At 35.4% G+C, this 230,686-nt stretch carries 171 protein-coding genes, 1 other RNA gene, 30 pseudogenes and 1 riboswitch; of the genes and pseudogenes, 93 read left to right on the top strand and 109 right to left on the bottom strand.

Annotated elements, in window-relative coordinates:
• Positions 1-384: 384 nt before the first annotated feature.
• The 5 genes from purH to OPR52_RS06185 all read right to left on the bottom strand — a co-directional run bounded on the left by purH (position 385) and on the right by OPR52_RS06185 (position 4,023).
• The gene (gene purH / locus OPR52_RS06205; protein WP_265038035.1) at positions 385-1,896 is read right to left on the bottom strand and encodes a bifunctional phosphoribosylaminoimidazolecarboxamide formyltransferase/IMP cyclohydrolase; all 1,512 of its coding nucleotides are present in this window, start codon (positions 1,894-1,896) and stop codon (positions 385-387) included.
• Positions 1,897-1,976: 80 nt separating this feature from the next.
• Positions 1,977-2,876 carry a methionyl-tRNA formyltransferase gene (fmt, locus tag OPR52_RS06200; protein ID WP_265038033.1) on the bottom strand — a complete coding sequence of 300 codons (900 nt, stop codon included), beginning with the start codon at positions 2,874-2,876 and terminating at the stop codon, positions 1,977-1,979.
• A 12-nt stretch (positions 2,877-2,888) separates the two neighbouring features.
• Positions 2,889-3,254 carry a 50S ribosomal protein L20 gene (gene rplT, locus OPR52_RS06195; RefSeq protein ID WP_006279340.1) on the bottom strand — a complete coding sequence of 122 codons (366 nt, stop codon included), beginning with the start codon at positions 3,252-3,254 and terminating at the stop codon, positions 2,889-2,891.
• A gap of 20 nt (positions 3,255-3,274) precedes the next feature.
• Positions 3,275-3,481, bottom strand: a complete 207-nt coding sequence (gene rpmI, locus OPR52_RS06190) for a 50S ribosomal protein L35 (protein ID WP_007548610.1) — start codon at positions 3,479-3,481, stop codon at positions 3,275-3,277.
• A 98-nt stretch (positions 3,482-3,579) separates the two neighbouring features.
• Positions 3,580-4,023: a PAS domain-containing protein gene (locus OPR52_RS06185; RefSeq protein ID WP_265038031.1), complete on the bottom strand. Its 444-nt coding sequence runs from the start codon at positions 4,021-4,023 to the stop codon at positions 3,580-3,582.
• Positions 4,024-4,188: 165 nt separating this feature from the next.
• Between OPR52_RS06185 and alaS the strand changes: the two genes are divergently transcribed.
• Positions 4,189-6,867 (top strand): alanine--tRNA ligase, encoded by a 2,679-nt coding sequence (alaS, locus tag OPR52_RS06180; RefSeq protein ID WP_265038029.1) that lies wholly within the window; start codon positions 4,189-4,191, stop codon positions 6,865-6,867.
• 154 nt (positions 6,868-7,021) lie between these two features.
• Positions 7,022-7,881 (top strand): IS630 family transposase gene (locus tag OPR52_RS06175; protein WP_265037751.1). Its coding sequence is split into 2 segments (ribosomal slippage): positions 7,022-7,346 and positions 7,346-7,881, totalling 861 coding nucleotides; the frame shifts between segments, so codons are not numbered across the junction.
• Positions 7,882-7,936: 55 nt separating this feature from the next.
• Here the strand turns inward: OPR52_RS06175 and OPR52_RS06170 are convergent.
• Together OPR52_RS06170 and OPR52_RS06165 are read right to left on the bottom strand one after the other, a co-directional pair.
• Positions 7,937-8,769, bottom strand: a pseudogene (locus OPR52_RS06170) (IS5 family transposase).
• A gap of 459 nt (positions 8,770-9,228) precedes the next feature.
• Entirely contained in the window at positions 9,229-10,755 is a 1,527-nt protein-coding gene (locus OPR52_RS06165) for a lysine--tRNA ligase (RefSeq protein WP_265038027.1), read from the bottom strand.
• 108 nt (positions 10,756-10,863) lie between these two features.
• Here OPR52_RS06165 and OPR52_RS06160 point away from each other — a divergent pair, with 108 nt between their 5' ends.
• From OPR52_RS06160 to rsmD, 8 genes are all read left to right on the top strand, one after another.
• On the top strand, positions 10,864-11,160 hold the full coding sequence (locus OPR52_RS06160; RefSeq protein ID WP_007548615.1) for a type IV secretion system protein VirB3: 297 nt from the start codon (positions 10,864-10,866) through the stop codon (positions 11,158-11,160).
• Positions 11,161-11,169: 9 nt separating this feature from the next.
• A complete protein-coding gene (locus OPR52_RS06155) occupies positions 11,170-13,575 on the top strand; it encodes a VirB4 family type IV secretion/conjugal transfer ATPase (protein ID WP_265038025.1) in 2,406 nt (801 codons plus the stop codon).
• A complete protein-coding gene (locus OPR52_RS06150) occupies positions 13,568-16,084 on the top strand; it encodes a TrbL/VirB6 family protein (RefSeq protein ID WP_265038023.1) in 2,517 nt (838 codons plus the stop codon). Before OPR52_RS06155 ends, OPR52_RS06150 begins: the two co-directional genes overlap by 8 nt.
• 33 nt (positions 16,085-16,117) lie before the next feature.
• On the top strand, positions 16,118-18,523 hold the full coding sequence (locus OPR52_RS06145) for a TrbL/VirB6 family protein (protein ID WP_265038022.1): 2,406 nt from the start codon (positions 16,118-16,120) through the stop codon (positions 18,521-18,523).
• Positions 18,520-21,465: a TrbL/VirB6 family protein gene (locus OPR52_RS06140; protein ID WP_265038021.1), complete on the top strand. Its 2,946-nt coding sequence runs from the start codon at positions 18,520-18,522 to the stop codon at positions 21,463-21,465. Before OPR52_RS06145 ends, OPR52_RS06140 begins: the two co-directional genes overlap by 4 nt.
• A gap of 89 nt (positions 21,466-21,554) precedes the next feature.
• Positions 21,555-25,235 (top strand): TrbL/VirB6 family protein, encoded by a 3,681-nt coding sequence (locus OPR52_RS06135; protein WP_265038020.1) that lies wholly within the window; start codon positions 21,555-21,557, stop codon positions 25,233-25,235.
• Positions 25,225-25,857 carry a WD_0853 family protein gene (locus OPR52_RS06130; RefSeq protein WP_007549230.1) on the top strand — a complete coding sequence of 211 codons (633 nt, stop codon included), beginning with the start codon at positions 25,225-25,227 and terminating at the stop codon, positions 25,855-25,857. Before OPR52_RS06135 ends, OPR52_RS06130 begins: the two co-directional genes overlap by 11 nt.
• A 122-nt stretch (positions 25,858-25,979) precedes the next feature.
• The gene (gene rsmD, locus OPR52_RS06125; protein WP_006280837.1) at positions 25,980-26,528 is read left to right on the top strand and encodes a 16S rRNA (guanine(966)-N(2))-methyltransferase RsmD; all 549 of its coding nucleotides are present in this window, start codon (positions 25,980-25,982) and stop codon (positions 26,526-26,528) included.
• On the opposite strand, the pseudogene OPR52_RS06120 reads toward rsmD, so the two are convergent.
• Positions 26,486-26,800, bottom strand: a pseudogene (locus tag OPR52_RS06120) (hypothetical protein); the annotation flags it as partial. The gene rsmD and the pseudogene OPR52_RS06120 sit on opposite strands and share 43 nt — an antisense overlap.
• Before the next feature lie 61 nt (positions 26,801-26,861).
• On the opposite strand from OPR52_RS06120, the gene OPR52_RS06115 reads away from it, so the two are divergent.
• The 10 genes and pseudogenes from OPR52_RS06115 to OPR52_RS07915 all read left to right on the top strand — a co-directional run bounded on the left by OPR52_RS06115 (position 26,862) and on the right by OPR52_RS07915 (position 42,867).
• Positions 26,862-27,721 (top strand): IS630 family transposase gene (locus OPR52_RS06115; RefSeq protein WP_265037751.1). Its coding sequence is split into 2 segments (ribosomal slippage): positions 26,862-27,186 and positions 27,186-27,721, totalling 861 coding nucleotides; the frame shifts between segments, so codons are not numbered across the junction.
• Between the two features lie 208 nt (positions 27,722-27,929).
• A complete protein-coding gene (gene gyrB, locus OPR52_RS06110; RefSeq protein ID WP_265038015.1) occupies positions 27,930-30,317 on the top strand; it encodes a DNA topoisomerase (ATP-hydrolyzing) subunit B in 2,388 nt (795 codons plus the stop codon).
• A gap of 697 nt (positions 30,318-31,014) precedes the next feature.
• Entirely contained in the window at positions 31,015-31,317 is a 303-nt protein-coding gene (locus tag OPR52_RS06105) for a transposase (protein ID WP_264722809.1), read from the top strand.
• A gap of 727 nt (positions 31,318-32,044) precedes the next feature.
• Positions 32,045-32,461 (top strand): annotated as a pseudogene (locus OPR52_RS06100) (Holliday junction resolvase); the annotation flags it as partial.
• A 494-nt stretch (positions 32,462-32,955) separates the two neighbouring features.
• The gene (gene ltrA / locus OPR52_RS06095; protein WP_265037833.1) at positions 32,956-34,257 is read left to right on the top strand and encodes a group II intron reverse transcriptase/maturase; all 1,302 of its coding nucleotides are present in this window, start codon (positions 32,956-32,958) and stop codon (positions 34,255-34,257) included.
• 152 nt (positions 34,258-34,409) lie between these two features.
• On the top strand, positions 34,410-35,534 hold the full coding sequence (locus tag OPR52_RS06090) for a hypothetical protein (protein WP_406833389.1): 1,125 nt from the start codon (positions 34,410-34,412) through the stop codon (positions 35,532-35,534).
• 146 nt (positions 35,535-35,680) lie between these two features.
• The gene (locus OPR52_RS06085) at positions 35,681-36,883 is read left to right on the top strand and encodes a multidrug effflux MFS transporter (RefSeq protein ID WP_458694293.1); all 1,203 of its coding nucleotides are present in this window, start codon (positions 35,681-35,683) and stop codon (positions 36,881-36,883) included.
• A gap of 133 nt (positions 36,884-37,016) precedes the next feature.
• Complete coding sequence (locus OPR52_RS06080) at positions 37,017-40,022, top strand: ankyrin repeat domain-containing protein (protein WP_265038012.1); 3,006 nt, start codon at positions 37,017-37,019, stop codon at positions 40,020-40,022.
• Positions 40,023-40,537: 515 nt separating this feature from the next.
• The gene (locus OPR52_RS06075; RefSeq protein WP_265037784.1) at positions 40,538-41,875 is read left to right on the top strand and encodes an IS110 family RNA-guided transposase; all 1,338 of its coding nucleotides are present in this window, start codon (positions 40,538-40,540) and stop codon (positions 41,873-41,875) included.
• Positions 41,872-42,867: pseudogene (locus OPR52_RS07915) on the top strand (IS110 family transposase). Before OPR52_RS06075 ends, OPR52_RS07915 begins: the two are co-directional and overlap by 4 nt.
• Here the strand turns inward: OPR52_RS07915 and OPR52_RS06060 are convergent.
• Positions 42,842-43,674 (bottom strand): annotated as a pseudogene (locus tag OPR52_RS06060) (IS5 family transposase). The pseudogenes OPR52_RS07915 and OPR52_RS06060 overlap by 26 nt on opposite strands.
• 124 nt (positions 43,675-43,798) lie before the next feature.
• Between OPR52_RS06060 and OPR52_RS06055 the strand changes: the two are divergent.
• Both OPR52_RS06055 and OPR52_RS06050 read left to right on the top strand, forming a co-directional pair.
• Positions 43,799-44,493: pseudogene (locus tag OPR52_RS06055) on the top strand (IS630 family transposase); the annotation flags it as partial.
• A gap of 60 nt (positions 44,494-44,553) precedes the next feature.
• Positions 44,554-45,879: an IS4 family transposase gene (locus tag OPR52_RS06050; protein WP_265037763.1), complete on the top strand. Its 1,326-nt coding sequence runs from the start codon at positions 44,554-44,556 to the stop codon at positions 45,877-45,879.
• A 13-nt stretch (positions 45,880-45,892) separates the two neighbouring features.
• Here OPR52_RS06050 and OPR52_RS06045 read toward each other — a convergent pair.
• From OPR52_RS06045 to OPR52_RS06035, 3 genes and pseudogenes are all read right to left on the bottom strand, one after another.
• Positions 45,893-46,624: pseudogene (locus OPR52_RS06045) on the bottom strand (IS110 family RNA-guided transposase); the annotation flags it as partial.
• 266 nt (positions 46,625-46,890) lie between these two features.
• Positions 46,891-47,022: pseudogene (locus tag OPR52_RS06040) on the bottom strand (TrbC/VirB2 family protein); the annotation flags it as partial.
• Between the two features lie 216 nt (positions 47,023-47,238).
• On the bottom strand, positions 47,239-47,595 hold the full coding sequence (locus OPR52_RS06035; RefSeq protein ID WP_264723088.1) for a TrbC/VirB2 family protein: 357 nt from the start codon (positions 47,593-47,595) through the stop codon (positions 47,239-47,241).
• A gap of 135 nt (positions 47,596-47,730) precedes the next feature.
• Between OPR52_RS06035 and OPR52_RS06030 the strand changes: the two genes are divergently transcribed.
• Both OPR52_RS06030 and OPR52_RS06025 read left to right on the top strand, forming a co-directional pair.
• Positions 47,731-48,546, top strand: a complete 816-nt coding sequence (locus OPR52_RS06030; protein WP_264723087.1) for a YihY/virulence factor BrkB family protein — start codon at positions 47,731-47,733, stop codon at positions 48,544-48,546.
• Positions 48,533-49,288, top strand: a complete 756-nt coding sequence (locus tag OPR52_RS06025) for an SDR family oxidoreductase (RefSeq protein WP_264723086.1) — start codon at positions 48,533-48,535, stop codon at positions 49,286-49,288. Before OPR52_RS06030 ends, OPR52_RS06025 begins: the two co-directional genes overlap by 14 nt.
• A 185-nt stretch (positions 49,289-49,473) precedes the next feature.
• Here OPR52_RS06025 and OPR52_RS06020 read toward each other — a convergent pair.
• Positions 49,474-50,306 (bottom strand): annotated as a pseudogene (locus OPR52_RS06020) (IS5 family transposase).
• A 124-nt stretch (positions 50,307-50,430) separates the two neighbouring features.
• Here OPR52_RS06020 and OPR52_RS06015 point away from each other — a divergent pair.
• A protein-coding gene (locus tag OPR52_RS06015; protein ID WP_265037751.1) for an IS630 family transposase occupies positions 50,431-51,290 on the top strand; the annotation gives its coding sequence in 2 pieces (ribosomal slippage) (positions 50,431-50,755 and positions 50,755-51,290; 861 coding nt in all).
• Positions 51,291-51,400: 110 nt separating this feature from the next.
• Here OPR52_RS06015 and rho read toward each other — a convergent pair.
• Together rho and OPR52_RS06005 are read right to left on the bottom strand one after the other, a co-directional pair.
• Positions 51,401-52,804, bottom strand: a complete 1,404-nt coding sequence (gene rho / locus OPR52_RS06010) for a transcription termination factor Rho (RefSeq protein WP_007549497.1) — start codon at positions 52,802-52,804, stop codon at positions 51,401-51,403.
• Between the two features lie 199 nt (positions 52,805-53,003).
• Positions 53,004-53,606, bottom strand: coding sequence for a cell cycle transcriptional regulator TrcR (locus OPR52_RS06005; protein ID WP_010082495.1), 603 nt, complete (start codon positions 53,604-53,606; stop codon positions 53,004-53,006).
• A 331-nt stretch (positions 53,607-53,937) separates the two neighbouring features.
• On the opposite strand from OPR52_RS06005, the gene OPR52_RS06000 reads away from it, so the two are divergent.
• The 5 genes from OPR52_RS06000 to trpS all read left to right on the top strand — a co-directional run bounded on the left by OPR52_RS06000 (position 53,938) and on the right by trpS (position 59,111).
• On the top strand, positions 53,938-55,746 hold the full coding sequence (locus tag OPR52_RS06000; protein WP_265038007.1) for a peptidylprolyl isomerase: 1,809 nt from the start codon (positions 53,938-53,940) through the stop codon (positions 55,744-55,746).
• 400 nt (positions 55,747-56,146) lie between these two features.
• On the top strand, positions 56,147-56,467 hold the full coding sequence (rpsP, locus tag OPR52_RS05995) for a 30S ribosomal protein S16 (protein WP_006279266.1): 321 nt from the start codon (positions 56,147-56,149) through the stop codon (positions 56,465-56,467).
• Between the two features lie 10 nt (positions 56,468-56,477).
• Positions 56,478-57,464: a polyprenyl synthetase family protein gene (locus OPR52_RS05990; RefSeq protein ID WP_010962840.1), complete on the top strand. Its 987-nt coding sequence runs from the start codon at positions 56,478-56,480 to the stop codon at positions 57,462-57,464.
• Positions 57,465-57,525: 61 nt separating this feature from the next.
• Positions 57,526-58,095, top strand: coding sequence for a nucleotide exchange factor GrpE (locus OPR52_RS05985; protein WP_264722924.1), 570 nt, complete (start codon positions 57,526-57,528; stop codon positions 58,093-58,095).
• Positions 58,096-58,112: 17 nt separating this feature from the next.
• Positions 58,113-59,111, top strand: a complete 999-nt coding sequence (gene trpS, locus OPR52_RS05980) for a tryptophan--tRNA ligase (RefSeq protein WP_006280207.1) — start codon at positions 58,113-58,115, stop codon at positions 59,109-59,111.
• A gap of 175 nt (positions 59,112-59,286) precedes the next feature.
• Here trpS and OPR52_RS05975 read toward each other — a convergent pair whose 3' ends face one another.
• Both OPR52_RS05975 and OPR52_RS05970 read right to left on the bottom strand, forming a co-directional pair.
• On the bottom strand, positions 59,287-60,048 hold the full coding sequence (locus OPR52_RS05975; RefSeq protein WP_264722922.1) for an alpha/beta hydrolase: 762 nt from the start codon (positions 60,046-60,048) through the stop codon (positions 59,287-59,289).
• Between the two features lies 1 nt (position 60,049).
• Positions 60,050-60,577: a c-type cytochrome gene (locus tag OPR52_RS05970; protein ID WP_264722921.1), complete on the bottom strand. Its 528-nt coding sequence runs from the start codon at positions 60,575-60,577 to the stop codon at positions 60,050-60,052.
• 411 nt (positions 60,578-60,988) lie between these two features.
• Here OPR52_RS05970 and OPR52_RS05965 point away from each other — a divergent pair.
• Positions 60,989-61,848, top strand: a protein-coding gene (locus OPR52_RS05965) for an IS630 family transposase (RefSeq protein ID WP_265037751.1) whose coding sequence is annotated in 2 segments (ribosomal slippage) — positions 60,989-61,313 and positions 61,313-61,848 — 861 coding nt in all. Because the reading frame shifts where the segments join, the coding sequence is not laid out codon by codon here.
• Positions 61,849-61,969: 121 nt separating this feature from the next.
• Here the strand turns inward: OPR52_RS05965 and OPR52_RS05960 are convergent.
• The 7 genes and pseudogenes from OPR52_RS05960 to OPR52_RS05930 form a co-directional block, all read right to left on the bottom strand.
• A pseudogene (locus OPR52_RS05960) lies at positions 61,970-62,712 on the bottom strand (transposase); the annotation flags it as partial.
• Positions 62,713-62,737: 25 nt separating this feature from the next.
• Positions 62,738-63,570, bottom strand: a pseudogene (locus OPR52_RS05955) (IS5 family transposase).
• Positions 63,571-63,660: 90 nt separating this feature from the next.
• A protein-coding gene (locus OPR52_RS05950; RefSeq protein WP_265037751.1) for an IS630 family transposase occupies positions 63,661-64,520 on the bottom strand; the annotation gives its coding sequence in 2 pieces (ribosomal slippage) (positions 63,661-64,196 and positions 64,196-64,520; 861 coding nt in all).
• Positions 64,521-64,584: 64 nt separating this feature from the next.
• On the bottom strand, positions 64,585-64,887 hold the full coding sequence (locus OPR52_RS05945; RefSeq protein WP_264723262.1) for a transposase: 303 nt from the start codon (positions 64,885-64,887) through the stop codon (positions 64,585-64,587).
• 287 nt (positions 64,888-65,174) lie between these two features.
• A complete protein-coding gene (locus OPR52_RS05940) occupies positions 65,175-65,489 on the bottom strand; it encodes an FtsB family cell division protein (protein WP_264723423.1) in 315 nt (104 codons plus the stop codon).
• 49 nt (positions 65,490-65,538) lie between these two features.
• Complete coding sequence (gene ykgO / locus OPR52_RS05935; protein WP_006279631.1) at positions 65,539-65,667, bottom strand: type B 50S ribosomal protein L36; 129 nt, start codon at positions 65,665-65,667, stop codon at positions 65,539-65,541.
• Positions 65,668-65,716: 49 nt separating this feature from the next.
• On the bottom strand, positions 65,717-66,547 hold the full coding sequence (locus OPR52_RS05930; RefSeq protein ID WP_065095172.1) for a pyruvate, water dikinase regulatory protein: 831 nt from the start codon (positions 66,545-66,547) through the stop codon (positions 65,717-65,719).
• 150 nt (positions 66,548-66,697) lie between these two features.
• Here OPR52_RS05930 and ccmC point away from each other — a divergent pair, with 150 nt between their 5' ends.
• Both ccmC and OPR52_RS05920 read left to right on the top strand, forming a co-directional pair.
• Positions 66,698-67,408: a heme ABC transporter permease CcmC gene (gene ccmC / locus OPR52_RS05925; protein WP_006279633.1), complete on the top strand. Its 711-nt coding sequence runs from the start codon at positions 66,698-66,700 to the stop codon at positions 67,406-67,408.
• An 8-nt stretch (positions 67,409-67,416) separates the two neighbouring features.
• A complete protein-coding gene (locus OPR52_RS05920) occupies positions 67,417-67,833 on the top strand; it encodes a GNAT family N-acetyltransferase (RefSeq protein ID WP_006279634.1) in 417 nt (138 codons plus the stop codon).
• 51 nt (positions 67,834-67,884) lie between these two features.
• Here the strand turns inward: OPR52_RS05920 and OPR52_RS05915 are convergent.
• The 3 genes and pseudogenes from OPR52_RS05915 to OPR52_RS05900 form a co-directional block, all read right to left on the bottom strand.
• Positions 67,885-68,085: pseudogene (locus tag OPR52_RS05915) on the bottom strand (hypothetical protein); the annotation flags it as partial.
• 23 nt (positions 68,086-68,108) lie between these two features.
• Positions 68,109-68,941, bottom strand: a pseudogene (locus OPR52_RS05910) (IS5 family transposase).
• Positions 68,942-69,184: 243 nt separating this feature from the next.
• Positions 69,185-70,462 (bottom strand): adenylosuccinate synthase, encoded by a 1,278-nt coding sequence (locus OPR52_RS05900; protein ID WP_265038001.1) that lies wholly within the window; start codon positions 70,460-70,462, stop codon positions 69,185-69,187.
• Between the two features lie 180 nt (positions 70,463-70,642).
• On the opposite strand from OPR52_RS05900, the gene OPR52_RS05895 reads away from it, so the two are divergent.
• Together OPR52_RS05895 and OPR52_RS05890 are read left to right on the top strand one after the other, a co-directional pair.
• Positions 70,643-71,710, top strand: coding sequence for a hypothetical protein (locus tag OPR52_RS05895; protein WP_265037999.1), 1,068 nt, complete (start codon positions 70,643-70,645; stop codon positions 71,708-71,710).
• A gap of 33 nt (positions 71,711-71,743) precedes the next feature.
• Positions 71,744-72,603 (top strand): IS630 family transposase gene (locus OPR52_RS05890; protein WP_265037751.1). Its coding sequence is split into 2 segments (ribosomal slippage): positions 71,744-72,068 and positions 72,068-72,603, totalling 861 coding nucleotides; the frame shifts between segments, so codons are not numbered across the junction.
• 154 nt (positions 72,604-72,757) lie between these two features.
• Here OPR52_RS05890 and OPR52_RS05885 read toward each other — a convergent pair.
• Positions 72,758-73,590: pseudogene (locus tag OPR52_RS05885) on the bottom strand (IS5 family transposase).
• Between the two features lie 320 nt (positions 73,591-73,910).
• Entirely contained in the window at positions 73,911-75,083 is a 1,173-nt protein-coding gene (locus OPR52_RS05880) for an NADH-quinone oxidoreductase subunit D (RefSeq protein ID WP_010962676.1), read from the bottom strand.
• 275 nt (positions 75,084-75,358) lie between these two features.
• Here OPR52_RS05880 and OPR52_RS05875 point away from each other — a divergent pair, with 275 nt between their 5' ends.
• The 5 genes from OPR52_RS05875 to folD all read left to right on the top strand — a co-directional run bounded on the left by OPR52_RS05875 (position 75,359) and on the right by folD (position 79,619).
• Entirely contained in the window at positions 75,359-76,537 is a 1,179-nt protein-coding gene (locus tag OPR52_RS05875; RefSeq protein ID WP_264723293.1) for an aspartate aminotransferase family protein, read from the top strand.
• 88 nt (positions 76,538-76,625) lie between these two features.
• Positions 76,626-77,909 (top strand): HlyC/CorC family transporter, encoded by a 1,284-nt coding sequence (locus tag OPR52_RS05870; protein ID WP_007549013.1) that lies wholly within the window; start codon positions 76,626-76,628, stop codon positions 77,907-77,909.
• Positions 77,910-77,922: 13 nt separating this feature from the next.
• Positions 77,923-78,189 carry a DUF2312 domain-containing protein gene (locus OPR52_RS05865; RefSeq protein ID WP_010082293.1) on the top strand — a complete coding sequence of 89 codons (267 nt, stop codon included), beginning with the start codon at positions 77,923-77,925 and terminating at the stop codon, positions 78,187-78,189.
• On the top strand, positions 78,182-78,757 hold the full coding sequence (locus OPR52_RS05860; RefSeq protein WP_265037997.1) for a UbiX family flavin prenyltransferase: 576 nt from the start codon (positions 78,182-78,184) through the stop codon (positions 78,755-78,757). The genes OPR52_RS05865 and OPR52_RS05860 overlap by 8 nt, the downstream gene beginning before the upstream one ends.
• Positions 78,741-79,619, top strand: coding sequence for a bifunctional methylenetetrahydrofolate dehydrogenase/methenyltetrahydrofolate cyclohydrolase FolD (folD, locus tag OPR52_RS05855; RefSeq protein ID WP_264723294.1), 879 nt, complete (start codon positions 78,741-78,743; stop codon positions 79,617-79,619). Before OPR52_RS05860 ends, folD begins: the two co-directional genes overlap by 17 nt.
• Before the next feature lie 414 nt (positions 79,620-80,033).
• Here the strand turns inward: folD and OPR52_RS05850 are convergent.
• Together OPR52_RS05850 and OPR52_RS05845 are read right to left on the bottom strand one after the other, a co-directional pair.
• Positions 80,034-80,866: pseudogene (locus OPR52_RS05850) on the bottom strand (IS5 family transposase).
• Between the two features lie 90 nt (positions 80,867-80,956).
• A protein-coding gene (locus tag OPR52_RS05845) for an IS630 family transposase (protein ID WP_265037751.1) occupies positions 80,957-81,816 on the bottom strand; the annotation gives its coding sequence in 2 pieces (ribosomal slippage) (positions 80,957-81,492 and positions 81,492-81,816; 861 coding nt in all).
• Between the two features lie 417 nt (positions 81,817-82,233).
• Between OPR52_RS05845 and coxB the strand changes: the two genes are divergently transcribed.
• The 5 genes from coxB to OPR52_RS05820 all read left to right on the top strand — a co-directional run bounded on the left by coxB (position 82,234) and on the right by OPR52_RS05820 (position 89,190).
• Positions 82,234-82,998, top strand: a complete 765-nt coding sequence (coxB, locus tag OPR52_RS05840; RefSeq protein ID WP_264723432.1) for a cytochrome c oxidase subunit II — start codon at positions 82,234-82,236, stop codon at positions 82,996-82,998.
• A 15-nt stretch (positions 82,999-83,013) separates the two neighbouring features.
• Positions 83,014-84,564 (top strand): cytochrome c oxidase subunit I, encoded by a 1,551-nt coding sequence (gene ctaD / locus OPR52_RS05835; RefSeq protein WP_265037995.1) that lies wholly within the window; start codon positions 83,014-83,016, stop codon positions 84,562-84,564.
• A 1-nt stretch (position 84,565) separates the two neighbouring features.
• Positions 84,566-85,453: a heme o synthase gene (locus OPR52_RS05830; protein ID WP_174515960.1), complete on the top strand. Its 888-nt coding sequence runs from the start codon at positions 84,566-84,568 to the stop codon at positions 85,451-85,453.
• A 175-nt stretch (positions 85,454-85,628) separates the two neighbouring features.
• Positions 85,629-86,066, top strand: coding sequence for a ribonuclease HI (rnhA, locus tag OPR52_RS05825; RefSeq protein WP_151807582.1), 438 nt, complete (start codon positions 85,629-85,631; stop codon positions 86,064-86,066).
• Positions 86,059-89,190, top strand: a complete 3,132-nt coding sequence (locus tag OPR52_RS05820) for a DUF3971 domain-containing protein (protein ID WP_265037993.1) — start codon at positions 86,059-86,061, stop codon at positions 89,188-89,190. Before rnhA ends, OPR52_RS05820 begins: the two co-directional genes overlap by 8 nt.
• Before the next feature lie 188 nt (positions 89,191-89,378).
• Here OPR52_RS05820 and OPR52_RS05815 read toward each other — a convergent pair.
• The 3 genes from OPR52_RS05815 to OPR52_RS05805 form a co-directional block, all read right to left on the bottom strand.
• Positions 89,379-90,238 (bottom strand): IS630 family transposase gene (locus tag OPR52_RS05815; protein ID WP_265037751.1). Its coding sequence is split into 2 segments (ribosomal slippage): positions 89,379-89,914 and positions 89,914-90,238, totalling 861 coding nucleotides; the frame shifts between segments, so codons are not numbered across the junction.
• Positions 90,239-90,704: 466 nt separating this feature from the next.
• Entirely contained in the window at positions 90,705-92,354 is a 1,650-nt protein-coding gene (groL, locus tag OPR52_RS05810) for a chaperonin GroEL (protein ID WP_264723435.1), read from the bottom strand.
• 90 nt (positions 92,355-92,444) lie between these two features.
• Positions 92,445-92,726: a co-chaperone GroES gene (locus OPR52_RS05805; protein ID WP_173862895.1), complete on the bottom strand. Its 282-nt coding sequence runs from the start codon at positions 92,724-92,726 to the stop codon at positions 92,445-92,447.
• A gap of 186 nt (positions 92,727-92,912) precedes the next feature.
• Between OPR52_RS05805 and ygfZ the strand changes: the two genes are divergently transcribed.
• The 3 genes and pseudogenes from ygfZ to OPR52_RS05790 all read left to right on the top strand — a co-directional run.
• On the top strand, positions 92,913-93,719 hold the full coding sequence (gene ygfZ, locus OPR52_RS05800; protein ID WP_264723436.1) for a CAF17-like 4Fe-4S cluster assembly/insertion protein YgfZ: 807 nt from the start codon (positions 92,913-92,915) through the stop codon (positions 93,717-93,719).
• 260 nt (positions 93,720-93,979) lie between these two features.
• A complete protein-coding gene (locus OPR52_RS05795) occupies positions 93,980-95,305 on the top strand; it encodes an IS4 family transposase (RefSeq protein WP_265037763.1) in 1,326 nt (441 codons plus the stop codon).
• 79 nt (positions 95,306-95,384) lie between these two features.
• Positions 95,385-95,642 (top strand): annotated as a pseudogene (locus OPR52_RS05790) (IS256 family transposase); the annotation flags it as partial.
• 54 nt (positions 95,643-95,696) lie between these two features.
• On the opposite strand, the pseudogene OPR52_RS05785 reads toward OPR52_RS05790, so the two are convergent.
• The 4 genes and pseudogenes from OPR52_RS05785 to OPR52_RS05765 form a co-directional block, all read right to left on the bottom strand.
• A pseudogene (locus OPR52_RS05785) lies at positions 95,697-96,419 on the bottom strand (DHHA1 domain-containing protein); the annotation flags it as partial.
• Positions 96,420-96,429: 10 nt separating this feature from the next.
• Positions 96,430-96,735: pseudogene (locus OPR52_RS05780) on the bottom strand (IS110 family transposase); the annotation flags it as partial.
• Positions 96,736-96,757: 22 nt separating this feature from the next.
• A pseudogene (locus tag OPR52_RS07910) lies at positions 96,758-97,227 on the bottom strand (IS3 family transposase); the annotation flags it as partial.
• A gap of 72 nt (positions 97,228-97,299) precedes the next feature.
• The gene (locus OPR52_RS05765) at positions 97,300-98,010 is read right to left on the bottom strand and encodes a class II aldolase/adducin family protein (RefSeq protein WP_065094941.1); all 711 of its coding nucleotides are present in this window, start codon (positions 98,008-98,010) and stop codon (positions 97,300-97,302) included.
• 280 nt (positions 98,011-98,290) lie between these two features.
• Here OPR52_RS05765 and OPR52_RS05760 point away from each other — a divergent pair, with 280 nt between their 5' ends.
• Entirely contained in the window at positions 98,291-98,914 is a 624-nt protein-coding gene (locus tag OPR52_RS05760; RefSeq protein WP_015588891.1) for an ATP-binding protein, read from the top strand.
• Here OPR52_RS05760 and tsaB read toward each other — a convergent pair.
• The 3 genes from tsaB to OPR52_RS05745 form a co-directional block, all read right to left on the bottom strand.
• Positions 98,909-99,493 carry a tRNA (adenosine(37)-N6)-threonylcarbamoyltransferase complex dimerization subunit type 1 TsaB gene (tsaB, locus tag OPR52_RS05755; RefSeq protein WP_264723341.1) on the bottom strand — a complete coding sequence of 195 codons (585 nt, stop codon included), beginning with the start codon at positions 99,491-99,493 and terminating at the stop codon, positions 98,909-98,911. The two genes, OPR52_RS05760 and tsaB, sit on opposite strands and share 6 nt — an antisense overlap.
• Complete coding sequence (locus tag OPR52_RS05750) at positions 99,493-100,623, bottom strand: dicarboxylate/amino acid:cation symporter (RefSeq protein WP_265038482.1); 1,131 nt, start codon at positions 100,621-100,623, stop codon at positions 99,493-99,495. The genes tsaB and OPR52_RS05750 overlap by 1 nt, the downstream gene beginning before the upstream one ends.
• Positions 100,624-100,751: 128 nt before the next feature.
• Positions 100,752-101,741, bottom strand: a complete 990-nt coding sequence (locus OPR52_RS05745) for a ribonucleotide-diphosphate reductase subunit beta (protein ID WP_265037990.1) — start codon at positions 101,739-101,741, stop codon at positions 100,752-100,754.
• Between the two features lie 131 nt (positions 101,742-101,872).
• Between OPR52_RS05745 and OPR52_RS05740 the strand changes: the two genes are divergently transcribed.
• On the top strand, positions 101,873-102,211 hold the full coding sequence (locus OPR52_RS05740; RefSeq protein WP_006279908.1) for an outer membrane protein assembly factor BamE: 339 nt from the start codon (positions 101,873-101,875) through the stop codon (positions 102,209-102,211).
• A gap of 697 nt (positions 102,212-102,908) precedes the next feature.
• On the opposite strand, the gene OPR52_RS05735 is transcribed toward OPR52_RS05740, so the two are convergent.
• On the bottom strand, positions 102,909-103,529 hold the full coding sequence (locus OPR52_RS05735; RefSeq protein ID WP_006280120.1) for a hypothetical protein: 621 nt from the start codon (positions 103,527-103,529) through the stop codon (positions 102,909-102,911).
• A 172-nt stretch (positions 103,530-103,701) separates the two neighbouring features.
• Here OPR52_RS05735 and OPR52_RS07725 point away from each other — a divergent pair.
• Positions 103,702-104,717, top strand: a pseudogene (locus OPR52_RS07725) (PDDEXK nuclease domain-containing protein).
• Between the two features lie 199 nt (positions 104,718-104,916).
• Positions 104,917-105,639 carry a DNA repair protein RecO gene (gene recO, locus OPR52_RS05720; protein WP_265037987.1) on the top strand — a complete coding sequence of 241 codons (723 nt, stop codon included), beginning with the start codon at positions 104,917-104,919 and terminating at the stop codon, positions 105,637-105,639.
• 144 nt (positions 105,640-105,783) lie between these two features.
• Here the strand turns inward: recO and OPR52_RS05715 are convergent, their stop codons facing one another.
• Genes OPR52_RS05715 through clpB form a run of 4 tightly spaced genes read right to left on the bottom strand, consistent with a single transcriptional unit; the run spans position 105,784 to position 114,779 of the window.
• Positions 105,784-107,166, bottom strand: coding sequence for a PleD family two-component system response regulator (locus OPR52_RS05715; protein WP_077188565.1), 1,383 nt, complete (start codon positions 107,164-107,166; stop codon positions 105,784-105,786).
• Positions 107,138-107,434, bottom strand: a complete 297-nt coding sequence (gene tatB / locus OPR52_RS05710) for a Sec-independent protein translocase subunit TatB (protein ID WP_038250226.1) — start codon at positions 107,432-107,434, stop codon at positions 107,138-107,140. Before tatB ends, OPR52_RS05715 begins: the two co-directional genes overlap by 29 nt.
• A 4-nt stretch (positions 107,435-107,438) precedes the next feature.
• Positions 107,439-112,190 carry an NAD-glutamate dehydrogenase gene (locus OPR52_RS05705; RefSeq protein ID WP_265038481.1) on the bottom strand — a complete coding sequence of 1,584 codons (4,752 nt, stop codon included), beginning with the start codon at positions 112,188-112,190 and terminating at the stop codon, positions 107,439-107,441.
• A 27-nt stretch (positions 112,191-112,217) separates the two neighbouring features.
• Positions 112,218-114,779, bottom strand: coding sequence for an ATP-dependent chaperone ClpB (gene clpB / locus OPR52_RS05700; protein WP_265037984.1), 2,562 nt, complete (start codon positions 114,777-114,779; stop codon positions 112,218-112,220).
• Positions 114,780-115,092: 313 nt separating this feature from the next.
• On the opposite strand from clpB, the gene OPR52_RS05695 reads away from it, so the two are divergent.
• A protein-coding gene (locus OPR52_RS05695) for an IS5-like element ISWpi1 family transposase (RefSeq protein ID WP_094189578.1) occupies positions 115,093-115,925 on the top strand; the annotation gives its coding sequence in 2 pieces (ribosomal slippage) (positions 115,093-115,462 and positions 115,462-115,925; 834 coding nt in all).
• A 154-nt stretch (positions 115,926-116,079) separates the two neighbouring features.
• On the opposite strand, the gene OPR52_RS05690 is transcribed toward OPR52_RS05695, so the two are convergent.
• The 3 genes from OPR52_RS05690 to OPR52_RS05680 form a co-directional block, all read right to left on the bottom strand.
• A protein-coding gene (locus OPR52_RS05690) for an IS630 family transposase (protein WP_265037751.1) occupies positions 116,080-116,939 on the bottom strand; the annotation gives its coding sequence in 2 pieces (ribosomal slippage) (positions 116,080-116,615 and positions 116,615-116,939; 861 coding nt in all).
• 407 nt (positions 116,940-117,346) lie between these two features.
• Positions 117,347-121,648: a DEAD/DEAH box helicase family protein gene (locus OPR52_RS05685; protein ID WP_265037842.1), complete on the bottom strand. Its 4,302-nt coding sequence runs from the start codon at positions 121,646-121,648 to the stop codon at positions 117,347-117,349.
• A 341-nt stretch (positions 121,649-121,989) separates the two neighbouring features.
• Positions 121,990-125,517 carry a DEAD/DEAH box helicase gene (locus OPR52_RS05680; RefSeq protein ID WP_265037844.1) on the bottom strand — a complete coding sequence of 1,176 codons (3,528 nt, stop codon included), beginning with the start codon at positions 125,515-125,517 and terminating at the stop codon, positions 121,990-121,992.
• 207 nt (positions 125,518-125,724) lie between these two features.
• Between OPR52_RS05680 and OPR52_RS05675 the strand changes: the two genes are divergently transcribed.
• From OPR52_RS05675 to OPR52_RS05660, 4 genes are all read left to right on the top strand, one after another.
• Positions 125,725-126,557 (top strand): IS5-like element ISWpi1 family transposase gene (locus OPR52_RS05675; RefSeq protein ID WP_265037890.1). Its coding sequence is split into 2 segments (ribosomal slippage): positions 125,725-126,094 and positions 126,094-126,557, totalling 834 coding nucleotides; the frame shifts between segments, so codons are not numbered across the junction.
• An 89-nt stretch (positions 126,558-126,646) separates the two neighbouring features.
• Positions 126,647-127,506 (top strand): IS630 family transposase gene (locus OPR52_RS05670; RefSeq protein ID WP_265037751.1). Its coding sequence is split into 2 segments (ribosomal slippage): positions 126,647-126,971 and positions 126,971-127,506, totalling 861 coding nucleotides; the frame shifts between segments, so codons are not numbered across the junction.
• A gap of 31 nt (positions 127,507-127,537) precedes the next feature.
• A complete protein-coding gene (locus OPR52_RS05665; protein ID WP_010962565.1) occupies positions 127,538-127,762 on the top strand; it encodes a hypothetical protein in 225 nt (74 codons plus the stop codon).
• A complete protein-coding gene (locus tag OPR52_RS05660) occupies positions 127,743-128,042 on the top strand; it encodes a type II toxin-antitoxin system RelE family toxin (RefSeq protein WP_077188096.1) in 300 nt (99 codons plus the stop codon). Before OPR52_RS05665 ends, OPR52_RS05660 begins: the two co-directional genes overlap by 20 nt.
• A gap of 629 nt (positions 128,043-128,671) precedes the next feature.
• Here the strand turns inward: OPR52_RS05660 and OPR52_RS05655 are convergent.
• The 4 genes and pseudogenes from OPR52_RS05655 to OPR52_RS05640 all read right to left on the bottom strand — a co-directional run bounded on the left by OPR52_RS05655 (position 128,672) and on the right by OPR52_RS05640 (position 133,704).
• Positions 128,672-129,504, bottom strand: a pseudogene (locus tag OPR52_RS05655) (IS5 family transposase).
• 560 nt (positions 129,505-130,064) lie between these two features.
• Positions 130,065-131,360 (bottom strand): Na+/H+ antiporter NhaC family protein, encoded by a 1,296-nt coding sequence (locus OPR52_RS05650; protein ID WP_236514769.1) that lies wholly within the window; start codon positions 131,358-131,360, stop codon positions 130,065-130,067.
• A gap of 1,285 nt (positions 131,361-132,645) precedes the next feature.
• Positions 132,646-133,269, bottom strand: a complete 624-nt coding sequence (ccmA, locus tag OPR52_RS05645) for a heme ABC exporter ATP-binding protein CcmA (protein WP_264723327.1) — start codon at positions 133,267-133,269, stop codon at positions 132,646-132,648.
• Between the two features lie 3 nt (positions 133,270-133,272).
• On the bottom strand, positions 133,273-133,704 hold the full coding sequence (locus tag OPR52_RS05640; protein WP_006279891.1) for a hypothetical protein: 432 nt from the start codon (positions 133,702-133,704) through the stop codon (positions 133,273-133,275).
• A gap of 196 nt (positions 133,705-133,900) precedes the next feature.
• On the opposite strand from OPR52_RS05640, the gene aspS reads away from it, so the two are divergent.
• Positions 133,901-135,703, top strand: a complete 1,803-nt coding sequence (aspS, locus tag OPR52_RS05635; RefSeq protein WP_265037980.1) for an aspartate--tRNA ligase — start codon at positions 133,901-133,903, stop codon at positions 135,701-135,703.
• A 61-nt stretch (positions 135,704-135,764) separates the two neighbouring features.
• Positions 135,765-137,027 carry an MFS transporter gene (locus tag OPR52_RS05630; protein WP_006280528.1) on the top strand — a complete coding sequence of 421 codons (1,263 nt, stop codon included), beginning with the start codon at positions 135,765-135,767 and terminating at the stop codon, positions 137,025-137,027.
• A 7-nt stretch (positions 137,028-137,034) separates the two neighbouring features.
• On the opposite strand, the gene OPR52_RS05625 is transcribed toward OPR52_RS05630, so the two are convergent.
• Together OPR52_RS05625 and pdhA are read right to left on the bottom strand one after the other, a co-directional pair.
• Positions 137,035-137,958 carry an RluA family pseudouridine synthase gene (locus tag OPR52_RS05625; protein WP_006279888.1) on the bottom strand — a complete coding sequence of 308 codons (924 nt, stop codon included), beginning with the start codon at positions 137,956-137,958 and terminating at the stop codon, positions 137,035-137,037.
• A gap of 408 nt (positions 137,959-138,366) precedes the next feature.
• Entirely contained in the window at positions 138,367-139,347 is a 981-nt protein-coding gene (pdhA, locus tag OPR52_RS05620) for a pyruvate dehydrogenase (acetyl-transferring) E1 component subunit alpha (protein WP_006279887.1), read from the bottom strand.
• A gap of 55 nt (positions 139,348-139,402) precedes the next feature.
• Here pdhA and hemJ point away from each other — a divergent pair, with 55 nt between their 5' ends.
• The gene (gene hemJ / locus OPR52_RS05615; protein ID WP_010082641.1) at positions 139,403-139,831 is read left to right on the top strand and encodes a protoporphyrinogen oxidase HemJ; all 429 of its coding nucleotides are present in this window, start codon (positions 139,403-139,405) and stop codon (positions 139,829-139,831) included.
• Between the two features lie 165 nt (positions 139,832-139,996).
• Here hemJ and OPR52_RS07905 read toward each other — a convergent pair.
• The 6 genes and pseudogenes from OPR52_RS07905 to OPR52_RS05580 form a co-directional block, all read right to left on the bottom strand.
• Positions 139,997-140,879, bottom strand: a pseudogene (locus OPR52_RS07905) (IS5 family transposase).
• On the bottom strand, positions 140,852-141,025 hold the full coding sequence (locus OPR52_RS05600) for a hypothetical protein (protein WP_264723325.1): 174 nt from the start codon (positions 141,023-141,025) through the stop codon (positions 140,852-140,854). Before OPR52_RS05600 ends, OPR52_RS07905 begins: the two are co-directional and overlap by 28 nt.
• Before the next feature lie 11 nt (positions 141,026-141,036).
• Positions 141,037-142,338, bottom strand: a complete 1,302-nt coding sequence (gene ltrA / locus OPR52_RS05595; protein WP_265037833.1) for a group II intron reverse transcriptase/maturase — start codon at positions 142,336-142,338, stop codon at positions 141,037-141,039.
• Between the two features lie 169 nt (positions 142,339-142,507).
• On the bottom strand, positions 142,508-142,750 hold the full coding sequence (locus tag OPR52_RS05590) for a hypothetical protein (RefSeq protein WP_265037979.1): 243 nt from the start codon (positions 142,748-142,750) through the stop codon (positions 142,508-142,510).
• Positions 142,751-143,006: 256 nt separating this feature from the next.
• On the bottom strand, positions 143,007-143,330 hold the full coding sequence (gene grxD, locus OPR52_RS05585; protein ID WP_006280013.1) for a Grx4 family monothiol glutaredoxin: 324 nt from the start codon (positions 143,328-143,330) through the stop codon (positions 143,007-143,009).
• 15 nt (positions 143,331-143,345) lie between these two features.
• Positions 143,346-143,564 (bottom strand): BolA/IbaG family iron-sulfur metabolism protein, encoded by a 219-nt coding sequence (locus OPR52_RS05580; RefSeq protein ID WP_006280012.1) that lies wholly within the window; start codon positions 143,562-143,564, stop codon positions 143,346-143,348.
• Between the two features lie 111 nt (positions 143,565-143,675).
• On the opposite strand from OPR52_RS05580, the gene OPR52_RS05575 reads away from it, so the two are divergent.
• Positions 143,676-144,602 carry a P44/Msp2 family outer membrane protein gene (locus OPR52_RS05575; protein WP_264705060.1) on the top strand — a complete coding sequence of 309 codons (927 nt, stop codon included), beginning with the start codon at positions 143,676-143,678 and terminating at the stop codon, positions 144,600-144,602.
• 14 nt (positions 144,603-144,616) lie between these two features.
• Here the strand turns inward: OPR52_RS05575 and OPR52_RS05570 are convergent, their stop codons facing one another.
• Positions 144,617-145,939, bottom strand: a complete 1,323-nt coding sequence (locus OPR52_RS05570; RefSeq protein WP_265037978.1) for a malic enzyme-like NAD(P)-binding protein — start codon at positions 145,937-145,939, stop codon at positions 144,617-144,619.
• Between the two features lie 134 nt (positions 145,940-146,073).
• On the opposite strand from OPR52_RS05570, the gene pgsA reads away from it, so the two are divergent.
• The 11 genes and pseudogenes from pgsA to OPR52_RS07900 form a co-directional block, all read left to right on the top strand.
• Positions 146,074-146,616 (top strand): CDP-diacylglycerol--glycerol-3-phosphate 3-phosphatidyltransferase, encoded by a 543-nt coding sequence (gene pgsA, locus OPR52_RS05565; RefSeq protein ID WP_264723385.1) that lies wholly within the window; start codon positions 146,074-146,076, stop codon positions 146,614-146,616.
• A 111-nt stretch (positions 146,617-146,727) separates the two neighbouring features.
• Positions 146,728-147,669 (top strand): hypothetical protein, encoded by a 942-nt coding sequence (locus OPR52_RS05560; RefSeq protein ID WP_265037977.1) that lies wholly within the window; start codon positions 146,728-146,730, stop codon positions 147,667-147,669.
• Between the two features lie 60 nt (positions 147,670-147,729).
• Positions 147,730-148,437, top strand: coding sequence for an outer membrane protein assembly factor BamD (locus OPR52_RS05555; RefSeq protein WP_264723456.1), 708 nt, complete (start codon positions 147,730-147,732; stop codon positions 148,435-148,437).
• Between the two features lie 59 nt (positions 148,438-148,496).
• Entirely contained in the window at positions 148,497-149,237 is a 741-nt protein-coding gene (locus tag OPR52_RS05550) for a YebC/PmpR family DNA-binding transcriptional regulator (RefSeq protein WP_264723457.1), read from the top strand.
• Between the two features lie 3 nt (positions 149,238-149,240).
• Positions 149,241-150,137, top strand: coding sequence for a M23 family metallopeptidase (locus OPR52_RS05545; protein WP_265037976.1), 897 nt, complete (start codon positions 149,241-149,243; stop codon positions 150,135-150,137).
• Positions 150,138-150,144: 7 nt separating this feature from the next.
• Positions 150,145-150,990, top strand: coding sequence for an SPFH domain-containing protein (locus OPR52_RS05540; protein ID WP_265038479.1), 846 nt, complete (start codon positions 150,145-150,147; stop codon positions 150,988-150,990).
• Positions 150,991-151,066: 76 nt separating this feature from the next.
• Positions 151,067-151,169, top strand: a riboswitch (TPP riboswitch).
• Positions 151,158-151,433 (top strand): SemiSWEET family sugar transporter, encoded by a 276-nt coding sequence (locus OPR52_RS05535; protein WP_006280002.1) that lies wholly within the window; start codon positions 151,158-151,160, stop codon positions 151,431-151,433. (Overlaps the previous riboswitch by 12 nt.)
• Entirely contained in the window at positions 151,414-152,106 is a 693-nt protein-coding gene (locus OPR52_RS05530) for a thiamine diphosphokinase (RefSeq protein WP_010962623.1), read from the top strand. Before OPR52_RS05535 ends, OPR52_RS05530 begins: the two co-directional genes overlap by 20 nt.
• 1,185 nt (positions 152,107-153,291) lie before the next feature.
• Positions 153,292-154,695: a malonyl-CoA decarboxylase gene (locus OPR52_RS05525; RefSeq protein WP_015588958.1), complete on the top strand. Its 1,404-nt coding sequence runs from the start codon at positions 153,292-153,294 to the stop codon at positions 154,693-154,695.
• 75 nt (positions 154,696-154,770) lie between these two features.
• Positions 154,771-156,567, top strand: a complete 1,797-nt coding sequence (lepA, locus tag OPR52_RS05520; RefSeq protein WP_265037975.1) for a translation elongation factor 4 — start codon at positions 154,771-154,773, stop codon at positions 156,565-156,567.
• 870 nt (positions 156,568-157,437) lie between these two features.
• Positions 157,438-157,545 (top strand): annotated as a pseudogene (locus OPR52_RS07900) (TrbC/VirB2 family protein); the annotation flags it as partial.
• A gap of 28 nt (positions 157,546-157,573) precedes the next feature.
• On the opposite strand, the gene OPR52_RS05515 reads toward OPR52_RS07900, so the two are convergent.
• Positions 157,574-158,433, bottom strand: a protein-coding gene (locus OPR52_RS05515; RefSeq protein ID WP_265037751.1) for an IS630 family transposase whose coding sequence is annotated in 2 segments (ribosomal slippage) — positions 157,574-158,109 and positions 158,109-158,433 — 861 coding nt in all. Because the reading frame shifts where the segments join, the coding sequence is not laid out codon by codon here.
• Between the two features lie 124 nt (positions 158,434-158,557).
• On the opposite strand from OPR52_RS05515, the gene OPR52_RS05510 reads away from it, so the two are divergent.
• A protein-coding gene (locus OPR52_RS05510) for an IS5-like element ISWpi1 family transposase (protein WP_265037890.1) occupies positions 158,558-159,390 on the top strand; the annotation gives its coding sequence in 2 pieces (ribosomal slippage) (positions 158,558-158,927 and positions 158,927-159,390; 834 coding nt in all).
• Between the two features lie 239 nt (positions 159,391-159,629).
• On the opposite strand, the gene putA is transcribed toward OPR52_RS05510, so the two are convergent.
• The 3 genes from putA to secB all read right to left on the bottom strand — a co-directional run bounded on the left by putA (position 159,630) and on the right by secB (position 166,008).
• The gene (gene putA, locus OPR52_RS05505) at positions 159,630-162,770 is read right to left on the bottom strand and encodes a bifunctional proline dehydrogenase/L-glutamate gamma-semialdehyde dehydrogenase PutA (RefSeq protein ID WP_264723249.1); all 3,141 of its coding nucleotides are present in this window, start codon (positions 162,768-162,770) and stop codon (positions 159,630-159,632) included.
• A 134-nt stretch (positions 162,771-162,904) separates the two neighbouring features.
• Positions 162,905-165,490, bottom strand: coding sequence for an aconitate hydratase AcnA (gene acnA, locus OPR52_RS05500; RefSeq protein ID WP_236514421.1), 2,586 nt, complete (start codon positions 165,488-165,490; stop codon positions 162,905-162,907).
• A gap of 14 nt (positions 165,491-165,504) precedes the next feature.
• Positions 165,505-166,008: a protein-export chaperone SecB gene (gene secB, locus OPR52_RS05495; protein ID WP_006279761.1), complete on the bottom strand. Its 504-nt coding sequence runs from the start codon at positions 166,006-166,008 to the stop codon at positions 165,505-165,507.
• A 164-nt stretch (positions 166,009-166,172) separates the two neighbouring features.
• Here secB and OPR52_RS05490 point away from each other — a divergent pair, with 164 nt between their 5' ends.
• From OPR52_RS05490 to OPR52_RS05480, 3 genes are read left to right on the top strand one after another with little or no spacing between them, the layout of a single operon-like run.
• Positions 166,173-166,823 carry a Tim44/TimA family putative adaptor protein gene (locus tag OPR52_RS05490; RefSeq protein ID WP_264723246.1) on the top strand — a complete coding sequence of 217 codons (651 nt, stop codon included), beginning with the start codon at positions 166,173-166,175 and terminating at the stop codon, positions 166,821-166,823.
• A 24-nt stretch (positions 166,824-166,847) separates the two neighbouring features.
• Complete coding sequence (gene dnaQ / locus OPR52_RS05485) at positions 166,848-167,543, top strand: DNA polymerase III subunit epsilon (RefSeq protein ID WP_264723245.1); 696 nt, start codon at positions 166,848-166,850, stop codon at positions 167,541-167,543.
• A gap of 44 nt (positions 167,544-167,587) precedes the next feature.
• Positions 167,588-168,196, top strand: coding sequence for an SCO family protein (locus OPR52_RS05480; protein WP_320109380.1), 609 nt, complete (start codon positions 167,588-167,590; stop codon positions 168,194-168,196).
• 654 nt (positions 168,197-168,850) lie between these two features.
• On the opposite strand, the pseudogene OPR52_RS05475 reads toward OPR52_RS05480, so the two are convergent.
• Positions 168,851-169,683, bottom strand: a pseudogene (locus OPR52_RS05475) (IS5 family transposase).
• Between the two features lie 124 nt (positions 169,684-169,807).
• Between OPR52_RS05475 and OPR52_RS05470 the strand changes: the two are divergent.
• Together OPR52_RS05470 and OPR52_RS07895 are read left to right on the top strand one after the other, a co-directional pair.
• Positions 169,808-170,667, top strand: a protein-coding gene (locus tag OPR52_RS05470) for an IS630 family transposase (protein WP_265037751.1) whose coding sequence is annotated in 2 segments (ribosomal slippage) — positions 169,808-170,132 and positions 170,132-170,667 — 861 coding nt in all. Because the reading frame shifts where the segments join, the coding sequence is not laid out codon by codon here.
• 29 nt (positions 170,668-170,696) lie between these two features.
• Positions 170,697-171,123, top strand: a pseudogene (locus tag OPR52_RS07895) (transposase); the annotation flags it as partial.
• Positions 171,124-171,245: 122 nt separating this feature from the next.
• Here the strand turns inward: OPR52_RS07895 and OPR52_RS05460 are convergent.
• The 17 genes from OPR52_RS05460 to OPR52_RS05380 form a co-directional block, all read right to left on the bottom strand.
• Positions 171,246-172,571, bottom strand: a complete 1,326-nt coding sequence (locus OPR52_RS05460; protein WP_406833388.1) for an IS4 family transposase — start codon at positions 172,569-172,571, stop codon at positions 171,246-171,248.
• A 188-nt stretch (positions 172,572-172,759) separates the two neighbouring features.
• Positions 172,760-174,040: a flavodoxin-dependent (E)-4-hydroxy-3-methylbut-2-enyl-diphosphate synthase gene (gene ispG / locus OPR52_RS05455; protein ID WP_265038478.1), complete on the bottom strand. Its 1,281-nt coding sequence runs from the start codon at positions 174,038-174,040 to the stop codon at positions 172,760-172,762.
• Between the two features lie 25 nt (positions 174,041-174,065).
• Positions 174,066-174,686 (bottom strand): TRP75-related protein, encoded by a 621-nt coding sequence (locus OPR52_RS05450; RefSeq protein WP_070356736.1) that lies wholly within the window; start codon positions 174,684-174,686, stop codon positions 174,066-174,068.
• A gap of 197 nt (positions 174,687-174,883) precedes the next feature.
• Positions 174,884-175,429: a hypothetical protein gene (locus OPR52_RS05445; protein ID WP_265037967.1), complete on the bottom strand. Its 546-nt coding sequence runs from the start codon at positions 175,427-175,429 to the stop codon at positions 174,884-174,886.
• Positions 175,430-175,626: 197 nt separating this feature from the next.
• Positions 175,627-176,484: an Rpn family recombination-promoting nuclease/putative transposase gene (locus tag OPR52_RS05440; RefSeq protein ID WP_265037965.1), complete on the bottom strand. Its 858-nt coding sequence runs from the start codon at positions 176,482-176,484 to the stop codon at positions 175,627-175,629.
• Between the two features lie 182 nt (positions 176,485-176,666).
• Positions 176,667-178,781, bottom strand: a complete 2,115-nt coding sequence (locus OPR52_RS05435) for an FtsK/SpoIIIE family DNA translocase (protein ID WP_264723228.1) — start codon at positions 178,779-178,781, stop codon at positions 176,667-176,669.
• Positions 178,782-179,060 carry a YggT family protein gene (locus tag OPR52_RS05430; RefSeq protein ID WP_006279515.1) on the bottom strand — a complete coding sequence of 93 codons (279 nt, stop codon included), beginning with the start codon at positions 179,058-179,060 and terminating at the stop codon, positions 178,782-178,784.
• Positions 179,061-179,231: 171 nt separating this feature from the next.
• Positions 179,232-179,507: a type II toxin-antitoxin system RelE family toxin gene (locus OPR52_RS05425; protein ID WP_264723229.1), complete on the bottom strand. Its 276-nt coding sequence runs from the start codon at positions 179,505-179,507 to the stop codon at positions 179,232-179,234.
• Positions 179,498-179,719, bottom strand: a complete 222-nt coding sequence (locus OPR52_RS05420; RefSeq protein WP_006279415.1) for a hypothetical protein — start codon at positions 179,717-179,719, stop codon at positions 179,498-179,500. Before OPR52_RS05420 ends, OPR52_RS05425 begins: the two co-directional genes overlap by 10 nt.
• A gap of 83 nt (positions 179,720-179,802) precedes the next feature.
• Positions 179,803-180,114 carry a type II toxin-antitoxin system RelE family toxin gene (locus tag OPR52_RS05415; RefSeq protein WP_010962380.1) on the bottom strand — a complete coding sequence of 104 codons (312 nt, stop codon included), beginning with the start codon at positions 180,112-180,114 and terminating at the stop codon, positions 179,803-179,805.
• On the bottom strand, positions 180,095-180,316 hold the full coding sequence (locus tag OPR52_RS05410) for a hypothetical protein (RefSeq protein ID WP_265037963.1): 222 nt from the start codon (positions 180,314-180,316) through the stop codon (positions 180,095-180,097). The genes OPR52_RS05415 and OPR52_RS05410 overlap by 20 nt, the downstream gene beginning before the upstream one ends.
• A 102-nt stretch (positions 180,317-180,418) precedes the next feature.
• Complete coding sequence (locus OPR52_RS05405) at positions 180,419-180,625, bottom strand: type II toxin-antitoxin system RelE family toxin (protein ID WP_231115925.1); 207 nt, start codon at positions 180,623-180,625, stop codon at positions 180,419-180,421.
• A gap of 67 nt (positions 180,626-180,692) precedes the next feature.
• A complete protein-coding gene (locus tag OPR52_RS05400; protein ID WP_006279413.1) occupies positions 180,693-180,911 on the bottom strand; it encodes a hypothetical protein in 219 nt (72 codons plus the stop codon).
• A gap of 200 nt (positions 180,912-181,111) precedes the next feature.
• Positions 181,112-181,549, bottom strand: coding sequence for a ClpXP protease specificity-enhancing factor SspB (locus OPR52_RS05395; protein ID WP_265037961.1), 438 nt, complete (start codon positions 181,547-181,549; stop codon positions 181,112-181,114).
• A 23-nt stretch (positions 181,550-181,572) separates the two neighbouring features.
• Positions 181,573-181,902, bottom strand: a transfer-messenger RNA (tmRNA) gene (gene ssrA, locus OPR52_RS05390).
• Between the two features lie 124 nt (positions 181,903-182,026).
• Positions 182,027-182,617 carry a CvpA family protein gene (locus OPR52_RS05385; protein ID WP_010962383.1) on the bottom strand — a complete coding sequence of 197 codons (591 nt, stop codon included), beginning with the start codon at positions 182,615-182,617 and terminating at the stop codon, positions 182,027-182,029.
• Positions 182,618-182,674: 57 nt separating this feature from the next.
• Positions 182,675-183,271, bottom strand: a complete 597-nt coding sequence (locus OPR52_RS05380; protein ID WP_010082169.1) for a riboflavin synthase — start codon at positions 183,269-183,271, stop codon at positions 182,675-182,677.
• Positions 183,272-183,609: 338 nt separating this feature from the next.
• On the opposite strand from OPR52_RS05380, the gene OPR52_RS05375 reads away from it, so the two are divergent.
• The 4 genes from OPR52_RS05375 to OPR52_RS05360 all read left to right on the top strand — a co-directional run bounded on the left by OPR52_RS05375 (position 183,610) and on the right by OPR52_RS05360 (position 186,074).
• Positions 183,610-184,281, top strand: coding sequence for a hypothetical protein (locus OPR52_RS05375; RefSeq protein WP_265037960.1), 672 nt, complete (start codon positions 183,610-183,612; stop codon positions 184,279-184,281).
• Positions 184,282-185,124 carry a hypothetical protein gene (locus OPR52_RS05370; protein WP_265037958.1) on the top strand — a complete coding sequence of 281 codons (843 nt, stop codon included), beginning with the start codon at positions 184,282-184,284 and terminating at the stop codon, positions 185,122-185,124.
• A gap of 112 nt (positions 185,125-185,236) precedes the next feature.
• The gene (infA, locus tag OPR52_RS05365) at positions 185,237-185,500 is read left to right on the top strand and encodes a translation initiation factor IF-1 (RefSeq protein ID WP_007550159.1); all 264 of its coding nucleotides are present in this window, start codon (positions 185,237-185,239) and stop codon (positions 185,498-185,500) included.
• Complete coding sequence (locus tag OPR52_RS05360; RefSeq protein ID WP_265037956.1) at positions 185,478-186,074, top strand: Maf family nucleotide pyrophosphatase; 597 nt, start codon at positions 185,478-185,480, stop codon at positions 186,072-186,074. The genes infA and OPR52_RS05360 overlap by 23 nt, the downstream gene beginning before the upstream one ends.
• Here the strand turns inward: OPR52_RS05360 and OPR52_RS05355 are convergent.
• Together OPR52_RS05355 and OPR52_RS05350 are read right to left on the bottom strand one after the other, a co-directional pair.
• Positions 186,066-188,189 (bottom strand): hypothetical protein, encoded by a 2,124-nt coding sequence (locus tag OPR52_RS05355; RefSeq protein ID WP_265037954.1) that lies wholly within the window; start codon positions 188,187-188,189, stop codon positions 186,066-186,068. The genes OPR52_RS05360 and OPR52_RS05355 overlap by 9 nt on opposite strands.
• Before the next feature lie 366 nt (positions 188,190-188,555).
• Positions 188,556-189,899, bottom strand: a complete 1,344-nt coding sequence (locus OPR52_RS05350) for an alanine:cation symporter family protein (RefSeq protein WP_265037952.1) — start codon at positions 189,897-189,899, stop codon at positions 188,556-188,558.
• Between the two features lie 917 nt (positions 189,900-190,816).
• Here OPR52_RS05350 and miaB point away from each other — a divergent pair.
• Complete coding sequence (gene miaB, locus OPR52_RS05345) at positions 190,817-192,136, top strand: tRNA (N6-isopentenyl adenosine(37)-C2)-methylthiotransferase MiaB (RefSeq protein ID WP_265037950.1); 1,320 nt, start codon at positions 190,817-190,819, stop codon at positions 192,134-192,136.
• 139 nt (positions 192,137-192,275) lie between these two features.
• Here miaB and OPR52_RS05340 read toward each other — a convergent pair whose 3' ends face one another.
• Positions 192,276-193,742 (bottom strand): peptide MFS transporter, encoded by a 1,467-nt coding sequence (locus OPR52_RS05340; protein WP_007548626.1) that lies wholly within the window; start codon positions 193,740-193,742, stop codon positions 192,276-192,278.
• A gap of 176 nt (positions 193,743-193,918) precedes the next feature.
• Here OPR52_RS05340 and OPR52_RS05335 point away from each other — a divergent pair, with 176 nt between their 5' ends.
• On the top strand, positions 193,919-197,254 hold the full coding sequence (locus tag OPR52_RS05335) for an isoleucine--tRNA ligase (RefSeq protein WP_265037949.1): 3,336 nt from the start codon (positions 193,919-193,921) through the stop codon (positions 197,252-197,254).
• A gap of 68 nt (positions 197,255-197,322) precedes the next feature.
• Positions 197,323-200,043 (top strand): hypothetical protein, encoded by a 2,721-nt coding sequence (locus OPR52_RS05330; protein WP_265037946.1) that lies wholly within the window; start codon positions 197,323-197,325, stop codon positions 200,041-200,043.
• On the opposite strand, the gene pheT is transcribed toward OPR52_RS05330, so the two are convergent.
• The 8 genes and pseudogenes from pheT to OPR52_RS05290 all read right to left on the bottom strand — a co-directional run bounded on the left by pheT (position 200,034) and on the right by OPR52_RS05290 (position 208,184).
• Entirely contained in the window at positions 200,034-202,373 is a 2,340-nt protein-coding gene (gene pheT / locus OPR52_RS05325; protein ID WP_264339382.1) for a phenylalanine--tRNA ligase subunit beta, read from the bottom strand. The two genes, OPR52_RS05330 and pheT, sit on opposite strands and share 10 nt — an antisense overlap.
• A 120-nt stretch (positions 202,374-202,493) precedes the next feature.
• A complete protein-coding gene (locus tag OPR52_RS05320; protein ID WP_264723415.1) occupies positions 202,494-202,892 on the bottom strand; it encodes a hypothetical protein in 399 nt (132 codons plus the stop codon).
• Between the two features lie 11 nt (positions 202,893-202,903).
• A complete protein-coding gene (gene ltrA / locus OPR52_RS05315) occupies positions 202,904-204,205 on the bottom strand; it encodes a group II intron reverse transcriptase/maturase (protein WP_265037833.1) in 1,302 nt (433 codons plus the stop codon).
• Entirely contained in the window at positions 204,190-204,618 is a 429-nt protein-coding gene (locus tag OPR52_RS05310) for a hypothetical protein (RefSeq protein ID WP_264722787.1), read from the bottom strand. Before OPR52_RS05310 ends, ltrA (OPR52_RS05315) begins: the two co-directional genes overlap by 16 nt.
• Before the next feature lie 47 nt (positions 204,619-204,665).
• Positions 204,666-205,226 carry a group II intron maturase-specific domain-containing protein gene (locus OPR52_RS07710; RefSeq protein WP_406833387.1) on the bottom strand — a complete coding sequence of 187 codons (561 nt, stop codon included), beginning with the start codon at positions 205,224-205,226 and terminating at the stop codon, positions 204,666-204,668.
• Positions 205,227-205,394: 168 nt separating this feature from the next.
• Positions 205,395-206,349, bottom strand: a pseudogene (locus OPR52_RS05300) (reverse transcriptase domain-containing protein); the annotation flags it as partial.
• A gap of 52 nt (positions 206,350-206,401) precedes the next feature.
• A pseudogene (locus tag OPR52_RS05295) lies at positions 206,402-207,234 on the bottom strand (IS5 family transposase).
• Positions 207,235-207,324: 90 nt separating this feature from the next.
• Positions 207,325-208,184 (bottom strand): IS630 family transposase gene (locus OPR52_RS05290; RefSeq protein ID WP_265037751.1). Its coding sequence is split into 2 segments (ribosomal slippage): positions 207,325-207,860 and positions 207,860-208,184, totalling 861 coding nucleotides; the frame shifts between segments, so codons are not numbered across the junction.
• Between the two features lie 739 nt (positions 208,185-208,923).
• Here OPR52_RS05290 and OPR52_RS05285 point away from each other — a divergent pair.
• On the top strand, positions 208,924-209,433 hold the full coding sequence (locus tag OPR52_RS05285) for a DNA-3-methyladenine glycosylase (RefSeq protein WP_264339539.1): 510 nt from the start codon (positions 208,924-208,926) through the stop codon (positions 209,431-209,433).
• A 19-nt stretch (positions 209,434-209,452) separates the two neighbouring features.
• Here OPR52_RS05285 and purF read toward each other — a convergent pair whose 3' ends face one another.
• Genes purF through OPR52_RS05270 form a run of 3 tightly spaced genes read right to left on the bottom strand, consistent with a single transcriptional unit; the run spans position 209,453 to position 213,487 of the window.
• Positions 209,453-210,838: an amidophosphoribosyltransferase gene (gene purF, locus OPR52_RS05280; RefSeq protein WP_264722942.1), complete on the bottom strand. Its 1,386-nt coding sequence runs from the start codon at positions 210,836-210,838 to the stop codon at positions 209,453-209,455.
• Positions 210,839-210,863: 25 nt separating this feature from the next.
• The gene (gene rodA / locus OPR52_RS05275) at positions 210,864-211,967 is read right to left on the bottom strand and encodes a rod shape-determining protein RodA (protein WP_320109379.1); all 1,104 of its coding nucleotides are present in this window, start codon (positions 211,965-211,967) and stop codon (positions 210,864-210,866) included.
• 53 nt (positions 211,968-212,020) lie between these two features.
• Positions 212,021-213,487, bottom strand: coding sequence for a proton-conducting transporter transmembrane domain-containing protein (locus tag OPR52_RS05270; protein ID WP_264722945.1), 1,467 nt, complete (start codon positions 213,485-213,487; stop codon positions 212,021-212,023).
• A gap of 64 nt (positions 213,488-213,551) precedes the next feature.
• On the opposite strand from OPR52_RS05270, the gene OPR52_RS05265 reads away from it, so the two are divergent.
• The 3 genes from OPR52_RS05265 to virB9 all read left to right on the top strand — a co-directional run bounded on the left by OPR52_RS05265 (position 213,552) and on the right by virB9 (position 215,292).
• The gene (locus tag OPR52_RS05265; protein ID WP_007548590.1) at positions 213,552-213,866 is read left to right on the top strand and encodes an NADH-ubiquinone oxidoreductase subunit NDUFA12 family protein; all 315 of its coding nucleotides are present in this window, start codon (positions 213,552-213,554) and stop codon (positions 213,864-213,866) included.
• 2 nt (positions 213,867-213,868) lie between these two features.
• A complete protein-coding gene (mlaD, locus tag OPR52_RS05260; protein ID WP_007548591.1) occupies positions 213,869-214,324 on the top strand; it encodes an outer membrane lipid asymmetry maintenance protein MlaD in 456 nt (151 codons plus the stop codon).
• A gap of 185 nt (positions 214,325-214,509) precedes the next feature.
• A complete protein-coding gene (gene virB9 / locus OPR52_RS05255) occupies positions 214,510-215,292 on the top strand; it encodes a P-type conjugative transfer protein VirB9 (RefSeq protein WP_015589382.1) in 783 nt (260 codons plus the stop codon).
• 3 nt (positions 215,293-215,295) lie between these two features.
• On the opposite strand, the gene OPR52_RS05250 is transcribed toward virB9, so the two are convergent.
• The 6 genes and pseudogenes from OPR52_RS05250 to OPR52_RS05225 form a co-directional block, all read right to left on the bottom strand.
• Entirely contained in the window at positions 215,296-215,892 is a 597-nt protein-coding gene (locus tag OPR52_RS05250) for a ribonuclease HII (RefSeq protein WP_015589381.1), read from the bottom strand.
• Positions 215,893-215,898: 6 nt separating this feature from the next.
• Positions 215,899-216,879 (bottom strand): phospho-N-acetylmuramoyl-pentapeptide-transferase, encoded by a 981-nt coding sequence (mraY, locus tag OPR52_RS05245; RefSeq protein WP_265037942.1) that lies wholly within the window; start codon positions 216,877-216,879, stop codon positions 215,899-215,901.
• 580 nt (positions 216,880-217,459) lie between these two features.
• A complete protein-coding gene (locus OPR52_RS05240; protein WP_006279362.1) occupies positions 217,460-218,002 on the bottom strand; it encodes a demethoxyubiquinone hydroxylase family protein in 543 nt (180 codons plus the stop codon).
• On the bottom strand, positions 217,977-218,498 hold the full coding sequence (locus OPR52_RS05235; protein WP_015589379.1) for a disulfide bond formation protein B: 522 nt from the start codon (positions 218,496-218,498) through the stop codon (positions 217,977-217,979). Before OPR52_RS05235 ends, OPR52_RS05240 begins: the two co-directional genes overlap by 26 nt.
• Positions 218,495-219,820, bottom strand: coding sequence for a ribosome biogenesis GTPase Der (gene der / locus OPR52_RS05230; RefSeq protein ID WP_265037940.1), 1,326 nt, complete (start codon positions 219,818-219,820; stop codon positions 218,495-218,497). Before der ends, OPR52_RS05235 begins: the two co-directional genes overlap by 4 nt.
• 349 nt (positions 219,821-220,169) lie before the next feature.
• A pseudogene (locus OPR52_RS05225) lies at positions 220,170-220,750 on the bottom strand (transposase); the annotation flags it as partial.
• Between the two features lie 77 nt (positions 220,751-220,827).
• On the opposite strand from OPR52_RS05225, the gene OPR52_RS05220 reads away from it, so the two are divergent.
• A protein-coding gene (locus OPR52_RS05220) for an IS630 family transposase (RefSeq protein ID WP_265037751.1) occupies positions 220,828-221,687 on the top strand; the annotation gives its coding sequence in 2 pieces (ribosomal slippage) (positions 220,828-221,152 and positions 221,152-221,687; 861 coding nt in all).
• 55 nt (positions 221,688-221,742) lie between these two features.
• Here the strand turns inward: OPR52_RS05220 and OPR52_RS05215 are convergent.
• Positions 221,743-222,575, bottom strand: a pseudogene (locus OPR52_RS05215) (IS5 family transposase).
• 58 nt (positions 222,576-222,633) lie between these two features.
• Between OPR52_RS05215 and OPR52_RS05210 the strand changes: the two are divergent.
• Positions 222,634-222,903, top strand: a pseudogene (locus OPR52_RS05210) (TrbC/VirB2 family protein); the annotation flags it as partial.
• On the opposite strand, the gene OPR52_RS05205 reads toward OPR52_RS05210, so the two are convergent.
• Complete coding sequence (locus OPR52_RS05205; RefSeq protein ID WP_012673123.1) at positions 222,879-223,877, bottom strand: pyruvate dehydrogenase complex E1 component subunit beta; 999 nt, start codon at positions 223,875-223,877, stop codon at positions 222,879-222,881. The pseudogene OPR52_RS05210 and the gene OPR52_RS05205 overlap by 25 nt on opposite strands.
• 287 nt (positions 223,878-224,164) lie before the next feature.
• Between OPR52_RS05205 and OPR52_RS05200 the strand changes: the two genes are divergently transcribed.
• Positions 224,165-224,997, top strand: a protein-coding gene (locus OPR52_RS05200; RefSeq protein WP_265037890.1) for an IS5-like element ISWpi1 family transposase whose coding sequence is annotated in 2 segments (ribosomal slippage) — positions 224,165-224,534 and positions 224,534-224,997 — 834 coding nt in all. Because the reading frame shifts where the segments join, the coding sequence is not laid out codon by codon here.
• 80 nt (positions 224,998-225,077) lie between these two features.
• Positions 225,078-227,111, top strand: coding sequence for an NAD-dependent DNA ligase LigA (ligA, locus tag OPR52_RS05195; RefSeq protein WP_406833386.1), 2,034 nt, complete (start codon positions 225,078-225,080; stop codon positions 227,109-227,111).
• A gap of 277 nt (positions 227,112-227,388) precedes the next feature.
• On the opposite strand, the gene wmk (OPR52_RS05190) is transcribed toward ligA, so the two are convergent.
• The 3 genes from wmk (OPR52_RS05190) to OPR52_RS05180 all read right to left on the bottom strand — a co-directional run bounded on the left by wmk (OPR52_RS05190) (position 227,389) and on the right by OPR52_RS05180 (position 230,595).
• A complete protein-coding gene (wmk, locus tag OPR52_RS05190; protein ID WP_265037938.1) occupies positions 227,389-228,387 on the bottom strand; it encodes a WO male-killing family protein Wmk in 999 nt (332 codons plus the stop codon).
• A gap of 43 nt (positions 228,388-228,430) precedes the next feature.
• Entirely contained in the window at positions 228,431-229,363 is a 933-nt protein-coding gene (gene wmk / locus OPR52_RS05185; protein WP_265037936.1) for a WO male-killing family protein Wmk, read from the bottom strand.
• Between the two features lie 89 nt (positions 229,364-229,452).
• Positions 229,453-230,595 (bottom strand): hypothetical protein, encoded by a 1,143-nt coding sequence (locus OPR52_RS05180; RefSeq protein WP_265038474.1) that lies wholly within the window; start codon positions 230,593-230,595, stop codon positions 229,453-229,455.
• Between the last annotated feature and the right edge of the window lie 91 nt (positions 230,596-230,686).

Raw genomic sequence — 230,686 nt, 5'->3', positions numbered from 1 at the left:
CGATATTTTAGTACATGGTAAATAGCCAACCACCACGGGGTTTCTTTTGCCTTTTTTTTCATTTGGTAAATTTCTTAATGTTTATGGCTAAAGATTGCACGAATGTTGCAATTACAAAAGCGTTTCTACTAGGAGGGTGTCATCCCAGTGTCAGCTACTCGGATGACATTACAGGGGGCACTGGGATGACATCATAGTGGCGCTGGAATGACATCATAGGGGGCTACTTGGCTGACAACCGTCATCCCGCTACGTGTTAGCGCGATCTCTTGTTAGCGCCGCGGCGGTATATTTGTCATCCCGCTAGCGGGATCTATGTTGAGAGATACCGCGAATGAATCGCGGTATGACGGTTTGTGGCGGTATGACGATAAGACACAAAGCCTAATGGAAAAAACTGCGAACGCCAGTGAAAAACATAGCAATTTTATTTTCATTTGCAGCTTTTATCACATCTTGATCTTTTAGCGAGCCACCGGGCTGAATTATAGCTGTAATTCCATGTTTTGCGCTTTCTACTATGCTATCTGGGAATGGAAAAAATGCATCTGAAGCAAGCACTGCACCTTTACATTTTTCACCTGCTTTTTTCACTGCAATGTTCACACTATCTATTCTGCTTGTTTGCCCTGCACCGATGCCAATAGCACAACCATCTTTTGCTATAACTATTGCGTTGGATTTCACATGCTTACATATTTTCCAGGCAAAAATAAGATCTTTTTTTTCTTTGTCTGTTGCAGTGCATTCTGTTACTTGTTCTGCTTTTATTGTGTGGTCATTATTTTCTTGCACCAAAAACCCACCAACAACATTTTTAGTTTGGTATTTCACATTTTGTTGAAAAGATTTATGAATAATCACTCTTAAATTTTTCTTTCTTTGTAAAATTTTTAGTGCCTCATTGTTTACCGATGGTGCTATCACTACTTCCAAAAATATCTCGTTTAATTTTTCTGCTAGCTTTAAATCTATCTCCCGGTTTAAGGCAACTATACCACCAAAACTGCTTACTTCATCGCACGATAGAGCTTTTTCATATGCCCCCAAAGCATTATTACCAATAGCAGCGCCACATGGGTTATTATGCTTGATTATCACTGCTGCAGGTTCTTCGAATTCAGAAGTTATGTTAAGTGCGGATTCTATATCTACTATATTATTATAACTCAGCTCTTTTCCATGTAGTTTTTCCAACGGATATTCTGTAAATTGATTACTATAAAATGCAGCTTTTTGATGGGGATTTTCACCATACCTGAGTTCTTGTACTTTATGCCCGTATAGAGCAAAAAACTCTGGTAACTCATTATTTTTACTCTGGGATAAAAACCAACTGTGAATATTAGAATCGTAGTGTGCAGTGAGAGCAAATGCTTTGGTTGCTAAGTGTTTTCTATATTCCAATGTTGTTTTATTGTTATTTTCTATCATCTCAGCTTTCAGTGCTTCATAGTCTTGAATGCTAGAAATAACTGAAGTAAAATGAAAATTTTTTGCTGCAGCTCTAATTAACGCCACTCCGCCGATATCAATTTGTTCTATAATTTGCTCTTCATTTGAGCCGCTACTTACTGTCTCCCAAAATGGGTATAGGTTAGTTATAAGCAGGTCTATTGGCTCAATACCTAGATCTTGCACTTCCTTTTTATGCTTTTCTCGATCATAAAGTATTCCTCCATGAATTTTAGGGTGTAAAGTTTTCACTCTACCACCCAGTATCTCTGGAAATTGTGTGTAATCTGAGACCTCTTGTGTTTTTATTCCTGCACTAGATAGCACTTTATAAGTATTGCCCGTTGAAAGAATTTCTATTTGTTGCTGCGTTAAAAACGATGCAAGATCAATTATATTCGTTTTATCGTATACTGATATTAAAGCTCTTTTTATTTTCATTTTTATATGGAAAGTTTTTTAAGATTATATCTAAGAAAAGGAAATTTAGCTATTACATTTCTACACTAATTTAAAGCAGTCTATTCTATAAATTTTTTTACCATGCTTGATTTCAAGCCACGAATAAAATCTTCAATACTGCAAGGATTTCTCCCTTCCATTTGTACAACTTTAGGAATTAAAGTGCCACCTTTTAAACTTATGTGCATATTATCGTTAACAATCTTACCTTGTTCTGAAGCGAGAGCTTCAAAGTCAGTATCAAGTATCCTGATACGTTTATTTTCTATCTTAATGAATGCTTTTGGGTAAAACGCTTTAACCTTTCTATAAGCAACTTCACAGGCATCACTTGCATAAATTTTATAGTCTTCCACTTTGTCAGCGTAACATGCATTGTTATCGTTCTGTTTTAAGGGAAGCTGTTTTTCAATTTCGTTTAGCACTTTCAGCAGTAAATCACTGCCTAGCTTAGATAATTTATCATGCAATGTCTTGTAATTATCGTTCTTTTCGATAAGAAATTTTTCCTGTTTTAAAATAGGGCCGGAATCTAATCCTTCATCCAATTGCATAATGCTAACCCCGGTTTCTTGATCTCCTGCTAAAATTGTGTGCTGTATCGGGGCTGCACCACGCCACCTTGGTAGTAATGAAGGATGAATATTAATACAACCATATTTTGGAATATTCAAAATTTCTCTTGGAAGTATCAACCCATACGCGGCTACAACTGCAACGTCTGGTTTGAAATTTCTAAATTTTTCTTGCTCTGCCGAAAACTTTAGAGAGATAGGAGTACATACCTCTATGTTACTTTCTTTAGCGATAACATGTACTGGAGATTTCGTTGGCTTCTGTCCACGCCCCGAAGGTTTTGGAGCCTTGGTGTATACTGCCACCACTTCGCTCTTTGATTTCAGTAACAAGCTCAGAGAATTAACAGCAAATCCTGGTGATCCCATGAAAATAATTCTCATGGTGTTTTTGCTTTAAGAATTCTCCGCTAATTTACCACTTACAGTTTCTACTAATTTGGCAAAATCATCCTTATAATTAACTGCCATCTCAGCAAGAATTTTTCTATTTAAATCAATGCCGGCAAGTGTAAGACCATGCATAAACCTACCATAAGTAAGCCCATGCTCTCTTGCTGCTGCATTAATACGTATTATCCATAAGCTACGGAAATCACGTTTACGGGTTCTTCTGTCTCTATAAGCATATTGCAGTGCTTTTTCAACTCTTTGTAATGCAATTCTATAACAACTTTTTGCGCGCCCTCTATAACCCTTTGCCAGTTTCAATATTTTTTTATGACGAGCGTGAGTAGTGACTCCACGTTTTACCCGAGCCATTTTATTTTACCTCCATTTTGTTAAATACCGTAAGGCATATGAAGCTTAACTATACGCGAGTCAGATTTACCAAGAATCGTTGTACCGCGCTGATTACGAATATTAGATTTACTTCTCTTTACCATGCCATGCCTTTTGCCTGACTGAGTAGAAATAACTTTACCCTTAGCTGTAAGGTGAAAGCGCTTTTTCACAGAAGATTTGGTTTTTAATTTTATTTTCTTCATATTCCAAATAAATTTACAAGCACTACTATTGAGTTCTTTAATAGTAATTAAGCATTAGTATAAATAATTTTATTAAAGAATCAAATTAAAATTGTATATTAAAGGAGTTTAAAAGTAATTACGCCCAATATGTGTGTTATACCTTCTTTATTCCCAAGTGGCAACAATACTTGCCTCATTTTAACACTTTCACTTGCTTCCTCTTCGTTGATTGGACATTTACTCTCTATTACAGTATCAAGTTTATCAATAACTGCATCTATTTTATATAGTCGCAAAAATGGTGCATCAATTGCATACTTATTATCAATACGCGTCTTGTTCTCAAAACCATAGAATTCAACAGCCTTTTCTCCTGCATTTTCACAAATATAACCTTGATCCTTGACTTCAATGACAAAACAATGCTGCCATGATTCCATTATTTCTGCAGTGTCTATTTCATGCCTTTCTGGCCAATCTCTGTCTGATCCTTTTATGTCATTCCAGTGTTGAGTCACCACATTTGCTATTCTTTTTTCTTTGCCTACATAAATTTCCATTCCAATTTCCACATATAAAACACAGATATGAGGTAAATTTATCGTGAATATATTGATTTTTTCTTACCACAAGGTGCATGTCACTAGAAGTTCTGAGATCTAGAGAGTGGTATTGATTTTATTTCCATTGCAGCTTATTATTCATGAATAATCTCAATAAAAACGATGAAGCTAAACGAAATCAGAGAAAGATTTATAAAATTTTTCGTAAGTAATGACCACGAGCAGGTTTCTTCTTCTCCTTTGATTCCAGAGCATGACCCAACGCTCATGTTCACAAATGCTGGTATGGTGCAGTTTAAAAATATTTTTACTGGTGCTCAAAAAACTGAAATGAAGCGTGCTGTTTCAAGTCAAAAGTGCCTAAGAGCAGGCGGTAAACACAACGATCTTGAAAATGTTGGCTATACAACTCGGCATCACACATTTTTTGAAATGCTCGGAAATTTTAGCTTCGGTGATTATTTTAAAGAAACCGCGATAGAATTTGCGTGGGAATTTATCACTAAGGAGTTATCTCTTGATAAAAACAGACTATCCATAACCGTCTACCATACTGATGATGAGGCGTACGAGATTTGGCGTAAGATAAGTGGCTTTTCAAGTGATAAAATCATAAGAATTGCAACGGATGATAACTTTTGGAGTATGGGAAGCACTGGTCCGTGCGGCCCATGTTCTGAAATTTTTTATGACCATGGGAGTCCTAATTTACAAGAGGGCGATAGAATTGTTGAAATCTGGAATCTGGTATTCATGGAATTTAATAAAGATGAAGAAGGTAATTTACATAAATTGCCAAAAAAATGTATCGATACTGGAATGGGCCTTGAGAGAATAGCTGCTGTAATGCAAAATGTCCATGATAACTATGATATTGATTTATTTTCTGCTTTGATAAGTAAATCACAGGAGTACTGTGGAAGAACGGAAAATAAAATAGTGCATAAGATCGTAGCAGATCATCTTCGCGCGGCTGCATTTCTCATCGCAGAAGGAGTGCTTCCTGGAAATGAGGGCAGGAATTACGTATTACGCAGATTAATTAGGAGAGCCGCGCGTTATATTCACCTGCTTGGATATAATGATTCCCTACTCCATCGTATTTTTCCAGTGTTGATAGATAGCACGAGTTCGGCTTATATGGGGGATATTTATCCTGAATTGATCAGAGCCAAAAGCTTAATAGAAACGACGTTAAAATCAGAGGAAGAAAACTTTAAAGACACTTTGATGAAAGGTATCAATCTCCTGGAGAAATTCACTGCAGATTTAAAACCAGGCGATACTTTGCCTGGAGAATCAGCGTTTAAGCTATATGACACCTACGGATTTCCTTTGGATATTACACTCGATATTTTAAAAGAGAAAAAAATAAATTTTGACCAGAAGGGTTTTGATGATGCAATGGGAGAACAAAAAGAGAGAGCACGTGCTAAATGGGCTGGATCTGGTGAAAAATCTGTTGAGCAAGTATGGTTTGATTTGATCAATAAATTTGGCAAAACAAAATTTGTTGGTTATGAGTCCAATGAAGTAAGTGATGCGAAAATACTAGCTATAGTTTCCTCTAAAAATGAAGTAATTGATTCTGCAAAGGAGGTAGAAAAGATAACCATTATACTTGATAAAACACCTTTTTATGGCGAGTCAGGTGGACAGGTGGGAGATGCTGGAAGTTTCATTGTCATCCCAACTGGGCCAGCGTCACGCGCTGGAATGACACAAGACCTAGGTGTAATCACAGTGGAAAATACCAATAAGGTTAATGACCTATATTTGCACAGATGCATAGTTAAGTTCGGTTCAATTTGTAAAGTTAACACAGTTGCAGCAAGCATTGACAAGGAAAGAAGGCAAACCTTAAGAAGAAATCATTCAGCTACACATCTTCTGCACTTTACACTCAGAAAAATTCTAGGTGATCATGTCACTCAAAAAGGTTCCCTAGTTGCACCGGATAAGTTACGATTTGACTTTAGTCATAACACTCAAGTTACTCAGGATCAGCTATTCTTAGTAGAAGATATGGTAAACTCTCTAATCAGAGAAAACCTTTCTACGTCTACAAAAATTCAGAGCATGAATCAGGCAATAGACGAAGGAGCTATGGCGTTATTCGGCGAAAAATATAGCGATCAAGTAAGAGTAGTGAAGATTGGAGATTCAAGGGAACTGTGTGGTGGCACACACGTTGAACATACTGGAGAAATTGGTTTGTTTAAGATAGTAACAGAGAGTTCTGTTGCTTTTGGAGTGAGGAGAATTGAAGCTTTAACTGGTCAGGAAGCAATCAATTATGTACGTGATAATGAAATTAACTTAAAAAAAGTTGCAGAATTCGTAAAAGCGCCAGTGAGTGAAATAACAAGCAGATTAAGTATTTTAAGTCAAGAACACAAAAAATCCGAAACCAAAATAAAAAACCTATATAAAAAGCTTGTGAGTGCAGAGAATATAAAAAGCACCGAAATAAATGGAATAAATTTTATAAGCCACACTTTCACTGATATTCCAGCAAATGTAATAAGAGAGTTTGTTTTGCAGCAACAAAAACCAAAAACGGTAATAGCTTTTACGGCAACAGAAAAAGATAAAACAGTCTTGATTATTAAAGTAAGTAAAGACTTAATCAATAAGATTAGCGCAAAAGAACTAATATCCATAGCAGTTAAAAAGAACTGTGGTGGGAATGCTGAACTTGCACAAACAGGCTGTGATAGCAATAAAATAGATGATGCCATTACAGCCATTTATAGCAAAATAACAGCTTCTAAGCACTCTACGTCATACCACCACGAACCGTCATACCGCCGCGGCGCTAACAAGCAGCGGGATACTTAACCATCGTCTACACCGTCATACCGCGATTCATTCGCGGTATCTCTTAGCCGCTAACAAGAGATCCCGCTAACAAGCAGCGGGATGACGAAGTATAGCTCTTTCCATAAAAGTCCGGATGTGATAGGATAAGGGTAGATGATGATAAGGAGGTTGAATGCCAGCAGCATATAGTTATGATTTAAGAAAAAAAGCAATGGAAGCGCTAGACGAAGGAGAAAGCAGAGAAACAGTGGCAGCAAGATTTAAGATTGGACGAACTACTTTATGGGAGTGGCAGCAAAGAAGAAAAGAAACAGGAGACTTTCAATCAAAAAAACTTGGAAATGGGGGTTACAATCACAAAATTACCGACTGGGATACCTTTGCCAAATTTGCCAGAGAACACGGAGGAAAGACTCTATCGGAAATGGCTAAACTTTGGAACAACGTTAGTATCCAAACGATCTATCGAGCCCTTAAAAAAATTGAATTTACGCGCAAAAAAAGACATATGGATACAAGGAAAGAAACGAAGAAAAACGTGCTGAATTTTTGAAAATTATAGCGACAAAAGAACCTAAAAACTTAGTGTATATAGATGAGTCTGGCATTGATAACACCGAAGACTACCCCTACGGATATTGCCAGAAAGGACAGCGGTTTTATGCCTTAAAATCTGGAAAGAAAACTCAACGAATCAGTATGGTTGCAGCCTTAAGTGGAAGAAAGATAGTTGTTCCGTTAACCTTTGAAGGCCACTGTAATATGGATGTTTTTAATGGATGGTTTGAGCAATTTTTGACACCGATCTTGGAACCTGGACAGACTGTCATTCTTGACAATGCTACTTTTCATAAGTCTGATAAGATTATCGAGCTTGCTAAAGGGGTTGGTGCAGAAATTTTGTATCTGCCGCCTTATTCTCCAGATTTCAACAAAATTGAGCATCATTGGTTTGCTATAAAAAACAGAGCCAGGAAAAACATTCCTCTATTCGAATCCTTTCGTCGTGCTGTTGATTCTGCCTTCCTATGACCTGTTCGGACTATTATGAGAAATGCTATATGAGGTTGTCCGGAAACAAGTAAATTCAAGCATATTCCCTCTTTAACATAACCCTACTCATAGCTAGGTATATGAAATTCTCAGTGGATGTTGTGAGTAAATCATACTCCTTCGATAGCCTTCTATTCCTATTAACCCAAGCAAAAGTCCTTTCTACAACCCATCTTCTTGGCTGTACTTTAAACCCTTGTTCTCTTGTTGGTAGTAGCTCAGGTGGCGTATCTTTGTGCACCCAAAATCTACATGTAGGCCTTTTAACAATTTCAATATCTATGTCATATTCTTCCTTTATGTGATTCTTTAAATTTCTTCCTTGGTATCCCATGTCAGCCCACATTTTTTTAACTTTAGTATATTTTGTTCTCATATTGTTTAATGCTATTTTAATACCATCTCTATCATTTTCGTTAGCAGCGCCTACGTAACAACCTAGTATAAAACCCTGAGTGTCTGTAATTATATGCCTTTTTCTACCCTTTACTTTTTTACTTCCATCATAGCCTTTGATCCCCCCTTTTCTGTAGTCTTTACAGATTGACTATCTACTATACAGGCACTCGGCTGCTCATTCCTTCCTATTTTTCTTCTACTATATTTTGTAATTTCATAATTCATTTTCTCAAAAATTCCCTGCTTCTTCCATTGCCTGAACTGCTCATACACAGTCTTCCATAGCGGAAAATCATTTGGTAAATACCGCCATTGACACCCTGTACGCAATACATAGAAAATTGCTTCTAATATTTCTCTTTTGCTATACTTTGGCGGCCTTCCTCCTTTCTTGTATGATACTCTGAAGTGTTTTTCTATTCTTGCCCATTCCCTTTCGCTTAGATCTGTTGGATACTTTTTTCTCATCTTTACCCCGTACTAAAATTTCAGATATTATAGCCTTTTACTTGTTTCCGGACAACCTCTAAACGCTTAATAACCGCGATTTAATTGCTTTTAAGCCGCAACTAATCTAAATTATAAACATTAAGAAATTTACTAAACAGAAAAAAAGGCAAAAGAAACCCTAGGGTAGCTAGTTATTCACTATCCATTTTTTAAATCGGCGTTTTTTGATGTTTTAAATAGCGCATTTCAGCTTATATTAGGTAAAAACCTAGAAATTTTATAAAGACATAAGGTGCACATAGTGCAAAAAATTAAACATGAGACGCCAAATACGTTGAGTTTTTTTGTCATTTAATCTGTACAGAGAAGATAAATAAATAGCTTCAGTTTCATGATAAGGGGGCTGGCGAAGGGTGTCAAGTAAGTTTTTTCGTTTCTATTTCCAATAAAAGTTTGTTACATGGTTATGCAAGAAGTCTATTTAATAGCGCTTTCTATGAGAGAAATCGTATTATCCATTCCATAAAGCTTTATGAAAGATCCCATTCTTGGACCGGTTTTTTGGCCAAGTAACGTTTCATATAATAGCTGAAACCAGTCACGTAAGTTAGTGTAATCATATTTTTTTCCAATAGAAAATACCTGAGATTGAATTTCTTCAGCAGTAGCAGTTATAGATAGAGAATGTAAAGTGTCCTTCAAATCTAGTAACGCTTCTTTCTCTTTTTCATTTGGAGTTTTATATGATTTTGTTGGCTTGATAAAATCGTGATAATACTTTACTGCAAAGTCTGAAAGTCTATCAAGCATTTTATTATTTTCTGGTGTAACGTTTGGTGCATAAGAGGATATAAAACCCCATAGGATCTCTTTGTTTTCAGCATTACAAGCTGCTGCTAGGTTTAAAAGTAGTGAGAAATTTATGCCTGAAGTTTCTATACTGGGAACATTGCCCTGGTGAATGTGCCAAGCAGGATTATTTATATCCTTTTCTTTGTTCTCATGATAACGCTTTACAAATTCTAAATATTCATCAGTTGATTTTGGTATCACATCAAAATATAAACGTTTAGCTTTTTTAGGACTCTGAAAAATGTACAATGCTAAGCTCTCTGTTGGTGCGTAAGTTAGCCACTCTTCAATTGAAATGCCATTTCCTTTTGATTTTGATATTTTCTTTCCTTCTTTATCAAGGAAAAGCTCGTAGCAAAACAGAAGTGGTGGCTTTTCTCCAAGTATTTCACATATTTGACTTGAAAGCACAGCAGATGGAGTTAAATCTTTTCCGTGAGCTTCGTAATTTACTCCAAATGCGGCCCACCTCATTCCCCAATCAGGTTTCCATTGCAGTTTACATTTTCCTTTTGTCACTGGAACTTCTATTTTTTCCCCGTTTGGGTCTTCATATGTGATTGTTCCTTTCTCTGTATTTGTTTCAATTACTGGAACTTGTAAAACTTGAGAAGTTTTTGGGCATATTGGCAAGAATGGACTATAAGTCTGCTGTCTTTCTTCCCGAAATGATGGAAGCATTACGTCCATCACTTTATCATAATTTTTCAGTAAGAGTAAAAGTTTTTCATCGTAAACGCCAGATTTATAACACTCTGTTGCACTCCTGAACTCGTATTCAAATTCAAACATATCAAGAAATTTACACAACAATGAATTCATATGATGACCATAACTCTGATGAGTGCCAAATGGATCAGGTATCATAGTCAATGGTTTATTTAAGTGCTCTCTTAGCATCTCTTGATTTGGCACATTATCTGGTATTTTTCGCAAACCATCCATATCATCTGAAACTGCAATGATTTTGGTTTTTATACCAGGAGCTATTTTTTTTAATGCATTTACAATAACTGTAGTGCGGAAAACCTCTCCAAAGGTTCCTATGTGGGGTAAACCAGAGGGTCCATAACCAGTTTCAAATATTATTTCTTTTTTATTAGGAAACTCTTGCAATATTTTTTCTGCTTCTTGAAATGGCCAATTTGTCATTATCGGGATTAAATAATGTATCTTAACTTAAAGTGCTACTAGTTTCAATGGATTTTTAATATAATGATATAGTATTAGTGTTAGAGCTATTATTAGAAGGTTAAAGATATGTCCACAGGTAGTATACAAACAGATCAATTATTTAAAGGTCTTACAAGACCTGCAATGCTCTTTGGTGTGAGTTATATGTTTGCAATATTAAACGTCCTGATTTGCATGCTAATTTTCATTAATTCAAATGATTTAAGAGTGATTCTCTTAATGTTACCAGGTATACATGGACTTGGTTATATAGCTTCTGCAAAAGAACCGTTGTTTATTGAATTATTTATGGTAAAATTGGGAAAGTGCTCGAAATGTTTAAATCGTTTTTACCATGGAGCCAATTCTTATGATATTGCTTAACGTTGTGTGATGCTGAGGTTTAGGGCTATTCAATCAAAGAATAAATCTACTCTGAACAGGGAAGTTCACGCTGCTGAATTTATTCCTTATTCTTGCTATTGGAATAGCACAACCTTGATGACAAAAGAAAATTGGTTGGTTAAGGTTATAAAATTAAGTGGTTTTGCATTTGAAACTGCCGATGACGAGGATTTAGTCATACAGAACAACATCAGGAATCAGATGCTAAGAAGCATTTCATCTCCGGCATTTAGTTTGTATTTTCATACTATCAGACGTAAGAAAAATATTTTTTCTGATGAATTTGCAAGTCAAGGTTTGCCGAATTTTTTCGCTAATCACGTAAATCTAAAATGGAGAGAAAAACACGCAACAAGGCAATCATTTATTAATGACCTATACATTACGATTATCCGTAGAGCGGACACAAAAGGAGTAGAATTTTTGTCACATCTACTAAAAAAATTCGGACATGTAACTTCAAAACATGCTTGGGAAAGTGATATACGTACCACGTATGAAGATTTAGAGGAAACGACAAATCGTGTAGTGACAAGCCTTAGAAATTATTCGCCTAAAATTCTTGGAGTAAAAGAAACTCCAGATGGTTTGTTCTGCGAAATAATGGAGTTTCTATCTAGAATCGTAAATTGTGGCTTCGTTACAAATACGCTTTTTCCGCTAAGAACTGAAATATCAAGATACTTACCAGTACATAGGTTATTCTTTGGCCGTAAGATGATACAGGTTGTGACTCATAATGAGAGTAAATATGCTGGAATAATTAGTATCAAAGAATATGGAAATCATACTTCTGCAGGAATGCTTGATTCGTTTTTACAACTTCCTTACGAGTTTATAATTACGCAATCTTTTCAATTTATAAACAGGCAAATGGCGATTGGAAAAATGCAGATACAGCAAAATCGAATGATACAGTCTGCAGATAAAGCTATTTCTCAAATAGCAGAAATTTCTCAAGCGCTTGATGACGCAATGAGTGGTAAGATTGCGTTTGGTCAACATCACCTGACTATTTTATGTATAGAAAAAAGTCCTAAATCATTGGATAACGCTCTGTCGTTGGTAGAATCAGAGCTTTCTAATTGCGGTGTTTACCCTATACGTGAGAGAGTTAACCTTGAACCAGCATTTTGGGCGCAAATTCCTGGTAATTTCGATTATATAGTGAGAAAAGCTACAATAAGTAGTCTTAATTTGGCTGGATTTGCATCTCAACATAATTATCCTACTGGTAATAAATTCAATAACCACTGGGGAGATGCCGTTACAGTTTTTGACACGACATCTGGTACTCCATTTTTTTTCAACTTTCATATAAGGGATGTTGGACACACTATGATAATTGGCCCAACTGGTGCTGGTAAAACTGTTTTAATGAATTTCCTGTGTGCCCAAGCGATGAAGTTTTCTCCAAGGATATTCTTTTTTGATAAAGATCGCGGTGCAGAGATTTTCTTAAGAGCACTTAGTGGTATCTATACTGTAATAGAACCAAGAACTAAAACAAATTTTAATCCTTTACAACTTGATGATACCTCTGATAATAGAACATTTTTAATGGAGTGGATAAAGTCTTTAATTTCGGTATATAATGATAAATTTACTTCAGAAGATATTGCACGAATTAATGATGCAATTGAAGGAAATTTTAAATTAAGAAAAGAAGACAGATTCTTGAGAAACCTCGTACCGTTTTTAGGGCTTGCAGGTCCTGATACTCTAGCTGGGGCAATATCTATGTGGCATGATAATGGTTCTCATGCTGCAATATTTGACAATAAAGAAGATTTGCTAGATTTTTCACGAGCAAGAGTATTTGGTTTTGAGATGGCTAGCTTGCTCAAAGATCCTGTTGCTCTTGGACCGGTCTTGATTTATTTATTTCATAGGATTAGTATATCTCTTGATGGCACTCCATCTATTATCGTTCTTGATGAGGCATGGGCGTTAATAGATAATCCAGTTTTTGCACCCAAGATAAAAGACTGGTTGAAGGTACTGAGAAAACTAAATGCTTTTGTGATTTTTGCTACTCAGAGTGTTGAGGATGCAAGTAAAAGTACTATTAGCGATACGCTTGTACAACAAACAGCGACACAGATTTTTTTACCAAATCTGAAAGCTACTAGTGTCTATCGGGATGTTTTTATGTTAACTGAACGTGAATATATATTAATTAAGCACACAGATCCGAGTACTAGATTCTTTTTGGTGAAACAAGGAGTCAATGCTGTAGTAGCTAGAATAGACTTAAAAGGCCTGGATGATATAATCAACGTATTATCCGGACGTGCAGAAAGTGTTCTATTGTTACACGATATATTAAATGAAGTTGGGGACAACCCAAAAGTATGGTTGCCTATATTTTATCAGAAGGTAAAAAATGTTTAAGACTAAGCTGTCATTGCTATTAATTGCGATATTTTTACTAAATATAGACTTTTTACTCTCATATCCAGTGCTTGCAGATGGAGTAAGTGGTACTGACAAGACAGAATTTGTTAGCAGATTTAATTCCACTGGCAGTTTTAGTCGTGCCTCTAATCCTGATTGTGGAGCGTTTAAAACAGCTGCAGCACTTGCTGGAATAGCGATTGCTGTTGGCGCAATATTTACTGGCATTGTTTTGATCGTTTCTTCTGCTGGTTTGTTTACCGCTCTTGTTATTGTTGGAATGATAGCTGCAATTGTTGGAGTCTGGAAAGCGATAGGAGGGCTTGTTGTTTGTGAACATAGTTTTGTTAAACACCCAGTTGCACGTGATCATGATGGAAAATACAAAAATTTTAAATTAGAAGACACAGGTTATAGTGGCTGCACCAATGAAAATTACCAAACAGAAGAGGAATATTTTTCTTGTTTGCAAAATAAAGCTCGGGAAGACGTGAACAAAAAAGATTATGACGGGAAAAGAGCAGAAAAAGAAGCCTTAAATTCTAACGTTCAGGAGAGTACAGAGAGTTATTACTGGCCAAAAAACGGTGTGCAATACAGTGAATATATAGAAGTATGTCATCGAAATCCTTTGACATTTGGTCATATTTTTAGTGATGTAGACTTTGATGTAAGAGAGAAAGATACTGGATATGAAGGTGGGTCATGGTCCCCGAAGGTTGATGGTGAGCTGGAATGTAAAGTTCTCAAAGCAGGACAGAGCGAACCCATACATGGAGCTACATTCAAAGCAGTAAGAAAAATGGGCAGATTATGTGTGGAGTTAGCAAGTGTGAAAATGCTTGGTATCGAAATGACTCCTTGGCCGCAAGGGGTTGATATGGGGTGCACGGAATTGCCACCTGACCCGATTGCTCCTATGTGTGAAAAATCTGTGATGATATTCAAAAATAAAGATGGCACAGGGAAAGAAGAAGTTTCTATTGGTAATGATAATGACTATAAAATTAATATAAGAAATAAGGAAAGAGAAGGAAAAATTTTTGTAGGTTACGACAATAAAGGCTGTTTTAGCTCGTATGTCTCTGAAGCTTGTTATAACCAGGCAGGGAGTAAATCATTAGCTCCTATTCCCGTAACTTCTATGATAGTACAATGCATTAAGGAATCGTTAGATAATTTAGTTGCAGGTATTGATTCAAGTGGCAGCCCACTTAAAGATAAAGATGGACATAACAAGGGCAGTTTCTTATCTGTAGCACAGAAAAGGCTGAAGAACACTGTAACTGCTGTTTTGGTTCTAGCTTTAGTATTGTTCTCTATAAAAGCCATGTCTGGTGGAGTTCAGAGGCCTCAAGAAATGTACATGTTGATCATAAAATTCGCTTTAGTGATTTACTTCACAACAGGCAGTACCATGTCTCATTACTATGGAGAATTGACTCGTCTCTCAAATGGCTTGTCAGAAATAGTGCTAAAAGCATCATCTGAAAGTAAAGGCATATGTAATTATAAAGCTAATGATTATAAATATAGTACAGGAAATTATAGCTATCTTGCACCTTGGGATAGGCTTGATTGTAGAATTTTGTTTTATTTAGGTGCCCCTTTAGATGGAATTGGTGGCAAAATTGGTACTGGAGGTGTTGCAACATTAGCAGTCTTGCTTGGTGCTGCTCCTGTCTTATTAGTTGCAGGTTCGGTAATCGGTATTATTTTTGCTGGTGGACAAATTTTAGTAGCTCTTGTCTGTATATTTATGGCCGTTCTGATGATGATGGTTATTTTGTGGCTGTGCTATGTATTTATTTTATCTCTAGTTGCTTTAAGTGTAATCATCATTTTATCACCTTTGTTCATTCCTATGGTTTTATTCCAATACACCAAAGGATATTTTGAAGGCTGGGTGAAAGAGTTGATTACCTATAGCTTATACCCGGTTATCCTTTTTGCGTTTTTGTCCTTTATGTTCATAGCATGTGATAAAATCTATTTTAAAAATTTAAATTTTGAATTGGACGAGTCATATAAAAATGAACAACCGGACAAGTCATATGAAAAGAAACAAGCAGAAATCTCATATAGTAAGAAAAAACAGTGGTTTAAATTGAAAGATGGGGAATGTGATAAAAATGAAACTACTCTTGCATGTATGATGCAAAATTATAGCTTTAAAAAGAGCAGCATACTTGGTCTATTCGACTTTACATACATGGAGTTTGGCAGCTCTCTCATCGGAGAATTATTAAAATTGTGTTTAGTATTATTCCTCTTTTACCACTTTTTAAACATTCTTCCTGGCATGGCTGCCGAACTTGCTGGTAACCATAGAGCAGCACTCGGTTCTGGTAGTACACCTGGACAAATGGTGGGCAAAGCTTTATCTGCTGCCAAAGCTGCTGCTGGAGGTGTTGGTCAAGCTGCTGCTGCGGCTGTCAAGAAGGCAAGAGGTATTGGTGGAGGAGGTGGAGATAGTGGTAAAGGTTCCAGCGAAAAGATTAACTAAGGTGGCGGTGATGCTAGTTAAGGTAAGTAACAGATGCTTAAACGTTTAAGTAACCAAAACTTGGGTAAGCTATGCATAAGTTTTGTGGTGCTTTTTTTATTGTCTGGATGCGGGGAGGATCACTGTATTAAGCCAGAAAATTTATCAGGTTTGCGTGAAAAACTAGATATAGTGTCAACAGAGCAGAAGTGGGTTGATTCCGGTGTTAATATCTCAGATAGAATAAGAGTAACAGAGATTGGTATAGTGCCTAGTAAGGTTAATTTTTGCCCTAAGCAGTATGAAGATTTTGCAATTGGGCCTGGGAAAAATAGCGTTACATTACCATTTGCACTTAAGAAAGGCGATACGATAAGCTTTAGTGTTATTGGAAGTAAAGTGTGTAAAGATAAAGAGAGTGAGACAAAAATCAGGTATTTGAAAATCGACGAAAAGTGTAGCGAGCAAGAAACGGAACATTTTGCACATGTTTTAAATCGAGAAGGATGTCAGGATGGAATATGTCCTAATAAATATATAATAGGCGATGCGCAATGGTTGAATGGAAAAGAGTATTGGAGTTCAGACCCATCAAAATTAGTTGAAGGGAATAGTAAAGAAGAGATTGAAAAGATTGTCAAATCTATAAAACAAGAAGGAGGAAATATAGACTGTAGCGGGCTTTCAAGTGATCAGAAAAACAAAACAGATACGCGCATTTTGAATTTACTCTGCGGACGTATATGTAAATTTCCTTCCGGCAGCGGAAACAAAGGTTGCACGTATATTGAATATAATAATATAGAAATTGAGCTATTCAATGCTTTAAATTCTAGTGGTGAATCTGTTATTGCTGAAATTATTAGTAACGTATTAAAGGGAAAACAGGTAAAAACTGACATTACACTATTACGTGCTCACATGGATGATGAGGATTTTGAGCACATTCCAGGAGGTGGTTTATGCACTAACTATGATCATAAAGTGAAGGGCAATCATCACCAAGGTGAGAATTTAACTTTCACCCTTGGTACTGGAGGCAAAGGTGGTTTCAACATAAGAGTAACGAAGAACCACAGTCTGGAGAATAGCTTGTATATAAGCGTCTCTGACAAACTTCCTGAGCATCAGCCTGGTGAAAACCAAGCGGATATATCTGTAGATATCAGCAAAGTTCATGACATCCAATATATGGAAAACTCGAAAGGAAAATTAAAAGACAAAACAGGCACCATATATTACGGAATAAGAGACCATGGCTGCGATTACAAAAATGAAGGTCAGTTTAGCATTAACCTAACAACTAAAGAGCCACCTACAAGAACTTTTAGTGCAATATATAATTTCTTTGATGAAAAAGTGAAAACTGCATTTTTCGGCTCTAATTATAAAGACCCTAACGCAATTCACTCTGATACTAGTCCTGTAAAGTCTCTTTACGAAAGTTTTATAAAATCAAGCAGAACAAATACCATTAGATCTACTATAATATCACTATTAGTACTATATATAATCTTATATACTCTTTATTACTTTTTTGGATTAACTCATATTTCTATATATGAGTTTTTAATTATATGCGTAAAGATAGGAATCATCGCCCAGCTATTGCAGGATAATAGCTGGGACTTTTTTTATAACAACGCATTCTCTATATTTATTAACACTCCAAAACAACTAATAGAAATAGCAAATTTTAGAGGCACTACTTCAAATGTTTTTGAGTTTCTTGATTTGCCGCTCAATAGGTTCTTGTCATCGCATTCAGTATTGTTAATAGTATCTCTTATATTTTCTGGCCCTTTGGGCATTGTATCTTTTTGCTTGGTGATTTGGGGTTTAATCACAGTGAGCTTATCTATTTTTAATGCCTTATTTTCTTTTATTACATCTATAGCAATAGTTGCGTTATTACTTTCTTTAGCACCTATTTTTATTATTTGTCTTTTATTTGCGTATACTAGGCAGATGTTTCAAAACTGGGTTAAAAATTTAGCAAGATTAGCAATTCATCCAGTGGTCCTTTTAATTTTTATATCACTGATAAGTCAGGTTATGGATTATATTGTGTATTCAGTATTTGATTTTGAGGTCTGCTCTACATGTATACTTAATATTAACCTAAAGATTTTTAACCCTTGTATTTTTTATGGTTATGCTTCCAAATATACACCTAATATTACCGCTATGATGGCTTTTGTTATTTTGGGACACGCTATGAAAGCTTTAGTTGAAGCTTCTTCGGCAATATCTGACTCGTTGTTTGGTGCTTATGTAGCAAGCGAACCTGGAAGACAGTATCAACAAAGCTTAATGGGAACAGTAGGGTTAGATGAACAAAGCGTTCAAAGAAGAGAAAGAGGAGATGCCTCTCAACAGTCGGGTACGTCAAGACCTCAAATACCACAAGGGACTCAAAGGTCAACGCCTCAGATACCACAACCAGGAAGACAGCAATGATAAGTAAAAGATCACTATTATTGATACTGTGTCTTGCAATCACTGGTTGTAATATGGATTGTGTCGAGCCTGGGTTGCAGAGCAAAAACACCAGCGTTAATGTGGATGTTCCAGTTCGTAAAGCCGATAAAATTCATTGGGTTGATTCTGGTCAGGTAATTAGTCAGGGTGAGAAAATCAAATTCACCCTCGATGGATCAGTAAATTTTTGCCCTTTTAAAGAAGACAAAAATCCAAGGAAAGTACTTGTGCCAGCTAGCTTTTGTGCTGATGGCTCAGAACCAAATTATAGTAAGGCTGCGGATATTAATAGTGTACCTAACAATTATGGTGTTAATGAAAGTAAAAACGAACTATGTGGTGGCAAAGGATTTGGCAGCAATAGACGTTATGTGGACACTGGAATTAAAGTAAATCCTGGTGACAAGTTAAGCTTCAGCTTAGTTCCCAGAAAAATAACAATTGATTACGACAATCCAGAAGGGAAAGGCATCAATTTTGATGACAATTGTTATAAAGCTGTAGAAAATGATCGTAAGGAAACTGTATATAAGAAAGCTACAGTGAGTGAAGTACATCAGGGGGGAGAGTTTTTTTGTGATGGTAAAGATGGTACAAAAAATAAAATACAATTTTTACCTCTTGATAAAACAAAAGCAAAGGAAAGCAAAGTGCTAGTTGGCAATGGGTATACCCCATATGATAATAAGGTGCATTTTAATAAAGGTTATATTCAAGACAACGAACCATGGGTATATGGTTCACTACTTGATTTACGCCGCGCTAAAATAGGATTGAACGAGTTATGTGATGGAAAAAACTGTAGTCTTGATGAGAGAAAAAAGTACTCCTCCTATGAGCTTAACTGTTACCATCAAAATATATGCTATACTGAGAAGGGTATATGGAACTATGGTTTAGGTCAAGCAGGAGAACGGAACTGTGTCTCCTCTATAAGGTATAAGAAGTACGATAAAGGAAATAAATGTGATATGTATTCTTATCTAGAAAAAATGGAAGGGAATGTTAAAGCAGGTAGTTTTACTGAAGATGATAAATCTTGGGCTGAGGCTCTTGTTGCAAAAATTGGTGATCCTGATGATAAAAATACCGCTAAAGGTATTCAATGTCTTCCAAAGAAAGAGGGTGCAAAAGGGGATAATATGTGTTCGCAAATTGGCGATAACAATAAATTCGAGGATTTTTCTCTGGAATTGAACAATGATTATCCAGTAAATGACGAGGTAACGCCCGGTAGTAGTGTGATGCTCGCTATCGCAGATTATGGTCATTATTACTATAATAGAGGAGGGTACCATGTTAAAGTGACTAGATCATGTGAATATATTAATGGCGAAAAATTATATGTATATTTAGGTGATGAGCCACCTAAAGATTTGCATGGTGTGGGAACTAATGATTTTAAAGTGGTAGGAGTGAGAGAAAGAGTAAACGGAAAAGATGAGTACACCATATTAGATGTAATAAGCGGAGAACACTTTCAGAACGAAGAATCTAAGAAGATATATTTCGGCATCAATGTAAGCAACGTAGAGAGAGATGACATTACAGATAAAAATGGCAAATATTATGAAAATAATAAGTACACAGTAACTTTATTTGTTAAAAGAAAAATTAATGATTTTATTTCATCGAATGTAAACGGGGTATTTAAACTTATAAAAGAAGAAGTAATTGGGGACAGCGTTAAAGATTCATACAAAGGATATGCAAGAGGTCTTCTTCAAGGGGTAAGAGCTTTGCTTACTCTATACGTTATATTTACTGTCGTTGGCTATATGCTTGGAACAATACAGCTAAGTAAATTTGATTTCATTGTAAGAATGTTCAAGATAGCATTTATAGCTTTTGCCTTTAGCGATAGAAGCTGGGAACTTTTTGGTACAACTTTATCCAGACTTTTTATAGATGGTAGCACTTATTTAGTTGATAGTTTTTCTGGCTATGTAGGAGAAGGGGAGAGAAAATTTGCATTCTTAGACTTGACAGCAGGAGTATTATTCACAGCAGAAACTTGGCTAAAGTTTTTATCGTTGATGCTTTCTGGTCCTTTTGGCGTTATTGCATTTTTGGCAATACTCTGCGCTACTTATGCGTTTTTAAAATGCATTATTAGTGCTACATTGAAATATGTAATATCTACTGTTCTAGTAGCGTTTTTACTGTCATTAACACCTTTATTTATCGTATTTATTCTATTTCAAAAGACTAAACCCTTGTTTGATAATTGGATAAAAACGTTGGCTCATGTTTCATTAGAACCAGTCATTTTATTTTCATTTTTATCTCTTTTAAATCAGTTGATGTATTCAGTTTTATATAACCTCACAAATTTTTCTGCATGCTATCAATGTTTAATTAGCGTAAATTTCTTATCGTATGATCTGTGCTTGATGAAATCAATACTGCCTCTTGGATACAGTCCTGGCACTAGCGTTGATGTTGTACTCAGTACCGGAGAAAGGGCTGGTGGACACTTTGCAGCATTACCTATAGACCTAATCCAGGCGTTTATATACCTCATTATTGCCGGTGCAATGGAAGCTTTTGTTTCTATATCGGAAACTATGGTACAAACACTATTTAGCTCTGGTTATGGAGTTACTGGCGGTGTTGGTACAGTTGCTAAGAGCGCATCGCAAGCTATGCTGTCAACCGTTGGCCTTGATGATAAGACCCAAAGTATGATACAGAGTATCAAGCAGAAAATGAGTAAAGATCGGGGAAAAATTGAGGCTAAATTACCTAACACGCCAAAGCAACCAGACAAAAAAGAAGATTCTAAAGGAAGTTCTGATAAAACAACGAGTGATAGACCTAAAACATTAAAACAATCAGATCAGCAAAAAAATTCTGATGAAACAATAAGAAGTGATCCTAGTGCTAAAGCTAAAAACAAGGAAGAAAATGGAGAGGAGTAAGATATAAATGATATTATGGAGTAACTAATTAAAAAGATATTTTAAGTAAAGTTTTAGAAATTTATTCTGTATTTGGAAAAAGTTTAGATATGCAATCACGTTTAGGCAAATGTTGGTTTAGGGTATTACTTCTTGCAGCTTATGTGCTGATCACAGGTTGTAGTAAAAACGATATGCCTTTTCCAAGGTGCATATCTGCTGACTATTTTGGTCCTAAACCTATTGCAGTAAGCGCTCATTTTTCAAGCGATCATGATGCTTTTATTCCAGAAGGTGAAGATGAAAGCGTTATTGATCCTGAAACTGGCGAAATTAATTATGGTTTTCACCATAACCAAGTGGTGAAGTGGGAGGATACCGGACTCGAAACCAATGGAGATAGTTTAAAAGTGCGAGTTAATGGTGCATGGACATCTTGGAGTAATAATAACAAGAAGGAATCTAAAAAAGGCAGTTATACCTTACAAAGCTTGGAGCAGTTAAAATATGCAACTAAATTTGAAGGCAAGTCAGGTGATAATAGTCTACCTGACTTTCACTTAGTTTGTAATGATTACAAACCTAGTGCGCCACAGAAAATTTCAAGTAAGTCTGGTACAAGTTGCACTGTAAAGTGCAAGTGCATTAATGAAGATGATAGCGCAAATACAGTATCACGTGGTGCTCCATGTTGGTTTACCAACGGTCATGGTGCTTATCTTTTATTTAGAAGATCTACCATAGATGCTGATGGTAAAAAAGTATTTATAGATCCAGATCCTAATGAAAGTCTGAAATCTATGCGCAATCCTTCATCTCCTACTGTGCATCTAGGTTACAACTCCGTAGCAGAAAATGGGAGCGGTCTTTTTACTTTAGACAGAAATAACACTAAATTAAAGGACGAAAATTGTGATGCATTGGAGTTAAAAAAGGGATGGAAAATATATGTAAAAATATTAGATAGATATTACTTAGATAATGTAGGTGGCTACTCTTTTGAGTTCTTAAGTGGAGTGCACCAGCCAAGTAGTTTTGGGTTTTTTGATTACATTTATCACTATCTAAAATGTGTATTATTGATTAACAAAAATTGTGAAAAGCATTTTAACAGTAACGATCCTGCAGCTGCACAAGCTATGTTCGAAAATATAGCTGAAAAAAGTACGAGCTTTCACAATTTTGTTCTTTCCTTGCTTGTTCTATTTGTAATGATTTCATCGCTTCTTTATCTTTTTGGCATGATACAAGAGACTAAGCATGATATGCTCATCAGAATGATGAAAATCACTCTAGTAATAGTGCTTATATCTCCTGGAAGTTTTAGATTTTTCTATGATCATTTTCTTGTTTTATTCGTTAAAGGTCTTGAACAATTGATAAGTATAATTACTAACTTTGCTCCCAACATGAACACCGGAAGTATTGCTCAAGGAGATGAAGCTAAGTTGTTTAGCTTCATGGAGGACATGTTCAATAAGTTTTTTGCTTATTCTGTTTGGAAAAAGTTTGCAGCGTTTTTGCATTACCAAATGTGGGCAAGCCTTCTTATGATACCGGCAATTTTCATAGGGATTGTGCTATACTTCTTGCTGTGCTTATATGCTTACATAATATTTCTCTCTGGTTTTATGGGTATAGCTTTTCTTATAGCCATTATGCCACTGTTTCTAATTTCTATTTTATTTTCACCGCTGAAAAGTCTATTTGAAGGTTGGATAAAATTCTGCATCAGCTTTTGTTTACAGTCGATTATGATATTTGCTCTCTTGTCATTACTGGCTTCCATTATAATGAATACCTTTTATAGGCAGTTAGGTTTTACTGTATGCTACAATAAATGGTTTGAGGTAAGGTTATGTGCTCCAAAATGGGTGTTTGGTGGTTTTTGTATCGTTGATAAGCAGTACTTTGGTTGGACCCCAGGGCAAATTTTCGTACCTTACACTCTTGGAGAAGCTTCTCCGCTGAACGTAGATAAGAACATAGAAGGTATAGAAAAGATAAGCAGAGAAGGTGGTACAATAAAATTTACTGGCGGTGCTGGGTATATCCCTCTTCCACCGGATTACATTGAAAAAGGGTTTCGTTATATAGATTATCCTTTCTTTAACCCAATTCCTGGTACTAAAGAGAATCCAGCAGACCATTATATTGCAGAAAGTGATATGGTAGTAGATAATAGCTGTAGTGTAAAAGATTTAGTGCGTTTAACAAATAGTTTATCCCATGCATCAGAGAGGGCTGACATTATATTACTGATCAACAATATAGAGAAAAGGATAGGTGATGTTAGTGAAATAATAAAACGCTACTGTCAAGATATAAATAAATGCAATAGTTATAGGGAAATAATTAATGAAATAAGATCTTTAGTGCGGAGTGCGGTAGAAAAACAAGGTTGTAGAATACTGAAACTTCATGATTTATATAAGGATCCCAACAGTGAATACTGTCAGAAATGTAAAGATTGTGAGGATTGCAAAAATTATCAAGAAAATAGCGATTACCAAAGGGTGCAAGACATACAGAGAGGTTATTTAATCAATGCAGGGGAAATCTTTATACTATTCTTGCTTTCATTTTTAATGTTCTCCTTACGCACGTTCGTACAGCAAATGGGCTCAAGTATCGCTGGTGGTGGATTCAGCGTTTACAATATATCTAGTATGTATCAGGCATCGCCTTTGACTGGCATAATGGAAGGATTCAAACAGCAGTGGCAAAATTTTGCTGGTAGAGGACTTGAGTCTTTAGGCAGTTGGGCTACTCATTTACCGGATAGATTAGCCGGAGGTGCAGCTAATCTGCTGGGGAGAGTACCAAGAGTTGGAGGAGTGCTGAAATACGCTATTGATGTGCCACGTAAATTTGTAGGTGCTACTATTGAAGCAACAAAATTTGCAACATCACCTAAAAATGACGTTGATAAACTTGAGGAAAAGATCTACAGGGCATTTGGAGTTGATAAGGAAGATATTACACACAGAAGGATCGGTAAATATTTAGATTATTATAAAGGATACGTAGGATCACATTTGGGCTATACAATAGAAGATGCTATGAAGTTTACTTGGGAGCATGGCCTTGATTCTATAGGAGTTAGCCGCCGTACAGGAGAAAAAGATGGTTATCCAAATAACTTACTTTTTAGAGCAAAATCGCATAGGCAAGATTTCTTGAATAAGCTTCATGATGACACCATAGGCCGTAAGAGAGAACCAGAAAAAGACAATCCTGATCAATCAAATAAGGTAGAACGAGAGTTAGGCACGGAACTAGTAAGAGATAACCATGATCAGCCACTAGAAGAAGGCGACCCTCTTCGACTACGAGGGGGAGGTCAACCAGATAAGGTAGTACGAGAACTAAGCACAGAACAAGAAGACAAGCCTAATCAACTACAGCATGATCAGCCAACAGAAGAAGATAAGCCTGATCAATCAAATGAAGTGACACGAAATTTAGGCACGGAACCAAAAGGTTCAGATGAAATTGATGATTTTGGATCTGCTTTTGAAGGTATGGAAAAACGTGCTGAAAGAGCTAGAAGAAAAGAAGAAAGAGATCGAAAAGACGAAGTTTATAATCTTAAGCCTTTATTTAAAGAACCAAAAAATCCAGAAGAGTACGTTAAGGCACTTTTTGAAATGAATACCCAGGAAGCTATAAAAAAACGTGCTGAAAGAGAGGAAAAAAGAAATCGAGAAGACAGTAAAAGGAAATTACCGGAACCAATGAGGAAACCAGATGCAAAAGGAGATGAGAAGAGGATTGAAGATGAAGACTAATAAAAATTTCAAAGGCCTTGATTATTATAAATTGCAGCAAGACAAAGATGGCAACATAAAGTTAAATGACTACGACGACATTTTAAATGCGCGTAGGGCAAGGGTAGACTTGTTGCGGGATAACACATCACTTGACAAGGATGTCAATTTTGCTAAATTGAATAAAGCTTTGAGTGAGAAATTTGTAGATAATCATGGTTTATTGTCTGAATTTGATAAGGAAGACAAAGAGATTGTACAAGAAAGGATTAAGGTGTTTAGTATTTTAGAAAGTCTTGAAGACCTTAAAAGCGTGAAAAGTGAAGATCTGTTAGAGGTTAGCTTACTGCTGTCAGATCTTAGCTTCATAGAGAGAAATGTTGTACTAAATACCGATCAGAATTCTGATCTAGCAGGATTTAAAAACCTATTTATTGAAAAAAAAGCATCTGGTGAAGAGTATAGTGAAGAAGAATGCAGAGGCTTTCTTGATAATATAGATAAAATCAATACTATAATTAAGTTAGAGTTAGAAAGCAGAATTGAAGGGCTAAATCATGATGAAAAAAATGATCATGATGATTTACAAGATGAGATTGGTCAAGCAATTAATGCAGCAGGCAAATCAGAAAAAGATAACTGATGAGTCTTGTGTTTGTGTTTTTCTTACAAGCGACTCGATAGCTTCTCTCTATTAAACTGCTAAAGCCATATTGACATTAATCATATAGTATAAATAATTAATTATTTTGGAGCTTATTTAATATGCTACGCATCATTGCAGGCAAATATCGCGGAAGAAAAATAACTACAGGTAAGCATTTAGCTGCACGGCCAACTATGAGTATTGTCCGAGAAGCAATATTTAATATGCTTTCCTCAAGAAAACCTATTTATAACTTGAATGTACTTGATTTATTCTGTGGTAGTGGTTCTTTTTCATTTGAAGCGCTTTCTCGCGGCGCTAAACATGCATTTATGGTAGATTCAGATTATTACAATTTGCAATTGCCTAAAAAAACAGCAAAAGATTTTGGAATTACGGACAATGTTACGCTAATTTGCTGCAGTGCTAACTGCTTACCACAACCTATTTCAAAATGTGACATAGTTTTTATAGACCCACCTTACAATAGCAATCTAGTTGAATCAACGTTGAATGGACTAGCTCACTCAGGCTGGTTAAGTGATGATGCATTGATAATTCTAGAGATTAGGAAAAACGAAGATTTTGAGTGCAATAAAAACTTCAGTATAATCTTGGAACGCACCTACGGTATAGCGAGAATAATTTTTCTTTCTCTATTAACTTGAACTTGCATATACTTTTCATTGATGAGTTCCAGTTCTATTTTCGTCAAGTTTCCGGAGAAATTACTTATTCTGTACTGCCCTAGATCAAAATTTTTATTAAATTCAGAGTCTATTAAATATTCATGTGCTTCTTCAATAAATTTATTTTCTTTTTCTTCGTAACTGGTGTATTTTGTTGTACCATTATTATCCTCACGATAAACTAAATGTTCTTTATGATCAGCATGAATATTTTTATTTTCACAAACCTTTTCAGGATCGTGCTCAAGTATAGCTCTTTCCATAAAAGTCCGGATGTGATAGGATAAGGGTAGATGATGATAAGGAGGTTGAATGCCAGCAGCATATAGTTATGATTTAAGAAAAAAAGCAATGGAAGCGCTAGACGAAGGAGAAAGCAGAGAAACAGTGGCAGCAAGATTTAAGATTGGACGAACTACTTTATGGGAGTGGCAGCAAAGAAGAAAAGAAACAGGAGACTTTCAATCAAAAAAACTTGGAAATGGGGGTTACAATCACAAAATTACCGACTGGGATACCTTTGCCAAATTTGCCAGAGAACACGGAGGAAAGACTCTATCGGAAATGGCTAAACTTTGGAACAACGTTAGTATCCAAACGATCTATCGAGCCCTTAAAAAAATTGAATTTACGCGCAAAAAAAGACATATGGATACAAGGAAAGAAACGAAGAAAAACGTGCTGAATTTTTGAAAATTATAGCGACAAAAGAACCTAAAAACTTAGTGTATATAGATGAGTCTGGCATTGATAACACCGAAGACTACCCCTACGGATATTGCCAGAAAGGACAGCGGTTTTATGCCTTAAAATCTGGAAAGAAAACTCAACGAATCAGTATGGTTGCAGCCTTAAGTGGAAGAAAGATAGTTGTTCCGTTAACCTTTGAAGGCCACTGTAATATGGATGTTTTTAATGGATGGTTTGAGCAATTTTTGACACCGATCTTGGAACCTGGACAGACTGTCATTCTTGACAATGCTACTTTTCATAAGTCTGATAAGATTATCGAGCTTGCTAAAGGGGTTGGTGCAGAAATTTTGTATCTGCCGCCTTATTCTCCAGATTTCAACAAAATTGAGCATCATTGGTTTGCTATAAAAAACAGAGCCAGGAAAAACATTCCTCTATTCGAATCCTTTCGTCGTGCTGTTGATTCTGCCTTCCTATGACCTGTTCGGACTATTATGAGAAATGCTATACCTTCAAAAATGAATGTTCGTACAGTTATGGAAGACACATTGGAATGACACTATTTGCTGTCTTCAAAAATAAACATTCGTAAAGTTGTGCTTTTAATATGGGTTATCAGTTTAAAAATGTTGCTAATCAGCATATATGAATGTAATATTAATTAACATTCATAAACGAAGCAATACCATGGAAAATAGTTATAATGCCGATGCAATAAAAATCTTAAGGGGTCTTGATGCTGTAAGGAAACGTCCAGGTATGTACATTGGTGACACTGACGATGGATCTGGCTTGCACCACATGGTATATGAGGTTGTTGATAACGCAATAGATGAATCTTTAGCTGGATATTGTGATCAAATTGAAGTTAGCATAAATAAAGATGGTTCAGTATCTGTAACTGATAATGGTCGTGGCATTCCAACTGACATTCATGAAGAAGAAGGAATGTCAGCAGCAGAGGTAATAATGACTCAACTCCATGCTGGTGGTAAATTTGACAGCAATACCTATAAAGTTTCTGGGGGATTACATGGTGTTGGAATCTCAGTTGTGAATGCATTATCAAGCTGGTTGGAATTAATTATTTGGCGCAATAAGAAAGAACACTTTATGCGTTTTGAAGATGGTGAGTCTATTGAACCTTTAAAGGTAGTCAACGAAAATACAAACAAAAGAGGAACTAAAGTCACGTTCATGCCATCAACAGAGACTTTTAATGGCATTAATTTCAGTTACTCAACGCTTGAAAGTCGTATAAGAGAACTAGCATTTTTAAATTCAAATATCGACATTACTTTACGTGATCTGCGCAATGAACCATATACAGAATCTCATTTCAATCAGAGCAATCAATCTAAAGACAATTTTGGTACAGCAAATTTTGTGCAGTATTTAGATAAGAATAAGACACATGTAACTAAAATTGCCAGTATGAAAGGAGATGCAGAAGATCTTGGCATCAGCTTGGAAATATCGATGGAATGGAATGATTCCTACTATGAGAATATGTTGTGTTTCACTAATAATATACGGCAACAAGATGGTGGTACGCATTTGGCAGGATTTAGATCTGCACTAACTAGATGTATCAATACCTATGCAACTAATGAAGGGTTTTTAAAGAAAGCAAAAGTAAATTTAACTGGAGAGGACGTTAGAGAAGGTTTAACTTGTGTTTTATCTCTTAAGATGCCTGATCCTAAGTTTTCTTCACAAACAAAAGATAAACTAGTTAGTTCTGAAGCACGTGCAGTTGTAGAAAGTATAGTTTCTGATAAATTGAGCACAATCCTTGAAACTGATCCCAAATTGGCAGCAAGCATAGTAGAAAGAGCAATCAGGTCAGCAAAAGGAAGAGAAGCTGCAAGAAAAGCGCGCGAGCTAGTTAAAAGCAAAAACAGTATTGATATTGCAACTCTGCCAGGAAAGCTTGCTGATTGTCAGGAAAAAGCTCCTGAGTTATCGGAATTATTTATAGTAGAGGGTAATTCAGCAGGTGGTACTGCAAAGCAGGGGCGTAATCGTAAAACACAAGCAGTGCTTGCCTTAAGAGGAAAAATTCTAAACGTAGAACGTGTAAGTTTAGATCGTATTTTTTCATCTGCAGAAATAGGCTCTTTAATTACTGCAATTGGTGCTGGAATAGGGAGTGAACACTTCGATATTGAAAAAGCTAGATATCATAAAATTATCATCATGACAGATGCAGATGTTGATGGTTCACATATAAGAACTTTGATTCTAACTTTCTTTTTTAGACATATGCGTGAAGTTATTGAAAAAGGTTACTTATACATAGCACAGCCACCCCTCTATAAAGTTACAAAGAATGCCAAAGACACTTATATTAAAGATGACGAAACTTTTGAAGAGTATATAATAAACTCAGCAGTTAAAAGATTAACACTAAGTGGTACAGCTACAGAATTTAACAACTTGCGCCTTATTTTGAATAAATGCGTTAGCACTTCTAATATTAGCAAAAATTATGATAGAGAAATACCACAAAATCTCTTAGAGTCATTGCTAATTTTAAGTAAAAAGAATGCTCTATCATCGGCTGATGAGATATTAAAGTATTTGAAGTTAATGTACAGCGAATACACTTGGGAAGTGGAAATAAAAGATGAAGAAAAAGAAATTCATATCTCTAAATTGTTTCAAGGATTGGCAGACAAATATATATTTGCACTTAGTATGCTTGAAGGCAAAGATATGCAAAACATATTAAGTTTGCTTGATGGTATAAGTAATTTATTTAATGGTGATTCATTTTTAAAGTCACAAGAAACTGAAATAAGAATCACTTCTCCAAGTACGCTTGCAAAAATAATAATGGACTATGGTAAAAAGGGTTTAACTCTGCAGAGATTTAAAGGTCTTGGTGAAATGAATGCCGATCAGCTATGGGATACTACGTTAAATCCTGAGGCTAGAACTTTATTAAAGGTTGAAATAAAAGATTGTGAAGAAGCTGATTCCATATTTTCAATATTAATGGGTGATATAGTTGAACCACGCCGTGATTTTATTAATAGCAATGCACTTAATGTGCATGATGTTGATATTTGAACTTTTAGCAAAATGTACGAACGTTACGGGTTTAAGCAAAGACTGTGTCATTCAAGTAGCTGACACTGGTTCCTTTATAACGGTGTCATTCCAGTGCTTGACACTGGAATCCAGGTTGCTCACAAGCAAACTAGCATAGAAAGTGGTTACAACGTTTTCGATGAGATTGCAGAAAGGCTGGATTCCAGTGTCAAGCACTGGAATGAAAGCAGTCCTACGTCATGCCGCGATTCATTCGCGGTATCTCTAGATCCCGCTAACAAGCAGCGGGATGACGGTTGTCATGGTGTCATCCCACTACCTTCTCCTGTCATCCCAGTGCCTCCCTCCCCTGTCATCCAAGTAGCTTGACACTTGTATCTTTATGATGTGAGGCATTAGAGCTAAAATACCTCACAGGGAGGGTGAAGCTGATGCAACGCTAATGCCATTAAGGCCGAATCCCAGATTTTGCTTCCCTCCCATAGAGTTATAGCTCTTCTCATAATAATCCCAATAAGGTAAGAATGGATTTATGGTAGAGGGGTTTGTATGCCAGCAGCGTATAGTTACGACTTAAGGAAAAAAGCAATGGAAGCAATGGAAGCATTGGATGAAGGAGAAAGTAGAGCAACTGTTGCCAAGTGACCTTACCCAGAAAAAGTGGAGAGAAAGAAAGGAGTTTTTTCGGGTAAAATAAAATTTTGGAGGATTAGAAATGGCAAGAGAATATACGGCAGAATTCAAATTGGAAGCTGTTAAGCTGGCAAATGAACAAAGAAAGGCAGGTCAAACAATTACAAAAATAGCAAAGGATTTAGGAATAAAGGGTGGTTTATTAGGAAAATGGATAAAGAAACACAACGAAAAAAAGTCGGCAGCAGATGCATTTCCAGGTAGAGGTAACATGGCTCCTTACGACAAAGAGAGGTTTGATTTACAAAACAAGAGTAACAAGGGAAAGAGACATTTTAAAAAAAGCCCTGGCCAGTCAAAAAGAGTAAAATATTTTTTTATATAGTATAGCTCTTTCCATAAAAGTCCGGATGTGATAGGATAAGGGTAGATGATGATAAGGAGGTTGAATGCCAGCAGCATATAGTTATTTACTTCAAATAGTATATAAGGTTATTTGTGAAAGAGACAAGCAACTGTGAAACATTAAAAATAGAGCTTTATCTGATAAGCAGTTTTGAAATTATTTTAACTTTTTTTTAGAAAATCCCGGAAAAAGTGGTAAGAAATCCGGTATATATTAGTATAGGGCATTGAGTGTAGATGTGCTTCAAACACAAAAGCTTAAATTCGGCAAACAAGAAAAGATTGAAGAAAGCAAAAGAAATTTAGGTTTTTGGTAAGTTACGTAATTGAGAAGAAACAGCTTTATATTTTTTTAGATGAGGCAAAAACTTTGTTTTAAAGCTAGATGTAACTTTAGGGTACTAAAAATACTACCATTACCAAAGAACGCATATAATGCCCCTTAGAACTCGAATAAATGGCATTCTTAGCAATTCTATTGCTGTATAGTAAACTCACAAGTGAGTTTAGCACGTTTTTTACGCTTTGCAAAGAAAAATTAAAAAAGTGAACAGTTTTTGTAAAATCGGTGAATATATATAATAGCAAGTCCTAACTAAGGTAGGTAGCATAAGATTCTTGTCATTGGCCAACAAAAACCCATTCATAGCGTATTTTGAAGGAACCAAATGATATTTAGTGCTACTTGCAGTTTTAAATTATAGCAAATGTCAATCTTAACACTAGACCTCGGCAAACAAACAGGCTGGGCAATTCTGACAGATGGAGTAATTCAAAGTGGGAGTGAAAACTTTCATGGTAGCCGTTTCAGCGGAGGTGGAATGCACTTCTTAAATTTTCGTAGGTGGCTCAATGAGATGAGGGAAAGATTTTCAGATATTGAAGCAGTGTATTTTGAAGAAGTGAGAAGACATTTAGGTACTGACGCTGCACATTGTTATGGTGGTTTTTTTGCCATTTTAACTGCTTGGTGTGAAGAGCATCATATACCATACAAAGGTGTTCCGGTGAAGACGATAAAACGTTTCATAGCAGGCAAAGGCAATGCAAGTAAGGGTGAAGTTATTGAAGCTGTAAAGGGAAAAGGGTTTATTCCTCAAGATGATAATGAGGGGGATGCTTTGGTGCGCCAAGAAGTGCTTGGAGAACAGTTGGTGAAAATCCAACACAAACAAAGTCTAGCCAAAAGTTTGGAACAGACCACTATGTTGCATGAGGTAACGAGTGTAATAGAGCTAGTGGGATGGACAATGCAGGGCACAACGGAAGTGAAGGAGTGGAGTCCCGAAATACCTGAAGACATAGAGGTCGACATGTTCATGGCCATGGAAGACAGCATGAAGGATAACGTAAAGGCAAGTTATCACTCACTCTATCGGGATCTGAGACCGTGCCATGTATTGAAATGGACTTCAAGTGAACTTGGGAGATCCCATGCATTCCTATTAAGGTACGTTGGAACAAGTCAACAAAGGCAAGAACTAGCGGAAGATGCAGGGGAAGTCGGACTGATTGATAGTACTCAGAATGTGGGAAAGCCACGTACAAGGGGAAGCGATCAGCAATATAGTAACTGGAATAGGGATTGCTATGCCAATACAACGGAGGTAGGAATAACATGCGATATAAACTAAACCAGATAGCAGTAAGAGCAAAGCAAGATAAGCGACTAAAATTCACATCGTTAGTCCATCTGATAAATACAGAGAATCTTGCGAGATGTTATAAAGAACTGAAGCGTAACAAGGCTTGTGGAGTAGATCAGATAACAGTGGAATCATACGGAGAAAATCTGAATGAGAAACTCGAAGTGCTAGTAGAAAGTATGAAGAGGAAGCAATATCAACCACAACCAGTAAAGAGGGTATATATACCGAAAGCTGGAAGTAAAGAGAAACGCGGACTCGGAATACCATCGACCGAGGATAAATTAGTACAGATTATGCTGAAGAAGATATTAGAAAATATTTACGAGGCAAACTTTCTGGACAGCTCATATGGATTTCGACCTGGAAGAAACTGTCATCAAGCGGTAAATGCACTAGATAAAGCAGTTAAGTACAAGCCAATAAACTACATTGTAGAAGTGGATATCAAGAAGTTCTACGATAATATACAGCATAAATGGCTAATGAGGTGTCTAAGGGAACGAATAACTGACCCAAATTTGCTGTGGTTAGTAAAGCGGTTTCTCAAGGCAGGGATAGTCGAAGCTGGAAATTATGAAGCAACAAAACAAGGTACACCACAAGGCGGTATAGTAAGTCCTGTATTAGCAAATATATACTTACATTATGTGTTGGATTTATGGATAGAAAAGAAATTTAAATCAAGATCCAGAGGATATATACAACAAATAAGGTTTTGCGATGATTTTGTGGTTTGTTGCGAAAGTAAGGTAGACGCGGAAGAATTTCTGGAATTACTGAAACAAAGGCTAAATAAATTTGGGTTGGAAGTATCTGAAAACAAGACCAGAGTAGTAAAGTTTGGCAAGAGGGAGTGGCAACGAGCGATAAGAGAGAAACGAAGGACGGAAAGTTTCAATTTTCTGGGGTTTACGCACTATGGTGCAAAAAGTCGTCGTGGTAGATTAATGATGGGACATAAAACCTCTAAGTTAAATCTAGCCAGAAAACTAAAAGAAATCAAGGAGTGGTTGAAAATAGTCCGCGGAAGTATTCGACTTAAAGATTGGTGGCAAGTACTGAAGGCTAAATTAACAGGACACTATAACTACTTTGGTATTAGCGGAAATTATTGGTGTTTGAAACAATTTTACACATCAGTAAGAAAGCTAGCATTTAAATGGATAAATCGGCGTAGTCAGAAAAAGAGTATGACCTGGGAACAGTTTGTACACTACGTAGAAGTAAATCCATTACCAAAGCCAAAAATACATTTTTCTTTATATGCATAAGAGGGACGACTGTGAAAACTAATATTGATGAGCCGTGTGCGGGAAATCTGCAAGCACGGTTCTTTAGGGGGAGTTGTAGTAATAAAACTCAAACGAGAGGAGTAAAGCTACAGCTTCTACCGAACACTAAAGAATTATCAAATGAAGCACCAATAATACTAACGTGGGTGCCAAGAGTACGTGGTGCATCTTTGCCAGATGGTAAGAATAGTGCTCTTAATTACTTGGATATAATAAAAAACCATAAGTTAAAAAATAAGGAGGAGAGGGACATATATTTGGTTATAAATGGCCCGGGATTTGAGCAGAATCAGATAGATGATTTAAAACGTGAACTGAAAGAAATTCAAGGAGTACACGTTGTAGACTTACACCAGTATGACTGGAGCGAAATAGATCAAAGGTGGAAGATAGATGGCAAGGATATCAGTATTAAGGATTTCTTTAAAAATATGTATGATATGACAGATGAACAAAGAACATATTTTGCTATTGAAATAGATACCTTTAGGTTAATTGCTCTTGCTCTTTCAGAAAAAATGACAGGACAGAAAGGTGCAATATATATAGACTTTGATGCTTTGAATAATATAAAAGACCATATAGGAAAAGATATAACGATTCCTAAAGGAATATTGTTAGGATCATTCCGCATATTTACTATGGTAACCCAAAACAATGATCTCATTGCGATAAGTAATCCAAGTGTAGCAATTAATATTTTATATGAGTATAAAGATAAATTATTAAGCCAAAAAGAAATTTATAATAAGGCTGTAAAATATGTGCAAGATGAAAAAGCAAAAAGTGTTGTTGTTTCAACACCTGTGTTTAGCACCTGGAAAGAACTAGGATGCACAGATGGAATAGAAAGGCTTCAGAGACAATTTATAAATCACGAAAAAATATGTAATGAGAAGCTTGAAATTTTAAGCAATGGTGGAATAGAAGCTCTATATAATTCGAATATAGTGGATGAAGCAGGTTTAAATCCAGCCCTGCTTCATACTATAAATATGGCCCGTAGTAACCCAGTTAATGGAGAAAAAAACCAATGGGAGCTAGTTGCTTTTGGAAAGAACAATGGTAACTATGCTGAGACAGTGTCTGGAGACCTATCTTGGACAAGAGGAGAAGATTTATACCATAAACAGATAGACAACAAGCTGGAAAGAGCAAAAGTGGAACATAGCCTTGGTGAACCACTAAAGGTAGTAAGTGAGGCAAATGTATCTTCTGTTGAAGACTTAAAGCTTAAAGTGAATAATCAAAGATAAGGTATTGAAATTCGTGCTTTTTATGATTTTAGTTTAAGATTTCAGTGTCCGCTACTCGAATGACATCGTTTACTATGTAACATTGTACTTATACTAATGAAAAAAATACATTATAATCAAGTATATTTAATCCAGTAAATCATTAAGTGAAAACAGCTCTTTCGCAAAATATCATCTCTCTTATTATGATATTGTCTGTAGCAATTGTCGATATGGCAACTGACCTATACTCAGTTGCACTACCAAGCATTGCCAATTATTTTAAAGTAGAAGGCAGTGTAGTGCAGCTTACAATTAGCTTAAATCTAGTTGGATTTGCGGTATCTGGCTTAATTTATGGTCCATTATCGGACCATTATGGTAGGCGTCCAATGATGCTGATTGGTATGACAATTTTTACTTTGGCAAGTGTCATGTGTTATATAGCCGACAGTATTGCGCTCTTGATACTAATTCGCTTCATACAAGGAACAGGGGCTGGTGTTGCAGGTGTTGTTGGGTATGCAGCAATAAGGGATATGTACTCGGGTAGTGAATACTCGAGAGTCATTTCAAAATTAAATATGGTTGTGGCACTCTCACCTGGAATAGCTCCAGTGGTGGGCAGTTATATAATTTCACATGGGTATAGTTGGAAATTTTTGTTTTTTATTATATCACTTGCAGCAATTGCTATACTTATTTTTATCTACTTTAAGTTACAAGAAACACTCACTGTAAATAAAAATGAAACCAGTATAACTAACATAACTACTAATATCTGCAAGCAATATATATCAATATTTAGAAATTATCGTTTCCTTGGGTTTTCAGCCATTCATGGATTAACTTTCATGTGGCTTTGGGCATACATTGCTAACTACCCGTTCATATTTGAATCGATGGGCATTGAAGTACAGTATTTTGGCTACCTCATATCGATCATAGTCATATTTTACATAATTGGAACTTTAATTAATAGAAGGTATGTACCAAAAGTAGGGGTTAGCAAAATGCTAATAATAGGTTTGGTGTTACCGATAATATCCGATAGTTTATTGGTATATTTTTATTTCGCGGACAAGTTGAATATATTAATTCTTCAAGTCGCCTGGATTCCAGCCAATATCGGACTTGCATTAATAATAAGCAATAACGTAACTTCTGCTTTAGAAACGATCAAAGGTATAGGGCTTGGTAGTGCAGTTCTCTCATTCTGCAATATGATGTTTGGGGCTATTGGAATATATATAGTAGGAAAATTTTTTCGCTATGGTATTTTACCAAATTTACTATTAACAATAGCATGCTCTACAATTGCAATTCTTATGTACAGCCAGCTCAAATATACTGAAAAACACAGGGAATAACCATTATTTGCGTGATCCAGAGCTCATGGGTTATTAATGACTTTATCATGATAATATAATTTTACAGGGGGTGAGAGCTCATAGATTATTAACGGCTTTATCATAACAATATAGTTTTACAAAGAGGTGTAGGATGAGTAGTTCACAAAGTAGAGATAATTTTTTTAAGGCTGTTGAAAGAGGTGATATTGATGCAGTAAACCGTCTAATAAGTGAAGGAGCAGATGTTAAGGTAGAAAATGATAAAGGAGAGACTCCTTTACATATTGCTGCTGTATGGGGCCATAAAGAGGTAGTAGAAGCTCTATTGGACAAAGGGGCAAATGTTAATGCAGAAGATGAAGAAGAAAACACTCCCTTAGTTTTAACTACTGACGAAGAAATAAAAACTCTATTACAAAGCACAGCTAAATTACTTGAGGTTGCTAAAAGCGGTAATATTCAGGAAGTAAACAGTCTAATAAGTGAAGGAGCAAAGGTTAATGTAAAAGATCAAGATAACAAGACTCCTTTACATTGGGCTGCTAAAAATGGCCATAAAGAGGTAGTAGACGCTCTACTGAAAGTAAATGGAATCAATGTTAATGCAACAGATTGGTCGCAAAAGACTCCTTTACATTTGGCTGCTGTAGAGAGCCATAAAGAGGTAGTAGAAGCCCTACTGAAAGTAAATGGGATCAATGTTAATGCAACAGATTGGTTGCAAGAAACTCCTTTACATTTAGCTGCTGTAAAGAACCATAAAGAGGTAGTAGAAGCCCTATTGGGAAAAGATGGAATCAATGTTAATTTACCAAATAACAAGAAAGATACTCCTTTACATTCTGTTCTTAAAAAGGACAACATAGATATAAATGTATTGAACGCTCTACTGGGAGCAGAAGGAATCAACGTTAATGCACAAGATGAATATGGCGAAACTCCTTTACATTTGGTTCTTAAAAAGGGCAATATAGACATAAATGTATTGAACGCTCTACTGGGAGCAAAAGAAATCGATGTTAATGCACAAGATGGAGATAGGGCTCCTTTACATTTGGCTGCTGAAAAGGGCCATAAAGATGTAGTAGACGCCCTACTGCAAGTAAAAGGGATCAATGTTAATGCAACAGATTGGTCGCAAAAGACTCCTTTACATTTGGCTGCTGTATGGGGCCATAAAGAGGTAGTAGAAGCCCTACTGCAAGTAAAAGGGATCGATGTTAATGCAACAGATCAAGATGGAAAGACTCCTTTACACTTTGCTGCTGAAAGTGGTTATCAGCAGGCGGTGCAAGCTCTATTGGATAAAGGGGCAGATGTTAATATAAAAGATAAAAATGAAAAAACTCCCTTAAATTTAGCTAAGGCAGAAGAAATAAAAACTCTATTGCAAAACGCAGAAAAAACTGATGATGTTAATCCAGTATTGCAAAATGATGAAGAAGAAAGCCAAGTTCCACAAAATGCTGCTTTATTTGAGGCTGTTGAAAGAGGTGATATTGATGGATTAAAGCGTCTAATAAGTGAAGGAGCAGATGTTAATGCTTTAGATGGAAACAGATTTACTCCTTTACGGCATGCTATTGCCAAAGGAAACAAAGATATGGTCTCGCTTTTAATTGATAGCAAAGCAGATGTTAATGTACAGTCTGAAACTGGACGCGCTCTTTTACATGTTGCTGTTGACGAAGCCAACAAAACGCAACCACTCGATACAAGCATAATAGAAGCTCTATTAAAAGTAGAAGGAATCAACGTTAATGCAGTAGATAAAGATGGAAAGACTCCTTTACATGAAGCTGCTAAAAGTTACAATCAGCAAATAGTAACAGTTCTATTAGAAGCAAAAGGAATTTATGTTACTCCACTAGATAATACTCGCAGCACTCCTTTAAATCTTGCCTCTCAACAAGGCAGGCAACATATAGTAAAAATTCTAGAAGAAACGCAAAAGGACATCGAAGCTTTGTATTCAGCCGTTAAAAGTGATAATTATGAGGAAGTTCAAAGTCTATTAAGTAAAAAAGTAAACGTTAATTCAATAGACAACGATGGAAAAACTCTTTTACATTTTGCTGCTAGAAAGGGCAATGTAGAAATAGTAAGAGCTCTAATACAAACAGGGGCAGATGTTAATATAGCAGATAAAGATGGAAGGGTTCCTTTATTTGAAGCTGCTTTCTATGGTCATAAAGATGCAACTGAAGTTTTATTAAATAATGGAGCAAAGGTTGATACAGTAATGGAATCACTTCTTCAGAGTATGATGGAATATAATTACAATAGTAGCCATAAAGATATAGTTAAAGCTTTATTAAACAAGGGAGCAAATGCTGATGCAGTAGATTCATATGGACATACTCTTTTGCATTGGGCTGCTAGAGAAGGTTATACGGATATAGCAGAACTTTTATTAGAAAAAGGAGCGAATGTTAATATACAAGATAACGATCTATGGACTCCTTTACATTTTGCTACAAAAAATAAAGTGTTTATGGGTTATGCAGATCGTCCAGCAAACGCCTCTGCGGAAACAGTAAAATTCTTAATAAAAAAAGGAGCAGATGTTAATATAGAAAATGAAGATGGAAATACTCCTTTCAAATTAGCCACTGATGAAGGAATAAAAACTCTATTGCAACCAGCAGAAAAATCTGATGATGGTTCAGCGGGTGGATCATCGACAGATAGTGAAGGGGGTCAAGAGGAAGAAAAACGAGTAGGTGATGATACTGAACTACAATCAGATAATAGCAAAGAAGGGGAAAAAACCAGCACCACCAGTGCAGAACAAGGAACTGGTGTAAGCAACGGTAGTCAACCTACTGGATCTACACAAAATAAGGGAGGACAAACCAGCACCACCAGTGCAGAACAAGGAACTGATGTACAAGACAACGATGTAGGTCCTGTTGCTTCCACAGAACCTGCACAAACAGAAGAACAGCCGAGCTCTTTTTTTGGTAGTTTGTTTAGTATACTTATGAAGCCTTTTTCATTAATTGCATCATTTTTTGGTGGTTTTTTTTCATGGTTGTTTGGGTCTGACGAAGAAAAGTCTGACACACAACCTTATGATGATTCTTCTTCACCTGGGGTCGATCAATCAGTTGAACAAAATAATGGTGATCATAATGACCAGAGCAATGTGATTTGATAGTGATCTTCTACCGGAAAAGGTGTCATTCCAGTGCGTGACACTTGTATCTTTATGATGTGAGGCATTAGAGCTAAAATACCTCACAGGGAGGGTGAAGCTGATGCGACACTAATGCCATTAAGCCAGATTTTGCTTCCCTCCCATAGAGTTAAAGACTGAACAGTATCTTTTGGAATTATATCCCGTATTACAAGGTTAGTCTAAACTCTCAGTTTATTTATAGTCTTGGAGGCAATTTTATGCAAGCATCGAACAGACGAAATCTGTCAAATCAGAAAGAAACACACAAATTTAAGTTTTTAGTAGTTTTCAAGTATAGTTGTACAGGGAGCGCCTTTGCAGTTATGACCGACATTTTCAATGGTGCCTAAGTGCCCGTATGCAAGCATGGTTTTGGAAGGAACGGTCAAATCATTGATGGAGTCATTTAGACTACCTCGGTTAGGAGATTGTACTATCAACCGTTCCAAGCTGAAGCGTTTCCCTATTACAAATTATATGTAGGAGTTACCATGAAAAAAGCAAAAAGTAAATTAGAAATAGTGAATCCTAATGCAGCAGGAATAGACATTGGTTCAGCTGTACACTATGTGTGTGTACCTGAAGGAAGAGATGAACAACGCGTTCAGAAATTTGGCTGCTTTACTGAAGACCTTCATAACTTAGCACAGTGGTTGAAAAAGTGTAAAGTTACAACAGTAGCTATGGAATCAACAGGAGTATATTGGATTCCTTTATTTCAAATACTTAAGTCATACAAATTCGAGGTAAGATTGGTAAATGCACGGCATGTAAAGAATGTACCTGGTAGGAAGTCTGACGTTCAAGATTGCCAATGGCTCCAACAACTGCATAGCTACGGACTGCTTCATGGATCGTTTAGGCCAGATAATCAGATGTGTGTATTGCGCAGTTACGTGCGGCAACGCAAAAATCTCACTGAAAGTGCATCTACACATATTCTGCGTATGCAGAAGGCATTAATTCAAATGAATATACAATTACACAAGGTTATTAGTCATATTACTGGGATAACTGGTATGAAAATCATTGAAGCTATAATTGAAGGCGAAAGAGATTCTGAAAAATTGGCAGAATTCAGGGACGTGCGAATGAAAAATGATCAGTCTACTATTGCAAAAGCGTTAGCTGGTGACTATAGAGAGGAACACTTATTCACGCTAAAGCAAGAATTTGAACTATATAATATTTATCAAGAAAAAATAGCAGAATGTGATAGAAATATTGAAGCCTATTATAAAACGTTTGAAACAAAGTCTTGTGAAAGCAAACAGCTAAGTAAGCAAAAGAATAAAAATAGCAAAAGTAAGCCAAGCTTTGCTTTGTATGAGGAACTGCACCGAATAACTGGTATGGATTTCACTAAAATTCCTGGATTTGATGTATTAAGTATACAAACCATAATTTCAGAAGTTGGTATAAACCATAGTAAATGGCCAACAGAAAAGCACTTTTCATCGTGGTTGGGACTCAGTCCTGCTAATAAAGTTACAGGGGAAAAAGTGTTTAACACAAGAACACGTAAAGTCATTAACCGTGCTGCAAATGCTTTGCGAATAGCTGCTCATTCTGTAGGAAATAGTAAAAGTGCGTTGGGTGCATACTACAGAAGATTGAAAAAACGACTAGGAGCACCAAAAGCAATAACAGCTACTGCAAGAAAAATGGCATGCATATTTTATAGTATGCTCAAATACGGACAGGAATATGTAGAAAAAGGAATGGAATACTATGAAACACGCTATAAAGATAGAACTGTAAAAAATTTGATCAAAAAAGCGAGCGAATTTGGCTACATATTAGTTCAACAAGAAGAGTTAGTTGAGTGAGTTTCTTAGGAGTAAATGCTATTTTGGGTGTGGATATTTCAAAAAAGAAATTTGATGTTTGTTAGTGGACAGTAAAAAACGACACAAAGTCTTTCAAAATAATCAAGATGGTTTTGCAAAACTTGTAGTTTGGTGCAATGGCCATGGAGCAAATCTTACTCATTTATGTCTTGAAGCAACTAGTTGGTATGGAGAAGATTTGGCTACTTTTATGCACGATTTAGGACATAATGTCAGTATAGTAAACCCAGAAAGCTTTTGGCAAAAGTGAGCTGCTCAGAAATAAGACAGATAAATCAGATGCAGCTATGATAGCTAGATTTTGTATCGCCAACAAACCTGCTCTTTGGAAGCCCATTGCACCTGAAATGAGGCATTTGAGGGAGCTTTACCGTTGCATGCAATCGCTAAAAGATGATAAGGTGCAACAGACAAATCGCTTGGAAAACAAAAATATGCATTCCAGTTGCAAAGAAGCTATATCTAAAGTAATTTTGGCAATAGAGGAGCAAATTATTGTTCTCGAAAAAGAAATTAATGAGCATATAAATAACTATCCACATCTAAAAAATATGGTGGAAAACCTTAAGACTATAAAAGGTATAGGATATCTTACTGCTGTTGCTGTTGTCGCAGAAATGCCATCAGTTGATAACTTTGACAATGCTAAACAATTTACAGCTTTTGCTGGTCTAAATCCAGGACATTATCAATCGGGATCGTCAGTAAGTAAGAGAAGTTGCATATGCAAAATAGGATCTGAGCGTATTCGAAAAGCTCTTTATATGCCAGCTATAGTAGTCAAAAACCATAATAATCATTTTCAAAAGTTTTGTCAGCGTCTAGCAAGTAAAGGCAAATGTCCAAAAGTCATAGTTCTTGCGTTAATGCGAAAATTAATGCATGTCTTTTTTGGTATTCTTAAAAATAATCAACCATTTAGAGGTTGTCCGGAAACAAGTAAATTCAAGCATATTCCCTCTTTAACATAACCCTACTCATAGCTAGGTATATGAAATTCTCAGTGGATGTTGTGAGTAAATCATACTCCTTCGATAGCCTTCTATTCCTATTAACCCAAGCAAAAGTCCTTTCTACAACCCATCTTCTTGGCTGTACTTTAAACCCTTGTTCTCTTGTTGGTAGTAGCTCAGGTGGCGTATCTTTGTGCACCCAAAATCTACATGGAGGCCTTTTAACAATTTCAATATCTATGTCATATTCTTCCTTTATGTGATTCTTTAAATTTCTTCCTTGGTATCCCATGTCAGCCCACATTTTTTTAACTTTAGTATATTTTGTTCTCATATTGTTTAATGCTATTTTAATACCATCTCTATCATTTTCGTTAGCAGCGCCTACGTAACAACCTAGTATAAAACCCTGAGTGTCTGTAATTATATGCCTTTTTCTACCCTTTACTTTTTTACTTCCATCATAGCCTTTGATCCCCCCTTTTCTGTAGTCTTTACAGATTGACTATCTACTATACAGGCACTCGGCTGCTCATTCCTTCCTATTTTTCTTCTACTATATTTTGTAATTTCATAATTCATTTTCTCAAAAATTCCCTGCTTCTTCCATTGCCTGAACTGCTCATACACAGTCTTCCATAGCGGAAAATCATTTGGTAAATACCGCCATTGACACCCTGTACGCAATACATAGAAAATTGCTTCTAATATTTCTCTTTTGCTATACTTTGGCGGCCTTCCTCCTTTCTTGTATGATACTCTGAAGTGTTTTTCTATTCTTGCCCATTCCCTTTCGCTTAGATCTGTTGGATACTTTTTTCTCATCTTTACCCCGTACTAAAATTTCAGATATTATAGCCTTTTACTTGTTTCCGGACAACCTCTTAGAGCTCTTTCCATAAAAGTCCGGATGTGATAGGATAAGGGTAGATGATGATAAGGAGGTTGAATGCCAGCAGCATATAGTTATGATTTAAGAAAAAAAGCAATGGAAGCGCTAGACGAAGGAGAAAGCAGAGAAACAGTGGCAGCAAGATTTAAGATTGGACGAACTACTTTATGGGAGTGGCAGCAAAGAAGAAAAGAAACAGGAGACTTTCAATCAAAAAAACTTGGAAATGGGGGTTACAATCACAAAATTACCGACTGGGATACCTTTGCCAAATTTGCCAGAGAACACGGAGGAAAGACTCTATCGGAAATGGCTAAACTTTGGAACAACGTTAGTATCCAAACGATCTATCGAGCCCTTAAAAAAATTGAATTTACGCGCAAAAAAAGACATATGGATACAAGGAAAGAAACGAAGAAAAACGTGCTGAATTTTTGAAAATTATAGCGACAAAAGAACCTAAAAACTTAGTGTATATAGATGAGTCTGGCATTGATAACACCGAAGACTACCCCTACGGATATTGCCAGAAAGGACAGCGGTTTTATGCCTTAAAATCTGGAAAGAAAACTCAACGAATCAGTATGGTTGCAGCCTTAAGTGGAAGAAAGATAGTTGTTCCGTTAACCTTTGAAGGCCACTGTAATATGGATGTTTTTAATGGATGGTTTGAGCAATTTTTGACACCGATCTTGGAACCTGGACAGACTGTCATTCTTGACCATACGCGTCAAGTTAAGGAAATAAAGGTATGAAAGAGATAGAATAATAAGGTATAAGTTCTCCCAGATATACTTTTAGTGAGAGAACCAATGAATAAAATAACTTGCTTATCAAAAAAGCTCAAAGAATTTTTTAATGAAAAAGCAGAGAAAATCTCAATTACAACAAGGTTTATAAAAAGAAAGAGAAAGCTAAAAGGTTCATCATTCGTAAAAGCCATGGTCTTGGGTAATATAGGAGTTGATAATTGTAGCGTAGAAACAATGTGTCAATTACTAAACGAGGACTCGATAGATATAACAAAACAAGGTTTGGATTTTAGATTTACTGAAGAAGCAGTGGAATTTATGAAAAGGATGTATAATGAATCTGTGGTTCTCTTTAAAAATATCTTGCAAGTTGATTGCAAAATCTTACAGCAATTTAATAGTGTTAAATTATTGGACAGTAGCTATATTACTCTACCTAACAGTATGGAAGAGATGTATAAAGGTTATGGTACTAGCTACAGTGGCTATGAAAGCAATACTAAGTCTGGAATAAAGTTACAATTAGTTTTCGATTACATGAATCAGATAATAGACCAACTTAATTTAACGGAGGGAATAAGATCAGACCAGGGATATAGGAAACATTTAAGTAATATATCAAGCAATGATTTGCTAATATCTGATCTCGGTTATTTTGTGCCAAGTTCTTTTAAACAAATCAATGAAATAGGAGCTTATTTCATAAGTCGTTATAAATCCGATACCAACGTATATGATGTAGAAACAAATCAAAAAATGGAGTTATTAGAATGTTTAGAGGATAAGTTATTTTTAGAAAACGAGGTATTGTTAGGAAAAGAAGCAAAAATTAGAGTAAGAATTATATGTCAGAAACTAACTGAAGAACAGTCTATAGCCAGAAGAAGGAAAGCTAATAGATTAGCAAGATCGCAGGGATATACATCCTCTAAAAGAAATCAAAAATTGTTGAACTGGTCAATATTTATAACTAATGTTCCAGAAAATAAAATTAGTGCTGAGCAAGTATTAACGATTTACAGAGTAAGGTGGCAAATTGAGTTATTATTTAAATTGTATAAAAGCCATATCAGACTTGATAAGCTAAAAGGAAAGCCATGCAGAGTATTATGTGAACTATATGCTAAATTGTGCGCAATTCTTATATTTCACGGCATAGTTGTTTGCACAGAAGTGAAAAAGAATACAGAACTTAGCTTAACAAAGGCATTTATTGAGCTAAAAAGGCGGGTTAGAGAGTTATTTTTAGTATTAACCAAAATTAATAGTTTAAAAGCATTTCTTAAAAAACTCACTATAACTTGGTCGCGATTTTCATTAAAAGACAAACGTAGAAGGGCTAGAGTATCCACTTTAACCTCTCTAAATTTGCTCACAATCTCTTAACTTGACGCGTATGATTTCTATCACATTCTGCTATTTTTTCTTGATAAATATTATATAGTTCAAATTCTTGCTTTAGCGTGAATAAGTGTTCCTCTCTATAGTCACCAGCTAACGCTTTTGCAATAGTAGACTGATCATTTTTCATTCGCACGTCCCTGAATTCTGCCAATTTTTCAGAATCTCTTTCGCCTTCAATTATAGCTTCAATGATTTTCATACCAGTTATCCCAGTAATATGACTAATAACCTTGTGTAATTGTATATTCATTTGAATTAATGCCTTCTGCATACGCAGAATATGTGTAGATGCACTTTCAGTGAGATTTTTGCGTTGCCGCACGTAACTGCGCAATACACACATCTGATTATCTGGCCTAAACGATCCATGAAGCAGTCCGTAGCTATGCAGTTGTTGGAGCCATTGGCAATCTTGAACGTCAGACTTCCTACCAGGTACATTCTTTACATGCCGTGCATTTACCAATCTTACCTCGAATTTGTATGACTTAAGTATTTGAAATAAAGGAATCCAATATACTCCTGTTGATTCCATAGCTACTGTTGTAACTTTACACTTTTTCAACCACTGTGCTAAGTTATGAAGGTCTTCAGTAAAGCAGCCAAATTTCTGAACGCGTTGTTCATCTCTTCCTTCAGGTACACACACATAGTGTACAGCTGAACCAATGTCTATTCCTGCTGCATTAGGATTCACTATTTCTAATTTACTTTTTGCTTTTTTCATGGTAACTCCTACATATAATTTGTAATAGGGAAACGCTTCAGCTTGGAACGGTTGATAGTACAATCTCCTAACCGAGGTAGTCTAAATGACTCCATCAATGATTTGACCGTTCCTTCCAAAACCATGCTTGCATACGGGCACTTAGGCACCATTGAAAATGTCGGTCATAACTGCAAAGGCGCTCCCTGTACAACTATACTTGAAAACTACTAAAAACTTAAATTTGTGTGTTTCTTTCTGATTTGACAGATTTCGTCTGTTCGATGCTTGCATATCACTGATGATGTTGTATCACTTTCATCAACAAAAACGGTGTTGGTGGTGCCACCACTAGTATTAGCATTTGCATCAAACGCAAAGGAGAGAATTAACGCCACAAGTAGAAGAAAATTTTTCATTACGCCTCCTATAATTTCTGTTTCATGTTTGATTATCTATCGCTTTGATTAAATTTAAGTAAATGGTGAGGGTTCTAGTAAATTTGTCATCCTATCAGTTTATAAAAATTCCCGGATCTCAGTGTTATTCACTTGGACAACATTTATACAATTGTGGAACAATGGTGCTCCTTTAAGAAGCACCGTTTAGCTAATGCTTTTCTAAATCTGCAGCGCCTATTTTTTACACGCTCCTGTACTTGTATCCCAGTTGGTACCATCAGGGCAAGCAGTTGCACCATTTTTACAAATCACACCGCCTGGTACTATTTTTGAAACAACTACAGGTGCACCAAAAAACACAGCAGTAAATGCACCGAGTGCAAAAAGCGCTGGCCACGGCATTCTGCCAAATATTGCAAGCAATGCTGCACCAATTATTACTATTGTGATCATCGGTCCACCTATGCCGTGAGTATAGCCTACTATTTTGCATATTGTGTTTGACGTTGCGTCATCAGTAACACTGCTAGCAAAAACATTATCAAATGCAAAGGAGAGAATTAAAGCCACAAGTAGAAGAAATTTTTTCATTACGCCTCCATAATTTCTATTTAACGCTGGATTATTCTTCACTTTGATTAAATTTAAGTAAACGGTGAGGATTTTTTTGCTTAAAAATATATTTGATTTCATTTAGAATACTTTTCTTGGTTCGTTTATATTACAGTGCTACAGAAATTTTACAGCATCGTTTATTGCCTTTATCGTGCTTTGATTGACACAATTTATAATGATGGAGTGGAGCACGCAGGGTATTTGTCATTTTTAATCCTGTTATCGATATTTCCTTTTCTCATCGTTTTAATGGCTGTGGCGTCAACATTTGCAAATTTTTTAGACCAGTACAACATTGGCTGGGTATTTATCATTGATAACATGCCACAGGATATTTTATCATCTTTGATGCCGCGTATTAGGGAGATAATATCAGGCCCGCCGCAAAGCTTACTAACTTTAGCAATTGTAGGTGCTGTTTGGACCGCTTCATCGACAATTGAAGGGCTTAGAACAATACTCAATAAGGCCTATAAAGTTCCGGTTTCGCCGCCTTATATATTAAGAAGAGTACTAAGTATATTACAATTTTTAGTAATCACGCTTATTATAACTCTAACTATAGTGTTCTCTACATTAGTGCCAATGCTAATTGATTTTTCCTATCAGGGACTAAGTTACACTAAATACCTACTCATTGAATTTGTACTTTTCACAGTAGTCTCTTGGCTATATTTTATGTTGCCAAACATAAAACAAAATTTATCAGACGTATTTCCTGGATCTTGTGTAGCTGTTATTCTTTGGACGATTTCTGCTTCAGCTTTTAAGCAATACTTAAAAGCTTCCTTTGACCAACTGGATTTGATATATGGAAGTTTAGGTGGTGTGGTAGTGTCATTACTATTTTTTTATATGCTAAGTTTGATTTTTATATATGGAGCAAAATTCAATTTTCAGCTAAAATATTTCAATGGATCTCGCTAAGGAGAAAGAAATGAGTAAGTTAGAAGGTAAAGTAGCTTTAATCACCGGAGCTTCAGGTGAAATAGGCTCTGCTGTTGCAAAAAGGTTTATAAGAGAAGGTGCATGTGTGATTCTGATTTCAAGATCTCTTGATAATCTCAAGCCACTATATAATGAAATTGAAGAGCTTGAAGAATTTAAAGAAGGCTCTGTGAAACTAATTCAGCTTGATCTTTTAGACTTTGAGAATGTAAAGATACTGACAAACATGATAGAAAGCCTGAAATTATCAGAATCTGGAGCACTTGATATATTAGTTGCGTGTGCTGGAATTTTAGGCAAACTGAACCCCATTCATGACTGTGAGATTGAAGAGCTACAGAACGTAATGAATACAAATTTTACTGCCAATTGGTACTTACTAAAAAACTTAGATCCAATGCTAAAAAAGTCTAATGCTGGAAGAGCGATATTCATGACCTCAGAAGTGACACTTTCTCCTTCCTCTTATCCATATTGGATGCCGTATGCTGCAAGTAAAGTTGCACTAGAAATAATGGTGCAGATATATGCATCTGAGACAAAACATACAAAATTATGTGTAAATGCTGTATATCCAGAAGGACCTGTGGGTAGTGAGCAGGCATTTCCTGGATCTGAATTGGTGTCACCTGATAAACTAACAGATAAATTTGTGGAATTAGCTTCTGAAGACTGCAGCATATCAGGAAAAATCTTACCGCTCAGCAAATCTCCCGAATAAATTACCATAGTATCTGCAAAGATACCGTTAAGCCCACAACTGTATGAACATTGTGATTTGAGAGTAATCTCCACTAGGAAGGATGTCATCCCAGTGCCTCTATGGTGTCATTCCAGTGCTTGACACTGGAATCTAGTCTTTATTATGCAGCCACTTATTTAGAGGTTGTCCGGAAACAAGTAAATTCAAGCATATTCCCTCTTTAACATAACCCTACTCATAGCTAGGTATATGAAATTCTCAGTGGATGTTGTGAGTAAATCATACTCCTTCGATAGCCTTCTATTCCTATTAACCCAAGCAAAAGTCCTTTCTACAACCCATCTTCTTGGCTGTACTTTAAACCCTTGTTCTCTTGTTGGTAGTAGCTCAGGTGGCGTATCTTTGTGCACCCAAAATCTACATGGAGGCCTTTTAACAATTTCAATATCTATGTCATATTCTTCCTTTATGTGATTCTTTAAATTTCTTCCTTGGTATCCCATGTCAGCCCACATTTTTTTAACTTTAGTATATTTTGTTCTCATATTGTTTAATGCTATTTTAATACCATCTCTATCATTTTCGTTAGCAGCGCCTACGTAACAACCTAGTATAAAACCCTGAGTGTCTGTAATTATATGCCTTTTTCTACCCTTTACTTTTTTACTTCCATCATAGCCTTTGATCCCCCCTTTTCTGTAGTCTTTACAGATTGACTATCTACTATACAGGCACTCGGCTGCTCATTCCTTCCTATTTTTCTTCTACTATATTTTGTAATTTCATAATTCATTTTCTCAAAAATTCCCTGCTTCTTCCATTGCCTGAACTGCTCATACACAGTCTTCCATAGCGGAAAATCATTTGGTAAATACCGCCATTGACACCCTGTACGCAATACATAGAAAATTGCTTCTAATATTTCTCTTTTGCTATACTTTGGCGGCCTTCCTCCTTTCTTGTATGATACTCTGAAGTGTTTTTCTATTCTTGCCCATTCCCTTTCGCTTAGATCTGTTGGATACTTTTTTCTCATCTTTACCCCGTACTAAAATTTCAGATATTATAGCCTTTTACTTGTTTCCGGACAACCTCTTAGAGCTCTTTCCATAAAAGTCCGGATGTGATAGGATAAGGGTAGATGATGATAAGGAGGTTGAATGCCAGCAGCATATAGTTATGATTTAAGAAAAAAAGCAATGGAAGCGCTAGACGAAGGAGAAAGCAGAGAAACAGTGGCAGCAAGATTTAAGATTGGACGAACTACTTTATGGGAGTGGCAGCAAAGAAGAAAAGAAACAGGAGACTTTCAATCAAAAAAACTTGGAAATGGGGGTTACAATCACAAAATTACCGACTGGGATACCTTTGCCAAATTTGCCAGAGAACACGGAGGAAAGACTCTATCGGAAATGGCTAAACTTTGGAACAACGTTAGTATCCAAACGATCTATCGAGCCCTTAAAAAAATTGAATTTACGCGCAAAAAAAGACATATGGATACAAGGAAAGAAACGAAGAAAAACGTGCTGAATTTTTGAAAATTATAGCGACAAAAGAACCTAAAAACTTAGTGTATATAGATGAGTCTGGCATTGATAACACCGAAGACTACCCCTACGGATATTGCCAGAAAGGACAGCGGTTTTATGCCTTAAAATCTGGAAAGAAAACTCAACGAATCAGTATGGTTGCAGCCTTAAGTGGAAGAAAGATAGTTGTTCCGTTAACCTTTGAAGGCCACTGTAATATGGATGTTTTTAATGGATGGTTTGAGCAATTTTTGACACCGATCTTGGAACCTGGACAGACTGTCATTCTTGACAATGCTACTTTTCATAAGTCTGATAAGATTATCGAGCTTGCTAAAGGGGTTGGTGCAGAAATTTTGTATCTGCCGCCTTATTCTCCAGATTTCAACAAAATTGAGCATCATTGGTTTGCTATAAAAAACAGAGCCAGGAAAAACATTCCTCTATTCGAATCCTTTCGTCGTGCTGTTGATTCTGCCTTCCTATGACCTGTTCGGACTATTATGAGAAATGCTATATATTTTGGTAAATCCAAATTATTTTAGCTATAAGAGCGTTTTACTTTTTGCTCAGCATATCCATCATAACTGGCTTACTTTTAGTGATTCATGGAGTTAAAAAAGTCAGCATTGCTCTTTGTTAAAAGTAGTTTGTCACGTAAAAATTCCATTGCTTCAACGGGTCCCATAGGATTGAGTATCCTACGCACCACCCATATTTTATTTAGTATAGCCTTATCAACTAATAGCTCTTCCTTCCTTGTTCCGGATTTTGTAATATCAATAGCTGGAAATATACGTTTATCAGAAAGTTTTCTATCAAGTATGATCTCAGCATTTCCTGTACCTTTAAACTCTTCAAAAATAACTTCATCCATTTTTGAACCAGTCTCTATAAGAGCTGTGGCGATTATAGTTAAAGAACCCCCATTCTCAATATTACGAGCTGCTCCAAAAAAGCGTTTTGGTCTCTGCAGTGCGTTTGAATCTACACCACCAGTTAGAACTTTCCCAGACGAAGGAATAACCGCATTATAAGCACGTGCAAGTCTAGTAATATTGTCAAGTAGAATTACCACATCTTTTTTATGCTCAACCATTCTTTTAGCTTTTTCTATTACTATTTCAGCAAGCTGTACGTGACGGTAAGCAGGCTCATCGAACGTAGAACTTACTACCTCACCTTTTACAGAACGTATCATATCTGTTACTTCTTCAGGTCTTTCATCTATAAGTAACACTATTAATTCTACTTCAGGGTGATTTATAGCTATAGAGTTAGCCATTTGCTGAAGCAATACAGTTTTTCCTGTGCGAGGTGGAGCAACTACTAACGCTCTTTGCCCTTTTCCAAGAGGAGCTACTATATCTATAGCACGCATGCTTAAGCCTTTTTTATCATCACCATTATTACACTCAAGTACTATGCTTTCCTCAGGATAAAGAGGAAGCAAATTATCAAAATGGACGTACTTTCTTAATTCACTTACTTCAGTAGAGTTTATACTTTGAACCTTAGTTAAAGTAAAATATCTCTCTTTATCACCAGGTGGCCTTATTTCTCCATATGCCATATCTCCTGTACGTAAATTAAACTTCTTTATTTGCCCGTTAGAAATATAAACATCATCGGTACTTGGGGCATAATTTGCACTTGCTGAACGTAAGAAACCAAAACCATCAGGCAATATTTCCACTATTCCACTCCCTGTGGTTATGCCTCCTTCTTCACTCATTTTTTTCATTAAGCTGAATATTATTTCCTGCTTTAGCATTCTACCATTGCTTTTACCGTTAGTTGAAATTTTTCTTTCTTCAGCTAACTCTAACAATTCTTCTGCTGTTTTCTCTTTTAATTCGCTCAGATCTAATGTTTTTCTGTTTTTCTCAGTACCTTCATTGACCATCTGTTTTACTGTATCGTTATTGTAAATTTGCTCACTTTTTTCAGGTTGAGCTGTAACCTTTCCTTTTGCCAAAACATCTTCATTGATTGTTGTCATAATCCTCCAAAAATTTTAATTGATGCTTACTAACCTAAAATGTGACTATAAGATGATAAATTAGGCTGAGTTAGTTTCAGTGCGTATTAAGCTTAATTATCATTAAACCCCGTACTTTACTTACATTATACTAATAAACACTAGCAAGTCAAGTTAATTTAATGTTAACAAAGCACAAAAATTTGAGGATTTTCAATAGCTATTCTTTATATTTTTTTAACCTTTCTTGCTTCTCCTCTTCTACTTTTGCTTTTTCCACTTCTGCTTCTAAATTTTCTTGACTACATAAGCCGAGTAGTACAGGATCTTGGGGTTTTATATTTTGCATGTTATGATGAGATCCATCTCTTACCTGCTCAACTGTGTAATTTGTTGTACTAATTAATTTAGCTATAACGTTATTGTCCAAGATAGGAAATTTTTTTACTAAATAATAAATCGCATCAGGTTTATCTCTACGTCTTGCCGTAGAGGCAAAGCCAAGAATGCTACCAATCGCTTTACTCCTTTTTTTTATATTTTTTATAATCAAATTTGGTACACGATTTGGATTTTTTTTGCAATCATCGATTTCTTTTTCAGTAATTATTCCAGAAATAATAGGGTTATATTTTTCTACTTCTATTTCCTCATCAGCTATGTCTTGTACTTCTTCAAGGGCCAATCTGCAACATTGTGCTATTTGATTAAAAGTTAAACCAGTGTTGTCTACTAACCAAGCAGCTATTTGCACTAGAAACTGTTTATTTCTATCGTTATTGCCCTTAGAAGATTCCATTGACATCAAAAAAGCATCTCCCATTTAAAGTATCCCTTACTGTTATACAGAGCTAAAATATAAACTATTAAAACTAAAAAAGCATTAATTTTGTCATTCAATAACTTTTTGTTTGTCACTTCCCACCTCTTAAGTTAATTAAATGCGCTTACCTTTAAGCATATTTCAAACAAAATATTTCCCCTTCCTAAGGTATAGTATAACTCAGTTAAACATATGTTCCTATTTAAGATTAGAGAGTTAAATTTTAAGTTAATATATTGTAATATTATATATATTAGCTAATAAAGCAACAGGTTTACAAGCATTAAATTATCACTATTCTATAATTAATCATTAATTAACTGGGTTTAAAATGAATGTTAAAAATTTTTTCACTAAAGTAACCGTTGTCCTTTTAGCTTGCTTGTTAATCTTCATGGGAATTGGCAACCTTTTATCAGGTGATGATGAAAAAGAAGAGGTAGCTAGGGTTGGAAAAGAAGTTATAACGTCAGATGAGTATAAATCACTATATCAAAATTATGAAAAGCAAATTTCTGGATCTGATGCGAGTAGAGAACAAGTAAAAAAGCTGAAATATGATTTGCTTAACGCACTTATAGAGCAAAAACTATTGTTTAACCTAACTAGTGAGCTGGGGTTGACAGTTGGAGAAGAATCTATAAAAAACCATATTAAAAACACCAAATACTTTCAAAATGATAAAGGTGAATTTGACAAAAATAAATTCTATGAAACGCTAAATGACCTGCATATGACAGAGAAAGAGTATATAGCAAAGCTAGAGAAAGTCCTGCCTGCAATGATGTTCATGACTTCATTATTTAAAGATAATTATCCAGTAACTTTTGGCGAGAAAATTGATGAGCAGATATACAAAAGTCGCTACCAAACTAGAGTAGTTGATATTGTTAAAATAACTGAAGATGCAGTTACAAACATTCCTGAACCAGATGATCAAGCCTTACTTGATTTGTACGAAAGAAATAAATCCCATTTTTATTATCCTGAGTATCGAACTGCGCAATATATTTCCCTAGGCCAAAAGTATTTTGAAGATCAAATCAAGATCTCAGATGAAGAAGTTGATGGTATAATAGAACAACAAGAACTTAAAAATCAAAGAGATATATTCAATGCAATATTTTCTACCAAAGAAGAAGCTGAGACAGCAAGAAGAGCATTTGAGGAGGGTAAAACAAGCTTTGAACAGATAGTAGAAGAGTTTGGCAAAGCAAAACTTGAGGAAACTAGAGTAAATAATATAACTAAGGATTTTTTACCAGAAGACGTGAGAGAGAAGGTATTTGCTCTTAAAGTAGGTGAAGTAAGTGAAGTTTTAGCAAGCAGTTTTGGTTGGCACATAGTAAAAGTGGAAAGTGCGCATCAAATCTCTGATGAAGACTTAGTTGATTTAAAAAAAGACATAAAGTCAGTTCTAACTAACCAAAAGTCTTTTGAAAGAGTCAATGATTTCATAAACCAAGTGAACTATAAGATATACAATGGTTCAGAAATTGAAGAAATATTGAGTGAATATAATTTACCTATACAAACTATTGGTCCAGTAGATGCGAGTGGAAAAGATCAAAGCGGTAATAACGTAGGAGATTCTGGTGATTTGATTTCTTTCATTTTTTCGCGAGAAAAGGATCAGAAAGGTTATTTTAAGGGCGTTGGGGACACCGTTGTTAGTGTAAAAATCGTCGATATCTTTCCACCCAAATTGCAAAGTTTTGAAGAAGGCAAGGCATTAGCGGTAGAGCTTTGGCGTAGTGAGTTTATAAAAGAAAGAATGTTTAAATTCGGGCAAGAGGTTGCAGTTCAACTAAGAGAAAAAACAGATTTGGAAGAAATTCAAGGTGTGGAATTAGTTAAAGGTCAGCAGATGCACCGCAATAAAGTGGATCAACAAAACTACCCCTTTTCTTTTGTAGAAGAGATTTTCAATATGAAAACAACTGGTTCAGTGACAGATCCTATTCAATACAATAATGAAATTATAATAGGTGTTCTAAAAGAAATGCATTCATCAAATGGCAAATTAAACACGCTTGACACCGGAAAACGTGTGATGATATCGCTAAAAGAGCAATTAATTAGCTATCTGGAATCAAAGTATAAAGTCGAAGTTAATCACGCTATACTTGATGATATATAATCAAAAATCTTATAAGCTGCTTCAAACGCATCCAGTGCCCAGACACACAACTGTACGAACATTGCGATTTGAGAGCAATCTTCACTAGAAAGGATGTCATCCCAGTGCCCAGACACTGGGATCCAGGAATTTTATTAAGTTGGTAAGCATAAAAGTAGCCGTTTTATGTTAAAATACAACGTTTTAATGATTAAAAAAAGCCGGATTCCAGTGTCAAGCACTGGAATGACACCATTTGCTGTGCAATTTACCTTCAAAAATGAATGTTCGTATAGCTGTGCGCCCGGCACTGCCCTACATTATTGGTAATTATATTATAAGGTGCAAAAGTTGTATAATTCATTTGACTTAAAACGGCTCATTGTATAAAATTGTGGCTAATATATGAATAAAGGTTAACATGGCAGTTAAAATAAGGTTGGCGAGGTTTGGCGCAAAGAAACGCCCTTTTTATAGGATAGTTGTAGCTGATTCACGAGCACCAAGAGATGGGCGTTTTATTGAGAAAATAGGACAATATGATCCAATGTTACCAAAAGACAATAAAAATCGTGTTGTGGTGAAAGCTGATAGATTAAAACATTGGCTAAGTGTAGGCGCGCAGGCAACTGAAAGAGTACTGTGGTTTATCAAAAAAGGCATAGTAACTTTAGAAACAGAACCAAAGAAAACAGAAAAGAAGAAAGTAGAGAACGAGAAAGCACAAGGGCAAGAGGCATAAGTCTCTTAAAATGCTAAATACTGATTTAACAAACAGCGATAAATTAGACGATATTGTATCTTCTGATTTGTCAGCTATGAATGACTTTGTCTTCAAAAATGTCAATGATGAAGATGCTAAGCTTGCTACTGATATTATATCTCATCTTGTTAGGTCAGGTGGAAAAAAAATAAGGCCTAAACTAGTTTTTATTATATGTAAAATGCTAAACTATTCTGGGGAGAATAGGATCAACGTTGCTGCATCGGTAGAGTTTATACACAATGCTACTTTACTTCATGATGATGTGCTCGATGAAAGTGAGGCACGCCATGGAGTTAAAACAGCGAATAAGATTTGGGGAAATAAATCAAGCATTTTAGTTGGTGATCTATTGTTGACTCTAGCATTTAGATGGCTTATAGAGTGTGGAAATTTAAATATTCTCTCTATTTTATCTAAAGCATCGCATTTACTTGTGAAGGGTGAAATAAAGCAGATGACAGCACGCTTTGACCCCCACACAGTCAGGGAAAATTATTTTGATATCATTGGAGAAAAGACAGCATCTTTATTTTCTGCATGCTGTGAAGCTGCATCAACAGTATCTGGTGCAACAAATGACGAAACAGAGAGGCTAAAGAATTTTGGTTTTAATTTTGGTATGGCATTTCAAATAGTTGATGATATGCTCGATTATACTGCTAATCAAGGCACTTCTGGAAAGCAAGTCGGAAAAGACTTTTTCGAAGGTAAAGTCACCTTACCTGCTATTATAGCATACGAAAAGGGCAGTCCAGCAGAGCAAAAATTCTGGGAAAAATGCTTTTCTTCAGCTAGACACAATTTTGACCAAGCATTACACTATATTAATCACCATAATGCCATTCAGCTTTCTATGGAAAAAGCTAGACACTACATTAATATGGCACAAAATGATATTAGTACTTTTTCTGATTCTTTTTATAAAACTACTTTAATTAACTTTTTAAATGCGAGCATAGAAAGACGAATGTAGCTGGCGCTTGATATTTTCAGATTAATTGTTATATATTTATTAGATTCTTAAGGGTAATGATATGTCAGATAGCAGTAAGGAGAAAAAGAAGAAGTTTGCTGATATGGTAAGTAGGCAGAAAGGTGACGATCAACAAAGTGATAACCATAAGCAAACTGATGATTTAAATGAAGATCTCAATACATTAAAAGAACGTGCAGTTCAGCTTGAAGATCATTTACGCCGTGCTGTTGCAGATAATGAAAACGTCAAACGTATAATGCAAAAGCAAATTAGCGATGCAAGTGACTACGCAGTCACAAAACTTGCACGTGATATGATCGACTCGTGCGACAATTTAAAAAGAGTAATGGAAATTTTGAAAGACGGTGATCCTGTTCATGAGGGGATTAAAGTAGCTTATCAAAAAATTATAAATGATCTAAAAAAACATGGAATAGAGGAAGTAGATCCACTTGGTGAGCTTTTTGATAGTAATTTACACCAAGCTGTTGTGGAAAGAGAAGACAATGAAAAAAAGCCTGGCACCATTGTAGAAGTACCACAAACTGGTTATACTATCAAAAATAGGTTGCTCCGTCCTGCAATGGTTATTCTTTCTAAGAAATCTGCTGATTGTGGAAGCGATTAGCATGAGGTAAATGTATAATGACAAGTATTGTCTTTTCAGGTATCCAGCCAAGTGGCGTACTACATTTAGGTAATTATCTTGGTGCAATCAAACAGTGGATAGACTTACAGGATAAATACAAATCTCTTTTTTGTATTGTCGACCTACACGCAATCACAGCAAATAAGCTTCCCGCAAGTGAATTAAAAAGTAATATTTTCAAAACAGCAGCAGCTTATATTGCATGCGGAATAGATACAGAAAAGTCCATTATTTTTAGTCAGTCCACAGTTAGTGGTCATGCAGAACTGGGCTGGCTGCTTGGATGCTATACACCAATTGGTTGGCTTAATCGCATGACTCAATTTAAAGATAAAGCTGGCAGCGATAAACAAAAAGCCTCTCTTGGATTATATAGTTATCCAGTACTTATGGCTGCAGATATATTGTTGTATCAAACTAAATACGTTCCTGTTGGTGATGATCAAAAACAGCATTTGGAGCTTGCACGTGATATTGCATCAGCTTTTAACAATCATTATAAGCTGGATTATTTCATCGTACCTGAAATCTTAACTTTGGATTGCACATCAAGGATAATGAGCTTAAGGGATGGCACAAGCAAGATGAGTAAATCTGATCCTTCAGAACATTCGTGCATTAACCTTGATGATACGGATGACTTAATTGTCAAAAAAATAGAAAAAGCAAAAACAGATTCAATTCTAGGCTTTGCTACTTTAAAGTGCCGACCAGAAATAAGCAATTTGATAAACATTTATTCAGTGCTTAGTAATGTAAATGCGGAAAAAGTATGTGAAGAAGTGAACAAACATGACATGAAGCACTTCAAAAAAGAGTTAGCTGATTTAATTATCAGTGTTATATCACCCATACGTGAGAAAATGAATGATCTTTTAAAAGACCAATTCCATTTACATGAAATATTAAAAAAAGGCACAAAGAAAGCAGCAGAAATTGCAACCCATAATATAAAAGAAATCAAGGATATTATTGGATTTGCTCAATATCTGTAAGGTTCCAAAGTGTGATGGTGCGAACCGTCATACCGCCGCGGTATCTCAGCCGCTAACACGTAGCGGGATGACGGTTTTTCAAATTGTCGGTAAATCTAAGTCAGTTTAGCTATAGGCAGCAATTTTCTGTATTTATTTTAAGTTGAAGAAAGCTCAAATGAAAAATCGTGTTTTGCTAAAAATCACAGAATGCAGTCTGGTTACAAAATTCTCTAATGGTCTTAAATAAAACTTCCAGTGAATGATTGTCAGACATATTGTGCTCTGCTGATTTTATTAAGTGTACTTCAACATCGGTTGACTTAATTTTTTCAGCTAAATTCAATGAAGTTTGATAAGGAACATCTTTATCATTAATGCTATGCAGCAAGCGCACAGGACAGTTTATATCTATTGTCTTTTTGTTTAAAAGAAGGTTCTTTCTGCCATCTTCGATCAAATTTTTAGTTATTTTGTATGTACAATGCTCTGAAGTAAAATCTATTACACCTTTAGAATCTAGTTCTTCTTTTTGCTTGCCTGACAATTGCTTGAATATCAAATCTTCAGTAAAATCGGGAGCAGACGATATACCAATTAGTGCTGCAATTTTTTCTGGAAATTGAAGGGCAGTGAGCAACATCAGCCATCCTCCCATACTTGAACCTATAATTATTTGTTTATCGCTAGTTAATTCACTCATTACTTTAGCACAATTTTTTTGCCAATCACTTATCGTGTAATCAATAAAATTACCACTTGAATGACCGTGACCAAAATAATCAAATAGCACAAGTGCTACGTCATTTTCTTGGCAAAATTTGTAAATAGCAGTTGCTTTAGTTCCATCCATATTAGATGCAAATCCACCGAAAAAAACTACAGAAGCTTTCTTCCCTTGTAGCTTTCGATATGCTATGTGACCATTATTTCCATCAAACAATTTACAATAATTCATACTACTTTGGCAAAGCAACCGGACTATCGCTCATCGAACACAAATAGCTGACTAGATCTGCAATCTCTTGTGGATTGGAAATACCTGCAAATGCCATACGTGTACCTTTTATATAGGCTTTTGGGTTCTTTAAAAAGGCAAATAACTCCTCATATCCCCATTTTTCACCTTTTTCAAGCAATGCTTTTGAGTAATTGAATGAGTTGCCAAGATGGGCCTTTTTATTTCCAACTACGTTCCATAAGTTTGGTCCTACTTTATTCATTCCACCTTTCTCAAAACTATGGCAAGCTATACATTTTTTCGCTGCTGATTTACCTTTCTCAAAGTTAGCATTCTGCATGAGCGCTCCAATATCGAGCGCCACTTGCTCGATTTTTTGCTGAGATTCATTGCTGCCAGCAGCTACTATCGTTTGGTGTTCAATCTTATATTCCTCCGGACTGTAAAGCATATCAACTACATTACTGACTATCATAATGATTAGCCCAGAAAGTAAAATCGATGCTGCAATCTTATTAAGCTCCATAGTTAATTTTTATTAAGTAATGTTACTTAAATTATGCAAATATTTTCGCAAACAGCAAACAATTACCTTGAAGCTCGCTAAAGATGAGAGTCTCTATAGCTGACCCAAGAAAGGTTTTCCTACGTCCATACCGCCGCGAACCGTCATACCGCGATTCATTCGCGGTATCTCAGCCGCTAACAAGAGATCCCGCTAACAAGTAGCGGGATGACGAGGTTCACTGCCATTAAGTTAAGGAAAGAATGGTTAAAAACTGAACTAAAAAGTCAGAAATAATTAAGGATTTATGACAAATACTGAAACAGAATAGAGTAAACTTTAAAGCAGATAAACTCTGAAGTGTAAATTATAGCTCTTTCCATAAAAGTCCGGATGTGATAGGATAAGGGTAGATGATGATAAGGAGGTTGAATGCCAGCAGCATATAGTTATGATTTAAGAAAAAAAGCAATGGAAGCGCTAGACGAAGGAGAAAGCAGAGAAACAGTGGCAGCAAGATTTAAGATTGGACGAACTACTTTATGGGAGTGGCAGCAAAGAAGAAAAGAAACAGGAGACTTTCAATCAAAAAAACTTGGAAATGGGGGTTACAATCACAAAATTACCGACTGGGATACCTTTGCCAAATTTGCCAGAGAGCACGGAGGAAAGACTCTATCGGAAATGGCTAAACTTTGGAACAACGTTAGTATCCAAACGATCTATCGAGCCCTTAAAAAAATTGAATTTACGCGCAAAAAAAGACATATGGATACAAGGAAAGAAACGAAGAAAAACGTGCTGAATTTTTGAAAATTATAGCGACAAAAGAACCTAAAAACTTAGTGTATATAGATGAGTCTGGCATTGATAACACCGAAGACTACCCCTACGGATATTGCCAGAAAGGACAGCGGTTTTATGCCTTAAAATCTGGAAAGAAAACTCAACGAATCAGTATGGTTGCAGCCTTAAGTGGAAGAAAGATAGTTGTTCCGTTAACCTTTGAAGGCCACTGTAATATGGATGTTTTTAATGGATGGTTTGAGCAATTTTTGACACCGATCTTGGAACCTGGACAGACTGTCATTCTTGACAATGCTACTTTTCATAAGTCTGATAAGATTATCGAGCTTGCTAAAGGGGTTGGTGCAGAAATTTTGTATCTGCCGCCTTATTCTCCAGATTTCAACAAAATTGAGCATCATTGGTTTGCTATAAAAAACAGAGCCAGGAAAAACATTCCTCTATTCGAATCCTTTCGTCGTGCTGTTGATTCTGCCTTCCTATGACCTGTTCGGACTATTATGAGAAATGCTATACTTAAGAAATAGTTTGTTTAGAAGTCATTTTACAGGAGCTATGGCAATAAGCTACCCAGTTATTATCAGAAGATATGAATACTACCTCTAGTCAAAATATGTGTTTTCTAACCCTTTTTTGGTAATTGAACGAACGAAGATAAGGTACCTTATGACGATCAACTTTCCTTCCCTTTCTTACCGCCAAAGTGTTCATCAAAAATAGCTTTGATAATTGATCCATAATGCAGTCAGTATCTGATTCCGTAGCAAAAATGTCGAAAGCCAAGTTTTTGATCGCGTTAAATGAGACAGATTTGTTAATGCTCCTCTTAAGCTTATCATCGGTTAAGTCCATATTCAACGCTTCTTCTACATCTTCTGTCATAACACTTTCTAGGTTGCTAATAAAGATAGCTGACCAAAAATCCTGTTTAACAGACTCAACACTTTTTCCTGTAAAATTTTCTAGACTTAGTCTTCCTTTGAGTTTTGCAAAAAATGTCTCAACTCCCCAGCGTAAAAAATATAACTCCTTAAATCCTCCAGTTTGAAACTTTTGTTCATCCATTAATGATGTAGCTAACACTTCAATTTCACCAGATGGCAGTACCACTTTGAAGCGTTATTCCACTATTTTCTTGTTTTATCTTACGCTGAGCACATATGGTAACCTCAACACTAGATGGGCTTTTTTCTTCAAACATAGCATTCACTTCATTAAAAGATGATCTGGGACATCGAATGACATAAGCAATTTTTCTTTTTGTAAGGCTAGAAAGAAATTTATAAGATAAATATACAAATCAGTAAGTCATTAGTATTTACAACTTTAAGCATTTCATCTGCTAAGTTAGAGGTTGTCCGGAAACAAGTAAATTCAAGCATATTCCCTCTTTAACATAACCCTACTCATAGCTAGGTATATGAAATTCTCAGTGGATGTTGTGAGTAAATCATACTCCTTCGATAGCCTTCTATTCCTATTAACCCAAGCAAAAGTCCTTTCTACAACCCATCTTCTTGGCTGTACTTTAAACCCTTGTTCTCTTGTTGGTAGTAGCTCAGGTGGCGTATCTTTGTGCACCCAAAATCTACATGTAGGCCTTTTAACAATTTCAATATCTATGTCATATTCTTCCTTTATGTGATTCTTTAAATTTCTTCCTTGGTATCCCATGTCAGCCCACATTTTTTTAACTTTAGTATATTTTGTTCTCATATTGTTTAATGCTATTTTAATACCATCTCTATCATTTTCGTTAGCAGCGCCTACGTAACAACCTAGTATAAAACCCTGAGTGTCTGTAATTATATGCCTTTTTCTACCCTTTACTTTTTTACTTCCATCATAGCCTTTGATCCCCCCTTTTCTGTAGTCTTTACAGATTGACTATCTACTATACAGGCACTCGGCTGCTCATTCCTTCCTATTTTTCTTCTACTATATTTTGTAATTTCATAATTCATTTTCTCAAAAATTCCCTGCTTCTTCCATTGCCTGAACTGCTCATACACAGTCTTCCATAGCGGAAAATCATTTGGTAAATACCGCCATTGACACCCTGTACGCAATACATAGAAAATTGCTTCTAATATTTCTCTTTTGCTATACTTTGGCGGCCTTCCTCCTTTCTTGTATGATACTCTGAAGTGTTTTTCTATTCTTGCCCATTCCCTTTCGCTTAGATCTGTTGGATACTTTTTTCTCATCTTTACCCCGTACTAAAATTTCAGATATTATAGCCTTTTACTTGTTTCCGGACAACCTCTTATAGCATTTCTCATAATAGTCCGAACAGGTCATAGGAAGGCAGAATCAACAGCACGACGAAAGGATTCGAATAGAGGAATGTTTTTCCTGGCTCTGTTTTTTATAGCAAACCAATGATGCTCAATTTTGTTGAAATCTGGAGAATAAGGCGGCAGATACAAAATTTCTGCACCAACCCCTTTAGCAAGCTCGATAATCTTATCAGACTTATGAAAAGTAGCATTGTCAAGAATGACAGTCTGTCCAGGTTCCAAGATCGGTGTCAAAAATTGCTCAAACCATCCATTAAAAACATCCATATTACAGTGGCCTTCAAAGGTTAACGGAACAACTATCTTTCTTCCACTTAAGGCTGCAACCATACTGATTCGTTGAGTTTTCTTTCCAGATTTTAAGGCATAAAACCGCTGTCCTTTCTGGCAATATCCGTAGGGGTAGTCTTCGGTGTTATCAATGCCAGACTCATCTATATACACTAAGTTTTTAGGTTCTTTTGTCGCTATAATTTTCAAAAATTCAGCACGTTTTTCTTCGTTTCTTTCCTTGTATCCATATGTCTTTTTTTGCGCGTAAATTCAATTTTTTTAAGGGCTCGATAGATCGTTTGGATACTAACGTTGTTCCAAAGTTTAGCCATTTCCGATAGAGTCTTTCCTCCGTGCTCTCTGGCAAATTTGGCAAAGGTATCCCAGTCGGTAATTTTGTGATTGTAACCCCCATTTCCAAGTTTTTTTGATTGAAAGTCTCCTGTTTCTTTTCTTCTTTGCTGCCACTCCCATAAAGTAGTTCGTCCAATCTTAAATCTTGCTGCCACTGTTTCTCTGCTTTCTCCTTCGTCTAGCGCTTCCATTGCTTTTTTTCTTAAATCATAACTATATGCTGCTGGCATTCAACCTCCTTATCATCATCTACCCTTATCCTATCACATCCGGACTTTTATGGAAAGAGCTATACTATATAAAAAAATATTTTACTCTTTTTGACTGGCCAGGGCTTTTTTTTAAATGTCTCTTTCCCTTGTTACTCTTGCTTTGTAAATCAAACCTCTCTTTGTCGTAAGGAGTCATGTTACCTCTACCTGGAAATGCATTTGCCGCTGACTTTTTTTCGTTATATTTCTTCATCCATTTTCCTAATACACTATCCCTTATTCCTAGATCTCTTGCTACTTTTGCAACTGGTTGACCTACCTTTCTTTGTTCATTTGCCAGCTTAACAGCTTCCAATTTGAATTCTGCCGTATATTCTCTTACCATTTCTAATCCTCCAAAATTTTATTTTACCCGAAAAAACTCCTTTCTTTCTCTCCACTTTTTCTGGGTAAGGTCATGCAGCTTTTGGGTAATTTAATGGTAAAAATTTTAGAGAGAAATTTTATACACAATCTCTGACATTTTTCCTTAAGTTGACGCCATTGTCTGTTCAGCTAAGCGGTGTGAGAGACAATATAGCTAAACTGACTTAGATTTACCGACAATTTGAAAAACCGTCATCCCGCTACGTGTTAGCGCCGCGGCGGTATGACGTAGGGAGATCTCTACTGCTATTCCACGTCAAGAACAACCATAAGTTCATTAGGGTTCACATAACCTAAAGCATTTTTTGCTTGCTCATCAAGCAGATCTAAATCTAAGCTTTTTTCATATAAGCCAAATACTTTGTTGTCCAACTTTTCCTTTTCAGAAGAGACATCCTTTAGCAAAAGTTTATTGTACTCGATTTCTTTTTTTAAGTCTATTAGCGTCAATAAGCCGCGTTTACCTGTAATTGTGCTAATGCTGAAATATAATGTAAGAGAAGAAATGAGTAAGGCTGCGCTTAAACACAGCAATTTTTGCTTCTTTTTAGGTATAAGCACCGTACTTTCACATATAAAAAATATATAACATGAAAAGGTGAACAAAAAGCTAAGAACCTTGACGCGCTTTACACCTTGGCTTTACCTTATTTATAATGTAAATCTTACCACCCCTTTTCACAACTTTACAATTTTTATCTCTGTTACGATGAGATTTTAGCGACCCTTTGACTTTCATATCTATAGTAAGAATTAAATTACTTTACATTATAATCACTTATCAAGAGTTAGTCAATTGATAACATTTTATTAAAATATTGTATAATTGTTGCTGATACTTCTTCGATCGACTTTTGCGTGACATCGATAATTGGCCAGTTATTCTGTTTAAAGAGCTCCTCTGCTTCTTTAATTTCCTTTTCTACTTTCTCAGGGTTAGCATATATATTATTATCTTCGTTGTTAATTGAAGTAAGTCTATTTTTGCGTATTTCTATTAGCCTACTTACGTCTATTGTTACCCCTATCGTTAGTTTATTTTTTAATTTTGCCAAGTCAACATAAAAGGGTACTCCACTAACAAAAGGAATATTTGCAACTTTATAGCCTCGGTAAGCTAAATACGTACTGGTGGGAGATTTTGATGTACGTGAAACTCCAACCAAAATTATATCTGCTTTATCAATATCTTGAATATTTTGTCCATCATCATGATTAATAGTGTAGTTTATTGCCTCAATGCGCTGAAAATATTCGTTATTTATCTCAGTATGCAAGTCAAGCTTTTCGTCTTTTTCAATTTCAAGATAGGACGAAATTTCTCTAATAATATGTGATAATATTGCTCTATAGGGAATTTTCAACTTTATACAGTTATCTTTTAAATATTTTCTTAGCTCATCATCAGTAATAGTGCATATAACAAAATTATGCTCATCACTTTTCCTATTAATTTCCTCCAGAATTTTGTCAATCTGCTCCTCTTTTTTCACAAAAGACCAAACATATTCGATCGTTTCTATAGAACGAAAGTGTTTCAGAGCTGATTTTGCAACTGATATAACAGTTTCACCACTTGAATCTGATACTAAGTGTAGATTAAGCTTTTTAATGGTCATGTTTTATATAGTGTTATACTAAAAATAATGGCTAGCAATCTGCTACTGAAATTATGCTAATTTGTTGACCTACGTAAATATAGAAAAACTATCCTGTTGATAAAACTCAAACTAATTGGTAAATTCTTAACACAATTATTCTCAAAACGAATGTTTTTATTAAAGCCTACAAATTTCTCTTATTTTTCTAAGAAAGCTCTACCTTGGCTTGGGGTTATTTGTTTCGCATGTTTTTTAATTGGAATGTCTTTGGCGTTATTCTTCTCTCCAGAAGATTATAAACAAGGAGAAATTGTACGAATCATGTACATTCATGTGCCTTCTGCATGGCTTGCTCTTGGAATATATGGATTAATTGCATCACTCAGTTTCATTTCATTGGTATGGAACAATAGCATTGCTAGTGTCTTGGCACATGCTGCTGCTCCTGCAGGGACAATCTTTTCGGCAATATGCTTAATCACAGGCAGCATCTGGGGAAAAGGAACCTGGGGCACTTGGTGGGTATGGGATGCAAGGCTTACTTCAATGCTGATTTTACTTTTCCTATATGTTGGCTACCTTTCATTGTGGAGCGCTTTTGATAATGAAGCGAGGGCAGAAAAATCAGCAGCAGTATTTGCCATCTTTAGTGCTATAAATATTCCTATAGTAAAATTTTCCGTGAATTTATGGTCCACTCTCCATCAGCCAGCAAGCATTTTGAGAAAAGGTGGAATAGCAATAGAAAGTTCCCTGCTGTTGCCACTGGTTGCAATGTTTATGTTTTGTGCCACATTTTTTTTAGTAGTGTGGATACTGTATTCACTTTACTTAATTAATTTATATAAGATAAAGAGAGAAATCAGTATGCGGTATTAGGCCGAGAGATGAAAATAGAACACACCACATCACCAAGTAGCAAAGACATTGAATTCCTACTCAAAAAGATTAATGAAGAAACCGTTGATAAAGGTACGTGTAACCCATTTGCTTTTTTTATTCGCGATGATACTGAACAAATTATTGCAGGTTGTAGCGGTTTTGTTATCTATGGTTCAATTTACACTGACTTGCTTTGGGTACATTCTGATTATAGAAGAAAAGGTATGGGAAAGCAGCTAATGGAAGAAGTTCATGATTATGGTCGTGAGATGCACTGTAAAATAGCAACCGTTGCAACCATGAATTTTCAAAAAGCGAAAGTATTTTATGAAAAGCTTGGGTATAAGTGTGATCTTGTACGTCCAGGGTATGTTAACATGTATATTTTTGAAGAAAGTGTTGTGAGATGCACTGTAAAATAGCAACCGTTGTAACCATGAACTCTAAAATATTTAAAGAGCCTACTAATATCTTTAAGGTAAATGTTCATGTGATTCCGCAGAATAATTCTGTTTTTTGATTCTATCTGTCCATTTATCATTTTCTATATCTTGTTTGTTGGTTGCTTTTTTTTCTTGCTCAACAATTGCCTTATCTATCTCCTTATGAATTGCATCAATTGCATTAATCGCACCTCCTTTTTTGTATACTTCGCTTTTCCCTTCAATAATTAGAGGTTGTCCGGAAACAAGTAAATTCAAGCATATTCCCTCTTTAACATAACCCTACTCATAGCTAGGTATATGAAATTCTCAGTGGATGTTGTGAGTAAATCATACTCCTTCGATAGCCTTCTATTCCTATTAACCCAAGCAAAAGTCCTTTCTACAACCCATCTTCTTGGCTGTACTTTAAACCCTTGTTCTCTTGTTGGTAGTAGCTCAGGTGGCGTATCTTTGTGCACCCAAAATCTACATGTAGGCCTTTTAACAATTTCAATATCTATGTCATATTCTTCCTTTATGTGATTCTTTAAATTTCTTCCTTGGTATCCCATGTCAGCCCACATTTTTTTAACTTTAGTATATTTTGTTCTCATATTGTTTAATGCTATTTTAATACCATCTCTATCATTTTCGTTAGCAGCGCCTACGTAACAACCTAGTATAAAACCCTGAGTGTCTGTAATTATATGCCTTTTTCTACCCTTTACTTTTTTACTTCCATCATAGCCTTTGATCCCCCCTTTTCTGTAGTCTTTACAGATTGACTATCTACTATACAGGCACTCGGCTGCTCATTCCTTCCTATTTTTCTTCTACTATATTTTGTAATTTCATAATTCATTTTCTCAAAAATTCCCTGCTTCTTCCATTGCCTGAACTGCTCATACACAGTCTTCCATAGCGGAAAATCATTTGGTAAATACCGCCATTGACACCCTGTACGCAATACATAGAAAATTGCTTCTAATATTTCTCTTTTGCTATACTTTGGCGGCCTTCCTCCTTTCTTGTATGATACTCTGAAGTGTTTTTCTATTCTTGCCCATTCCCTTTCGCTTAGATCTGTTGGATACTTTTTTCTCATCTTTACCCCGTACTAAAATTTCAGATATTATAGCCTTTTACTTGTTTCCGGACAACCTCTAAATCAAGTGTTCTTGGTTTTGTCTTCTTTCTGCAAGATTCCAGATCTGCTACAATAATCTCAAACTTTTCTCGACTTATGTCACTTGGTTATAAACTTCGCATATCCTACTTTATATACTTTATCCTCTCACTTTATCTCTTTTTTGAGATTACGTACAGGCTCTAAGATACAAAGACGTTTTCAGAAATCTTTAAGCTTAATAACATCCTCTCTCTTTGGACTAGTTGAAATTAGATGAATTGGTACACCTATTAATTTTTCTAACCTGTCTATATATTTTATTAAATTGATAGGCAATGTTTCAATCGACCTTTTACCTTGAGTGTTTTCTTTCCAGCCAGGAAACTCTTCATATATTGGCTCTAATTCCCCTTGTATTGAATGCGATGCGGGTAAATAATCATACATTTTTCCGCTATACTTGTAACCAGTGCATATTTTAATTGTATCAAAAGAATTAAGCACATCTAATTTGGTTAATACAATGCTTGAAACTCCAGAGAGTTGTACGGCCTGGCGCACTAAAACTGCATCGAACCATCCGCAACGCCTTCTTCTATTGCTCACTGTTCCAAGTTCCTTACCTATAGTAAACAAGCTATCTCCTACTTCATTTTTCTGCTCAGTAGGAAATGGGCCATTGCCCACTCTTGTTGTATAAGCTTTTACCACACCAATAATGTAAGCATTGGAGGATAACCCTGAGCCTGTTATTGCTTGCGATGCTACAGTATTACTTGAAGTAACAAAAGGGTAAGTTCCGTGGTCGATATCTAAAAATGCGCCTTGGGCACCTTCAAATATTATTTTCTTACCTTCTTTCATCAAGTCATTTAATATCTTCCACACAGGTTTTTTATATGAAAGAATTTTTTCTGAAATCTCTTGAATTTCCTTTAATATTTCTTCTTTTTTAACCACCTGGTAGTTAAGGCCTTTCCTGATAGCATTGTGGTAATTCAAAAGAGTATCCACTCTTTTATTGAGCTCATCTGCGTTTTCTAAGTCACAAAGGCGTATAGCTCTCCTTCCAACTTTATCTTCATAACATGGCCCTATCCCTTTGTTTGTTGTACCAATTTTGTGATTTCCATTTAAATCTTCAAATAGCTTTTCCTTGTCCTTATGTATGCTAAGTATTAATGGACAGCTCTCGGATACCATCAAGTTGTTATAGTTTACGTCTACTCCTTTAACTTTCAATGACTCTATTTCTGAGATTAGAGCGTGTGGATCAAGAGCAACGCCATTTCCTATGATAGATATTTTGCCTGGCCTCAAAACAGCAGAGGGCAGTAAATTTAATTTATAAACCTCATCATCTACTACTATAGTGTGCCCTGCATTATTTCCTCCCTGAAATCTCACAACTACATCTGCATTCTCAGAAAGATAATCTACTATTTTACCCTTGCCTTCGTCACCCCATTGCAGACCAACAATTACAATGTTATTCATCATTATTTTCTAGATTAATACATAAATATTAATGCAGTACGCTACAAATGGAAAGAGAAATCTACGCCTTTCCTACACCTCTTAAATAAAGAAATATACTGTCGATTTTCTTAATATATTACCAAATTATTCATCATTATATGATATAACTTACAGCATATTTGCAGTAAGGTGTTATTTATGAAAGAGACAAAAGGAAAAAATAATAAGAGTCCAGTAGTTAGATTAAAGGCCACAGCTAAAGAGTTCAATTTTAGTAAATTAAGAGCAGATCAAGATAATAAATTAGCGAATTCCGGTGAAACAATGTTCTTAGATTTTCAAAGGATGAATTTTATTATTAACGGAAAAGAAATAGATAAAAATCTTATTATTGCATTTAAGGAAGGAGCTAAGCACCGCAGAAGCGAACTTTTTAATAGTGATGATATATATAATGACGAAATATTTAACAAAAAAGGAACAAGAGAAATAGATACGGATCGTGGCAAAGCTTTTGTTGCTTCAGTACTCGAAGATATTGAGAAAGAGCTTGTAAGTGACGCATTGGGTGAGCTGTGGAAAAATCACTGCGAAGATCCCAAAACTACTGATCATCAAAAAACTGATTCATATAAGAAAGAATTTGAAGAATTTTACAATGCTGGCCAAAGGTATATCCATCTATTACCAACAGAGAAAGATGAAAACAAGGATTACCGTTCCTTTGCAAAAGAAGTTTTCAAAAAAATGTTCAGATACGCTGGGGCAGAAGTTCCAAGTGATGCTATTTTAGAAGAGCTAGTTACCAATTGTAATCAAGCAGGGTATGAGGCTGCTCCATTTATACAAACCCAACTTGCACTTGGACAGTCGTTCATAGTAGAAAATCCTAAAAAAGTAATAAACATTGATTGTGCTAACCAAAATAATGTGAGAATTAGATCTGATATGAGGCTACCAATACTCTCTGTTAAAAATCAAGTTATGCATGGCGATAAGATATGTAATCTGTCTAGTTCATTGGAATTTACAATTGAATCTCACAATGGTGAAGACTTTGTAACATACAGAGATGGTAAATTGTCACTTACTATTCCTAAAGAGTTAAAAAATTATAAAGATAATGGCAAGAGCTTGTTTGACATTATTAAAGAATATTTTCAGAAATTCTGTGCAAAATTAGGATTTAAACCTGAGACAAAAATACAAATAGAGCATGGCTTCGGTGCTCAAAGTATAGCTCTTTCCATAAAAGTCCGGATGTGATAGGATAAGGGTAGATGATGATAAGGAGGTTGAATGCCAGCAGCATATAGTTATGATTTAAGAAAAAAAGCAATGGAAGCGCTAGACGAAGGAGAAAGCAGAGAAACAGTGGCAGCAAGATTTAAGATTGGACGAACTACTTTATGGGAGTGGCAGCAAAGAAGAAAAGAAACAGGAGACTTTCAATCAAAAAAACTTGGAAATGGGGGTTACAATCACAAAATTACCGACTGGGATACCTTTGCCAAATTTGCCAGAGAACACGGAGGAAAGACTCTATCGGAAATGGCTAAACTTTGGAACAACGTTAGTATCCAAACGATCTATCGAGCCCTTAAAAAAATTGAATTTACGCGCAAAAAAAGACATATGGATACAAGGAAAGAAACGAAGAAAAACGTGCTGAATTTTTGAAAATTATAGCGACAAAAGAACCTAAAAACTTAGTGTATATAGATGAGTCTGGCATTGATAACACCGAAGACTACCCCTACGGATATTGCCAGAAAGGACAGCGGTTTTATGCCTTAAAATCTGGAAAGAAAACTCAACGAATCAGTATGGTTGCAGCCTTAAGTGGAAGAAAGATAGTTGTTCCGTTAACCTTTGAAGGCCACTGTAATATGGATGTTTTTAATGGATGGTTTGAGCAATTTTTGACACCGATCTTGGAACCTGGACAGACTGTCATTCTTGACAATGCTACTTTTCATAAGTCTGATAAGATTATCGAGCTTGCTAAAGGGGTTGGTGCAGAAATTTTGTATCTGCCGCCTTATTCTCCAGATTTCAACAAAATTGAGCATCATTGGTTTGCTATAAAAAACAGAGCCAGGAAAAACATTCCTCTATTCGAATCCTTTCGTCGTGCTGTTGATTCTGCCTTCCTATGACCTGTTCGGACTATTATGAGAAATGCTATAACTCTTATTACAACAAACCTCTATGGTCTCTTGTGAACCCAAAAATAATCGCTGTTTTGTAGAGTGCAAATTTATATAGAAGTTAGATTTATGTAAGTTAGAGGTTGTCCGGAAACAAGTAAATTCAAGCATATTCCCTCTTTAACATAACCCTACTCATAGCTAGGTATATGAAATTCTCAGTGGATGTTGTGAGTAAATCATACTCCTTCGATAGCCTTCTATTCCTATTAACCCAAGCAAAAGTCCTTTCTACAACCCATCTTCTTGGCTGTACTTTAAACCCTTGTTCTCTTGTTGGTAGTAGCTCAGGTGGCGTATCTTTGTGCACCCAAAATCTACATGTAGGCCTTTTAACAATTTCAATATCTATGTCATATTCTTCCTTTATGTGATTCTTTAAATTTCTTCCTTGGTATCCCATGTCAGCCCACATTTTTTTAACTTTAGTATATTTTGTTCTCATATTGTTTAATGCTATTTTAATACCATCTCTATCATTTTCGTTAGCAGCGCCTACGTAACAACCTAGTATAAAACCCTGAGTGTCTGTAATTATATGCCTTTTTCTACCCTTTACTTTTTTACTTCCATCATAGCCTTTGATCCCCCCTTTTCTGTAGTCTTTACAGATTGACTATCTACTATACAGGCACTCGGCTGCTCATTCCTTCCTATTTTTCTTCTACTATATTTTGTAATTTCATAATTCATTTTCTCAAAAATTCCCTGCTTCTTCCATTGCCTGAACTGCTCATACACAGTCTTCCATAGCGGAAAATCATTTGGTAAATACCGCCATTGACACCCTGTACGCAATACATAGAAAATTGCTTCTAATATTTCTCTTTTGCTATACTTTGGCGGCCTTCCTCCTTTCTTGTATGATACTCTGAAGTGTTTTTCTATTCTTGCCCATTCCCTTTCGCTTAGATCTGTTGGATACTTTTTTCTCATCTTTACCCCGTACTAAAATTTCAGATATTATAGCCTTTTACTTGTTTCCGGACAACCTCTAAATTGAAGGAAGCTCAAATGAAAGATCATGTTTTGCTAAAAATCACAGAATGCAGTCTAACAGTGAACGGTTACGCTTTTGATCAAAAATGTTGTATAGTACACAATCAATTTTTCTGGATCCAAGTAGTCAAGGCACTGCCTTTGTGTTTGAGGCAAAATCGGCTATAACACTTAACATACTGCCTTTGCAAACAAATGTTCGTACAGTTATGTGTCAGCTACTTGCATGACGCCATTGCCTGAACGGGTACCAATGATTACCTATCAATCTCACCAAAAACTATATCGAGTGAGCCAATAATTGCTGCAACGTCAGCAAGCATGTGTCCTTTTGCCATAAAGTCTAAGGCTTGTAAATGCGCAAAGCCAGGTGCTCTTATTCGGCACCTATAAGGTCTATTGGTACCATCTGAAACTATATACACTCCAAACTCACCTTTTGGTGCCTCAACAACTGCGTAAGCCTCACCTTCTGGTACATGATATCCTTCTGAATAGAGCTTAAAATGGTGAATCAGAGCTTCCATAGATTTTTTCATCTCTGCTCTTGACGGTGGAGAAATTTTTCTATCTTCAGTTTTTATTTGCCCTTCAGGCATTTTCTCTATGCACTGCTTCACCAAACTGATAGATTGCCTAATCTCTGCCATTCTAACTAGATAACGGTCATAACAGTCGCCATTTTGGCCGATCGGTATATCAAAATCTAGTTGATCATATATCTCATATGGCTGGCTTTTTCGCAAATCCCAAGCAAGCCCAGCAGCGCGCAACATTGGGCCACTAAAGCCCCAATCAAGTGCCTGTTTAATTGATATTTCACTAATTCCTACAGTGCGTTGCTTCCATATCCTATTTTCTGTTAAAAGTTCATCAACATCGTCTATATATTTTGGAAATTGCTCTATAAACTTTGCAATATCCTCAATCAAATCTTCTGGAACATCTGCTGCAATTCCACCTGGCCTGATGTAAGCTGCGTGAAACCTTGCACCTGAAGCTCTTTCGTAAAATTCCAGTATTTTTTCTCTTTCTTCAAAGAGCCATAAAAGAGGGGTCATTGCTCCAACATCAAGTGCTTGAGAAGAAACGTTCAGTAAATGATTTAGTATTCTCGTCAGTTCACAAAACAAGACACGTAAATACTTTGCCCTAATTGGCACTTCACATTGCAACAATTTCTCCACACAAAGTGAATATGCATGCTCTTGTGACATTGGTGATACGTAATCAAGGCGATCAAAATAAGGCAAAGCTTGAAGATACGTTTTATGTTCTATTAATTTTTCAGTACCGCGGTGCAAAAGCCCAATATGGGGATCTGCCCTCTCGATCACTTCACCATCCATCTCTAAAACAAGACGCAACACTCCATGTGCAGCTGGGTGCTGAGGTCCAAAATTTAACATCATTGTCTTTAGATCGGGCATGTCCAGTAGTTTAAGATATTAAAATTGTATAGGCTAAAGTGCGCTCAAAGTCAATAAACTTCTTGCATAGGCTACAACTATCATTCAATAGAAACAAAAACTTTTACAATGGCTAATAAGTGTTGGTAAAACCAAGTCACTTTAGCTATAGAATGACAAAAAAGGTTTGCATTAGCCAAATTTTTAGTTGAAGTAGCATAAGAGGTTAAAGGAAAAGCTTTGTGTTAATGGATTCATTTCAGGTATAGTATAGATAATACCACAATACTTATAAAATGGATCATGTTGTTAATGCGTATAATAGACTTGACACTCCTATAGTCAGGGGAGAAGGGGCATATCTTTTTGATAAAGATGGTAAAAAATATTTAGATTTTGCTGCAGGTATTTCTACAACTTCTTTAGGGCATTGTCATCCATACATTACAGATAAGCTGAAAGAGCAATTGAGCTCACTATGGCACTGCTCTAACATTTTTACTATTCCCGAGCAAGAAAGGCTTGCTGACCGTTTAACAACCCTTACTTTTGCAGATAAAGTTTTTTTCTGCTCAAGTGGGCTTGAAGCAACAGAAGCTGCAATTAAGTTTATTCGTCGTTACTTTTATTCAAAAGGGCAAGCAAAACGTAATCGTATCGTTACAATTGAAGGAGGCTTTCATGGCCGCAGTATTGCTGCAATTTCTGCTGGAGGCAATGAAAAATCACGCGAAGGTTTTGCTCCGCTCCTTTCTGGTTTTGATAAAGTTCCAAGAAATGACATTAAAGCATTAGAAGAAAAAATCAATAATGAAACATCTGCTGTGTTTTTAGAGCCCATACAAAGCGAAGGTGGAGTATATCCACTAGACGTAAAATATCTTCAAAAAGTAAGGGAAATAACAAAAGCTCAAGGGATAATTTTGTGCTTTGATGAAGTGCAATGCGGATATGGACGCATCGGTTCTTTATTTTATTATCAAAATGTCGGCATTGAACCTGATATGCTAACCTGTGCAAAAGCTATGGGTAACGGTTTTCCTCTAGCTGCATGTTTAGTAAAAGATTACATAGCAGAAGCAATTACTCCAGGAACTCATGGATCAACCTATGGTGGCAATCCACTTGCCATGACTGTTGGTAATGCAGTACTCGATATAATGCTAAAAGAAGGCTTTTTTGATCATGTTAAAAGAATTAGTAAATCTTTAAAAGAAAAGCTGTTATCTTTAGCTAAAGAATTTCCTGAGATGATTTCAGAAGTTCGTGGAGAAGGGTTACTAATGGGAATAGAACTAGCAACTCCTGTAGCTGATAAAATTATCAGTCGATCTCTTGATAAAGGTTTAATAATAACTAGGGTTTTAAACAACAAAGTAGTAAGGATAACCCCACCACTTATCATTGAGGATGAGCATGTGAACGCAGCGTGTAATATGCTTTATGATTTGTTTTTTAAGATTAAAGGTATATAAAATTCGGCAATATAAATTCAGGCTTGCAAATGCCTCTCATAACATGTAAAATTAATTTTATTTTTTATCACAATAACATCGTACTTTAATGGATTGGTTATTGGTCTTAGTATCATCAGCAATTTTTGTTTTGTTAGTTTTATCGTTTTTGTTCTCAGGAGCAGAAATAGGCTTAACCTCAATTAGCCGTTCTCGAGTTAATAAGCTAAAGCTAGACGGTAACAAAAAAGCCAGGGTAATAGATCGCTTATTAAATAGGAAAGAATTGACAATAGGAACGGTATTGCTCGGCAATACAATTATTAATATTACTTGCTCTGCTTTATTTACAGCAATATTTATCAATCTTTTTGGAAATGAGGGCATTCTCCTATCAACAATTATAATGACATTTTGTATTTTATTGTTCTGCGAAGTTCTACCAAAAACTTATGCTATTCAAAATCCTGAAAAATTTGCATCATTTTCTGCTTATTTTGTATTGTTTTTTGTAAAGATTTTTTCTCCATTGACACTAGGTATTCAATTTATTGTTAACCTCATCCTAAAATTATGTGGGCTGCATAAAGATAAGGAAGTGATATCTGCAGCGGATGCAATGCGTAATATGATTACTCTTCACCGCAGTGAAGGAACTATGTTGCAACAGGATTTAGATATGCTAAGCAGCATACTTGATTTGGCTGAGACAGAGATATCACAAATTATGACCCATAGAAGAAACCTATTTTCTCTTGATATAGATCGGAATAAAGAAGAGTTAATAAGAGAGATTTTAACCAGCAGTCACAGTAGAGTACCTTTATGGCAGAAGGAACCAGATAACATTGTAGGTGTAATTCACGTGAAAGCTCTAATAAATGCTTTGCGTGAAAAGAATAATAAAGCGGAAGAAGTTGACATTACCCAAGTTATGTCAAGGCCTTGGTTCATACCAGAAAGTACACCGCTCAGCGTGCAACTTCACAACTTCCGTAAGAACAGGAAACACCTTGCATTTGTTATTGATGAGTATGGAGCACTGCAGGGAATTGTAACTCTTGAGGATATACTGGAAGAAATAGTTGGAGAAATTTCGGATGAACATGATTTGATTACGGAGAATTTTATAAAGAAAATATCTGATAATATGTATCACATAGAAGGAAAATCTACTATTAGGGACATTAACAGGCAGTTATACTGGAATCTCCCTGATGAAGAAGCTACAACTCTAGCAGGTATGATTGTGAATGAAATAGAGCGCATTCCTGACGAAGGCGAGGAGTTTTCCATGTATGGTTTTCGCTTTAAGATTTTAAAAAAAGATAAAAATATTATTACTGTTGTTGAAGTGCAAGTAAAAACTGGTAATATTAGTGGCAGCAATTAATTAGTGGAGTTTCATGGAAGATACAGTAAAAATAACGGCTGAAGAGTTGAAGGGTTACATAGAGAGAATCGAAAAACTTGAACAAGAAAAGAGGGATGTGCAAGATCACATTCGTGATGTATATGCAAAAGCCGCAGATGAAGGTTGGGATATAAAAGTGATGAAACAAATTATTAGGCTCAGGAAGATGGATGATGATGACAGAGAGGAACAAGAAATATTGCTTGATACCTATAAACGTGCATTGGGAATGAGCTACGAAGAAGAGTTAAGTGAATAGCAGAATTGTAATTGGAATAAGTGGAGCATCTGGTTCTATTTACGGTGTGCGTATTTTAGAAGCGTTGCAAGACGTCGATTATGAAACTCATTTAGTGATAAGTCGTGCTGGGAAAATAACTTTAGCTCACGAGATTAAAGAAAAACTTGAAGATATTACATCACTTGCAGATTTTTACTATTCTGAAGAAAAGATTGGAGAAAAAATAGCAAGCGGCTCATTTAAAACCTCAGGGATGATTGTAGCACCATGCTCTATGAAGACAATATCTGAAATCGCATCAGGTGTTACTTCCAATCTATTGACAAGGGCTGCAGATGTAACGCTAAAAGAAAGAAGAAAGTTAGTTCTTATGGTGCGAGAGTCACCACTGCATCTTGGGCATTTACAAAATATGTTAAAATTAACGGAGATGGGAGCAATTATTGCTCCACCAGTGCCTGCTTTTTATATTAAACCGAAATCGTTGGATGATATTATTAATCATTCTGTTGGCAAAGTATTGGATTTATTTGATATCAAATTACCCGACTTTAAGGAGTGGCAAGGAAGTGACAATTATTATTGATGGTAAAAAAATAGCAAACGACCTATGTGAGAGGCTATCACAAAAAATTGATATTTTAAAGAGAGAGTATAACATTTTTCCTTGCCTGAAAGTAATTCTCATGGGTAGCAATCCAGCAAGTCAGGTTTATGTTCGCAACAAACAGAAAAAAGCAGAATCAATAGGCATAAGTTCTGAGACCATTGTTTTGCCTGATAATATTTCAGAAGATGAATTAATTGAAAAAATCAATGAATTAAATGAAGATCCATCTGTGCATGGCATTTTAGTGCAATTGCCTTTACCAAATCACATTAGTGCAAGCAGAGTAATTAATGCAGTGAGTATTGAAAAAGATGTAGATGGCTTCCATGATGAGAACGTTGGCAAATTAGTTAAAGGTGAAAAAAACTGCCTTATACCTTGCACTCCTAAAGGTTCTTTGCATTTAATTAAATCAATTGAAGAGAACCTTTCCGGTAAAAACGCAGTGGTGATTGGTAGGTCAAATATCGTGGGTAAACCAATGTTTCACCTGCTATTGCAAGAAAACTGCACTGTTACCATCTTGCATTCACAAAGCAGGGATTTAGCTGAATATTGCTCTAAAGCGGATATAGTAGTTGCAGCAGTCGGAAAGCCAAATTTTGTTCAAGCAGACTGGATAAAGAAAGGTGCAATAGTGATCGATGTTGGCATAAATAGCGTTAACGTAGGAGAGCTCGTAGGTGATGTTGACTTCGAGGGAATAAAGGGGAAAGCCAAAGCTATGACCCCAGTACCCGGGGGCGTTGGCCCAATGACAATTGCATTTCTAATGATGAACACTGTTATTGCTGCTTGCTTGCAGAAGGGAGTTGATGCTTCTAATTTCATTAGTTGAGGTATGAAGAGGAAAGCTATATGAAGATAGAATGTACCATATCACAATTAATAAAAAATTGAGATTTTTGAAATTCCTCAGTAGTCAAATTTATTAAATATTTATGATCATCATCTATTCTTTTTTCTCTACAAGTATAGCTAAAGTGGCTTAGGTTTACCTACAATTTGAAAAACAACAAATTCGTCATTCCGCTACTCGTTAGCGGAATCTATGCTGAGATACCGCGGCGGTATGACGTAGGGAAACCTTTCTTGGGTTAGCTATAGTTAGTGGAATTGCAAAGTTTCTAGGCATAAAAAGCTTTGAACCTAATATATGAGCCAAACTTGATTTTCCAACCGTAGATACACCTGTAATAAAAATAATAGTCTTCATTTTGTGAATTTAGAGGTTGTCCGGAAACAAGTAAATTCAAGCATATTCCCTCTTTAACATAACCCTACTCATAGCTAGGTATATGAAATTCTCAGTGGATGTTGTGAGTAAATCATACTCCTTCGATAGCCTTCTATTCCTATTAACCCAAGCAAAAGTCCTTTCTACAACCCATCTTCTTGGCTGTACTTTAAACCCTTGTTCTCTTGTTGGTAGTAGCTCAGGTGGCGTATCTTTGTGCACCCAAAATCTACATGGAGGCCTTTTAACAATTTCAATATCTATGTCATATTCTTCCTTTATGTGATTCTTTAAATTTCTTCCTTGGTATCCCATGTCAGCCCACATTTTTTTAACTTTAGTATATTTTGTTCTCATATTGTTTAATGCTATTTTAATACCATCTCTATCATTTTCGTTAGCAGCGCCTACGTAACAACCTAGTATAAAACCCTGAGTGTCTGTAATTATATGCCTTTTTCTACCCTTTACTTTTTTACTTCCATCATAGCCTTTGATCCCCCCTTTTCTGTAGTCTTTACAGATTGACTATCTACTATACAGGCACTCGGCTGCTCATTCCTTCCTATTTTTCTTCTACTATATTTTGTAATTTCATAATTCATTTTCTCAAAAATTCCCTGCTTCTTCCATTGCCTGAACTGCTCATACACAGTCTTCCATAGCGGAAAATCATTTGGTAAATACCGCCATTGACACCCTGTACGCAATACATAGAAAATTGCTTCTAATATTTCTCTTTTGCTATACTTTGGCGGCCTTCCTCCTTTCTTGTATGATACTCTGAAGTGTTTTTCTATTCTTGCCCATTCCCTTTCGCTTAGATCTGTTGGATACTTTTTTCTCATCTTTACCCCGTACTAAAATTTCAGATATTATAGCCTTTTACTTGTTTCCGGACAACCTCATATAGCATTTCTCATAATAGTCCGAACAGGTCATAGGAAGGCAGAATCAACAGCACGACGAAAGGATTCGAATAGAGGAATGTTTTTCCTGGCTCTGTTTTTTATAGCAAACCAATGATGCTCAATTTTGTTGAAATCTGGAGAATAAGGCGGCAGATACAAAATTTCTGCACCAACCCCTTTAGCAAGCTCGATAATCTTATCAGACTTATGAAAAGTAGCATTGTCAAGAATGACAGTCTGTCCAGGTTCCAAGATCGGTGTCAAAAATTGCTCAAACCATCCATTAAAAACATCCATATTACAGTGGCCTTCAAAGGTTAACGGAACAACTATCTTTCTTCCACTTAAGGCTGCAACCATACTGATTCGTTGAGTTTTCTTTCCAGATTTTAAGGCATAAAACCGCTGTCCTTTCTGGCAATATCCGTAGGGGTAGTCTTCGGTGTTATCAATGCCAGACTCATCTATATACACTAAGTTTTTAGGTTCTTTTGTCGCTATAATTTTCAAAAATTCAGCACGTTTTTCTTCGTTTCTTTCCTTGTATCCATATGTCTTTTTTTGCGCGTAAATTCAATTTTTTTAAGGGCTCGATAGATCGTTTGGATACTAACGTTGTTCCAAAGTTTAGCCATTTCCGATAGAGTCTTTCCTCCGTGTTCTCTGGCAAATTTGGCAAAGGTATCCCAGTCGGTAATTTTGTGATTGTAACCCCCATTTCCAAGTTTTTTTGATTGAAAGTCTCCTGTTTCTTTTCTTCTTTGCTGCCACTCCCATAAAGTAGTTCGTCCAATCTTAAATCTTGCTGCCACTGTTTCTCTGCTTTCTCCTTCGTCTAGCGCTTCCATTGCTTTTTTTCTTAAATCATAACTATATGCTGCTGGCATTCAACCTCCTTATCATCATCTACCCTTATCCTATCACATCCGGACTTTTATGGAAAGAGCTATATAATGAAATAAAGAAACTTGTAAGACTTTGATCTTACAGATTATAAACTTGTCATAAAGTTTAATAGTGTCTGTTACTGCTTTTAGGTGTGAGGCTAGAGGGTTATTAGCAGTAACAGACACTATTAAACTTATTATAGAACTTACTTAAAGTAAATACTTAATTTAAAATATTATAATATTTTTACTTACAATAGATTTATGTAAATGCTTTTTTCCTCAATTAGTATTGTACTATTATACTTGTTGAATGCTAAAAAATTATTAACCATCACTAATCTCTATTTGCATAGTAAGTTTATATATACTATTATACAGTATATCACTTAGTTTTATAGCAAACAAACAAAAGATATGGTGAAGTTATTTGCACTATTGATAATATTTTACTCAAATATATCTGTTGCCTCTGCTCCTACTTCCTGGCAATTTGGATTTCCTGCTCCTGCAACTGAAGTAATGGAGGCTGTAGTTAGGTCACATTCGTTTGTGATGCTTGTGATGGTTACAATAATGCTTTTTGTGTGGGCGCTGCTTGCTTATATAGCGTTTCGCTTTCGTAAAAGCAAAGTAACAAACATAAGTAAAACTACCCATAGTGTTCCTTTAGAAATTATTTGGTTTGTTATACCAACTATCATTGTTGGAATATTAGCCTTTGAAAACGCTAAATTACTGAAGCTACAGGAAGAAATACCGAAAGCTGATATAACACTGAAAGTTATTGGCCATCAATGGTATTGGAGTTACCAATATCCAGAATATCAAGGTGTGTCATTTGATAGTTATATTAAGGGAAAAGAAGACTTTATCGAAGGAGATTTAAAGCTATTCTCTGTTGATAACAACATCGTTTTACCCATTAATACTAATGTTCGTTTACAAGTTACAGCAGGAGATGTGATACACAGCTGGGGAGTACCGGCTTTTGGTGTAAAAATTGATGCGATACCAGGTAGGCTGAATGAGGCGTGGTTTAATATCAAAAAGCCTGGTGTTTATTATGGGCAGTGCTACGAATTGTGTGGTCAAGGCCATGGATTTATGCCAATTGTTGTTGAAGCAGTAAGCAAAGAAGATTTTAATAAGTGGATTGAAAATAGAAAATTAGTGAGTTAAATTTGGAGTATAGATATGAGTGACGTACCAAAGGGCATAAAGCGTTGGTTGTTTTCCACCAATCATAAAGATATAGGGACACTGTACATTATTTTTTCCATATTAGCTGGAATTATTGGTGGATTATTATCGGTGATTATTCGCACTCAGCTAATGCACATTAATATACTTAACAATAACTATCAATTATATAACGTAATGGTTACAGGGCATGCGTTGATAATGGTGTTTTTTATGATAATGCCAGCCCTCATGGGAGGATTTGGTAACTGGTTTGTACCTCTCATGATTGGCGCACCAGATATGGCATTTCCTCGTATGAATAATTTGAGTTTCTGGTTATTAGTGTCATCTTTTATTTTGCTCATTCTCTCAGTGTTTATTGGTGAAGGTCCAGGTACAGGTTGGACTTTATATCCACCTTTATCACAGGTAATGTCCCATCCAAGTGCAGGAGTTGACATTGCTATACTTGCACTTCATGTTGCTGGTATGTCGTCAATTGTTGGGGCGATCAACTTTATAGTTACTATATTTAACATGCGCACAAAAGGCATGTCATTAACTAAGATGCCACTGTTTGTTTGGTCTGTCTTGTTAACAGCATTTATGTTGATTGTTGCCTTACCAGTGCTTGCCGGTGCTATAACTATGCTTCTTACTGATCGCAATATTGGTACTTCCTTTTTTGATCCTGCCGGTGGCGGCGATCCTGTGTTATTTCAACATCTATTTTGGTTTTTTGGTCATCCAGAAGTTTACGTAATTATTTTTCCTGCATTTGGCATCATAAGTCAGATTGTATCAACTTTTTCTCACAGACCTGTATTTGGTTACATAGGGATGGTTTATGCAATGATAGGTATAGCAGTATTTGGCTTTATGGTTTGGGCTCACCATATGTTCACTGTTGGGCTTAGTGCTGACGCTGCTGCATTTTTTAGCACTACCACAATTTTTATCGGTGTTATAACTGGTGTAAAAGTCTTTAGCTGGATTGCAACTATGTGGGGTGGAGCAATTGAGTTTAAGACCCCTATGCTATTTGCACTAGGTTTTATTTTCATGTTTGTTGGCGGTGGCATAACGGGAATAATTCTTTCTCATGGTGGAATAGATAAACTCCTGCACGACACCTATTATGTTGTTGCTCACTTCCATTATGTCATGTCACTTGCTGCATTATTTGGAGCTTTTGCTGGCTTTTATTATTGGATTGGTAAAATGTCGGGTAAACAATATAATGAGCGCTTAGGTCAAATCCACTTTTGGCTTACTTTTATTAGCACCAATATCACTTTTTTACCTCAACATTTCTTAGGATTAGCTGGTATGCCAAGGCGTATACCTGATTATCCTGATGCGTTTATCCCTTGGAATTATATATCCTCAATTGGTTCGTATATGTCCTTTGTTTCAGTTATGTTTTTTGTGTTTATAGTTATACATCTTTTTAAATGGGGCAAGAAAGCTGGAGATAATCCTTGGGGAGGTGACACCTTGGAATGGACGGTATCTTCACCACCGCCTTTTCATACTTTCGAAAAACCACCAGTGGTAAAATAGAATGTACACAAGTGTTTTGCTAAATGTTGAATCAACAATACTGGATTTTTGGCGTTTGCTGAAGCCAAGGATAATGTATCTTGTGGTATTTACTGCAGTTGCTGGTATGGTTACTGCACCAGGTAGTATGCACCCTTTTCTAGCACTAATATCTCTTATATGTGTTGCTCTTGGCTCAGGATCTGCAGGTGCTATAAATATGTGGTATGACAGAGACATAGATCTGCTCATGGAAAGGACAAAAAACCGCCCTATACCCTCAGGTAGAGTTTCTGCAGAAAGTGCGCTTGAATTTGGTATAACTCTTGGAATATTGTCAGTATTTATCATGGCAATAGCAGTAAACTATATTTCTGCTGCTTTGCTTGCTGTTAGCATATTATTTTACGTTTTCATATATACAATTTGGCTAAAAAGGCGTACTCCGCAGAATATCGTTATCGGTGGTGCAGCAGGTGCTTTCCCTCCAATGATTGGCTGGGCAGCTGTGACTAATTCTGTAAATTGGGAAAGTTTCATTTTATTTTTAGTAATTTTTATGTGGACTCCACCACACTTTTGGGCCCTATCTTTAAATAAGTCTGAAGACTATGCAAAGGCATCGATTCCAATGTTCAATATTGTTTATGGTCCGGAAAAAACAAGAAAATATATATTAATTTATAGTGTCTTGCTGGTGCTAACTAGCTTGCTTCCAGCTCTATTCTTGAAAAAGGCTTTACTTTATCTAAGCATGGCAATTTTTGCAGGTTGCATCTTTATTTGGTACGCTATATCAATTCTCAGATTCAAGAACCACAACTCACAGAAACAAATGTTTTCTTACTCAATTTCTTATCTATTTTCCCTATTCGCCAGTATTATTTTTTGTTCTATTGATTTATTTTAGTTATGAAAGAACGGCAGAAACATAAAAACTATTTTTTCCTTTTCCTTTTGGTAATGCTCGTTGTCACACTTTTTTTTGTTTCTATAATAAAATTTAAAGGTGCAGCTTAAACTACCTTTAGAAATTGTGCTTTCATAAAAGCAACTATATACTTTGTTAACCGATATAAACAAAGATGAGTAAAAAAGAAGTGACAATATATACGGATGGGGCGTGTTCTGGTAATCCTGGAGCGGGAGGATGGGCAGCTATCATATTATTTCAAGATTACAGAAAAGACATTTATGGTAGAGAAGAAAATACCACAAACAATAAAATGGAGTTAACAGCGGTGATCAATGGGCTGAAAGTATTGAAATTTTCTTGTAATATTAATTTATATACGGATAGTCTTTATGTTAAGCATGGCATAACAGAATGGATAAATAAGTGGAAAATGAATGGCTGGAAAACAAGTAATAAAAAATCAGTAAAAAATATGGAATTGTGGAAAGAGCTAGACAACGTTGCTTCACAACACGAAATTGATTGGAAGTGGGTTAAAGCACACAGTGGCGATAAGTATAATGAGGAGGCTGATAGTTTAGCAAGAAAAGCAATAATCGATGCTTAAAAAAATTACTATATTATTTTCCGTAGCTTTATTATTCATATTGTGCTTCTTTATTTTTTTTAAGCCTTTAGAAATCAATATTAATTATATTGATTTTTATGTTAAACATAAAATATCAAAAATATTTGTTGGCTCAAGCGTTAATATGGAGAATACCTCAGTTGTTTGGCAGAAAGATGGCAAAGATCCGTATTTAGTCATTACGGATTTGGCAATAGCAAACCCTAATTTTACTATAAAAGTTCCTGAGCTTTTTGTACATTTTAAGTTAAGTTCCTTATTTAAAGCTAGCACAAATCTCTCTCAGGTTTCAGCTGATAATGTGCATGTATGTATCAAGAGAGAAGAAACTAATGTTAATCCGCAAAACTCATTAGACCTTTTGGATAATCATTATTTAAGTAGTAACCGCCTTCCTTCGGTGTCATTCCAGCGCGTGACGCTGGAATCTAGAAAAAAAGAAACAAGTAGTCAAGCTACTTGGATGACAAGGACGAGTGCTGGGATGACAGGAAAAAAAGATACTGGGATGACAGGGAAGAATTTCAAGATGACAGAAAGTAGTGCAAAAAATCTATTAAAAACAATAAGGGAATTTTTTTTTGACTTAAATGCGGATTCAAAAATTGAATTTACTAACATCGCTATTGATAAAAGCACAGAAGATGAATTTTTTATTGATAAATTATATATAGGGAAGGGGGAAGATTTTAATGTTTTAGATATTCATGTGAATACAAAAGATGGAAAGGGATTTTTGGATGATTTATCAATTACGATAAAAAATCGCAACAATTTGCTAAATGTGTACGGGACATTTTATGATCTAAAATTGGGACTATTGAGCAAGTTTTCTACATTAGTTAAAAGCTACAATTTGGACAAAAATATAGGATTCAAAGGAAGCTTCTCAGTGAAAATTAATAAAAAGGATGAAATTGTAGATGGAAATATATACGTATTAAATACAGAAAATTATTTGAACAAAAATTTGGCCTTAACTAATGTAAATATAAATTTAACATATAGTAATGGAATTATTAGTGTAAAAAACTTCCATTTTAAGTTAAATGACACGTATCTCTCTTTAATAGGCAAAATGAACTTTGGTACAAGTCATGCTTTACTTAGAATTAATATTAGTAAGTTTGCTGCAAAGGATTTATGTACTTATATACCAGATAGTGTAGTAAATAGTAAATTTAAAAGCTGGTATTGTGATAATATTGATGGGGATGTTTTAAATACCATTGTAAGTTTCAATGGCAAAATTAACAATTTGGTTGATGACGATCTGTCAGACATTGTAATTGTTGCTGATATAGGAAACGGTAGCGTAAAATTTGATGAAGATTTTGAGCAAGTAAAGGAATTAAAGGGTGATTTGATCATCAAGAATAACGATCTTGAAATTACTGTAAATAGCGCTAAGTTTCAGAATTTCACTGTTAATGGTGGTGATATTGAAATGAAATCTCTAAATAAGGAAGATTCAGTTCTAACCATTAATGGCAAAGCTGTAAGTGATGCGTATGGTTTATATGAGCCTATAAGATTTAAGCTGGATGATGTGGTGAAGGTTGAAAGGGATAAAGTAAGTGGAATGGCAAAATCCGTATTTAATTTTCGCATTTTTAATCTAAATGCTGATGACAAAAAAGTAGACTTCTCAGCAAATTTTCATTCTGAAATTGACAATTTGGCCGTCTATAATGCAAGTCTTGGTAAATATGATATTAAGCTTAGTTTTGGCAGTGACTTTATAGATTTAAATGGTAGTGGTATGGTGAATAACACACAGCTATTATTTGACCTGAAAAGTAGCAATAGGAATGAAAGTTTCGCCTGGAATTTGACCGGAGATTTACCCGCTCAAATACTTAATTTTGATGAAAATATAGGTGGCTATGTCAATACAAATATAGAATCGGTGATAAATCAAGATAAGACGGGGCATGTTAATGGTAATATGGATTTATCAGAGCTTGAATCACGTTCAAGTTATTTAGGATGGAAAAATCGTTTTGAAGATCACAATAAAATTTTGTTTTCTACAAGGTTAAAAGGAGCAGGTGAATTGTTAATAGACAAATTAGATGTTGTAGGAAATGACCTAGATATAAAACTCAGCGGAAGAGTAGAAAATGGAAATTTATATTTAAATTCTAGTAGTTTTAAATTGCCTGATAATGATTTTAGTATAGAAATTGAATCAGGTAAGGAAAAAAATGCCATAACTATTTATGGTGAGGAAATTAACTTAAGTGATATTTTAGGCTTGCTTGGCAAAAACAGTAATGGATTAAACAAAGATATAGAGATTAGTATGAATGTTGACAATGTAATCATGAAAGAAGGCATCGTTATCAAAAATGCTAAGCTGAATGTAACCTGTACTAAAGGTAATTGCGATGGAAGTCAATTTACAGGACAGTTTCTAGAAGATAGCAGCAACATACTAGCGGAATACAGTGGAATAGGGCTCGAAATATATGCGGATAATGCAGGTATACTTTCGCGTTCCTTAGGCATTAGTAAATCAATTAAAAACGGCAAATTGTCTTTTTATATCTCTCCTCAGAGAGAAAGTGGAGAACATTATGGTACGTTATCCATTAGCAATTTCTACATCAAAGATGCTCCACTACTTACTACTTTATTGTCGATGTCTTCATTGCCTGGTATCGTAAATGCCATAAAGAACGAAGGTGTATACTTTTATAAATGTAATGCACCTTTCTCATACAAAGATGGCACTATTGAAATTGAAGAATCTTGGCTTGAAGGGGCAGAGTTAGGTATTAGCACTGGTGGTAAGCTCGATATTAAAGATTATAAATTCCAGGTTGCAGGACAAGTAATACCAGCATATTCAATTAATAAATCTTTGTTAAAAATTCCTATAATTGGAAAACTTCTTACTGGTGGGAAAAGTAGGGGAATCGTTTCAATAGACTATAAAGCAAGTGGTGATGACAAAAACAATAACGTATCTGTTGATCTTATCTCTTCGCTAACTCCAAACCTATTAAAGAGGTTATTGGGAGTGTTTGATCGCATTATGACAAAAACTAACGAAAGTGGCTTAAAAGGTGGTGTGAAAAAGAAATTTGGTTCGATATGACCAAAAGGGAAGTTATTTAACAAAATTATGGACAAAAATGCAAGAATTTCAGAATGATCTACCTGGTTTTTTATTTAGTTGTTTAAGTAATACCACTCCCTTTAACCTCTCTATATTTGCTGAACAACTAAAAAGGGTAGGGGGGTGGTTGTAAATTGTATAGCATTTCTCATAATAGTCCGAACAGGTCATAGGAAGGCAGAATCAACAGCACGACGAAAGGATTCGAATAGAGGAATGTTTTTCCTGGCTCTGTTTTTTATAGCAAACCAATGATGCTCAATTTTGTTGAAATCTGGAGAATAAGGCGGCAGATACAAAATTTCTGCACCAACCCCTTTAGCAAGCTCGATAATCTTATCAGACTTATGAAAAGTAGCATTGTCAAGAATGACAGTCTGTCCAGGTTCCAAGATCGGTGTCAAAAATTGCTCAAACCATCCATTAAAAACATCCATATTACAGTGGCCTTCAAAGGTTAACGGAACAACTATCTTTCTTCCACTTAAGGCTGCAACCATACTGATTCGTTGAGTTTTCTTTCCAGATTTTAAGGCATAAAACCGCTGTCCTTTCTGGCAATATCCGTAGGGGTAGTCTTCGGTGTTATCAATGCCAGACTCATCTATATACACTAAGTTTTTAGGTTCTTTTGTCGCTATAATTTTCAAAAATTCAGCACGTTTTTCTTCGTTTCTTTCCTTGTATCCATATGTCTTTTTTTGCGCGTAAATTCAATTTTTTTAAGGGCTCGATAGATCGTTTGGATACTAACGTTGTTCCAAAGTTTAGCCATTTCCGATAGAGTCTTTCCTCCGTGCTCTCTGGCAAATTTGGCAAAGGTATCCCAGTCGGTAATTTTGTGATTGTAACCCCCATTTCCAAGTTTTTTTGATTGAAAGTCTCCTGTTTCTTTTCTTCTTTGCTGCCACTCCCATAAAGTAGTTCGTCCAATCTTAAATCTTGCTGCCACTGTTTCTCTGCTTTCTCCTTCGTCTAGCGCTTCCATTGCTTTTTTTCTTAAATCATAACTATATGCTGCTGGCATTCAACCTCCTTATCATCATCTACCCTTATCCTATCACATCCGGACTTTTATGGAAAGAGCTATATCTGTTCAGCAGAGTGGCAAAATAAGGTAGACGAGAAAAGACAACTATAGGAACAAATGGGTGTCATGCCAGTGCGTGACACTGGTTTCCATCCAAAAGGGTGTCATTCCAGTGTCAGCTACTTTCATGACATCGTTTACTATGTGCCATATTGTAATGTTCGTACAGTTGTGGAATGAATCGCGGTATGACGTGTTGCTTGGGTCAGCTATAGTATAAATATACTAGGGGTTATAGTTTTCTTATGCTGCCTTTTTGTTATTAGACAACCACAATATAAAGGAGTGAAACGGATGCAAACAGTAGTGCATTTCTGCACCAAACGTATTACCTTTAACGAATAGTAAAATGTGAGATTTTTTGGAACTACCGTGGAGCAATTACTCCACGGTTTCATTCTACTTAGAATCCACCCATGCCACTCATTTCTCCTGCACCCATAGGAGATGAAGCATTTTCTTTGCTTGGTACATCAACTATCATAGATTCAGTAGTAATCAGTACACTCGCAACAGATATCGCTGTTTCAAAAGCAATGCGCACCACTTTTGCTGGATCAATCACACCAGCTGTAAATGCATTAGCGTAATTCATAGCCTCAACGTTATATATAAGCTCTTTATCATTCTGCTTAATCAAATAGTCAATTATAACAGCAGATTCAAGACCAGCATTTTTAACTAACCTTCTAATTGGAGCACTGAGAACTTTCTTGATAATGTTTATGCCTATTTGTTCCTCGTCACTTGCACCTTTTAATTTGTCGAGAACAGATGAAGCATAAAGAAGCGCAACCCCACCACCTGGAACTATACCTTCTTCAATTGCAGCTCTTGTTGCATGCAGCGCATCTTCGACTCTATCTCTACGTTCTTTAACTTCCACTTCAGTTGCTCCACCAACTTTGAGCACAGCAACGCCACCTGATAATTTCGCTAAACGTTCTCTTAGCTTTTCTTTATCATAATCAGAAGTTGAAGTTTCAATTTGAGATTTAATCTGCTCGATTCTAGCTTTCACACTGTCAGAATCGCTATTTTCGCTGACAACTGTGGTATTATCTTTAGTAATTTTAACATTTTTAGCCGTACCAAGATCATCAAGCGTGAGATCTTCCATCTTGATTCCAAGTTCATCTTTTATGACGTACTTAGCACCAGTTAAAGTTGCTATGTCTTCGAGCATCTCCTTTCTTCTGTCACCAAAACCTGGAGCTTTTACTGCAGCAACTTTTAAACCACCACGCAATTTATTGATAACTAAAGTGCTTAATGCTTCACCTTCGATATCCTCTGCAATAATAACCAAAGGTTTACCAGATTTAACAATAGCTTCAAGAATAGGAAGTAAAGGTTGAATAATATTTAATTTTTTCTCTGTAATTAATAGATAAGGATTATCAAGCTCCACGATCATTTTTTCATTATTTGTAATAAAATACGGAGAGAGATAACCGCGATCAAATTGCATGCCAGTAGTCAGCTCAACTTCTAACTCTTTTGAACCTTTACTCTCTTCAACAGTTATTACACCCTCTTTTCCAACTTTTTTCACGGAATCAGCGATACTGTTACCTATATCCTTATCACCATTTGCAGAGATTATTGCAACTTGTGCCACTTCGTCTATTTTCTCTAGAGAAATTGTACGAGACATTGACGCAATTTCCTTTAATATTACATCTTTTGCCTTCTGTATTCCGTTTTTAATACCAACACGATCGTTTCCAGCAGCAATTGACTTTGAAGCTTCCATTATCATGTTGCTAGTTAGTATTGAGCACGTTGTTGTACCATCACCAACTTTATCGTTACATTGAGAACAACTTTGTGCAAAGATGCTTGCTATCGCAGCGTTTAATGGTTTTTCAGGCTTGATACCCTTCATCACCTTATAACCATCTTTTGTAATTTCTGGTGCTCCATAGGGCTTATTAATCCCTACTGTTTTTCCTCTAGGTCCTGCAGTTATTGCTACCGTTGAATCCACTATTGCTGCAACTTCACGAAAGGCTTCTTGCAACTGCTCACCTGATACTACTACATTAGTCATTTTTATCACCTCTTGTTAATAAAAAATTTAGAAAACTATAATAAAATCATTTACAATGCGCTTTGTTTCAGTTTAGTAAAATAAAGACTGCTACTTAATGACAGCAAGTATATCGGACTCTTTCATCACGATAAGCTTCTCATTATTATGTTCTATTTCTGTACCAGCCCATTGGCGATAGAACACTTTATCACCAGCTTTCACAGTTAAAGTTACGCGTTCGCCACTTGAATTGCGTGAACCTTCACCAATTGCTATAACTTCACCTTTAGTAGGTTTCTTTTCAGCACTTGATGGAAGCACAATTCCACCTTGCTTTTCTTCGCTAATAGGCTTGATCAGCACGCTATCATCTAATACATTTAAACTTATACTTGACATTTGTTTTTCCTCATCAACAAATTAACTTATAAGTTTATATATATATACTCGTAAGTTAGATTTCAAGGGCTGGAGCTTGTAAAATATGCACGCCATTATAAAATATGCACGCCAAAAGCAGTTTCTAAAAGAGCCTAATGTTATATAATAAAATTTAGATTTATTTATAGAGATTTCATGAGTTATATACCATTTTTAAGTCGTGGTGTGATAGTGCTATATGGGCCTGACACTAGAGATTTTCTGCAGGGTATTATAACCAATGATATTAATAAGTTGGATAGCCAAAAAGCCATTTACTCTTTATTGCTTAGCCCTCAGGGAAAATATCTATATGATTTTTTTCTTATTGAATATGGTAAATACACCCTCTTGGAGTGCGAAAACATGCACTTGCAGCAAATAATCGAGAAACTGGATTTGCTTAAAACTTATTTGAAAGTGAAAATTAAAGACGTTAGCGCACTATATAAGGTTGGAGTTTTGTTTAATACTAAGTTGGCGGAGTGTAGTAGTGAATCACAAGTTATTTTTCAAGATCCAAGGCACAAGCTGCTAGGAATGAGGATCATACATAAAGATGAAATAAAAGAGCCGGTTGGGGATTTTACTCAGTATGAAAAAGTCAGAATTCAAAATCTCGTTCCAGATGGAGCGAAAGATATGGTGCAGAATTCATCGTTTCCGCTGCAATTTTTAATCGATAAAGTAAACGGTATAAGCTTTAATAAGGGGTGTTATATAGGTCAGGAAGTTGTAAATCGAATGAGCAGACAAGAAATATTCAGAAGAAAACTTTACCTTGTTGAGGGGGATAACGCACTTCCAGATATTGGCACTAAAGTGACAAATGAAAACAATGAGGAAATAGGGGAACTGCGCTCTAGTGTAGACAACGTTGGATTTGCATTGCTTAATACTGGAAAGAGCCATGCAAATTTATATGCAGATGGAGTTAGGTGCGTTAAGACTTTGAAGTCTTAAGGTAGCGCATATAGAAACGAAAAACTTGCTTGACACCCTTTGCCAGCGCCCTTATCATAACAGTGAAGCTATTTCATTTAACTTCGCAATCTGTGCAGATTAAAACGACAAGGACTCCTGATATAATGTTGAACATTTTTTTTCTGCATTTCCTGGAATGTTCAAAAAAGCATACGCGTCAAGTTAAGGAAATAAAGGTATGAAAGAGATAGAATAATAAGGTATAAGTTCTCCCAGATATACTTTTAGTGAGAGAACCAATGAATAAAATAACTTGCTTATCAAAAAAGCTCAAAGAATTTTTTAATGAAAAAGCAGAGAAAATCTCAATTACAACAAGGTTTATAAAAAGAAAGAGAAAGCTAAAAGGTTCATCATTCGTAAAAGCCATGGTCTTGGGTAATATAGGAGTTGATAATTGTAGCGTAGAAACAATGTGTCAATTACTAAACGAGGACTCGATAGATATAACAAAACAAGGTTTGGATTTTAGATTTACTGAAGAAGCAGTGGAATTTATGAAAAGGATGTATAATGAATCTGTGGTTCTCTTTAAAAATATCTTGCAAGTTGATTGCAAAATCTTACAGCAATTTAATAGTGTTAAATTATTGGACAGTAGCTATATTACTCTACCTAACAGTATGGAAGAGATGTATAAAGGTTATGGTACTAGCTACAGTGGCTATGAAAGCAATACTAAGTCTGGAATAAAGTTACAATTAGTTTTCGATTACATGAATCAGATAATAGACCAACTTAATTTAACGGAGGGAATAAGATCAGACCAGGGATATAGGAAACATTTAAGTAATATATCAAGCAATGATTTGCTAATATCTGATCTCGGTTATTTTGTGCCAAGTTCTTTTAAACAAATCAATGAAATAGGAGCTTATTTCATAAGTCGTTATAAATCCGATACCAACGTATATGATGTAGAAACAAATCAAAAAATGGAGTTATTAGAATGTTTAGAGGATAAGTTATTTTTAGAAAACGAGGTATTGTTAGGAAAAGAAGCAAAAATTAGAGTAAGAATTATATGTCAGAAACTAACTGAAGAACAGTCTATAGCCAGAAGAAGGAAAGCTAATAGATTAGCAAGATCGCAGGGATATACATCCTCTAAAAGAAATCAAAAATTGTTGAACTGGTCAATATTTATAACTAATGTTCCAGAAAATAAAATTAGTGCTGAGCAAGTATTAACGATTTACAGAGTAAGGTGGCAAATTGAGTTATTATTTAAATTGTATAAAAGCCATATCAGACTTGATAAGCTAAAAGGAAAGCCATGCAGAGTATTATGTGAACTATATGCTAAATTGTGCGCAATTCTTATATTTCACGGCATAGTTGTTTGCACAGAAGTGAAAAAGAATACAGAACTTAGCTTAACAAAGGCATTTATTGAGCTAAAAAGGCGGGTTAGAGAGTTATTTTTAGTATTAACCAAAATTAATAGTTTAAAAGCATTTCTTAAAAAACTCACTATAACTTGGTCGCGATTTTCATTAAAAGACAAACGTAGAAGGGCTAGAGTATCCACTTTAACCTCTCTAAATTTGCTCACAATCTCTTAACTTGACGCGTATGGTTCAAAAAAGTGTGTCAAACCGAAAAAAAAGTAATAAATTGATATAAAAAAATGGAGGTTTGACAATGAGTCAGAAAGTAGTAAACAGAACTACCGGTTTGGTAGATTACAAAGAACTGGAAGCAAATATACTGTCATCAATAAGGGAAGGCAGACCATTAACAGGAAGGGATGGAGCATTTACACCATTTATAAAAAAGCTGCTGGAGGCAAGTTTGGAAGGTGAAATAGAAAATCACTTATTAGCTGAAAGTGAAGAGAATAATCGAAGAAATGGGAGAAATGGAAAGACTTTACGGACAAGTGCACACTCACTTCTTCTTGATTTTTTGGTTTATCTTGTCTACCTATTTTGTCACTCTGCTGAACAGATACACTCAACTGATGGTTAATACATCTTCTATCAAAAATTGTACAAATTCATTGCCATTCCAGTAATTCACAGAGATTTTACCCAAAACGGCTTTAACATTACCCTGCATGATAGCAGAGCCAAGGTGAGTATTTGCAGAGCGAAATGCAATAGCTCTCACCATAACATTATCATCAGCGATGAAACATTTTATATGGTCAACTCCTATAACTTCAGGCTTTCTTATCTTTGCTCCTTGGATAATAAACCTTGGTTCAGGATTCCCAACTCCAAATGGTCCCAAGCGTTGCAATTGATTCCATAAAGACAAATTTATTGCTTTAGCAGTTACTATACTATCAGCTTTTAAAGTTTTCTCATTTATAGAATTTGAAAATCTTTCAGTAAAAAAATCATGCAAATCATTTATTTTGTCTTCTTTAATTGAAAATCCTGCCGCCATACTATGGCCACCACCTTCAATAATCAAATTTATAAACTTTGCGGAAAGGACTGCAGCACCGATATCAACTCCCAAAATTGATCTACAGCTTGCTTTTCCTATTCCATTATTCAAAGATATCACTACTGTTGGCAAGTGAAACTGCTCCTTTAGCCTTGATGCAATTATACCAATTATTCCCTGGTGCCAGTTGCCGCTTATCATTATAAAATTCGCACCTGATTGGTTAGACTCTTCCGCTTGTGCTGTAGCTTCCAAGAGAGCCTCATTTTCTAACACTTTTCTCCTAAGAAACTCACTCAACTAACTCTTCTTGTTGAACTAATATGTAGCCAAATTCGCTCGCTTTTTTGATCAAATTTTTTACAGTTCTATCTTTATAGCGTGTTTCATAGTATTCCATTCCTTTTTCTACATATTCCTGTCCGTATTTGAGCATACTATAAAATATGCATGCCATTTTTCTTGCAGTAGCTGTTATTGCTCTTGGTGCTCCTAGTCGTTTTTTCAATCTTCTGTAGTATGCACCCAACGCACTTTTACTATTTCCTACAGAATGAGCAGCTATTCGCAAAGCATTTGCAGCACGGTTAATGACTTGCATATCACTTTGTACTGTTTTAATTTTTGCCTAAAGCTTTTAATTCAGCGTGAATTTTAGGGGCTCCATATCTGCATTTAGAATGCTTGATGTATTTTTTGAATATCTGCTAGAAGCCCTTCTTTTGCTAATTCTTTACTGCTTTTTTCCTTAGCAACCCATACCACCAGTACAAAACCCTACATAGTTCCTGTGTTTTATAGCAATTTCTATATAAAAGAATACTTTACTCTTTTTCTTTGCCCAGGGCTTTTTTTAAGATGTCTCTTTCTCTTATTAGCTCTTTTTTTAGATCAAATCTTTCTTTGTCATAAGGAGCCTTTGCCTGGAAATGCGTATGCTCCAGACATTTTTCCATCATATTTTCTTACTTAACATACTGCCATCTATACCTAGATCTTTTGCTATTTTTGTACTTGCTTGACCTGTTTCTTTAACCAGCTTAACAGCTTCTAATTTGAATTCTGCTGTATATTCTCTTCTATTTGTCATATTTTGAAAAAACGTTTTATTTTACTCCAAAAACGTTTTAACTTTCTCTCTACTTTTTCTGGGTAAGGTCACTTACAACTTACTTTTAATTAGTCTAACCCATGCGTGCCAATCCCTCTCACCAAGATTGCTTTCAAAAGATAGGAGATCCTTTACAGCTTTTGAGCAAATTTCTTCACTTGGAATTGATAACTCCTTATTCATTGCTAACGTTAAACATTGAGTTTTGCACGCTTGTTCTAAATGATACGTGTAAAACATTGCTTCTTGTATAGTCCGACCACACGTTATAGATCCATGATTACGCATTAACATGACAAAATTTTCTTTCAGATCAGCTATTAACCTCTTTCCTTCTGTATCGCTAAGTGCTAGGGAATTATAATTATGGTAAGAGATTTTATTGTAAAAGTGCAGTGCCCATTGACTTATAGGAAGCAGCCCATCTTTGAGAGAAGAAACCGCTACAATAGAAGGTGTATGCAAGTGAAAAATTGCTTGAATATCTTTCCTTGCTTGATAAACAAAACCATGAATTATATAGCCAGTTCTATTATATTGATATTCTTTGCCTTCAACTACATCTCCATCAAATGATACTTTCATTAACGAACGTTCATCTACTTCATCAAAACGCATACCAAACGGATAAATATAAAACGACTTTTGATCTTCAGAACGCACTGAAAGGTGAGTATATGTATGATCATCGAACTTAAGGTAGGACAAAATCTGATAGGCATAGACTAGATCCCTTTTTACTCTGCTCTTTGTTAACAACACAATCCTCTGTTAGAATCTTCTGAAGGTTTATACGCGAAAAGAGACTTGTAGTAAACTAATAAGTCTATGCCACTCTGTCTTGCTTTCTGAATACCAAACACTTTTGTGTTGTAGCTTGCTTAAAAATAGTTATCGTTATTATAGAGTTTATATACAGAATTTATGTTTTTAAATTACATAATATCTTAACTACAAAAATAATTTTCTATATAATATTTCATATGTTTTAAAGCTTCATTTTTATGTTATTATAAATGTAAGTTTCAAGATTGAAAATAATATGGTAAATATTAACACAAAAAAACAGCCAGCAGGATTTTTCATATATCTCTCTGGTCTTTCGGGAAGTGGTAAACTTTCCACAGCAATAGAATTATCTAATATGATAGACGCATTAATTGTAAATAGCAAGTTCTATAACAATGTTCAAGCTTGCTCTATATACGATGGTGTCTTTGAACGTGATCCAATACCTAAAGAAGTTCAAGATAGAATATATGGCATTATGCAAATTATGCTTCAGGTAATAGAAAATTATCCGATTCACTCAAAAAATTACATATTTATTGATGAGTTGATGGAAAATAATGACCAGAACATGAGGATGTATGATTCAATAGTAAGGCTTAGTAAAAAAATGGGCACAGAAATCCTTCCTGTAGTACTCAGGTGCGATCTACTGACATTACAAAAGCGTATTGCATTAAAAAGGCAAAGAAAAAATAGGAGGGTGATTAATGTAAATAACGTTATAGAGAAATTGAGGACTAACGATTCATTTATACCACCGAGTGCCATAGAGATAGAAAATTCAAATATGAGTATAAAAGAAGTAGCTCAAGAGATAGTAAACCAGATGCACAAGCTTAGCCAAATTGCGTGTATGCAAAAGAATAATCTATAGCAATTTCATATACTGAGGCTCATTTAAATATAGAGCTTCAACTTCGTTTAATTTTTGCTTGTTCTTCAGTCTATAATGAACTAATAGTCCTGCATGGCTAGCATTTAAATTACAATCCATATGTGTACTGCTTGTAGCGTGACCAGGGTCACATGCTGCAGTTGGACCAGACAGCGGCAATAAATTGAAATCAAATAACTGCGTATAAAACCCTTGAGCATTTTTGATTATAGCTCTGATATTTTTTTTGCTATTTTTACAAAGCAAAGATATTGCATAGGCTTGAACTTCCAGCGCACTAACTCCATATAACGGCTTATTTGTAGCAAGATTTATACCTTGTGCTGCTGATATACCAACTCTAATTCCAGTGAAACTTCCTGGTCCAACTACTACCGCTAAATGATCTATTTTATCATAATTATAGTTGTGCTTATCAAACAAAGTATTCAGAATTTGAAAAAATGATTCTGCATGATTGTTGCTGGCGGAATTGTGCTCTACAAAACAGTTACCATCATAATCAACTATTGCTATTGAACTACCAATACCTACAGTATCAATCGCTAAAATAGACATTACTTAAGCTTATCATAGAGTTTTGTAAACATTATAGCAAAGGCACCATTACCCATAACGTTTGCTGAAGTGATTATTGGATCAAACACTATATACAGTGCTGTGATTAACGAAAGCATTTCTGGAGAAAATTTGAGGTATTTCTCAAGAATAGGTAGCATTACCATAATTCCTCCTGCCGGAACTGCCACGATAGCAAACTTAAATAACAAAAAATAGAGAAGGAAAGTTACATAGTCTGTTGTGCACAATGAATAACCGGAGGCAATTATCATTGATAATATTATAATAAAAAAGCAATCACCTACTAAATGAAAGCTAGCAGTTATTGGCACAACAGACGATGCTATGTCAGGTTGCTTTACATTTTTTTTGCTTCCTTCAAGAGTAAGCGGCATAGTTGCATTACTAGACATTGTGCTCATTGCAGTAATAAATGCCGGTATCATATTGCCTATACTAGCTATCCAGCTTGTGATCTTGAATGAATTTGCTGCTCCATATAAGAGGAAAACATAAAGGTAGGTTGCAGATGCTATAATAATGAAAATTATTGAGTAATCCTTAAATATTATAGATAAAACTTGATCATGCTGCATTTTTAAAGCAAGCCCAAGTACAAATATTGGAATAATCGGCGTCAAAAACGTCTTCAAAATAAAGAGAGTTAAATCTAACATTTTGTTCGAAAGCTCTCTGCTTTTTTTGGGTAGCAGTGTGGACACTACTATGCTGGACACAAATCCACAAGCAAGGGCATAAAAATTAGAAAGCAATGCAGGCAGTCTAAACGACCATAAGGGAACAATTGTTTCTTCATACGTTATATCTTGTATTGAATAAGTGTTTTGTATGATAAAATGCCCAACAGAATAAGCTATTAAACTTGAAGCCAGATTCGATAAGAAGGTCATTATAATAAGTAACAATATGAACTTTATAGCTGACTGCTTAAGATTGTTAACACTGCTAAAGATTAACGCAAAAATAATAAAAGGCATTATAAATAGCAAAACCTCTTTTATACTAAGGCTCGTTGAGTACAAGAAGGTTTTTACTTCCATTGGAACTAAATGACCAAAGAATGCAGCTGAAGTGATGACCGTGAGTAAGATTAATAGTTGTAGCACGTTCTTATATACCAATGTCCTATGGACATATATATGGTAAGTTAGTTGTTAAGTAAAGCAAAACTGTCTAAACTGCACAGCAAATGGTGTAATGAAAGTGGAATGACAAAAAAGAGTGAAATTAGCATTCACTTATTATTCGTGTCATTTTCAGTAAAAGCTTCTTCCCACGTGCCTTGAGTTGCTGCGCGGCTATACTCTGTTACTCTATTTTCAAAGAAATTCGTATGTTCAACGCCATTTAGTATTTCATCAAGCCACGGAATAGGATTATCATTGACATCATATATGGACTCAAGACCTAATTGCATTAACCGTCTGTTTGCTACGTAGCGTATGTAATTGCGCACTTCTTCTACGGATAGTTCTTCAACGTCTCCGAAATCAAAAGCAAGCTTTATGAATTCATCCTCAAGTTCAACGATGGTGCGACATGCAGAATATAATTCCTCTTTAAACTCGTCGTCCCAAATTTCATTATTCTCTTTAATAAATGTATTAAACAACATGATAATTGAATTGGTGTGCAAAGTTTCATCACGGGCTGACCAGGCAATTATTTGTCCCATGCCTTTCATTTTTCCAAAGCGTTGAAAATTGAGCAAAATTGCAAATGATGCGAATAACTGCAACCCCTCGGTAAATGCACCAAACACCGCTAGAGTTTTAGCTACATGTTTTTTATCGTGTTTTTTGCTTTCCTCGAATTCTAACATGTATTCATACTTCTTTCTCATAGCATCATACTTTAAGAATGCTTGATACTCGCTTTCTGGCATGCCAATTGTGTCTAAAAGATAAGAATAAGCTGCAATGTGTATAGTTTCCATATTGGAAAAGCTTGCAAGCATCATGCATATTTCCGTTGGCTTAAATATATTTGAATAATGCCTCATGTAGCAGTTATTTACTTCAATGTCTGCCTGAGTAAAAAATCTAAAGATCTGGGTTAGTAGATTTTTTTCTACACTTGAAAGTTTAGTTTTCCAATCCTTTACGTCATCAGCAAGCGGAACTTCCTCAGGTATCCAATGGATTCTTTGTTGCTGCAGCCACGCATCATACGCCCAAGGGTAATTAAAAGGTTTGTATATTGGATCTGCTTCTAACAATGACATAAGACACCTATTATTTTCTAAAGTAAATATTATATTAAGTGATATTGAGAATCAGTCAATTTAACTTTTTTGAAATTTGACGGCAGATAATTTATTAGTGTATTATAGCTTCAAGTAATTTATCAACAGAAATGCGAGTATTAATATCTTTTATTTTATTATTTACAGTGAGCTGCACTCACACTATTCACAATCACGGAGCTCCTGGCATTAGTGTTGAATTGTGGAGCAAGATAAAAGTAGGTGACGATAAAGAAAAAGTGGTTCACACTTTAGGATCACCAACATTAGTATCAAAGTTCGATGACAATGTTTGGTACTATGTCTCATATAAAATTAAACAAGCCAATTTTTTAGGAAAAAGGAAGTATAGTAGTAAGTCTCTGCAAATTTCATTCGACCAGGACGGTAAAGTTGAAGATACAAAAGAAACTGACATCTTAGAGAGATCTTTGGCTGTTTCTGATTGAAAGTTTGCTCAGATCTTCCTACGTCATACCGCGGTTCATTCCATAACTGTACGAAAATTGCGATTTGGACCTACCAGAAGGGTGTCATGAAAGTAGCTGACACTAGTTCCTTTATGACGGCAGTGCCCAGACTACTTGGATCCAGGAAACTTAATTGCAAGTAATGCATTGGGTTTGGTAAGTATGGGTTTTGCGTTATAGAATGAAGCACTTTTGGTGAATTTGTAAAGAAAACTGGATCCCAGTGGGCTTTGTTGCATCGCTAGCTATGATGGATTAAAGATAAAAAAGATAGGGAATATCAGTAGCTTATTATTCTGGTATTTATAACAAGAACGGTCAATGAATACCTAAATTTGAGTAAAAGAAATTTCACTACCATTTACCAATCCGGCTAAAATTCAAGAATTTCAATGCTTTAGCTATTTTCAATAGAATTAAATTTATTAATATAAATAACAAATTACTATTCTTAAATTTGATCAGATTGATTGCAAAAAAACAAGATTTTCAATAGGTTGCTTATAATCCTAACTATAGTTAGCCTTTCATAAGTAGCGATGCAACAAAGCCATCCCAGTGTCAAGCACTGGGATGACACCATTTGTTGTAAACTCACTTTTACTCTATGGTTATACTACCTTGCTGCTATCCTGAACGGATACAGTGGGCTTATTAAATTATAGAATTACTTTAGCTATAGAATAAAATCTAGTGTTACTTCACGCCAAATGTGGTGGTGCTGAGTAGGCAAGCCGGTCAATGGGCTACATTTATATACTGCACGCATTGCATTATCTGCTATCGACCTGAAAAGTGGATTATTTCGATAGGAATCACTGTCTGCTACATCCGCCATAATTATCTCGCCTTGACTGGATAACAATAAGTTAATTTTTATATTAAAATTTTCTTTGTAAGCTATGCTTTCAGGAATGCTCCAGCATTTTGTGAGCTTTTCTCTTATAGAGTTAATAATTTCTGTTACAACTAATTCATCCTTTTTACTCTCAACGCTTTTTTCGTTTCCTATTTCATTTTTTGCCCCTCTAACATCCCTTCTTAGTTTTTTCTCTACACTTTTTTTTCTTTTTGGAATTGGAATGAATTCTTTACCCTCGTTAATAATGACTTCTTCTTGCATTTCGATAATTTGCCTCGGTTGTGCTACAACAGTGTGCTCAACTATTTCTTTTTTCCTTTGTGGTATAGGAACAGCTAACGTATCATTCGTTTGGGCTTTTGTTGAAGATAACGAAAAAAGCAAAAAACAACATAAAGACAAAAAAAGAATATAATTCGAATAGAAAAAACGCATATGTTAAGCAGCTTGTTTTACTGGTTTAAAGCTAATATTGCACGTAAAGTCAATATATTTTAGTTGATGGACGAGTTTGAAGTCAATAAGGAATCCCTTCAAAGCTGAAGGCAAGCGAAAGATTGTCTTCTCGACAGACAAAGGAATTGTATAATGGATTAAAAGGAACCGTATGACAAAAATTATAGCAAAAGAATATACAGAATTTTTAGAGCAATTGAAGGATCATATTGCAACAAACCGTTATAAAGCAGCACTTGCAGTAAATAGTAAGCTTATTTTGCTTTACCACCATATTGGTACAGAGATCCTAAAACGCCAAAAAGAACATACCTGGGGAGCTAAGGTAATTGATCAATTAAGTAAGGATTTGAGAAGTACATTTCCAGAAATGAAAGGCTTTAGCATGAGAAATCTGAAGTATATGCGTAAGTTTGCCGAAGAATATCCTGATGTTGAATTTGTGCAGGAGCCTCTTGCACAATTAACTTGGTATCACAATATCACTCTTTTGGAAAAAATAGAAAGTCATGAAATAAGATTATTTTATGTAAAAAAAGCTATTGAACATACGTAACATTATGGTTATGCAGATAGAGCTTGGACTACATAAACGTCAAGGGAAATAACTTTAAAGAAAAATTACCATCTCCACAATCCGATCTAGCACATTACACATTAAAAGATCCGTATATTTTTGATTTTTTAAGTATAGGTAAGGATGCTCATGAAAGAGAAGTAGAAAAAGGACTCGTAGGGCATATGGAAAAATTTCTGTTAGAACTCGGTGAAGGATTTGCATTTGTTGGTAGACAATTTCATTTAGATGTTGGTAATAAAGACTTTTATATTGATTTATTATTCTATCATTTAAAGTTACGTTGCTTCGTAGTGATTGAACTAAAAGATAAGGATTTTAAGCAGGAATATGCTGGTAAAATGAATTTTTATCTTTCTGCAGTTGATGATTTACTGAAGCACTCGACAGATCAACCTTCTATAGGGTTAATCTTATGTAAATCTAAAGACGATGTACTTGCTAAATATACACTCCGAGACATGACCAAACCAATAGGTCTTGCAGAATATCAAATCACTGAGAATCTACCAGAAAACATAAAAACAGCTCTGCCAACAATAGAAGAATTAGAAGCTGAATTATCGAAAGTTTCAGATAAGGAAAAGTAATGCTACTAAAATCATTCAAACAATTATTTAGCAAACCAAAAGCTCAGCATGGAGGCTCAGGAAGAAGAGTGGCAGCCAATAACTTACTCTCTCATAGCCTTGAAACTTTGGAAGCAGACAGTGACGGAGTAAGTGATTTTTATGGATTACAAGCTCTAGGTGTACTATCCTATAATATCATACGGTCAATACACTCTAAATGAGATGGAAAGATGAAGGCATCATTATAGCTGCTAAAAAATACGGCGATAAAAACTTAATTCTTTCTCTGTTTACAAAAAGTCATGGAAAGCGCAGGGGATTAACTAAGCTAACAAACAATAGCAATTATAAGTTTCAGATAAGTAATCTATTACATGCAGAATGGAGTGCTAAGTTACCTGAAAATCTAGGTTTTTTTAAGTACGAATTAATCGAATCTCCATTCCATCATTTCTTTCAAGATAGGTTAAAAAGCATTACTATTGTTTCTTTCTCCTCTATTTTAGAAAAAGTGCTTCCAGAAAGTGAACCCTGTGCCATGATGTATGACAATTTTCGATATTTCATCGATGTAATTAAACACAACAATCAGTCTTGGCAAAGCCATTATCTTAACTTAGAGCTTCTGCTTCTTACGCAATTGGGATTCAAGTTAGACTTATCCAAATGCGCTGTAACAGGTGTTAAGGAAAATCTGCAATTTATTTCTCCAAAAACTGGTAGAGCAGTGTCAAAAAAAGTAGGAGATTATTATGCAGATAAACTCCTACCTTTTCCACAAATGTTGCATGATGTATACAATAATACCCTACAAAACAGCTACTCATTCCAAGAATTTCATTTAGGACTGAAAGTCACAGGATATTTTTTAAATAAGTATCTATTTTTGCAGTTAAACGTGAAATTTCCAGAGCTGAGAAACCTCATGTTGTCGCTTTAATCTTAGTTATCATTTTTTTGAAATCATTTCAGAAATCTATAGCTAACCCAAGCAACACGTCATACCGCGATTCATTCGCGGTATCTCAGCATAGATTCCGCTAACGAGTAGTGGAATGACGGTTGTCGGTAAACTTAAGCCACTTTAGCTATAGCCAGTAACCACTCTATTTCTACCACTGTTTTTTGCTTTATATAAATATCTGTCAGCACGTACTATAAATTTTTTAATATCATCAAAGTCAGATCCTTGCATTTCTGCAATTCCAATGCTCACAGTTACATTATGGGTTGTATTTTTATCCGCAAGTACAAAAGGTTCTTTAGCAATAATTTTTCGTATTCTCTCCGCAATAGTATACGCATCTGATACATTGGTATCTGGCATTACAACAACAAACTCCTCACCACCAAACCTAGCTAGTAAATCTGTCACTCTGATATTTTCAGAAATTCTTTTCTGTATTTGCTTTAAAAGTTCATCTCCAGCACTATGCCCAAAACTGTCATTCACTATCTTAAAATAGTCTATATCAAGTATCATAAGAGACAACCTTCTATCCTTTTCCACAGAGTCCTTAACAATGTTTCTTAAGTGTGCATCAAAATATCTTCTATTATAACAGTTAGTTAATGGGTCCTTTATAGACATTTCCGCATTATTAAATAAATTCATTCTCAAGGCATCTTGATATCTTTTGCGTTTTACTTGCGAATTAACCCTTGCTATTAGCTCACCCTCATCCAAAGGTACTGTTAAATAATCATTAGCACCTACATCAAGTGCTTTTACTAAATTGTTTTTATCATAATCCTCAGAAAGAATCAGAATTGGTGTATAACGTGTTTCCACCTTACTACGAAACTCAGAACACAAACGCAAGCCGTCAGTTTTTGAAAATTGCATATCAGAAATGATCAGGTCGTAACCATTCTCAATACCAACCTTCAATGCTTCCATTGGATCACTCAGTATTTTAATTGACCTAAAGCGTTGCTTTAATATATTATATATCTGCTCTGCTTGATGAACATCCTCATCTATAACAAGTATGTTAGCATCAAAAATCTGATTGGAATAATCCATAATACTGTTTCCTGCGACTCCACCAATCTCAGCGTTAGTTTCTCCTCTCAAACGCAATTCATCAATAATCATCTTTAAGCGTGTGAGAGACTTAATTCGTGCAGATAAAGCAGTTTCGTTTATTGGTTTAGTCAGAAAATCATCCGCGCCAGCATTAATACCTTGCACTCTATCATGAGTATCATGCAGCGCAGTTACCATAATTATTGGAATATGGGTTGTCAAGGGATCACTCTTTAGCTCCTTACAAACTTGAAAGCCATTCATCTTTGGCATCATGATATCAAGTAATATAATATCGGGCTGCTGCTTTGCTACTAAATCTATAGCTTCTTCACCATCATGAGCTACGATAACCGTATAGTACTCTGCTTTTAGTCGAGCTTCTAAAAGCTTGACATTAGATAGTACATCATCTACTACCAGAATCTTTGCTGTCATTATCTTTAGATGTATTATCTATATCATAAGTAGGATAAAGCTTACCATTTTTACCAATTATGTAATTTACTTTCTCAGCATTACATTCTTTATATAAGTCTTCAACTCCTGCGTCTTTCAATAACCTCCTAGCTTTTGATTTTATAATCATAAGATACTTATACACATTCCTAATAAGATCAATAAATACAGGCACCTTATTTTTATCAAGAACAATTATGCTCACTAAAGCTACAACTAAAATTTCTGAAAGACCTATATTGAACATTTTCCTATGAAGCAAGTACTTTAATCCTTCTGATTATAAATATTAATTTGCTTAAATCAAGTTTAGAAGCAACCATCTCATCTAAAAAACTATTATAACGTTCTATGTAGTCCTTATCATTACAAGCCCAGGTTTGAACCTTATCTTCAGGGTTATCAGTAGCTTTTATGACTTTAACAGCTAGCTTGTGATGGTAATTGCTTAAATCGTCCAATAAATCATTAACTAAGCTGCGATCCCAATAAGAAGAGCGGCTTTTCATCTTGATGGCAATTGTTCTAATCAGATCGAATCTTAACAGCGACTTTAACTCAAAGTATATTTTACCAGCATCAAGAATGGACAAAGATGTCTGTTCAGCAACAGATATAATGTCCAGTGCATAAGCAAGAACGCATAGATCAGCAACTTTTTTTGCTAGATCTTTATTTATATTAAGTTCTACTAAAGAAGTTGATCCATGGCTATAGATCTTTAATAGGTGTTCATCTAAAACATCAGTTAAGTTCTGGCCTAAAGTTTCAATTGCATCTTTAAATTTTGTAACATCATCCAATTCTACAAAGCTAAGCTTGCCAAGATTTTTCACTAGCCAAAATGATACTCTGCCAATAAATTTCTGCACGTTCCTCACTATTTGTAAGTATGAGTTAACATCAATTTTTCCATCCAATTCATCAATTTTCTGCCACAGGCTGTTTAAATCATACAGGTGGTTAACAACAATATATATGTTAACTGCTTCGTGTACCTTAATTCCAGTATTCTCAACTAAATTATTAATAAATATACAGCCCATTCTATTCACTACATCATTTGCAATGCAAGTAGAGATAATTTCTCTACGAAGTTGGTGTTTTAATATGAAATCCTTAAACTTTGTTACCATCTTTTTAGGAAAATAACCTAGCAAGTAGTCATGAGATATAAGATCTTTTTCAGACAGATCGGAATGTATAATTTCATTTTTTATTGCTGTTCTAGCATAAGACATTAGAACAGAGAGCTGAGGAGAACTGAAACCTTCTGCACCAGTTAACATCCTTGCTATCTCTTCTTCAGTTGGAAGAAATTCTACGCTTCGGTTTAACAGCCCAGATTTTTCTAAACTGAGCAGTAACCTGTGGTGCTGCTCCAATCTCTCTTTAGCTTGCAAACACTCAAGAAGTAATGCTTTTGTTTCAATTTTGTTGTGGTTCTCAAGCACTTTGGATGCAACTTCATCCACCATACTTGCCAGTATTTCATTCCTTTTTTCTAAAGAAATACCCCCTGCTTTCATAGCTGAAACAAATGCAATCTTAATGTTAACTTCAAGGTCCGAACATATCACTCCGGCTGAATTATCAACAAAGTCTGCATTGATATATCCACCTTTTTCAGCATATTCTATTCTTCCAAACTGTGTACAACCAAGATTTCCACCCTCTATAAACATAGAAGCTCTAATATCTTTACCATTCACTCTTAACTCATCGTTTGCTTTGTCACCGACCATGCTATGATTTTCACTCTTTGCCTTAACAAACGTGCCGATTCCTCCATTCCATATGAAGTCCACTTTTGCTTTCAATAGATATCTAATCAAATCACTTGGAGGTAGCATATCTTCTGTTATATCAAAGCACTTTTTTATTTCTTGAGAAATGTTTACTTGCTTACTGCTACGCTCAAATACTCCTCCACCCTTAGAAATCAAATCTTTATTATAATCCATCCAAGTTGAAAATGGTAACTCAAAGAGACGTTTACGCTCTGTGAAACTCTTTTTTGCATCAGGGTTTGGGTCAACAAAAATATGCATATGGTTAAATGCGCCGATTAAATGTATATTTTTTGAAAGCAGCATACCATTTCCAAATAAGTCGCCAGCCATATCCCCAATTCCAATAACAGTTGCATCCTGGTAAATATCCTTATTCATTTTCCAAAAATGCCTCTGTGCTGCAATCCATGCACCTCTGGCTGTAATACCCATTTTTTTGTGATCATAACCTGCTGATCCACCAGATGCAAATGCATCGCCAAGCCAAAAATTGTATTCAGAGGCTATCTGGTTGGCATAATCAGAAAATGAAGCAGTGCCTTTATCTGCTGCAACTACCAAGTATGGATCGTCTTCATCATACCTAATCACATTCTCTGGTGGAATTATTTCACCATCAACCACGTTATCAGTAATATCAAGCATTCCTCTAATAAAACTCTTATAGCACTCAACACTTTTCTCTCTTAAAATATTCTTATCTTTATAAGCTTGCTTTATTACAAATCCACCCTTTGCACCAACAGGGACAATAACCGCATTTTTTGTCATCTGAGCTTTCATGAGCCCCAAAACTTCAGTGCGAAAATCTTCAGTCCTATCCGACCACCTTAAGCCACCACGGGCTAATTTCCCTCCTCTTAGATGTATTCCCTCAAAAAGGTTTGAATAAATATACAATTCGCGATACGGACGAGGATCAGGCAAACCATTTATTTTACTTGAGTCAAATTTTGTAGATAAATATGGTTTATCGTCTTGATAATAACTGGTCCTTAAAATAGCCATTATCAAGTTAAATATCGAGCGCAAAACGTAATCATGTGAAACATTGCTGATCTCTTTTAGAAGTTCCTCAATTTTTTCTCTGACAATGTCCGTAGTTTCTGCTCTATCAATGTCTATGTTAGGATCAAATCTTGCATGAAATAGTTGTATCAAATACTTTACTACTTTTGGATACTCTGAGACTACCTTTTGGATATATTCTGGGTTGTAGTTAAATGACGTCTGCTTTAGGTAAGCACTTAACGCTCTAACCAGAAGCACTTCTTTCCACTTGAGCCCAGCAATAATGATCAAACTATTGAAATAGTCATTTTTAATTTCCTTGCTAAACACTTTCGCAAGTGTTATTTCAAATTGCTCTTTTAGAGTAATGTTGTCTATTAATTCATCGACTCTTGACAACACAAAATGGTGTATCCATATTCCACCGTTAATTTCTATGTAATAGCCATTATGAGATAGAATTTTAGCTCCCAAATTCTTAGTGATCCTTAATATCTTCGATAATTCAAGGCCTCCATTGTTTGGAGTATAAACCTTTAATTGATAATTAAGATTATCACGAGTAAGTCTTAAATCGACCTCGCTAACTCCTTTCTTCCTCACTATCTCCAATTTTTTCATATCGTAATATGCGTCATGAGGTTCGAAACTCTCTTGATAGCTTATTGGAAATGCCTTGCAATAACGGATGAATATATCCTCAACAGTGCTAAAAGTATTGTATAAATTGTCTATAAAACGATCTTCCCACTTTTCTGTAATGTTTCTTAATTTGTTTTCGATACGCAAAACTTCATCATCAAGAACGCTAGCATTTTTGGTCTTTAGCACTACATGCAATTTCATCAAATCATATTCATTGATAATGTGATTGTTATAAATATCTGAACTTCCTGCACTTGTCTCATCCTTCAATATGTCACGTATCTTGAACATTAGCCTAGCGCTAGCATAACGCATCGGTATCAGCACTATGCAACTAATAAAATCCCCGACTCTTCTTAAAAATAATCTGACCCTTGGCCTAATCGCAAGAGACATGATCGAAATGCAAATTTTAAATAATTCGTCTTCATTTGATTGGAATAATTCATCACAAGAGAACACTTGCAAAATAGAAATCAAAGCTTTATTGTTGTGGCCCCCGGTTACAAATCCTGCATTTTTTTCTATAACTTTAACTTTATCTTTTATTATTGGAATAGTTCGAATATCTTGGACCTCCGCTACAGAAGTAAATAGCCCGAAAAAACGCCGTTCCTTTACTACATTACCCTGGTCATCAAATTCTTTTACTCCTATACAATTCATGTATGTACGCCGATGGACTATTGAGATTAGATCTGATCTCAATATGTATAGGGAATCAAGGTTTGCAGAAGGAATCAACGTACTTTGACCTACTCTCATCAGGCCAAGGTCCTTTTTGCCATCACAGACGAGTTTTTCATCTTTACCAGCAATATATTCTTGATAACCTAGAAATACAAAATTATTATTCTTTAACCAAACTAGAAAATCTTTTTGCTCTTGATTTCGGTCTGGTGTCATTCCAGTGCGTGACACTGGAATCCACGTGTCCTTTTCCTGGATCCCAGTATCAAGTACTGGGATGACAGAAAGACTTGCCTCATCAAGTTTCTTAAGCATTAAGTGCCAATCTTTCACAACACAATTAACTGCTTTCAGCGTTTTTTGTAGAGATTCTTTTAATGTATCAACAAAACTGTCACTTATACCTTTGATAATTACATATATAACTGACTCTTTTATTCCATTACTTTCTTCCAAAGGGTAAATCTCATCTATTAGGCCATCTTTTCTTTTAATGTTAATTATGCTGTTGCTGTAATAGCATATGGTTAAATCGTGCGACTTAATAGTTGTAATAACGGAGTCAACCAAAAATGGCATATCATCGTTTGTTATCTTAATCGTGGTAAAATCGCCTTCTATTCCTGGTATATCATCTATATTGCTTACTACTAACTTACTTTCATCTTTCTCTTTTTGAGAAACAAAATTGTAAGCATCGTTTACAATATATAGCAAAAACTTATCATTTGCTTTTAGGTTGCTTTTATAAACAAAACTATAAAAATACTTAATAAATTTTTTAATTTTTTCTTTATCTTGCTGATTTTCTTGATCAGCTAACTTAAATAAAGACTCAGTGTCAACATTATGATCTATACACATTTTTTTTAACAAAAATACACAGTGAACTTAAACCTTTTTAACTAAGATTTCATTATCAAGAGCGTACACTATTAGCTCATCATTTTCTACTACTTCCCCTGATAAAACTAATTTAGCTAAATTATTTTGAATACACTCTTGTATAACCCTTTTTAAGGGCCTTGCTCCATATTCAGGGTCATAGCCAGTTTGTGCTATTAGTTCTTTAGCTTCCTGCGACAAACTTATACTCAGTTTACGCTTAGCAAGTGTTTTTTGTAAATAAGAAAATTGAACATCTATAATTTTATAGATGTCATTTCTGGTTAAACTGTGAAATATAATAATTTCATCCAGTCTGTTTAAAAATTCTGGACGAAATGTTGATTTAATTATCTGCATTACCTCATCTTTTACAGACTCAGCAATCCCCTTTAGCATTATCTCAGCACCAAGATTAGAAGTTAAAATCAGTATGGTATTGCGAAAATCAATCAATTTGCCATGACTATCAGTGAGTCTCCCCTCATCCAAGATTTGCAGCAATAGATTAAATATATCTGGATTTGCCTTTTCTATCTCATCAAATAAGATTACCTGATATGGTCTTCTCCTCACTGCTTCAGTTAATCTGCCACCTTGTTCATAGCCAACATACCCTGGAGGCGCGCCAATTAACTTTGAAACAGAATGTTTTTCCATATATTCTGACATATCAAAACGCAAAAGCGCTGATTGATCGTCAAACAGAAATTCAGCAAGGGCTTTTGCCAATTCTGTTTTTCCAACTCCGGTTGGACCCAAGAATAAGAATGAACCAAAAGGTCGATTAGTATCTTGCACACCAGAGCGAGAGCGCCTAACTGCATTACTTATCGCTTCTATTGCATCTTTCTGCCCTATTACTCTTCTTCCTATTTCATTCTCCATGTTGAGAAGTTTTTCCTTTTCGCTGTGCATCATGTTATCAACTGGAATTCCTGTCCACTTTGAAACAATGTTTGCAATATCATCTCCAGTCACTTCTTTCTTTAAGAAACTATCAGTAACCTTTTCCTGATTTTTTAATTCATTCTCAAGCTGAGGAATCACACCATACATCAGCTCTCCTGCTCTTCCCAAATTCCCACTACGCTGAACTAATTCCAACTCTTTTCTAGCGTTATCTAATTTTTCGGCTGTTTCTTGTATTCTAGCTATTTTATTCTTTTCCATCTGCCATTTGCTGTTCAAGTCAGCAAATTTACTGTTTAGATTTTCGATCTCTTCATTTATCTTTTTTAAACGCTGTTTAGAATTTTCATCACTTTCTTTTTTTAAAGCCTCTGCTTCAATCTTTAGCTGTATAACCTTTCTCTCAAGTTCATCAATAACTTCAGGCTTGCTATCCATTTCAATTCTCACCCTACTTGCTGCTTCATCAATCAAATCAATTGCTTTATCAGGTAAAAACCTATCTGTTATATATCTATTGGACAACGTTGCAGCAGCAATTATTGCACCGTCTGTAATTCTTATACCATGATGCACCTCATATCTTTCCTTCAAACCCCTGAGTATTGAAATGGTATCAGTTTCAGTTGGTTGAGAAATAAACACAGGCTGGAAACGCCTTGCAAGCGCAGGATCTTTTTCTATATGCTGACGATATTCATCTAAAGTTGTGGCTCCTATACAGCGAATTTCTCCACGCGCAAGAGCAGGCTTCAGCAGATTCGAGGCATCCATTGCACCACTTGTTGCTCCTGCTCCAACTAAAGTATGAAGCTCATCTATAAACAAGATAACTTTTCCCTCCGCTTTCGAAAGCTCATTAATAACTGCTTTTAACCTTTCTTCAAATTCTCCTCTAAACTTTGTTCCAGCGATTAATGCACCAAGATCCAAAGCTAAGACCTTTGCATCATGCAAACCAAGTGGTACATCGTTTGCAACAATTCTATTTGCAAGCCCCTCAACTATTGCAGTTTTTCCAACACCAGGTTCACCGATCAGCACTGGATTATTTTTTGTCCGCCTCAGTGATACCTGCATAGTTCTTCTGATCTCTTCATCACGACCAATTACAGGATCAAGCTTTCCTTGCATAGCAAGCTCTGTAACATCTTTTGTATATTTCTTTGCCGCGTTTAATTTTTCCTCACTGTCTGGCGAGTCCGCACTGCTGCCCTTTCTCATTTCTGCAACAACTGAGTTCAGTTTTTGTGGAGTCACACCATTCTCTGCCAGAATTTTGCCTACAGTATCATCTTTTTGTGCAGTGAGGCCCTGCAGTAAACGCTCGACAGCAACAAATGAATCTTTATTTCTCTTTGCAATACCAATTGAATCTTCAAAAACTTTTGCTATTTCTCTTGAAAGTTGAAGGCCACCACTTCCTGGACCTTCAATTACTGGCAACTTTTTTATTGCACTATCCACAGCATCGGAAATACTCTGCACATTTCCACCACAAGCGTTTATCAAATCCTGAACTAAACCTGATTCATCTTCAAGCATCACTTTTAGTAAATGCTCAGGCATAAAAATCTGATGCCCAGCTCCCAACGCTTTCATTTGAGCACTTTGAATTAGACTTTTTGCTTTTTCGGTAAATTTATTTAAGTCCATAACACCAGTTAAATTCGTATTTGCTGATGTATATAACAACTGATTTCATAAATTTAAACCTAAAGTTGTTTATTGTTAGGTATGAAATTTAAAACTTTCTTAAAAAAGGAACTATCATAGTAACCATACAAATATCTTGTATCTCAAGACCTTTGGTTTTTGTTGCTGAAAATGGTTGTATTATTTAAGTTATTAACAATATACAATACTAAGTTAATGTAATTTATTTGGAGATGACAGGAAAATTTATTTTAGAGGTTGTCCGGAAACAAGTAAAAGGCTATAATATCTGAAATTTTAGTACGGGGTAAAGATGAGAAAAAAGTATCCAACAGATCTAAGCGAAAGGGAATGGGCAAGAATAGAAAAACACTTCAGAGTATCATACAAGAAAGGAGGAAGGCCGCCAAAGTATAGCAAAAGAGAAATATTAGAAGCAATTTTCTATGTATTGCGTACAGGGTGTCAATGGCGGTATTTACCAAATGATTTTCCGCTATGGAAGACTGTGTATGAGCAGTTCAGGCAATGGAAGAAGCAGGGAATTTTTGAGAAAATGAATTATGAAATTACAAAATATAGTAGAAGAAAAATAGGAAGGAATGAGCAGCCGAGTGCCTGTATAGTAGATAGTCAATCTGTAAAGACTACAGAAAAGGGGGGATCAAAGGCTATGATGGAAGTAAAAAAGTAAAGGGTAGAAAAAGGCATATAATTACAGACACTCAGGGTTTTATACTAGGTTGTTACGTAGGCGCTGCTAACGAAAATGATAGAGATGGTATTAAAATAGCATTAAACAATATGAGAACAAAATATACTAAAGTTAAAAAAATGTGGGCTGACATGGGATACCAAGGAAGAAATTTAAAGAATCACATAAAGGAAGAATATGACATAGATATTGAAATTGTTAAAAGGCCTCCATGTAGATTTTGGGTGCACAAAGATACGCCACCTGAGCTACTACCAACAAGAGAACAAGGGTTTAAAGTACAGCCAAGAAGATGGGTTGTAGAAAGGACTTTTGCTTGGGTTAATAGGAATAGAAGGCTATCGAAGGAGTATGATTTACTCACAACATCCACTGAGAATTTCATATACCTAGCTATGAGTAGGGTTATGTTAAAGAGGGAATATGCTTGAATTTACTTGTTTCCGGACAACCTCTAACTTACATAAATCTAACTTCTATATAAATTTGCACTCTACAAAACAGCGATTATTTTTGGGTTCACAAGAGACCATAGAGGTTTGTTGTAATAAGAGTTATAGCATTTCTCATAATAGTCCGAACAGGTCATAGGAAGGCAGAATCAACAGCACGACGAAAGGATTCGAATAGAGGAATGTTTTTCCTGGCTCTGTTTTTTATAGCAAACCAATGATGCTCAATTTTGTTGAAATCTGGAGAATAAGGCGGCAGATACAAAATTTCTGCACCAACCCCTTTAGCAAGCTCGATAATCTTATCAGACTTATGAAAAGTAGCATTGTCAAGAATGACAGTCTGTCCAGGTTCCAAGATCGGTGTCAAAAATTGCTCAAACCATCCATTAAAAACATCCATATTACAGTGGCCTTCAAAGGTTAACGGAACAACTATCTTTCTTCCACTTAAGGCTGCAACCATACTGATTCGTTGAGTTTTCTTTCCAGATTTTAAGGCATAAAACCGCTGTCCTTTCTGGCAATATCCGTAGGGGTAGTCTTCGGTGTTATCAATGCCAGACTCATCTATATACACTAAGTTTTTAGGTTCTTTTGTCGCTATAATTTTCAAAAATTCAGCACGTTTTTCTTCGTTTCTTTCCTTGTATCCATATGTCTTTTTTTGCGCGTAAATTCAATTTTTTTAAGGGCTCGATAGATCGTTTGGATACTAACGTTGTTCCAAAGTTTAGCCATTTCCGATAGAGTCTTTCCTCCGTGTTCTCTGGCAAATTTGGCAAAGGTATCCCAGTCGGTAATTTTGTGATTGTAACCCCCATTTCCAAGTTTTTTTGATTGAAAGTCTCCTGTTTCTTTTCTTCTTTGCTGCCACTCCCATAAAGTAGTTCGTCCAATCTTAAATCTTGCTGCCACTGTTTCTCTGCTTTCTCCTTCGTCTAGCGCTTCCATTGCTTTTTTTCTTAAATCATAACTATATGCTGCTGGCATTCAACCTCCTTATCATCATCTACCCTTATCCTATCACATCCGGACTTTTATGGAAAGAGCTATAATTGGAAGCGCCTTTTGCTAGGGTTTAAGGTATGCCACATCCGTTCATTAAATAAGGGAGTACATAAAATCACAGAATAGTCTTAGAAACGCAATTACCGGTCGAAAACGTTTATTTTTAAAATTAGATCTACTTCATCAAAATTAATGCTGTTTATTCGAATACTAAAAATGCAATAGATTCAACTTTTATTGCAGTTTGCCAGCCAAAAAGATCATAAGAAACAAAGTTTTTCCGGTATTGCAGAGCGCGGCAAGAGTACAAAGGTTGGTTTTTCAGCCTTAAGTCACACTTTTCCTTAACTTGGCCGCGTACGGTTTATTGAACACTTTTCGTGATCAAGTTAAGTAGCTGGGGGAGAAAAAGCTGAACGTACCTGTTGCACAGCATTGTCATAATCCTTACTTGTTAATGGCTTCAAATCACCTAGTTTTGATGCTACTTTTTCTATTTCTCTATTTGTACTAGTCGTATTGTTTTTAGGATACTTAAGAGCTCTATTAAATAGTTGAAGATTATCTGCAGCCTCTTGTCCATGCTGAACCTTCTGTATTTGATCTAAAAGATCTATTTCACTAGTATCATCAAATGACTTAAGACTACCACTGATAAATTGAATCTTATTGCACATCATGCCTATATCAAAATCAGAGCCTCTACTGCTATAACTCCATATTGAATTTTTCTTATTATTTGTTCTTTTATATAACTCCGGTGTTGCCAGATTCTTGTCTCTAGGAATAATATCATTTTTATCACTGCAATACAGATCACCCTTTTCAGACATGTTTTGATAGTAACAATAACAGTGTAGAATTTCAAAGCATACTTTATATATACTCTCTTGAATATCCTGTATTTTTTCTATATCTCCACATTTTTTAACTACTTCTCTAAATCGTTCTTCATCATCTATACCTTTCTTAAACTCCAAGATTTTTTTCAATTTTTCACTATTTAGTTCTGTTTTATTAGCATTATCTTCTGGATAAACTGCATTTAAAATAGCAAGTAAGTGCTCTTCTTTAAGCGGTGATATGAAATCATTAAGTAATTTTTGGTAAACTTTAGACTGAAAATAATGAGCTATACTATTTACAGCGTATTGTTCTGCCTTATCTTTATCTATAACATTTTCATAATTACAACTAGTTAACTCTTTTATTAGAGGAGAATTTTGCAATTCTGTAAAAATAGATAGGTCATTAAGAACATTAACATAAAATTTCTCTTTTGTAATTTTTTCCTTCTCTAAATACTGCTTAATTGTAGAGTCACTTGAAATCAGATTAAATATTATACTAGATATATCATTTGAACCAATCTTTTGATCATTCGAAAATAATGACTGTGCGTGATCATATACTTCTTTAGCCCATGAATTTTTCTCATTAATGTACTGAGTTATTTGTTCTTTCTGCTCTTTACTTAGACCAGTAGTTACAACTAATTTATTTAATAAAGTTTTTATAGTCTGGTTTAGTTGGTTCAATTCTTCTTTTCTTTCTTCTTTTACGAATTCATGTAGATTTTCCATTATAAAATCTGTGCTACTTTTAACCTTATCTCCTGTTAAAGAAAGGATTTTCTTCAATGCCAATCCATTGCTAATAATATCTTTATATTTATAATTTTGAATTATATGTGCGTACGTTCTTTCATTTATCAATTCATCTTTTTTTTCGTTATTTTCTAGTTTTTTTACTTCTTGTTTAAACTCTTTGTATGAAGAATGCGTTTTGAACCAGTAGACAATTTTTGTGATAAATTCTAAAATGAAAGTTATCACGTGAGCTGAAGTAGGCAGATGATAATTCTTTTTTATATTATCTCTATAAGAATAAAGTATCTTATATGTATCATTTAGAACATCAATAAAATCGTTTTTTGTCTTTTGATTATCGTGATTATTTTGATTGTATAAATCCTCATACTCATTCCAGATAATTTCAATTAATTTATTTTCTAAATGATTAGAATGAATTTCTCCTGATGGCTCAGTATTTATATCAATATAATCTTGTATTTGTTTTGCAATCTTAGATCCAAGTCTTTTCACTAATTCTTTATGATGTTTCTTATCAGCTTTATTTAGAGCTTTAATGTAGCCATTTCTTGTTAGCTCATTAACATCAAAACTTACTTTTACTCCTGATTTTGTAACAAGATAAAAAATTGGCTGTTTTGCCCAATTTAACCCTCTATTTCTACCAAAAGCCTGTATAATTTCAGCAGGATCGTTAATATTGTCATCTGTTTTGTCTGTGATAAGGCCAACACTACATAAATTTAGATCATTAAATCCAGTAGTCTTTTCGCTAGTAATATAAGAGCCTATAAGCCCCTTCTTACATAGCTTATCAACTACTTTTTCAGTGTATTCTGCAGAACAATAATTAGGTTCATAATAATATTGTTTCGTTGTATCATCTAACGCCTCTATAGTACTTAATTTATGTTTTGTAAGATTCTTCTCTTTATCATGATTATCATCAGATAGTTTAAAGCTTTTTTCTTTTAAGTTAAAAAATGGCTTATTATCCTCAACTTTTGTAGCACTCTTTTGTAAACCATTAACTAAAAAGATAGTTTTATGCTTTTGACAAAATTCTTGTAATGCTAAAAGAGGACTATAGGAGCAGTTATCTGTCCCTAAATATTGGTTATGAATTCTTTTATCAAGTGCCCAATTATCAACAATCATTTTAAAGAATTCATCGTCATCATTCCTGGTTTGTAATAAAGCCTGTAAAACTCTTATTTCTTGAGTTGCTATACTCTCAGCTATATCTTGTGGAATACCTTCACTAATCAGATCTTTTGATATTTGATCCATGTGCTCTTCAGTATCTCCGATATTTTTGGATGATAATTTTGCCTTAACTTCTTTAACTAATGAGTCTAAATCGTGGCGTCTTTTGTAATCTAAAGTAATACTATCATAACCAGTGAGATATGAGATAGTATTTTCAATGATACCATGTAGAACATGAAATTCTTGATATTTTGCAGCATTACTGGAATAATCTACGTTACTTTCTATAAAATTTTCTGCTTTATTTGAATCATACCCATGATAATCAATCAAATAATTACGTAAGCCTGCTTTTCTCAATTCTTGTTTTGATTCTTCATATTTTTTAAATATAGCTTCATCTAACTCTGCTCCATGAGAAGATAAAAGACTTAATCCGAAAAAATCATATACATTTTCACGAGAAACTTTATTTCCGTTTTCGTATGCACTACCAACCTCATTACCATTTAGCATAAGATGAAAATTTACTACTGAGTCATGACTACCGCGTCCGACCAAACCTAGAAACTTTTCCCCTATTGGAAGATGAACATTCCATCTTATGCTTTTTCTAATATCACCTTCATTACCATCTGATACATAAAAAGGATCAGTAGTTTTTCTATAGATTACACATTCCTCAATGCTACCAATGCATTCATGTGCTGAGCTCAATCTTTCTTTCTCGATAATACTAGCAAACCATAGTGCTATCCTTTCTCCAAAATTAAATTTGGATCTCTTCTTAGCTGCCTGGATACGGCTTTTTGCTGTTCTAGTTTTTACAGCAGGTGATTTAGAAATACCCTGCTCTTCTTTTTCTTTAAGAGAAAGATTTATAATACAACCAACTCGTTTAGCAATGACTTCTGAAGGTGTAGCAGTTAAAAATGCGATAGGATTTTTTAAATTTTCAATATTTCTTTTATATAGTTCTATCTCAGTTGCCTTATGTGCTTCATCAACACTAATCCACCATTTATTATTTTTAATGAATATAGTTTCAAACTCACTTGATTTTTCTTTGAATAGAATATCATGAGTAGTGATGATATGTGAATTAGGATCTATATTATCAATTTTACCTTTATCACCTAATTTGACTTTATCAGTGATACTTTTTGGTAATAGCCTACAAAAATCTTCTCTTAGTTGATGTGCTAAAGCATCCTGATGAACTGCACAGACTCCATGATAACCTGCTAAATCTAATACAAAAGTCCATAGTGCTTGTGTAAATGATTTTCCAGATCCTGTTGCCATAGCAATTAATACATCAGGATTTTTTGTATCACCATTTACATAATTTATCATTTGATAAAGGTTGGATATATGTATTGGATAGAGATCAATTTTGTCTGGTCCACCGATAATATGCTCATCTATTTTAGTATTAAAAGCATAATTACCGTTATTATCACAACTAAACGTCAATTCATGTGAACTACATAAATCAAGGAAATCATCGTCATTATACTTATTTTTCGGTTTAAACTCAATGTTTTGAGTCTGAGTTCCTTGACTGCTATCACTTTCATAACCTGAATCTTCACGGTCAGATACTATAGTACCAGTAATCTTTACATCATATTTATCATCAGAGTTTTTTTCTATATGAATTTTGCAATTCTTTTTTCCTATCTTTACTTGCTTAGAAAATTTATCTGCCTTTTCTTCCTTAATTGACTCTGTTACGTATTCATTTAATGATAAGCCCCTCTTGTTATTTATAGTAAAATAACTGTTTTTTTTATCATTAATTATATCTAGCAAAAGGTATCCTAGATATACTTTTTTTCCCGCTTTAACAATATTTTCAATGTCTAGCTTCTGCTTTTCAATACTCATAATAGATTTTATATAATTAACAACATTATTTATGTACAATTATATGCAAATAGTATAAAAAGTCAATTAATACTACAGAATATCCTAATCATTGCTATTCAAGACCGCTTCGATAGAGGAAAAGGCATAAATATATGGTATAAGCTCATACAAACAGGCCGCAATAATAGGGTGTATACATCTAACTGCTATGGTTTTACAGTATTGAAATCAGTCAAAAAATCATCTCGTACATCATAAAAAAATTTCTCTACTTAAGTTTTGTATAACCTGTTGTAAGTAGAAAAAACAGAAAATTTTTGATTTTTTTTGAATACAGCAACATATAAACTTTATAAGTTCTATAGTGCATTTTTTATATTAACTAAATCTCTTAATTGATCGTTGTTAAATTCTGTAATCCAACTCTCGCCACTACTTATAGTTAGGTTTGCTAATTCCTTCTTGCTTTGAATCATCTCATCAATACGCTCTTCAAATGTACCTGTTGAAAGTAGCCTGTACACCATGACATTACGTTCTTGCCCGATACGATAGGCCCGATCTGTTGCTTGTGCTTCCACTGCTGGATTCCACCATAAATCGTAATGTATTACATGGTTTGCTGCTGTTAAATTAAGCCCTGTTCCACCAGCTTTTAAAGATACTATAAGAATATTTGATTGGAATGAATTTTGAAAGTCATCAACCATTTCGTCTCGTGCTTTACGGGACAGTCCTCCATGTAAAAATGGCACTTTTGATTCAAACCTTTCTTCAAGTAGCCTAGCTATAATCTCACCCATTTCAGTGTATTGAGTAAATATCAATGATTTTTCTGCAACTTCACCAATACTAATCAATATTTCCTCAAGCATCTGCATTTTACCGGATTGTTCAATACTCGCACGCTTTTTCTTGCCAAACTGTGATGGATGGTTACAAATTTGCTTTAAAGCATTGATAAGTTTAAAGATTAGTCCCTTACGTTCAATCCCTTCACTTTTTTCTATCTTCTCCATAGTTGTATCAACAACCTTTTGATAAAGCGCTGTTTGCTCTGAAGTGAGGGAACAATAACGATTATTCTCAATTTTATCTGGTAAATCCTGAATAATGCTTTTATCACTCTTAAGCCTACGTAACATAAAAGGGCTAGTGATTTTCATAAACCTTTCTAGACAAATTTTATCTCTTGCTTTTTCAATCGGTGTTGCAAAGCTGCTTTTAAACTGCTTAGGAGTACCAAGATAAGATTTGTTGATAAAGTCAAAAATGCTCCAATACTCAAGTAACCTATTCTCAACAGGAGTACCGCTCATTGCTATTCTATGCGTTGCCTCAATAGCTTTAATTGCCTTGGTTTGTTCGGTATTAGGATTTTTTATATTTTGTGCTTCATCAATCACGAGCAAAAACCAGCGAATTTTATTAAGTTCTTTTTTATCACGACGTGCAAGACCATAAGATGTTAGAGCTACATCATAATCACTTGCCAATTCTCGATTTTGTCCGTGATAGACGAAAAGCTTTAATTCTGGTGCAAAACGTTCCATCTCTCGTTGCCAATTACTTAATATGCTTGTGGGAGCTACTACCAAGACTCTGTCCCGATCCAAAAACCCTATATTTTTGCAATACAGAATAGCTGCTATAACCTGTAATGTTTTACCAAGACCCATATCATCAGCAATTATGCTACCAAACCCGTTTTCTATGTTCTGTATAAGCCAACTAAATCCGCGTTCTTGATATGGGCGTAGTTGTGCTATTAGATTATTTGGTGTAGTAACAGGTGTGTAAGTATTAAGTTTATTAAATAAGCTTGTAAGCTGCTGGTCAAATGCTACTTTAGTTTCATTTACTTCTCCTGTTAGAGCAGCTTGCATAAGCTCTGCTTGACTTAAATAATCAGGCAATTTATCAAGTTTTTTTAATAAAGCTTCTACCTCCTTATCATCCAAAAGCACATACTGATCGACTATTCGCACAAGCCCTCGGGAATCTTTTAGCAATTTTTTAAATTCTGTAACGCTTAATTTTTTATCTCCTATTGCTACTTTCCAATCAAATTTCAATAAATTTTCCAGCGTTAAAAAACTTTCGCGATCTTCTTTTATTTTATCCTTGGCAGACAAACTAAGACTTAATTGTGGTTTGAAGATTTTTTGCAAAGATTTCGGCAAGATAACCGTTATACCTATTGCTCTTAGTACTGGTACAATACCCAGGAATAAAGGTGCAAAATCATCTAAATTAAATGATAACTTGCTATTGCTATCAATCGATCTTTCTAATTCAGGTATGTATTCAGATAAGAGTGCAAGATCAGATAAAATACTAAGCTTTACGTTTTGATTAGAAAATGCTTTTTCCAGCTTTATGAATGACTTCTCATCATCCAGTGATAACTGTACCTCAAGTTCAAATTTTTCATGGTGATCTTTTATCATTAGATAGAATTTGTAAGGCTTATCTGCTAAATAAAGACGTGAAAGCCAGAGATTAATTGCTTGCGGTATTTCCTTGTTGCTAAACTCAGTAAACTTGTATGGTCTTCCAGTAAAGAATAATTCAAAGATGTCCTTATCTCCATACTTATCCAGAGATGCAGGAAAGTTATCTTCTATATACCCTAAAAGGATGAAAGAGATAGCAACATTTACTTGTTCCTCTGGTTCCATAGCGATTTCTTGATATTTAATCAATAGAGGCGGACAAATAGATGATATCTTGCTATGAATTTCCTTAACTGACTCATTAAACAACGCCGGAATCCACCTAATTATAATTTCTCCTCTTTTGTTTTGTAATACTTGTGGTATTAGCGCTGACTTTTCCATCAGCATATGTGCAAACTGTGAAATCATATGCATGAAGCGAAGTTCAGGATTAAGCCTGTGAAGTAACGAATTAGGAATGTCGTTTAAAAATCGCGCTATATCTTTCAATACATTTCTACTTAGCATAAATACATTAGTTGTACCATTGCTCACTTGAGTAAGGTAATGCTGATCATCAATGAATAGTTGAAATGTTTTCCAATTCTCAATATTTCCCCATCTTTTAATAAATAGCTCCTCTTCTGATAGTTCCTTCTTAGAAGCTGGATAGTACACTAACTTTCCTGCAGGATACTTTTGCCAGTGCTTATAAGCTATCTGTAAAATATTATGGAAGTTTTTTTCAAAAAAAAGTGGATTATCTGTTAAAATACTACTGATACAATCAAAAAGGTTAGGAATAGTTGATAAATCAATATCATTTAAAATTGCTTGGTTATGTATTCTAATTTTAGAACATGCCTTAAATATATCATCTATCTTTAAAATGTTTTGAGCATTTTCTAATTTTCCATTCCCAAAATCATCGATAAGTGCTGACAAATTACAATTATGAATATTAAAAATCATGAAGGGGTTTTTATCAATTTCTGCAGCAATAAGATAAATTACAGCAGCAATATGTTTACAAGGCATAGCCCAATCAGGACAGTTGCAATTTGCATTCATCTCTTCCCAATTTGAAGGAAACAATTTAATCCCAAGATCATTAAGCTTATCAAACAAGCTGGTTGGTAATTGCCTATTTATTAATTTAGATAGTATAGAAGGTGAAGTTTCAATAATTTGACGAATGGTCTGTTGTTCTGATGAGCTTAATTCATTGAGTATAATTTTGACTTTATATGGTTGAGGTTTTGAACCACGATATGGGTAAGATCCTGAGCTATGAACTTTAGCTGTAACTATGTGACCATTAATTTTAATACCAAAAGCTCGACCAGTATTAGCACAAGTTCTGCCACGTGGAAGACGGTTATCATAATCAATTCTATTGAAGCACTGAAGCCATTTCTCTCCCCACCATGTTCTTCCATAAATAGCCATTTTATAAAATCGTATATCTCAATATAAATAAATTGAATATTAATCTTATAGATAATTTTTCTAAATATATCAAACCCACCTTAGAGAAAACAACTATAGTGTTTCTTCAGAGCAAGCTACCAATTTTAGAACGAATTAACATCAATTAGAGGTTGTCCGGAAACAAGTAAAAGGCTATAATATCTGAAATTTTAGTACGGGGTAAAGATGAGAAAAAAGTATCCAACAGATCTAAGCGAAAGGGAATGGGCAAGAATAGAAAAACACTTCAGAGTATCATACAAGAAAGGAGGAAGGCCGCCAAAGTATAGCAAAAGAGAAATATTAGAAGCAATTTTCTATGTATTGCGTACAGGGTGTCAATGGCGGTATTTACCAAATGATTTTCCGCTATGGAAGACTGTGTATGAGCAGTTCAGGCAATGGAAGAAGCAGGGAATTTTTGAGAAAATGAATTATGAAATTACAAAATATAGTAGAAGAAAAATAGGAAGGAATGAGCAGCCGAGTGCCTGTATAGTAGATAGTCAATCTGTAAAGACTACAGAAAAGGGGGGATCAAAGGCTATGATGGAAGTAAAAAAGTAAAGGGTAGAAAAAGGCATATAATTACAGACACTCAGGGTTTTATACTAGGTTGTTACGTAGGCGCTGCTAACGAAAATGATAGAGATGGTATTAAAATAGCATTAAACAATATGAGAACAAAATATACTAAAGTTAAAAAAATGTGGGCTGACATGGGATACCAAGGAAGAAATTTAAAGAATCACATAAAGGAAGAATATGACATAGATATTGAAATTGTTAAAAGGCCTACATGTAGATTTTGGGTGCACAAAGATACGCCACCTGAGCTACTACCAACAAGAGAACAAGGGTTTAAAGTACAGCCAAGAAGATGGGTTGTAGAAAGGACTTTTGCTTGGGTTAATAGGAATAGAAGGCTATCGAAGGAGTATGATTTACTCACAACATCCACTGAGAATTTCATATACCTAGCTATGAGTAGGGTTATGTTAAAGAGGGAATATGCTTGAATTTACTTGTTTCCGGACAACCTCTTAGAGCTCTTTCCATAAAAGTCCGGATGTGATAGGATAAGGGTAGATGATGATAAGGAGGTTGAATGCCAGCAGCATATAGTTATGATTTAAGAAAAAAAGCAATGGAAGCGCTAGACGAAGGAGAAAGCAGAGAAACAGTGGCAGCAAGATTTAAGATTGGACGAACTACTTTATGGGAGTGGCAGCAAAGAAGAAAAGAAACAGGAGACTTTCAATCAAAAAAACTTGGAAATGGGGGTTACAATCACAAAATTACCGACTGGGATACCTTTGCCAAATTTGCCAGAGAACACGGAGGAAAGACTCTATCGGAAATGGCTAAACTTTGGAACAACGTTAGTATCCAAACGATCTATCGAGCCCTTAAAAAAATTGAATTTACGCGCAAAAAAAGACATATGGATACAAGGAAAGAAACGAAGAAAAACGTGCTGAATTTTTGAAAATTATAGCGACAAAAGAACCTAAAAACTTAGTGTATATAGATGAGTCTGGCATTGATAACACCGAAGACTACCCCTACGGATATTGCCAGAAAGGACAGCGGTTTTATGCCTTAAAATCTGGAAAGAAAACTCAACGAATCAGTATGGTTGCAGCCTTAAGTGGAAGAAAGATAGTTGTTCCGTTAACCTTTGAAGGCCACTGTAATATGGATGTTTTTAATGGATGGTTTGAGCAATTTTTGACACCGATCTTGGAACCTGGACAGACTGTCATTCTTGACAATGCTACTTTTCATAAGTCTGATAAGATTATCGAGCTTGCTAAAGGGGTTGGTGCAGAAATTTTGTATCTGCCGCCTTATTCTCCAGATTTCAACAAAATTGAGCATCATTGGTTTGCTATAAAAAACAGAGCCAGGAAAAACATTCCTCTATTCGAATCCTTTCGTCGTGCTGTTGATTCTGCCTTCCTATGACCTGTTCGGACTATTATGAGAAATGCTATATATGGCTCACAGTCAAAAAAAGCTCAATGTTAATGTAAGTTTTGACAGTAAATTGGCTCAGTATCTTACAGAAATGGCAGAGACTCAAAATAAAACTATTCCTGAAGTTTTAGTAGATTTAGTGGAAGAAGAGTTCGAAGAAGATGTAGAGCTATCCAAAATAGCTGACGATCGCCTCTCTGAAGGTGAAGAAGAAGTAGAGGATGATGAAAACATCTGGAAATAAAACTTACACTATAAAATTCTTAAAAAATGTTATTGAAAAAGAAATTCCAGCTCTTCCGGCAAAGATTAAATTAATGGTTCAGGAGGCCATAAAGAAACGCCTTACAGTTGATCCTTTTAATCTAGGAAAGCCTTTATGTCATAGCTTTAGAGGGCAATATAGGATAAGGGTTAGCAACTACTGTATAATTTACAGCATAAATCATTCAGAGCGCAGAGTACTTATTACTGCAGTGGGGCATAGAAAAAACATTTACAAACACAGGAGATTACACAATTAAAAATATAAGAAGACAACTTAAACCTTACCGCTGCAACTCGTGCAAGCCTTAGATCGCTTCTGGACTTTCTATCTTCAATATAGAGCCTTTGGAAGAAATGAGTTGATTTTTTTTGTTACAATATGTAATGATCAAAATATTATTCAAAGTAGGGTAAAGTTATGACAATCAGTTTTAGGGAGTATTCAACTGTATTGACTGAAGTTGCGGAACAGACAGATTTAAATGGAAATAACATAATTGAAAGAATAAAAGGGCATTAGCATAGATCCCGCTAACAAGCAGCGGGATGACGGTTGTCAGGGTGTCAGGCTAGTACCTTCTCTTGTCATCCCAGTGCCCAGACACTGGGATCCAGAAAAGTTTGCTTGTTCACAAGCAAACTAGCATGGAAAGTGGTTACAACATTTTCGATGAGATTATATGGAAAACTGTATTCCAGTGTCAAGCACTGGAATACATCAGAGGGGCACTGGAATGACACCCTTTACGGGCTCTTATAGCCTTTCTTATAATAGTCCGAATGCGATAAGATATGTGTTTATGGCTATAGCAGGCCAGTAGCATATTACGGTCTGTTCGGATTATTGTAAAAAGAGCTATAAGAGGTTGTCCGGAAACAAGTAAATTCAAGCATATTCCCTCTTTAACATAACCCTACTCATAGCTAGGTATATGAAATTCTCAGTGGATGTTGTGAGTAAATCATACTCCTTCGATAGCCTTCTATTCCTATTAACCCAAGCAAAAGTCCTTTCTACAACCCATCTTCTTGGCTGTACTTTAAACCCTTGTTCTCTTGTTGGTAGTAGCTCAGGTGGCGTATCTTTGTGCACCCAAAATCTACATGTAGGCCTTTTAACAATTTCAATATCTATGTCATATTCTTCCTTTATGTGATTCTTTAAATTTCTTCCTTGGTATCCCATGTCAGCCCACATTTTTTTAACTTTAGTATATTTTGTTCTCATATTGTTTAATGCTATTTTAATACCATCTCTATCATTTTCGTTAGCAGCGCCTACGTAACAACCTAGTATAAAACCCTGAGTGTCTGTAATTATATGCCTTTTTCTACCCTTTACTTTTTTACTTCCATCATAGCCTTTGATCCCCCCTTTTCTGTAGTCTTTACAGATTGACTATCTACTATACAGGCACTCGGCTGCTCATTCCTTCCTATTTTTCTTCTACTATATTTTGTAATTTCATAATTCATTTTCTCAAAAATTCCCTGCTTCTTCCATTGCCTGAACTGCTCATACACAGTCTTCCATAGCGGAAAATCATTTGGTAAATACCGCCATTGACACCCTGTACGCAATACATAGAAAATTGCTTCTAATATTTCTCTTTTGCTATACTTTGGCGGCCTTCCTCCTTTCTTGTATGATACTCTGAAGTGTTTTTCTATTCTTGCCCATTCCCTTTCGCTTAGATCTGTTGGATACTTTTTTCTCATCTTTACCCCGTACTAAAATTTCAGATATTATAGCCTTTTACTTGTTTCCGGACAACCTCTAAATTGTAACTATAAATGTTTAAGAAATTTACCAAATAAAAAAAAGGCAAAAGAAGCCTCGTGGTGGTTGGCTATTTACCATGTACTAAAATACCGGCGTTTTTTTTATTCTAAAACGCTTGATTAAGAGCGATTTAGCTGCTTTTAACTTGCAACTAACCTACACCGCAAGTGTTTAAGAAATTTACTAAGCAGGAAAAAAGGCAAAGAAACCCCGTAGTAGCTAGCATTCAAATTCTCCCTTGTCAATTTGACGTTTTTTGCTGTCTTAAACGCTTTGTAAGCGCGTTTCGGCTTATATAGATAAAAACCTAAAAATTTTTAAAGACATGCGATGCACGTAGTGCGAAAAATTAAACATGAGACGCCAAATACCCTAAGTTTTTTGTCATTAACCTGCACAGATTGCGAAGATAAATAAATAGCTTCAGTTTCATGATAAGGGGGTTGGCGAAGGGTGTCAAGTAATTCCGTTCCTTATGGGTAAAAAAAGAGAAACTCTAAGTTGCAGCCGCACAATGTTTCTCTTTTCTGCTGTTGATGATTATTTCGCCTATTGTAACTGCCGCTAGAATAAAGCAATAATATACCTGTGTTAATAAAGAAATAGGTGATACAAAAGCTATACTCCCTGCTAGCAATAGTTGGGAACCATAAGGTAAGATACCTTTTGTAGCACAAGCAAAAACATCTAATAAGTATGCGCTGCGATGTGGCGCAATACTGTGTTTTTGTGCAAGCCTTTTTGCAATGCCACCACTTAGTAAAATAGCAATGGTATTATTGGCAACTAAGGTAGTAAACATAGACGCAATTCCTGCTATCACAAATTCAGCTTTAGTTTTTGTGATATTGCTTTCATCGATGAGTTTATGCAACGCTTTTTGACCTTGCTTGTACATTATATGGCTCAATCCACCGATAAATAGAGCAAATATCACTATTTCGTTTACTTTTTTGAAACCGTCATACACGTCATGAGGAAATTGAATGATAGCATAGTCAAAAAAAGTTATTCCTAGCACACCAGCAATAATTATGTTTATAGTTATTGTTACTAAAGTGGCGACTTCAAGCAGCCCCATGATTATTAAAGAAATGTAAGGAATAATTTTTATTATAGAATAATAATCTAAATTTGATATAGAAATAATTTTTGTACTATTTGAGGCAACTGCTAGGTAGATGAGTGTTATAATGCTGGCAATAAGTGCAACTTTAGAGTTCATTTTAAGTTTATCTTTTGCTGAAGCTTCCTGTGAAGAAACAGATGCAATGGTGGTATCAGATATCATCGAAAGGTTATCGCCAAACACGGCACCACCTACTACAGTTGCAGTTCCTATTTCGAGACCAAAAGCTCCACTTTTTGCCAGATTAACAGCTATAGGTACCATCAGCGCAACAACTCCCATAGATGTGCCAATTGCAGTTGAAATAAAAGCAGAAGCCAAAAATACTCCAGGCAGCAGTAATCTTGCTGGAAGGAAATTAAGAATTAAATTAGCAACAGTGTCTGCGCTACCGATTGATTGAGTCACCGCAGAAAATGCTCCAGAAAATAAAAAAATTAAACACATAGTAAGGGTGTTTTTGTCACCCATGCCCTTGATAACAGTATCGATGTTATGCTGAATTTTATTTGTACCACGTGAGACAGCAAAAAATAGTGCTGGTAATAAGCAGATTACTGGTGAAACCTGATGAAGTGGATTATCAGTTCCGATAAAAGAAAAATAAGCACCACTTCCAAGATACAAGATTAAAAAAATAATCAAGGGGACAAAAGCTGTCATTTTACTGTACCTAAACTTATAACTATAACTAATTAAGTGGTTTTAAGCAAGTTTGGTTTTCACTAGTTCTACAGGAAGTCAATAGCAGAGTTTTAAACTTCATATTTAATCTACTAAATAAATAGCACATGTAGCTTATTGCTTGACAATAGGATCTAATTGTTGTCTAGATTCCAGCATCACGCGCACAACTGTACGAACATTTGTTTGCGAAGAAATGTTATAGCTGGTTTTGCTTCAAACACAAAGATATCATCCGAGTAGCTGAATACTTGGATCCAGGAAACTTAATTGCAAGTAATGCATTGGGTTTGGTAAGTATGGGTTTTGCGTTATAGAATGAAGCACTTTTGGTGAATTTGTAAAGAAAACTGGATTCCAGTGGGCTTTGTTGCATCGCTAGCTATGATGGATTAAAGATAAAAAAGATAGGGAATATCAGTAGCTTATTATTCTGGTATTTATAACAAGAACGGTCAATGAATACCTAAATTTGAGTAAAAGAAATTTCACTACCATTTACCAATCCGGCTAAAATTCAAGAATTTCAATGCTTTAGCTATTTTCAATAGAATTAAATTTATTAATATAAATAACAAATTACTATTCTTAAATTTGATCAGATTGATTGCAAAAAAACAAGATTTTCAATAGGTTGCTTATAATCCTAACTATAGTTAGCCTTTCATAAGTAGCGATGCAACAAAGCCATCCCAGTGTCAAGCACTGGGATGACAAAAAAAGGAGCACTGGAATGACACCCTCTTGGGTAGAAATTAACGTTACGCACTGCCCAGTTCATTTAGCTACAAATATTAAGAAATTTACCAAATGAAAAAAAAGGCAAAAGAAGCCCCGTGGTTGGCTAATTACTTACATTATACTTTCAAGTATGGCGTTTTTTTATTCTAAACGCTTAATAACCGCGATTTAGCTGCTTTTTAATGCAACTAACCTTTAGTCATAAATGTTTAAGAAATTTACTAAACAGAAAAAAAGGCAAAAGAAACCCTAGGGTAGCTAATTATTCACTATCCATTTTTTAAGTTGGCGTTTTTTGATGTTTTAAATAGCGTATTTCAGCTTGTATAGGTAAAAACCTAGAAATTTGATAAAGACATAGAGTGCACATAGTGCAAAAAATTAAACATGAGACGCCAGATACGTGAGTTTTTTTGTCATTTAATCTGTACAGAGAAGATAAATAAATAGCTTCAGTTTCATGATAAGGAGGCTGGCGGAGTTTGTCAAGTAAGTTTTTATTTCTAGCGGTTGTTGCCAAAAACTATACAAGAAGTCTATTGAAATTACGTATATCAATCGTTGTAAAATCACACAATTGCTCTGTAGAGCTATGCCCTGTAATAATTACTATACCATTTTGCTCAGAGCGTATTGAGATTAGGTTCAGCACTAATTCACACGTTGCACTATCAAGATTACAAAATGGTTCATCTATCAGCCAAACGCTTGCATTAGAAATCAAGAGGCGAGCAAGTGCAACTCTTCTTCTCCAGCCTGCAGAAAGTTCGCCATATCTAATATTAAGTACAGGCTGCAACTGCAAACAACAAATAGCTGCCACAATCAGTTCTCTAGTATTTCGTATTCCTGCCCAGAATTCTACGTTTTGAGCAACAGTTAAGCTATCTTTACAGGCATTCTTATGGCCTATATAGACCATAGAAGATATATAGGATTTTGGATCATCATATATATCTTTTCCGCAGTGCCTTATATTGCCTGATACCGGCGGTAAAAGTCCAGATAAACTTCTAATTAAGCTGGTTTTACCACTACCATTTGGACCAGTGATTAGAATCTTTGATTTTAGCTCAGCTTTAAAACTGAGATTCTTAAATAGTACCTTATTATTACGAGTGCAGGATAAATTTTCACATTCAAGCATGGATTATCTGCCCTTCCCCTTATGTTTACCTTGAGTTGAAGCCTGAGCTTTTACAAACAGCTCCCAAAATCCTTTCTGTCCGCCTTCTCTATGTATCAATTGTGCAAAACGCTGCATTAAACCATTACCCATCATAACCATCTTTGTCCATTTACCTACCGGTTTTGCTATGTCAACTATTTCTGGATCTTCTTTATAAACTTGCACATCTTTTTGTTTCTCGCGTAGCGTTTCTTGTTGTTTCAGCAACTCTTTTTGCTTATTTTTTTGATATAATTCATTGAATTTTCTGTCTTCTTCCCACTCTTCTTTAAAAACTTTTCTAGGAAATATGATTTTTCTAATGCGATTTTTGTATATTTTTCTCAAAAAGAGAAATACTGCAGCGACAGCAAGTAATGTTACGCTATATAATATGATCTGTGTAAGTGGCATTTCCTGTATCTAATTCATTAAAAATACCCTTGCTATTATACCATAATTATAGAAATTGTGCAATTTTTTTGCGGGTAAAGACAATATAAAAGCAGTACTGCTCTATTTCGAAAATTGCGCAAATATCTGACGAACGGGCTTGTATGTAATAAGGTTTATTTCTATACTTCTTAAAGAATTTAGAAGTAAAACAAATATGAACTGCTGTAAAACTCATACGTGCAATGAACTGAGGAAGAACGACGTAGAAAAGGAAGTTACCCTTTCTGGATGGTTATATCGTAAGCGCGACCATGGTAACCTAATTTTTGTTGATTTAAGGGACTTCTACGGAATCACTCAGCTAGTATTTAATAATGACAAAGACTTTTTTGATGAGATATCAAACTTAAAATTGGAGAGTGTAATTACTGTTACAGGAATAGTTGAAGCTAGGACTGAAGATACGGTAAACAGCTCTATTTCTACCGGAGAAATCGAGGTGATAGTCAACAATTTGCGCGTTGAGTCGGAAGTTGAGTTCCACTTTGATGAAGAAATAGCAAAAGAAGAAAGAAGTATATTGGCAAGCATTACCGGCGAGCAAGAATACCCAGAAAACATGAGATTTAAATATCGATTTCTTGACTTAAGACGTGAAAAAGTCCGCAACAATATTATTTTGCGCTCACAAATTATTGCAGAGCTCCGCAAGCTCATGATAGAGCGAGGATTTTTAGAGATTCAAACTCCAATACTCACTGCTTCCTCTCCTGAAGGAGCACGCGACTACCTAGTGCCAAGCAGGCTAAATCCTGGCAAGTTCTATGCATTGCCACAAGCTCCGCAGATTTTCAAACAGTTGCTCATGGTCTCAGGGTTTGATAAATATTTCCAAATCGCACCGTGTTTTCGTGATGAAGATGCAAGGGCTGACCGCTCTCCTGGGGAATTTTACCAGCTAGACCTTGAAATGTCTTTTGTGACTCAAGAGGACATATTTGACGTTATTGAATCTGCTTTATATAAAGTGTTCGCCAAATTTTCTCGCAAGTCTGTCGATAAAGATTTTCCACGCATTACATACAAAGAGGCAATGCTTAAGTATGGTTCTGACAAGCCAGATTTGCGTAATCCACTATTAATCAGCGATGTTACAGAAATTTTCCGTGATTCAGGGTTCAATATTTTCAAAAGCAATATTGAGCGTGGTATGGTAGTGAGAGCCATCCCTGCACCTAAAACAGCAGAGGAACCACGCAGCTTCTTTGATAAAAAGATAGAACATGCGCAAAAAGAATTCGGTGCTAAGGGTCTCGGATATATAACGTTTGATAAAGATGGAACTGCGAAAGGCCCAATTGCTAAATTTCTTGATGAAAATAGGCTAAACCACATAAGAGAAGCAACAAACATAGAGCCAGGAGATAGTGTATTTTTTGCTTCTGACAAAGAGAATGAGGCGGCAAACATTGCAGGAAAAGTACGCACTCTTTTAGGGTCAGAACTCAGTCTTATAGATGATAATATCTTCAAGTTTTGTTGGATCATTGATTTTCCATATTTTGTATATGACGATAAAAGTAAAAAAATCGATTTCTTTCATAACCCATTTTCTATGCCACACGGTGGTCTGAAAGATTTAGAGGAAAAGAATCCACTCGATATCCTTGCTTACCAGTATGATCTTGTTTGCAATGGAATAGAACTATCAAGTGGGGCAATTCGCAATAACAAACTGGATATCATGTATAAAGCTTTCGCCATTGCAGGCTATAGTAAAGAAGAAGTTGATACAAAATTCGGTGCGCTTGTGCGTGCATTCAGGTTCGGAGTGCCGCCTCATGGTGGAATAGCACCAGGGGTTGACAGAATGGTTATGCTACTTGCCGATGAGCCGAACATTCGTGAAGTAATCTGTTTTCCTATGAATCAGCAAGGTGAAGATGTTCTAATGGGTGCTCCTTCCAAGGTGGAGGATAAGCATTTACGTGAATTATCCTTGAAGGTTATTGAATGAAAAATTTTATAGCAAGGAGCACCGGTTAATGATATATTAGGTTATGTTAAATTGAAAGACCATGAATAATATCCAAAAAGCAATACTATCGGGCATGATCTGTAACATGATTGTGTGGTATGAACTCACTCTTTTTGGAGTATTAACAGATACAATCATCAACGTTTTTTTCCCATCAGAAGATCATTATTTGAGTACACTCAAATTCCTTGGTGTTTTTGCAATTGGTTTTGCGTTTAGACCAATTGGTGCAGTAATTTTTGGTTATATGGGAGATAAGTATGGCAGAAGAAAGACTTTACTTACTTCAGTAATATTAATTTCAATATCATCCACAATTATGGGAATTATACCTGGGTATAAAGAAATAGGGTTGCTTTCACCTGTATTGCTTGTGTTTTGTAGAATAGTGCAAGGAATAACTGCAGGAGGTGAAACAAGCATTAATACAGCATTTACGATAGAGCATTCAAAAGATAAAAAAAATCTAGGTTTCTTAGGAAGTATGAAGCCCTTTAGCGGAGCCCTTGGAACGCTCTTATGCATAACAATGATATTTATCTGCAAAAGAGTTACAGGTGAGAACTATGAAATATGGGGATGGAAGTTGCTTTTTTATTTTTGCTTTTTTTTGGGGACAATAGGTTTTTTAACTAGGTACATATTAAAAGAAAGCTTAGCATATAAAACTAATAAGTACGCTAATAATTTAGCACATTCACCATTGTTAGAACTAGTAAGAAACTATAAAAGACCGCTTATTATTTCAATCAATCTGGGAATTGCTCAGAATGCAATTGTCTACGCAGCAATAATGTTTTATAATATATCAATAAAAGAGCTAGTTATTTTATCTATTAGTGTTAAAGATTTAATGAGGATAGTAATACAGGTTGTATTTGCAGCATCTGCGGTACTTTTTGCAATTTTATCTGATAAAGTTGGAAGAAAACGCGTAATGATTCCTGTACTGATTATGCTATCTCTGATTGGTACATGTGTATTACCATTATTATCTTCCGTTAACCACTATGTCGTAATAATAACTTACTTATTGATTACTATACCAGTAGGTGCATCTTTTGGAATATATGGTTCTGTTATTTGTGAACTGTTTCCAACAAAAGTAAGATGCACTGGCGTAAGCTTAGCAAATAATATATCTGCAGGAATTTTTGGTGGCCTTTCTCCATACATATGCATGTGGCTTATAGAAAAAACCGAAACAAAACTTGCAGCAGGCATTTATCTTACTGCCTGCGCATTAATTAGCCTAATATCTGTGCTTCAAATTAAAGCCAAAGACAGAAAAGTTGATTGGTGAAATCGTTTCAGTCGAAAAATAGCGCTTCAATGGATTTTTCGATGTGTTTAGTGATAGGAGCGGTGATAGTGATTTCTTTATTGTTTGGCAGTTTTAAAGATAAAGAATGCGAATGAAGGTGAATTTTATTTGCTATCCCATCAATAAAAGCTTTTTTACCACCATATTTACCGTCACCAAGAATAGGGCAATTTATATGAGCTAAATGTGCACGTAACTGATGGGTTCTGCCGGTAATTGGTTGTAATTTTAAATAAGCAACATTGTGTTTGGATTTTGCTATAATTGAAAAATGCGTAGTGGCATTCTGAGGTGAATTTTCATCAACGACCACTTTTTCTTGACCTGAAACATATTTTTTCACCAATGGATAGTCTATTGTTCCACTATCCTTGCTCGGTATGCCAGAAGTTAATGCTAAATAAGTTTTTTTTACTCTTCGTCCTTTAAATTCTTCCATAAGGTATCTGGCAACATTAGCGTTGCGTGCGAATATTATCACTCCACTCGTATCTCTATCTAGCCTATGGACAATTTTAAATGTTTCTCCCTCTCTTATTTGGTCAAGCAAATCACTCATGCTAATCTTTACTTTTACGCCACCTTGAACGATGACCCCTGCGGGTTTGTTTATAGCTAGTATATATTCGTCTTCATATAATATGTTCTCTCTTAGTAGATTCACTAACTTTTCATTATATTTGCGATCAGAATTAGCGTTTTCAATATAATTCAAGTGCTTCAGCGTTATAGTTTGCCCAGAATTTACTCTATCACTGGACTTTGCTTTGCAATCATCAACTTTGATTAATCCTTTCCTTAAAGATTTTTCAATTACAGATTGCTTTAGATCAGGAAAGATTCTTCTGATGTACCTATCCAGCCTAACGTTATCGTCTTCTATTAATATGGTTTTTATACTTTGTAGCATTCCATTATTTATAATGAATATCTAGTGAAATGTCAATTATTGGTGTCATTCCAGTGTCAAGCACTGGAATGACACCGAAGGGGCTACTGCCGTCATAAAGGAACCAGTGTCAGCTACTCGGATGACAGGAGAAGGAGACTACTGAGATGACAGCTAGCCTGACAACCGTCATCCCGCTGCTTGTTAGCGGGATCTAGAGATACCGCGAATGAATCGCGGTATGACGGTTCGCGGCGGCATGACGTAGAGCTTGCGTTAGCTATACTTTTATACTCACCAACTCAGCTGGATCCAAGTAGTCAGAGCACTGGGATGACAAAAAAAGGAGGGCACTTGGATGAAGGGAGAAGGAGCTATTTGGATGACATCGTTTACTATACAATGTTTGTACAGTTCTGGATAAAAAAATTAGCTAACAAATTTATAAACATCAGTATACAGCTCATCAACGCTTGGTTCTTTACTATTTTTGGCAAAATCTTCCGACTTTTTTACTAAATCACGTATTTCCTTATCAATTACTTTGCACTCTTCTTCTGAAGCCATTTTATTATCTGTCATGTATTTCTTTAAAGTGCTTATAGGGTCATGATTTTGCTTCATATCTTCAACTTCTTCTTTTAAGCGATAAGTAGCAGGATCTGACATTGAGTGACCGCGATATCGATATGTCTTCATTTCAAGCAGGATAGGCCCTTTTCCGCTGCGTGTGTGTTCCGCTGCTTCGCTTGTAGCCTCATAAACAGAGAAAAAATCCATTCCATCAACTTGTTTTCCAGGAATACCAAAACTTTCTCCTCTTTTATATAACTCTGTTACTAAAGTTGACCTTTGCACGGAGGTTCCCATTGCGTATTCATTATTTTCTATGATGTAAACCACAGGCAACTCCCACAAAGATGCCATATTAAACGATTCATATACTTGTCCTTGATTTGCAGCACCGTCGCCAAAATATGTAAATACCACATTATCTTTTTTCTTATATTTATTAGCAAATGCTATTCCTGTGCCAATTGGAACTTGTGCTCCCACTATTCCATGCCCGCCGAAGAATTTTTTTTCAACGTCAAATACGTGCATCGAACCACCTTTACCTTTCGAGCATCCTGTTTCTTTGCCGGTAAGCTCTGCCATTACAACATTTGGATCAGAATCACATGCGAGCATTAAGCCATGGTCTCTATAACTTGTGATAAAAGCGTCACCTAATTTTGATGCAGCTTGAGTTCCAACTGCAACTGCTTCTTGTCCTATTGATAGGTGACAGAACCCGCCTATTAATCCCATCCCATATAATTGTCCTGCTTTTTCCTCAAATCTGCGTATGAGTAGCATTTTCCTGTAGAATCCAATTATCTGTTCTTTAGTGAAATTTTCTGCTTTCATATCGATTTCTTTTTCATTAAACTAACACAATACCAGGAATTTTAAATTTTTGCTAATGAACTATTACCACTGGCTTGAGGCTTTTCACGTTATCTCTGTTATCATGTGGATGGCAGGTATGCTTTATTTACCCAGGCTTTATGTCTACCATGCAACTGTAAAACCGGGATCGGAAAATGATAGCTTGCTTCAAACAATGGAAAAGAGGCTACTTAGATATATCATAAACCCTGCAATGCTTTTCTCACTTGGTCTTGGAATTACACTAATGGTTATTAGGGAAGCATATCGTGAAGGATGGTTTCATGTAAAAGCATTTGCAATACTTTTGATGTTAATTATTCATATGCTACTTGCAAAATATAGGAAAAATTTTGCAATGGGTTCGAATAAGAAGTCACATATTTATTTTCGCGTTTTAAATGAAGCAGTTACAGTATTGATAATAGTTATAGTTATTATGGTTGTTGTAAAACCTTTTTGACTGACCTTACCCAAAAAAAGCAGAAAGCTCGTATCTGTTCAGATGCATGGCTAATGTACAATACTGAAATAAAAATTCCAGTGCTCCCTTTCTTGTCATCCCAGTGCTTGACACTGGGATGGCTTTGTTGCATCACACTTTATGAGATGGTGATTTATGGTAAATTCATGTAACTATCTCAAATTTAGCCATACCAATATCAGTGAATTTATTAAGCAAATAGCATTTGATTAGCAGTTCTTTTTCTCGATTTATCTCAGATTTATTCCTAAAACTAAATCCGAATATTTGCTTTAATCTTGAGAAAAACCCTTCAATATAAGATCTTTTCCCATAATTTACTTCTTTTTTCCATTCTTTCATGCCATCTTCACCGTATAATTTTATTAACCTAATAGCAGCATTCCTGTCAGACATATAATCTATTTCTGGATGTTCTGCCGCATTGTTTATTGGTGGAATTTTTGTCTTTATATCATATTCGTTACACAACTTATAAAATTTGTGCCTATCACATGCTCTATCTGCATATAGTGCTTTTATGGCATGCTGAAAATCAACTTCTTTTAGCAAATCACAAGCTCCATAGTGATCAGCCGTTACTGTATTTTACAGCTATGGCTTTTTTGTTGTTTATATTCAACATTACGTGCAATTTTCTCGTTTGCTCATAGCCACGATATTTTCTGTCAGTGCTATTTTCCTTGCTGTGACCAGGAGTGTTGTTGTATATACTAATTCCTGTACTGTCTATAGCAATTTCGATATCTTCCATATTATTTTTATCAATTCTGCAATCATTTATCTTAATATTAAGTTTCTTAAACCTTCTTGATGCTTGTGAATAGCTGATAACTGCCAAATCTCTTCCTATTTGTTGCAAATACTCTTTTATAAACCCGACTGTTTGTCTTAAACCAATTCTAAAGAAACTGACGATTATATGCACCAAAATCACAACTTTATCACTATAAATATAGTTGCCGCCCTGCATTTTTGGACAATTCTCGTACCAATTTTCTATGGCGTCATTGATATAACAAAAAATGCTTCCTCTTTCTTGGAGAAATTTGTTATATTGTTCGGTAGAAGCTGTAGCTTTACTCCTCTCGTTTGAGTTTTATTACTACAACTCCCCCTAAAGAACCGTGCTTGCAGATTTCCCGCACACGGCTCATCAATATTAGTTTTCACAGTCGTCCCTCTTATGCATATAAAGAAAAATGTATTTTTGGCTTTGGTAATGGATTTACTTCTACGTAGTGTACAAACTGTTCCCAGGTCATACTCTTTTTCTGACTACGCCGATTTATCCATTTAAATGCTAGCTTTCTTACTGATGTGTAAAATTGTTTCAAACACCAATAATTTCCGCTAATACCAAAGTAGTTATAGTGTCCTGTTAATTTAGCCTTCAGTACTTGCCACCAATCTTTAAGTCGAATACTTCCGCGGACTATTTTCAACCACTCCTTGATTTCTTTTAGTTTTCTGGCTAGATTTAACTTAGAGGTTTTATGTCCCATCATTAATCTACCACGACGACTTTTTGCACCATAGTGCGTAAACCCCAGAAAATTGAAACTTTCCGTCCTTCGTTTCTCTCTTATCGCTCGTTGCCACTCCCTCTTGCCAAACTTTACTACTCTGGTCTTGTTTTCAGATACTTCCAACCCAAATTTATTTAGCCTTTGTTTCAGTAATTCCAGAAATTCTTCCGCGTCTACCTTACTTTCGCAACAAACCACAAAATCATCGCAAAACCTTATTTGTTGTATATATCCTCTGGATCTTGATTTAAATTTCTTTTCTATCCATAAATCCAACACATAATGTAAGTATATATTTGCTAATACAGGACTTACTATACCGCCTTGTGGTGTACCTTGTTTTGTTGCTTCATAATTTCCAGCTTCGACTATCCCTGCCTTGAGAAACCGCTTTACTAACCACAGCAAATTTGGGTCAGTTATTCGTTCCCTTAGACACCTCATTAGCCATTTATGCTGTATATTATCGTAGAACTTCTTGATATCCACTTCTACAATGTAGTTTATTGGCTTGTACTTAACTGCTTTATCTAGTGCATTTACCGCTTGATGACAGTTTCTTCCAGGTCGAAATCCATATGAGCTGTCCAGAAAGTTTGCCTCGTAAATATTTTCTAATATCTTCTTCAGCATAATCTGTACTAATTTATCCTCGGTCGATGGTATTCCGAGTCCGCGTTTCTCTTTACTTCCAGCTTTCGGTATATATACCCTCTTTACTGGTTGTGGTTGATATTGCTTCCTCTTCATACTTTCTACTAGCACTTCGAGTTTCTCATTCAGATTTTCTCCGTATGATTCCACTGTTATCTGGTCTACTCCACAAGCCTTGTTACGCTTCAGTTCTTTATAACATCTCGCAAGATTCTCTGTATTTATCAGATGGACTAACGATGTGAATTTTAGTCGCTTATCTTGCTTTGCTCTTACTGCTATCTGGTTTAGTTTATATCGCATGTTATTCCTACCTCCGTTGTATTGGCATAGCAATCCCTATTCCAGTTACTATATTGCTGATCGCTTCCCCTTGTACGTGGCTTTCCCACATTCTGAGTACTATCAATCAGTCCGACTTCCCCTGCATCTTCCGCTAGTTCTTGCCTTTGTTGACTTGTTCCAACGTACCTTAATAGGAATGCATGGGATCTCCCAGTTCACTTGAAGTCCATTTCAATACATGGCACGGTCTCAGATCCCGATAGAGTGAGTGATAACTTGCCTTTACGTTATCCTTCATGCTGTCTTCCATGGCCATGAACATGTCGACCTCTATGTCTTCAGGTATTTCGGGACTCCACTCCTTCACTTCCGTTGTGCCCTGCATTGTCCATCCCACTAGCTCTATTACACTCGTTACCTCATGCAACATAGTGGTCTGTTCCAAACTTTTGGCTAGACTTTGTTTGTGTTGGATTTTCACCAACTGTTCTCCAAGCACTTCTTGGCGCACCTTGGCGCACCATGACATCGGATCGCACCCTCACTTTTGCTCTATGATTATCTTTATTATCTTGCTTTGTCTACCTTATTCTACCACTCCGCTGAACGGATACGGTTTAAGACATAAGATCCTTTTTCATAGCTATACTACGTTATCCAGCGTCTGGGCACTGGTTTCTTGGTACTTATTCCGCAATAATTTTTTTTTCCTTCAATAAACTTTGCAGTTCGCCTTTTTCGTACATCTCGCGAGTGATGTCGCAACCACCAATAAACTCTTCCTTTATATATAATTGTGGAATTGTTGGCCAATCAGAAAATTTTTTTATAGATTCACGTATTTCATCATTCTCCAACACGTTAATATACTTAAACTTCACGTTCAATTTTTTTAGGATTGACACGACGAGTCCAGAGAATCCGCATTGAGGAAAATCAGAAGTGCCTTTCATATACAATACCACATCATTTTCTGTTATATCTTTTTTTATTTGTTCAAAATTGCTCATAAATTCACCTTATTTTTAAGTATTAGTTTCCAGTTGCAAGGCGTGTATAGACTGACCTTCCAGAGCTTTATATACCATTTTATGCTGTTCTATTTTTGTCTTTCCAAGAAAACACTTGGAGTTTATTTTTAAATGATAATGGTCATCATCTCCAGCAAGATCATGAATCTTTATATCAGCGTCGGGGAACGATTGTTTGATGATCCTCTCTAATTCGTGAATTGCAATAGTCATTGATTTGCTTTAAATTACAATACTTTCATTATAAATCTAAAACGATTGAGCGCAATAAAAAGTTGCTATCATAAAAAATAGAAGCATACTATAATAATGGAATGACAAGTTATGCAGGGAGGCTTTGTGGTGGGCGAAAGATTTAAATTCACATATCTATTGGTTTTGCTAACTTTTTCATTTAGGTGCTTATCTTACGATGATAAAATAAATAACTTAGAGAATGTTTACATCAAAGCTAACTATTTTGGAGCATTCTTCAATGCAATAGGTTCTCTAGAAGGAAAAGAAGATGCAGGTGACAATATAACAGAGGGGGTTTTTAGTTTTAATAAGAAGGAGCGAATTGAAGCTGGATACAGTCCTAAATATGTTCCAGGGTTTGCCGGTAGTGCTGCAATAGGGTATTTATTCAAAAATATGAGAGTTGAGTTTGAAGGCTTATATTCTCAGACTAACTTATATGATGAAGATTATTCAGATAAGAAAAAAGCAAGATATATTGAACTTCGTCGTCACAATGATGCGTCTACTGGAGCGGAATGCAATTCACCTTGGAGAAGTGGAAAGGTTGATATTCACATTCAAGAAAATTGTAGTGTTGAAGCAGAGTTCAGAGCTGCATTTAAGATGAAAAATGAAGGTTTTAATAACTTAGCTGGAATGGTCAATGTATATCGTGATTTTAATATAGCAAAAATGCCATTCACCCCATATGTTGGTATTGGTGCAGGTGTAACTAGGGTTAAATTTCTAGGAAAAACCAGATATGCCTTGGCTTACCAAGCAAAACTTGGTATCAATCACCAACTTACAGCACAAACTCAAGCATTTGCTGGTTTACGCTATTTTGGTATCCTTGATAACCAATTTAAAGATATTGTACCAGGAATAAAGATACTAGCTGGTGAAGGATATATTCCTGCCGGTGGAGGAAGTAAAGTTGATGAAACTGCACGTGTTGAATCAACAACTGCAACCATTACCAATAGGTTTGGCTTATATGGCTTAGAGTTTGGATTGGTTTATCACTTTTAACTTTATCCAATAAATTACATATGTGAAGATAGTAAATTCAGCGTGCTGAGAACATTAGAAAGACGAGATTTTAATTGATTTTCATATTTACTCCAATCTTGTATTGCCTTTCTTGCAACACCTGAATCAACTGCGGCTTTTGCAACAGCAGGAGCTACTATAGAAATTAATCTTGGGTCAAATGGAGTAGGTATTATATATTCACGTCCATAGCCCATTTTACGACCGCCATAGACTGCAGATATCTCACCTGGTACTGGCTCACGGGCAAGCTTTGCTATTGCATCTGCAGCTGCAATTTTCATTTCATCATTTATTGTTGTTGCACGCATATCAAGTGCTCCTCTAAATATATAAGGAAACCCCATGACATTATTAACTTGGTTATTGTAATCTGATCTACCAGTTGCGATTATTGCATCTGGCCTCACAGATTTTGCAAACTCAGGCCTTACTTCTGGATCAGGGTTGGCGAGAGCGAAAATAATCGGGTCTTTGCCCATACTCTTTAACATCTCTTCATTTAACACATCTTTTGCAGATAGTCCGATGAATACATCAGCGCCTTTTATTGTATCAAGTAGAGAACGTTCGGAAGTATCAATTGCATACTTTTCCTTCCACTCATTCATGTCTTCGTTTCTACCTTTGTATATTACTCCTTGCTTATCACACAGCACTATATTTTTAGCACCCATGGACTTTATTATTTCTAAACATGCAACACCGGCTGCTCCAGCACCATTCATAATGATCTTAACGTCCTCTAATTTCTTTCCGACAATATCAAGAGCATTTTCTATGCCAGCTGCAACAACCACCGCAGTTCCATGCTGGTCATCATGGAACACTGGAATATCCATCAGTTCATTCAGGCGTTTCTCTATTATAAAACAATCAGGAGATCTTATATCTTCTAAATTTATTCCTCCCCAACTTGGCCCAAGATACCTTACTGCATTGATAAAATCTTCTATATTTTCTGTATCAACTTCTATATCAACTGCATCAATATCAGCAAAACGCTTAAATAAAACAGCTTTGCCTTCCATGACCGGTTTTGAAGCAAGAGGACCGATATTACCAAGTCCAAGCACTGCAGTGCCATTTGAAATGACAGCAACACAGTTGCTTTTTGCCGTATAATCATAAACAACCTCAGGATTTTTAGCTATTTCAAGACACGGAGCTGCAACGCCAGGGGAATAAGCAAGTGACAAATCATACTGGGTAGATAAAGGTTTTGTTGGCATAATTGAAATTTTACCAGGGTTACCACCTCTACTGTGATACTTAAGTGCTTCTTGTTTTGTGGTACTATCTAAATCATCGTTCATCATTACATCCTTATATTTTAAGCTTGTATTTTTTAAGTATATGGAGTTTTTATAAATGTTCAATTGTAAACTATTAGCTTGTGAACTCTGTTGTACTTCTGTATAAGTTTACCTACTACGTAAAATGGTATTACATGCTTAAGAAGAACTTGCCTAATTTGCTTACGATTTCTCGTGCACTTGCAATACCAGCAATAATATTAAGTTTTTATATAGAAAATAAATATGCAGGCCTGATAACAATATCAATCTTTATATTTGCATGCATTACGGATTTTTTTGATGGTTACCTGGCGCGTGCGTGGAAAGTCCAATCAAAGTTTGGCAAGCTATTTGATCCAATTGCTGACAAATTAATAGTGGTTTCAACGATAATTATGCTAGTTTATAAGCATAAGATAAATGATTTTACAATAGTACCGTCGATTATCATCATCTGTCGGGAGATATTAGTTTCGGGTTTACGGGAGTTTCTGATAGCTACAAATGTTAGTCTACCTGTAAGCAAAGCTGGAAAAATTAAAACATTTCTACAGATGGTTGCTGTAGTAGCGCTAATAATGAACGATTATTATATGATTCAATATACAGGTGCGATTTGTTTATGGGTTGCAGCTATTATAACTGTGTGGTCAGGCTATAATTATATCCTAGCTGGCATCAAACAGATTGGTTAAATCTCCTAGGAAATAGTTAATAGACAAGAGTAGTTAATATCTTAGTGATATTGACTCAGAAAGCAAAAAGGTGTATAATTGTATTAACTTACAACTAATTAGGTTAATATTATGAAAATACCTAGTGGCAAATTTTCTTCTACTAAAAAGGTTCCAGGAAAGAATAAGAAAAAAAGAGATTTTGAACCATTAGAAGAGTTTTTTTGGGATTTTTGGCCAACAGTTGATAAAGAAGTCAAAAGAGAAAGGCTAGAACAAGAACTATTAGCACTAAAAAAAAGAGAGCTATATAGAAAATGTGCATCATTGGTAACAATGGTTCCATTTGCATTATTTATGGCTATTGAACTGGAAAAAATATGTAGCGATCAGGTATTACTTGGCGTGATAAGTGGCGCGCTAAGTCACACTATATTACCTTTCATGGTCCTATCTCTTATTTGTACACTATATTTAATTTACAATAATAGGAAAATAGCACAAAAAGAACGAGAGTTGAAGAATATTGAAAATGGAAAGGAAGTAAAGGAAAAAGAGCACAATATTTCTGATATAGGTCAGTGTTTGATCTATATTGAGGCTATAACAACTGCACTGGTTATTGTAGGTATGATAATGGGTGAAACATCTTCACTTGAAGCAGCAGAGGATGCAATTTTATTTCTTGCCAATGCAATTGCTTTTCTTGCAACTATTGTTTCTTATATTGATAAGCATGAAAAAAATAAGAAAAAGGAAACAGAAAAGTCTGATCTTGATGAGAAATCTAGCAAGAAAACTAGCAATATGTCTGTAGCCGGATTGGCGCTTGCTGGTTCTTCTATATTTTTAATAAGAAGGATAATGTTAATGGCATTAGCATCGTCCTTAAATCCTGCTGTTGGACCTACTTTAGGCTTGATAGGTATTGCAATTTTTATGGCTGTACAGGTCTTAACTATACATTCCTACAGTAAGACGCTGAAAGATCCAAAAGTGGAAGGACGAGGTGAATCAAGAAATGCAGGTAGTTCTGACCGTAGTTATAAAGAAGAAGGACCGGCTGTTGCCTAAGAAATTTATTTATTTAAGTAATATTTAGGTCTATACTTTATTTTGATCGAAAAAAATCTTATGTATAAGACTTTAATCACGTGCTTTATTTTCCTAATTTGCTCCTTTACACAATCGTATGCGGATGATCTTGAAAAAACTGAAACTGAACTATATGAAGAAGCAGTTGAACTTTTTGACCAGAAAAAATATAAACAAGCTATTAGGGCATTTCATAAGATAGAGGATTTGTATCCTTTTTCTTATTGGGCAATGAAAGCGAAATTATTATCTGGGGTTTCTCACTATAATATGGGTAACTATAGCAGTGCTGCAAGTGATATGGATGATTATATATATGTTTATTCAAATGGTGAAGATTTACCATATGTATACTACTTAAGAGTATTATCTTATTACATGCAAATTAATAAAGTGCAACTTGGACAGCAAACTGCATATAAAACTTTAGAGCTAGCCACTGAGTACATTAATCTCTTTCCAGGCAGCGAATATGTAGGCGAGATAAAGGAAAAAGCAAACCTAATCACAGAGCATATATCAACAAAAGAGTATTCTATCGGTAAATTTTACCTGAGGCGTGGTGAATATTTAGCAGCAATTAAGCGTTTCCAGAATATGGCAAGCTATAAGGATTCTAAATATTTTTCTAAGTCTATTAACCATTTAATAGCAGCCCATTCAGCTCTTGGCCTTGACTTAGAAGCTGAGCAGTATGAAAGTATGTTATTAGCAGAAAACCTGCAAGATGCCAAGCCAGAGGCTTGAAAATTTGCTTTAGCTTTTTCTATGCTTTGATATATAATTAGGTTTTTAACTATTTGAATATGGCTGGTCATTCACAATTTTCAAATATAAAACATCGGAAAGGCGCTCAGGATGCAAAGCGCTCTCAAAAATTTACGAAGCTGATCAGAGAAATAGCAGTTGCTGCAAAGCAAGGGCTACCCGATCCCGAACTCAACCCGCGCCTTCGCTTTGCTATATTTGCTGCACGCAAGGAAAATCTACCAAAAGATAAAATAGAAACAGCAATAAAAAATGCAACTGGTAACGTTGCTGGAGAAAATTACGAAGAAATCCAATATGAAGGTCATGGGCCTTCTGGTACTGCACTCATTGTCCATGCCTTGACTAATAACCGCAACCGTACTGCTTCTGAGGTACGTTATATATTTTCTCGCAAGAGTGGAAACTTGGGAGAAACAGGAAGTGTTAGTTACCTTTTTGATCATGTAGGTTTAATTGTCTATAAAGCAGAGGGTGTGAATTTTGATGATTTATTCAGTCATGGAATCGAATTAGAAGTATTGAATGTTGAGGAAAATGACAAAGAAGGATTACACGTTATAACTTGTGAAATAAAAGATTTTGGTAAAGTACGCGATGCCTTTTATGCAAAATTCGGAGAACCAGAACTTGCTCGTCTTTCATGGCAGCCAAAAGATCTGATTGAAATTAGCGATAAAGAGTTAATTGATAAATTATCTGCATTGGTTGAAGAACTAGAAGATAACGACGATGTACAGTATGTGGAAGGTAATTTTACTTTTGTTGATGCTGTTTAAATGATGAAGCTGATTATATTTATACTGTTTTATATTTTACCAATATTTAATATACACGCCCTTAAGACTCCAGATAACAGTAAAGAGACTTTTTTAATATCCAGCACCATAAAATCTTCTTTTTTTGCCACGGGAATTGAGCAAGGGTTGGCGCCAAATACAGTGGTGAAATTGATCAACATATATAAAGATTTTGGTGTTGATTTTAAAAAAGACATTGTGCCAGAGAGTAAATTGGAGGTTCTTTTTGAGAGATTGCCTAATAATCAGAAGACTGAAGAAAAAATTTTATATGCTTCACTGACAATAAACAAGAAAGCTATTAGTTTATATCATTATAAATCGCAAGACGGCAAAGAAAGGTATTTTAATAATGAAGGAATAAGCTTAAAAAATGGCGAAATTTTTGCAAATCCTTTAAATGGAGATTATCGCATATCCTCAAAATTTGGCAATAGAAAGCATCCTGTTCGCGGTAAAATTGCTTTTCACAAAGGAGTGGATTATGCAGCTAAACTTGGCACTCCCATATACGCTGCTGCAGAGGGTGTGGTAGAATATATAGGAAAGAATGGTGGCTATGGAAATTACATCAAAATAAAACACAAAAATGAATATTCAACCTGTTACGCGCATATAAGTAGATTTAGTGGCGATATAAAGTTAGGCTCTAAAGTAAAGCAGGGGCAGGTCATCGCTTATGTTGGTAGCACTGGTGTTGCAACAGGACCCCATTTACATTACGAAGTTATATATAACAGCAAACACATCGATCCGCTTACGATAGCGCATAAAACTGAAGTAAAATTGCCTGATCATGAATTAAGAGAGTTTAAACTATTTGTAAATAAGATAAATAAAACGATCAACAGAGAGGGTTCAAGTGAAAAAGAAGTTTAAAGACAGTATGGATAAGAATACGATAAACGATAGAAATTTGAGTCAAATTCGGGCTTTTCCTGTACTAATAGTGCTAGGATTAATTTTATCGCTGCTTTTTTTGGCATATGACAGCACAATTGCACTTGGAGTTGCTGCCGTTTCAATTTTGACTTTTCTTCAAGGATTTTTTATTAATGACCCTAATGAAGCAAGAGTGATAGAATTTTTTGGTCATTATATTGGAACTTATTTTAAGTCTGGAATATGTGTAACGCTTCCCTTTTCAAGCAAATATATAGTTTCCCTAAAATTTCAGAATATTAACACAGAAAAAATAAAAGTTAATGATGCAAATGGAAGTCCAATAGAGATTTCTGCAGTAATTGTTTGGAGAGTGAGCAGTCCTGCAAAGGCGTATTATAATGTTAACAACTATCACGAATTTGTTTTTGTACAAAGTGACTCAGTAATAAGAGAATTAGCAAGCAATTATCCGTATGATAGCGAAAGCGATGAGGAGTCTTTACGTAAAAATTCTGATAAAATTTCGAGTGAATTGCAGTCAATGTTACAACAAAGATTAGATATTGCAGGAATTGAGATTACAGAAGCAAGAATATCGCATTTGGCGTATTCGTCCGAGATTGCACAAGCAATGTTAAGGCGTCAACAAGCACATGCTATCACTTCGGCAAGAAGGCATATAGTGCAAAATGCAATAGGAATTGTCGAGGAAGTAATAGCTCATTTTGAAAAAAACAAAAGCTTACAATTAGATGGCAAGCAAAAGGTTCAATTGATAAATAATTTGTTGGTTGCCCTAATCTCTGAGCAAGATGCACAACCGACGATTAGTTTAGATAATAATTAGCATAGAAGCCGATTGGGTTTCATAAATGCAAGTCACTATTAATTTCTTGATTAATAGACTAAATGATGTTATAAATTACACGCATTAGGGGTGCTCTAGAAAAGCTGAGAGTACATAAAGTACAACCCTTTGAACCTGATATTGTTAAAGCAAGCGTAGGAAAATGTATGTATATAAATATTGAAGAATGCTTCGGCTTCATTGCGTTAATTGCATCTCTAATTGGATTATCACCTCAAGTATATAAAGCATATATCACTAAAGTTACTCGTGATGTATCGATGTTAATGTTAGTAAACTATCTTATTTGTTCATTGTCTTGGATTGGCTATGGTCTTTACCAGAGCTCAATTTTTGTGGTGCTTAGCAATATTGCTGGATTAGTGATTAGCATAATATCAATTATTCAAAAATGTTACTACGATGCAAAACCTGCACCATGATCATGTGCTGCACTGCAGTACACAACAACAATATCGTTCTATTGTAGTGCTAAATGGAAAAATACCGAGCTCATCGTTTTTTAAACGAGATATACCTATTATTGCTGTAGATGGAGGAGCAAACAAGCTTCTATCAATTGGCGTAAAACCTGATCTTGTAGTAGGAGATTTGGATAGCGTAAATCTGGATTTACGTGCTAATTTGAATACGATATATCTACCTGATCAAGATTATTGCGACTTTTCTAAAGCAATGGCTCACTTAAAAACAGTAAAGTTATTGCCATCAATAGTAACGGGTATTACTGGAGGAGCAATTGATCACATACTACAGAATATTAACATTTTTCTAAGTACGGGCAGTATCTTTTACACACCTTCACCTCCCATGGTAGGTTACACTTTACAAAAAGGTATTACCCATTTTTTTTCTTTGCCAAAAAATACTAAAATATCTTTACTTGGTATACCGAGAGCTCAAATATCAACCAAAGGATTAAAATGGGAACTGCACCTTAGTAATCTTGCTTTTCCGGGAAAAAATTCTTGCTTTAATCGAAGTTTAGGCAATAAGGTATCCGTAGAAGTACACAGTGGTATATGTCTAGCAATGATTTATTTAGAGACAGTAGATGATGCTGCAAGACATCATGTGCGTCAAGTTAAGAAGTAAATAGACTTCTTGCATAACCCAAACTAAGTAGAAAAAAGGTATCATCCAAGTAGCTGACACTGGTTCCTTTATGACGTGTCATTCCAGTTTCAGCTACTTGAATGACAGCAGTCCTACGTCATACCGCCGCGGTATCTCTTAGCCGCTAACAAGCAGCGGGATGACGAATTGCTTAACCGTCATACCTCCACGAACCGTCATACCGCCGCGGTATCTCATCCGCTAACACGTAGTGGGATACTTGATCTTTACAGGGATGACGGTTGTCAGGCTAGCCTGTCATCCCAGTGCCCAGACACTGGGATCCAGGAATTTTATTAAGTTGGTAAGCATAAAAGTGTTATGTAAAATACAACGTTCTTGATGGGATTGCGTGAAAGGCTGGATCCCAGTGTCAGCTATTTGGATGACAAAAAAAGGAGCACTGGCATGACACCTCTCTTGGACTCTTTTAGCCACAAACATTAAGAAATTTACTAAATGAAAAAAAAGGCAAAAGAAGCCCTGAGTTATTATCCGCTTTAAAATATTGGCGTTTTTTATGTTTTAAACGCTTGACAAGCGAGATTCAGCCGCTTTTAATTGCAACTAACCTACGCTGCAAATGTTTAAGAAATTTACTAAGCAGAAAAAAAGACAAAGAATCCCCGAGTTAGCTAGTCTTTTACTATCTCTGTCGAGTATTGGCATTTTTTGATGTCTTGTAACGCTTTATAAGCGCGTTCAGCTTATTTAGATAAAAATCTAGATGTAGATGAAGTTTTGTAAAGACATACAGTATCTATATACTGCAAAAAATTGAACATAAGACGCCGATACATTAAGTAATCCTTACCTTTTAATCTGCAGATTGGCGAAAGCAAATACAATAGCTTCAGTTTCATGATAAGTGGGCTGGCGGAGTTTGTCAAGCAAGTTTTTTCGTTTCTACTGAATGACAGTTGTGGCTTGGGAGGTAGTGCAAGAAGTCTATTGTATTACTGAATTATTAATAATCTAGTAATAGTGCCTGCTATGTAGCTAAAATTTTCCTTTAACTTAAGCTATATGTAGCTAAAATAACTTGGGTTTACCGACGATTTGACAAACGACAAATTCGTCATCCCGCTACTTGTTAGCGGGATCTAGAGATATCGCAGCGGTATGACCCTGACTTGCATTAGCCATGTATAATAAAGGGAATCTATGACAAAAGAATCATTGGTAAAAACTGATATAGTGAAAGTTGAAGACAAAAAGGCGGTAAGAAGCTTTTTTAAAATACTAGGTGGAGTGGCAGATGCTGTAAGATCGTGGATTGGTAACATCAGTCCTGATTTAAGCAACAGTCGCGATATCGATAGTTTAGTCTTGAAGATGAACGAGTGCTTAAATCCAAAGGGAGGGGAGGTTTCAGCACGTAAAAACGCTGTATCTCTTGGTAACTTGTACTTAAGCTTATCAGAGAAAGGTAAAATAAAATTTCTACAAACCCTGGCAGAAAAATTTAATCCGAATAAAGCGGAAATAGATGAGAAAATTAGAGAGTATAAGAAAAACCAAGATCCCGAGTTAAACTATAAATTTGAACAGGATTTAATAAAAATTCTTGAATCACCACGTTCTAAAATATTGAAGCAATTTATTTCTTTACCAGAAGGCCTTAAGTTTATTGTTGATATGCGTTCTGATGTGCTTAAGCTAAAGAACCAATATAGAAGCTTGAATCCACTAGAGAGCGAATTAAAAAATATACTCTATACTTGGGTTGATGTTGATCTACTCGATCTTCGTCAAATCACTTGGGATTCACCTGCATCATTGCTAGAAAAACTTATAAAATATGAAGCTGTGCATAAAATTTCCTCTTGGGGCGACCTAAAAAACAGACTAGATTCTGATCGTCTCTGTTTTGCTTTTTTTCATTACAAGATACCAAACGAACCTCTAATTTTTGTAGAGGTTGCATTGGTGGATAAGATTGCAGATAGCATTCAACACCTTTTAGATGAGTCAGTACCTTCAAATGATCCGAGTAATGCAAGCACTGCTATATTCTATTCAATATCAAACACTCAAGCAGGGTTATCTGGAATCAGCCTTGGTAATTTTTTGATCAAAAGGGTTGTAGAAAAGCTATCACAGGAGTTTAAAAGTATAAAAACATATGCAACTCTTTCTCCAATACCTGGCTTTACGAAATGGCTAAAAAACAATCTAAACCAAGATGTCACTTTATTGGGCAAACTAAATATAAAACAATCTAGTGCAGAAATTTTAGAAAGTGCAGAGCAATTAAAAACTAATGTTGAATGTACAAATGAAACTAAACAATACATGCTTAAACTATGTGCATATTATTTACTAAAAGTGAATAATAGTAATGGAAATACTTATGACCCGGTGGCGCATTTTCATTTAAGCAATGGCGCATCAATAAAACAATTAAACTGGATGGCGGATACTTCTGAAAAGGGTATTAGTCAGTCAGCCGGGATGATGGTAAATTATCTATATGAGTTGCCTAAAATAGATAATAATCATGAAAACTATATGGTTAATAAAGTGATTTCCTGCTCGAAAAAAGTGTCGTCTATGTTGAAGGAGTAAATAGTCTCTTAATAAAGGATTGCCCTCACAACACTTAAAATGTAAAATGGTTCTACTTAAGTAAAATAGCCATAAATGAACAACATAAGAAATTTTGCAATAATAGCGCATATAGACCACGGTAAGTCAACGCTTGCTGACCGTTTAATAGAGGAATGTAACGGCCTTGAAGCAAGAGAAATGACCAATCAAATACTCGATTCAATGGATATAGAACGCGAACGTGGGATTACAATTAAGGCACAGACGGTAAAACTCAATTATACGGCAAACGACGGTAATCAATATTGCCTAAATCTCATGGACACCCCAGGTCACGTTGACTTTTCTTACGAGGTAAGTCGAAGCTTAGCAGCGTGCGAAGGTTCACTTTTAGTGGTAGATAGTAGCCAGGGCGTTGAAGCACAAACCCTTGCAAATGTATATAAAGCTATTGACAACAACCATGAAATAATAGTTGTGCTCAATAAAGTTGATCTTCCTGCTGCAGATCCAGAAGGGGTAAAACTCCAGGTTGAGGAAATAATCGGTATTGATGCAAGTGAGTCAGTTTTAATATCAGCAAAAACTGGACTTGGAATAAAAGATGTACTGGAAGCAATAGTAGCAAAACTTCCAGCTCCTCAAGGTGATGTAAATGCTCCATTGCAAGCAATTTTGGTTGATAGTTGGTATGACACTTACTTAGGAGTAGTAATTTTAGTGCGAGTTAAAAATGGAGTGCTAAAAAAAGGCATGAGAATTGTTATGATGTCTAATAATGCTACATATCAAGTCGACAATATTGGTATTTTCACCCCTAAAAAAGTGATGACGGGTGAACTTTCAGCGGGTGAAGTTGGTTTTATAACTGCTTCAATGAAGGAAGTGGCAGACTGCAAGGTAGGGGACACTATCACTGAGGAAAAGAGACCTTGTAGTGAAGCACTTCCTGGATTTAAAGAAGTGCATCCTGTGGTATTTTGTAGCATTTTCCCTCACAAAACGGATGATTTTAAATATTTAAGGGAAGCTCTAGAAAAGTTACATTTAAATGATGCAAGTTTTACCTTCGAAGCTGAAACTTCAAATGCACTAGGCTATGGATTTCGTTGTGGTTTTTTGGGAATGTTGCATCTTGAAGTTATTCAAGAAAGGCTCGAGAGAGAATTTGATTTAGACCTAACAGCAACTGCGCCAAGTGTTATATATAGGGTTACAACACGAAGTGGTGAAATTTTGAATATTCATAACCCAAGTGATATGCCAGATCCAACAAAAATTGAAATTGTGGAAGAACCGTGGATTACCGCAACCATAATGGTTCCTGATCAATACTTGGGAGAGATTCTATCTCTATGTGAAGAAAGGAGGGGAGAACAGGAGGATTTATCTTACATTGGTAACACAACAACAGCATTGTTAAGATATAAGTTACCACTGTCTGAAGTTGTTTTTGACTTTTATGATCGATTAAAATCAATTTCCAAAGGATATGCAAGCTTAGATTGGGAAATTTCCAGCTATCTGGTAAGCCAAATAGATAAATTAAGCTTTTTAATTAATGGAGAGCCCGTAGATGCACTGGCTTGTATCGTTCACAAAAGTAGGGCAGAAAAAAGAGGGCGTGAAATATGTGCACGCTTGAAGGATTTAATACCACGTCAGCAATACAAAATCGCGATTCAAGCGGCAGTGGGCGGAAAAATCATTGCCAGAGAAACGATTAACCCATACAGAAAAGATGTAACAGCTAAACTCTATGGTGGAGATGTAACGCGAAGAATGAAACTACTTGAAAAGCAAAAGAAGGGTAAAAAAAGGTTACATTCTATAGGGAACGTAAATATTCCACAGAATGCTTTTATTCAAGCCTTGAAGATAAGTGATTGATCTTAAAAGACTTCTTGTATAGTTTTTGGCAACAACCGTTAGAAACGAAAAAACTTACTTGACAAACTCTGCCAGCCCCCTTATCATGAAAGTGAAGCTATTTATTTATCTTCTCTGTACAGATTAAATGACAAAAAAACTCACGTATCTGGCGTCTCATGTTTAATTTTTTGCACTATGTGCACCTTATGTCTTTATCAAACTTCTACCTACATAAGCTGAAACGCGCTTATAAAGCGTTTAAAACATAAAAAAACGCCAACTTAAAAAATGGATAGTGAATAACTAGCTACCCTACGGCTTCTTTTGCCTTTTTTCCTGTTTAGTAAATTTCTTAATGTTTCTAATTTAGATTAGTTGCGGTTTAAAAGCAACTGAATCGCGGTTATTAAGCATTTAGAATAAAAAAACGCCATACTTGAAAGTATAATGTAAGTAATTAGCCAACCACGGGGCTTCTTTTGCCTTTTTTTTCATTTGGTAAATTTCTTAATGTTTATGGCTAAACGACAACCGTCATCCCGCTACTTGTTAGCTGATGAGATACCGCGAATAAATCGCGGTATGACGTAGGACTGCTGTCATCCCAGTGCTTGACACTGGGATCCAGTTGAGCTATTTCAACAAAAATACTGCATTTGAGATGAACGTTTATTCTTACCAGACTTATTTACAAATATAACAATTAAAGTCTGGATTCCAGCGTCAAGCACTGGAATAATATCGTTTACTATGTCTATATTACAATATTTGTGCAGTTGTGTATCAACTACTTTTGTGGCACCGTTTGTTATTCAATCTTTATGCTAGTTTTACTAAAAATTATAGTATTTTAGGTATAATTGCAATATCTAAATTTAAGGTATAGAGATGAACCCTAGGAAAGTTTTTAATATTCTTTTTATAGTATTATTTATTTCTTTTTCTCATGTTGGGAGTGCTGCCGCTGACACTAATACTGATACAACTGCTCAAGTATAGCATTTCTCATAATAGTCCGAACAGGTCATAGGAAGGCAGAATCAACAGCACGACGAAAGGATTCGAATAGAGGAATGTTTTTCCTGGCTCTGTTTTTTATAGCAAACCAATGATGCTCAATTTTGTTGAAATCTGGAGAATAAGGCGGCAGATACAAAATTTCTGCACCAACCCCTTTAGCAAGCTCGATAATCTTATCAGACTTATGAAAAGTAGCATTGTCAAGAATGACAGTCTGTCCAGGTTCCAAGATCGGTGTCAAAAATTGCTCAAACCATCCATTAAAAACATCCATATTACAGTGGCCTTCAAAGGTTAACGGAACAACTATCTTTCTTCCACTTAAGGCTGCAACCATACTGATTCGTTGAGTTTTCTTTCCAGATTTTAAGGCATAAAACCGCTGTCCTTTCTGGCAATATCCGTAGGGGTAGTCTTCGGTGTTATCAATGCCAGACTCATCTATATACACTAAGTTTTTAGGTTCTTTTGTCGCTATAATTTTCAAAAATTCAGCACGTTTTTCTTCGTTTCTTTCCTTGTATCCATATGTCTTTTTTTGCGCGTAAATTCAATTTTTTTAAGGGCTCGATAGATCGTTTGGATACTAACGTTGTTCCAAAGTTTAGCCATTTCCGATAGAGTCTTTCCTCCGTGTTCTCTGGCAAATTTGGCAAAGGTATCCCAGTCGGTAATTTTGTGATTGTAACCCCCATTTCCAAGTTTTTTTGATTGAAAGTCTCCTGTTTCTTTTCTTCTTTGCTGCCACTCCCATAAAGTAGTTCGTCCAATCTTAAATCTTGCTGCCACTGTTTCTCTGCTTTCTCCTTCGTCTAGCGCTTCCATTGCTTTTTTTCTTAAATCATAACTATATGCTGCTGGCATTCAACCTCCTTATCATCATCTACCCTTATCCTATCACATCCGGACTTTTATGGAAAGAGCTCTAAGAGGTTGTCCGGAAACAAGTAAAAGGCTATAATATCTGAAATTTTAGTACGGGGTAAAGATGAGAAAAAAGTATCCAACAGATCTAAGCGAAAGGGAATGGGCAAGAATAGAAAAACACTTCAGAGTATCATACAAGAAAGGAGGAAGGCCGCCAAAGTATAGCAAAAGAGAAATATTAGAAGCAATTTTCTATGTATTGCGTACAGGGTGTCAATGGCGGTATTTACCAAATGATTTTCCGCTATGGAAGACTGTGTATGAGCAGTTCAGGCAATGGAAGAAGCAGGGAATTTTTGAGAAAATGAATTATGAAATTACAAAATATAGTAGAAGAAAAATAGGAAGGAATGAGCAGCCGAGTGCCTGTATAGTAGATAGTCAATCTGTAAAGACTACAGAAAAGGGGGGATCAAAGGCTATGATGGAAGTAAAAAAGTAAAGGGTAGAAAAAGGCATATAATTACAGACACTCAGGGTTTTATACTAGGTTGTTACGTAGGCGCTGCTAACGAAAATGATAGAGATGGTATTAAAATAGCATTAAACAATATGAGAACAAAATATACTAAAGTTAAAAAAATGTGGGCTGACATGGGATACCAAGGAAGAAATTTAAAGAATCACATAAAGGAAGAATATGACATAGATATTGAAATTGTTAAAAGGCCTACATGTAGATTTTGGGTGCACAAAGATACGCCACCTGAGCTACTACCAACAAGAGAACAAGGGTTTAAAGTACAGCCAAGAAGATGGGTTGTAGAAAGGACTTTTGCTTGGGTTAATAGGAATAGAAGGCTATCGAAGGAGTATGATTTACTCACAACATCCACTGAGAATTTCATATACCTAGCTATGAGTAGGGTTATGTTAAAGAGGGAATATGCTTGAATTTACTTGTTTCCGGACAACCTCTAAAATCCGACCGGGACAGCCGCAATAAAGTAGATAAGCCTAAACGCCATCATGTCTTTAGGAGAGTTTGCTAATGAAAGTTCTTAAGTTGACGCCATTGGCTGAACGGATACGATTTATTTCAGTGCATGAGCTGGTCCTTTTCGGATTTTAGCGCTGTGTACATAACTGCACGAACGTCTAGTTTAGGGGTAAGAAAAATTAGGGCCTGCAAATTAATCCAAACACATAAGTGTAGTGTTACCACCAAATGCTGTAGTGTTAACACTTACAACTTTTTCTGTAGAAAAACGCTGTAAATAATGAGGACCACCAGCTTTTGGCCCAGTGCCAGATAGTCCTCTACCACCAAATGGTTGTATCCCAACTGCTGCACCTATCTGGTTACGGTTGATGTAGACATTTCCAACTGATATTTTTTTACTTATAGTGTCAATTTGACTTTGTATACGACTCTGCAAAGAAAACGTAAGCCCATATCCAGTACTATTTATATCACTTATAACTTCATTTAATTGTGACTTGTTAAAACGTATGATATGTAAAATAGGACCAAATACCTCTTGCTTTAATTGCGAAATTTTTTGTATCTCATAAATATATGGAGGAAAGAAATAACCATTATGAGAATTTGTATCCATGGGTACTTTAAATAACAGATTTGAATCTTCATCCTCTGACATTTTTTGCGTATGTTGAGTTAGCATATCGATAGATGCTTTATCAATTATTGGACCAATATCAGTACTAAGTTGTATTGGGTCACCAATCTTGAGTTCTTGCGCTGCACCGCATATCATTTTTATCTGCTTCTCTGCTATGTCCTCTTGAATAAACAGCACTCTAAGCGCAGAACAGCGTTGGCCAGCGCTGCGAAACGCAGAAAGCAAAACATCCGTAGTCACTTGCTCTAAGAGAGCAGAGCTATCAACTATCATAGCATTGAGCCCTCCTGTTTCAGCAATAAGTGGTACGATAGGACCATCCCTATTTGCAAGCATTTTATTGATTATTTGAGCAGTTTGTGTTGAGCCAGTAAAAGCTACTCCGGCAATTCTATTGTCTGGAACTAATATTTTGCCTAAATATCCACCATCCCCAGGAATGAGGTGTAACACATTCTTTGGTATCCCAGCTTCATGTAGTATCTTAACAGCTTCGTAGGCAATAATCGGCGTTTGCTCTGCCGGTTTTGCCAGCACTGCATTACCTGCTGCAAGTGCAGCTGAGACCTGCCCAATGAAGATAGCGAGCGGAAAATTCCACGGTGATATGCATAAGAAAACTCCTCTGCCTTCAAAAAAGATGAAGTTATCTTCACCTGTTGGGCCCGGCAATTTTTTCCAGTCGCTCAGTTCATTTTTTGCTATCATTGCATAACAACGCAGAAAGTCGATTGCCTCTCTTACTTCTGCTATTGCATCGGATAAAATTTTTCCTGCTTCCACAATCAGAATGTAAATTAACTCTTTCATCCTTTCCTCAAGCAAATCTGCAGCTTTTTCAAGGCATTTAGCGCGCTCTTCTGCTGAAACATTCTGCCACTTAGCAAAAGCACTATGTGCTATTTCAAGAGCGTTTAAAGCTTGATCGCTTGTTGCACTTGACACTTCTCCAATTACATTTTCCAAATGTGCAGGATTCACTACTTCGATAAATTCAGCATTATCAAATAGTGCTTTTCCATCAATTATTGGTCCAACTTGCCACTTTTTTTCACTAAAACCCTTTATATCATCTGCAAATTGTGAGACTATCACAGAATCACTAATATCCATCCCCAAGGAATTTTTTCTTTCTGGTCCCAAAATATCTTGTGGTAATGGAATGCCTGGATGAGGTTCATAATTAAAATTTATAGCTTTTTCCAGTGGATCTGAAATTAACTCATCGATTTTAACGTTAGGATCACTTATTTGATTAACAAACGAACTATTAGCTCCATTTTCAAGAAGGCGTCTTATAAGATAAGGCAACAAGTCACTATGTTCCCCAACGGGTGCGTAGACACGACAGCTAACATTTGTTGCAAGCTCTGACATTGCATAATCATATAAGTCTTTTGCCATTCCATGTAAGCGTTGAAATTCAAATCCAGGGTGGTTTTTATCAGCAAGTTCCATGATAGAAGCAAAAGTATAGACGTTATGAGTTCCAAAGCATGGGTAAAAGCTGTTTGGTTTACTCAAAAGTTTCTGTGCGCACACGAGGTAAGATACGTCAGTATAGCTTTTTCTTGTAAATACTGAGTAATCATTTAATCCCAATTCTTGCGTACACTTGATTTCTGAATCCCAATATGCACCTTTTACAAGCCTCACCATAATTTTATGATTTGATCGAATAGCAACATCCTCTACAAAGTCAAGAACAGATAAAGCACGTTTTTGATATGCTTGTACAGCCAAGCCGAGCCCTTCCCACTCAGAAAGTGATTCATCAAGCCGTAATTGTTCAAACAAGATTAAGGAAATTTCAAGCCTTTCTGTTTCTTCTGCGTCTATGCATAGTGAAATGTTGTATTTTTTTGCCTCGCGGCAGAGCTCTAAAACCTTAGTGAATATCTCACCAGCAATTCGGCCAAATTGACTAAATTCATAACGTGGGTGTAAAGCAGAAAGTTTGATTGAAATTCCATGGGATTTAAAACAATCATTTATTTCAGTGGATTCACCTATAGCTTTTATTGAGTGCATGTATGAATTAAAATACTCTTCTGCATCCTCAGTTGTGTGAGCAGCTTCGCCAAGCATATCAAAAGAGTATAAAAACTTACTATTGTCATCTAGTTTTGCGTACCTTAAAGCTTCTTCTATGGTTTCTCCAACAACAAAATGATTACCAAGCATAGACATTGCTTGTTTTACTGCTTTGCGAATGATCGGTTCTCCTAAATTCTTAAGTAACTTAGAAATTGCGTAATAGAACTTCGAATCGCCTTCATTATCTCTCAATATACTGCTACCTATCATCAAGCTCCATGTGGAAGCATTAACAAACAACGAAGAAGAGTGCCCTAAATATTTATTCCATTCCTGATTGGCAATTTTATCTTTGATTAGCTCGTCTATTGTATAATCATCTGGTATTCTAAGTAGTGACTCAGCAAGACACATAAGCGCTATTCCTTCATCATTGGAAAGCGAGTATTGCTGCATAAAGGAATCTACAATACTTAATTTATTGTGTTTGATTTTTTCAATAACTTGTTTTGCTATATTATAAATTCTATTTTTTGAATCAGCCGAAAGCTCTGCTTTTTCTACAAGATAACGTATATAACTCTTTTCATCAGTACGATAAAATCCTTGTAAACGTTTTCTGAGTTCATTAGGTTCTTGTATAGAGCTTATCATATATAATTATCTCCAAAAAATACTCCGACACCATATGTATGGTGAAATTATATCATAACTTTGCGCAGAGCAAATTGCTATTTACAAAGGGATCAGGGCTGGCTAAAAGAAGTCCATGCAATAACTTCACTAAATCAAAAAGATTGTGCAAGTATGTAGCTCAACACTCCACCACACATCAAGTATTTAGTCTCAGTTGCGGTTTGTACACAGCATTTGAGTTGAATTGATTGCCTTGAATTATCCTTTCTTTTGATGATACATTCTAGATTTCCACTCGGCACTATTTCACCTTTTATGCTTATTACCTCACTACCATCAAATATCTTTCTGGTTATTCCATTTTGGAATATAAGTGGAAGAACACCCATACCAACTAAGTTGGACCTATGTATACGCTCAAAGCTTTCTGCAATTACAACTTTAATCCCCAACAATAAAGTACCCTTTGCTGCCCAATCCCTACTTGAACCTGTGCCATACTCCTTTCCTGCCACAATGATGAGAGCTTCCTTGTAGCGCATCGCCGCATCAAAAATTGGCATAGTTTCTTGAGAAGGAATATATTTTGTATATCCACCTTCGGTGCTAACCATTTCATTTTTTATTCTAATGTTAGCAAAAGTCCCACGCATCATTACATTGTGATTACCACGACGAGATCCATATGAATTGAAATCCTGTGGTTCAATTCCAAGCCCTTTTAAATATAGACCGGCAGGACTACTCGAGGCAATATTTCCCGCAGGGGAAATATGATCAGTAGTTATGCTATCGCCAAACATTGCTAATATTTGTGCACCCTTTATATCGATTTTATTATTTTTAGGTGATAAGTTATCAAAATAAGGCGGATTTTGTATGTAAGTGCTGTTTGCATCCCAATTATAGATTTCACTTTTTTCACACTTTATCTTTCGCCAATGTTCATCACCAGAAAAAACATCCTTATACTTTTGTATGAACATCTCACGTGTTACCACACTTTTAACACAATCTTCGATTTCATTGTTTGTTGGCCATATATCTTTGAGATAGACATCATTTCCATTCTTATCTTTGCATATTGAATCTTTTGTCAGATCAATTTGCACAGTACCAGCAAGTGCATATGCAACAACAAGTGGCGGAGATGCCAAGTAATTAGCTTTGACTAACGGATGAATTCTTCCTTCAAAGTTACGATTGCCAGATAAAACTGCAGCAACGGTTAAGTTTTTGTTTTTAATGCCATTTTCTATATCTTTATTAAGTGGACCAGAATTCCCAATGCAAGTTGTGCAACCATATCCAACTAGATTAAAACCCAAAGCATTTAGATCTACCTGCAATCCAGACTTTTCTAAATATTCTGTTACAACTTGTGACCCTGGAGCAAGAGAAGTTTTAACCCAAGGCTTTGATTTTAATCCAAGTTTAATTGCATTACGAGCTACAAGACCTGCAGCAATCATCACACTTGGATTTGAGGTATTAGTGCAGCTTGTTATTGCTGCAATAACTACACTTCCATCTTGGAGTTTATCGCTTTCCTTTGACTCATTAACTGAAAATGATTTAGAAAAAGACTCTGCCACTTGTGAAAGAAAAACCTTATCTTGTGGTCTTTTAGGACCAGCCATTACTGGCTTCACGCTCGATAAATCAAGTTCTAGTGCGTCAAAAAATGCTAACTCATTATTGCCACGCCACAATCCTTGCTCTTTCGCATAAGCCTCAACTAACTTAATCAGCTTTTCTGGTCGCCCTGTTAAATGTAAATAATCGAGTGTTTTCTGATCAATTGGAAAAAACCCACAAGTTGCACCATACTCTGGGGCCATGTTTGCTATAGTGGCTCTATCTGCCAAAGATAAATAATCTAAACCATCACCATAAAATTCTACAAACTTACCAACAACGCCTTTTGTTCTTAGGATATTGGTAACCGTCAGCACTAAATCAGTCGCAGTTACTCCTTCCGGCAATCTGCCAATTAATTTAAATCCAACTACTTCTGGAATCACCATACTAATTGGTTGACCAAGCATCACAGACTCAGCTTCTATGCCTCCAACACCCCAACCAAGAACTGATAATCCGTTAACCATTGTAGTATGGCTGTCAGTACCAACTAAAGTGTCAGGATATATGACTCCATCATTATTACACACAACTTGCGCTAAATATTCAAGATTCACTTGGTGGCAAATCCCTGTGCCAGGCGGCACTACTCTAAAATTTGTAAAGGACGATTCCCCCCACTTTAAAAATTGATATCTCTCCAAATTTCTTTTTACTTCTAGCTCAACATTCTTACTGAATGCGGAAACACTTCCATAACTATCTACTTGAACAGAATGGTCAATCACAAGATCAACCGGTACAGACGGATTTATGTTGCTCGGGTTTCCTCCATTTTTCTTAACATAGCTCCGCATTGAAGCTAGATCAACAACAGCAGGAACCCCTGTAAAATCTTGCATCAACACCCTTGCTGGTTTATAGCTAATTTCGTGATTAGTGTGTTTATTAACGCAGTCTGCTAGCACTCTTATGTCATCCAGCTTTACGTTTACTCCATCTTCATTGCGCAATAAATTTTCAAGCAGAACCTTAAGTGAGCAGGGCAATTTAGTCACATCTATTCCTAAAAATTCACTAACACTACTTAGGCTAAAATAGTTGTATGACTTCCCGTCAATGTTTAAAGTCGTTTTTGCGTTTAAAGAATTATTCATCAAGTTACATCATATTAGTTAAAATTGGAATTACTACCGTTACTTTTTTGTTGTTGACCTTGCTGCTCATACATAGTTTCAAAATCTATAGGATCTAGCATCAGTGGGGGAAATCCACCACTACTTGTAACTCTTGCAATTATTTCTCTTGCAAAAGGGAAAAGAAAAGTAGGTCCGCCAATAAACAAAGCTTGTCTTACCTCTTCCTCACTCAACTCTTTTAAATTTTCTATTGAAAAAATACCACAATATTTCGTCTCACAAATGAAAGCTACGCCATCTTTTATGCCTTCATCTTTTACCGTTGCTTTGACTTCTATATGCAAAGTAATTTCATGGAAAGATTTTTCTTCATTCACTTCTTCTTTGTTTTTCGTCCCTTCTAATTTTGCTGAATTGATATTAACCATTACATTAATATCTGGAGCTTTACTAGAAGAAAGGAATGGCGAATTCGGATTCTCAAATGATAGATCTTTAACATATTGACCGTGAATTCTCATTTTTTGTTGTGGCATTTCTTACGTCTCCTTTAATTAAGTTGAGATATTTAATACTTTCTTATATAATATATTCATTTACAAACGAATAGCAAACCTGATTATAAGTTGATATGAAAAACATATTTTCATTAATAATTAATAATGTTCGGATACTTTATATGCCAAGGAGTTGAGTTACTATGATAGAGCTTGTAATATATGCTTTATTAGCAGCGTTCATTTTTTCACGTTTGTATAATTCTTTAGGAAGATCAGCCAACCTCAACCTAAAAAAGCTAACTAGTGTATTGGATGTAAGCCGAAGTAGAGAAGATGTAGTAGAAAACATTGAGGGTTACATTGATAGCAATGATGAAAATTCAATAAAAGTTACTTATGAACAAATATTAAAAAAAAACAAAGATTTTTCTATTTCCCACTTTATAGAAGGTTCAAGCATAGCTTTTGAATTAATAATAAAATATTTCAATCAAGGAAATTTGTCCCAGTTAGAATCTCTCTTGGATAAAGATTTATATAACAACTTCGCAAAAAAGATTAAACATCGTAAAGAGATGCACGAGTCTATAATTGTTTCTATCGTTTCACAAAAGATTTTAGAAATAAAGCTAATAAAAAATGTAGTGTTTATTGCAGTATATTTCCTTTCAGAGCAAATTAACTTCGTTAAGAACAATGAAGGAGATATCATATCAGGTAGTACATCCACTATTAATAAAGTTGAGGATGTATGGCAATTCAAAAAAAATGTTAATTCATCAGACCCAAGCTGGTTGCTTGTTTCTATTCACTATAAAAAGACAAGTAACGATAAGACAAATGACAAGTAAGATTAGTTTTATTTAGAGTTAACCATGGAAAGCAAGCTACGCGAACTAGTACTTGACACTGAAACGACAGGTCTTGACACTGAATCTGGTCATCGAATTATTGAAATAGGGTGTGTGGAATTAATTAATCGTATTCCAACAGGTAAAGTATTCCATCGGTACCTTAACCCAGAAAGAGATATACCTTATCACTCGTTTAAGATTCACGGTATTAGTGAAGAATTTTTAGAAGATAAACCATTATTTTCAGATGTTGCACTTGAATTTCTTGACTTTATATCTAATGATATTTTGGTAATTCACAACGCTGAATTCGATGTTAAGTTCCTTAACATGGAGTTAAGCAAGCTGAATGCTGGGTTAATTTCCTCAGATAGAGTGCTAGATACATTACCTCTTGCAAGGAAAAAATTCGCAGGATCACCTGCTTCTTTGAATGCATTATGTAAGCGTTTTGATATATCGCTAGAGAATAGAGAATTGCACGGAGCACTAGTTGATGCTCAATTGCTTGCAAAGGTATATGTTGAACTTACAGGAGGGTTACAAACCTTTCTATTTGATAATGAATGCAATCAGGACAGTAACTCCACGTTCGTTCAGCATAAAGTGCGTAATCTAACTCCCAGAGAATATTCACCAAATAGTGAAGAAATTGATGAACATAAGAAACTGTTAGACAAAATTAACAATACACTTTGGAATAAATATATTGAATAGATCAACCAATAAAGATACAATTTAATTTTACTGAGAGCACCCTAATGGTAAGGTTTATAAGATTGTTATCTAATATGCTAGTAGCATTAGCAGTTGTTTTTTTAGGTTATTGTTATTTCACTAAAAAAGGCATATTTGCCCCAGCAGCGATTCACAACGCAGAAGTTAAGATAGGCGGAGATTTTTCTTTAATTAATCAGGACGGACAGATCTTGCGCAGTAGTGATTTTAAAGATAAATACATGATGATTTTCTTTGGGTTTTCCTCATGCAAAAGAATTTGCCCTATGAACCTTGGAATAATTTCAGAAACACTTGCAAAGTTAGATGAGAAAACTAACAACAAGCTACAAACATTCTTCATCACAGTCGATCCTGAGCGCGATAGCACGGAAAGACTTAAAGAATTTCAGCAGCAATTTGACCACAGAATACAAATGTTAACTGGTGAAAGAGAAAAAATAGACGAAGTAATTGCAAAGTATAAAGTATATGCTAGCAAAGTTGGTGGAGAAGAAGAAATCAACCATTCTTCAATAATGTACCTTATTGGCCCTGGAGGAAAATATGTTACACACCTTGCAGATGATTTAAATTCAGACGAAAGTCAATCTGATAAGATTTTGGCTGAGATAAGAAAATACGTAAACTGAATTATAGATTTTTCTGTTAATTAGTCGAGCATGCAACTGCATGAGCATTATGATTTGAGAGCAATCTCCATGGGAAGACACACACAACTGTACGAACGTTGTAGTTTGGGAGCAATTCCCACCAGTGGGGTGTCATCCCAGTGCCCAGACACTGGGATCCAGCTTCTATGCAACTTAATTAAAAACGTTTGTTTTAGCGTAAGACAACTACCTTTAGCTCATCAGCTCAGTTATAAGCAAAATTTCTGGATTCCAGTGGGCTTTGTTGCATCGCTACTTATGAAAGGCTAACTATAGTTAGGATTATAAGTAACCTATTGAAAATCTTGTTTTTTTGCAATCAATCTGATCAAATTTAAGAATAGTAATTTATTATTTACATTAATAAATTTAATTCTATTGAAAATAGCTAAAGCATTGAAATTCTTGAATTTTAGCCGGATTAGTGAGTGGTAGTGAAATTTCTTTTACTCAAATTTAGGTATTCACTGACCGTTCTTGTTATAAATACCAGAATAATAAGCTACTGATATTCTCCATCTTTTTTATCTTTAATCCATCATAGCTAGCGATGCAACAAAGCCATTCCAGTGTCAAGCACTGGAATGACATCATCTGTTGTGCAATTTAGAGGTTGTCCGGAAACAAGTAAATTCAAGCATATTCCCTCTTTAACATAACCCTACTCATAGCTAGGTATATGAAATTCTCAGTGGATGTTGTGAGTAAATCATACTCCTTCGATAGCCTTCTATTCCTATTAACCCAAGCAAAAGTCCTTTCTACAACCCATCTTCTTGGCTGTACTTTAAACCCTTGTTCTCTTGTTGGTAGTAGCTCAGGTGGCGTATCTTTGTGCACCCAAAATCTACATGTAGGCCTTTTAACAATTTCAATATCTATGTCATATTCTTCCTTTATGTGATTCTTTAAATTTCTTCCTTGGTATCCCATGTCAGCCCACATTTTTTTAACTTTAGTATATTTTGTTCTCATATTGTTTAATGCTATTTTAATACCATCTCTATCATTTTCGTTAGCAGCGCCTACGTAACAACCTAGTATAAAACCCTGAGTGTCTGTAATTATATGCCTTTTTCTACCCTTTACTTTTTTACTTCCATCATAGCCTTTGATCCCCCCTTTTCTGTAGTCTTTACAGATTGACTATCTACTATACAGGCACTCGGCTGCTCATTCCTTCCTATTTTTCTTCTACTATATTTTGTAATTTCATAATTCATTTTCTCAAAAATTCCCTGCTTCTTCCATTGCCTGAACTGCTCATACACAGTCTTCCATAGCGGAAAATCATTTGGTAAATACCGCCATTGACACCCTGTACGCAATACATAGAAAATTGCTTCTAATATTTCTCTTTTGCTATACTTTGGCGGCCTTCCTCCTTTCTTGTATGATACTCTGAAGTGTTTTTCTATTCTTGCCCATTCCCTTTCGCTTAGATCTGTTGGATACTTTTTTCTCATCTTTACCCCGTACTAAAATTTCAGATATTATAGCCTTTTACTTGTTTCCGGACAACCTCTTAGAGCTCTTTCCATAAAAGTCCGGATGTGATAGGATAAGGGTAGATGATGATAAGGAGGTTGAATGCCAGCAGCATATAGTTATGATTTAAGAAAAAAAGCAATGGAAGCGCTAGACGAAGGAGAAAGCAGAGAAACAGTGGCAGCAAGATTTAAGATTGGACGAACTACTTTATGGGAGTGGCAGCAAAGAAGAAAAGAAACAGGAGACTTTCAATCAAAAAAACTTGGAAATGGGGGTTACAATCACAAAATTACCGACTGGGATACCTTTGCCAAATTTGCCAGAGAACACGGAGGAAAGACTCTATCGGAAATGGCTAAACTTTGGAACAACGTTAGTATCCAAACGATCTATCGAGCCCTTAAAAAAATTGAATTTACGCGCAAAAAAAGACATATGGATACAAGGAAAGAAACGAAGAAAAACGTGCTGAATTTTTGAAAATTATAGCGACAAAAGAACCTAAAAACTTAGTGTATATAGATGAGTCTGGCATTGATAACACCGAAGACTACCCCTACGGATATTGCCAGAAAGGACAGCGGTTTTATGCCTTAAAATCTGGAAAGAAAACTCAACGAATCAGTATGGTTGCAGCCTTAAGTGGAAGAAAGATAGTTGTTCCGTTAACCTTTGAAGGCCACTGTAATATGGATGTTTTTAATGGATGGTTTGAGCAATTTTTGACACCGATCTTGGAACCTGGACAGACTGTCATTCTTGACAATGCTACTTTTCATAAGTCTGATAAGATTATCGAGCTTGCTAAAGGGGTTGGTGCAGAAATTTTGTATCTGCCGCCTTATTCTCCAGATTTCAACAAAATTGAGCATCATTGGTTTGCTATAAAAAACAGAGCCAGGAAAAACATTCCTCTATTCGAATCCTTTCGTCGTGCTGTTGATTCTGCCTTCCTATGACCTGTTCGGACTATTATGAGAAATGCTATACTTACATCAAAACCAAGGAGGGATGGCTATATTTGGCAGCAATAATTCTCACGTATGGTAGTTAATGAGTAGTGCAATAAATAAACAATTGGTTATGAACTCTTTATTAATGGCCATTAATAGGCGTAAACCTGTTAAAAATCTACTGCTGCACAGTGACCAAGGTTCACAATATACTGCGCAAGGGTATCAATATCTCTTATCCATAAAAAACATAGATGAGTTATAAAGGTTGTTGTTACGACAATTCTGTTGTGGAAAGCTTCTTCAGTTCTCTAAAAAGGGAGTTACCAATAGACACCTCTCGGCACTCTAAACAGCATATCAAAACTGCTATATTTGAATATATAGAAATTTTTTATAACAAACAACGTCACTATTAACTATTGCATTCCTGAGCATTTTGATTCATCATTCTCTTTGTGAAAAACATTCCAAACTTTCTCTCCACTTTTTCTGGGTAAGGTCAGTCAAACCTCCATTTTTTTTATATCAATTTATTACTTTTTTTTCGGTTTGACACACTTTTTTGAACCATACGCGTCAAGTTAAGAGATTGTGAGCAAATTTAGAGAGGTTAAAGTGGATACTCTAGCCCTTCTACGTTTGTCTTTTAATAAAAATCGCGACCAAGTTATAGTGAGTTTTTTAAGAAATGCTTTTAAACTATTAATTTTGGTTAATACTAAAAATAACTCTCTAACCCGTCTTTTTAGCTCAATAAATGCCTTTGTTAAGCTAAGTTCTGTATTCTTTTTCACTTCTGTGCAAACAACTATGCCGTGAAATATAAGAATTGCGCACAATTTAGCATATAGTTCACATAATACTCTGCATGGCTTTCCTTTTAGCTTATCAAGTCTGATATGGCTTTTATACAATTTAAATAATAACTCAATTTGCCACCTTACTCTGTAAATCGTTAATACTTGCTCAGCACTAATTTTATTTTCTGGAACATTAGTTATAAATATTGACCAGTTCAACAATTTTTGATTTCTTTTAGAGGATGTATATCCCTGCGATCTTGCTAATCTATTAGCTTTCCTTCTTCTGGCTATAGACTGTTCTTCAGTTAGTTTCTGACATATAATTCTTACTCTAATTTTTGCTTCTTTTCCTAACAATACCTCGTTTTCTAAAAATAACTTATCCTCTAAACATTCTAATAACTCCATTTTTTGATTTGTTTCTACATCATATACGTTGGTATCGGATTTATAACGACTTATGAAATAAGCTCCTATTTCATTGATTTGTTTAAAAGAACTTGGCACAAAATAACCGAGATCAGATATTAGCAAATCATTGCTTGATATATTACTTAAATGTTTCCTATATCCCTGGTCTGATCTTATTCCCTCCGTTAAATTAAGTTGGTCTATTATCTGATTCATGTAATCGAAAACTAATTGTAACTTTATTCCAGACTTAGTATTGCTTTCATAGCCACTGTAGCTAGTACCATAACCTTTATACATCTCTTCCATACTGTTAGGTAGAGTAATATAGCTACTGTCCAATAATTTAACACTATTAAATTGCTGTAAGATTTTGCAATCAACTTGCAAGATATTTTTAAAGAGAACCACAGATTCATTATACATCCTTTTCATAAATTCCACTGCTTCTTCAGTAAATCTAAAATCCAAACCTTGTTTTGTTATATCTATCGAGTCCTCGTTTAGTAATTGACACATTGTTTCTATGCTGCAATCATCAACTCCTATGTTACCAAAAACCATATCTTTTATGAATGATGAGCCATTAAGTTTTCTCTTTCTTTTTATAAAACCTACTGCAATTGATATTTCGTCTGCTTTTTCATTAAAGAATTCATTGAGGTCTTTTGATAAGCAAGCTATTCTGTCCATTGTAAGTTCTCTCATTCATATATCCAAGAGAATTTATACCTTATTATTTTCCTTCACTCTATCAACTTTACTTACACTTTTCCTTAACTTGACGCGTATGCTTTTTTGAACATTCCCAACGAAAAAAGAAAAACAAGGTTTAATTTTCTTTTTTATTTGCGATTTATCTATTAATTAACCGTGAAAGGTTACGTGTAATGCTTCTTCACATAATTATCAATAATTGCCTTAAATTCTTCAGAGACATTATCACCTTGTAAAGTTTTGAAATATTTGCCGTTTTTATAGACTGCTGAAACAGGTTTTTCTCCATATCCAGGTAAGCTGATTCCCAAATTTGCGTGTTTGCTTTCTCCAGGACCATTTACTATGCATCCCATAACAGCAATGTTCATATGCTCTACACCTGGATTTTTTTTCTTCCACATCGGCATATGAGTTTTTATATAGCCATTCACCTCTTCAGTTAATATACGAAAACGATCGCTACTCGTGCGCCCACAACCAGGACATGAATTAACCTGAGGGTTAAAGTGTCGCAAGCCTATAGACTGCAATATTTCCTGACACACCACCACTTCATTAGTACGCGATTCACCAGGACGTTGAGTCAAAGAAGCCCGTATTGTATCTCCAATGCCATTTTGCAATAAATAAGTAAGCCCTGCTGCGGTATTTACCACACCTTTATTGCCCATACCAGCCTCAGTTAAACCCAAATGCAGCGCATAATTGGAAGATTTTGCAAGTGCCATATAAACTAAAATTAAATCTTGTACTTTGCTAACTTTACATGAAATGATTATTTTGTTTGAATTTAGACCAATTTCTTCAGCTTTTTTTGCACTATCAAGAGCAGACATTACAAGTGCTTTGCGCAGTATAACATCAGAAGGCCTTGAATTACTAAGCGAAGAGTTTTCATCCATCAATTTTTGCAAAAGGTATTTATCAAGACTACCCCAATTTACCCCAATTCTAACCGGAAGATCGTGCATTATTGCATACTCTATAACCCTTTCAAACTTCTCATCACGTTTGTTGCCAAAACCTATATTGCCTGGGTTTATCCTAATTTTACCCAGCATTTTGATGTTGTCTGGATAATCTTGAACTAATTTATCTAGCTCATACTGACCACAGCCTACCAATATTTTACCGTCAAAGCCTTCTTTATTTATCTCTTCTACTATATAAGGTATTGCTCTTGCTACCTCCTCTGAATTCAAAGCAATCCGTACTAACTCTGAACCTGCACGTGCTAGTTCTGTTATCTCTTTTGCATAATGTTTTGCGCTACTTTTTATACTATCAGAATCTATATGCACGCCAAGCGCCATAGATTGTACAACTACAGGATTATTTCCACCTATCTTTACTTTTCCAACTTCTACAACATGAGTTTTGTGCCTGGAAATCTGCGATAATTCATATGTATTATCATTCAATATCAGGTCTTTATCTAGCATATTATTAATGGCCAATATTGTGATACTATTTTACTGTGTCAGCTACACTGCCAAATGAACTTGAACCATTCAAACTATAAGCATCTACGTTATCCAAATTAGCAATAGAATCATGTGAGCACGTTCTTCTTGATGGAGTTTCTTTTATAGTGACATTTATAGGAGAAACTTTCTTTTCTCGTGTTGAAGTAACTTTCTTCTCTTCTTGTTGTTCACTTTCATGCTGCTTATTTTCATACTGGAAAACTGACTCTTGATCTATAAATACAGCACCCCTTAAACGTGCGATATTAATACCATGCTGATTTATCATAGTGCTCTCTTCATCGTCGACTATGCAAGCTTCCATGTCATTTGGCTCATTATCAAGACTAGCAATTTTTTTCTCTTTTAATTTTTTGATTAGATCTTCTTTATTTATAGCTCGATCTTGTAATTTTTTTTTCTTGAGCAATTCCCTACGCTTCTCATACAGTTTATATGACTCAGCAAAATCCTCATCTGTATGAAAGTTTGCACCACCAGGGTTACCAGGAGGTATGTATCTCTTACTGAGCTTAGATTTAGCTTCAGCACTATGCACAGTAAAAAAGCTAGAAACCAAAAACATTAATATAAATAAAATTTTAGAAAAAACCCTAAGCATATGGTGCTATAGTAAATATCGTGTTTTAAAAGATAGCAATTAACAAACTTTAAGTAAACCAGAATCTTTACTAACTTTACAATACAAATATTTTTCTAAAAAGTGATATGTTTGCTATCAAAAAAACCTACGCAGACTAAGAGAAGAGTAAGGTGTTACAAGTTGCGTAACACCTTTTCAAGAAAAGTGTTATGCAGCTATATGTTTGCAACTTTTAAGTTATTCTGTAGTTTTTCAGTACCATCGGTAGTATCTACATTACTAAGTTTTGCGTCTGGCGTATCTTTAGATAAGTCGTTTTTCTTCTCTTTATCAAGCTTAACTCCCTGATAGATACAGAATGCAACAAAACTAGTTATTGCTATTGCGGCAACAGCACTGACTATGATACAAATTGCCATTATTTTTTGTTGATCTGCTACTGCCTCTGCAAGTGTTTCCACTTTTTCTTGCAGGACGTTTAAGTGCTCTTGCATAGCTTGAAACTGCTTAGTACCAATCTTGTCTTCTAATGCACTAAAAACTTTTTCAAACTGCTCAACATCTATCTTTTGAGCTTCTTGCCATTCTTTTAATGCACTAAATACCTCTTCAAACTGTTTAGCATCTATCTTTTGAGCTTCTTGCCATTCTTTTAATGCACCAAAAACTTTTTCAAACTGCTCAGCATCAATTTGTTGACTTTCCTGCAATGCTGTTATATCTGACTCATCAAAGCCAAGTACCCATTTAGTTATACCCATTTTTAACCCCCTAGTTAATTAATATATTATAATTTTACATTCCAAATGTTTAAATTATTATTAAATCAATTGTCATTATGTATTGATCTTTTAATAATTTCGTTTGACTTGCTTTTTGAAAGTGCGAAAACTTAAATTAAGGTACTTACGAAATACATGAAGAAAAATGCTTATTGTATTTTTGTAACCATTCACACTTAATTCTGCAATTCTTTGATCTCACTCATGGAGAGGCCAGTAAACTTAACAATAGTGTTGACATCAACATTATTAGCTAGCATTGCTTTTATGACTTCAATTTTTCCTTTCCGTACACCTTTCTCTTCAGCAAGATCAAGTCTGTATTCAAGGATGGCTTCTTCTTTCTGTAGATCCATCACTCTTTCTTCATAAGCTAGGAGATCTTTTTCACTCCAGTGAAACTTGTCTAATTCATCGTATGCTAGCTTTATTATTGGTGATTCCTCTGCAATTTTCTTTAGATCTTCATCTGTCGTTTCTTCTGCATGCTTAAAAAAGAAGCACCACCTTTCTATTGTGCTTTCTAGTTCCTCCACTCTGCTTTTTGAAAATTTAGGTAATTCTATAAAGACAAATTGAAAATCTTTTAAGTAATGGCCGTTGGTTTTTATATCACGTATATTGTGAGTAGAAATATACTCAACCTCTTCAGGGAATAGCATACCATTGGAAATAACAATGAAGAAAACCTTCTTTAAATTAATGTAATTTTTATCAGCCTGCCTTGAGTAAGCCTTAGCAGCATAGAGTTGTGCGCGCTTTTCAAAGCCCTTGTCGCGAGCGAGCTGCATCTCAATTATATATCTTGACCCACTAGAATCCCTGCAAAGAACATCAACTATACTTTGTCTATCAGAGGCAATTTCAGGGTCCATAATGGTGCTTAAGAATTCTACTTCTTGTATAGTATTGACTTCAGTACATCCTAAAATATCATTTAAAAAATGGATAAGAATATTCTTATTTTTTTCAGTACCAAAGATTTTCTTAAATGTTAAATCTAACTTTGGATCGAGAAATTTTGAAAAAGCCATAATAAGTACAGTTAGGAAACGTTAATAATTATACACTATTATTAACAATTATTCAATCATATTTTTAAGGAAGACAACTTTTAACTTTGTAAAAGATAGCCAAGAAAGTTGCATTTGCAGCAAATTTTAAGATACCCATCTATGGCCTAACTTAACGCGCATGAACGTTCTCAGAAGCCCTGTTATTCCACCAATATCTCTCTCTTTCCTGAATAATTTGGAGCACTGACAATACCTTCTTTTTCCATTCTTTCAACGATGTTTGCAGCTCTGTTATAGCCTATTCTAAGTTGTCGCTGAATGTAACTGGTTGAAACTTTTTGATCTCTTTGAATGATGGCCACTGCTTGGTTGTAAAGGTCGTTTTCTTCATCCTCTGTTTCACCTTCTGATTCCACAGAAGAATTTTCATCTTCCTTGGTAATTTCCTCCATGTAATTTGGCTCACCTTGCATTTTCAGATGATCAACTATATCTTGCACCTCATCATCGCTCACAAATGGGCCGTGAATTCGAATAATCTTACCACCAGAGGCCATATAAAGCATATCACCCATGCCGAGCAATTGTTCAGCCCCTTGTTCGCCAAGTATTGTACGGCTATCTATCTTAGAAGTAACAGCAAAACTGATTCTCGTTGGAAAGTTTGCTTTTATCACACCTGTTATCACATCCACGGATGGACGTTGTGTTGCCATTATGATATGTATTCCTGCAGCTCTGGCCATTTGCGCCAAACGCTGAATAGAGCACTCTATTTCTTTGCCGGCAACAAGCATCAAATCTGCCATTTCATCCACGATCACTACAATATACGGAAATATTTCCATCTTGATTGGTATTTTTTCAAACAAAGGCTTACCTGTTGTTGAGTTAAAGCCAATCTGCACAACGCGCTCCAATTCTATTCCACTATTCATCGCTTCTGTGATTTTTTGATTATAGTTTATAACATTGCGTACATTCAAATACGACATCATGCGATAGCGGTTTTCCATTTCTTTCACGATCCACTTAAGAGCGACTACAGCCTTTTTTGGCTCTGTTACTACTGGCGTTATTAGATGTGGTATTGCATCATATATTGAAAGCTCAAGCATTTTGGGGTCGATCATTATCATCTTGCATTCGTCAGGACTTAATCGATAAACGAGTGAAAGAATCATAGTGTTAATCGCAACTGATTTACCAGACCCTGTGGTTCCAGCAACGAGCAAGTGAGGCATTTTAGTTAGATCTGCAATAACTGGTTTTCCACTTATTTCTTTGCCAAGCGCAATTGGAAGATTTAAGTTTGCATTTTGGTATTCTGGTGATTCAAGCAAATCACGCAGCATTACAATTTCCCGTTCCTTGTTCGGCAACTCTATTCCCATAGCATTTTGCCCACGAATTATTGAAATACGTGCAGAGAGTGCACTCATCGAACGTGCAATGTCATCTGCAAGGCCAATTACTCTTGCAGATTTCGTACCAGCTTGTGGTTCAAGTTTGTATAAAGTCACAACCGGCCCATAGCATACACTGATAATTTTTCCTTGCACGCCAAAATCACTCAGGACTTGTTCCAGCAGAGATAAATTTTTATTGCTCTCCATTTCATTCAGCTGTTTTCTCTGCAAAGACTCCTCTGCTTTGGAAAGTAAATGAATGCTTGGAAATTCGAACTCACTGAAAATTTCTTTGGTGGCTTTTTTCTGTCTTTCTTTTGGTTGTTGTTTAGTAGTGATTTTAGTTTTATGTTTTTCTTCTACTACTAATGGTGCAACTGAATATTCAGCAGTTTTATGTGATCTGAAGAATGGAACATTTACAAATAAGCAAGCTATTTTTTTACATAAGAAGAATAGAGAGTAAATTGTTCTCTTCCAACCAACCAATCCTACAAGACCTATTGATGTTACTATCACAAATACATAAAACGGACAGTGATTAACGAGTACATTCCCTATTATTCCACTGTGTCTGTACCTTGCAATGACGCCTAGCGAAAGTTGTGGTAATATAGCACATATCCCTAAATTGATTAATATTAAACAGAGAATTTTCAGCAGCCTTTTTGCTGGCCTGAAGATCAACAAGTAAACTATGGTTGTAGCTATTGTAACACTAGTTAATCCGAGAAATTGAACCAATATATCAGCTAAATATGAACCTACTATTCCACCTAAATTTGTCACTTCCTCATTTGTAGCCGTGTTTAAGGAAGGATCTTTATAGTTATAGCTAAAAACTGATATATATATATATATTAAAAGGGATAGATATATTGCTGATTTTAGATATTTTTTTAACATCTACCTAAAGTAGTAAGCTACTGTATATTTTACAAAGTGAATTGTTATTAGCAATATCATTATAGATAAATCTAATCCGTTGAACGGTGGTATATATCTTCTAATAATCTTTAGTGGTGGATATGTCAATTGGTTCAAGATGTGCATTATGCTACTGACAGTTTCATTATATATGTTCACCATATTAAGTTTAACCAGCCAGTTTAGGACAACCCAACATATTAGAATGAAGCTATAAAGATCAAGTAACGTATTGAGTAGATATATGATTGGATGCATACATATCTATTACACGAAAGTTATATAAAAGACAAGTATTTAGCCTTTTCAAACTCAAAATGTTGTTTTTGCTGAACCAAAAAAAACTTCATTTTTTGAGCTGCGCAAAGCCACCTAAAGTAGAGAATGGACAAGGAAGGAGGAGTGTATAATATATATTAATGTTGATATTTATTTCTTATAAATATCATCTCTATGTCCTATCTCTGTGATAGTTACTATATGATCTAATTGATTTACTCTGTAAATTACACGATAGTCACCAACTCTTAGCCTTCTACGTCCTTTTAAGTTATGATGCAGTGGTTCACCAAAATTTATTGGGTCAACTGTAAGACGTTCTTTTATAGCCTTTTGAACTCTTAGCCTTATTATCTTTGGAAGGTTTGGTAAATCTTTTTCAACAACACTCTTTAGAGACTTAACCTTGTAACGCTCTAATCCCACTTAATATCTTCAAAATCAACTGTTTCTGCACCTTCAACATCACGCTCATCAGAAATTTTAGATACTAAAAAATCCTCCATTTCAAGCTCAACTGCTTCTCTAAATAGTTTTCCTGCTAATTCTTGAACGGGCTGTTTAGTAAATTCAGATAATTCAGCAAGATGCTTTAAAGTTTCTTCGCTAAGAGCTATGTTAATGCCTGAATTTGCCATATGTTTTACCAAAGTCCACTAATAATTATACAACATTTTTTTTAATTTTTCAATAAAGAAAGGAGTGGTGTATAAAAATATATTTAATGTTTCAGTAGGTCCAATATTGCCTGCTTGTAAATATTGTCCCTGTGTCCTATTGAAACAATAATTACTATACGTTTTACAGTATTTACACGGTAGACAATACGATAATCATCAGCAACTTTTATTCTTCTATGTTCCTTTAATCTCTTGCGTAGCAACACACCGTTACCAATAGGATCAGTCTCAAGATACTCTTTTATTGCATCTTTAATACTTGGCTTTACATCTTCCGGCAAGGAAGGCAAATTTCTTTTAAGAACATGCTTTAGATATTTAATGGTGTATTGCTTATTTCCAGATGTCTTCACTATCCTCTACTTCTTCTGCATCATCAGAATTTAACTCCCTAATAATTTTGGAAAATGCAATATCTTCCGCTTCAAGTTCGATTGCTTCCTTGACTAGCTTTTCTGTTAATTTTTGAACAGACTGCTTGGTGGCTTTAGCTAGTTCAACAAGATGCTGCGAAGTTTCTGGGTTGAAAGTTACACTAACTTTTGAATTTACCATAAGTTTTACCAAAGTCTACTACTATAGCTATTTTACAACATTTTTTTTAATTTTTCAATAAAGAAAGGAAGGAGGGCTGTATAAAAATATATTTAATGTTTATCAAGTAGCCTTCTCATAAATGGTGTCTCTATGTCCTGCTGTAGCAACAAATACCTTATGTTTTGCAATATTTACAGTATAAATAATTCGATAATCACTAACCCTTATTCTTCTATACCCTTTTAGCCTGCCACGTAATGGTTTACCAAATTTAATTGGATCAGTTGTAAGCCGCTCGTTTATCGCTTTTGTAATCCTTGATCTTATTGTTTTTGGAAGATTTAGAAAATCTCTTTCAGTAAAGTTTTTTGAGTAGACAATATCGTATTTCAGTTTATGTCCTCTCCCTTTCAGATAGTACTGTATTCCAGTCTACATCCTCACATTCCTTAATAGTTTTATATAACGCAATATCTTCTACTTCGCACTCGATTCCTTCGATGACTAACCTTTTTGCTAGTTCTTGAACGGATTCCTTGGTGATTTCAGCTAACTTAGTAAGGTTATGTGAAGTTTTTGGGTCAAAAGTTATACTAATTCCTGAATCTGTCATATGTTTTACCAAAGTCTACTAATAATTATACAACATTTTTCTGAATTTTTCAATAAAGGAAGTTGATGATATGTAAGAAAAATTTTGCCACCTGCGTTAATAAATAATTAAAGATTTAGCATATTTATCTACCCTCTATTCTATTACTTAAGTTAGACCACTTTTTTCTATTAATATTTTTTGTTTATAAAGATGAGCAGTTACTCATCACGCAGTTGATCTATGGATATAATACTACCGTTTGATAGTTTTTCAGTACATTTTTCACTTTTGTATTCTTTACCAGAGTCGATACTGATTTTGTCAAATATTAAAACATCTCCTGAAATTTTATCACGAAACTCACTAATAGCAAAAAACGGTATAGTAATTCGCTCTTGTTTTCCTTGAAAACTCAAACTGACGCTAAATTTATCCTCAGAAACTTTTAAATCATAGAATTGATGCTGTAATATAATAAGCATTTGAGTAGGGTATGACTTTTTCAAACGATCTGGCATGGTCACACCATTAAAATATGTGAAAAATAATATTTCTAAGTGAGGGATAAAACCATTACCTGATATAACATCTAAAGTCTTTTTGATAACTTGAAACTTAGCAGAATTAAGCAGTTTTTTGTAATCTGTTTGCTCCATATAACTTTCACATACGTAAATTTTGGGGGAACTTCTGTTACCCGGCGTTCCCTAAACCGTGCTTTAGTAATAAACCGGTTGTGCTAAATTAAGCAGCAACACGATATTCTTCAGCAGCAAAATTATCGTTTGCATTTAAATTATGAACTCTTAGCGGTGGTGTCTAACCGAGCAAAGCTACCATCTTTACTATGCATGTCGATCCTTAATCGCCCCCGTATAATTAAAAAACATGGTGGAGGCGCCGAGTACTGCCCTCGGGTCCAATACACCTATTACAAGGTAATTTTATTGCTATAGTACACAAAATGTACATAGCTATTATATAGCAACATTAAATAAATGTCAAGATATTATGACCTTAAGTTGATTTATTGCTAAAACAAAATTAATATTTCCAGTAAAAAATTCTGTGCTCTTAACCTGACACATATGGCTTTTTGAATACTCCCAATGAAAATATTTATAAATAAATATTTACTCTTCTTTTTTATTGTTTTTAGGTTTTTCTTGATCAACCATTTCTCCACCGATCTCTTTTATTTTTAGTATCAACGACTCTGGTACATACATGTCAATTACTTCTTCTGCTGTCACAAATAAAGCCTGATAAGAGTGTGAATTTATTATCCAATTAGGCAATATGTCTTCTGCTTCTATTTTATACTCTCCCTCTTTTTTGTCATATACTGTGTAGCAATATAAGTGCACAGCAAAAAATAATACATAAGAGAGCAATATTCCTTTAAGCACTCCGAGAAAGATTCCAGTAACTCTATCGATAAACCCCAACCTTATGGGTGATAATATGTACATTAGCCAGTTATTTATTATCATGAATATAAGATTAAGTATAATAAATACAGAGATTGTAGAAAGTATGTTTAGTGTAACTTTAGAATCAAAATATTTACTATAATTTGGAGCGAAAAAATCATAGTGATTAGCTGTCAGAAAGACCGATAAAAATAGAAACATTAGTGCGCATAGCTCTTTTATAAAGCCTCTAGTTACCGAGATTATTACGCATAGAACAACAATGAAGATAATTAGGCTATCGAAAAGCATGTTTTATATCTATATGGTTTTCAAGATATAATAGTTGTAAATAACAAGGTTGTAAAATTAATTGTATTTATGCTGCATCAATTGATCTAAATACCTAGCGATCATGTCAATTTCTAAATTCAAATAATCATTTACTTTGTTGTACTGAAAAGTCGTATTTTCCCATGTATAGGGAGTGATATTTACTGTAAATTCCTGATTAATAACTGAATTCACTGTGAGGGAAACCCCATCTAGTGTAACGGAGCTTTTTTTTGCAACAAATTTAATTAATTCTTGTGGGCACGATAGTTTGATTTCATGAGAATCTAAATTTTGATTAATTGTTAAAAATTTTACTATCCCATCAACATGACCCTGAACCAGGTGGCCATCGATCTTATCGCTTAATCTCATTGCTTGTTCGAGATTTATTTTTTTTCCTATTCTCCACGTATTTAAGTTAGCAACCTTCATAGTTTCTTGAGATGCTTGGACTGTAAATGTATCGCTCATTATATCAACAACAGTTAAACACACACCAGAGCAAGCTATTGAATCTCCTTTATTTATAGAGGATAAATTTTGTGTCTTGATATGGAAAATTTGATCAGAGTTGGAGTGAGTGGTAGTATCAGTTATAGTCCCGATATCCGTGATAATTCCTTTAAACATATGGTGAAAATAAATAATTTTACCATGAAAAATTTTTTACAACAACTTATTTCTATTTTGTTATAGTTAAAGTAATTCTGGTTTACCGACAATTTAAAAAACGACAAATTCGTCATCCCGCTACGTGTTAGCGGGATCTAGAGATACCGCGAATGAATCGCGGTATGACGCAGGAAAACTGAGTCTGCACTAGCTATAGGCGCGAGAAAGGGGATCGTTTTTACTTACTTGCTTAACAGATTCTATAGAATACTCAGAATATATAAAGTAAGCTAAACTCAGAACACATAATGCAGTTATGGCCTGTAAAGGATGGATCCGAAATGTGTACCATGATTATGAATGTGAGTAGCGATGGCATAACTGAAGTACTAAAATTTAATGATGAAGATTTTGTGCTATCGGAGGAGATCTTAGAATTGATAAAGCAAAATGATGAATTATATATTCAAAGTCTCTCCTTATATGATGCTGTACTAGAAAAGGGTAAGGCTGCTGATGTTGTGCCTACTGCTAATAACAATTTTCAAAATGAATCTATAGTGGCCTATCGCAAGGAACCAGAGGGGGAATTAGACCCTAAAGTTGATGCTGACAATAGCCTTCCTCCTTCTATTAATAGCAATGCATCAACTCAAACAGAAGTTGCTTCACAACAAATCGAAACTCAAACGGAAGTCAATTTACAGCACACTGGAACTCAGACAGAAGTTGCTTCACAACAAATGGATGAATTGATTTTAAATAATCGGATGCTGTCCAAAGAAAACGTTGAATTGAAGCAAGAAATGTCAAATTTGAAAAAAGAAGCTGTTGAATTGAAGCGAGAAATAGAAGCAGGGTTGCAAGTGATAAATAAAAAGCACCATGAATTAATACAAGAAAATCAGCGACTACAGGAGAAACTAGAAACAACCCAAGCAGAAGCTAATCAAACAATTGTAAAGTTAGAGAAGCAGAATAGCGATTTACAAGACAGGTTTGAAAAAGAGGAGCAAAAAAACACGTAATTGCAAACTGAACTGGCACAAAAAAATGAAGAATTAGCAGGTGTGTTAAAAGAGCTACAAGGGAAAGCACAAGAACTTAAAGGTGTATATGAAGAAAAAAGAAAGCTAAAGGAAGAGCTGAAAATTGTTAATGCAGGAAAGAAGAATTTGGAAAAAGAGCTAAATCAAGCACGAGAAGATGCGGAACAGATAATGGTTGAACGACGCCAGCAGAAAGAGCGCTTGAAAGATCAGCTAAGAGAATTAGATCAGGAATATAAGGTACAAGTAGAAATTGGGCAAAAGATTAAAGAATCAGATAGGCAGGATAGCAATTTACAAGATACACTTGGAGAAGAGAGACTAAAACTCAACATTGAAGAGCTAGAAAACGAGTACGAGGAATTTCCAGGAGATAAGGTGCTTACACTTGAACTCACTAAAGATGAAGATAAAGTCGAAGAGTTAAGAAACGAGCTAGAGCGTGAGAAAGAAAAGTGTAAACAATTATTAGAAGAAGAAAATGAATGGGGTGATGAATTGGTAGGAATGCTTGATGGACTGGAAGAAAAAATTCGTGCTGATGAACAAAGGAGCTTCAACAATCAATTAACGGGAGAAATTTCTAATGAGTCTGGTAATGCTCCACGACAGAAGAAAAGGTTATCCAAATCTTCAAGCGTTGATAATGAGTCTTATGTTCCACTGAGAGAGAAGACAACATTACTCAGATCTTTAAGCGTTGATAGTGGACTTGATAGCGATGAAGAAAATTGTGATAATGATTTATCTTTCAACATAAGTCCTATAAGTTCTATTGAGAAGGTGGCAGAGAGTAGAAACGTAGGTAGGGTATCATTGTGAAGATGGTTGGGGTTAAGTTGCAACTTAAGTGGGGCGCAAAAGGTCTTTTTTGTTGATAATAATTTAAAATCTATAGTAGACTAAAAAAGATTATTAAATTATAATATAACATATGATAAAAGACGAGAAATCGAAAACAATTTTTGAAGTGGAAGGGGCAGTAACTGCTTTACTACCTGCAGCAGAATTTAGAGTGAAACTGGACAATGAACATGAGATTATCTGTCATGTATCAGGGAAAGTGAGAAGAAGTAAAATACGCATCATTATAGGGGATAGGGTGTTAGTTGAGATGAGCATTTACGATAGGAATGCGAGAAAGGGTAGGATCATTAGAAGGCTTAAAGGTACAAGTGACAGAACGATCTCTAAATAATCTTATTCTTGCTTCATCATCGGAAAGGCGTATAGCTTTACTAAAACAAATAAACATTGAGCCAGGTTTAATTTTGCCAGCAGATATAGATGAAGCCCCTTTAAAAAAGGAACTTCCGAAGGATTACTCAATCCGTATGGCAAAAAGTAAAGCGGAGAAAATACAAAGCTCAAATCCAAATTACTTTGTGCTTGGTGTTGATACAGTTGTTGCTTGTGGTAGAAGGATATTGCTCAAAGCTGAAAACGTTGAGCAAGCAGAAAAATGTATCCGCTTGTTATCAGGAAGAAGGCATAGAGTATACACCAGTGTATGTCTATTAACTCCCGATCAATCTAAACAACATATCAAGACTGTGGTTACAATAGTGAAATTTAAACGTCTCAGTGAACAAGAAATTAAGTATTATTTAGCATCAGAAGAGTGGAAAAATAGGGCGGGGGGATGCAATATACAAGGCCTAGCTGGAGTGTTCGTATTGTTCTTACGCGGCTCCTACTCTTCCGTTATAGGGTTACCATTACATGAAACCTATTGTTTGCTAAGCAATTATTTTAACTTCAATTTATATTGAAATACCTTTGTTAGTATCTTTTTTTTGTTGTGACTCAGCAACCTGTTTAGCCCAATCTAGTGGTCTTTTATTTCTGTTAGCTAATGCAATTCTATTGCGATCATAACCATCAGTGTGTTCTGTTAAAGTATCTCCTCTTTCTTCTTCTATTACTCCAGCTTTCAGTTGTGCTTCATCTTTCTCTAGTAATTTATATAGTTCGCTATTTTTATCTACAGTTGGATTAGTGTCATTATTTTCTCGTTCTGCCACTGTTTTTTCTAACCACTTACGTATAGGGTCATATTGTTTACCTTCTCCTATCTTTTCTAAAATGTTTTCTGAGAATGAATCTTTAGGAATATTTTCTTTAGTAGCCTGTTGTGCCGGTTCTCTTAACCCTTTATCCGGGTTTTCCAATGCTCCTTTTAACTCACTCGTATCTCCGATTTCTTTTGGTTCAATGTTTTCTAAGCTCTTCTTTAACTGTTCAGGATTTACTTGAGATTGTTCATTATTGTCATGAGTTGGAGATGAATAGCCCGAGTCACTTTTATTATTGAGTGCTGTAGCAGAGAGCGGCTGTTCACTTTCTTTCCACTTAGCATCACTAGCATCTTGGTTATCACTGTTATCTGGAGAAGATGAATAAGGAATTATGTCCTTTAATGTCTCTAACGGTGATGGGTTATTTTTTCTACTTCCTGCAATTGATGCTTTTCTATCATCAACATCAATGTGCCGTAAGTTGTTTTTCTTGAAATTTCTGATGTCTTGTAACAGATCGCCTTTGCTATTTCCTTCTTGTTGCTGGGTTTTAGGTTGTTGCTGATCATTAGGTGTTTGCTCACTTCTATCTGGTTTTTGGCTTCCAGGTACAGCATGTCCAAATGTAGGATTGTCATACCGTTCATCTTCTTGCCTATTATCTTGATTGTGGCTTACAGACTTGGTGAAAGTAGAACTATCTGAAGAATCAGAAGTTGCACCTTTTTGCTGATTATTAGGTGTTTGCTCACTTCTATCTGGTTTTTGGCTTCCAGATTTGGCTCCCCCTTGCTCATCGAAAACACCTTTTTTAGGTGGTAGTGAACTAGTTCTAGGTGGAAGTGGCGGAGGAGTTTTTTTGTTCTGAGGATTCTCCTCAAAAAGCGATTGTAGGTTATAAACTTGACCTCCCGAATTTGCTTCTCGTGCTGCTTGTCTAAGCTCACGCTTTTCTTTAGCCTCCTGAGAATTAATTTTATCGTCAAAATCTTTTCCAATTCCGCTATCGTAAGACTGCCTTCTGCTGTTAGATTGTAGTCCAAAATGTGAATGGTGGTCTTCTTTTTTTTGAGTTATATCAGTAGCTTGAACGCTAACACCTCTATTAACATCAATTCTTGTTGTAGTTTCAGATGATAGCTCGTTACTGTCTTTATTATGTTGCATCTCATTCGCTTTTCCTTGTCCTTTCTCCCTGAATTGTATTTCATGCAAGAATAAACCACCTATTTTTACATCTCTGTTTACTTCTAACAGTTCTAGAGAAAAATCATCACCTTTAACAAGGTCTACACCGTTAGCATCAATCTTAATTTTGATCTTACATTCCTTCCCCTCCGCATACCACTTTAAAGTCATTTCATATGAACCATCAGTTACGACATAATGTCTTATTTTTTTCCCTTCTTCCTCGGCAACAAAACCATGCATTCCTCTCTTTCCATCACTATGCAATGTTGAAAATCCCGAGATTTCATTCTTCTCACAAAAATCACTGTTTAAAAATTCGCTGATTTTAAACTCTTTTTTGTTATTTCCCAGCGTAATACTTGCGTGATTACCGTATATTGAAACTCCTGCAACATCATCAACATACTCTTCCAACCTTTCTTTAACTTCACTTTCAAGGTCTTGTCCAGCTTTCTTTGTCTTGTCGCATTTCTGAAGAATAACTCCATATGCTTTATCTTTGTTTTCTTCTTCGTCCCAATTCCAGTTGGCGTGTTTTGTTAAAAACTTTACTGTGTTAAAATCAACTCTAGCATTATAAATTGGGTCGTCTTCCTTTTTTATTTTATCAAATAAAGGAAAAATTTCTTGAATGCGCTCATTATAAATGTGTTCTTGTTGTGTATCGTTAGTGCCCATATATCCCTCACTAATAACCCTCTGCCTTTAGTTCTAGCTAATACTAGCTAATACTAGCTAATACTAGCTAATATAATTATCACAAGCATTGGTTGAATTTTTATTAAGGAAGGTTGTGTTACTAATGTGATGACACAAGCTATTTTATGGTAACATCAAACGATTTAAGTTGTCATTCCAGTCTGGAATCCAGCCTTTCACGAACCCCATCAAAAATGTTGTGTTTTAACATAAGATTAGCTACTTTTATGCTCACTAACTTAGTGCCAATCAAGATTCCTGGATCCCAGTGTCTGGGCACTGGGATGACATCCTTCTTGGCGGAAATCACTCTTATATCACAACAGCTGCATAGCCTAAATTGCTTTAGCTATAGCTCTGTTTTTGCAACTTCAAATATCTGCTACTCATAGTAAACACTTCTGGATCTTGAGAGGTTAGCTTGAGTATAGCGAGTATGTTGATAAACAACAAAGCAGCAATCGAGATATCAGCAACATCCCATAGCAACCGGACTTTACCTATCCCACCAAGCGGAATGATCATGGTAAAAATTACAATCCAGATTTTAGTGTATTTATTATCCATAGACACATAGCTTATTGTCTGTTTTGAGCAAAAAAACCAAGTAAAAATAGTAGTAAAAGCAAAACAAAACATTATGGCCATAATTAAATAGTCAATATAAGGCCAATTCATTGCCTTTCTAAAAGCAAATATGCACATGTTAGTGCTCTCTAAATCAGTGACCCAAGAATCTGTGACAAGCAGTACCATTGTTGTAATAAACACTATAAACGCAACTATAAAAGGCGATATTATCGTAATTAGACTCTGCTCAATAATAAATTTATTATTATTTTTCTTAGGAACAATTGAAGAATGTACGATTCCTTCAAGGCCAAGCCCTATATCTGTTGCAAAAATACCTCGCAAAGTTCCGACTTGAATAATAGTCAACATTTCTAGAATCAAACCTAGAGATAAACCAGAGTTAAAGCTACTGGTTGTAAAAAAACTGCTTGTTATTAGTTTTAGAGAAGGAAGAATATTTTCACTAAATTTAAATAATATGATACCGCAAAGTGTGAGGTAACTTACCGTCATTATCGGTATCATAGCCGATATAAAAATTTTAATTTTTTTTAAGCTGAGAGCTGCAACAACAAAAAATATTATGGCCATTACAATGCCACCAACAACTACAGGCACATCTATCATATTAAGTGGTATTGATAGAGAATTTACCTGAACAAGGTTACCAACTGTTATTGAAACCATCATCATGATAACTAGAAAGACAATTGTGGCCTTCCTAGAGTTAAACGCATCAGTCATGTAGGCTACAGGGCCACCTATAAACCGTTCGTTCTTTTCCTTTCTGGTTTTTATACTTAGATAACAAGTGACATATTTTATCACAGAAGTGATAACAATAATTATTGCCATCCATAAAATAGAGCCCGGTCCTCCGGTTTTTAGAGCAACAGCAGTTCCTGAAATATTTCCTACTCCTAAATTTCCCCCTAAAATTGTAAACAGAGCGGCTATAGAAGAAAATTTATTTTCTCCTTTTTTAGCTCCAAGGAGTGAAAGGGCGTATGGTAATCTAAATACCTGTAGCCATTTTAGTTTAATCGATAGGTAAACACCAGCAACTAGCATGAGTAATATTGTTGGCAGTAATAAAACAAACTTTACTGTATCCATCTGTAAAAGTGAGATTTTTATTTGAGTATACAACAAAAATTGAAAATACCTAACCTATTTTCTATGTATGACTTCGTTTCCGTCATTCTAGAAACCTTTTCTTGTCATCCAAGTAGCGTGACACATAACTGTACGAACATTGTAATATGGTACAATGTTAAGACGATGTCATTCCAGTCTGGAATCCAGCTTTTAATGCAACCCCTCACCAAAAATATTGTGTTTTAACATAAGGTTAGCTACTTTTATACTCACCAACTTAGTGTCCAATCTGGATCCCAGTGGGCTTTATTGCATCGCTAGCTATGATGGATTAAAGATAAAAAAGGTGGAGAATATCAGTAGCTTATTATTCTGGTATTTATAACAAGAACGGTCAGTGAATACCTAAATTTGAGTAAAAGAAATTTCACTACCACTCACTAATCCGGCTAAAATTCAAGAATTTCAATGCTTTAGCTATTTTCAATAGAATTAAATTTATTAATGTAAATAATAAATTACTATTCTTAAATTTGATCAGATTGATTGCAAAAAAACAAGATTTTCAATAGGTTACTTATAATCCTAACTATAGTTAGCCTTTCATAAGTAGCGATGCAACAAAGCCATCCCAGTGTCAAGCACTGGGATGACAAGAAGAGGGCACTGCCCTCTTGGATGGAAGCCAGTGTTAGCTACTTTCATGACACCCTGACAACCGTCATCCCGCTACTTGTTAGCGGGATCTAGAGATACCGTGATGGTATGACGTAGGGGTTGCCGAGAACTTGTCATCCCAGTGCTTGACACTGGGATCCAGTTTTTCGTATAATTTTGTCAAAATCTATTGTGCTAGCAAGTTCACTAGCGTCACGCGCTGGTCTGTTAGACATTTACGTGTAGGGTGAAGAAATTTTGAAAAAGACATACCAAATATGAAAGGCCTATATATTAAAACTTACGGCTGTCAGATGAACGTTTATGACTCCGTTTTAATGGAAAATGTAATTAAACCTTTGGGGTTCAACGTTGTTAGTGATGCAGGGAAAGCCGATTTAGTGATACTGAATACTTGTCACATTAGAGAGAAGGCAGCAGAAAAACTTTACTCAGAGCTTGGGAAGATTCATTCGTTACGAAAAGAAATGACTATAGTGGTGGCTGGGTGTGTAGCGCAAGCAGAGGGAGAAGAAGTGTTCAGAAGGGCTCCTTTTGTTGATATTGTTGTTGGTCCGCAGAGTATCGCTACCTTACCGGAGCTGATAGTCAAAGCAAGCAGAAGTAAAGGTCATGTAATAAACACTGATTTTCCTGAAGTTGCAAAGTTTGATAAATTGCCAGATGAATGCTATGGCAATAGCCAGGGGTCTTCTGCGTTTCTTGCCATACAAGAGGGTTGTGATAAATTTTGTACGTTTTGTGTAGTGCCCTATACTCGTGGAGCTGAGTATTCACGGCCAGTGAATGAAATATTTCGTGAAGCATTGAAATTAGTTGCAAATGGGGCAAATGAGATCAATTTGCTTGGTCAGAACGTCAATGCTTACCATGGGGAGTGCGAAGGGGAAGTGTGGGATTTAGGAAAATTAATTAGTCATATTGCTAAAATTGAAAAGCTAGAGAGGATTCGTTATACAACTTCTCATCCAAGAGATATGCATGAATCTCTCTACTTGGCACATGCGGAAGAGCCAAAGCTCATGCCGTTTGTTCACCTGCCTGTGCAGTCTGGTTCGAATAAAATATTGCACGCGATGAACAGGAAACACACTGCAGAGGAGTATTTGGAAATAATAGACAGATTTCGCAAATTGAAACCTGAAATCGAATTTTCTTCTGATTTTATTGTTGGTTTTCCTGGAGAAACCGAAAAAGATTTTGAAGAAACTATGAAATTAGTAGAAAAAGTTAGATATGCTCAGGCTTATAGTTTTAAATACAGCCCAAGACCAGGCACACCGGGAGCGGAAAGAAAAGATCAAGTACCAGAAGAGGTTAAAACAGAGCGCCTTCTTCGTTTACAGAAATTAATTAGTAAGCAACAACTTGAGTTTAACCAGAGTATGGTAGGTAAAACTATACCTGTTCTATTTAGCGATAAAAAAGGTAAACACCAAAACCAAATTATTGGTAAAAGCCCATATATGCAATCAGTGTGCATTGATGATTCTCAAGATAAATACAGGGACAAAATAGTAAATGTGAAAGTGTTGGAAGCTCGGCAGAGTAGTTTGCTGGGGTGTGCATTTCACTGATTTTAAGCAGCGTTAAATATAAATCTTAAGCAAAGAGTATTGAAAAAATGCAATCATAATCTTTTTCAAAAGTTACAAAGTTTAATTGCTACCTCTGCTGAACGGGTACCTTAAACCTACAAATTTGAGCTTACCTATATCAATTTTTTGTACAAGATGAGTTAGTAACAACTTTATGTATAAAATTGAAGAAGAATAAAAATACAATAACGAGCATTAAATTAAATATTCCCACCTTTAAAAAACCCTCTTTATATATTTCTAAAGATTCTAAATAATTTATTTTACCATTTACTGAAGGAACTGACATAAATTTTGATATTGCAACTCCGGCTAGGTTAGAAAACGCTAATGACAGCATTACTATACCCATCACTACTCCTCTAAGGTTTTTGGGGGCTAGTGTAGTTGCTTGTTCTTGGACTAATGGAGCAATACATAATTCTCCCAGTCCCATAAAGGAGATAGCAATTATTAAATATAAGTATTCTACTTTACCTTCAATGTTAGAGTTTAAACATCCTATGTACAGTGTGAAAAAACACATAGCCATTGTCAGAAGGCCAAGGGTAAACATGGAAGTTGCATATTTTTGCTTAAACTTCATGTATGTTCCAAAAAGAAAGCCAAATATTATAATTGACAAAGGATTTATGGCTTGAGAAACTGAAGCTGGGATTGTTATACCTAATACATTGTTAATAACGTTTCTTTCGGTGAATAAGTTAACCAAAGAGCCAAGCTGCATTTCTAAAGCAAAAAAACACAAGAAAAATACCACAAGAATAGATAATGCCACTAATTTTCGTCTTTGTTCTGCTGATAATTTAGATATTATATAAATAAATATGCCCAGAGCTGTTATTCCAATAAATATGAGCATATTAGTAAAAAATTCACTATGTATAAGCATTTTAGCAATTATTGATGATGACAGAAAGCTTCCTATCAATACTATACCAAAAATTTTAATCCCTAATATGCGCTTATTCATAAGCTCTGGATAAGGAGAAAGGCCGCTATCTCCTAAAAGATTCTGAAATTTGAGAAAAAAGATTAGCCCTATAGACATCCCAATACCAGCTAAACCAAAGCCGTAGTGCCAGCCAAACAAGTGGGCTACATAACCACATGAAATAGAAGCCAATATTGCTCCAATATTCACACCTACGTAAAATAAAGTAAAGCCTCTGCTACGTTCAGGATCGTCTTTGCCATAGCATGAACTAAGTAAGTTAGTTACGTTCCCTTTAAACATACCAGTACCTATGGCTATTAGAGATAAACCTAAATATAATAAACCTGGTTCAAACTTAACCAATGACATGCAAGCATGACCTGCTATCATCACTATCCCTCCAAGCAACACCATGTTGCGGAATCCCATCAACTTATCAGCTAAAAAACCTCCAAGTATTGGTATAGCATAACCTGTTGCAGCAAATAATGAGTAAATAGTAAAGGCCCTCTCATCAGTGAAACCTAAGTGAGAAGTCAAAAATAGGACCAAAAGTGCCCTCATTCCATAGTAAGAGAAACGTTCCCACATTTCAACAAAGCACAACATTTTTAAAAATTGTGGAAACTTATCTGTCTTCTGATCCATAAAATACCCCTAAAGCTTGGGTTAATGTTAAGTAAAACAATAAAAACTGCAAGTAAAACTTAAAAAAAGGTATTGGAAGCTCGGCAGAATAGTTTGTTGTGGTGTGAGCTACGGAAATATTTTTGAATTTGTAATTTTTCAGAAAGCCCTATATTCTTTAGTTTTACATAGCGAACATGAAGTCAAAGCATTATCCTGATACAGTAAGTAGTCCTGATTTTTCATCGTTAGAAAAGGAAATCATAAAATTTTGGCAGGAAAACAAAGTTTTTGAGCGGTCAGTTGAAGAACGTTCCAAGGATAATTGTTTTGTCTTTTACGATGGGCCTCCGTTTGCAAATGGACTTCCGCATTATGGACATTTACTCACTGGTTTCATCAAAGACGCATTTGCAAGATATCAAACTATGCTTCAAAAAAGGGTTGAACGTAGATTTGGCTGGGATTGCCATGGATTGCCGGCTGAGATGGGTGCAGAAAAAGAACTTGGAATATCTGGTAGAACTGAGATAGAGAAGTTTGGTATAGATAAATTTAACGATCATTGCCGTACTTCTGTGATGAAATTTTCATCAGAGTGGGAGAAGTATGTAAATAGGCAAGCAAGGTGGGTAGACTTTCACAATGACTATAAGACTATGGATAAATCATTCATGGAGTCGGTCATGTGGGCATTCAAGCAGCTTTATGATAAGGGTCTGGTGTATGAATCAGTGCGCGTTGTACCATATAGCTGGGCATGCGAAACTCCATTATCTAATTTCGAAACAAGGCTTGATAACGCGTATAGAGAAAAAGTTAGCAAAGCTGTAACTGTTGCATTTGAGCTTTTAGAAAACCCACAGCAATTTAAAAGTGTTAAACGAAAGTGTAAATTACTTGCTTGGACTACAACTCCTTGGACGTTGCCGAGCAACTTGGCTTTAGCAATAGGAAAAGATATTAAGTATTGTGCAGTGTCAGTCCACCCTTTGATGTCATTCCAGCGCGTGACGCTGGAATCTATTTCTGGATCCCAGTGTCTGGGCACTGGGATGACAGGGAGTAGTGAAGGAAGTTCAATGAATGGTGAAATATACATTTTTGCTGAAAGCTACTTAGAGAAATTTATCAGCCACTCTGAACAAAACAATATTCCATATGAAAACTGCAATATAAAACTTAAAGCGAATGATCTTGCAGGTCTTTCTTACAAACCACTGTTTGACTATTTTAAAGACACAAAAAATGCATTTCGCGTTTTTATTGCTGATTATGTGACGGAAGAAGACGGTACTGGCGTTGTGCATACTGCTCCTGGATTTGGTGAGGAAGATTTTTACCTTTGCCAAAGCCATGATATTCCAGTTATTTGTCCAATTGATAACAGTGGAAAATTTACTGCTGAAATTTCAGATTTGGCAGGGGTTCATGTTTTTGATACCAATGATACAGTAATAAAAAAATTAAAAGAGCAAGGGAATTGGTTTAAAACTGAACAATATATTCACAATTATCCACACTGCTGGAGAACTGACACTCCTTTGATCTATCGCACTATGCCTTCTTGGTATGTTGCTGTTACAAAATTCAAAAGCAGAATGGTAGAGCTAAATAAGAGAGTTAATTGGATACCAAACCACATTAGAGATGGTCAATTTGGAAAATGGCTTGAAGGGGCACACGACTGGTCAATTTCACGCAATCGATTCTGGGGTACGCCAATCCCTGTATGGAAATCAGACGATGCGAGATATCCAAGAGTAGATGTATATGGTTCAATAGAAGAACTGGAGAGAGATTTTAATGTTAAAATAGACGATTTGCACGGACCATTTATCGATACTTTAACAAGACCAAATCCTGATGATCCAACAGGAAAATCAGTTATGCGCCGTGTACCTGACGTGTTTGACTGCTGGTTTGAATCTGGCTCGATGCCATTTGCGCAAATCCACTATCCGTTTGAAAATAAGGAGTGGTTTGAATCTGCGGATTTTATCACTGAATACATAGCGCAAACCAGGGGGTGGTTTTATACGCTCTTTGTATTGTCCACTGCTTTGTTTGATAGGGAACCATTTAAGAACTGCATATGCCACGGTGTTGTTTTGGATGTAAAAGGGCAAAAATTGTCCAAACGTTTGAATAACTATGCAGATCCAATGGAGGTTTTTGATAGATACGGTTCTGATGCACTGCGTTTTCTTATGCTTTCTGGATCTATTGTTTGTGGTGGTAATTTGCTACTCGATAAAGAAGGAAACTCAATACGAGATGTTCTGAAAAACGTAATAAAACCTATTTGGAACAGTTATCACTTTTTTACTATGTATGCAAATGCAGATGGAATTAAAGCTGAAGTTTGTAAGGATTATCAAAGTACTATTGATCGCTACATGATTTCCAAATGTTTTGAAGCTATAGAAAGTATCCAAGCTTCTATGAACAGCTATAACTCCCAAGAGGCTTGCAAAATTTTAATGAACTTTTTTGAAGTGCTAAATAATTGGTATATTCGTCGCAGTCGCGAGCGTTTTTGGAAAAGTGATTTGGATCAGGATAAAACTGATGCTTATAATGTTCTATATACGGTTTTTTATTACATACTAAGAGCTGCAGCTCCTTTGTTGCCACTTATAACAGAGAATATATGGCAAGGGCTTAAGTATGAAGAAACATCTGTTCATTTGGCTAATTTTCCACAATTAGAGAAGTTTGATAGTCAGCTCATTGCCAAGATGGATCTAGTGAGAGAGGTGTGCAACTCTGCACTTTCGATCAGAAACACTTTTAATATACGTATCAGACAGCCGCTTGGCAGTATGATCATTTATCATCAGTCTTCCTGTAGTTTTCTTGAAGGTGAACCGCTTTCTGTCATCCCAGAGTTCTCTCCTGTTATCCAAGTAGCTGACACTGGGATCCAGTGTGCTGCAGATTCAAATGAGTACCAGGAGATGATAAAAGATGAGGTAAATGTAAAAAAACTGAAGTTAGTAAACAGACTTGAAGATATTGCATCACTAGAGTTAAAGCTAAATTTCCCACTGCTTGGGAAAAGAATTCCAGACAAAATCAAGAAGCTAGTTCAATATGTCAAGGAGGGAAAATGGAAGCAAGTTGAGAATGAGCAGATATTTCTAGGAGACGAATCAGAGAACTATATTATAGAAAAAGGCGAATATGAACTATTGTTAAAAGCAAACAGTGAATATTCCTCTGTATTTGATAACAATAAAGGGATTGTCATTCTAAATACTGAACTAAATGATGAATTAATTCTAGAAGGGCTCGCGAGAGATATTGTGAGGCTCATTCAAGAAACTAGAAAACAAGCTGATTTTCATATATCAGATAGAATTAGAGTAACAATCAAAACAGAAGATGAGAAAATTAAGGAAGCAATAAATACGTGGAGTGAATATATAAAAGAGCAGACCCTTGCCTTATCTTTGGACATTAATACAGAAATTGGCACTAACTTCTATTCTAAGGAATATCAGGATTTAAGTGTTAGTATTGAGCGTTAAATTTTTAATAAAGTTGCAAGATTGTCAGTATTTATGCTATACTTAAGGTAATTGGATAAGGTTATAATATGAATAAAGCTGTTGCAGATGATTATGAAGAAGTTGTTAACAATAGTGGTGGTTTAGGTAAAGCAGAATCTGTTGTTACTTTGGAGGAGGAAGAAGAGTTTTTTGATGCTATGGAAGCTGTTTCTAATGTAGAAGAAGGGAATAATTTAGGTCTTGCTACTTCAGAAGAGGAAGAAGAATTTTTTGATGCTGTGGAAGAACAAGAGCCGTTAGCTAATTTTAACGTTCCACTCAGTATATTTCATTATAAAGATTATAACTCTGATTTTTTTACTTCCTGGTATAATATATCAAGCGAAATATTTAAGGAAATAAATAGAACTTGCCCAGAAAAGAAAATATTAAATTTAGCTCTGTCAGTTTTAATGCTTCCTTATATTGCTTTTACTGCACTGGGATTAGTCGTATGCAGTAGATTTCAAGCAAACAGCAAGACACAAGACAGTGTAGGGGAAGATAAGACAAAAAAGAGTGAAACTGGCGTGCCAAAAAGATTGGCATATGGTGTTCTTGCTGCAATAGCAATTTTTGTTAATATGGCTGTACTTGTAGCCTTAGTTGTTCCTGCAACAATTGCTTTGGCTACTTTTTATCTTTTAAATAGAGATTTATCTCACTCTTTAGTTACTGCTCTTAAAATAAGTATGGGGCGGTATTCTAATAAGCATCAAAATATTGAGGTGTCTTTTCATGAAAAGGAAGTTACTGGACCAAATATTGCGTGGGATATGGAAATAGAATTTCCACCGCAATTTAAACGATTGCTTAGAGATTTGTATGAAAATGAAAATAACAAGTGGTTTGATGTGACGCGGGATTCAGAGCATAGCATCGTACTGAAATTGTCAACTAACATCAATTTAGAAAATGGTCTTAAGCCCTTACGCAATGAAATCAAGGATGTGCTTGCAACTTCTATTCAGGAATTTGCGAAGACTATGGAAGAACTGATAAAGCTAGAAAAGAAAGAGATTACATATGATAAATTGAAGGAATTATTGAACGAATTCAAGTCGAAAGTGGTAGATAGTATAGGTCCTAATTTGACAAGTCACTTAATACAAAGTGCTTATCAAGTTGCCTTTATACAAGCAATTAAGTTTCAGCGAGATAGACGGGGAGAAGATTTTTCGCTGGAAGATGAGATAAAAAATTCTTTAGTGAGACAGGAATTAGAGAGCCAAGGTAAGGAATTACCAAGTAGAAAAGAGATTATAATAGAAGATTTGAAAAACGCAGGAATGGAAGTAGAAGACTCAAAAGATGATGAATTTTCTGTACATGAGGCGGAATGGAAAAAGCTTATAAAGGAAGGCGAAATAGTTAAAAGGACAGTAATTGATATTTATAAAAATAAGCATCTCCAAGCAACAGAGAAAGCCTTAGGTAATGCGAAAGAAGAAATTGAACGTTTAAGAGGAATAGGTCAAACAAGGTGTAACGATATATATAAGAAATTAAAAGAAATACATGAAAACAGTAGCTTAACAAATGACACCTTAAAAAGGGGGTTAGAAGACCTTTTTAAATTCGAATATGATGATCAAGAGATTGAGCGCAGGCTGATAAAATCAGTAATGAAAAAAGTTCAAGGTAAGTTAAGTCAATCAGATATACCGGATAAGGAGAAGCAAAGCCTAAGGAAGCAGCTTGAAGATTTAGAAAAAAAAGTAAAGGTTCCATCGGATAAGGAAGCTTCAGCTAAAATAAATGACTTTATAGAAAAGATGTATTTAGAAATAAAAAAATATAAAGTGCAAAGGTTACTTCGAGAACAAAAAAAGGGTGTTTTACGTTTATGCAAGAAATTAAGAAAATATGGTGAATCAGGTCTAGCAGAAATAATTGAAGCTTTTCGCGTGCAAGATGAAGGACATTTAGAAAAATCTACATTAGAACAAACACTCAAAGATCAAAATAAGCGTTTACAAGCTGAACAAAATAACAGGGAAAAAGGGCATCCGGGTACAAGATCAATAGAAGTGCTCTTAAAAAGGAATGAAGAAATTCTGAAAGCATTAAAACAGTTAGAATTAGGCAAAAAAGAATTATTGATAAATGAAGAAACAAAAAATGATTATAAAGAAGAACTAACGTCTCGTGAAAAAATAAAATTTGCAGTAATAGAAGATGATTTACTGAAGGTATTCAAGCTTGAAACTTTTGATGAAAAAGAAATCAAGAAGTTATTAGAAAGAGCAGAACTGGAGTACTGTTTAGCAGAAAAACGCATCAAATATCCTGTAATTAAAACAAAAGATAATATCAAACATTTTAGTCAAAATTTATTGTCTCCTTTGATAGACAATTTGACAAAAAATATAATAAATAATATACCAGGAAATAGTGAAGGTTGTATACAGAAAGTTAAGAACTGGAGTAAAGTTATGTTTGGTGCAATAAAGATTGGAGCATCAAATGCTTATAAAGAGACTACAGAGAGAAAAGCGTTAAATGTGGCACATAATACTTATAAAGAAGGAGAGACATTTCTTCAATGTTTTCAGTCAAATTATGAAGGTATTGGAGCCTTTTTAGGTAATTTATTTTCTGATGATGGGGTAACATTTAAAAATGATGTGTGGCCTAAAATAGAAGAGCATTTGCATGGAATGTGGGATAGATTTTTCAGGGATATTGAATTCAATATTGGAAATAAATTGGATGAAGTAAGTGTGACACAGCAACGGCAGGAAACTATGATTGTGACTCAACGATAAGTTCTCAAAGTTCCTCCGGTATTTTCACATACTAAATTAACTATAGCACTTGATTCTTTTTGGATCTCTTTTTCAGTTAAAGTGTGGATTGGAGAGCAAAAAGTAACTGACAACGCTATAGACATCTTATTCGGTTCTATATTATTTCCATGGTATACATCGAATATCAAAACTTCTGTGATGAGCTCTGAGCTTTTTTTTATCACATTGATTATGTTACCTACTTCCACATCCTTATTTACTATAAATGCAAAATCACGTTTTACACTTTGGTATTTATAATCGATAAATTTCTTTCTACTTACAGGTAAATTTTCAATATTTTCTAGTATTACCTCAAAACCTACAACTTTTTGCTTGATATCAAAAAGATCTAATATATTAGGATGCAACTCTCCAAAATAACCTGCTACTTTATTCTTAAAAGAGAGAGTGCCTGACTTTCCTGGGTGGTAATGTTCTTTTTCTGCTTTCTCTATCGTTAAATTATCACAATTAACGTTAAAAAACTCCAAAGCTGCTATGCAATCAGCCTTTGCGTCAAAAACATCTACTTTCCTATCAGTATTATAATGGTTTCGCGGTAAATTATTTCCTGACCTAATTCCACTTAAAACATACTTAGACTGAGCTTCACCATCGTAAATCGGCCCGATTTCGAAGATTGCAAGATCAGATATTCCATGGGCAATATTATCAGCAGTAACTTGCAATAAATTTGGCATAATACTTGGTCTCATTATATTAAAGCTATTGTTAAACGGATTATCGATGATAAATAACTTATTCGAGTAACCAAATTTTTCAGCTGTTGATTCACTCATAAACGACCAGGTTAGCACTTCATGAAACCCTCTGTTTGTCATCAAAATACGCAAATTGTCGTATGTACTATCTACTTCTTCAACATTATTTGGTAGTGGTTCTTCTTTTATTTTGTCATAGCCGTATATCCTTGTTACTTCTTCGATTAGGTCAGCCGGTATTGTCACGTCCGGTCTCCAGCTTGGTACTTGTACATTCCAATTGCCTTCGGTTTTTTTATCAATACTAAACCCTAGTTTCGTTAAGATATCAAGCACCTCATCAGGCGATACAGACACACTTCCAAACTTGTTCACATCCTGATAATCAAAGCTCACCTTGGTGTCAGCACTATCTAAACTGCCAGCAGACACTACGCTTGAGGTTTCTCCACCACATAAGTCCAGAATCATTTTAGCTGCAAGGTTGAGTCCATCAAAAGTAAATCCAGGATCAACTGAACGTGCAAATCTGTAACTAGCGTCTGTGGAGATGCCGAGCTGCCTTGAAGATTTAGTAATAGAGATGGGATCGAACCAAGCAGACTCTAAAAAGATATCAGTAGTTTCAAGAGTACATTCACTGCACTTACCACCTATAATTCCAGCAATTCCATGAATATTTTTATCACCTGCAATAACGCTTATGTCTTTGTTTAATAAGTATTCTTTACCGTTCAAACCAGCAAATTTTTCTCCGTCGTTTGCTTTGCGTACTGTGAGCTCTCCTTCTATTTTTTTTGCATCATACGCGTGCATTGGGCGGCTGAAAGATATCATAATATAGTTCGTGATATCAACTATTGCAGAAATGGAGCGCATTCCTATCGATTCCAGCCTATCTTTTAACCATTTTGGGCTTTCTTGATTTTTTACATTGGCGATGTATATTCCACTAATAAAACTTTCCCCGTCAGTAACTTCAACATCGATTGGTGAATTTATGGAGCTGGTAAGTTGTGGAATGCTTAAAGTCTTTAATGTCCCAATTCCAGTTGCAGCAAGGTCGCGAGCTATTCCATAAATGCCTAAGCAATCTCCACGGTTTGGAGTAACATTTATATCAATTACAGGGTCACAATTGAAAAATTTATCCCCTACTTTATAATCATCGGAAAGCTCGATTATTCCTTCACTTTCCTCTTGAACCAGCGCAAGTTCAGAAGCAGAGCAGAGCATCCCTTCACTTAGCATTCCTCGTATTTTTGTGGACTTAATTGTGAGATCACTTTCTGGCAACGTGCTACCAAGAGATGCAAGTACAGTTTTCATACCTTCTCTAACATTGTTTGCTCCACAGACTATTTGTAGAATTTTACTTCCATCATTTACTTTACATAATTTTAATTTATCAGCATTTGGATGAGGTACGACTTCTAATACCTCTGCAACAATAAACCCAGTCAATCTGGAATTATCGATCACATCTTCTACTTCTAACCCTATGTGAGTTAATTTATCGGTAATTTCTTCTAAACTAGCATTGGTTTCTAAGTGTTCTAATAACCAAGATAATGTGAATTTCATGGACCTAAAAAGAAGTGAAAAAGTTATTGTAATGTAAAATGTAGTGATTTTAAAGCTTATTGTAGTGGAATGAAAAGTGACTTCTGTATCACAAGCAATGATGCAGAAGTTTTTGTAACTTTATATCTTCTTGTAAAGAGAATTTATCTTCTTTATATCACCTTTTAAATCTATCTCCGTAAAGGATTTAAGATTCATATTGTGGGTATCTGCATGGAAGCTATGAATGTAGCCATCTATAGTTAAGTCTCCTATCATATTATGGCTTTCATCTAGTATTTCGCTTCCTATTTGATAATGGCCAGTATATTCGTTAAAGGAACCATCTGTCAATTTGATGTATCCGTTACCAAATTCCTGCTCTAAATTTAAAGGATGATTAGCGTTAATAAAATCTATTTCGTTGTTCGGTAGAAGCTGTAGCTTTACTCCTCTCGTTTGAGTTTTATTACTACAACTCCCCCTAAAGAACCGTGCTTGCAGATTTCCCGCACACGGCTCATCAATATTAGTTTTCACAGTCGTCCCTCTTATGCATATAAAGAAAAATGTATTTTTGGCTTTGGTAATGGATTTACTTCTACGTAGTGTACAAACTGTTCCCAGGTCATACTCTTTTTCTGACTACGCCGATTTATCCATTTAAATGCTAGCTTTCTTACTGATGTGTAAAATTGTTTCAAACACCAATAATTTCCGCTAATACCAAAGTAGTTATAGTGTCCTGTTAATTTAGCCTTCAGTACTTGCCACCAATCTTTAAGTCGAATACTTCCGCGGACTATTTTCAACCACTCCTTGATTTCTTTTAGTTTTCTGGCTAGATTTAACTTAGAGGTTTTATGTCCCATCATTAATCTACCACGACGACTTTTTGCACCATAGTGCGTAAACCCCAGAAAATTGAAACTTTCCGTCCTTCGTTTCTCTCTTATCGCTCGTTGCCACTCCCTCTTGCCAAACTTTACTACTCTGGTCTTGTTTTCAGATACTTCCAACCCAAATTTATTTAGCCTTTGTTTCAGTAATTCCAGAAATTCTTCCGCGTCTACCTTACTTTCGCAACAAACCACAAAATCATCGCAAAACCTTATTTGTTGTATATATCCTCTGGATCTTGATTTAAATTTCTTTTCTATCCATAAATCCAACACATAATGTAAGTATATATTTGCTAATACAGGACTTACTATACCGCCTTGTGGTGTACCTTGTTTTGTTGCTTCATAATTTCCAGCTTCGACTATCCCTGCCTTGAGAAACCGCTTTACTAACCACAGCAAATTTGGGTCAGTTATTCGTTCCCTTAGACACCTCATTAGCCATTTATGCTGTATATTATCGTAGAACTTCTTGATATCCACTTCTACAATGTAGTTTATTGGCTTGTACTTAACTGCTTTATCTAGTGCATTTACCGCTTGATGACAGTTTCTTCCAGGTCGAAATCCATATGAGCTGTCCAGAAAGTTTGCCTCGTAAATATTTTCTAATATCTTCTTCAGCATAATCTGTACTAATTTATCCTCGGTCGATGGTATTCCGAGTCCGCGTTTCTCTTTACTTCCAGCTTTCGGTATATATACCCTCTTTACTGGTTGTGGTTGATATTGCTTCCTCTTCATACTTTCTACTAGCACTTCGAGTTTCTCATTCAGATTTTCTCCGTATGATTCCACTGTTATCTGGTCTACTCCACAAGCCTTGTTACGCTTCAGTTCTTTATAACATCTCGCAAGATTCTCTGTATTTATCAGATGGACTAACGATGTGAATTTTAGTCGCTTATCTTGCTTTGCTCTTACTGCTATCTGGTTTAGTTTATATCGCATGTTATTCCTACCTCCGTTGTATTGGCATAGCAATCCCTATTCCAGTTACTATATTGCTGATCGCTTCCCCTTGTACGTGGCTTTCCCACATTCTGAGTACTATCAATCAGTCCGACTTCCCCTGCATCTTCCGCTAGTTCTTGCCTTTGTTGACTTGTTCCAACGTACCTTAATAGGAATGCATGGGATCTCCCAAGTTCACTTGAAGTCCATTTCAATACATGGCACGGTCTCAGATCCCGATAGAGTGAGTGATAACTTGCCTTTACGTTATCCTTCATGCTGTCTTCCATGGCCATGAACATGTCGACCTCTATGTCTTCAGGTATTTCGGGACTCCACTCCTTCACTTCCGTTGTGCCCTGCATTGTCCATCCCACTAGCTCTATTACACTCGTTACCTCATGCAACATAGTGGTCTGTTCCAAACTTTTGGCTAGACTTTGTTTGTGTTGGATTTTCACCAACTGTTCTCCAAGCACTTCTTGGCGCACCTTGGCGCACCTTGGCAATGCCCGTGCAATAAAGACAAATTTCCTATGGTATTATTGTTCCTATTTTTGTCTTGATGATGCACTTCAATTATGTCCTCTGACCTAAAATATAGCTGACAATAATTACATTTACCCTGTTGCATCTTCAGTAATTTTATCACTCTTAGTGACTTATCTGGTACTCTACGACTGCTCCAATATATCCAGTCTCCATCATATGGAGATTTTGCTCCTCTCACTTTGATATGCCGCTTAATAGCATGGTCTCCATGTTTGATAAGATATTTTCCATTACTTGTCATAAACCTCCAATTATCATTCTTATACCTTTTAAAGTATTTCCTCTTTATCCAGTATTTGCCTTTATTTGTATGTTTACGTACTGCCCATTTCCATAGTTTTCTAAACATAACGCTATCTAGTAACTCGAAGACTTTCCTTGAAATCACTGAAGTATAATATTGACACCATCCTCTAATAAGTGGATTTAGGTTTTTTATAATAGCTTCTTGTGGTGCTCCACACATTTCTTTAAGTTTGTACTTAGCGGTTAATGTATATCGTTTTATAGAGTTGCGGCTCGGTTTTATTAGTAACTTGTATGTTTTCTTACCTTGTTTTACTGTATGCTGTCGTATTGTAAATCCAAGAAAATCAAAGCCTGGTTTTTTTTCCTTTAGAGGATTCAATGAATGAGAAATTTTTGTCTTTGATGACTTTAATTCTAATCCAATGGTTTTTAACCATTCCTTAATTAAAATCTCTGCCTTAAGCACAATTTGCTTACTTTCATGAAATACCACAAAGTCATCGGCATAAGTAATTATGCTGAGTGATCTTTTTGCCTTTTCTCTACATGATCTACCAAGTTTTTCTTTTCTATAGCTTCTTATCTGATCTGCCATTGTTTCTTTTAAATAGCTTTCTAAACCATTTAGAGCGATACAGGCGAGCAATGGAGAAATTGTTCCTCCTTGGATAGTACCACTTTCAGTTGGTTTATATATTCTATTTTCCATAACACCTGCTTTCAACCATCCTCTTAATATTTTCTTTAACGTTGGTGTGGGTTTCAAGTAGTTTATTATGGTTAATATTGTCAAAGCACCCAGATATATCAGCATCTAAGATGAATGCTGTCTTTCGACTCAACGCTTGAAATATTGCTTCAATGGCGTCATGACATGATCTACCAGGTCTAAAACCATAAGTGTTTGGCTCAAATTTTGCCTCCCACTCAGGTTCTAAAGCCATTTTTACAAGTGTTTGTTTTGCTCGACACGATATAGTGGGTATCCCCAATGGGCGTTTCTCATTCTTTCCAGGTTTTGAAATCCAAATGCGTCTTGATGGCTTTGCTTTCTCCCTTATATCTAAGGAGTTTGCCAATTGCAATCTTTCTTTTTGACTAAGGTTAGCTTTTCCATCAATACCTGCAGTTTTTTTCCCTCTGTTGTCCTGAGTTACCCTTCTAACTGCTATCGTTCTTGCACTTGTTGATTTGAGTAATAATCTCTGAAGATTGTGCATCTTTTTGATATCATTACCTTGTGAAGCTCGGTAAATTCGTTTTTGTAGCTTAAACGAAAATTTCTCTAGCTTGCGCCAAGGAATTTCATTCCATTCATACCTAACATTTTGTTGGCTCATAACATATTCACTACTATTTACAACTTTAGAGGTTGTCCGGAAACAAGTAAATTCAAGCATATTCCCTCTTTAACATAACCCTACTCATAGCTAGGTATATGAAATTCTCAGTGGATGTTGTGAGTAAATCATACTCCTTCGATAGCCTTCTATTCCTATTAACCCAAGCAAAAGTCCTTTCTACAACCCATCTTCTTGGCTGTACTTTAAACCCTTGTTCTCTTGTTGGTAGTAGCTCAGGTGGCGTATCTTTGTGCACCCAAAATCTACATGTAGGCCTTTTAACAATTTCAATATCTATGTCATATTCTTCCTTTATGTGATTCTTTAAATTTCTTCCTTGGTATCCCATGTCAGCCCACATTTTTTTAACTTTAGTATATTTTGTTCTCATATTGTTTAATGCTATTTTAATACCATCTCTATCATTTTCGTTAGCAGCGCCTACGTAACAACCTAGTATAAAACCCTGAGTGTCTGTAATTATATGCCTTTTTCTACCCTTTACTTTTTTACTTCCATCATAGCCTTTGATCCCCCCTTTTCTGTAGTCTTTACAGATTGACTATCTACTATACAGGCACTCGGCTGCTCATTCCTTCCTATTTTTCTTCTACTATATTTTGTAATTTCATAATTCATTTTCTCAAAAATTCCCTGCTTCTTCCATTGCCTGAACTGCTCATACACAGTCTTCCATAGCGGAAAATCATTTGGTAAATACCGCCATTGACACCCTGTACGCAATACATAGAAAATTGCTTCTAATATTTCTCTTTTGCTATACTTTGGCGGCCTTCCTCCTTTCTTGTATGATACTCTGAAGTGTTTTTCTATTCTTGCCCATTCCCTTTCGCTTAGATCTGTTGGATACTTTTTTCTCATCTTTACCCCGTACTAAAATTTCAGATATTATAGCCTTTTACTTGTTTCCGGACAACCTCATATAGCATTTCTCATAATAGTCCGAACAGGTCATAGGAAGGCAGAATCAACAGCACGACGAAAGGATTCGAATAGAGGAATGTTTTTCCTGGCTCTGTTTTTTATAGCAAACCAATGATGCTCAATTTTGTTGAAATCTGGAGAATAAGGCGGCAGATACAAAATTTCTGCACCAACCCCTTTAGCAAGCTCGATAATCTTATCAGACTTATGAAAAGTAGCATTGTCAAGAATGACAGTCTGTCCAGGTTCCAAGATCGGTGTCAAAAATTGCTCAAACCATCCATTAAAAACATCCATATTACAGTGGCCTTCAAAGGTTAACGGAACAACTATCTTTCTTCCACTTAAGGCTGCAACCATACTGATTCGTTGAGTTTTCTTTCCAGATTTTAAGGCATAAAACCGCTGTCCTTTCTGGCAATATCCGTAGGGGTAGTCTTCGGTGTTATCAATGCCAGACTCATCTATATACACTAAGTTTTTAGGTTCTTTTGTCGCTATAATTTTCAAAAATTCAGCACGTTTTTCTTCGTTTCTTTCCTTGTATCCATATGTCTTTTTTTGCGCGTAAATTCAATTTTTTTAAGGGCTCGATAGATCGTTTGGATACTAACGTTGTTCCAAAGTTTAGCCATTTCCGATAGAGTCTTTCCTCCGTGTTCTCTGGCAAATTTGGCAAAGGTATCCCAGTCGGTAATTTTGTGATTGTAACCCCCATTTCCAAGTTTTTTTGATTGAAAGTCTCCTGTTTCTTTTCTTCTTTGCTGCCACTCCCATAAAGTAGTTCGTCCAATCTTAAATCTTGCTGCCACTGTTTCTCTGCTTTCTCCTTCGTCTAGCGCTTCCATTGCTTTTTTTCTTAAATCATAACTATATGCTGCTGGCATTCAACCTCCTTATCATCATCTACCCTTATCCTATCACATCCGGACTTTTATGGAAAGAGCTATACCTTCCAAATTACAGTGTCCACGTCTGCATATCCTAGACATTACCCTAGGCATTAGCTTCTTAAACAATCCCTCCACACAGAGACTTGCGGTTGGCTACCTGCTTGTTACTCTTATAAAGATTAACAAGAGCTTCCATGTGGTTACTCCGTTCCATGAAACCATTTCGTGTTGGATTTAGGTTCTTACTTTTTGCCGAGAGATCGGAAACATCTTGATTAAACGTGAGCATTTTAATCATCCATTCTCTGTACCTTTTGGTTTATGCGTATCAACCTTTTTTTTCGCATATTTGCAATGACGACAATTCAAACATAAGTTTCTTTCGTAACCATATCTAACTCTTCTCGAGAGGATTTATTATAAGGTTTAATATTACTCCCTTTTAGTTCATGCTTGCACCCTAGAAAATTGCCAATTTCCTAAAATGTGAACTATGATTTCAACCAGATGTTATGGTGGATGGAATTTAACCATCATGATTTCATGACATCGGATCGCACGCATCACAATTGCAACAAAAAAGTTCTGAAGCAGTGAAAGTTTTGCCGCAACCTTCAACAGATGTCACAGAGAGCACAGCACAAAAGCATCAGGCTCCTGCTGCTCAAAATAGGTAAAGTAGTGAAAGTTCAGTATAAGTTGCTTGCATCTGCAAGTAACTTATACTTTTATGATGAGCAACACAATACTACCAAGAAATTTCTACGAGCGGCCAACTTTGGTTGTAGCCGGGGAGTTACTAGGAAAGATGCTGAAATTTTCTAACTTTAGTGGAATAATAACCGAAGTTGAAGCCTATATAGGAATGAGTGACCCAGCTTGTCATGCAGCTAAGGGTTATACTAACCGAACCTCAGTAATGTTTGGTATGCCGGGGTTTTCATATGTGTACTTTATATATGGGATGTATTACTGTTTAAATATTGTAACAGAAGCAGAAGGGTTCCCAGCAGCAGTGTTAATACGGGGATTAAAGCTCATTGAACCGCTTGAGGCAAATTTAGGTGGGCCAGGAATATTGTGTAAAAGATTAAATATTACAAAAGAACATAACAAACAGGACCTTACTATAAGCCACGAATTTTGTGTTTATGAATCTTACCTCAAACCAGATTATATTTGCACCCCGAGAATCGGAATTAGTAAAGGCCAAGAGAAATTTTGGCGGTTTAAGATTTTCTAAACTTAAGACCTTGCGCAGACTATTTGCCAATCGGATAATCACCAGTGAAACAAGCATCACAATATTGTGGTGTAGCATTGTTACGCTTTTCTGCTTTAACAGCCTGATATAGTCCATCAATACTCAAGAAGGCTAGGCTATCTACTCCTATAACTTCCTTAATTTCCTCTACAGATTTATTTGCAGCAATTAAATCTTTGCACTCTGGCGTATCTATTCCATAAAAACAAGAATGCTTAATTGGTGGGCTTGAAATTTTGAGGTGAATCTCTTTTACTCCTGCATCCTTTAACATAACTATTATATTTGTTAACGTACTACCACGCACTATACTATCATCTATTAAAATTATGTTTTTACCTTTCAAAATGTGCTTATTAGCATTGAATTTTAATTTTATTCTAACTTTACGTACTTCAGCGGTTGGTTGTATAAAAGTTCTTCCTATGTAATGATTACGAATTATTCCCAGTTCCATAGGTAACCCTGAATGCTTTGCATATCCAATAGCTGCAGGTATTCCAGAATCAGGTATTGGTACAACCATATCCATATTGTTTTTTGGTGGGCTCTCTTCTGCAAGTATTCTTCCTATTTCTTTTCTTATATCATATATGGACCTATTCTCCATTATGCTGTCTGGTCTTGAAAAATAAACGTATTCAAAAATACAAAAACTTGATTTTTGCTGTGGGAAAGGAAATGCTGAAGCTAGATTACCATTTCGATCAATGGTGACTAACTCACCTGGTTCTATTTCTCTAACAAACTCTGCATTTACTATATCAAGAGCACAAGTTTCAGATGCAAGAACATAAGAACCGTTTAACTTCCCTAAAACAAGAGGCCTGATTCCAGACGGATCACGTACTCCAATAACTACTTCTTGATTGATTGCCACAAAAGAATAAGCACCTTGTATTTGCTTTAATGCATATATAAAACTCTCTAAGAAGCTATCTTTTTCACCGCTTGCTGTCAGATGCACTACTACTTCTGTATCAATATCTGACTGAAAAACGCACTCTTGTTTAATTAATTGTTCGCGTATTGGAGAAATATTAATTAAATTACCATTATGTGCTATGGCAAAATCCCCAAATTTGCCACTTTTGCCAAGCATGGGCTGCACTCCAAACTTATTACCACTTGTTGAGTATCGAACGTGACCTATTGCACAATCTTCAGGTAAGGATTTCTTTATTTCATCTATATCATCAAATACGCTGCTCACTTGACCTTGAAAGTGATAAGAGTGCAGCTTATCGTTGTTACTGGTTACTACGCCAAAAGACTCTTGACCTCTATGCTGCAAAGCGTGGAGAGCAAGTATAGAGTTAAAAGCAGCACTTTGGTTGCAACTTATGCCAAATACCCCACATTCCTCACGCATTTCATCTAGCATAAAAACTATTAAGTAAAGTTTAATTTTACTTTAGCATAGGTAAAATACAAGCATTTTGTTGTTCATCTGCTTTTATTGCCAGCAATAATCCTATGCATATCAAGCTTGCAGCAGTTGTACTTCCTCCATAGGAAAGAAATGGCAGTGGATCGCCTATCACAGGCAAGAGGCCTATTGACATTCCAATGTTTACAAAAAAATGAGCGCTAAAAAAGGCGAAAATGCCGATAGATACCGACTTAGAAAAATAATTTTTCGACCTATAAGCGATAGAGAAAATTACTCCAAGTAATGAGGTATAAAGCAAAATTAAAGCCATGCTACCTAAAAAGCCCCATTCCTCACTCAGCACTGCAAAAGCAAAATCTGTACGTTTCTCCGGCAAAAATCCAAGTTGAGTTTGACTTCCGTTAACAAAGCCCTTACCAAGCAAACCTCCTGAACCAATAGCTATTTGAGATTGCTGCGCATTATAACCTATTCCAAGTGGATCCACTGATGAATCCAAAAATGACAATATCCTTTGCTTGTGATAAGGACGTAAAAAAGGCCAAATAGCCGGTACTGCAAAAATGCCAAGAGTTCCACATATTACTGAATGAGATCTTTTTATTATTGTTGTGAATATAATTGATATCCCTATAAATAACATTATCATAGCTGTGCCTAAATTAGGTTGCTTTAACACCAAGAACACGGGTAAGAAAATAATTATAAGTGCCTTAAGCAATCTTTTAAATTCCATCATTTTATACATACCCTGCTTATCAAAATAGCGAGCAAGCGCAAGTATTAAGCCTACTTTTGCAAATTCTGATGGTTGCAAACTAATTGATCCAATTCTTATCCACCTTGTTGCACCCATTATGTGTGAGCCAAAAAAATTTACTGCTAATAGTGAAATCGCTGCTGCTATATAAAAAAAGTAGGCGTACTTCAAGTAAAAATCTAGCTCTATGAATGACATAGCTATAGCGAGTAGGAAAAAGAAGGAAAATATGACCAGTTGGTGAATCGCAAATGGCACCCACTTTCCTCCAGCAGAAGAGTATTGAACAACAATGCCAACGCAAAACAGCGCTATCACGTTAATGACTAATAACCAATGAATCTTCTTCAGCCTACCCACAATAAAGACCTTATAACCTTAAAGTATAGTAAAATATGAAACAAAGATAAAAATCAAAAAACCAACTTCTCAACTACTAACCGAATTGGAGTGCTATATATTCCAGTTACTACTGTTAAAGCTGCCATAAACAATAGACAGAAAAGCATAGGAAATGGCACATCATTAATTTTGCCTAGTGTCATTCTAGTGCGTGACGTTGCATCATTTTCAAAATACATTTTCTCTACCATCTTCCACATGTATATTAGTGCAAGAAAAGAACCGGCAGCAAAAGCTATCAGGGAAATCCACGCGCGAGATTCGATAATTGCTTTCATTATATACCACTTGCTTACAAAGCCATTTGTTAAAGGCACACCGATTAATGCTAAACTGAGTAGAGTGAACGCAAGTGCTGTATAAGGCATTGATTTCTTGAGTCCCGATAAATTCTCTATTTTTGTTGTATCAAATTTGTAAGAAATACATCCTGCAGCCATAAATAAAGATGTTTTTATTATGCTGTGGTTTACTATGTGAAGAATTGCTGCAAATACACCTGTTTTTGAGTTAAAACTCAGTGCTAAAATTATATAACCAATTTGGCTAATACTAGAGTGAGCAAACAGTCTTTTTATGTCTTTTGCGGTTATTGCAAATATCGACCCAAATACAATAGCGCAAAGTGCGAGGATAATTATCACATTGTCCAGTAGCGGCTTAAATAAGAAAAAATTTTGATGAAAAACAGTATAAAAGATTCTGATGAAAACATATATCATCACTTTTGTCACTGTGCCTGAAAAGAATATGCTAATGAAACTTGGCGCCTCACTATATGCATTAACCAGCCACCTGCTTAATGGAAACAGTGCCATTTTGATTGAGAGACCAACAAAAATGAACAATGTGCCAAGCTTTATGATGTTGTTATCGTATAATGGAACTATTCTTTCAGCCATGTCAGACATATTGAGCGTTCCAGTCATTGAATACAAGAGCCCGATGCCAAATAAATAAAATGTTGCACCTATTGTTCCACTAATTAGATATTCAAATGCTGCAACCAAGGCTTTTTTATCCCTTCCCATTGAAACTAATACATAAGAAGAAAGAGATGAAATTTCCAAGAAAACGTAAAGGTTAAATATGTCGTTTGTTACTAAAATCCCAAGCAGTCCGCTTAAGCACAGTAGAAATAGAGAGTAAAAACCAGTGATTTTGTTTTTGCTAATCTCTTTTTCGTTAATATAAAAGCTATAAAGCACACTAATCAGCGCTATAAAATTCACTAGGGTTAGAATTAAGGAATTTAACACGTCGATTCTTAACTCTATTCCATACGGAGGAGCCCAATTTCCAAGGTGATAAGTTATAATTTCACCTTTATATGTTTTAATGAGTAGTATTGATGAAATGATAAGAGTGATTGTTGTTGCAATAAAAGAAATAAACCAAGATACCTTGTGTTTCTTGGCAAGAAAGCAAAACATTGATGCAATTATTGGGATAATAACTTGTAAGATTGGTAATTGCATTAAATTGTTGTTAATATATCGTTAAAGTATTAGTATATATAATACTTTTTGTTTTAATACCCTTATGTTATCTAAAATTTGTAATGCAATAAAACGCCTATTACGAAGAGAAGATAAATTTGTAGGAAGAGATGAAAATGGAAATTCTTACTATGAATCAAGTAAAGGAAAAAGGTGGGTTATGTATAGCAGTGTTTCTGAGCCTACAACAGTGCCTCCGGAATGGCATATATGGCTTCACTATACTGATAATGTAGTACCAGTTAATAATAAAAAAAGAAAAGTAAAACATACTCCTAATTTAACGGGTACAAAAGATGCATACTATCCAAACCAAAAAGTGAAAAATTACTATAAAAGCTGGAGTCCTGATAACTAAAGATGCGAAGGTCAAATATACTTGAAATAACCGCTGGATTATTTGTATTAATTTTTACTATTTTTCTGATTTTCTTTGCTATTGATAAGCTATCTTACATAAAGAAAAACTATAAGGATTGCTATAAAATATATGGTCTTTTTGCTAACGCTAACGGTATAGGAGTTGGTGATAGTGTCAAGATCTCTGGTGTAGATGTTGGAAGCATAACTGGTGTATCACTTGACAAAGCTACCTACGTAGCACGAATCGATATGTGTATAAGCAAAGACATAAAATTGCCAATTGATAGTTCAGCTCTGATCACTAGCAGTGGAGTTGTTGGCAGTAAATTTGTTAATATATCACCTGGATCAGATATTAAACTAATCTTGCATGGTGGTAAAATAGAGTATACTCAAGCTGAAGCAAACATGGGTGGAATAATGGACAGAATTCTTGGTATGTTTACGAAGTGAAAATGGCAGGATTCCAAGTGTACCCGTTCAGGTGAAGCCTCCTGTAGTTCTAAAGTATTTAAGGAGTTTGCCTTATTTCTTGCCTTTTCTACCGCTTGCTTTGGGGTTTATAGTATAGAAAGTGCCTTAACAGTTGCAGTGCATGTCTATTAATGATAAAATGAAGATTAATTCATTTTGATATTATGATTGGTTTACTGTTTGCCGTACTATTGTTCCTCTGTGGTAGTGATGCACTTGCAAAACAGGAGCCACGTTCAATAGCTGGAGATAATCACATAAAGGTAATAAATTATAACCCACAGGCTATACATAAGTATACGGGTTTTTATGGTTATCAGTCCAGTATATTGTTTGAACCAGGGGAGATAATACAAAACCTTTCAATGGGTGATTCAACTGGTTGGCAACTTCTTCCTCAAGGTAACAGATTGTTTATTAAGCCCATAGATGATATTGCTGATACTAATGCAACTATAATTACCAATAAAAGAGTTTATTACTTTGAACTTCATGCTGAAGAAGCAACTGGACTAGATGATCCAAGATTAGCATATGAAGTAAGGTTTCTTTATCCACTATTTAGCAGTGATGAGATTTACACAACAAATAACGGTGATATCTTCGAACAAGCTAGTCATACCATTATTCCTGATATCAATGATATTGAAGTTGTAAAGAAGGGATTAAATTTTAATTATTCCATCTCGCACGTCAAAGGTAGTCAGTCAATAATACCAATTAAGGTTTTTGATGACGGAAAATTTACATATCTACAATTCAATAAAATAAACTCTGATTTTCCGGCAGTTTTTATGGTTGATTCTGCAGGATATGAGTCTTTAGTAAATTTCCGTACAGTTGATAACTACCTGATAATCGAAAGGGTAAGTTCAGTGTTTACCTTAAGGAATGGATCGAGTACAGTTTGCCTATTTAATGAAACCATACCTTTCAAAAAAGGGTAAAGGCTATAATGCCCGAGATATGGGTGCAAAATTTTTTCTATGATGTTCTGTAATTCCATAAAGGCCAATAGCGTTAAGGTGCTCTTTTGTCCCATATCCTTTATTTTTATACCAATTATATTCAGGATGCTTATTGTGCAATTCTTGCATAAGCCGATCTCTCGTAACTTTTGCAACGATTGAAGCTGCTGCAATTGATGTACTCAAATTATCACCATTTACTATGGATTTCACTTGCCATTTCACTTCAGGTGGTTGATTACCATCAACTAGCACATAATCTAATTCTAGGTCCAAGTCTATCAACGCACGTTTCATTGAAAGTTTTGTTGCTTGCAAGATATTGTATGAATTTATTTCTTCTACGCTTGCCATTCCTATACCAAATTTTGCAACGGATATTATTTTTTCATATAGGACTTGCCTACATTGAGGAGTCAACTTTTTCGAGTCGTTGATTCCATCAATAATTGTATTTCTATCAATAAACACTACGGCTGCGGATATTACTGGACCAGCTAGCGGACCTCTTCCAACTTCATCCACTCCTGCTATCACTCCTGATAATTTATTTTCTAATGTAAAGTCTGGGTATTTCATAGGTTTTTATAATAAGAAAGTTATAGTAAAAACTGAACAGATAATAGAAATTATCCAAAATTTCATAACGATTGCATTTTCTGACCATCCCTTCTTCTCAAAGTGATGATGTATTGGTGCCATAAGAAAAACTCTTTTTCCTTCTCCATATTTAAACTTTGTATATTTAAAATATGATATCTGAATAATAACAGATAGAGTCTCTATTACAAAGATTATTCCAATAATGGCAAAAAGCATTTCTCTTTTAATTAGGACACTAGTTAACCCTAAAGCCGCACCTACCGACAAGCTACCAACATCACCCATAAATATTTTTGCTGGATGTGTGTTAAACCACAAGAAACTTAGAATAGCTCCTATAAATGCAATGCAGAATAAAGTAATATTCATATCTGCCTGAGTTATATATGCAATTAGCCCCAAAAAAGCAAAGGAAGTGATAACTTGAGTTGCAGCAAGGCCATCCAAACCATCTGTGAGATTCACAGCATTAGAAGAGCCGACAATTACAAACGCAGCAAACGGAACATATAGATAGCCAAAATCTATTATTACTCCTTTAAATAGGGACGTTTTTGTAAAACATTCAGCAGAGTATAGCTTAAGTATAAACACACCAACCAGAGCAACAATAAACTGAACAAGTATTTTGGTTTTTGCACTTAAACCTCGATAGTGATTTGTCTTCAATTTTAAATAATCATCAATAAATCCAAGTAGAGCAAAAAATAGAGTTATCAATATCAGCAGCAAAATTTCTGGTGTTAACTGAGCCGAGAGTAAAATTGGTAATAAAGAAGAAATCAGTATTATTATTCCGCCCATAGGTGGTACATTCTTTTTTGTTATTAAATGACTTTCTGGTCCACATGATCTAATTGGTTGCCCATCTTTGCTTATTTTTTTTAGAAGCTTTATAAAATAGGGAAAAAGAATAAACCCAAAAACAAATGAGGTAAAAAATACTTTTGTAGCTAAGATCATCTGCTTACTTAAATTGACTAAGTGTCATACCACCTATAGCTAATAAAGTCAACTTCTGTCATCCTATAGCCTGACCCACAACTGTACGAACATTGTGATTTGGGCCCATCAGTAGGGTGTCATCCCAGTCTGGAATCCACAACTGTACGAACGTTGTAGTTTGGACCACCAGTGGGGTGTCATCCCAGTGCCCAGACACTGGTTCTATGCAACTTAATTAAAAACGTTTGTTTTAGTGTAAGACAATTACCTTTAGCTTATCAGCTCAGTTATAAGCAAAATTTCTGGATTCCAGACTGGAATGACACCATTTGCTGTGCAATTTACCTTCAAAAATGAATGTTCGTACAGTTGTGAACCTGTGGCAGGTATTACATAAGAGCATTTCCCTCTTCTAAATTAAAACGCACTTTTGCCTCCTTTGCAGTCTATACTTTAGATGTATTTAATTTACAAATACTAATTATTTATTAATAATGGTGATATGTAAATATAGTTATAAAATAATTGTTACACTTGAATTCCTTCCTGGTTTCTGTTGTTATCAGAACATTTAAAACACTTTAAGAAAGCTGCTTAGTTAAATTAACTTAGACAAGTAAATAGCAGTTTTGCAGCCTGTTTTTATGAATGATGATAAAATGTTGTAGCCAAATGCGCTTTCAGCATTGTGCTGAATTGCAATATCTTTGTGCTCTAACTCCTCGTCGCGAAATTTACTTATAGTTTCTCTTAATTCCCCATCTTCTAAATGTGAAACTTGCTCTTTGTAGTGCTCACCGATAACTTCTTCAACTGCAGCAGTGCAAGCCATAGCAGCTTTTTTGCCCATAATGGCAGTTGCAACGCCAAGCGACACTCCTAAAACACGCCAAACAGGCAACAAAACAGTAGGACGAACTTTTTGCTCTTTGATTTTCTCATTAAAATAGTGAAAATGCTTTTTTTCCTGCTCTTCCATTTCAATTATTTCATTGATTATAGAAGATTTCTTAAGAATAAATTTTTGACCAGAATAAATGCAAATAGCTCCATATTCTCCAGCGTGATCTACTCTAATTGCCTGTTGCAAGAACTGATTGTTGCTGTACCTTAAATTATTTAGATTTCTTTCTTTCTCCACAATACACCTTACCTGATACGAACAGAGCTACTATGAGATAAATTAGATTCCATGTTGCTAAGGAAACACCTAGAACGTAATGAGGTCTGTCACAAGATGGAGAGTAATTAGGATTTAGTAGATTATTTCTGAGCTCTTCTATACTAACGTTACCACTTGCTTGCTCTGTACAACCTAAAACATCATGAAATAAGTGGAGTTCAAGACCTATATGATAAAAAGATATTACTGCACCTATGAGGTAGCTGCAAAACATTGCATAGATTAGAATTTTGTTGTCTTTAAGCATGCACGCTACTGCAAGTAATCCGGCGATATAGTAAACTATTCGCTCGTATGTACATAACTTGCATGGCAGCATGTTGAAAAAATATTCTAGCACATATGCAAAAATTAGAGCAGCGGCACTCGACAGCAGAAAGATTGCAGGAATTCTGGAATTATTACACATAACTTTAAGTAAATTATCCCTGAAAGTATAAAGCAGAGTATTCATTTTACATAGGGATTCTTATTTTTTTTCAAAAGCAATCTAACTGGCACACCGTCTGCAAAGAAATTTTTTCTGAGATCGTTAATTAAATAGCGTTTGTAACTTTCATCAACACTTTCAGGTATGTTACATATCAAAGAAAAAGCTGGAGGTTTAGTACCAATTTGAGCGATATACTTCATTTTAACTGCTTTGCCTTTTACAAGAGGGTGAGAATGTTTTCCTACAGCATCTATGAGCCACTTATTCAGTTTTGCAGTGCTGATCTTCTTGTTCAAGGATTCACTCACTTCAAGACACTTATCTATCACATCACCGCAGCGCATGCCTTTTAACGCAGAAATTGTTATAGTTGGCACTTCCAAGAATAACCTGGTTACTTCCTGTTGTTTGACAAATTTTATTAACCTGCTTCTGTCATCCTTACCTATTAAATCCCACTTATTTAAAACAACAATAATCCCTTTCCCTCGCTTAATTGCAGCTTCACCAATTGATAAATCCTGCTGCTCAATACCAACTAGGGAGTCTAGCATTAAAACTACCACATGAGAGCGCTTGATTGATTCCATGCTTTTCTCAACAAATCTTGATTCTAAGCCATCTACAACATTCGCCTTTCTGCGGATTCCGGCAGTGTCAATTAGAGTAATTAACTCTCCATCATGATCATATGTAATATCCACAGAATCACGTGTGGTACCTGGCTCTGAACTTGTTATTAGTCTGTTTTCTGCAAGTAAACCATTTAAAAAAGTTGATTTTCCAACATTCGGACGGCCGATGATCGCGATCCTCAGCCTACTCAGTTCATTGTTAGGTAACTCAGTGTTCTCGTTAAAATTTTCAATAACACCAGCTAATGCATCATAAAGATCAACCATGCCAAGATTATGCTCGGCAGAGATATACACCGGGCCAAGAAAATCAAAAAACTGCAAATAATCAACATTTTCGGATTTATGACTCTCGCATTTATTTGCTATCAGTATCACAGGTTTATTTATTTTTCTCTTCAGCCACTTTGCAAACTCTTTATTTCGCTCATTTTGCACTTTTGCGTCAACAAGAAAGAAAATTATGTTTGAACTGGATAAAGAAAACTCTATTTGCTCAATAACTTGCAGTGAAAAACTAGTTTGGTCGTTCCATCCTCCTGTATCTATAACTTTAAACTCCAAATCGCTAATTCTCCCCATTCCCTCTCGCCTATCCCTTGTCACTCCTGGAATGTTACTCACTACTGCTGCTTTTCTTCCTACTAATCTGTTGAATAGGGTCGATTTTCCAGCATTTGGTAGGCCTACTATGGCGATTTTTAGCATAATTCAAGGGCATGTTCTATATGAAGTAAATTATAACCGAAACTTTTCAATTTAACTATTGACTTCGTAGATTATATAAGCATACTACAGTTAGAATTTTTTTATTTCGTTATGTAAAATATGAGGTAGTTATGCTAGTGTCAGAGCAAATAGAGAGTGTAGATAGAGAAGAATTAAAGCAACAAAATCATATACATAAAGATACAGAGTGTTCGGAAGAGACGACAATATATGGGCATATTAATCAACATATGGAAAAAACATCTCAAATACATTGCATGAAATATATGATGCTCTTATGTCATATAACGAATCGGAACAGTCAATGACGTCAACTTAAGAACTTTCATTAGCAAACTCTCCTAAAGACATGATGGCGTTTAGGCTTATCTACTTTATTGCGGCTGTCCCGGTCGGATTTTAACTTTAGCGCGTATACTTAAAAAGGGCTTGAAAGTTTTTTGGCGCAATAAGTACCTGATAGAGTTTCTGTCTCATTACACTAAATAAAACTGAAAAATTTAAACGATACTCAGTAATTTGATCTGGGTTCCAAGGCCCTTGTGCATCACATATATGAAGCGATAATATATTGCACATGACCAAGTTTGCCCAAAATTCTTGTAATACAGCCTCTCCAGAAAAATTCTCTAACTCTGCTCCTACTTTGAGTCGTTTCCTCTATGTGCCACCTTAACACATAAGCTTTGCTCCAAAGTCTCGGTCAAAAACTCTGTTTCTCAGTTGGCTAATGTCAGCACTATAACTCTTACTTTCTGTCCTTTCATTTTATTTTTTAGCTTTTCATTTTCTAATATAAAATCAAAATCTAATTCGCCAGCGTTCCCATAGCTTACTATAATTTCTTTTTTGCAAGCGAAAAATAAAATCTACTTCCAAATCATAATGCTGCTGAATGAATTTTACTGAAGACGATCATAGATATAGCTCTTTCCATAAAAGTCCGGATGTGATAGGATAAGGGTAGATGATGATAAGGAGGTTGAATGCCAGCAGCATATAGTTATGATTTAAGAAAAAAAGCAATGGAAGCGCTAGACGAAGGAGAAAGCAGAGAAACAGTGGCAGCAAGATTTAAGATTGGACGAACTACTTTATGGGAGTGGCAGCAAAGAAGAAAAGAAACAGGAGACTTTCAATCAAAAAAACTTGGAAATGGGGGTTACAATCACAAAATTACCGACTGGGATACCTTTGCCAAATTTGCCAGAGAACACGGAGGAAAGACTCTATCGGAAATGGCTAAACTTTGGAACAACGTTAGTATCCAAACGATCTATCGAGCCCTTAAAAAAATTGAATTTACGCGCAAAAAAAGACATATGGATACAAGGAAAGAAACGAAGAAAAACGTGCTGAATTTTTGAAAATTATAGCGACAAAAGAACCTAAAAACTTAGTGTATATAGATGAGTCTGGCATTGATAACACCGAAGACTACCCCTACGGATATTGCCAGAAAGGACAGCGGTTTTATGCCTTAAAATCTGGAAAGAAAACTCAACGAATCAGTATGGTTGCAGCCTTAAGTGGAAGAAAGATAGTTGTTCCGTTAACCTTTGAAGGCCACTGTAATATGGATGTTTTTAATGGATGGTTTGAGCAATTTTTGACACCGATCTTGGAACCTGGACAGACTGTCATTCTTGACAATGCTACTTTTCATAAGTCTGATAAGATTATCGAGCTTGCTAAAGGGGTTGGTGCAGAAATTTTGTATCTGCCGCCTTATTCTCCAGATTTCAACAAAATTGAGCATCATTGGTTTGCTATAAAAAACAGAGCCAGGAAAAACATTCCTCTATTCGAATCCTTTCGTCGTGCTGTTGATTCTGCCTTCCTATGACCTGTTCGGACTATTATGAGAAATGCTATATGAGGTTGTCCGGAAACAAGTAAATTCAAGCATATTCCCTCTTTAACATAACCCTACTCATAGCTAGGTATATGAAATTCTCAGTGGATGTTGTGAGTAAATCATACTCCTTCGATAGCCTTCTATTCCTATTAACCCAAGCAAAAGTCCTTTCTACAACCCATCTTCTTGGCTGTACTTTAAACCCTTGTTCTCTTGTTGGTAGTAGCTCAGGTGGCGTATCTTTGTGCACCCAAAATCTACATGGAGGCCTTTTAACAATTTCAATATCTATGTCATATTCTTCCTTTATGTGATTCTTTAAATTTCTTCCTTGGTATCCCATGTCAGCCCACATTTTTTTAACTTTAGTATATTTTGTTCTCATATTGTTTAATGCTATTTTAATACCATCTCTATCATTTTCGTTAGCAGCGCCTACGTAACAACCTAGTATAAAACCCTGAGTGTCTGTAATTATATGCCTTTTTCTACCCTTTACTTTTTTACTTCCATCATAGCCTTTGATCCCCCCTTTTCTGTAGTCTTTACAGATTGACTATCTACTATACAGGCACTCGGCTGCTCATTCCTTCCTATTTTTCTTCTACTATATTTTGTAATTTCATAATTCATTTTCTCAAAAATTCCCTGCTTCTTCCATTGCCTGAACTGCTCATACACAGTCTTCCATAGCGGAAAATCATTTGGTAAATACCGCCATTGACACCCTGTACGCAATACATAGAAAATTGCTTCTAATATTTCTCTTTTGCTATACTTTGGCGGCCTTCCTCCTTTCTTGTATGATACTCTGAAGTGTTTTTCTATTCTTGCCCATTCCCTTTCGCTTAGATCTGTTGGATACTTTTTTCTCATCTTTACCCCGTACTAAAATTTCAGATATTATAGCCTTTTACTTGTTTCCGGACAACCTCTAATATGTAACATTATTGGCTACGTTTGGGGAATAGGCGGACCGCTTATGACCGTAGTGATAATAGGTGCAGCTTTGCTTGCGATATTTGGTAGAATGCCATGGCCAGCTCTTTTTGCACTCGGTATATTTTGTGCTGTATTTTTCGGTGCTAAAACTATCGTCATAAAAGTAATGGGTGGTATAGGCGGCACTGGAAATACTTCTTTGATGGACCAATGCGGAACAGGAGACACAAAAAAGAACTATTTTTTTCTAAAACAGACCTGATGCACGGCTTCAACTATATCTTCCACTTGCGGTAATGCTTTTTTTTCTAGATTTGCAGCGTAAGGTAAGGGGATGTCCTTGCCAGTTACACGTACAACTGGAGCATCAAGGTAGTCAAATCCTTGTTCCATAACAACGGCTGACAGCTCTGCTCCTATTCCTGCAAATGGCCATCCTTCTTCTACACTAACTAACCTATTAGTCTTCTGAATAGAGTTAATAACAGTTTGAGTGTCAAGTGGTCTTAAGGTTCTGAGGTCAATAACTTCAGCTTCTATACCTTCACTCGAAAGTAAATCTGCTGCATTTAAGGCATCCATTAATTTTAATGAAAAAGCAGTGATAGTTACATCCTTTCCTTCCCGTATAACAGCAGCTTTGCCTATCTCAAGTAGATAATCTTTGTTTGATAGCTCAGAGTCAGAAACTTCATGCTCATGTCCATAAGCTATTTCGTTTTCTAGAAATATTACCGGATTAGGGTCACGAATTGCAGCTTTAAGCAGACCTCTGCAATCGGAGGCAAAATAGGGTGCTATTACTTTTAACCCCGGTATATGCGAATACCAAGCTGCAAAGCATTGAGAATGTTGTGCAGCAACTCTTGCTGCAGCGCCATTTGGTCCACGAAATACTATAGGGCATCCAAGTTGTCCGCCTGACATATAATTTGTTTTTGCTGCGGAATTCACAATTTGGTCAATAGCTTGCATAGAAAAATTAAAAGTCATAAACTCGACTATTGGCTTTAATCCAGCAAATGCCGCTCCAACAGCAAGGCCAGCAAATCCATGTTCGGTAATAGGCGTATCAACTACTCTGTTTTCTCCAAACTCTTTCAGTAATCCTTTCGTTACTTTATAAGCACCATCATACTCTGCAACTTCTTCACCCATGATAAGCACATCAGAGTCGTTTTGCATTTCTTCTCTAATTGCTGTGCATAAAGCTTCTCTTACACTTAAGGTTGCCATTTATAAACTTTTATAGACTTTAACTAAAGTAACTATATCAGAATTACTGGGGGTAAGTAAAGTGTACAAATTAAGTTTTACAAACATCATGACCAACTCATTCCAAAAAAAAATCTTCTCACGCTTGCTGTTTTTTGTTGCTGGAAATGGCTGGATTATTTAAGCTTTTAGTAATGTATGTTGTTAAATTAATAGCAATTTATTTGGAAATAACAGAAAAATTTATGAGAGGTTGTCCGGAAACAAGTAAAAGGCTATAATATCTGAAATTTTAGTACGGGGTAAAGATGAGAAAAAAGTATCCAACAGATCTAAGCGAAAGGGAATGGGCAAGAATAGAAAAACACTTCAGAGTATCATACAAGAAAGGAGGAAGGCCGCCAAAGTATAGCAAAAGAGAAATATTAGAAGCAATTTTCTATGTATTGCGTACAGGGTGTCAATGGCGGTATTTACCAAATGATTTTCCGCTATGGAAGACTGTGTATGAGCAGTTCAGGCAATGGAAGAAGCAGGGAATTTTTGAGAAAATGAATTATGAAATTACAAAATATAGTAGAAGAAAAATAGGAAGGAATGAGCAGCCGAGTGCCTGTATAGTAGATAGTCAATCTGTAAAGACTACAGAAAAGGGGGGATCAAAGGCTATGATGGAAGTAAAAAAGTAAAGGGTAGAAAAAGGCATATAATTACAGACACTCAGGGTTTTATACTAGGTTGTTACGTAGGCGCTGCTAACGAAAATGATAGAGATGGTATTAAAATAGCATTAAACAATATGAGAACAAAATATACTAAAGTTAAAAAAATGTGGGCTGACATGGGATACCAAGGAAGAAATTTAAAGAATCACATAAAGGAAGAATATGACATAGATATTGAAATTGTTAAAAGGCCTACATGTAGATTTTGGGTGCACAAAGATACGCCACCTGAGCTACTACCAACAAGAGAACAAGGGTTTAAAGTACAGCCAAGAAGATGGGTTGTAGAAAGGACTTTTGCTTGGGTTAATAGGAATAGAAGGCTATCGAAGGAGTATGATTTACTCACAACATCCACTGAGAATTTCATATACCTAGCTATGAGTAGGGTTATGTTAAAGAGGGAATATGCTTGAATTTACTTGTTTCCGGACAACCTCTAATAATTAATTTATCACTGACGCTGTATACTGAAACAGTGGTTGAGGTAAAAATTATGACTGAAAATACATTAAAATTACAAAAGGAAATAAAACGCCACAACGAGCTATACTATCGGAAAAACAAACCAGAAATCACTGATGCAGAGTACGATGAGTTGGTAAGAAAAGCAGGTATAAAGGTTGTAGGTGCTGCACCTGATGAAAGGTTTTCAGAAGTACAACATGTCGTGCCTATGCTCTCATTGGCTAACGCTTATGACAAAAAAGAAGTTGAAGAATTCCTTAGAAAACTTCTAAATGTACATGAACTGGAAATAGTTTGTGAGCTGAAAATAGACGGTTTAGCTTTCACTGCAATTTATGAAGATGGTGTGCTCATTAAAGCTGCAACGCGCGGTGATGGTTTTGTGGGAGAAGACATCACTCACAATATCTCAACCATAAAGGATTTTCCCCAAGTTTTACCTGACATAAAGGGTAGATTGGAAATCAGAGGGGAAGTCTATATCAGAAATGATGACTTTCTGAAGTTAAATAAGGATAATCAATTTTCAAATCCGCGCAACACAGCATCCGGTTCATTAAGACAACTAAATCCAGAAGTTACTGCTAGCAGACCACTGAAGTACTTTGCTTATTCTTTGATCGGCGGAACAGAAAGGACCCAATCTGAAGTATTGAATAAGCTGAAAAAGCTTGGATTCTGCGTAAATGAGCATCAGTGTTTAGCAAAAAACGTTGACGAAATCCTGGAGTTTTATAATAGAATATATGATAATCGCCATGAATTGGGTTATGATGTTGATGGAGTTGTCTTAAAGGTAAATAATTTAACATTACAAAATCGTCTCGGAAATACCAACAAAGCTCCTAGATGGGCCATAGCTCATAAATTTCCTGCAGCTCAAGGAAAAACCAAGATAAAGAAGATATCAGTACAAGTGGGCAAAACTGGTGTACTCACTCCAGTCGCTGAATTAGTTGAGATAAATATAGGAGGGGTAGTCGTTAGTAGGGTAAATCTGTATAATAAAGATGAAATTGAAAGCAAAGACATCAGAAAGGGCGATATTGTAGTCGTAGCACGAGCAGGCGATGTGATTCCTAAGATTGTGGCAGTAGATAAAAATGCTCGTTCTCCAAATGCACCAAAGTTTGTATTTCCAAATACTTGCCCGGAATGCGGAAGTGAAGTACAGATTGAAGGAGCAGCCATAAGGTGTTCTAATGAATTTACCTGTAAAGCCCAAATAATAGAAAAACTAAAACATTTTGTTTCGAAAGAAGCTTTTGACATTACCGGCTTTGGTGATAAGCAAATAGAGTTCTTTTATGACCTTGGTTTGATAAGGAAAATATCTGACATTTTTGCTCTCGAAGAAAAACTCAAAAATTTCAACTTAAGTAAGCTGAAGGGATGGGATGAAAAATCAATATCTAATTTACTCAAATCCATTAACAGCAGAAGAGTTGTGAGTTTGGATAAATTTATATGTTCTCTAGGGATTCGATACGTCGGACCACACGTAGCAAAATTACTAGCAAAGCATTATCAATCTTATGAAAATTGGCAATCTGCCATGGCTCAATTATCGTCTAGTGTATCTAAAACAAGTAAGATTTCCTTAAATCCTGTTACCAAAGATTCTGCTAACAATGATATCACGATATCGCTAACCGTAAGCGTGGTGAGCGATGGCAAAACTTTCTCTGAGTTAGCTGAAATTAGTGGTATTGGCGAAAAGAAGGCAGAGTCTTTAAGAGATTTCTTTTGCGAGAAAGACAACATCAAAATGGTAAATGACCTTGCTTCTCAACTAAAGATGGAGCCTGTAAGTGCTAATGTTAGTAATTCCCCTCTTAGCGGAAAAATAGTGGTTTTTACTGGCAAGCTGTCAAGGGAGAGAAAGGAGATGCAAGCAGAAGCTGAATCTTTAGGTATAAAAGTTAGCTCTAGTGTATCGGATAAAACGCATTTTGTGATTGCCGGTGAAAAACCTGGGTCGAAATATAAAAAAGCTGTAGAACTGGGCGTTAAAATTTTAACCGAGGAGGAATGGAATAAACTAATCCTTAGAAAAGAATAAGCCCTTCTCGATCAATTCTTGTATCTACTTTTTAAGAATGGCACCTACGAATTTATTTGCTAGGTCCTTTTGGGTATATCCTCACTTTAACCTACAGCTTCTTACTTTTTGTGCTATTTCACACCTTGTAGTACACTTTGTGTTATTGTTAGCTTTTTTTGAAACCATACTTTATTTACAAAAACAACTACACACATTATATCATAAAATTTTACCAAAGTCTATTATTTTTTTCCACGTATCCATAAGCTCTATATGAAATTCTTGCTATGGATGCCTATTTGGTTTCAAGTTCCTCTGCAGTTAAGTCAGTTGCTCGTGAGATAATATTGATAGAAACGCCTAATTTAAGTAGACTTTTTGCAACCTTGATTTTCTCTGCTTTTTTAACCTTTTCTTTGCTAGTCTTCATACCTTCAGATAAGGACCTGACTACCGCATCCAGTGATTCTTGATCCTCATCTTCTCTGTACTTTTTCATTAAACTCAATAGCTTTTTGCTATCCTCATTTTCACATTCTGTTATTTTAGGCAACAGAGCTTTTATTAAACTCAATAGCTTATTCTCTTCTTTACTTTCTCTTGTTTTAGGTAGCAGAACTTTTATATTCACTGATAATGCATCTGCTATTCCATATAATTTATCAAATAGTATGGTAGCGTATCCTCTTTCATATTCGTGTATTTCCTTAAGTGTTACACCAACTTTATCTGCCAAATCTTTTTGAGTATATCTTCTTATTAGTCTCCATTCTCTTATTCTTTGCCCTATTCTGTAGTATATAGAATCAATGCAAATTTCTTGCCCTGTATCATTATATTCGTAAATAGATAAGCCCGTTGCCTGGGAAATTATGTCAACTGAAACTCCTTCTTTAACTAGATTTTTTGCTACCTCTAATCTTGCCTCTTCTTGATTAATTTTTTCACTAATATGAACAAACCTGACTAATGAAGGTACTATTTTGCCTAACTTTTGATCCTCGTATATTTTCGTTAGATATAGTATTTCCTCGTCTTCATTTTCACTTTCCCTTACTACTACTGATTCAGGTAGTAGATCTGTAACACTAACTGATAATGCTTTTGCTATTATATATAATACTTCAGCTGGAATAGCGCTATAGCCATTTTCATAATTGTTTATTTCTTGATATGCTAATCCGATTTTACTTGCCAACTCTGCTTGAGTACACCTTTGCATTAATCTACAATCTTCTATTTTTTGCCCTATTTTGCAGCTTATAGAACCAATATCTCTTACAGAAACAAACATATATACCTCAATTTAAAAAACAAACTTTATTGCTATAATTTTTTCACGAAATGTTTTGCTGCCCATCTAAAACTATATCAACAGATAAACCTACCGCTTGCAAAATAATATCAATAGAAATTTCTCCTTTCACTAAATCTCTTGCAACTTTGATCCTTTCCGCTTTCCTCACTTTCTCCTCGCAAATCCGTATGCCTTCAAACAACGATTTTATTAGTGCATTACGTAGTTCTTGGCTCTCAATTTCTTTGTATTCTTTAATCAAATCAGGTACTACTTTACTACCTTCATCTTCTTCTATTAGTAGATCTGTAATATTAATCGATAACGCTTCTGCCATTTCATATAATTTATCAAGTGGAACAGCAGTCCTTCCTTGTTCATAGTTGCTTATTTCGTGACGTGTTGTACTCATTTTCTCTGCTAAATCCTTTTGAGTGTACTCTCTTACCAGTCTCCATTCTTTTATCTTTTTTCCTACTTGGTAGTAGATAGAACCCTTTTTTTCTTCAGCACATTCATCAACAGAGAGGCCTATTGTTTGTGAAACAACATCAACAGAAATTCCTGCTTTAACCAAACCCTTTGCAATTTTTACTTTCTCTGCTTTTTTACTACTTTTCTCACTCATTTGGACAAATTTTGTTAATAAACAAAACATTCTACGTAACTCCTGATCATTAATCTTTTTATATTTTCTTACTAGATTTAGTATTTCTTCCCCTTCATCTTCAAAGCAGCTTTTTTCCTTTGATGCAGGAATAAGATCCGCAATACTTACTGACAATGCCTCTGCTATAGAGTATAACCTTTCGATCGAAATTCTACGATTCCCTTTTTCATATTGCAGTATTACCCAGTACTTTACACCAATTTTCTCTGCTAAACCCTTTTGAGTATACCCTCGCTCTAACCTCCAACTTTTTACTTTTTGCCCTACTTCATAGTCTAGACTTCTTTCCACAAAAAGAACCATACATATAATATTTTCTACTATAGCTCAATTTTGTTAAGGCTCCAGATATAATGGCAGACTCTGGAACCTTAAAATTGGCTATAGATGAATTAAAGTTCCCTAAAAGTTTCTTTACTATTTTCACGTACTTTATCTACCCATGAAGACAGTTTTTCACCTGAGCTATCAACTTCCTTCATAAGCTGTTTGCTACTCCATATTCCGCATCTCGTAAAGCTTCCACTTTTTACTACTTCTTCAAGTTTTACTCCCCCAAAAAGGCAATCTTTGCCCACTTCTTCTCCTATTTTTTGTAATTCAGCCCACATTTCCTTGTTTGCTACTCTCACTTGTACTTGATCATATTTTTTTACATCATGGTACAATATAATATTTAGCTTACCAACGCTTGTAGGAAATTCTAACACAATAGAGCTGCCATCTGACATATCGATGTAGTGTCTCTCGCCTCCCTTCTCACTTTTAACCTCAACTGCATTATTGCCCATTCTTAAAATGTTACTTCCTATACCTCTGTTTAGACCCGTACCTTCCAGTATTTTGGCAACTTCTACTTTACTATCCTCAGAAAATTCCATATACGATGTTGTATTATCTATCTCAAGATCTACCAAGGCTCCTTCTTGAACAGCACTTTTGCCAGCTTTTCTAAGTTCTTCTAGTTGCTTATCTATCTGTGGCTGAACTTCTGGTTGCAATTCGTTGTAGATTTCGCTTATAAGCTTATTCTGCAGTAGAGTATCATGAAACTCTGCACCACTTAGCATTAGCTTTCGTATTATCTTTTTTCGATTACCCTTATCTAATTTGTGAAAATGTGTGCCCAGTATCATATACTCTGCGAAGCTCCATTCCCCATCATTACATGCATTTAGCCTTGCTCCAGCAGCTAGTACTTGGTCTATAGTTTTGTGTAATTCATTTACGTTCTTTGCCTCTACTACAGCACTTTTAAACCAGCTCAATTCTTTACTTTCGCTTGTACTTGGCTTTATTTTTTTCAAGGCTGAAGCAAATGGATTTTTATCTTCTTGATCACTTACAGGTTTTATGCCATAAACGTAATCAAACCCTTTCCCGAAGTTAATTGGCTTGTCGAGGCCCTTTTGTTGCAGGAAAGGTATGCTTACAGGCTCTAGTCCTTTTACAACAACACCTTCAAGAGCACCAAATATTTTGCTCAATAATTTGCGATTAATATTAGTCTTTTTATTCGGATCTTTACGAACCATTGTATTTTTTTTACTAGCCATATGAACCCCCATATTAAAAATGCCTTTCAAGCGTACAATAGACTTTATTATTATACACTCTATTACTCAT

The sequence above is a fragment of the Wolbachia endosymbiont (group A) of Hylaeus communis genome (assembly GCF_947251915.1).
Taxonomy (GTDB): domain Bacteria; phylum Pseudomonadota; class Alphaproteobacteria; order Rickettsiales; family Anaplasmataceae; genus Wolbachia; species Wolbachia pipientis.
This window is presented reverse-complemented; position numbering and strand designations above follow the sequence as displayed.

Excerpts from the sequence above, each read along its gene's own strand:
- purH (WP_265038035.1), bottom strand. The coding sequence starts at position 1,896 with ATGAAAATAAAAAGAGCTTTAATATCAGTATACGATAAAACGAATATA.
- fmt (WP_265038033.1), bottom strand. The coding sequence starts at position 2,876 with ATGAGAATTATTTTCATGGGATCACCAGGATTTGCTGTTAATTCTCTG.
- rplT (WP_006279340.1), bottom strand. The coding sequence starts at position 3,254 with ATGGCTCGGGTAAAACGTGGAGTCACTACTCACGCTCGTCATAAAAAA.
- rpmI (WP_007548610.1), bottom strand. The coding sequence starts at position 3,481 with ATGAAGAAAATAAAATTAAAAACCAAATCTTCTGTGAAAAAGCGCTTT.
- OPR52_RS06185 (WP_265038031.1), bottom strand. The coding sequence starts at position 4,023 with ATGGAAATTTATGTAGGCAAAGAAAAAAGAATAGCAAATGTGGTGACT.
- alaS (WP_265038029.1), top strand. The coding sequence starts at position 4,189 with ATGAAGCTAAACGAAATCAGAGAAAGATTTATAAAATTTTTCGTAAGT.
- OPR52_RS06165 (WP_265038027.1), bottom strand. The coding sequence starts at position 10,755 with ATGACAAATTGGCCATTTCAAGAAGCAGAAAAAATATTGCAAGAGTTT.
- OPR52_RS06160 (WP_007548615.1), top strand. The coding sequence starts at position 10,864 with ATGTCCACAGGTAGTATACAAACAGATCAATTATTTAAAGGTCTTACA.
- OPR52_RS06155 (WP_265038025.1), top strand. The coding sequence starts at position 11,170 with ATGCTGAGGTTTAGGGCTATTCAATCAAAGAATAAATCTACTCTGAAC.
- OPR52_RS06150 (WP_265038023.1), top strand. The coding sequence starts at position 13,568 with ATGTTTAAGACTAAGCTGTCATTGCTATTAATTGCGATATTTTTACTA.
- OPR52_RS06145 (WP_265038022.1), top strand. The coding sequence starts at position 16,118 with ATGCTTAAACGTTTAAGTAACCAAAACTTGGGTAAGCTATGCATAAGT.
- OPR52_RS06140 (WP_265038021.1), top strand. The coding sequence starts at position 18,520 with ATGATAAGTAAAAGATCACTATTATTGATACTGTGTCTTGCAATCACT.
- OPR52_RS06135 (WP_265038020.1), top strand. The coding sequence starts at position 21,555 with ATGCAATCACGTTTAGGCAAATGTTGGTTTAGGGTATTACTTCTTGCA.
- OPR52_RS06130 (WP_007549230.1), top strand. The coding sequence starts at position 25,225 with ATGAAGACTAATAAAAATTTCAAAGGCCTTGATTATTATAAATTGCAG.
- rsmD (WP_006280837.1), top strand. The coding sequence starts at position 25,980 with ATGCTACGCATCATTGCAGGCAAATATCGCGGAAGAAAAATAACTACA.
- gyrB (WP_265038015.1), top strand. The coding sequence starts at position 27,930 with ATGGAAAATAGTTATAATGCCGATGCAATAAAAATCTTAAGGGGTCTT.
- OPR52_RS06105 (WP_264722809.1), top strand. The coding sequence starts at position 31,015 with ATGGCAAGAGAATATACGGCAGAATTCAAATTGGAAGCTGTTAAGCTG.
- ltrA (WP_265037833.1), top strand. The coding sequence starts at position 32,956 with ATGCGATATAAACTAAACCAGATAGCAGTAAGAGCAAAGCAAGATAAG.
- OPR52_RS06080 (WP_265038012.1), top strand. The coding sequence starts at position 37,017 with ATGAGTAGTTCACAAAGTAGAGATAATTTTTTTAAGGCTGTTGAAAGA.
- OPR52_RS06075 (WP_265037784.1), top strand. The coding sequence starts at position 40,538 with ATGAAAAAAGCAAAAAGTAAATTAGAAATAGTGAATCCTAATGCAGCA.
- OPR52_RS06050 (WP_265037763.1), top strand. The coding sequence starts at position 44,554 with ATGAATAAAATAACTTGCTTATCAAAAAAGCTCAAAGAATTTTTTAAT.
- OPR52_RS06035 (WP_264723088.1), bottom strand. The coding sequence starts at position 47,595 with ATGAAAAAATTTCTTCTACTTGTGGCTTTAATTCTCTCCTTTGCATTT.
- OPR52_RS06025 (WP_264723086.1), top strand. The coding sequence starts at position 48,533 with ATGGATCTCGCTAAGGAGAAAGAAATGAGTAAGTTAGAAGGTAAAGTA.
- rho (WP_007549497.1), bottom strand. The coding sequence starts at position 52,804 with ATGACAACAATCAATGAAGATGTTTTGGCAAAAGGAAAGGTTACAGCT.
- OPR52_RS06005 (WP_010082495.1), bottom strand. The coding sequence starts at position 53,606 with ATGGGAGATGCTTTTTTGATGTCAATGGAATCTTCTAAGGGCAATAAC.
- OPR52_RS06000 (WP_265038007.1), top strand. The coding sequence starts at position 53,938 with ATGAATGTTAAAAATTTTTTCACTAAAGTAACCGTTGTCCTTTTAGCT.
- rpsP (WP_006279266.1), top strand. The coding sequence starts at position 56,147 with ATGGCAGTTAAAATAAGGTTGGCGAGGTTTGGCGCAAAGAAACGCCCT.
- OPR52_RS05990 (WP_010962840.1), top strand. The coding sequence starts at position 56,478 with ATGCTAAATACTGATTTAACAAACAGCGATAAATTAGACGATATTGTA.
- OPR52_RS05985 (WP_264722924.1), top strand. The coding sequence starts at position 57,526 with ATGTCAGATAGCAGTAAGGAGAAAAAGAAGAAGTTTGCTGATATGGTA.
- trpS (WP_006280207.1), top strand. The coding sequence starts at position 58,113 with ATGACAAGTATTGTCTTTTCAGGTATCCAGCCAAGTGGCGTACTACAT.
- OPR52_RS05975 (WP_264722922.1), bottom strand. The coding sequence starts at position 60,048 with ATGAATTATTGTAAATTGTTTGATGGAAATAATGGTCACATAGCATAT.
- OPR52_RS05970 (WP_264722921.1), bottom strand. The coding sequence starts at position 60,577 with ATGGAGCTTAATAAGATTGCAGCATCGATTTTACTTTCTGGGCTAATC.
- OPR52_RS05945 (WP_264723262.1), bottom strand. The coding sequence starts at position 64,887 with ATGGTAAGAGAATATACGGCAGAATTCAAATTGGAAGCTGTTAAGCTG.
- ykgO (WP_006279631.1), bottom strand. The coding sequence starts at position 65,667 with ATGAAAGTCAAAGGGTCGCTAAAATCTCATCGTAACAGAGATAAAAAT.
- OPR52_RS05930 (WP_065095172.1), bottom strand. The coding sequence starts at position 66,547 with ATGACCATTAAAAAGCTTAATCTACACTTAGTATCAGATTCAAGTGGT.
- ccmC (WP_006279633.1), top strand. The coding sequence starts at position 66,698 with ATGTTTTTATTAAAGCCTACAAATTTCTCTTATTTTTCTAAGAAAGCT.
- OPR52_RS05920 (WP_006279634.1), top strand. The coding sequence starts at position 67,417 with ATGAAAATAGAACACACCACATCACCAAGTAGCAAAGACATTGAATTC.
- OPR52_RS05900 (WP_265038001.1), bottom strand. The coding sequence starts at position 70,462 with ATGAATAACATTGTAATTGTTGGTCTGCAATGGGGTGACGAAGGCAAG.
- OPR52_RS05895 (WP_265037999.1), top strand. The coding sequence starts at position 70,643 with ATGAAAGAGACAAAAGGAAAAAATAATAAGAGTCCAGTAGTTAGATTA.
- OPR52_RS05880 (WP_010962676.1), bottom strand. The coding sequence starts at position 75,083 with ATGCCCGATCTAAAGACAATGATGTTAAATTTTGGACCTCAGCACCCA.
- OPR52_RS05875 (WP_264723293.1), top strand. The coding sequence starts at position 75,359 with ATGGATCATGTTGTTAATGCGTATAATAGACTTGACACTCCTATAGTC.
- OPR52_RS05870 (WP_007549013.1), top strand. The coding sequence starts at position 76,626 with ATGGATTGGTTATTGGTCTTAGTATCATCAGCAATTTTTGTTTTGTTA.
- OPR52_RS05865 (WP_010082293.1), top strand. The coding sequence starts at position 77,923 with ATGGAAGATACAGTAAAAATAACGGCTGAAGAGTTGAAGGGTTACATA.
- coxB (WP_264723432.1), top strand. The coding sequence starts at position 82,234 with ATGGTGAAGTTATTTGCACTATTGATAATATTTTACTCAAATATATCT.
- ctaD (WP_265037995.1), top strand. The coding sequence starts at position 83,014 with ATGAGTGACGTACCAAAGGGCATAAAGCGTTGGTTGTTTTCCACCAAT.
- OPR52_RS05830 (WP_174515960.1), top strand. The coding sequence starts at position 84,566 with ATGTACACAAGTGTTTTGCTAAATGTTGAATCAACAATACTGGATTTT.
- rnhA (WP_151807582.1), top strand. The coding sequence starts at position 85,629 with ATGAGTAAAAAAGAAGTGACAATATATACGGATGGGGCGTGTTCTGGT.
- OPR52_RS05820 (WP_265037993.1), top strand. The coding sequence starts at position 86,059 with ATGCTTAAAAAAATTACTATATTATTTTCCGTAGCTTTATTATTCATA.
- groL (WP_264723435.1), bottom strand. The coding sequence starts at position 92,354 with ATGACTAATGTAGTAGTATCAGGTGAGCAGTTGCAAGAAGCCTTTCGT.
- ygfZ (WP_264723436.1), top strand. The coding sequence starts at position 92,913 with ATGAGTTATATACCATTTTTAAGTCGTGGTGTGATAGTGCTATATGGG.
- OPR52_RS05795 (WP_265037763.1), top strand. The coding sequence starts at position 93,980 with ATGAATAAAATAACTTGCTTATCAAAAAAGCTCAAAGAATTTTTTAAT.
- OPR52_RS05760 (WP_015588891.1), top strand. The coding sequence starts at position 98,291 with ATGGTAAATATTAACACAAAAAAACAGCCAGCAGGATTTTTCATATAT.
- tsaB (WP_264723341.1), bottom strand. The coding sequence starts at position 99,493 with ATGTCTATTTTAGCGATTGATACTGTAGGTATTGGTAGTTCAATAGCA.
- OPR52_RS05745 (WP_265037990.1), bottom strand. The coding sequence starts at position 101,741 with ATGTCATTGTTAGAAGCAGATCCAATATACAAACCTTTTAATTACCCT.
- OPR52_RS05740 (WP_006279908.1), top strand. The coding sequence starts at position 101,873 with ATGCGAGTATTAATATCTTTTATTTTATTATTTACAGTGAGCTGCACT.
- OPR52_RS05735 (WP_006280120.1), bottom strand. The coding sequence starts at position 103,529 with ATGCGTTTTTTCTATTCGAATTATATTCTTTTTTTGTCTTTATGTTGT.
- recO (WP_265037987.1), top strand. The coding sequence starts at position 104,917 with ATGAGATGGAAAGATGAAGGCATCATTATAGCTGCTAAAAAATACGGC.
- OPR52_RS05715 (WP_077188565.1), bottom strand. The coding sequence starts at position 107,166 with ATGACAGCAAAGATTCTGGTAGTAGATGATGTACTATCTAATGTCAAG.
- tatB (WP_038250226.1), bottom strand. The coding sequence starts at position 107,434 with ATGTTCAATATAGGTCTTTCAGAAATTTTAGTTGTAGCTTTAGTGAGC.
- OPR52_RS05705 (WP_265038481.1), bottom strand. The coding sequence starts at position 112,190 with ATGTGTATAGATCATAATGTTGACACTGAGTCTTTATTTAAGTTAGCT.
- clpB (WP_265037984.1), bottom strand. The coding sequence starts at position 114,779 with ATGGACTTAAATAAATTTACCGAAAAAGCAAAAAGTCTAATTCAAAGT.
- OPR52_RS05685 (WP_265037842.1), bottom strand. The coding sequence starts at position 121,648 with ATGAGTATTGAAAAGCAGAAGCTAGACATTGAAAATATTGTTAAAGCG.
- OPR52_RS05680 (WP_265037844.1), bottom strand. The coding sequence starts at position 125,517 with ATGGCTATTTATGGAAGAACATGGTGGGGAGAGAAATGGCTTCAGTGC.
- OPR52_RS05665 (WP_010962565.1), top strand. The coding sequence starts at position 127,538 with ATGGCTCACAGTCAAAAAAAGCTCAATGTTAATGTAAGTTTTGACAGT.
- OPR52_RS05660 (WP_077188096.1), top strand. The coding sequence starts at position 127,743 with ATGAAAACATCTGGAAATAAAACTTACACTATAAAATTCTTAAAAAAT.
- OPR52_RS05650 (WP_236514769.1), bottom strand. The coding sequence starts at position 131,360 with ATGACAGCTTTTGTCCCCTTGATTATTTTTTTAATCTTGTATCTTGGA.
- ccmA (WP_264723327.1), bottom strand. The coding sequence starts at position 133,269 with ATGCTTGAATGTGAAAATTTATCCTGCACTCGTAATAATAAGGTACTA.
- OPR52_RS05640 (WP_006279891.1), bottom strand. The coding sequence starts at position 133,704 with ATGCCACTTACACAGATCATATTATATAGCGTAACATTACTTGCTGTC.
- aspS (WP_265037980.1), top strand. The coding sequence starts at position 133,901 with ATGAACTGCTGTAAAACTCATACGTGCAATGAACTGAGGAAGAACGAC.
- OPR52_RS05630 (WP_006280528.1), top strand. The coding sequence starts at position 135,765 with ATGAATAATATCCAAAAAGCAATACTATCGGGCATGATCTGTAACATG.
- OPR52_RS05625 (WP_006279888.1), bottom strand. The coding sequence starts at position 137,958 with ATGCTACAAAGTATAAAAACCATATTAATAGAAGACGATAACGTTAGG.
- pdhA (WP_006279887.1), bottom strand. The coding sequence starts at position 139,347 with ATGAAAGCAGAAAATTTCACTAAAGAACAGATAATTGGATTCTACAGG.
- hemJ (WP_010082641.1), top strand. The coding sequence starts at position 139,403 with ATGAACTATTACCACTGGCTTGAGGCTTTTCACGTTATCTCTGTTATC.
- ltrA (WP_265037833.1), bottom strand. The coding sequence starts at position 142,338 with ATGCGATATAAACTAAACCAGATAGCAGTAAGAGCAAAGCAAGATAAG.
- OPR52_RS05590 (WP_265037979.1), bottom strand. The coding sequence starts at position 142,750 with ATGTTGCATGAGGTAACGAGTGTAATAGAGCTAGTGGGATGGACAATG.
- grxD (WP_006280013.1), bottom strand. The coding sequence starts at position 143,330 with ATGAGCAATTTTGAACAAATAAAAAAAGATATAACAGAAAATGATGTG.
- OPR52_RS05580 (WP_006280012.1), bottom strand. The coding sequence starts at position 143,564 with ATGACTATTGCAATTCACGAATTAGAGAGGATCATCAAACAATCGTTC.
- OPR52_RS05575 (WP_264705060.1), top strand. The coding sequence starts at position 143,676 with ATGCAGGGAGGCTTTGTGGTGGGCGAAAGATTTAAATTCACATATCTA.
- OPR52_RS05570 (WP_265037978.1), bottom strand. The coding sequence starts at position 145,939 with ATGAACGATGATTTAGATAGTACCACAAAACAAGAAGCACTTAAGTAT.
- pgsA (WP_264723385.1), top strand. The coding sequence starts at position 146,074 with ATGCTTAAGAAGAACTTGCCTAATTTGCTTACGATTTCTCGTGCACTT.
- OPR52_RS05560 (WP_265037977.1), top strand. The coding sequence starts at position 146,728 with ATGAAAATACCTAGTGGCAAATTTTCTTCTACTAAAAAGGTTCCAGGA.
- OPR52_RS05555 (WP_264723456.1), top strand. The coding sequence starts at position 147,730 with ATGTATAAGACTTTAATCACGTGCTTTATTTTCCTAATTTGCTCCTTT.
- OPR52_RS05550 (WP_264723457.1), top strand. The coding sequence starts at position 148,497 with ATGGCTGGTCATTCACAATTTTCAAATATAAAACATCGGAAAGGCGCT.
- OPR52_RS05545 (WP_265037976.1), top strand. The coding sequence starts at position 149,241 with ATGAAGCTGATTATATTTATACTGTTTTATATTTTACCAATATTTAAT.
- OPR52_RS05540 (WP_265038479.1), top strand. The coding sequence starts at position 150,145 with ATGGATAAGAATACGATAAACGATAGAAATTTGAGTCAAATTCGGGCT.
- OPR52_RS05535 (WP_006280002.1), top strand. The coding sequence starts at position 151,158 with ATGTATATAAATATTGAAGAATGCTTCGGCTTCATTGCGTTAATTGCA.
- OPR52_RS05530 (WP_010962623.1), top strand. The coding sequence starts at position 151,414 with ATGCAAAACCTGCACCATGATCATGTGCTGCACTGCAGTACACAACAA.
- OPR52_RS05525 (WP_015588958.1), top strand. The coding sequence starts at position 153,292 with ATGACAAAAGAATCATTGGTAAAAACTGATATAGTGAAAGTTGAAGAC.
- lepA (WP_265037975.1), top strand. The coding sequence starts at position 154,771 with ATGAACAACATAAGAAATTTTGCAATAATAGCGCATATAGACCACGGT.
- putA (WP_264723249.1), bottom strand. The coding sequence starts at position 162,770 with ATGATAAGCTCTATACAAGAACCTAATGAACTCAGAAAACGTTTACAA.
- acnA (WP_236514421.1), bottom strand. The coding sequence starts at position 165,490 with ATGAATAATTCTTTAAACGCAAAAACGACTTTAAACATTGACGGGAAG.
- secB (WP_006279761.1), bottom strand. The coding sequence starts at position 166,008 with ATGCCACAACAAAAAATGAGAATTCACGGTCAATATGTTAAAGATCTA.
- OPR52_RS05490 (WP_264723246.1), top strand. The coding sequence starts at position 166,173 with ATGATAGAGCTTGTAATATATGCTTTATTAGCAGCGTTCATTTTTTCA.
- dnaQ (WP_264723245.1), top strand. The coding sequence starts at position 166,848 with ATGGAAAGCAAGCTACGCGAACTAGTACTTGACACTGAAACGACAGGT.
- OPR52_RS05480 (WP_320109380.1), top strand. The coding sequence starts at position 167,588 with ATGGTAAGGTTTATAAGATTGTTATCTAATATGCTAGTAGCATTAGCA.
- OPR52_RS05460 (WP_406833388.1), bottom strand. The coding sequence starts at position 172,571 with ATGGACAGAATAGCTTGCTTATCAAAAGACCTCAATGAATTCTTTAAT.
- ispG (WP_265038478.1), bottom strand. The coding sequence starts at position 174,040 with ATGCTAGATAAAGACCTGATATTGAATGATAATACATATGAATTATCG.
- OPR52_RS05450 (WP_070356736.1), bottom strand. The coding sequence starts at position 174,686 with ATGCTTAGGGTTTTTTCTAAAATTTTATTTATATTAATGTTTTTGGTT.
- OPR52_RS05445 (WP_265037967.1), bottom strand. The coding sequence starts at position 175,429 with ATGGGTATAACTAAATGGGTACTTGGCTTTGATGAGTCAGATATAACA.
- OPR52_RS05440 (WP_265037965.1), bottom strand. The coding sequence starts at position 176,484 with ATGGCTTTTTCAAAATTTCTCGATCCAAAGTTAGATTTAACATTTAAG.
- OPR52_RS05435 (WP_264723228.1), bottom strand. The coding sequence starts at position 178,781 with ATGTTAAAAAAATATCTAAAATCAGCAATATATCTATCCCTTTTAATA.
- OPR52_RS05430 (WP_006279515.1), bottom strand. The coding sequence starts at position 179,060 with ATGCATCCAATCATATATCTACTCAATACGTTACTTGATCTTTATAGC.
- OPR52_RS05420 (WP_006279415.1), bottom strand. The coding sequence starts at position 179,719 with ATGGCAAATTCAGGCATTAACATAGCTCTTAGCGAAGAAACTTTAAAG.
- OPR52_RS05410 (WP_265037963.1), bottom strand. The coding sequence starts at position 180,316 with ATGGTAAATTCAAAAGTTAGTGTAACTTTCAACCCAGAAACTTCGCAG.
- OPR52_RS05400 (WP_006279413.1), bottom strand. The coding sequence starts at position 180,911 with ATGACAGATTCAGGAATTAGTATAACTTTTGACCCAAAAACTTCACAT.
- OPR52_RS05395 (WP_265037961.1), bottom strand. The coding sequence starts at position 181,549 with ATGGAGCAAACAGATTACAAAAAACTGCTTAATTCTGCTAAGTTTCAA.
- OPR52_RS05385 (WP_010962383.1), bottom strand. The coding sequence starts at position 182,617 with ATGCTTTTCGATAGCCTAATTATCTTCATTGTTGTTCTATGCGTAATA.
- OPR52_RS05380 (WP_010082169.1), bottom strand. The coding sequence starts at position 183,271 with ATGTTTAAAGGAATTATCACGGATATCGGGACTATAACTGATACTACC.
- OPR52_RS05375 (WP_265037960.1), top strand. The coding sequence starts at position 183,610 with ATGAATGTGAGTAGCGATGGCATAACTGAAGTACTAAAATTTAATGAT.
- infA (WP_007550159.1), top strand. The coding sequence starts at position 185,237 with ATGATAAAAGACGAGAAATCGAAAACAATTTTTGAAGTGGAAGGGGCA.
- OPR52_RS05355 (WP_265037954.1), bottom strand. The coding sequence starts at position 188,189 with ATGGGCACTAACGATACACAACAAGAACACATTTATAATGAGCGCATT.
- OPR52_RS05350 (WP_265037952.1), bottom strand. The coding sequence starts at position 189,899 with ATGGATACAGTAAAGTTTGTTTTATTACTGCCAACAATATTACTCATG.
- miaB (WP_265037950.1), top strand. The coding sequence starts at position 190,817 with ATGAAAGGCCTATATATTAAAACTTACGGCTGTCAGATGAACGTTTAT.
- OPR52_RS05340 (WP_007548626.1), bottom strand. The coding sequence starts at position 193,742 with ATGGATCAGAAGACAGATAAGTTTCCACAATTTTTAAAAATGTTGTGC.
- OPR52_RS05335 (WP_265037949.1), top strand. The coding sequence starts at position 193,919 with ATGAAGTCAAAGCATTATCCTGATACAGTAAGTAGTCCTGATTTTTCA.
- OPR52_RS05330 (WP_265037946.1), top strand. The coding sequence starts at position 197,323 with ATGAATAAAGCTGTTGCAGATGATTATGAAGAAGTTGTTAACAATAGT.
- pheT (WP_264339382.1), bottom strand. The coding sequence starts at position 202,373 with ATGAAATTCACATTATCTTGGTTATTAGAACACTTAGAAACCAATGCT.
- ltrA (WP_265037833.1), bottom strand. The coding sequence starts at position 204,205 with ATGCGATATAAACTAAACCAGATAGCAGTAAGAGCAAAGCAAGATAAG.
- OPR52_RS05310 (WP_264722787.1), bottom strand. The coding sequence starts at position 204,618 with ATGTTGCATGAGGTAACGAGTGTAATAGAGCTAGTGGGATGGACAATG.
- OPR52_RS07710 (WP_406833387.1), bottom strand. The coding sequence starts at position 205,226 with ATGTGTGGAGCACCACAAGAAGCTATTATAAAAAACCTAAATCCACTT.
- OPR52_RS05285 (WP_264339539.1), top strand. The coding sequence starts at position 208,924 with ATGAGCAACACAATACTACCAAGAAATTTCTACGAGCGGCCAACTTTG.
- purF (WP_264722942.1), bottom strand. The coding sequence starts at position 210,838 with ATGCTAGATGAAATGCGTGAGGAATGTGGGGTATTTGGCATAAGTTGC.
- OPR52_RS05270 (WP_264722945.1), bottom strand. The coding sequence starts at position 213,487 with ATGCAATTACCAATCTTACAAGTTATTATCCCAATAATTGCATCAATG.
- OPR52_RS05265 (WP_007548590.1), top strand. The coding sequence starts at position 213,552 with ATGTTATCTAAAATTTGTAATGCAATAAAACGCCTATTACGAAGAGAA.
- mlaD (WP_007548591.1), top strand. The coding sequence starts at position 213,869 with ATGCGAAGGTCAAATATACTTGAAATAACCGCTGGATTATTTGTATTA.
- virB9 (WP_015589382.1), top strand. The coding sequence starts at position 214,510 with ATGATTGGTTTACTGTTTGCCGTACTATTGTTCCTCTGTGGTAGTGAT.
- OPR52_RS05250 (WP_015589381.1), bottom strand. The coding sequence starts at position 215,892 with ATGAAATACCCAGACTTTACATTAGAAAATAAATTATCAGGAGTGATA.
- mraY (WP_265037942.1), bottom strand. The coding sequence starts at position 216,879 with ATGATCTTAGCTACAAAAGTATTTTTTACCTCATTTGTTTTTGGGTTT.
- OPR52_RS05235 (WP_015589379.1), bottom strand. The coding sequence starts at position 218,498 with ATGAATACTCTGCTTTATACTTTCAGGGATAATTTACTTAAAGTTATG.
- der (WP_265037940.1), bottom strand. The coding sequence starts at position 219,820 with ATGCTAAAAATCGCCATAGTAGGCCTACCAAATGCTGGAAAATCGACC.
- OPR52_RS05205 (WP_012673123.1), bottom strand. The coding sequence starts at position 223,877 with ATGGCAACCTTAAGTGTAAGAGAAGCTTTATGCACAGCAATTAGAGAA.
- ligA (WP_406833386.1), top strand. The coding sequence starts at position 225,078 with ATGACTGAAAATACATTAAAATTACAAAAGGAAATAAAACGCCACAAC.
- wmk (WP_265037938.1), bottom strand. The coding sequence starts at position 228,387 with ATGTTTGTTTCTGTAAGAGATATTGGTTCTATAAGCTGCAAAATAGGG.
- wmk (WP_265037936.1), bottom strand. The coding sequence starts at position 229,363 with ATGGTTCTTTTTGTGGAAAGAAGTCTAGACTATGAAGTAGGGCAAAAA.
- OPR52_RS05180 (WP_265038474.1), bottom strand. The coding sequence starts at position 230,595 with ATGGTTCGTAAAGATCCGAATAAAAAGACTAATATTAATCGCAAATTA.